The organism is Tenacibaculum lutimaris, assembly GCF_003610735.1.
In the GTDB taxonomy this organism is placed as follows: Bacteria; Bacteroidota; Bacteroidia; order Flavobacteriales; family Flavobacteriaceae; genus Polaribacter; species Polaribacter lutimaris.
In genome coordinates, this window is sequence record NZ_RAQM01000010.1 from 57,672 (window position 1) to 227,739 (window position 170,068).

The window sequence follows — 170,068 nt, forward strand, 5'->3', positions numbered from 1 at the left end:
CTCTCGGTGTTTTAGGGGTTAACCTTATTTATGGAGCTTACTATTTAAATGACAACCCTAAAGATTTATTAAAATCTTTTTATGATAATATTGATAAAGATCGCTTAGAAATTGACATGATTAATTTCTCTGGACCTCGATTTATGTATGTAGACAATCGTTTAATGAGTTTACAACTTGTTAAAAACGGGATGACTAATGCCGTTATGTTTGGCCCTGATGGAAACAACATGTTACCTGCCCAAGTACTTTACAAAAAAAATATTTTAGCACTACGTGGTAGCTACCGTCCTGTTACTAAAGTAAACATGGATATGTTTGAGCGCTCTAAACAGTTGTTCTTTGAAGAGAAAAAAGTAGATCCTGAAAAAACAAAAATAATCTTTGAAATAACCTTAAGTAATCTTCGTGCTGAAGGTGAAATTAATGAACGTGATTTCCTTGACAGAGCTGAACTACTTTGTTCTTTAGGCTTAAATGTAATGATTACAAACTATCAAGAGTATTTTAGATTGGTAGAATACTTTAGTGAATTCACCAAAGAACGTATGGGGCTAGCTATGGGAGTTTATAATCTTATTCAAATTTTTGACGAGAAGTATTACCGAGATTTAAGTGGTGGTATTCTTGAAGCTTTTGGTAAATTATTTTATCGAGACCTTAAAGTTTATATGTATCCATACAAGGATGAAGAAACAGAAGAGTTCATTACTAGTGAAAATTTAAAAGTACACCCAAGAATGAAAGAGCTTTATAAGTTCTTTAAAAATAATGGTAGACTTATTGATATTAAAGATTTCAACCCTGAAATTTTACATATTTTCTCTAGAAAAGTACTACAAATGATTAAAGACGGTGAAGATGGATGGGAAGACATGCTTCCTAAAGGAGTTTCTCAAACCATTAAAGAAAAACGTTTATTCGGGTATACAAAAAGATTGAAATAATTATTTTCTGCCTTTTTAAACCTTTTACTATCTTTAAAGTCTAACAACTAAACTATCTTTAGTTGATTGACGAAATTACTCTTATAGATCAATTGCAGCAGTCTAAAACAAAAGAGACTGCTTTCAGGCATTTATTATCGCAATATAAAGAGCGATTGTACTGGCATATCCGAAAAATTGTGATTTCTCACGATGACGCTGATGATGTTTTACAAAATACTTTCATTAAGGTTTTTAAAAATATAGACAGTTTCAAACGAGATAGTAAACTATACTCTTGGATGTATCGAATTGCAACTAATGAAGCTATCACTTTTATCAATAAAAAAGCTAAAGAAAAAAACATTGATATTAATGATTATCAACAACAGTTAGTTTCAAGCTTAGACAGTGACCTATTATTTACAGGAGATGAAGTACAGCTAATTTTACAAAAAGCAATTGCAACACTACCTCAAAAGCAACAGTTAGTTTTTAATATGAAGTATTTTGAAGAAATGAAATATGAAGAGATTTCTAATGTTTTAGAAACCTCTGTAGGCGCCTTAAAAGCTTCATATCATATCGCCGTTAAAAAGATTGAGAAATTTATAAAAAACTATAATTAAACCTTTTAACTAAAACATAGTCTTACTAAAGTAATGAACAAAGAGTTAAAACATAGCATAGATTTTTTAAACCAAAAAGTTGGTAAAAACACTGGTTTTTCTACTCCTGAAAATTATTTTCAAAAAGTAGAAGAAAACCTTTCTTTTATAAATTTTGTAAATAGTTTACCTAAAGAAAAAGCATATATAACTCCTACCAATTATTTTGAAAGCATAGACAATTCTATTTTTAAAAGATTAGCTTCTGAAAAAAACAAAGACATAAAAATCATTTCGCTTAAAGAACGATTTTTTCAATACATACCAATGGCTGCTGCTGCTTCAGTATTACTTTTTATCGGAATTAATTATTTAAGCACTCAAAAAACAACTTTTGATGATATTACCATTACTGACATTGAATCTTGGTTCGAAAACGGATATGGAGAGACCTATACAGAAGAACTAGCTACAGCTATAAATACTTCTGATATTGAAGACGACTTATTCGCTTCTATTAGCGATGAAAGTCTAGAAAATTATTTACTTGATAGTACAACACCCTTAAACGATATAGAATAAGATGAAAAAAAACATACTTTTACTCTTGTTTTTACTTATAGGTAACTTGGTTACCCAAGCCCAAACAAGAAAAGGAGATTCCGAAAAAATTCGCGCATTTAAAGTAGCTTTTCTTACTGAAAAATTAGATTTAACAGAAAAAGAAGCTGAAAAATTTTGGCCTTTATACAATGTATATGACAAAAAAATGATGCAACTGCATAGAGACGAACGACGCAGTATTAAAAAAAGAATCATGGCCGATGGAGGTCTCGATAATTTATCAGAAAGTGAGTCTAAACAAATAATTGAAAAAATTAACGCTGTTTCTAAAGAACAATACGAAACTAAAAATGAATTTTACTCTAAGCTGACTAAAATTCTACCCTATAAAAAAATACTTCGCCTTGAAGTTGCTGAATACGAATTCCACCGTAAACTTATACGTAAGCTTAAAGGTGAAAAGAAAGAAGATAAAAAATAAAAAAGGAGGCAAAATTGCCTCCTTTTTTATTTTTTATCAACTAAAGCTAAACAAACATACAAATCAGGTTTATTAGCTGTAAATTGTCTTAGCCAAATGGTTAGTTCATCTATTTCATAAGGAAGTAATCTCCCTAGAGCTTTTTCTAACTCTTTACAAAACAGATCTGCGTTAAAACTAACCTTTTGAAGTACAGTTTTCGTGTACTCATACATAGCTCTTGCCATATTATTATTGGGGTTAAAGTTGTTTTATATCTGAACGTAATTTACGAAATTATATTCTTAACAGGTGTTAAAATTTATCAAAAAAAAAAGCGAGACCATCATCTCGCTTTTATAATTCTCTACTTATAACATTACTTATAAGCTGTTTACTTTCTCTATTAAAGCATTTGCTCTAGACTCTAATTCAGCACTTACTGATTTGTAGTGAGCCTTTTTATTCTCAACATTTTTTGCGTTTACTTTTGAAATTAAATCATCAAAAGTTACAATAACCTCATCAACAATAGCATCTGCTTCTGCTTTTTTAACTTCAGGGTTTAACTCTGTAGCTATTTGACAGATACTGATAATGTCTCCTAGTGTATAGTTGATATCTTTCTTTAAATTTTTTACGCTTGACATAATTATAAATTTTGATGCAAAATTAATCGATTTTATCTAATTCTTGCTGAAATTTTTCAAAAAACTGCCCAACATGGTATCCATCAACTAAAGCATGATTTACATTGATAGCCACAGGAAGTAATATTTTTTCTTTTTCTTTTTTAAGTTTTCCAAAAGCTAGTTGAGGCACACTATTATCCTTATTACCTGAAAAAGGCTCTTTATGCCCCGTAAAACTCACCCAAGGAATTGCCGAAGAATGTATACAGCCTAACGAATATCTGGGAGGTAATAAATTTGTTGAATTTTGTATCCGCTCCTTTTCTTCTAAATAATTTTGATTAAAAACCTCAAAATCTTCTGAATAATCAAAATAAGAAAAACCAAAAGTAGTATCTGGTCTAGCTACTGTTGTAGAAGCATTAATTACATCATAAATAGTAACCTTATCATCTTCAATTCTATATTTTAAATTCTCAACTGAATTTATAGCTTTCATACACGCATGTAGATATCGAACAAAAAATGAATCTCCTTTTTCTTTGGCTAATTGATATGTTTTTGATACTTCTACATCGGCAACCAACCCAAAAGTTGGATCTGCCATAGTTCTAAAATGTTTAAAAAGCTCTTTTCTATTCCAGTTTTCAATATCTAAATACTTCATCTATAAAAACTTTAACACATCTGTAATACTAGATACTGTTTTGTAATCATCAGATTTTTGCTCTTCGCTCACTTCTTCGTGTGCCCATGTTGTATGAAAGGGCACATGAATAGCTGTTGCTCCTATTTCCAACAACGGTAACACATCTGATTTTAATGAATTTCCTATCATTAAGAACTCTGACGGATTAATATCTAACCGTTTTACTAGTTTTTTATAATCGGCTTTTTTCTTTTCACTCATTACTTCTGTATGGTGAAAATATTTTAAAATTCCTGATTTTGCCAACTTGCGTTCTTGATCTAATAAATCACCTTTGGTAGCAACAATTAGTTTATACTTTCCATGTAGTTCTTCTAATACCTCTTCTACCCCATCTAGTAATTCTATAGGTTTTTCTAACATCTCTTTTCCTATTTCAAGAATTCCTTCCATAGTTCTTGGAGCTATTTTATAGTTAGAAATTTCTAAAGCACACTCAACCATTGACAACATAAAGCCTTTTACACCATAACCATAAATTTTAAGGTTTTCAATTTCCTTTTTAAATAATTCTTGATGGATTTTGTTTTCGGTTTCATAATCTGATAACAATTTTGCAAAATCATCTTCGGCATCACGAAAATAAGTTTCGTTTACCCAAAGTGTATCGTCTGCATCAAAAGATATTACTTTAATATTATTCATTTGTTAGTTGTTTTATGGCTTTTTCTAAATCTTCAGGGGTGTCAATACCAATACTTTCAACTGAAGTTTCAATCATTTTAATTTTTTTCCCTACTTCTAAATAACGAATACATTCTATTTTTTCGGCTGCTTCAATTGGTGTCATTGGTGTATGATAAAAATCGATTAAAGCATTCTTTCTAAAAGCATATACTCCTTTATGTTTATAGTAAGTTGCATTCACTTCTTGATCTCGATGATAAGGAATAACACTTCTAGAAAAATAGATAGCAAAATCGTTCGCATCGGTAATCACCTTAACATTGTTAGGGTTTTTAATATCCTTAGCATTAGTTATCTTTACTTTTAATGAAGCTAAATCAATTTCTTTTTTATCATCTCCTTTAAAAACATCAATCAGTTTTGATAAGGATACCGTATCAATAAAAGGTTCATCTCCTTGTACGTTTACCACGATATCTACGTCTAAGTTTTCAACCGCTTCAGCAATTCTATCAGATCCACATTCGTGTTCTTTTTTACTCATCAATACCTTACCACCAACAGCCTCTATAGTATTAAAAATTACATCTGAATCGGTAACTACATATACTTCATCAAATAAATTCGCTTGTAAAGCAGCTTCATAGGTTCTTACAATTACTGGTTTACCTCCTAAATCTTTCATTAATTTCCCTGGAAAACGTGATGCACTATAACGTGCAGGAATCATTGCTATTATCTTCATAAATGATATAAAACTATGTATCAAAGATACGTATTTATACACCGACAATAAAAGTTTATAAATATCAGGTTGACAAAAATTTAACATTAATTAATTCTTTGTTTTGTACAATCTTTAAAAAGTTTTACTATTTTTGAGCCATTATGAAGGCGCTTTTACGCACATACACGTTTATTTTTAACACGATCAATTCGATTTCGTGTAATGCCCGTATGCAAAAACAGTATGTACATGTGACTCAAAGCACCCAAAACAATAGATATAAACATCGATTTTAATAAAATCAATTTTACTATAAACTTACAAAGGTGCTTTTTATAAAAAGCACCTTTTTTATTTACTAATATTTTAAATTTTAATCATTATGAGCACATTAAAAAACAACATCCGATTTAACAAACACACAGCAGCAATTATGTACTCAGTACAAAATCCGTTTTACAGAGATCCTGAATTACTAATACTTAATCCATAATTATCATGCAATCATTAAACACTACACAAAACATAAAAGATCAGTTTATTGTTAACAAAAAACAAGTTAGCAAAAACAAAGTATTAAAGACTTCTATCTTATTTGATAAGATTGAGTCTAATCTTCAATCTTCACTTAATTTACACAAAAACTCATCTAATTTGAGTTTTAAAAGCATTGATTTTGATCTTCTAGAAAATGCTTATTTAAATGATAAACTTATCATTAAAAACAATGTAAAAAAATTGAGTACTACTGAAGTTGTTTTAAACATAACAGTATCAAAAAAAGAAGAAAAAAAACAAGATATTATCTGTAAAGCTGTATTTAGCTATACTGTAAAAAAGCTTCTTGATGACTTGGACGATTGCTTTCTAAAATCAGTCAGTCCTTTATTAAGTTAGTCTGGTTTGTTATAAGCTTAGGGTAATACTACCTTAAGCTTATTTTTATTGAATATACGTTTCTAATAATTTAGACTGTTCTTTTGAAGAGATTGTAACAGTATCAATACAAGCTGGTATTAAAATGGTTTCTCCCATTTTTATAACTTCTTGTTGATTCTTATAATTAAATATTACCTCACCTTCTACACACATATAAATTACAAAGCTATCTTTTGAAGATAAATCAACTGTTATCTCTCCTTTTACAGGTAAAATATTTGTTGTGAAATAAGGACAAGAAACTACTTTATTAGAGGTATTACTTTCTTTTAAATAAGACGTTTTATAATTTTCTTTAGCAGTAAAATCGATCGTTTTTAATGCTTTCTCAGTATGTAATTCCCTATAATTACCATCAATATCTTTTCTATCCCAATCATAAATACGATAAGTAATATCTGAAGTTTGCTGTATTTCTGCAATTAACAAACCTGCTCCAATAGCATGCACTCTTCCTGGAGGTACAAAATACACATCGCCTTTAGCTACTTGGTCTACATTTAAAATATCAAGCAATGTTTTGTTTTCTAAATGATGTAAATACTCTTGTTTAGTAGCATCATTTTTAAATCCGATAATAATATTGGCATCTTTATCTGCTTGAACAACATACCACATTTCGGTTTTTCCAAAAGAATCTTGAATTTCTGCCAAATCATCATCAGGGTGAACCTGAATACTTAACACCTCTTTAGCATCGATAAATTTTATTAACAAAGGAAACTCGTCTCTAAAAGTTTTATAAACATAACTTCCTACTAAGTTATGTTTGTACTCCTTTAAGACCTCTCTTAAAGTTTTTCCTTTTAAACTACCGTTACTAATAATAGATTCATCTCCGTCAACGTCAGAAATCTCCCAACTTTCACCTATATTATCTCCTGTGGCATCTTTATGAAGCAGTTGGTTCAGTTTTTTTCCTCCCCATATTTTTTGTTTTAAAATTGGGGTAAATCGTAGTAGTTGGTCTATCATAAATCAGGCGCCTCTATAAGTTACGTAGTTTCTAGGTGTTTCGTATAATGTAACTTCTAAATCTAAATGCTCTGGAATACTTACACGTAACTTATTATAAATTACCACAGATATATTTTCTACTGTAGGATTAACATTTTTAAACTCTTCAACTTCAATATTTAAGTTTTTATGATCTAAAACATCTTCAACCTTCAACTTAATTAAATCTTTCAGTTTACCTAAATCATACACATAACCTGTTTCTTGATCTATCTCACCAGTTAATGAAACAATTAACTCATAATTATGACCATGATAATTAGGATTGCTACATTTACCAAAAACCTCATGATTTTTCTCGTCAGACCATTTAGGATTAAATAACCTGTGTGCAGCATTAAAATGCGCTTTTCTATGAACTGTTACTTTGGGCATATTAAATATACTTAGATATTTTATCGTAAGATTCTTTAAAAATTATTTTAAACCAAGCTGTATATTCTTCTGGATGATTTTCTATATCATTTTTCACCTCTTCTAAAGGCATCCATTTATATGAAGCTACTTCTTCTGGGTTTACAATAGGTTCGTCGTTAAATCTACCAATCATTACATGATCATATTCATGTTCTGTCAAACCATTATCAAATGGTGCTTTATAGATAAAAGAAAATACTTCTTCTAACTCACAAGAAAATCCCATTTCCTCTTGTAGCCTACGTTTTCCAGCCTCTATATTCGACTCTCCATCTCTTTGGTGTGAACAACAAGTATTTGTCCATAGTAAAGGTGAATGATATTTTTCAACAGCACGTTGTTGCAACATCAATTCATTTTTATCATTAAAAACAAATACCGAAAATGCCCTGTGTAGTAAAGCTTTTTCATGTGCCTCAATCTTTTCCATTAATCCTATCGGATTGTCTTGCTGATCAACTAAAATTACTTGCTCTTTCATCTAGAAAATTTACGAAAAGCAAACTTACGAAATTGAGACCAGTTCAACAATTAAAACCTTTTGAACAGTTCGCTTTAAAATGTATCTTTGCAACCTTAAAATTTATAGATGAGTTTTTTAGAAGAAATACAGAAGAGACGTACATTCGGAATTATATCACACCCCGATGCTGGTAAAACTACCCTAACTGAAAAGTTATTACTTTTTGGTGGAGCAATTCAAGAAGCTGGTGCGGTAAAAAATAACAAAATTAAAAAAGGAGCTACTTCCGATTTTATGGAAATTGAGCGCCAACGTGGTATCTCGGTAGCCACTTCTGTATTAGCTTTCATTTATAAAGACAAAAAAATAAACATTCTTGATACACCTGGTCACAAGGATTTTGCTGAAGATACCTTTAGAACCTTAACTGCGGTTGATAGTGTTATTGTAGTTATTGATGTTGCAAAAGGGGTTGAGGAACAAACCGAAAAATTAGTAGAGGTTTGTCGTATGCGTAAAATTCCAATGATTGTTTTCATTAACAAGTTAGACCGTGAAGGAAAAGATGCTTTTGATTTATTAGATGAAGTTGAGCAAAAATTAGGTTTAAAAGTAACTCCTTTAAGTTTCCCTATCGGAATGGGATACGATTTTAAAGGAATCTATAATATTTGGGAAAAGAAATTAAATATCTTTTCTGGAGACAATAAACAAACCATTTCTGAAGGTGTTGAATTTGATGATATAGATAATCCTGAGCTAGATAAAATTGTTGGAGAAAATTCTGCAAATACACTTCGTGAGGAATTAGAATTAGTGAATGAAGTATATCCAGACTTTGATCAAGAAGCTTATGTAAATGGAGATTTACAGCCTGTTTTCTTTGGTTCCGCTTTAAACAACTTTGGAGTGAAGGAATTATTAGATTGCTTTATTGATATTGCTCCAAACCCACAACCAAAACAAGCAGAAGAACGTTTAGTTGATTCAAAAGAAGAAAAACTAACTGGATTCGTATTTAAGATTCATGCAAATATGGATCCTAAACACCGTGATCGTTTAGCTTTCGTGAAAATTGTTTCTGGAACTTTTAAAAGAAATACCCCTTACTTACATGTTCGTAACGGTAAGAAAGTAAAATTTTCTAGTCCTAATGCATTTTTTGCTGAAAAGAAAGAAATTGTTGAAGAATCTTTCCCTGGAGATATTGTTGGTTTACACGATACAGGAAATTTTAAAATTGGTGATACCTTAACTGAAGGAGAACAATTAAACTTTAAAGGAATTCCTAGTTTCTCTCCAGAACATTTCCGTTATGTAAACAATGCTGACCCAATGAAAGCTAAACAACTATACAAAGGTTTAGACCAATTAATGGATGAAGGGGTTGCTCAGTTATTTACGATGGAAATGAACGGACGTAAGATTGTAGGAACTGTGGGAGCTTTACAATATGAGGTAATTCAATATCGTTTAGAGCATGAATACGGAGCTAAATGTTCTTATGAAAATATTGCTGTACACAAAGCCTGTTGGGTTGAGCCAGAAGACCCCAAAAATGAAGAATTCAAAGAGTTTAAACGTGTAAAACAACGTTATTTAGCTAAAGACAAACAAGGTCAGTTAGTATTTTTAGCCGACTCTCCTTTTACAATTCAAATGACACAAAGTAAATACCCAACGGTAAAATTACATTTCACTAGTGAATTCTAAAAAACACTACATAGTATTTTTTCTTTTCTCTTTTTTCTCTTTTTCCTCAATACACAGTCAAGAGAGTTTATCGAGTTTACAGGGAAAAGAATTACACAATAAAGTTCGTTTGAATTTTATTCCTGTTGAAATGCCTACGGATGAATTTCCTAGCTTAAAACCAACAATGGGACTAACTGGTTTGCACTATCAAATTCCTATTAACGATTGGCTGTATGGTGGGGCTGCTTTCCATTTTGCAGTAACAGGAGATCAAGGAGGATTATTTACGTTAGGTGCTGAATTAGGAATTAACAAACAGTTATATAAAAACATATACCTAGATGCTAACTTCCATTTTGGTGGTGGTGGTGGGTATCGCTACTTGGTAAACGATGGAGGATTTATCAATCCGAATATTGGATTACAATACAAAAAGAACGATTACTCCTTAGGAATACAATACAGTCATGTTAATTTTTACTCTGGAGAGATTAAAAGTAATTCGGTTTCATTCTTTGTAGAAATACCAAGTATTTTACGTTTTACTGACTACGATAAAGCGCATCAAAAATTTGTAGCAGACAATCTTTCTTCTGATAGTTTTTGGAGCAAACCTGCAGTAAAAAATGTACAACAAGTCCGTTTTGATTTCTTTAAACCTATTGGTAATTCTAGGAAAGATGACGCCAATAATCAAGAACCTCTTACAGAAACATTATATGTTATCGGTTTTGAGTATCAAAAATATTTGAACGAAAACACCTTCTTATTTGCTCATACTGATGCTATTTATAAAGGTTTACGCGCTGGTTTTATGGATTTATTTGTTGGTGCTGGATATCATCCATACCAATCAAAATACATTAATATCTTCGGAAAATTAGGAATTGGTGCTGCTGGTGGTCGTGTGGCTCCTGAAGGCGGATTAATGATTTATCCTTCTGCCGGAATCGATTTAAAAATATTTAAAAATATTGCTATTAGTGGTCATGGTGGATATTATCGTGCAATAGCTGGTGATTTGGAAGCCTACACCTACGGTTTCGGTCTGAAATATTTCGGATTGAACGGCGGAACTTCTTCGGAAGAAAATGAGACTTATCACACTCAAGGATTACGTTTTGAAGTACAAAATCAAACCTATTTTGACGTTGCTAAATTCGATTCACCTGATAATAGATATACTGTCGATTTACAGTTAATAGGTTTAAAGATAAACTACGATTTAAACAAATGGCTCTACATTGCTGGTGAGGCAGGTTTTGCGTATGATGGTCGCTCAGGTGGTTATGCCCACGGATTAGTAGGTGGTGGTATTTACAGTCCTCGTTTTTTTAATGATAGAATGAGAGGATTTTTAGAGATTATGGCAGGTGCTGGTGGAGGTGCTGGCGTAGATACCGATGAAGGAATTATTACTCGCCCTACTCTTGGCTTAAGTTACGATGTAACAAATCAAGTTTCTATAATTGCTTCTGGGGGTAGATATTATTCTCCTTTTGGTAATGTAAACTCAAACAATATTAACATAGGTTTAAGCTTTAACCTTTCAACTTTGTCTGTAAAGAACTAACTTTGCTTTTTCTTCGGAAAAAGTAGTTTCATATATAAATAAGAGAAAAATGGATAACGGAATTTATGCAAAGTTCACCACTCCAAAAGGTGATATTTTAGTAAACTTGGAATATGAAAAAACTCCTGGAACTGTAGGTAACTTTGTTGCTTTAGCAGAAGGTAACTTAGAAAACTCAGCAAAACTACAAGGAACTCCTTATTACAACGGTTTAAAGTTTCACCGTGTAATTGCTGACTTTATGATTCAAGGTGGTTGCCCTCAAGGAACAGGAACAGGAAATCCTGGTTATAAATTTGATGATGAGATTCACCCTGAATTAAAGCACGATGCTCCAGGAAAATTATCAATGGCTAATGCAGGACCTGGAACAAACGGTTCTCAATTTTTTATTACACATGTTGCTACTCCTTGGTTAGACGGTAAGCATACTGTTTTTGGTAGTGTTGTAGAAGGACAAGATGTTGTTGATGCGATTGCTCAAGACGATACTATGGACGTAGAAATTATACGTGTTGGTGATGCTGCTGAAGCTTTTAATGCAGTAGAAGCTTTTAGAACTTTTGAAGGAGCTCGTGAAAAACGTGAAGCTGAAGCTAAAGCTAAACAAAAAGAATTATTAGACCAAGTAGCTGCTGGGTACGATGAAACTCCAAGCGGATTACGTTATAAAATCTTACAAAACGGAGACGGAAAACAAGCTACTAAAGGAGCTATGGTTTCTGTACACTACAAAGGTCAGTTATTAGACGGAACTGTATTTGATTCATCATACAAACGTAAACAACCTATCGATTTTGCTATCGGTGTTGGTCAAGTAATTCCTGGTTGGGATGAAGGTATTCAATTATTAAAAGTGGGTGATAAAGCTCGTTTAGTAATTCCTTCTGACTTAGCATACGGTGCACAAGGAGCTGGTGGAGTAATTCCTCCAAATGCAACCTTAATTTTTGACGTAGAATTAATGAATGTAAAGTAACTATTTACTTCTCAAAACTTTAAAACCTCTTCACTAACCATGAAGAGGTTTTTCTTTTAACTCTTGTTTATATTTAATTAACATTCATAACATTAAAAGAAACTTTATTTAATAGATTTATCATAATTCCTTAAGAAGTAAAAGATAAAAAAGAATGACTTTTACAACACTAACTACTTCTTAATGCTATATGAAAACAACATTACTTTTAATTACTTATTTTATTATAACTCAAACAATATTTTCTCAAGAAGTTTGTACAACTCCTGAAGACAATACGATTGATTTAAACATTATTAGTGTTAATAAATGTGACGTTACTGATGAAGCCCAAAAATTGCCTCAGAAGAACACAAGAACATTAACAGCTAGAAATAGAATTAAAAAAGTTAGAAAACAAGCTCAAGAAAATCAATCTAATCTTAATGCTAACTCTAATGTAACTATTATTACCACCAATAATGATCTAACTTTAAAAAACACTTTAACGACACAAACCAAAGAAGTTTTATTTTCGGTTATAGAGGAAGTTCCTTTATTTCCTAATTGTGAAAATAGCATAGGACAGGACGCTAAAAAATGTTTTAAAGATAATATGCAAAAGCATTTTTCAAAAAATTATTATCCTGAAGTTTTTTCTCAAGAAGGTATACGTGGTAGAATCTTAATTCAATTTACCATTGATATTTATGGAAATCCAAAAAACATTCAAGTAGTTAGTTCTAAGCGCAGTGAAATTATAACAGATGAAATTAATAGAATTATAAATAAACTTCCACAATTTTCAGCTGGTAAAGAAAAGGGAATACCAGTGAATGTTACTTATTCATTCCCTATAAACTTAATATTAAATTAACATCTTGATATATTAATTTAATTCTATATAATTTTATTTTTGCAACTCAAACCCCTTATAAAATCTAGGATGAAGCTTATTTTAAAAGTATGTCTATTTTTATACATTTCTCTTTCTTACTCACAAGAAAAATGCGAAACACCTAAAGATCAAGTTCAAGATCTTAACACTATTAGCATTACTAAATGCTCTATAAACGATGTAAAAGAAGCTCTAGAATCAGAAGAAATTAAAGAAATTTCTACTAGGCGAAGACATAGAAAATTAAGAAAAGTTAATACTATTTCAACGGCACCCCCTAACGAAGTTAAAAAACTAAAAAACAAAGAATTACTGGTTGAAAAGTTAAATATTGAAGAAGATATTTTAACATCTATTGAAAAAGTTCCTTTTCACCTTGTAGAACAAATACCTTTGTTTAAAGATTGTAGAAAAAAGCCTATCTTACAACAATCAAAATGTTTTGAAAAAGAAATGATTGAACATATTGTAAGAAATTTTGATTACCCTAAAGAAGCTATTTCTAAAGGAATTGAAGGAAAAGTACTTGTTCAATTTACTATCGACAAAGAAGGAAATGTTTTTGATATTAAAGAAAAAGGGCCAGAAAACAGTGAAATATTAGAGGAAGAAGCTAACAGATTAATCTCTTCACTACCAAAATTTATTCCTGGAACCCACAAAGGCAAAGTCGTAAATGTAAAATACGCGCTACCTATAATATTTAAAGTACCTAAAAGATAATTATACTTTTTGTAGTTAAAATCATCATTCTCTTATAGTAAATGCAAAATTATTTTGCATTTACTATTTTTTTTATTACATTTACCGCGTTAGTTAACATTAAATTAACCTACAAAACCCTAAAATAGAGCACAATGATAAAAAAACTCCCCTCAGTAGTAGCTGCTATGTTACTTTCTTTAGCAGCTGTAGGTCAAGAAGTATGTACCACTCCTGACGAAACGGTAGCTGATCCAAACAGTATAACCAAATGTGCAGTTGAAGACACCGATAATGGTGCAGGAAAACAATTATCTATTGAAGTATCAACAAGGAGACGTGTTGTTCGTAAGAATAAAGAAGCAGTATCTGCTATTGGAGGAATTAATTCTTCTCAAAAAGTAGCGGATATTAAAAAGAATTCTTTACTAGTTGGTAAATTAGAACTTGAAGATAACTCTGCAACTATTGAAAAAATTCCTTTTAATTTAGTTGAAGAAATTCCGTTGTTTGATAAATGTAATAATGTGCCTTTAATTAAACAAGCTAAGTGTTTTGAAACTAACATGACCAAACACATTGTAAAAAACTTCAACTACCCACAAGAAGCCTTAGATGCAGGAATTCAAGGAAGAGTTTTAGTTCAGTTTACAATTAATGAACAAGGTGATGTAGAAAGCATATTAATGCGTGGACCTGAAGGAGGAGAATCTTTAGAGAAAGAAGCTAGTAGAATTATTAACAACCTTCCTAAGTTTATTCCTGGTAAACACAACGGAAAAAATGTAAAAGTAAAATACGGAGTTCCAATTACTTTTAAAGCTCCAGGTGCTTCAAATACGAAGACTACAAACGTAAACAAAACTTCGGTAGCTAACACTTCTAAAGTTGTTAAGGAAAAAGAAATTACTGACTTTGTAAAGTTTGCTGAAGTGCAAAGTATACCTCAATTTAAAGCTTGTACAAAAGTAGCTGATATGCAAAAATTAAACTGTTTTAATGAAAGAATGATTAGTCATATTCAAAGAAACTTTAATTATCCTGCTGGAGCTGCTGAACAAAATATTGAAGGTAGAGTTTGGGTTCGTTTTATTATCGATAAAAACGGTGATGTTTCTAACATTAAAATGAAGGGACCTGAAAATGGACAATTATTAGAGCAAGAGGCTAAGAAAATGGTAGCTAATCTTCCTACTTTTGTTCCAGCTAAACACAATGGAAAATCTGCAAATGTAGAATACTATATTCCAATTAACTTTAAGTTACACGAATAAGGGTATATAATATTACCAATAAATAATAAGAAAGCTTTGAACACAATGTTTAAAGCTTTTTGTATATAAAATAAAGCTATAAAGTTAATTTCAATACTTAATTTTTCACTGATAGAATACCCTTTCTTATATTAAAAAGGAAAAAATGACTCCACAAATTATTGATTATTGATGGAGCATCCTCAGTGGAAAATTTCCTTACAAACTCATAAATATTTAAATATACCATAAACAAAAAAGCAACCTAAATAGGTTGCTTTTTTGTTTATGAAATCAATATTTCTCTTCTAAAAAAAAGTGATTATTTTTCTTCTTTAGGAAAAAGTATTTTACTTAAAGCTTCTTTATCTTTTTTTACCTTTTCCTTCTGTTCTTCAATCTTTTTACTCAACTCACTAAGTCTTTCATTGGTTTTACGAATTACCTCTTCTTTAACCTTAACTTCTTCGTCGGTTATTTCTTTCTTTTCTCTAGATTCTTTAATTCTCTCGTTCGCTTTTTTCACTCTTTCTCTTCCTCTTCTCAAAATATCTTCTCTTTCACGAATATTTCGCTCTTGTTCTTCTATTTTTTCTTTGGCTTCGTTAGATCTCATTTGGCCAAACTCCCTTCCGCTCATTCCGTTTTTATCACGACCGTAAGCATTTCCTTTCCCTTTATATTCTTTCTTATCCTTCTTTTCCTTTAATTTGGGATCACGGTCTTGGTCTTTCGATTTTTCAATCTTCTCTTTTTTACCTTGAGTCTTCTCTTTTTTCTGTTTTGCTTCCTGCTCTAACTCTTCTTTTGCTTGTTTAGCTTTTTCTTTTCCTTTTTGCTTAACTTCTACACTCTTCTCTTTTCCTTTTCCTTGTCCTTGTGCCATTAATTGTTGTGTACCTATGAATGCAAAAAGCATTACTATAGATGCTATAATTTTTATGTGTTTCATTGTAATTATATTTTAAGTTTATATACTATCTAACTTTTGTAATTGCTCTTCTACTTTCTCTGCAGCTTCGTTAAGTTTATCCATACCTTCTTCAAGATTCATCTCTATAGAATCTATTTTTTGAATAGCGGTTTCAACTTTCTTTTCGTCTTCTTTTTTCTTTTTGTCTGTACATGAAATCATAATAAGGATTCCAAATGCTAAAATCAGTAGTTTTTTCATAATTTAATTAATAGATTGGATTAATATACTATAAGACACTTTTATTGTTATAAAGTCACTTTAAATAAGCAAAAAACCAGCATTATGCTGGTTTTTTACTTGTATAAGATCTAATTAAGGTTTGATAGTTTCTTCTTTAGCCATTAAACCAAAGAACTTATCTAAATTAGGTAATATTACAATTCTTGTTCTTCTGTTTCTTGCTCTGTTTTCAGCAGAATTATTCTCTACTAAAGGAACAGCACTACCTCTACCAGAAGCAATTAACCTACTTGGATCAACTCCATATTTTTTCTCTAAAAGACGAACAATAGATGTTGCTCTTTTTACACTTAAATCCCAGTTATCTTGTAATACACCTGAGTTATATGATCTAGCATCTGTATGTCCTTCAATCATAACGTCCATACTAGGTTCAGAGTTAATGATGTCTGCTAATTTCTTAATTAGTTTGTGAGCATTACTTTTAACCCTATAACTAGCTGTATTGAATAACATTTTATCTGATACAGAAATCATTACAACTGTTTGGTCTATATCAATATTTACATCTTCATCGTTTTCTAATTCTGAAGAGTTAATTGACTTTTTAAGGTTATAAGCTACTGCAACATTCATCGAATCTTTTAATGTTTTTGCATTAGCTAATTCTGCTGGATCAACATTTTTAAGTGTCTCTCTCATTTTTTCTTTCATAGTGTTAGAAATTACAGCTGTATTACCAACCATATCTAACTTAACATTATTTTCTTCTTGCAGCGACTCGTTTACATTCTTTAACGAGTTAATTTTTTGGTTGTAGTTATCAACTCTTTGCTCAATCTTAGCAAACTTAGCTTCTAATTCCTCTTTTTCTAGAGTTGTTTTTTGCAAGTTACCTCTAGTATCATTGTACTTTTGCTCTAACTCAACATACTTCTTTTTTGACACACACGACGTCATCGTCAAAGCTAATACCGCTAGGGGGATAAATAGTTTTTTCATAATTAATAATAATGATATAATAAGTTAATGTACACCTATAACTTAATTTTTACTGTAATATTATACTATGCATAAAAAAAAGCCCCTTTTTTAAAGGGACTTTCTTTGTTTATTAATTTTAAGTTTTTAGAATAATGAATTATCTCTTATAATTCACATTAACCTCTTTTTTTGTAGCCTCACAATTTTCATCATCTTCTTTGAAACATTTTCTACTTTCTGGTCTTGAATTATTTGAATTTTTGAAGTTCCTTTTCAAATATTCTAAGAAATTACTTTTTCGTGTAGATATTCTTCTCCTAATTTTTCGTTCTTCAATTTTGTGTCTTCTTTGTATATTCTCTCCTCCTTTTACTATATAGAAATAAGAACGTCTGTTTAATTGATATTCTTCTTCAGAACATTTTCTTCCATCAACACAATCGTTTAAAGGTTTGTCTTCACCATAACCTATAGCACTTTCAATTCTATCTTTAGCTATTCCTCTAGACAAAATAAAATCTCTAGTTGATTTAGCTCTTTTATCAGATAACATTCTATTGTACTCTCTAGGTCCTCTACTATCAGTATGAGATTCAATTTTAATCACTAATTCAGGGTGATTCGACATAACAGTAACAATGTTTTCTAATTCATACTCGGCATCTTCCCTAATAATTGATTTGTCGTAATCAAAATAAATAGGGTTTATTACGATTTGGTCACCAATAATTAACGGAGTTAACTCTATATTCGTTTTAATTACCTCGTTTCGATTATTTAAAGTAGCTACCTTATTTTTTCCAGATCGATGATCTAATTTTGTTGCTGTAACTGTATAAGTACTATTACAAGGAACTTCTTTAAAAATATATTTACCATTAACATCTGAAATAACTTCTGCTACAACTTCTTTATTTTTATCAATTAATTTTACAACAGCTGCTTCAATAACTTCATTAGTGTTCTTTGCTTGAATAACGCCCTCTACAATTTGAGTACAAACAGGAGGATCTGTATAAATATAGAAACTATAAATATCATCATCACCTTTTCCTTTTTCTCTATTTGAAGAGAAAAAACCTCTTTTCCCATCTTCACTTATAAAAAATGAAAAATCATCTTTTTTACTATTAAAAGGGTATCCTAAATTTTCAGGTGAGGATAAAGTACCATCGTCATTTATTTTTGACTGAAAAACATCTAAAAGCCCTAAACCTAAATGTCCGTTTGATGAAAAATACAGTACATTATCGCTTCCCACATAAGGAAAAACTTCTTTTTCTGATGTATTAATTGAACTTCCTAAATTAACAGGTGTTCCGTATTCGTCTTTTCCTTTAATTTCAACTTTATAAATATCTGAATCTCCGTAACCACCAGGCATGTTAGATACAAAGTATAATGTTTTTTCATCTGGACTTAATGCAGGATGACCTGTAGAATATTCATCATTATTAAACGGTAATTCTTTAACATTTACCCAATATCCATTTATGTAATTAGCCTTGTATATTTTTAAGTTAGAAGTATTTTTTTTACTCTTTCTGGCTCTTTTACCATCTGAATTATTTCTGGTAAAATATATTGTTCTTCCATCTTTAGTAAATACTGGAGTAGACTCATGCAATTCAGAAGATATTGGAGCTTCTAATTTTTGACTGTTAGCTAATACTAATACTGTGTCTTGTTCTCTTCCTTCTAATGTTTGAATATCTTCTTCTGCTTTATAAATATTTAAGAAAGGCTGATTATTCCATTTATAAATATTTTCTCTTTTATCTCCACTTGGAACAGAAGATGAATAATATGATTTTCCATTTAATAAAAACCCTCCAAAATCTGAAAAAGGAGTATTAATAGCCAAGTTTCTTATTCCTATTCTCTTTTTTTGATTCGAATAATCTTGTAAATACCCTTCTCTATTCAATTCTTCATTTAAATTCCCTTTTTGATTTTCAGTAAGCTTTAAAAAAATAGAATCCGATTTTTTATACTTTCCGTTACTTCTTAACGTTTGAGCGTATTTAAATAAATGTTTTTCATCTAAATTATCTTTATAATTAGCTAATAACTTTTCATACCAAACTTCTGCTTCTTCTGTATCTGAATTATTGTAATAAGATTCTGCTAGCCTACTCAATACATGCTTAGAAGTGTCTCCTTTAATCAATACTAAATCCTTGTACAGTTTAGCTGATTGCACGTAAGAAAACTCTTCAAAATAACGATCAGCTACTTTTTTACTTTGTGCAAAACTGTTTACTGCCAACATCAATAAACATGATGCTAGTACTTTTTTAAAATTCATATTTTTCTCTTTTTTTAAAAGAATCTAGGGGATCTATATCTAATATCTTGGAATATCTCGTACTGTAACAATATTTCATGCGTTCCTGAATTTGTTACATTATAATTTGATGTTGTTAAATCGTATGAATATCCTATTAATAGCGATTCAGTTGCTTGGAAACCTAAAAGTGCACTTACAGAGTCATCCCATCTCCAAGATGCTCCTACTCTGAACTTTTCATTAAATAATAAATTTGCTGAAATATCTAATGATAAAGGTGCTCCTGAAACTCCTTTTAATAAAGCTGCTGGTTTAAATTTTAAATCTTCATTGATATCGAAAACATATCCTGCTATTAAAAAAAAGTGCATTCTTTCTACAGCTACCTCTCCTGGTGTTTCAGCATCATAATGTTCCATTCTTAAAATATTTGGAACAGACAACCCAACATACCATTGTGGTTGATGATAATAAATACCAGCACCAACAGTTGGTAAGAATTTATTATTTACTGGAGCAAATGAAGGATCATTTGGATCTATCTGTGTTCCTTTTGTCCAATCTATATTTAACAACCTTCCTCCTAAACGTAGACCAAAAGCTAAATTTCCTTCTTCTCCGGTTTGAATAGTGTACGAAACATTTCCATCTAAATATATTTCACTTGACGGTCCTATTTGATCATTCATTAAATTAACCCCTAAACCTAAACCAGAATATCCTAAAGGTGTATCATAAGATAAGTTTTGAGTATTAGGAGCTCCTTCAAAACCAACCCACTGCATTCTTCCTAAAGCTGTAATTACAGTGTGCCCTCTAGACCCTGCATAAGCAGGATTCACATTCATGGTATTGTACATGTATTGTGTGTACTGAGGATCTTGTTGCGCATGAATATCTGTAGTTATGCAGATACTCATTACACATACTAGTAGTAAACTTATATATAATTTCATTTGGTTAAAACTTTTATTCATCAGTTTGTTTTGTTGTAACATAATCATGTTATCTATTTATATAAATCCAACCTTTTTTAACTTTACTTCCGTTTCCAAGGTCTAAGATATAGAAGTATGTTCCTACAGGCAATTTATCATTAACATTTATATTAGCGCGTCCGTTTGAAATACCTTCGAATCTCTTGTCTTGATTATTATTCGAGTATCCTTCCATTTTAAATACAGTATTACCCCATCTGTTGAAAATTTCAATAGTGTTTCTTGGGAAATTTTCAATACAATCGATATGTAAATAATTGTTTGCAGGGTCACCGTTTGGACTCATCAAGTTATTCACTTTTACACAAGTATCATCGCTGTTTGCATCTCCAAATCCATCAAGGCCATCTACAGGGTTAGGTATCCCGTCTCCGTCAGAATCATCTCCGTCTACTACTCCGTTACCTCCATCAGTAGGATCTGTAGGATTAGAATTGTAATCTGGATTATTAGCATCACCAAAACCGTCTAAATCATCAACACTGTCTGCGATACCATCACCATCTGAATCATCAAAAGGATTGTCTACTTGACCATCTCCATCAGTATCTGAATTTCCACCTTCAACAACATCATTCACTCCATCATTATCACTATCTAAATCTCTATAATCAGGAATAGTATCTCCATCAGAATCTATAGTCCCTTCATCTCCTCCATTACCTTCTCCAAATTTAGTAATATCTCCATCTAAATCTGAACCTCCAGTATCTTCTGAATTTATAGCACCATCTCCGTTAGTATCAAATTCTTCATTCCCTCCTTCAATTACATCGTTAATACCATCATTATCACTATCTAAATCTCTGTAGTCAGGAATAGTGTCTCCGTCTGTATCTGGCTCTTCTTCTTCATCTACTGAAGCATCTGCTTGTCCATCTCCATTTGTATCTGAATATCCAGAGTCTTGAACATCGATATAACCATCTCCATTCGTGTCTAAATCTCCATTCCCTCCTTCTATCACATCATTAATACCATCGTTATCACTGTCTAAGTCTAATGAATCAGGAATTCCATCTCTATCTGTATCTACTAAACCATCTCCTTCTTCTACATCAGGAATCCCATCATTATCATCATCTACATCTATAACATCTGGTATACCATCTCTATCTGTATCTTGCAAGAAATACTTTTGTTCAGCGTTAGCTGAGCCTCTGTTTTCTTCTCCATCGGTAGAACTTACATTCGCTTCAACAGTCGTATCTATATCTAAGACTAATTCTACCCCAGGAACACTTATACTAAAGTTTCCACTAGAATCTACTAAACCAGTATAATTAATGCCATTTACTGTTAAAGTAACAATATCTTCTTCTTTAAAATCTCCTGTTACAGTTCCCGTTACTGTAATATTGCTTCCTGCTTCTACACTGTTAATAATATTATCATCCGTAATATCATCTATAGTTATCGTTAAAACCGGGGCAGTGGTATATTCAACTATTACCTTTCTTGTTACCTCTCTCGCTACATTACCTGCTGTATCGGTTGCATTATAGGTTACCGTATAAATGCCTGGTGTAGTAGCATCAACCATGTTTCCTCCAATAGTTACTATTAATCCGCCCTCACAATCGGTAACCATAGCTCCTTCTTCTGTATAAGTACTACCAACTTCTAACACCTGTGGGTTTGAACCCACTAAAGTAATCACTGGAATCATAGTATCTTCAACCGTTACTATTCTGCTTACTTCAGTCGCAGCATTTCCTGTACTGTCCGTTACATTATAAGTTACGATATAAACTCCTGGTGTAGTCGTATCAATAGTATCACCGCCGATAGTTACTGTTAATCCACTCTCACAATCGGTTACTGTAGCTCCTTCTTCTCTATAACTACCACAAGATTCTATTGTTTGACTTGCTAAGCCTACTAAATTGATTACTGGTGCGGTTACATCCTTGATTACTACTTTCTGTATCTGTGTACTCGTGTTTCCGTTACCATCATTATACGTCCACGTTACTTCTGTAGTTCCTTGAGTCGTGATTGGGAAACTTGTTGTCGTTGTTCCTGTTATCCCCCCTACACAGTTATCCGTCGCTGTTGGAGCAGTTAAACTCGTTACTTCACACTCTGCCGTTATATCTGATAACGTCGCTGTATCTGCTACTGGTGCGGTTACATCCTTGATTACTACTTTCTGTATCTGTGTACTCGTGTTTCCGTTACCATCATTATACGTCCACGTTACTTCTGTAGTTCCTTGAGTCGTGATTGGGAAACTTGTTGTCGTTGTTCCTGTTATCCCCCCTACACAGTTATCCGTCGCTGTTGGAGCAGTTAAACTCGTTACTTCACACTCTGCCGTTATATCTGATAACGTCGCTGTATCTGCTACTGGTGCGGTTTTATCGTTTACCGTTATAGTCTGGGTTACATTTATACTATTTCCTACCCCATCTGTTACACTATACGTTCTGGTGATTACCTCTGGATTTGAGTTCCCATCACTGACATCACTTACAAAAGCTACCGTAGGTACACCACAGTTATCTGCCTCATCGCTTACAACTGTTACATCTGGTAACGGTACACTACATTCTGTTGTAATAGCTACTGGATTGCTCGCTGTTGGTACAATCGTATCGTCTATTACTAAACTAACTGACTGTGATACTTGTTCGCAAGAGTTATTAGGGTGTGTAAATAACACTCTATATATCCCTGATTCAGAAACTTGTGCATTAACTATCTCTATTATTACATTTTCTGAAACACTATCTGTTAAACTTCCAGGAGCTTCTACATTAGTCCAAATACCTGAGATATCTTTTTGCAACTGATACATCCATTTTGTTGAGACTACTGCATTATCATTACCAGTAGCTGTAAATGTAAAACTTGCTGTTCCATTTGGGCAAATAGGAGTAGTAACAACTAAATCTGTACCTATTGTAAGTATTGCTGATGTAATAACTGCATCATTACTTCCTTGAGCTTGATTATCATTAGATCCATCTGCTGCTCCAGAAGTATTAACAAGATTAGGTACTCCATCATCATCAACTCCACCATTAGCAGCAATGTTGATACTACCATCAGGGTTAAGATGAGAAGTAAGAACATTTTCATCTCCTTCTATAGCATCAGGGCATCCATCATTGTCGCTATCTAAGTCTAAATAATCTGGTATACCATCATTATCTGAATCACAAGAAATCAAGGATATAAAAATTTCGTCCAACAACAATGTATTATATGCATCACTATTGTTGTTGTTGTATATCTCAAATGTTACAGTAGCTGTTGTTGAAGTAAATAAAAACTCAAATTGTTGCCATGATAACGACAAAGCTCCTGTGTTTATCATTTTCAAAACATTGCCTGAAGCATCTTTAATTTGCATTCTAACATCAGGATAAGCACTAGCAGGCTGCCCATTTTCCTCTTTTGCAGCAGCTGCAAATAAGCTATAAGAATATTCTTCATTAGGTAAAACTGTGATAGTTTCTTGATAAATTAATACTGGAGAAGCTCCATTAGGGTTATCTAATGCTAAATATTTACCTTCTGAATCTCCCGTTGCATCTGCTCCTGAATTTGACTGAAACCATGTCCTATTGCCTGCATCTGTATTTGTTCCAACCATAATATTATCAACACTATTAGAAGGTACATTAGGATGGTTTGATGATTGACTACCTGAGCCTGTGCCAAAACTTTCAGAAAAAACAAAACATGGTCTTTCATCTACATCTAAGATACCATCATTATCATCATCCAAATCTACATTATCTACATAACCATCTCCATCAGAATCTACTGCAGTTCCTATTATAGTAATTATTAAATTAGCTTCATCTGTAGCTGAACCATCAGACAAAGTGTATTGAAAAGTATCTGTTAGTGTATCTCCCTCTAACAAACCTAAAACAACAGGATTTGAATAATCTAAAGTATAAATATAACTTCCATCTGATTGCACTAAAACACTACCATAATCACCTGGGTAAGAAACTCCTACATTAGAAAAACTACCATCAACTTCTATTATCTCTATAGTAGCTGAATTATTTTGCCAATAGATATCAGATACACCTGCTATTTGAAAACTAGGATTAGATGTTGTTACGCTTGGACCATAATTATAACTAATCTTTAATTGATCTATTGGTTGATTAAAAAAAACGTTTAAATTACCTGTAGCATCTTCTGGAATTGCAATTCCTGTACCGTAAAATATATTAGTTCCAATATTTGTTACTCCACCTGTAGTTACAAAATTAAAATTTACTGGGGTCCCATTTAAACTACCTTCAATAGTTACTTGATCTTGCCAAGATATACCTTGTGAATAATCTAAATCTGTTATTAAAAAACCTAAATTAAATACTGCTTGATCAAAATCTATTATTACCTCATGATCTTTTAAATTTGCTGAGTTTCCATTTGCTGTTAACCTTAAAAAACCTGAATGCCCTCCATTTTCACCATAATCAACTTCGTGATTAGTAGACGAACCCAATCCGTCTGGGTCGTTCAAAGAAACAGAAACACCTACTCCATCAATTGTTAAACTTGTTCCTCCTACATTTTCATTGTCTGCATATCTATCTTCCCACACTAAAACAGACAACCCTCTATCAATAGAATCCTGACCTCCTCCTGTATCATCAGTAATTAAATTACCTGATGTAGTGTTTTCAGAAATAGTGGTTATAGAATCATGATTATCAATAGCGATAGGTAAATCATCCACACCATTTATGGTAATAGTTAATATACCATAGTCTGTATCATTATCTATATCTGTTATTGAATAAGAGACAATATCATCTATTGAAGCCCCTGATTTCAACCCTAAAACAGCAGGATTAGTTTCGTCTACATTATAAACATAACTACCATCAGATTGAATAATTATAGATCCATACAATGTATTATATGTATTACCTACCATAGAAGGATATACATCTACTTCTGAAACAGTTATATCTGCTCCTTCATCAGCAGTACCATCTTTTAATACATTACCAGATATTGTACCTCCATTATTCGCTGAAATACTATTAACATCATCATACGCTATTATTGCTATCGCTCGAGGAGTAACTGTAAACGTTACATTATCAATCTCTATATAATCTTGAGGATCACTCTTCCAATGTGTCTTCCAACTATTCCCTCTTCTAAACCTAATCTCTGTATTCGCTGTGATTTCAGAAGGTAACAAAATATATGGAATAAGAGAACCATTTCCATCATCACCCTTAATTTCTCCTACCTGCTTCCAACTACCTCCATTGGCTCTTATTTCTACAACTAAAGACTCGTTTTTTTCTAGTTCATTATTTGTATAATCAAAAGTAAACGTAACTTCAGAAGTACTTGGGTAAGCCGATAAATCGACATTTCTTCTTATGCTTTGATTACTACTTAGTCCTCTAAAATTAAGCCTATTACTAGACACGTAAATATTTCCAGAATTTTCAGGTTCATCCCAAAACCAATCGTAAGGGTCATTAGCTTCTACCCAAGAAGAAGAAAAATTTTGCGATCCATTATTATTTGAATAACTAACTGTATTAAACCTATCAATATAGGTTTCTTGTGCTAAAGAACTTAAACACAAAAAAAAGGTTACTAAAAATAAAACCCTTTTAGATTTGAGAGGTAAGGTGTAATTTTCTTTCATTTCTCGTTTTTTATAACAAACAACTATATATTTTAAAACCTAAGCTATTTGCTTAGGCTATAATTTCAATACAATAAACATGGTGGGATACAAAAAACCCCACACAAAAAAACTTAAGTTGCTCTATTACAACTTTTTTCTCGTGGGGGGCTTCTATTTTTCGAATGCGCAAAAGTAAACTTTTTTTGCTATTTCTTATAGATTAGACGTAATTTTAACAATCCAAGTCACTTTATAAGAAAAAAAAATATTTAAAACCAAAAACATCAATAAAAATTATCGATAAATTTCATCTAAAAAGAACCTATTTTAAGTTTTCCATAGTTCTCAAACACCTTACTCATCTACAAAAAACTTTAAAAAAATTAAAACCATAATTATAGCTTTAACACTTTTTTTAATTGATTTACAACATAATCAATCTCAGTAATTGTATTTAACTTACTAAAGGAAAATCGTACTGAAGCTTTTTTAGCTTCTTCTTCTCTTAAAAAAGCATTTAACACATGAGATCCTTTATTACTACCACTTTGACAAGCACTTCCTCCAGACACTGCAATTCCAGATAAATCCAAATTAAACAGTAACATTTTATCTTCTAAAGGAAATCTTACATTAATAATAGTATAACTTGTTTTATCAACTAGCTCTCCATTTATTTCAACATTCGGAACAAGTTCTGTTATTTTTTTTACGAAATAATCTTTTAGTCCTTTAATATATATGGTGTCTTCTGCAAGATTTTTAAAAGCTATGCTTAACGCTTCTCCCATACCTATTATAGCATGAACATTTTCAGTACTAGACCTCGCTCCTTTTTCTTGTTCTCCTCCAAAAAACATTGGCTGAATTGGTATTCCTTTTTTAATATAAGCAAACCCAACTCCTTTAGGACCATGAAATTTATGTGCACTCGCCGCTATAAAATCTATTGGAGTTTGTTGTAAATCTATCGGATAATGACCAATAGCCTGAACCGTGTCTGAATGAAAATAAGCATTGTATTTTTTACACATACTTACTACCTCTTCAATTGGTAAAATATTACCAACTTCATTGTTCACATACATTAAACTCACTAAGGTTTTTTCGTTTGACTTTTCTAAAGCTTCCCCCAAACTACTAAATACAACAGCCCCGTTTTCATTTACCCTAACATAATCTACATTTATTTTATGTTTTTTTTCTAAAAACTGAACTGTATTTAAAACAGCATGGTGCTCTACCTTAGATGTTATAATTCGTTTTACCCCTAAATGTAAAACCGCATTTTGCAAAATTAAATTGTCTGCTTCTGTTCCTCCAGCAGTAAAAATAATTTCACTTGCAGAAACATTTAAATGCTTCGCTATATTTTTTCGAACCGTTTCAATAGCTGCTTTTGCTTTTCTTCCATACTGATGAGTTGAAGATGGGTTTCCAAAATTAACAAGCATTGATTCTTGCATTACCTTAACTACCTCTGGCAACATAGGTGTTGTGGCTGCATTATCTAAGTATACTGAATTCATAACACAAAAGTAAAGTTTTAGATAGTACGATTAGTAATTTTGATAAACATATACTTCAGTTGCACCTTGACCATATTTTTGATAAGAAGCATCGTAATATTTTACCGGATAATTATTTAATAAATAAAGTAATTCTGTTTTTAACACTCCATCACCTACTCCATGGATCAATACTAATTTTGATATTTTTTTTGATATACAGTACTCTAATTTTTGTTTTGCTGTATCCAATTGCAGAGATAAAATATCAAAATTATCCATCCCTCTTGTTGATTTCACTAATTTTTCAGCATGTAAATCAACTTCCATTACAACCTCATTTCTATCTTTTACAAAAGACGATTTTTTTGCTTTTTTTGACGGCTGAATTTTAGCTTTCAGCATCGGATTATTGATATCTGAAAATTTACTTAACTCATTCTGATCTACTTCAATCTTTACCAATTCTTTTTTAAAAAAACGGTACTCCATCCCCTCAGAATCTTTAACAAAAACTTCTTCTTTATTAATTTTTGTTACGAATCCTCTAATATCAGCGTCAATCACCGCTACTTTATTGCCGATTTCTAAACACATTCTTAACCTTTATTTAATTAGCTAAAAGGGTATTAGCTCGTATTTTTGCAAATAATTACACACTGCAAAAGAACTGCAAATAAATGATAAACACTAAAAATATCAACACAAAAGTTTTCTTTGAAGAAGCACGAAAAGAAATGATAATTACTGACGATAGAAAAAATTTATTACTTTCTATCTCTGACGCTATCTTCGATGAATATCTTGAAAGAGATAAAATAAATTTAAACTTTATTTGCACTCACAACTCACGAAGAAGTCAATTAGCTCAAGTGTGGAGTTTCTTTGCTGTCGAGTATTTTAATTTAAGAAACATTTTTACTTATTCGGGAGGTACTGAAACCACATCTTTTCATAGAAACACTGTAAAATGTTTACAAAAAACTGGGTTTATTTTTAATGTTGTTGATTTTTCTCACCAAAACCCTAGATATTTAATTTCTTTTGAAGACACTAAAAAATCTATTTTAGGCTTTTCTAAAGTTTTTGATCATCCTCAAAACAGCTATCCTTTTGTTGCCATAACAACATGTGACAGTGCCGATAAAGACTGCCCTTTTATTCCTGATGCGATAGAGCGTTTTCACTTACCTTATTCAGACCCTAAAACTTCAGACAATACCGATTTAACCGAAGAAACTTACCTACAAACGAGTAAGCAAATTGCAGGAGAATTGTATTTTATTTTTGAAGAATTTAAAAATCGACTACCTGAATCATACCTCTAGATTTTTATCATAAGGAATACTTTTTAAAATGTGATTAATCACATTAATACGGGCTGCTGTTTTTCTGTTTGCACGAATAACTTTCCAAGGAGAAATCTCGGTATTTGTTTTAGAAAACATTGCTTTTTTATACTCTGTATAATCATCCCATAACTCTTGTGCTCTTTCATCAACAGGAGTCATTTTCCATTGTTTAAGCGGATCGTTCTTAATATCATTAAATCGCTTAGCTTGCTCTTTTTTAGTTATTGACATATAAATTTTGACCAAGCGAATACCTGATTCTAAAATCATTCTTTCAAAATCATTGACTTGATTCATAAATACCTGATACTCTTCTTGAGTACAAAATCCATTCACAGGCTCTACTACTGCTCTATTGTACCAACTACGATCGAAAAAGAGTATTTCTCCTGCCTTTGGAAACTGCTCTACATAACGTTGAAAATACCATTGTGTTTTCTGATCTTCATTTGGTTTAGGCAATGCTACAATTCGCATATGACGCGGATTGATTCGCTCAGTAATTCTACGAATCGCCCCTCCTTTTCCTGCTGCATCACGCCCCTCAAAAATTACTATAATTCGTTCGTTTTCTCTAATCGCCCAAGCTTGTAAACGAATCAACTCTACTTGTAATTTTTTCAACTTTCGCTCATAATCTACATAACGAATTGACTTCTCTATATTAAAAGGCTTTGATAATAAAGCTTTTAACCCTCTTGTACTATTTAATTTATTTACGTCTCTTTGAGTTAATTTTCTCATTCTTAATCTAACTGTTTTACTGAACGATAGTAACGCATTACTACATTTGGATCTGGTGTAAGAATAGTTTGCGCTTCATCCTTTCCATCATAATTAAACTGTGTTAATACATGGCGCATACACTCTACTCTTGCCTCTTTTTTGTTATTTGTCTTTACTACAATCCATGGACTATATGTTGTATGGGTTCTACTAAACATTTCATCTTTGTAAAAAGTATAATCGTCCCATAATTCTTGTCCTCTTTTATCTACTGGACTAAACTTCCAACGTTTTAACGGATTATCATTTCTTGAATTAAATCGACGTAACTGCTCTTCTTTTGAAATAGATAACCAAAACTTAATTATCACTACTCCGTCTTCATATAACATGTGTTCAAACTCTGGAACTTGTACCAAAAAGTTCTTATACTGATCATCAGTACAAAACCCCATTACAGGCTCTACAACAGCTCTGTTATACCAACTCCTATCAAAAAAAACAATCTCCCCTGGGTTTGGTAATTCTTTTATATATCGTTGAAAATACCATTGTCCTTTTTCAACATCAGTTGGTTTATTTAAGGCTACTAAACGTGTAGAACGAGGGTTTAGGTGCTCCATAAATCTACGGATACTCCCTCCTTTTCCTGCCGCGTCTCTTCCTTCAAAAATTACAGCTACTCTTTTATTCTTTTTAGCAATCCATTGTTGAAGTTTCACCAACTCTATTTGAAGCTTTTTTAATTCTTCTTCATAGTCTAACTTCATTTGAACTTTTGCTATAGAAATTCCTTTCTTTCTAATTTTAGCCATTAGTTCTTCATTAGAAGAAACACTTTCAAAGTCTTCAATAGTTAATACAGATTCTTTACTCATAAAACCACTAATTATTCTTCTTAATAATTTAACCTAGGTTGTGCTAAAATAATACGATATTTACAGCTATGAAAAAAAACATAACACTTTTATTCATCTTATTTTCACTCACTATCTTCTCGCAACGAAAATACGCTAAAGAGTTCAGCTTCCTAAATGACAACGACTTATACACTTCTACTTACTATGATAGATACTATACAAACGGTGTGTTTTTAACTTATCGTTATCTTAGTGAAAAACAATTTAAAAATATTGAAAAAAAAAGCTACGAAATTCAACTAGGACACCATATGTACACACCTCATAAAGCGATTGTAGAAACCGTGGAAGAACATGATCGACCATTTGCTGGATATCTCTACGGAAGTTTTGGCATCAATTATTTCTTCAAAAAAGAATCAATCTTAAAAACATCTGTACAGATTGGTAGCATTGGATCTTCTGCTTTTAGTGAAGAACTGCAAGATTTTATCCATGATATTTATGGATTTAAAAAAGCTAGCGGTTGGAAATATCAAATAAAAGATGCTTTTGCCTTCAATTTAAAAACTGAATATATTAGAAAACTTGCCAAAGACAACATTTTTGATCTTAACTGGAGAAATACAGCAAGAATTGGTACAGTTTATACCGATTTATCAACTGGTTTATATAGCCGTATTGGTTTTAAACCTTTAGAAAGCATTATAAACTCTATTGCTTTTAACGGAAATTTAAACAACCAAAACACCCAGTTTAACAACAATTCGGAAGTTTTTTTATATATTAATCCCATGATTCGTTATGCAGCGTATGACGCAACCATAGAAGGAAGTTTTTTAACTGACGGAAGCCCCGTTACTTTTGACATTCAACCTTTTGTATTCACTACTGAGCTTGGAATACGTTTTACTAGTAACCGTTTTAATTTTGGTTATGCTATGAATTATCACACAAGAAAACTGAAAAGTGCTCGAGTTCCAAAAGGTAATATTTACGGAACCATTCAATTAAATTATCAGTTTAACTAAGGTTAAAATCTGGTTAAAAAAAATAATTTTTATAATCATCAAATTAAAATATATTTGTAAGTCTAATAATATAGAAAAACTATTCAATGAAATTTATCGTATCTAGCTCACAGTTATTAAAACAGCTACAAGTTTTAGGAGGAGTTATAAACAGCAATAACACATTACCAATTTTAGATAATTTTTTATTTGAACTATCTGAAAACGAATTAAAAATATCTGCATCTGACCTTGAAACGACAATGTCTTCAGTAATTGATGTTGAAAGTACAGATACTGGAGCCATTGCTATTAACGCTCGTTTATTGTTAGATACTTTAAAAACATTTCCTGAGCAACCGCTTACTTTTAAAGTAGAAAGCGATAGTACTATTGAAATTATTTCTGAGCAGGGTAAGTATGATATGGCTTATTTTAGTGGAGATGAATTCCCTAAAGCTGTAGAATTACCTTCTCCAAGTAGTACTGAAATTCCATCACATATTTTAGCAACTGCTATTTCTAAAACAATTTTTGCAGCAGGAAACGATGACTTACGCCCTGTAATGAGCGGTGTGTTTTTCCAGTTCAACTCTAAGGAATTAACATTTGTAGCTACAGATGCTCATAAATTAGTAAAATATACACGTACAGACATTACCGCTGAAAAATCAGCAGAATTCATTATGCCTAAAAAACCTTTAAACTTATTAAAAGGGATTTTAGGCGGTTCTGAAAATAACGTAACTATTGAATATAACGACACCAATGCTAAGTTCACTTTTGACAATGTGGTATTAATTTGTCGTTTAATTGACGGAAAATACCCTAACTACGAAGCTGTAATTCCTAAAGAAAACCCTAATAAATTAACAGTAGATAGAGCTTCTTTCTTAAACTCTGTTCGTCGTGTTTCTATTTTCTCTAGTAAAACAACACATCAAATTCGTTTAAAAATGGCTGGTACTGAGTTAAATATTTCTGCAGAAGATTTAGACTACTCTAACAAAGCTGATGAACGATTACATTGTGATTACCAAGGAGATGACATGCAAATTGGGTTTAACTCTCGTTTTTTAAGCGAAATGTTAAACAACCTAAACTCTAACGATGTTTTAATTGAAATGAGTTTACCAAATAGAGCAGGAATTTTGACTCCAATTGATGGTACTGAAGAAGGTGAACAAGTTACTATGTTAGTTATGCCAGTAATGTTAAATGGGTAAAAAAAACCAACTTATAACATTATAAAAGCCACAGTATCAATACCTGTGGCTTTTTTGTTTTTTATAACATCTTTCACTTTCAAAAACGATAAATAATTGTAAATTTACCTCTTTCAAACTTTATAAATAATAATGGGTAGAATTATTGCAATTGCAAATCAAAAAGGTGGAGTAGGTAAAACTACTACATCTGTAAACTTAGCTGCGGCTTTAGGTGTTTTAGAAAAAAAAGTATTATTAATTGATGCTGATCCCCAAGCAAATGCTACTTCTGGTTTAGGTATAGATGTTGAAAGTGTAGAAGTTGGAACGTATCAGGTTTTAGAGCATACAATTCTAGCAAAAGACACGATTGTAAAAACAGAATCTCCTAACGTCGATTTAATTCCTGCTCATATTGATTTAGTAGCTATTGAAATTGAATTAGTTGATAAACAAGAGCGTGAATACATGCTAAAAAAAGCCTTGGAAGATATTAAAAATGATTACGATTATATTTTAATAGATTGTGCTCCTTCTTTAGGTTTAATTACCTTAAACTCACTTGTAGCAGCAGATTCTGTTGTAATCCCTATTCAATGTGAATACTTTGCTTTAGAAGGTTTAGGAAAGTTATTAAACACCATAAAAAGTGTCCAAAAAATACATAACCCTGATTTAGAAATTGAAGGTTTGTTATTAACTATGTTCGATTCTCGTTTACGTTTATCTAACCAAGTAGTTGATGAAGTTCGTAAACACTTCAGTTCTATGGTTTTTGAAACAATAGTACACCGAAATACCCGTTTAAGTGAAGCGCCTAGTTACGGGGAAAGTATAATTTCATACGATGCAACCTCTAAAGGTGCCGTAAATTACTTAAATTTGGCGAACGAAATTTTAACTAAAAACGCATAATAAAGATACATGGCAAAAGCAACGAAAAAACAAGCTTTAGGTAGAGGTTTATCCGCTTTATTAAAAGAAACTGCAGAAGTAAATTCAGCATCAGATAAAAACGCAGATAAACTAGTTGGAAATATTATTGAAATTGACATCAACTCGATTGAAGTAAACCCATACCAACCTAGAACTTATTTTGATGAAGAAGCTTTGCGTGAATTAGCGAGTTCTATTAAAGAGTTAGGCGTAATTCAACCTATTACTGTTCGTAAATTATCGAGCGATAAATTTCAATTAGTTTCCGGAGAGCGTCGTTTTAGAGCCTCTAAACTTATTGGAAACACAACAGTTCCTGCATACATTCGTTTAGCCAACGATCAGGAAATGTTAGAAATGGCGTTGGTAGAAAATATTCAACGTAAAAACTTAGATCCTATTGAAGTGGCTCTTTCATACCAACGTTTAATTGATGAAATTCAATTAACACAAGAAGAATTGAGTACACGTGTAGGTAAAAAACGTTCAACAGTTACCAACTATTTACGTTTATTAAAATTAGATCCGATTATTCAAACAGGAATGCGTGACGGATTTATCTCAATGGGACATGGTCGTGCATTAATTAATGTTGATAGTACTACCGACCAATTAAACATTTACGAAAAAATTGTTCGTGATAAACTATCTGTTCGTCAAACTGAAGAATTGGTTAAAAACTTAAAAGCAGGTACTGTTGCTAAAGCCGCTAAAAAGAAAGTTTTACCTAATTATATTTCTGATAGTGTAAAAGATATTAGCGATTATTTCGGGCATAAAATTGACGTAACTGTTAACAATCGTGGTAAAGGAAAAATTTCTATTCCTTTTCACTCAGAAGAAGACTTTAACCGTATTAAAAACTTATTAAAGTAATTGAACATACGTGTAATCATATTCGCTTTTTTTAGTCTTTTTTTGTTTCAAAACACCTTTGCTCAAAAAGATTCTATTGCTGTAAGAGCAAAGCAACTTCAGTTATCAAGCGACAAATACAATCCACTTTCTCCATCTAAAGCAGCATTTTATTCTGCTATTTTTCCCGGAGGTGGACAGATATACAATAAAAAATATTGGAAAGCTCCAATAGTTTGGGCTGCTATGGGTACAAGTATGTATTTTTACTTGGACAATAGCGATCAGTACGATCGATACAGAACAGCCTTTAAACTTAGAAATCAAGGATTATCAGATGAGTTTAATGGTAAAGATGGAAATCCATTTATTTCAACAGCTGGTTTAGAAAGCGCTCAAAAAACCTTGCGTAAAAACAGAGACTTATCATTACTAACTGGGGTACTTTTATATGTTTTACAAATTGTAGAAGCTAGTGTAAACGCGCATTTATTACAATTTGATACTGATGACAGTTTATCTATAAACCCTGTAATTACACCAGACCCTTTATTTATTGAAGCACCAAAAGTTGGTTTAACACTAAAATATTCTTTTTAAAATGAAAATAGCCTTACTTGGTTATGGTAGAATGGGTAAAGAAATCGAAAAGATTGCTTTACAGAGAGGACACGAGATCGTTATTAAATCTACTGGAGAAAACACTTATGATATTAACGAAGCTGATGTAGCTATTGATTTTAGCGTGCCTGCTTCTGCTTATAACAACATTAGTAATTGTATTAACAATAACGTCCCAGTAGTTTCAGGAACTACAGGTTGGTTAGACAGGTATAATGAAATTATTGATTTATGCAATGAAAAAAATGGTGGTTTTATATATGCTTCAAACTTTAGTTTAGGTGTGAATGTTTTTTTTGAGTTAAACAAACAACTAGCTAAAATGATGAGTACACTTGAACAATACAATATTGCTATTGAAGAAATTCATCACACACAAAAATTAGACGCTCCAAGTGGTACTGCAATTACTTTAGCTGAAGGAATTATTGAAAACACCAATAAAAAAGCTTGGGAATTAGACGGAAAAACTTCCGAAGACAATATTCCTATTACAGCTCTTAGAACTCCAGATGTACCGGGTACTCACACAGTAACCTATAATTCTGAAGTAGACACTATTGATATAAAACACACAGCACATAACCGACAAGGTTTTGCTTTAGGAGCAGTTATAGCTGCAGAATGGCTACTTAACAAAACAGGTGTTTACACCATGAGAGATGTGTTAAACTTAGGTTAATACCGTAACAACAAGCAGCTAAAAAGCACTAATAAGCTTAGAATTACATTCCTTAAAAGGAAAACAAAATATACAGATTATGACATTTACTGAATGGTTTTTATTTTTCATATTCATACAAGTTGTTCATTTTTTAGGTACTTGGAAACTATACACAAAAGCTGGTAAAAAAGCTTGGGAAGCGGCTGTACCTGTATACAACGCCATAGTACTAATGCAAATTATTAATCGCCCAAAATGGTGGGTGATTTTGCTATTCGTTCCTATTGTAAACCTACTTATGTTTCCTATAATATGGATTGAAACTTGCAGAAGCTTTGGTTTTAACAAAAAACCAGACACTATTCTAGCTGTTCTTACTTTAGGGTTATACATCTATTATATCAACTATTTTACAGACGCAAAATACATTGAAAACCGAAGTTTAAAGCCAAGATCTCCTTTAGGAGAATGGGTAAGTTCTATTGCTTTTGCTATTATCGCTGCAACTTTAGTACACACTTATATTATGCAGCCTTATACCATTCCTACTTCGTCTTTAGAAAAAACATTACTAGTAGGTGATTATTTATTTGTTAGTAAATTTCATTACGGTGCTCGTGTTCCTATGACTACTGTTGCTGCACCAATGGCACACGATACTATTCCTTTTTTAGGAACAAAATCATTCTTATCAGACGATAAAAACAAAGACGGTTTATTAAATAAACTATCATTACCATACATGCGTTTACCTGGTTTTCAAAAAATTAAGCGTAATGATATTGTTGTTTTCAGCTGGCCTTCAGACTCTCTTGCTACGATGTGGGGTGACAATTCTGGTAATTTTACTTATAAACCTATTGATAAGCGTACAAACTATGTAAAACGTGCTGTAGGAGTTCCTGGTGATAGCTTAGAAGTACGTGATGGATATGTTTTTATTAATGGAGAGAAAACTGTATTGCCTGATAGAGCTAAACCACAATGGTACTTTTTTGTTGATACTGAAGGGAAAGAATTACCTCAAAACATTATAGAAAAATACAACAAAAACAGAGAAGGTAAAATGACTACCGATGGTAAGTATGCATTAAACCTTACCGATGAAGAAGCTGCTTCAATCGCCAAAAACCCTCTTGTTAAAAAAGTTGAAAAATTTTTAGCACCTAAAGGATTTTATGATGAATCTGTTTTTCCTCATAATCCAAGATATGCTTGGTCTAATGATAATTTTGGTCCTATCTATATTCCTAAAAAGGGAGTTACTGTCGAGTTAAACGCTAAGACCATTCCTTTTTACGAGCAAATTATCCGAAGATACGAAAACAATAACCTTACTTTTATAGGTGACGATATATACATTAACGGAAAAAAAGTTGAAAACTATACTTTTAAACAAGATTATTACTGGATGATGGGTGACAACCGTCAGCGTTCTTTAGATGCAAGAAACTGGGGTTATGTACCTTTTGATCATGTAGTAGGTAAACCTGTAATGATTTGGTTAAGTTGGGATGCTAACGCTCCTAATTTTGTTGCTAAGCTAAACTCTATTCGTTGGGATAGAATGTTTACAACCGTTGGAGGTAGTGGAAAACCCGTATCATATTTATGGTTAGTGCTACTATTAATTGGAGGTTACACCGTGTATAGTTTTAGAAAAAGTAAAAAGAAGAAAGCATAATGTCACTTTTTATTCCTACTTACTTCGCTCCTATCTCTCAATATTCAGCGATATACCAATCAGAAGCAATTACTTTTGAAATAGAAGACAATTTTCAAAAACAAACCTACCGTAATCGTTGTTACATATATGGAGCTAATGGTAAATTAGCTTTAAATATTCCTGTAAAACAAAAAACTACAGAAGGAAGAAAAAAAACAAAAGACACCTTGGTAGAAAATGATTTTCCATGGCAACAACAGCATTACAAATCGTTACAATCTGCGTACCGTTCTTCTCCTTTTTTTGAGTTTTTTGAAGAGGATTTATTAAAAATTTTCAATAAAAAATATACTTTTTTACAAGACTTAAACATCGACACTCACCTATTTGTAACTGATGCTTTACAAATGGAACAAGATTTTGCTAAAACAACGAGTTATGAATTGGCTCCAAATAGCACAGACTATAGAGATTTAGCGATTGCTAAAAAAGGTATTGAAATAGAAATGGATTCCTACATTCAAATGTTTGATAACAAATATGGGTTTATCCCTAACTTATCTATTTTGGATTTACTATTTATGGAGGGACCTAATACGATTAGCTTTTTAGAAAAAATTGATGTAGATTTGAGATAATCTCAACATTTACATCTTTGTATGGACTTTTTTAAAGAATTTGCTCTTAGTTTCCATCCTTTATCAGAAGATGGATTGGAGAGAATTTTTAGTCTTTTAACAATAAAAAAATTCCCAAAAAACTTCGAACTAGTTTCTTTGCACCAAACACCTGTAAATGCTTACATTTTAAAAACTGGTGTTATACGCGCTTATAGTATCGACGAAAAAAACAAAGAACATACTAGAACTATTTACACTCCTATTAGTACTTCTGGTAATTTAGGAGCCCTTATAAAAAACGAACCATCTACATTAATTTACGAATGCTTAACTGATTGTGAGGTACTAGAATGTAACTATAAAGATTTTTATAATTTATCTTTAAATCACCATGAAATATCAATTTTTCATTACAAAATTTTACAAAGTGTTTATATCAGAGAAGTAGATAGAATTTTAGAATTACAAATGTTAGATGCATCTCAGAGATACAAAAAACTTCAGGAAAATTACCCTGGTATAGACAACTTAATTAATCAATACCATATTGCTTCTTACTTGAATATCACTCCTGTACAGTTGAGTAGAATAAGAAAAAATTTCATTTATTAACATATGTTAATGGTTATAACTTAAAACCGCTATAAATTTGTAGTGTAATTAACAAGTTACTACCCCTTAAAATATCCAGACCTAATTCCCCTTAAAGTTAGGTCTGTTTTTCACGTACTTACTTTATTTTTTTAGTATATTAGTTTTTCTGTTATCAGCATCCAACTTGTTAATTATGAATGATGATATTAAAAACTTTCTTAATTCTTATATAAAACTACCAGATAGTCTAATTTCTACTTTTGAAACACTGGTTACGTTCACTGAACTTGAACCTAATGAAATCTTCACAAAGGTAGGTGAATATCCTACAGACTTCTATATTGTTAAAACAGGAATTATGCGTTCGTTTTTATTAAATGACAATGGAACTGAAACAACTCGTGCCTTTTTTACTTCTGGAGATATAACTGGTGCCAATTCAGCTATGATGCAAGAAATACCGTCTGATGTTAACTACCAATCTTTAACCAAAGTAACCGGGTATAAAGGTAGTTTCCATGAATTAATAAAACTTACTTTAAAGCATCATGAATTTAGTTTATTCTATATCAAAACATTAGAAAGTGCTTATGTAAAGGCTGAAGATATACTTTTAAAAATTTCTAGTCTTACTGCAACAGAGCGTTATTTAGCTTTAAAGAAAAGAATTCCGAATATAGATGAATTGATTACACAAAAATATATAGCATCGTATTTAAACATTTCTCCTGTTCAACTTAGTAGAATTAAGAAAAAACTTAGTGTTAATAAACTTTCTTAACAAATGTTAACAATCATGTTGTTATTTTTTTCTATATTTGACCCAGAGACAAATTCCCCCTTATTATTTGTTTCATTCCCCCTTAATAAAAGGCTTACCTCTTGTGTGTGTAAGTCTTTTTTTCTTTTATAATAATTTTGGTTTAAAGTGTATTATAAAAAATCAAAAACTACTTCACATACCTTTTAACAAGGTTATTGATTTGTTCTGAAATAGACATTTTAACAACTATAGCCACATAAACAGCTATAATAATTATACTTTTTAACAGAATGTTTACTATTGGATGAATAGGAAAGTCCAAAACATAAAACTCAGAAACTGAAAAGTTCCAGAAGTTAAATCCTAAAAACATAATTAAGATAATTACAATCATTAAAAATGTTTTATTTGTAAATGGTGTCATATTAAACTTTTCTTTAACAAACCACAGTTTATAAATATTAAATACTACAACTGTTATTAAAGTTGCTAAAGCCAATCCTTCTGTTCCCATACCTAAACTATTGTAAAAATAATCGTTTAAAAAATACACTGATAACGCCATTCCCACTCCTACTGGTAACGTAATACGGTAAAACTTAGAATTACTAATGATGGCTCCGTTACTTCCTAAAGACATTAAAAATAGCTTAGCTGATGATATTAACAACACCACTAAAGCACCTCCATCTGCATAATTTTTATTAGGCATTAACCTAAACAACTCTTCAACATTGCAGTTCACTAACACATAGAATAAACCACCTATCAATAAAAGATTAATCGAACTTTTCTTATATAAATTTTCTGTTTCTATAGAGTTATTTTCATTAAGTGCCTTAGAGGTCAAAGGCTGTAATATTTGTCCCATTGCCCTACTTGGAGCTTCAATAAAAGAACCAATAAAAACTGCTACCGTATAATAAGCGGCTTTTTCAAAACCTTCTTTACCAGGAATCATTACTTTGTCTATATCTAAAATAATTGCCCCTGCACTTCCTGCTAAAATGATATAAAATGTATAGCGTAATACTTCTTTAATATTATCAGGTAACGAAAAAGAAAACTTTGGTGTATATAAACGAAATGCATAAATCATCATTAAAAAAGTTCTTAAAATATATGCTATCGACATATAAATTAGAAATTCTTCTTTTGTGATAAATTGAAAAAACACTGCAATCAACATTACCATTACAGCTACTCTGTTATATAACTCCTTTAAAACATTTCCAAAAACCGATTGCATTTGTACTCTAGCCCATGAATAAAACACTTCAAAATAAGCTGTACAAACCGCTATTATGTATATATAAATTGTGTAGTTTTCAATAACTAAATTTTCTTTTGAATTGCTTTTAGCAACATAATGCATTATCCAATTATGAAAGTAATCCCAAAAATATCCTATAGGAATAGCAATCAAAAGCGGTAGAAAAATTACAGAACTTAAAAACTTATCTTGTTCATTTTTTGAGGTATACGCTGAAAAAAACTTGATAATCGTAAAATGGACACCAAAAGCTGTAATTGGCATAATTAAGTTAGATGCCGAAAATACGTAGGTTGCTAATCCATAATATTCATCACCTAAAAAACGTGTGTATAAAACCAAGGTATTAATACCTCCAATTAAAAAACCTAAATAGATTATTAACGTGTTTTTGAACGATTGTTTAAATACAATTCCCAAAGTATTATTGAATTAGTTTTTTTATTGATTGATATATTTTTTCTCCTACATTATTTCCATACAATTCTTCTTCAAAACTTTTATTTAAAGTTAAAAACTGATTGAAATCTTTCACCAAAACCTTAGTATTAGTACCTGAAATAGTTGCATATCCATTTTCTTCAAGCTCTTTCCATTCGGTTTCTTCACGAGCTATTACACAAAACTTTTTATTAAAGAAAGCCTCTTTTTGCAATCCACCACTATCTGTAATTACCATACTACAATTTTTCAATAATTCTAACATTGAAAAATATCCCACAGGATCAATAAACTTGATGTTCGGTTGTAATTGATACTTCTCCAACATTTTTTTTGTTCTAGGATGTAAAGGAAGTATAACTTGTTTTGTTTTGTGAATTTCTTCTAAAGCTGAAAAAACATTAGCTAATTTTTCTTTGTCATCTGTATTCTCTTGTCGATGAATTGTCGCTAGTACGAATTCGTTTTTAACTAAATTCAAATCATTTATTATGGTAGATTTTTCTTCGGAAACCTTGCTGTAAAATTCTACAGCGTCTTTCATTATATCACCATGTCTTTCTACAAGAGTTTTAAACCCATTAAAACCTTCATTTTTTAAATTTGATACAGCTATTTCTGTCGGACAACTTAATAAATCTGCTATTCTATCTGTTAAAATTCGATTTACCTCTTCTGGCATTTGCATGTTAAAAGAACGTAATCCTGCTTCAATATGCACAACTTTAACATCAAGTTTTTTAGCTGCTAAAGCCCCAGCTAATGTAGAGTTTGTATCACCATACACAACTACTGCTTCTGGTTTTTCATCAAGTAAAATCTCTTCGATTTTTTCTAACATTTGACCAGTCATCGCTCCGTGATTCAATCCATTAATGTTAAGATTGTATTTCGGTTTCGGAATTTGCATTTCTTCAAAAAAAACAGCGCTCATATTAGCATCAAAATGTTGCCCTGTATGCACTATTATTTCTTCAATTTCATTATGCTTTTTAATTACTCTACTTAACACAGCTCCTTTAACAAACTGCGGACGAGCACCTAATATAGTTACTATTTTTTTCAAGAATTAACGACTTGTTTAAGTATAATAGACAATTGTTCTGTTAATTTTTTTCGATGATATTGTGTTATATCCTTAGAAGCTACTTGCAGATCACCTTTTTTATAATCAGCATACAACTGCATAATTTCTTTCTTCATTTTAGCTTTATCATCAAAATCAACTATGGTTCCTGCATTAGTTTTAGTTAAAATTTCAGCTAAATCTCCGTCTTCAGGACCAACTGCTAAGATAGGACGTTTTGCTTGTAAATATTCAAAAATTTTACCTGTTATAATTCCTTTAGCACTTGGCACTTTATTTACCGCCAATAATAAAACTTGTGATGCTTTTTGATGTTCTTGCACTTCACTATGAGGTACGTAGGCTATTCTTGTAATATTTTTAAACTGATATTTAGCTAACTCCTCCTCTACCTCATTTGCTATGTTACCTATTAATTTTATTTCTAAATCTTCTGAAAACTCAGCGTTTTCTTGACTCAATTCTGATAATGTTTCCCAAACTATTTTTGGATTCCTATCAGCATTCATCAAACCTATATGCGTAATTGAAAATTTCTCATCAAGCTTCACTTCTATTTCTTTTTGCTCTTCGGAATCATAACCATTTGTGATAACGTGAATATTGTTTGAAAATTTTTCGTAATTTTTTTTCATGGTTTCACCTACTACTAAAGTGACATCAGCATTAATAAGCACCTCTTGCTCTAATTGATGATGCTTAGCTCTCGATCTTTGCGTTAATGGTAATTGATGGAAATAATCTATATCTGTCCATGGATCTCTAAAATCTGCAATCCATTTTACTCCTAACTCTCTTTTAAGTTGTAACCCTATGAGATGTAAACTATGAGGAGGTCCAGTCGTAATTATTGCTTCAATTTTATTTTCTTGCAGGTACTTTTTAAGCTTTTTAACCGAAGGTTGTATCCAAAACTTACGAGCATCAGGAATAAAATAATTAGCTCGAACATACTGCATTATCCTCCCTGCAAAACTCGGGTTTGGATCTAAAAACCCTGCACTGGTTTTAGCTCCTTTTTTCTTAAAAATTGAAAATAGATTATTAGGCTCCCATATTGGATTTTTAACCACTTCTATTCCTTCAGGTATATCTTTCTCTAAAGAAACATCAGTAATTGGGTAGTTTGCCTCATCTACTGTAAAAATTACAGGTTCAATATTAAAATCTCGTAAGTATTTTACAAACTTTAACCAACGTTGCACTCCAGATCCTCCTGCAGGTGCCCAATAATATGTTATAATTAATACTTTCAAGTTAAAAGCTATTGTATAGATTCACCAATTCTTTAGAAGTTTTATTCCATGTAAATTCACTTCGAATAAAAGCTCCTCCGTTTTTTCCTAATTCTTTTCTCAGCAGCTCATCTTTGTATAACCTCAATACTTTATCGGTAAAATCTTCTACGTTTTTTGCTTCATGAACCAATCCTGCATTTACTTTTTCTACTATATTTTTTTGCGCTGTTGCATCACTTACTAATAAAGGTTTTCTCAAACTCATATATTGAAATAATTTATTAGCATGTGTCGTATCGTGATGTAAATTTCTATGTAAAGGTGATAAACAAACATCACTATGCTTTATATACTTAGGAAATGTAGTTTCTTCCTGCCATCCTTCAAAACTTACTTGTTTTTCAACTTTTAATTCTTCGGATAGTTTTTTTAATTCGGCATTAACACTTCCTACAATTACTAATTGAATATTTTCTATTTCTTTTTTTAACGTTGGTAAACTTTTAATTGCCGTTGCTAAACCTCTTCTTTCACCTGTATCTCCTATGTATAATAGCTTAAAAGTATCTTTTTCAGTTCTTTCATCTAAACCCTCGTCCTCTTCAAAAAAAGATTTTCTAACTGTATTAGGAACTACAACAACTTTATCAGAATTTATGCTAGTCCTTTTACACACTTCTTCTTTTGCTTCTTCAGTAACAACAATTACGTTATCTACATTTTTCACAAACTCTTCTTCTTTCTGTTGCCATTTTTTGGGAGATATCAACACACTTTGCGGGAACTTTTTTAAATGAGGGTAAAACTTCATGATCTGAGGTCTGTTCTCATGCAAATCTAACACTACAGGAAGTTCCTTTTTTTTACAAGCATTCAAAACTGCTTCTGCAACAACCATATCGTGTATGTGAATCACTTCAATAGAAAATTTCTCAAGAAAATGAACTATCTTTTTCTTCATTAAAGTAGAATATAATGGAATTGTATACGCCAAAGCCGATAGTTTATATTCTAAAGTATTTGATTTATACCTTTTAACTTGAATTCCGTCTATTACTTCTTCTGAAGATTGATTTGAGTAAGTTAGACTAAACAAAAAAACCTCGTGCCCTGATTTAATTAATTCGATTGCTTCATTATGCACTCTTGGATCAGGAGGAAATGTTTTGTCTAAAATCATTCCTATTCTCATTTCAAAGTCTTTTTTTCAGCAAAAACAGCGTAATACCTTGGGGTATATTTTCTTAAAATAGGTCTCACTCCTAATTTATTAATCGGACTTGTCCATTTTTGTGTATCTACTATATTCCAACCAGATTTTTCTAACAACCAATCGTATTGCCAATCTTCAAACTCGTGGTAATGCCTATCCCACATATCTGTTTTACTTCTATAAGCACTCGTAAACCACAACTTTAAAGGAACGGTAGTAATAATCTTTGTTGCTTCTATTTCTCTTAATACATTAAAAGGAGCTAACAAATGTTCAAAAATTTCAAAAGCTGTTACTGCATCAACTTTATGCTCTTTCACTATATGAGGCAACACATCTAAATCTTCTCCATTAGTATTGTAAACCGTATATCCGTTTTCTTCCATTATTTCAGAAAAAGGGTTACGAACTCCTAAATCTAATATCGTTGCTGGAGCAGGAAGATGTTTTTGTAAAAACTCAAGCGTATGGTCGTATCTCTTTTTTGGTAGTTTAGAATACATAAAATTTATTTTAAAACAAATGTATTATTATTTTACCATTCTAAGTAATAGAAGTAAAAATACGTTTTGAGAGGTATTAAAAACATAAAAGCGAAGGCAAATCCCTCGCTTTTAACTTTTTAATTTTCCATAGCAATCCGTACATTTATTACATGTACTTTTTACTTACTGCAAACATATTGTTGTTTTAGATATGAAAAAAACACTATATACCCTATTTTATAAAAAGCACGACTAAAAAATGTTATATTTGGTTTTCTAACCTATGCTTTTTATAGAAAGTATGTGTTTTTATTGATTTTACACAAAATGACCAGATTTTTAATTACTATACTTATTACCTTTTCTTTTTCTACGAAAATTACTTCTCAAGTTAAAAATTTAGATTCATTTTACCTTGATAAAATCAATTATTATAAAAACATAAATAATGATAGTTTATTTTTTTATTGTAAAAAATTAGAACAATCTGACAACATCTGCAAAAGTCTTGAAGGTTCTACTGGTAAGTCTTATGGGTTTTACCGAAAAAAAGACTACGATAAAGCTGAAAGCATATCACTCAAGGTTATTAAACAAGTTGATTCTATATTAAAGCACAAAGATCTAACCTGTCTTTTGGATAGAAAAATAGCTGCTTTAAATAGGCTTTTCTGGATTAAAAAAAATCAAGAAAAATATCAGGAAGCTTTTGCTATTCTGATACAAAAAGAAGATTTAATAGTAAACCACCCTGTTAAAGATGATGTCAACTTTAGGAATTTACTCGGCTTGACTCTTAGTAAAGCTGTTATTAAAAATAAACTTGATATGCAGGGCAAAGCCAAAAGTATTTTGCTTCAATCATTATCAGAAGCTAAAAATCCTATTTTAAAAAACATACAAAAAGATGAATTTTTTCTTCACTGGAAAGCTAACTCTTATAATTGTCTTGGCAACACCTATGTTTCCCTAAATAATCAACACCCGAATAAAGCTTTTCTAGACTCTGCTAATTACTATTATGACAAAGCTTATGAAGTGGCTAAAATGTTTGATCCGCCGCATAAAGATTCTGAAATTATTTACAATTTCAGAAAAACCGAGGTGTTAATGAAACAAAACAAATATCAAAAAGCAATAGACCTTATTAATAATTATAAAAACATTAACAACGGTTACAACTACCTTCATAGAGAATATTTTCAAAAGGCTATTTGTTTCCATAACTTGAACAATTCTGACTCAGCTGTTTATTACTCTAACAAACTTTTAAAAAATCATAAAAACTGTGAAACAAGTAAGTTAATCACTGTTTATGACATTCTTTCAAAGGAATACAACAACTTAAATAAATTAGACAGTGCCTTTAAATACTCAGCATTAACTTTAGAACAATTTAATTTAGCTAGAAATAATAAAGACAAGACTTTTAACTTATTTTACAGCAACAACTTCAACAAAGCTCAACTACTTAATCAGGAAATCAAAGAAAAAGAAGCTAGTAAACAAAAAAAACTCACCATTTCATTTGTTGCTCTATTAATAACTTTCTTCATTATTACTTTTTATCTATTGAAAAAAGAAAAAGAAAAAAAGAAAGAGCTTATTTTAATGATAAACAATGACAAGCCTGTAGAAACAGAAAAAAAGGAATATAATATTGATGAAGAACTAGAAAATAAGATTTTAAATGAATTTACAAATGCTAAAAAAAATCTAGACTTTTTAAAACCTGATTTTTCTATTAACTATATTGCTGACAAATTAGAAACCAACAATACGTATGTTTCTTTTGTTTTCAACAAACACCACGACGAGTCGTTTAAGCAATACTGTACTAAACTTAAGATTAATTATGTGGTAGAAAAACTAAAGAGCGATAAAACCTTTAGAAAGTATTCTATTCAAGCTATTGCCGATGAAATAGGCTATACCAATGCTTCTGCTTTTACAAGAGCTTTTAAAAAGCATATTGGTGTAACACCTTCTGCATTTTTAAAAACTCTTGACGATTAATTAAAGCTTTTTTCTTTTACCAGACACCACAAACCAACCTATAGGCACAAGGATTAGCAATCCATAACAGAATAACGATAATAAACTTCCTGTTTTAATAACTCTTGGTTCATATTTAAATATAATAGTGTGTTTTCCTGTAGGGATTTCCATACCTCTTAACACATAGTTTACTCTGTAATACGGAACGTTTTCACCATCAATATAAGCATTCCAACCATCTTTGTAATATATTTCAGAAAACACTGCAAACTGCTCAGAACTTGTATTTGTCTCATATACTAATTCTGTAAGATCTTTCTTCACTAAATTGATAGTAGCTGTAGTATCTTTCTGATACGCATCTTCTCCGTTAAAATCAAACTCCTTTGTATTGATTACAGCTTCCTCTTTTGTTTTCAAACTATCTAAGGCAATAATTTCCTCATTAGCTGAAGCTACTTTCTCTAATGAGTTTACAAACCATGCACTTCCATTTACTTCTGGGTTTTCTTGAAATTGCTCATCACTAATAATAAAATACTTGGTATTCAACATATTCAACACCTCCATATTGTTTCTTGCTATCTGATAATCAAACAATTCTTGATAACGCTTCATTTTGGCTGCATGGTACCCTCCTATTGAATTGTGGAAATATGAAGTTCTTCCATCCTGTAACGGACTTCCTCCAAAATTCGCTACACGATAATCACTTTTATCTTTTAATATTTCAATATCCGCTTTAGTCTCGGTAAATGGTTTTTCTACTCTTCTTGCTGAAGTAAAATCCTCTTTATTTACATAATTCATATCTACCGACACCAAATCAAATAAAATTAAACCTCCTAAAGCTAACACTACAGGCACCTGCTTAAGTTTTCCTTTTAAATAAAACCATAGCATTCCTGCAACAGCTAAAACAAGCAAAAGCGAACGTAAGCTATCGTTGAACAACATTGACTTTCTATCAGCTATTATAGCGTCAATCAACTCTGGAAGTTGTTGATAATTCGCATCACGTAATCCTTCAAAAGCAAATAAACTTGATCCGAATAATAGGAATAATAACGAGATTCCTCCTACTATATAGAATGCTTTTTTAACTGCTTTTTCTTTTTCTTCGGAAGAATTCTCTGACGAGAAAAATTCTTTTAATGCTAAAATTCCCAACAACGGCACACACAGTTCTGCTATTACTTGAATTGATGAAACTGCTCTAAACTTGTTGTATAACGGAACATAATCAATAAAAAAGTTTGTGACTGCCGGAAAATTCTTTCCCCAACTCAAAACTATTGAAAATACTGTGGCTGCTACCAACCAATATTTTAAACGTCCCTTTACTAAGAAAACTCCTAAGAAAAACAAGAAGAATACTATTGCTCCTATATACGCAGGAGCTTCAACAATCGGTTGCTTCCCCCAATAGGTTAATGCTTGACTTGAATAATCTTTCGCTACACTCTTACCTGCATTCTGCTCTAAAACTTGATAAAAATTAGAATCTTCTCCTAACCCTTCAACTGTTCCTCCTCCGGTAAAACGAGGTATTATTAAATTGAATGTTTCTGCAATTCCATAGCTATATTCAGTAATATATTCTTTATCTAATCCTGAAGATTTTTCTTTTGGACTTCCGTCAGGATTGATAGTCAATTCTGATTTACCTCTCGTACTATAATCAGCATATTCTTTCATTGCCATCAACCTAGTTGAATTCGCTCCGATACCAATTAACATAGCCGCAACTAAAATTGCTGATTGCTTGAAAAATACTGATAATGTTCTCGATTTGAAGGCTTCAATAAATTCAACAACAGCTAAAATTAACAAACAAAACCCTAAATAATACGTCATTTGTGGGTGGTTCGAATATATTTCTAAAGCCATGGCTAAAGCTGTAAGTACAAACCCGAGTAAGTATCGTTTTCTAAAAATATAAATAACTCCTGCAATTACCATTGGCATGTATCCGATAGCATGTGCCTTTGCATTATGCCCTGCTCCAAAAATAATAATCAAGTAGGTTGAAAAACCAAAGGACAAGCTACCTAAAACAGCTAACTTCCAATCTACTTTTAAAGCAGTTAACAGTATGAAAAAACTTAAAAAATATAAGAAAAGATAATCGGCAGGTCGTGGTAAAAAACGAATTACTTTATCAATATAACGCACAAAATCATTCGGGTAATAAGCACTTACTTGATATGCAGGCATTCCGCTAAAAGCATTATCTAACCAGTATGGTTCTTCTCCTTTTTCTACTCTGTATTCATTAACACTTTTCGACATTCCTATAAACTGAGTAATGTCGCTTTGTTTTATTTGCTTTCCGCTTAAAACAGGGTTAAAATACAACACCGATGCTATTGCAAAAACAATAATTGCAATTGCAAACGGTAAAATCTTCTTTAAGTTCATGTTAGTCTATTTCTTCATAGTCAACGTATTCGCCAACCGAATTATTACTTTGTTTTGTAGTATTTGGTTTTTTATCAATAACAGTTTTTCCAACTTCAACATCAGATGCTTTTTGTTGATTTCTATACTGTTGTTCTGCTTTCTTTTGTACTTTATCTACTGCTTTTTTTATCAGGTAAGGAGCAAATAATCTCGCCAAAAACTTAATAGCGTAATAAACTAACAGAATAATTAATATGGTCTTTAAAAAATTCACAGGTCCAGCTTCATTTATATATGTCATCTTTTTCTAAAAAATAAAAAAATCAACCAAAAATAACAATTTGAAGCAAAAGGAAGCGTTAAGACTTTACAAAACTTATATTATATAGGTAATTGTATTTTTACGTATGTTTGTAAAACCTGAAAATCTGGACTTATTATATGATTAAGAAACTCCTTTTGTTTTTTGTATTTTTCTCAGTATTAACTGCAAATGCGCAATATACACCTGTTATAAATTCAAATAGACCAGGTTTTTCTGAGAGTCCTTATAGTGTTGGTTCGGGTGTATATCAGTTTGAATCGAGCATTTTTTACAGAAAAATTAATGCTACACCAACATTTAGTAATCCAGAAGCCTTAGGATTAAATCTATTTTTCAGAACAAGTTTTATTTCTGAAAAACTAGAAGTTAACTTAAATACATCTTTACAAAAAGACAAAATAGCTTTTAAAAACATCTTTGAATCGTCATATAACAAAACAGGCCTAAGTCATTTTAGTATTGGTGCTAAATACCTTATTTACGCTCCAAAATATGATGATAAAAGTAAAGAAATTAGAAGTTGGAAAGCTCGTCATTCTTTTGATTGGAAACGTTGGATACCTCATATCGGTATTTCAGCTGGATTAAATATTGGAGACTTTTTAACTGATTACCATAAAAGAGATGGTTTTAGCCCAAGAGTAGGACTTTTATTACAAAATGAGTTTTCAGATAAACTAAACGTTATTACCAATCTTCATTACGATTATATTGGAACCGACTTTTCACAGCTTTCTTATATTGTAACAGGAACTTATAATTTTAATGACTACTGGTCTGGTTTCGCTGAAATACAAGGAATTTTTGAAGAGTATGAAAAGAAGACTAATATTGGTGCTGGTGCTGCATATTTATTTAGCGAAAACTTACAATTTAATGCATCGTTAAGAGCCAACATGAAACAAGACGAGATTGGTCTTTACACTTCGTTAGGGGTTTCTTATAGACTTAACAGGCACCAAGATAAATTTGTTGAAATTGATGAATTTGGAAATAAAATTGAAGAAGAAAAACAAGTTAAGTACGATGAAGATAGAAACTTCTTTGGCCGTATGTTCAGCAAAGTGGGGAAATTATTCTCTAAAAAACGAGAGCAAAAAGTTGATTTAGACATTTCTAAAAATACTGACGACGACGTATTGAATCAAAAACCAAGAAGAGAACGCCAAGGATCTTTAGTAGATGTTATTGCTAAAGAAGATAAAAAACTAAAGAAGAAAACTGCTAAAGAAGAAAAGAAGGCAGCTAAAAAAGCACAAAAGAAAGCTGAAAAGGAAGCAAAACGAAAAGAAAAGGAACGTTTAAAACTAGAAAAACAAATTAAAAAAGAGCAAGAAAAAGAAGCTAAGGAAAAAGAGAAAGAACGTTTAAAGCTAGAAAAAGAAATTAAGAAACTAGAAGAAGAGATTAAAAAAGAAGAACAAAAAGAGAAAGAAGATCAAGAAAAAGATGACAATTAAAAATCTTACATTTGACCTATGATTCAAATTAAAGAAATAACAACTAAAAAGGAAATGAAACAATTTGTTAAGTTTCCTTTTTCTCTTTATAAAGACAATAAGTATTGGGTTCCTCCTATCATTAATGATGAAATTGAAAGTTTTGACAAGGATAAAAACCCTGTTTTTGAGCATGCGAAAGCTCGTTTTTTCTTAGCTTATAAAAACAATGAAATTGTTGGCCGAATTGTGGCAATCATCAATACTTATGAAACTACACATCAAAACATAAAGAAAATGCGTTTTGGTTGGTTTGATGTAATCGATGATATCGAAGTAACTAAAGCTTTGTTAGATAAAGTTGCTGAAATAGGTAAAGAAAACGAGTTAGAATACATCGAAGGACCTGTTGGTTTTAACAACTTAGACAAAACTGGTGTTCTTGTTGAAGGTTTTGATCATATAGGCACTATGATTACTTGGTATAATCATCCTTACTACGCTAAGCATCTAGAACTATTAGGATTTAAAAAAGAAAAAGAATACATAGAAAGTAACTTTTCTTTTAGTAATGTTGATATAAAAAAATATGGAAAGGCGAGTAATATAATTCAAAAAAGGTATAACTTAACTCCTTTGAATTTTACTTCAACAGATAAAATTATGCCTTATGTTGATGAAATGTTTGAGTTGTTTAGTAAAACATACTCAAAGCTATCAACATACGTACCTATATCGGATGCTCAAATAGATTATTTTAAAAAGAAGTACATAAGTTTTATCAATCCTGAATACATAAAATTTGTCGTTGATGAAAACCATAAGCTTGTTGCTTTTGCTATTGTTATGCCTTCTTTTTCCAAAGCTTTACAAAAAGCAAACGGAAAACTATTTCCTTTTGGTCTTTTTCATCTATTAAACGCTAGAAAAAATTCAAAAGACGTTACCTTTTATTTAATTGGTGTAGATCCTGAATACCAAAACAAAGGAGTAACTGCCGTTATTTTTGAGCAATTTCACGCTGCATTTTTAGCTAAAGGTATTGAAAACTGTATTAGAACTCCTGAATTAGAGGACAACCATGCTATTCATCAAATTTGGAAAGCTTTTGATCCTAAAATTCACAAACGTAGAAGAACCTATAAACTCGATTTATAATGCAACTATTTTACAATCCTGATTTAGGACCTACTTCAAAAGAAATTACTTTTGACAAAGACGAAAGTCGTCATATCATTAGAGTTTTACGTAAAAAAGAAGGAGATGTATTACATATTACTAATGGAAAAGGTTTTTTATTTTCTGCGGAAATTATATTGGGGAATGATAAAAAATGTATTGCCTCAATTATAAAATCAGAAGAAAAACCACGAACCCGTGATTATTATTTACACGTAGCCATAGCTCCAACAAAAAACAACGATCGTTTTGAGTGGTTTTTAGAAAAAGCTACCGAAATAGGTATTGATGAAATCACACCAATTATCTGTGAAAACTCAGAAAGAAAAGTTGTAAAAACAGAACGATTTTTAAGAATTGTACAAGCTGCTATGAAACAGTCTTTACAATTCACTTTACCAAAACTTAATGAACCTATAAAATTTTCTGATTTTATTGATCAAGACTTTTCCGGTGAAACGTTTATTGCTCATTGTGAAGAAAATATTGAAAAAAAAGTTTTAAAAAATATCGCTACACCTAACGATTCTTACACTATTCTTATTGGCCCTGAAGGAGATTTTTCATCAAAAGAAATTCAACAGTCCTTGACTAAAAATTTTACTCCCATTTCGTTAGGAGAAAATAGACTAAGAACAGAAACAGCTGGTCTAAACGTAGTTCAAAGTATTGCATACCTACATCAATAATTCATTTTTTGTATATTTAACTTTTTGTTAAAAATATAGGTTGTGACAATAGAGTATTTATTTAATCTTTTTTTATTAGTAAGTGCCTTACATGGTTTTGCCTTTAGCGTGGTATTATTCTCTTCTAAAAATGGAAGAGAAAAAAGTATGGTATACTTAAACCTATTAATTTTAGTTATTTCTATAAATAATCTTCAATCTTGGGCTTTAGAAAGAGGTTTACTTCAAAATAAATTTGCTTTAGAGTACATGCAGTTTTCTTGGCATTTTTTAGCTATGCCTTTTTTATACATGTTTTTAGTTCATTATTTAGATTTACCTCAAAAATCTTTTAATGTTTTAAAATTTGCTATTCCTGCATTTATCCTAATGGTAATTGCTCAAATAAGTTTTGTTGTATACTACAGTGACACTGCTTCACAAGAAAGATTAGACTATATTTATGAAAGATACTCTTCTCTTGAAGAATTTTTTAGCATGCTTACATCCTTAAGCTTTTTCATCTATTCAATGTATATTTTGTACAAGAAAGAAAACTTATTCCCTAAAATTTTATCTTTTGACAATCTAAAATGGCTTTATACTTTCTTTATTCTTTCTTCAGTAGGATACCTTCTTTGGATTCTTGCTCTTGTTGTAAAAATAAGCTTAAACTTTAGCGATTTTTTATTTTCCTATTATCCTTTAAGAGTATTTACAACTGTTTTAATCTACTGGTTAGGTTACCAAGGTTTTAAACAAATTAGAATCCTTAAAGAAAGAGAAATTATTAGAAAATCTCTATTGATTGATTTAAACGGAAATTTTAGTGTAGATACTATAAAAGTAGATACTGAAAAAAATCCTTCTAAAAGTCAAGCTGAACGCCAAAAAGAACAATTTCAAGAAATTGATGATTTTATCAAATCAAAAAAGAAATATTTATCTACGAAGTATACGCTTCAAGATTTAGCTAAAGACACAGAATTAAGCTCTAGTACTCTCTCTTTGATTATTAATAACGTAGCCAAAAAATCTTTTACTGATTACTTAAATGAAATGAGAATTGATTTGGCAAAAACATTATTACTTGATTCAGAATATTCAGATTATACAATTACTTCTATTGGTTTAGAATCTGGTTTTAATTCTAAATCTACTTTTTATACCGTTTTTAAAAAACATACAGGACACACCCCTGTAGAGTTTAAAAACTTATCATTAGTTACTCTTAACAGTTAATTTTTAGTCTCTTTTTATAAAAAGACAGTCCAAAACACCCAAACTGGATGTTTTCGAACTCACTTCTTTAATCTATATTTTATATTTACATAGTGAAATTAAAAAATTAGTAATTGAAAATAGTTGAAGGGGTTTTCAATTTATAATTAAGATTTCTAAAAAATTATTGAGAACTACTCAGTCTCAATACGAAAAAGGGAGAGCTATAACTTTAAAAACACCAATATTCAATATTGGTGTTTTTTATTTTTTATATACTAAGAACATTTTAAAAACTTCGAAGTTTTTCATTTTTTACAATATGCTTTTTATAAAAAGTAAGTTTTAAAACATCCAATCAGATGTTATTGTACTTGTTATTTTTAATCTTTTATATTTTCGCAACGTAAATTAATTACTTTTTGAAAAAGTGGGGACTTTTCAAATTAAAAAGTATGATTTACATTTAAGGGGAAATTAAAAACATCAACAACTGAGTTGTTGGTGTTTTTTATTACTGTTTTATTATATTGCTTCTGTTAAGCAATACTTAATTTATGAGAAACATTATTACATTTTATTTCCTTCTTTTCTTTACAAGTATTTTCTCTCAACAAATTGCAATTTTAAAATATAATGGTGGAGGTGATTGGTATGCTAACCCTACTGCTTTACCAAGCCTCATCAACTTTACTAACCTTAATACAAAAACCTCAATCGAAAAAGATATTGAAACCGTAACATTAGATGATGAACAAATTTTTAATTACCCTATAGTTTTCATTACTGGTCATGGTAATATTTATTTTACAAGTGATGAAATTACAATGTTAAGAGATTATCTAATTTCTGGAGGTTTCTTACATATTTCAGATAATTATGGATTGGATTCATACATTAGAAGAGAATTAAAAAAAGTATTTCCTGAATTAACACTACAAGAAATCCCTAAAAATCATTCTATTTATCATCAAACATTCTCTTTCCCAAACGGATTACCTAAAATTCATGAACATGACAGAAAGCCTCCTCAAGGTTTTGGACTCTTATATGAAGGTAGATTAATTTTATTTTACGATTATGAAAGTGATTTAAGCGACGGATGGGAAGATCAAGAAGTACATAATGACCCAAAAGAGATAAGAGAAAAAGCTCTTAAAATGGGAGCTAATATAATTGAATATGCTTTTAAAAATTAACCCCCTACAAATAGATGACATAAAAATTAATTTTGATACTGAAGCTTTATGGATGCTTAATATAGCACTTGCTATAATTATGTTTGGTATAGCTTTAGATATAAAAATTGAGGACTTTAAAAGGCTTATTAATAACCCTAAAATATTGTTTGTAGGATTATTATCTCAATTTATTTTACTTCCATTTTTAACCTTTATATTAATATACATCATTAAACCTTATCCTAGTTTTGCTTTAGGAATGATGATGATTGCTGCTTGCCCTGGTGGAAATGTATCTAACTTTTTTAGTAAAATGGCAAAAGGAAATGCCGCGTTATCTGTTAGTTTAACTGCTTTTGCCACTATAATATGTTTAGTTATGACTCCTTTAAACTTACAACTATGGGGAAGCTTGTATGAACCAACTAATATTATTTTAAAAAGCGTTTCTTTAAACCCTTTTGAGCTATTTAAACTTGTTTTGTTAATATTAGGGGTTCCTATAATTCTAGGGATGCTTGTAAACCATTATCACCATGAAATGGCAAAAAAAATAAACAAACTATTGCGTCCTTTTTCTATTTTCTTCTTTATTTTACTAATCGTTATTGCTTTGTATGACAATGCTGAAATTTTTAAAAACTATATTCATTTAGTTTTGTTTTTAGTCATATTTCATAACATTTACGCTTTTGTAATAGGCTATGTTACTGCAAAATCTTTTAGGCTAAATAACAAAGACTGTAAAACAATTTCAATGGAAACAGGTATTCAAAATGGTGGATTAGGCCTACTACTTATCTTTAGTTTTTTTGATGGTTTAGGTGGTATGGCTTTATTAGCAGCTTTTTGGGGTGTTTGGGATATTTTTTCAGGAATGATATTAGCTACTTACTGGGGAAGAAAAAAATAGAAATGGAAACTTTAGTATACTACTTTTTTAAAGCATTTGTTAAATCTGGCTTATTCTTTTATACAAAAAAAATAAAAGTATCAGGAAACGAAAATATTCCTAAAAAAGGTGCTATTCTATTTACTGCTAATCACCCTAATGGATTGGTTGATCCTCTTTTTATAGCCACACATATAAAAAGAAAAACACATTTTTTAGTACGTGCCTCTGTTTTTAATAACCCTATCATTGCTAAGTTTTTCAATTTACTTGGAATGATGCCTGTTTACCGTATTAGAGATGGGATACAACAACTATCTAAAAATGAAGAAATTTTTAACAAATGCCAAAACCTTTTAAAAAACAATAAAGCTTTATTAATATTTCCCGAAGGAACCCATAGTAAAGCCAGAACTGTTAGACCTTTAAGTAAAGGGTTTACTAGAATTCTTTTTAGAACTTTAGATGAGTATCCTAACACAGATGTTCTTATCATTCCAATAGGAATTACCTATCAAAATGTATCTAGTTATCCTTCTAAAGTTTCAATACATTTTGGTTCTCCTATTTTAGCTAATAATTTTTACAATCAGCAAGACATTAATCAATCTGTTAAAACACTTAAAGAACTTGTTTCAAAACAATTAAAAGAATTAAGCGTACACATTCCTTTTAATGAAGAGTACGAAGAAACTCTGACTTTTCTTAACAAAAAACAAACGGATTTTACGGATGTAAATACTGTAAATGCAGCAATAAACAATAGACTTACTATAACAGAAAAAAAGCGTAGTAAAAACTACACTCTCTCTTTATTTTATCTTATTATTTTAAATAGTATTATTCCTTTCACTATCTGGAAACTTGTAAGCAAAAAAATAAACGAAATTGAATTTATTGATACTTTTCGCTTTGGCTTAAACGTAATTCTTTTTCCTTTCTTTTATTGTATTCAAAGCTTGATAGTAAGCTCTTTTTGGGGTTGGAAATTTGGTTTAGCATACTTTTTCTCTTCACTATTTCTCATACTACTTTACACAAAACTATCACCTACTCACCCGCCATCAGAATAGCATCTTGAATGTCTTGTTGAATTTTAGTTCGAATATTACTCTTAACTAAACCATAATTCCTCATAGTAGGATATATTCTGTTTGACAAGAAGACATATACCACACCAGTTGCAGGATCTGCCCAAGTATAGGTTCCTGTAAAACCACTATGACCAAAACTTACATCTGAAACACAACCACAGGTTGCTTTTATGTTAGGATTTAACTGTGGTTTGTCAAAACCTAACCCTCTACGTACCTTTTTATTTTCGTAATAACGCTTATTAAATTTATGCACTGTCTCTGGCTCTAAGTATTTTTTCCCTCCATAAGAACCATCTTGCAAAAACATTTGCATAACCTTTGCTACATCATTTGCGTTTGCAAACAGTCCAGCATGTCCTCCTACTCCACCAATCATAGCCGCTCCCATATCATGAACATAACCATGCACCAACTGATGTCTAAAATAATTATCTCTCTCAGTTGGAACAATCTCGTCTTTATCAAATTTGTTTAACGGCAAAAACGTCATCCTGTTTGCTCCTAATGATTGATAAAACTGTTCATCTACTAGTTTATCTAACGGTTTTTTATACTTTCTTTCTAAAATTTCTTTAAAAATATAATACCCTAAATCGCTGTATTTATACCCAGGCCTTTTACGTTGCTCAGAATCTACTATTTGTTTATAAATAGAATCCTTGTACTCTTTAGCTAAGTATAAATTTTTAGCCACTTTTATACTAAACTTTGAAGTACGTTTCTTTCTGTAATACTTAGTAGAGTTTTCTCCTGTTACACTATCTTTTGTTTGTAAATAAAATGGAATCCAAGAACGTAAACGTCCATAATGAGATAGAACTTCTTTTAACAACAATGTGTCTTTATTCGATTTACTATAACTTGGTAAAACATCTCCCAAACTTGAAAACAAACTAATTTTTCTTTCTTCTTCGGCTTTCATTATCATTGGTAATGAAGCCAAAATTTTAGTAAGTGAAGCCAAATCATATAAATCAGAATTTTTAACTGCTCTTTCTTTTGATAAGGTATGATATCCAAAACTCTTATTGTAAATCACTTTACCATTTTTAGCTACTAAGATTTGACCTCCGGGAGACATTTTTTCCTGCAAAATAGTATCTATTCTTTTGTCAATAATTGATAATTTTTCTGAGGAAACTCCAGCTTCTTCAGGAATTGTGTACTGCAAAACATCCAAACCATCTAATAAAAGTCCGTGACCAATTTTAAACTCATTTTTTATAGATACTGGTAGTTTCCCTTTCAACTCAAAAGCTCCGAAAAGAGCTTGCGCTGAAAGCTCTTGAGATAACTTGCTGTTTTGATATGACATGACAAGACCTTCAATATTTGTAAAAGAAGGTACTTGAAGTAAACTATAAGGGCTTGCAAAAACATCTAAAACTACTTTATGATTCCTTGCTATTTCTTGTACCCAAGTTAAATCTTTATTTGAAAACTTATAGCTTTTCCAAGGATTCTTATCTGATTTATGAACTCCTACAATTACCAAATTATACTTCTGTAATTTTTGCAATAAAACACTCAAATGGGTTTCAGAAATTTTATCAATCTTCGTATAATTAGAAAGCATTTCATAAAAATCAGAACCACTATCATTACCTAATGATACATAAGCTATTTTTTTATCTTGAAGGTTTTTGATTGGTAAAACACTCTCTTGGTTTCTTAAAACCGTTATTGAGTTTTTTATTAATTTTCGGTGTAACACCTCATCGTATGGTGAGTTTAAATCTTTTGATATATTTTCTGTGGCAATCGGCTTGTAATTATTTAAACCAACTAAATATTTTGCTTTTAAAATCTTTCTTACAGAGTGATTTAAACGCTCTTCTGTCAATTTCCCTTCCGCTAACGCTTTTTTAATTAAGCTTATAGACCCTGGAACATCTTGAGGAATTAACAACATATCATTTCCTGCTAAAATTGCTGCTAAATCAATTTCTGCTGGTGTAGAATAATTCGCTGCCCCTTTCATGTTTAACCCATCTGTAATAATAAGTCCTTGAAAACCTAATTTATCTTGTAATAAACCAGTTACAACATTCTTTGATAATGATGATGGCAATTTTGGATTTGTTTCAATAGCAGGAATACTTAAGTGTGCAGTCATAACACTAGCAACTCCATTAGCAAATACTTCCTTAAAAGGATATAATTCTATTGAATCTAGTCGCTGTTCGCTAAAATTAATCGTTGGTAGCGTATGGTGAGAATCTGCTTCGGTATCACCATGTCCAGGAAAATGCTTTGCATTAGCCAAAACCCCTGCTCCTTGCATTCCTTTAGTAAATGCGATAGCTTTTTGTGCTACATTTTCTTTACTTTCACCAAAAGAACGGTTTCCTATGATAGGGTTATCAGGATTGGTGTTAACATCAACCACTGGTGCAAAATTCATATGAATTCCTACTCGTTTACAATGTTCTCCAATTCTTTTTCCTACTTCTTGTAACAATAAAGTGTCTTGTATAGCACCTAAAGTCATATTCCAAGGAAAACGATAGGTGTTTTTCAAACGCATATCTAATCCCCATTCACCATCAAAACCAACCATTAATGGCACTTTTGCTAATTCTTGGTATTTATTATTTAATACAACCTGCTTGTCTGGTGTACCTTGCATAAAAATAATATTTCCTACATGGTGTTTTGTAACCATATTGGATATAAAATCTTCATGCTTTTTATCTTTATTGGAATATGCTTGTATCATAAACAACTGTCCTATTTTTTCATCTACAGACATGTTTTTCATAATACTGTCTACCCAAACACCTTGGGCATCTGAATCTTTTGCTAACAACGGATCTACCTGCTGTGCTTGAATTATTTGTATAAAAACGAATGCTAATAATGTAAGCGCCTTTTTCTTCATGTACCTTACTTCTTTTAAACTTTCGGGGGTTAAAATATTTCTTTCTTAAACAACGTCAATAGTTATACCAAAAATCGTGCGTGCCAACTTTGGTTTGCTGGTACTTCCCATTTGGTTTCAAAATCTTCTTTGGTATTTACCATATTGTTAAACACTACAGTTTCTGCTGTAATTTTTTGTGATTTGGCAAAGTTTTGAAATTCGGGAAGTTTAACAATATTGATATTGTCTCCATCTTTAAAAGAAACATTCATTTTATTCATTAAATCTAACTTCAACTCGTTTTCTATCTCTTGTATAAAACGTACTGAAGCATCTATTGAACAACCTGAAACATTGTTGAAGTTTTCATCAACAGCAATAACCAAAAATTGATTGTATTTAATGGTAAATGATCCTTTTAAATCATCTCCATGTCGCGTCCAATTTTCAATAAAAACTAACGCTTTTGCAGTTATATATTCTATTTCTTCGGTTGTAAACTCTCTATCTGATTGATATACCCAAACTCTTGAATTTTTGGGCAATTCTTTATATTCTGTATACATTTTTTTTGTATTGATTTCACTATATCTAAATTAAAAAAACAACTTAGATAATTACTAAAAATAAATGTTAAAGGTTACCTTAAATTAAACTTTTGTTGTAAAGCCTGTAATTTCTCCTCATCTGTCATGGTTTCTTTCTTCGATGCCGACATTCGCTCTTTAATTTCTCGTAATACTTTTTTAGTGTATAATGGAAAATCAGCATTTTGAATCCATGCGTTATATCCAGGATTTTCTTTTAATACTTCTTCTACTGTTCTTCCTTTATACTTCCCAAAAGAAAAGATTTCTTGGTCTTCATCATTAAATAAAATAAAACCTGCAAAATCTGCTCTTTTTCCGTGAGTAGAAAACTCGCTTAATGCTTCTACAGTATTCTCTAAATCTTCATATTTATCAACCTGAGCTAATAAAATTTCATACGTTGCATTCGTATCTGCCTCTGCAGAGTGTGCTCCTTCTAAATCTTTCCCACAATAAAACTGATACCCTGCACTTAATGTACGCTGTTCTTTTTTATGAAAAATAGTTTGCACATCAACTGCTTTACGATTGTTCATATCGAAATCTATCCCAGCTCGTAATAATTCTTCTGCTAATAGAGGAATATCAAATCGGTTAGAATTGAACCCTGCTAAATCAGCATCAGCTATCATTTCATTAATCTTATCTGCTAACTCTTTAAATGTTGGTTCTGTTACCACTTTTTCATTTGTAATTCCATGTACGGCTGTTGCCTCTGCTGGAATTTCTATTTCAGGGTTTACTAACCAAGTTTTACTTTCTTTATTTCCGTTTGGAAATACTTTTAAAATTGATATTTCTACTACTCTGTCTTTAGCTATGTTGATTCCTGTAGTTTCTAAATCGAAAAATACAATGGGTTTAGTTAAGTTTAAATTCATTTTTTAATTAAGGGTTAAAAGACAATGACTTTATTTACTTTAAATACTCTTTTATTGCCTTTTTATATATTATTCGTTGTTTAATTGCTTTTTAAATTCGTCTATTTGATCTAAGACTTTTTTGGGTAACGTAGGTTCTTTAAAATTATACTTTTCTAATTCTTTTTCTAAAGTTTTTGCTACGATATAACGTGCTGTTGGTTTATCATCTGCAGGTATTACATACCAGGGAGCATAATTGGTTGATGTTCTTTGTAACATATCTTCATAACACTCTTGATAATTATCCCATAGTTTTCTTTCTTCTAAATCTCCAGCAGAAAATTTCCAGTTTTTTTCTTGAATATCTAAACGTCGTAATAATCTGTTTTTTTGCTCTTCTTTAGATACATTTAAAAAGAATTTTAAAATAATTGTTCCGTTTTCTGCAATATGTTTTTCAAATTGATTAATATGTTCCATTCTTTCATGGTAAAACGCATCATCTAAATCTTCTGAACTTTTTACTGTCGGAATATTTTCGGCAAACACATATTCTGGATGTACTCTTGTTACCAAAACATTCTCATAATGTGTACGATTAAAAACTCCTATTTTTCCTTTTGCCGGTAATGCTATATAATGACGCCATAAAAAATCGTGTTTTAATTCCAAATTTGTTGGTACTTTAAAACTGTGTACCACTACTCCGCGCGCATTTACATCTTTAAAAACTTCACGTATTAAACTATCTTTTCCTGCGGTATCCATACCTTGTAAACAAATTAAGACACTATACTTACCTTCTGCATACATAGTATCTTGTAGTTCACTAATTTTTTTTCGCGATTTTTTTAATTTCTTTTTAGCTTCCTCGTCTGTCTCTTTTGTAACATAGTCTTTTAAAACTGTTCCCTTTTCAAACTTGTAAGCGCTTACATCCATTTTTTCTCTTAATTTTAGCATAAAAGTACAAAAATATAGACTTCTAGCATTGATTTTCTCTTGGTTATTATCAATTTTTACAATTAAGAACGTCGCTTTCGTCTTAATTATTTTTAGAGTTTTAACATCAGACTAAATCTATAAAATGAAAAAAACTGTAATTATACAAGCAAGCTCTAAAAGTAACGGAAATACAAATAGAGTTATTAACTACCTCAACAACAACAAATCTTTTGATGTTATTGATTTAAAAACAAAAAATATTGGTGTTTTTGAATATGACTTTAGCAATGCTAATGATGATTTTATTCCTGTTATGGAAGAAGTTATCAATAACTATGATACCATTGTATTTGCAACGCCTGTTTACTGGTATACTATGAGTGCAACTTTAAAGATATTTTTTGATCGTTTGTCTGACTTGTTAAAATATAAAAAAGAGTTAGGACGGTTGTTAAGAGGTAAAAACATGGCAGTAATTAGCAACTCTGGTCATAACGATCTTAAAAACGGTTTTGAAATGCCTTTTATTGAAAGTGCTAATTATTTAGGTATGAATTACCTTGGAAGCATTCACTCTTGGTTAACTGAAGACGGAGAAAACATTCATCCTGAAGCTCTAAATAAAATTGATTCCTTTAGAACCATACTTACTCAATAAAATGTTTAAAATCTTTTACTCGCTCTCTGCTTACAATTATTTCTGAATGGTTAAAAGATTCTAGTTTTAATTGTAAGCGAGAGTTTGTATAAGACACAATATCTTTGATCGCATTTATTTGCACTACAAAAGTTCTATTTACTCTAAAAAACTGTTCAGGATCTAACTGCTCTTGCCAGTACTCTAATGAGTTATCTATTAAATAACTTCTATTAGAATTCGTATGAATATAAGTTGCTTTATTTTCTGAATAAAAACACTCAATATCTTCAATATTTATGATTTTTAAATGTTGCCCAATTTTTATTGTAAATCGCTTTTTGTATTTTCTATCTACAGGATTTATCAATAATTTACGAATGTCATTTATATTAACTTGTATGTTATTTTGTAAAGGTTGGTGTTCTTTAAACTTATTTACAGCAACTTTTAACTCATCTTCATCTATTGGTTTTAAGAGATAATCAATTGAGTTTAGTTTGAATGCTTTTAAAGCATACTCATCATAAGCCGTTGTAAAAATGATGGCTGATTTTATAGTTACTTCTTCAAAAATTTCAAATGATAATCCATCAGAAAGCTGGATATCTAAGAAAATTAAATCTGGGTGTTCATTATTCTGAAACCAATCTATAGACTCTTCTACTGAGTGCAACATTTGCTGAACCTCTATATTTAGTTCTGCTAACATTCTATTTAATCTTCTCGCTGCTGGCTTTTCGTCTTCAATAATTATAACATTCATAGTTTTATTCTCAATAATTATTGATTCATATATTCTTTAACTTTTCGCTCTTCCCACTTTTTTGAAAATAGCTTGTCTTTGCCCAAAACACTAAATCCGTGTATAAATACTACAACTCCCCACCAAAAGAACAAATTATAATTATTTACATCTAAGAAAGCATCTAATATGGATTCATCTCGGTAAACAATATCTTTATATATTCTCCTTCCAATAAAAAATAAGTTTATTAGTATATAAATCGCTAAATGCTTGTAGAACTTTTTTATTTCTTCTACTCTTTCTTTAGCCTTTATGTATTTTTCCTCTTTATTTAAAACTTCCATTTTCTTTCTTTTTTAATTCTTCTAAATATTCTTGAATTTTTTGTTCTTCCCAATCTTTACTAAAGAAAGATTTTGTTCCGAATACTCCTAACCAATGAAAAACCATTCCTATTCCCCAAAACAGCCAAGTAGCATACACTCCAAAATTACTAATTGCTTCAACAAAAGTATAATTGTCATCTTTCATCAAACCTACAATAATTACTATAGATATGAAGATATTTACAGCTACATAAACCAACAAATGAGTATAAAAACCTTTTATTTTATCTACTCTCTTTTTAGCTAATAGATATTTTTGTTCTTCTGAATAATCTCTTTTCATACTAGTCTTGTTTTTTAAGATATTCGTTTATCTTTTTTTCTTCCCAGTCTTTACCTAAACCTATTTTTTCCATTCCGAAAACACCAAACCAATGAAAAAACAAACCTAAAAGCATTCCTATAGTTGGATAATAAAACCAATGATAACTGGGTACAAACTTTAAGTTTATAAAAATCAAAACTGGTATAATTAATACGGTTACTATAAGATGAATGTATAACCCTTTTATTTTTTCTACCTTTTTCTTTGCTTTGGCGTATTTGTATTCTAATGTATAATCTCTTTCCACCTTATTTGTATTTTTCTTCTTCCTCCATTAATTCTTTAATCTTACGCTCTTCCCAGTTTTTTCCTAAAAATAAATTGTAGTTATTTACTTCTAAGTAGTGAAAAACTAACCCTATACCCCAACCTATCATCGGAAACCAAAACCATTGAAATCTTGAATATGTTTTAAGGTTTATAAATATTAAAAAAGGGATAACTATACAATACGAAACTAAATTTTGATAAAATTCTTTTAGTTTTTCTACTCTTTCTACTGCTTTTACGTAATTACTATTTTCTAGACTTTTTGTATCCATAATACTATTTTTTATATTAATTAACAGAGGTAAACACACTGTAAATGTTTTGTTATTATTAATTATTTGAACGTTTTTATCGGTTATTAATCCGTAACGATCTGCTATGTTTCTCAACCCTACTTTTGTACTTTTACCTATAGCTTCTTTGGGATTGATATTGTTTTGAATTTTTAGAAAACCATCTTCTTCAAAAATGCTTATCTCTAGTGGTTTTGAAGCCGAAACCACATTGTGTTTCACAGCATTTTCTAGTAGTAACTGAAGCGACAACGGAACTATCTTTAACTCAGAGTTACTTACTTCTTCAGGTATTGTAAACTTTACTGCCTCTTCAAAACGCATTTGCAATAATTCCATATAAGTTTTAGCAAATTGTAATTCCTCTTGAATTGGTACTAGCTCTTTATTTCGTTGCTCCAATACATAGCGATATACCTTTGATAGTTTTGTTGTAAACTTTTCTGCTTGTTTCGGGTTTTCACTAATCAAAGAGGTTAACACATTTAAACTATTGAATAAAAAGTGTGGATCTATCTGACTTTTTAAAGTTTCAAACTTTGCCGTTTCTGTTTTTGCTACTATTTCATGCTGAGTAGTTTCTTGTTTTATAGATTTCTTCCAGTTTACAATGAAACCTTTTGCATGAAAAAAAGCTGCAATTCCTAAAGAAAGAATAATAGCAAATAGATGCATCCATAAAAATTGTCCTGTAAAAAAGTTTTCTACTTTATTTGAAAAGATTACAAAATATTGAATGTAATGTATTCCTAAAACTGCTACAATTGTATAAATTACTGTTGCTATAATACCCCACCAAACTCGCTGATTGGTTTGCGTAACCCAATCCCACTTAGCACTTAAATAATCATTAATTACACCATTCCCTAGTCCGAGAATAAATGAATACATTCCTGAAAATAAAAACACCAACCCTGCTTCATTTAAACTAAATGCTTGATTTATTAATGTAAAAACTATACCGAAAACAATTGTAAGTTTTAAACAAAGCCAAACATCATTTTTAAAGCTCTTAAACATTTTTTTTGATGAGGGTTTCATATAATTTTAAAATTTTATTTCGAAAGATACATCTTTATCTGTAACTAAAAACCTAGCCTCTTCATATCGTGGAGGGCCAAAACGAGATAAACTATTATTCGATGCTCCATAATCTTCTAAAGGCATTCCACTAGGTTCAAAATCCATTCTGTTATTATTGTTTGCATCGTGAAAACAAATAATTGCATACTCACCTGCAGGTATATTTTTAAATACTACAGTGCTTTTTCCTTCCTTGATTTTAGCTTCTTTTGCTTGCACTGGCTCTTTCCTAAAATTCTCTTTGGTATATAACGCATATTTAATACTCCCTGCATCAGATGTTGCGTTAATAACTGTAGCTGTGACGTTGTGTTTTTGAGCAGAAATTGTTTCGACTGTAAACAATATTATTGCTATTAAAATGTGTGTTAAAAATTTCATGTTATTATTTTATGGTTAATTCTTGTACAAATCTCTATTAGAAATCAGCTTTTAAAAACAAAAACAAGCTGAATTGTATTTTTTTTAGGATGAGTTGTAACAATTTGTATTTTTAGGCTACCTATAACATATCAACTTTATCAAACTTTGTGGAAAAAGAACTAGAAAATAAATTTTTAGACGATTTCGAAGCCAATCAAAACATTGTACATAAGGTATGTAGAATTTACACTACTAACCAAGATGCTCATAATGATTTGTTTCAAGAAATTACTATTCAACTATGGAAAAATTACAGCAAATTTAGAGGAGATGCAAAATTTAGTACATGGATGTATCGTGTAGCACTTAACACTGCAATTTCTTTATATCGTAAATCAACTAGAACAATACAAACACAAGATATCACAGAGTATTCATTTAAAATTAAAGCAGAGGATTATGATGACACAGAAGAGTTACAATTAAAAGCGCTGTACAGTGCAATACGTAAATTAAATGATATTGATAAAGCACTCATCTTTTTGTATTTGGAAGATAAATCTTACAGAGAAATTTCAGATACTTTAGGTATTAGTGAAGTAAATGCTCGAGTAAAAATGAATAGAGCAAAGGATAAATTAAAAAAAGTATTAAACCCATAAGTTAATGGATTTAGATAAATATAAAAAAGCTTGGGAAAATCAACCAGAAGAAACACGCAAAGTTTCTAAGGTTGATATATATAAGATGGCGCATTCCAAGTCATCATCAATTGTAAAATGGATTTTTATTATTGGAATTTTAGAATTTGTTTTATTGAATTCTTTATATTTTGTTGTTGATATGGAAGAAGCATACAACGAATACCGACAACTTGGACTATACAACTTCATGTTTTATTCGCAATTTGTTCTTTATCCAATATTATTTTATTTTTTAATTAAGTTTTATTTGAACTATAAAAGTATATCTGTAGTCGACTCAACAAAGACTCTAATGGACAAGATTATTAAAACAAGAAAAACTGTAAAGTACTATGTTTTATTTAACTTGTTGTATGTATTTATTTTTGGAGTTATTGTTTCTATTGCAACACTTAAAACTCATCCAGAATTTAACTCTAAACAAATTTTAGTTTCAATAATTGTTACTATAGTAGTATTAATTATTATGGTGATAATTTTATGGTGCTTTTACCAATTACTATATGGTATATTATTACGTAAATTAAATAAAAACTACAAAGAATTAGCTAAACTTGAAGATTTAAATTAAAAACTTACTAACTATTTTATAAACTTCTCTTAACATTTTGTGATGACTATTTCCTATATTAGCTGAGTTAACCTTTTATATATGAGAAAATTAATACTTTTTGGATTTTTAATTTGTTCTACTATTGCTTTTACTCAGGAAGATAATTTTTGGAACAATGTTCGCTTTGGAGGTAGCGCTGGTTTTGGTTTTGGTTCCAATAATACCACCCTTTCTATATCTCCTGCTGCTGTATATGATTTTAACGATAGTTTTTCTCTAGGTGTGGGTATTGGGTATTCTTATAATAAAAAAGATTCTTTTAACTCAAATATTTTTAGTCCAAACATTTTTATACTATACAGGCCTATTAGAGAAATAGAGCTTTCTTCAGATTTACAACAAATGTATGTTCACAGAAAGTCTAATTCATTCTCTGAAAAGTACAGCTACCCTGCATTGAACTTAGGAATTTCATATAGAACAGGTAGTGTATCCTTGGGAATACAATACGATGTTCTATATGACGAAGATAAAAGTATTTATGCTTCAGGTTTTACTCCCGTAGTAAGAGTTTTCTTTTAAAAAAACGCTTTCAATTCTTCTAGTAGCTTTTCATGCATTACATCAGTATAATCTAAATGAGTAACTATTCGTATTTTTCCTTCTCCCATAGAAATTAACAATACTCCTTTATCTGCCATTTTTTTCATAAAATCATCTGGATTTATTGAATCTTCCACATAAAAAATAACAATATTAGTTTCAATAGGTTCAACTTTTACTACGTAAGAACATTTTTCTAAAACAGCCCCTATTTCTTTTGCTTTTTGATGATCCTCAGCTAAACGTTCCACTTGATTATCTAAAGCATAAATTCCCGCTGCTGCTAAAAAACCTGCTTGACGCATTCCTCCACCAAACAATTTACGCACACGCAATGCTTTTTCAATATACTTTTTACTACCTACCAAAACTGAACCTACAGGCGCCCCTAAACCTTTTGATAAACAAATTGAAATCGTATCAAACAATTCTCCATATTGCTTCGGAGTTTCATTTTTTGCTACTAACGCGTTAAACAAACGCGCTCCATCCAAATGATAAGCCAAATCATTTGCTTTAGCTACTTTTTGAATTCTCTGTAACTCTTCAAAATCCCAACAAGCACCACCTCCTTTATTCGTTGTATTTTCAACACAAACTAACCTACTATACGGAGTATGGATATCATTTCTTCCTCCAACTAAACTACCTAACTGTTCAGCTGTAAACATTCCTCTATCTCCATCAATCAAACAAGAAGTCACTCCAGCATTAAAAGCTGCTCCTCCACCTTCATAATTATACACATGTGCCCATTTATCACAAAACATTCTATCACCTGGCTGTGTATGAATTTTTATCGCAGTTTGGTTTGCCATGGTACCCGAAGGAAAAAACAACGCATCTTCCATTCCAAACATGTCTGCAACTTTATCTTGGAGTAAATTTACTGTTGGGTCTGCTTTAAAAACATCGTCGCCTACTTTAGCACTCATCATTGCATCCAACATACCTTTGGTTGGTTTTGTTACCGTGTCACTTATTAAGTTTATTTCCATTTCTAACTACGATTTATAAAATGTATTTTTGCATTTATGATTACACACGAACAGCTTAAAAATATCGCTGAACGAATTGGCAAGTTAAAAGGATATTTAGAAATTGACAAGAAGTTAATTGAAATTTCAAATGAAGAAGAAAAAACAGCTAACCCTGATTTTTGGAACAATCCAAAAGAGGCCGAAGCTGTAATGAAATCACTCCGTTTTAAAAAGAAATGGGTAGAAGATTACAATGCTGTTGTAAGCATGAATGACGACTTAGCAGTATTGTATGACTTTTATAAGGAAGGAGATGTTGAGGATAGTGAAGTTGAAGAACAATATGAAAAAACAGCTACTTTTTTAGAAGATATTGAGTTTAAAAACATGCTTTCTGAAGAAGGTGACAGCTTAAGTGCTACTATTCAAATAACGGCAGGTGCTGGAGGAACAGAAAGTTGTGACTGGGCAGAAATGCTTACTCGTATGTATACCATGTGGGCAGAAAAACAAGGATATAAAATAAAAACCTTAAACTACCAAGAAGGGGATGTTGCTGGTATAAAAACAGTTACTTTAGAATTTGAAGGTGATTATGCCTTTGGATGGTTAAAAGGTGAAAATGGCGTGCATCGTTTGGTCCGTATTTCTCCTTTTGATAGTAATGCAAAACGTCACACTTCTTTTGCTTCTGTGTACGTGTACCCTGTAGCTGATGATTCTATCGAAATTGAGGTAAACCCAGCTGATATTGAAATTACCACAGCTCGTTCAAGTGGAGCTGGTGGGCAAAATGTAAACAAGGTTGAAACAAAAGTACAATTAGTACATAAGCCTACGGGAATTCAAATTCAGTGTTCAAATTCTCGTTCGCAACACGATAACAGAGCTACAGCTTTACAGATGTTAAAATCTCAGTTATACGAAATTGAATTACAAAAACGATTGGCTGCCCGTGATGAAATTGAAGCAAATAAGATGAAAAATGAATGGGGAAGCCAAATTCGTAATTACGTAATGCACCCATATAAGTTAGTTAAAGATGTACGTACCGCTCATGAAACAGGAAATGTAGATGCGGTTATGGACGGAAATATCAATCCGTTTTTAAAAGCCTATTTAATGATGATGGGGCAAAAAGAAGATTAAAAATTTTAAAACTCTTAGAAATGATAAAAATATACCACAATCCTCGTTGTTCTAAATCTCGTCAAGGTTTAGAAATCGTAGAGAACTCTGCAAAAGAATTTGAAGTTGTAAAATATTTAGACACTATTCCTTCTGAAGGAGAATTAAAAGATATTATCAATTTATTAGGTATCCCTCCTATTCAGTTGGTTCGTAAAAATGAGCAAATTTGGAAAGATAACTTCAAGGGAAAAGAATTATCGGATACTGAAATTATAAAAGCTATGGTAGAAAATCCGAAATTAATAGAGCGACCAATTGTAATTAATGGTAACAAAGCTGTTATTGGACGTCCACCAGAAACTATTAAAGAAATCATCTAACTATTATAAAAGCTCTCAAAAAATTGGGAGCTTTTTTATTTTAACACAATTTAAATAACTAATTCTTTAGTTTATTAATAATTCCTTGTAAATTGCTCTCAAATTAAAAATTCATTCACTATGAAAAAAGTCGTATTAGGACTATCCCTGGCCTTCATTATATCCACGGGGTATAGTCAAGCTTTAAAAGAAACACAACAAAAGCTAAACAAAAAAGAAAAAGTAACTGCTATGAACATTCCGACTGATCCTTCAGTTAAGATAGGAAAACTATCAAATGGAATGACCTATTACATCAAACAAAACCCTAAACCAGCCAATAAAGTAGAGCTACGATTAGTTGTAAATGCAGGTTCAATCTTAGAAGATGATGACCAATTAGGGTTAGCTCACTTCATGGAACACATGAACTTTAATGGTACCAAAAACTTTAAAAAGAATGAGTTGGTAGATTACCTACAATCAATTGGGGTAAAATTTGGTGCACACTTAAACGCTTATACAGGTTTTGATGAAACTGTATACATTTTACCTATTCCAAGTGATGATAAGGAAAAACTTGAAAAAGGTTTTCAAATTCTTGAAGATTGGGCACACGGAGCCTTATTAGAAGGAAAAGACATTGATGAAGAACGTGGTGTTGTTTTAGAAGAATACCGTTCTCGTAGAGGAGCTGACAGCCGTATGTTAGAAAAATACTTACCAAAAGTAATGCATGGTTCTAAATATGCCGAAAGGTTACCTATCGGTACTAAAGAAAATATAGAAAACTTTAAACATGAAAGTATTCGTCGCTTTCACAAAGATTGGTATCGCCCAGATTTAATGGCTGTGGTTGCTGTTGGTGATGTAAGTGTTGAGATATTAGAAGAAAAAATCAAATCACATTTTAGTAAAATACCTGCAGTTAAAAATCCTCGTAAAAGAGAAGTTGCTCCATTAAAAAATCATAAAGAAACTTTTATTGCTATTGAAGCTGATAAAGAAGCTCCTTTTGCAAGTGTACAGTTAATGTATAAAGATTACGATGAAGCAAAACCTGAAACAACTGTTGCTGATTACAGAAATTCAATTGTTCAGTCTCTATTTGCTCAAATGATTAATAATCGTTTAGATGAATTACGTAATAGTGAAAACCCTCCTTTTGTTTACGGATTCAGTTATCATGGTGGAACCTGGGCTCGTGGTAAAGAAGCTTATCAATCAAGAGCAAGTGTAAGTGCCGATGGTCAATTAAAAGGATTACAAGCTTTATTAGATGAAAGTGAACGTGTTAAAAGATACGGTTTTCAACAAGGAGAATTAGATCGTGCAAAAATGAACGTTAGTGCTCGTATGGAAAAAGCTTTTAAGGATAAAGACAAAAGAGAATCTAACAGAATTATTAGTCAATATGTAAATAATTTCTTAGAGCAAGAGCCAATTCCTGGTATTGAATGGGAGTACCAAGCACACCAAATGTTATTACCTTCTGTAAAATTAGAAGAAGTAAATAACCTTATTAAAAATTATTTGCATGACGATAACCGTGTTGTAGTAATTACTGGACCTAAAAAAGTAGTTACCGAGCAACAAGTTTTAGACGCTTTAAACAACGTTAAAACTAAAGAATTAAAACCTTATGAAGATAAAGCTGTTGCTGCTTCTTTAATTACCAAGCAACCAATACCTGGTGCTATTACAAAGGTTACTGAAAATAAAGACTTAGGGACCAAAACCATGATTTTAAGCAATGGCGCTAAAGTTACTTATAAGAAAACTGATTTTAAAAATGATGAAATCTTATTTGAAGCATTTAGTTTTGGTGGAACTTCGTTATATTCTGATGAAGAGTTAAAAGCTACTGCTTTTGCTAATAGCGGACTTTCAGAAGCAGGTATTAACGGTTTCTCTAAGACAGATTTATCTAAAATGATGTCTGGTAAAATCGTTCGTGTTTCTCCTTACATTTCTAGTTTAAGTGAAGGATTTAGAGGTACTGCTACTCCTAAAGATTTAGAAGAGTTATTCCAAATGGTACACTTATACTTTACCTCTTTAAATAAAGATGAAAAAGCATTTGGTTCTTATGTAAACAAACAAAAAAGCTTCTTAGGAAACTTATTAGCTAGCCCTAATTTCTTCTTCCAAAAAGAAATGAGTGAATTTACTTATGGAAAAGATCCTCGTTATACTGGTTTTCCTTCTCCTGAAAAATATGAAGCTGCTGATTACAACTTAGCTTATCAAAAATACCAAGAGCGTTTTGCAGATGCAGGAGACTTCAACTTCTATTTTGTTGGAAACGTTGATGAAAAGAAACTTGCTGAATACGCTACTAAATATATTGCTGGTTTGCCAGGAAAAAATTCAAACGAAAAGTATAAAGTTACTGATTTTAGACCTTTATCAGGTTCTCACACTAAGGTGGTAGAAAAAGGAAAAGATCCTAAAAGTAATGTTCGTATTACTTACCAAGGAGAAGCGAATTACAATAAAAAAGATGCCTTAGCCTTTAAAGTTTTAGGAGAAGTAGTAGGAATTAAGTTAATTGAGAAACTACGTGAGCAAGAAGGTGGTGTTTATTCTGCTGGTGCTCGTGGTAGTTTAAACAAAATGCCTTACGGTTGGTATAACTTTACAATTTCATATCCTTGTGCTCCTGAAAATGTTGAAAAGTTAAAGAACATTTCTGTTGCTGAAGTTGCTTCTGTGGTTAAAAATGGGCCAACTAAAGAAGATTTAATGAAAGCTCAAAAAGGAATGATTGCTGACTACAAAGAAGACCTTAAAAAGAATCGTTTTTGGTTAAGTACTATTAAAAATGTGGATTATCAAAATAATGATGCTTCAGAAGTAGCTTCTTTTGAAGAAAGTGTAAACTCTTTAACTACAAAAGATATTCAAAAAATAGCTAAAAAATATTTAACTAACGGATATATCTTAGGTATTTTAAATCCAGAGAAATAATTCTTAACATGTTATAACTTATGAAAGCTCTCAAGAAATTGGGAGCTTTTATTTTTTTAGAAACCTAGATTCTAAAAAACCTAACCCGTAACCATAAAATTGAGTTATCGTTGTAACAACACTTAACAAAGCTACTTTTAGGTTTTTATTTTGTAGAAGAGAATCTAAAAAAATACAGGTAAAATAAAATCCATAAAAAATTAACAACTGCCAACACCCAAAAAATGCTACTATAATCGAAAAATCAATCCCGATAATAAACAAACTCGGAAACCAATAGGTTAATTTTGCCGTTTCAGGATATTTTTTGTTTAAAATAGGTCTTGCTGTACCAAAAGCAAAAGTTTGCTTAAAAAACTGTTTAACGGTACTTCTGCGTTTGTGATATACAAAAGCTTTATCTATTAGTTGCGTTTCAAAACCATTTTCCCACAAACGAAAAGTCAAGTCAATATCTTCTCCTGCCTTCATCTTTGAAAAACCTTTTGTTTTTTCAAAAGCAACTTTTGATAAACCCAAATTAAAACTTCTAGGTTGAAATTTCCCTACCGACTTTTTCTTCCCTCTAATTCCTCCAGTTGTCAATACCGAAGTCATCGAATAATTAATGGCTTTTTGTAAAGAGGTGAAACTAGGGTGCGCTGCATCTGGACCACCAAAAGCATCAGCGTAATTTTCTTGTAAAGCTTTTTTTACTTCGGAAAGATATTGTGATGGAACAATTACATCGGAATCGAGAATAATGAAGTAATTTCCAGATGCTCTCTGCATTCCATAATTACGACTTGCTCCTGCCCCACTATTCTCTTTATAAAAATAGTTTAAATTGAGTTGAGCCGTATATTTTTTTACAATTTCTTCAGATGAATTTTCTGAACCATCTTCAACAATTAATACCTCAAAATCGTCTTTCAACTCTTGTTTTGTTAGACTATCTAACAACTCATCAATTTCTTGAGGACGATTGTAAACAGGTACTATTATTGAAAACTGTAAATTCATTATGCTAACACTGTTTGATTAATTTGTTTAGCAATTCCATCCCAAAGTTGTATTCTTTTTTGTAATGATTCTTTAGCATAATATAATACATCATCCCACTTTTGCTGATCTTCCCCGCACAACTCTTCTATCATTTGTAACGATAACGGTCCGTGTTCATCACCATCTAACTCTATATGTCTGTTCAGATAATACGTTAGTTTGCTATATGAACTTCCTTCTTTCTCTTCTGTATTTTTTACAATTTCTAAAAACATATCAGGAATCACATCTTCTCTTCCAAAGGTAAAACTAGATGCAATAATATGTGGTTGTCCTGTTTTGATTACCTCAAAAGAGAAATTTACAAAGTCTTTAACTTCTTCAATAATAGAACAACCTTCTACTGCAAGTTCAACAGGCTTTCCGTCAATGATCTCTGAAATAAAACTTGAAATTTGAACTGTACTAGCTCCTGCTTGACGCATCGCATCAATATACATTTCAAAGTGACTTTTAGGCTCTCCTAACTCATTTATGTCTGTTTCCTCACCTAATACAATTTCATTGATAAAACGAGCTGTTTTGGTATTTACAGCAGGTAACCAAGGTAAGGTTACGCAAGTAAGCTCTCGTTGCAAAGCTTTTAACAACGACATAAAATCCCATACAGCAAATACATGTGATTCCATAAATAGTTTTACATCGTCAATATGTTGTAACGAATTGTACAACTCGTGCTCTTTTAATTGTTGTCTTAACGGTGCTAACTCCTTTTCTATCTGTAAAATATTGTTCATTTTGTAGCTATCAATAAAAAATGCAAATCTAACGATTTGCATTTTATCTATATTCTATTTCAATAAAGATCTTACTCTTCTATAAATCTTTCCATTACTGAATCACTAACTCCCATGTTAGAGAAACCTCCATCGTGGAATAAGTTTTGTAAGGTTACTTTCTTCGTTAAATCTGAGAATAACGAAATTGTGTAATCTGCACATTCTAACGCTGTCGCATTTCCTAATGGAGACATTTTTTCAGCATATGAAATAAATCCGTCAAAACCTTTTACTCCTTGACCTGCAGTAGTTGGTGTTGGTGATTGAGAAATGGTATTTACACGTACTTTATGATCTCTTCCAAAGAAGTATCCGAAGCTACGAGCAATACTTTCTAAATACGCTTTGTTATCAGCCATATCGTTATAATCTGGGAATACACGTTGTGCTGCCATATAGGTTAACGCAACAATGCTTCCCCACTCGTTCATAGCTTGTTTGTTGTATAAAACATTCATTACTTTATGAAAAGATACTGCAGAAACGTCCCATCCTTTTGTTGTAAAATCGTAGTTAGAATCTGTATAGTGTTTTCCTTTACGTACGTTTACTGACATTCCGATTGAATGTAAAACGAAATCAATTTTACCTCCTAAAATTTCCATAGACTTTTCAACTAAATTGTTTAAATCGTCCATAGAAGTAGCGTCAGCAGGAATAATTTCTGAACCGGTTTTTGCTGCTAAATCTTTGATTCCTCCCATACGCATTGCAATTGGCGCGTTGGTTAATACAAACTCTGCTCCTTCTTCGTGAGCGCGTTCAGCAACTTTCCATGCAATAGAATTTTCGTCTAATGCTCCAAAAATAATTCCTTTTTTTCCTTTTAATAAATTATACATATTTAAAATATTTTAGTCTATCGTTGTTCGTTTAGAAAGCAAATATACTCTTTAATTTAATAATTCCTTTGCATGGGTCAAGGCACTTTCAGAAATGTCTTTCCCACTTAGCATTTCTGCAATCTCTCTAATTCGCTCACTTTCTGATAACAGTTTTAAATTTGAAGTAGTTACACCTGCTTCTTCTCCTTTAAATACTTTGTAATGTTGTACTCCTTTAGAAGCTATCTGTGGTAAATGCGTAATAGTTATTACCTGCATATTCATTCCCATATCCTGCATTATTTTTGCTATTTTATTAGAAACTTCACCTGAAACTCCCGTGTCAATTTCATCAAAAATAATGGTTGGTAATTGTATATTTTCTGATAATATTTTTTTGATAGATAACATTATTCGAGATAATTCTCCTCCTGATGCTACCTTTTTTAACTCTCCAAAATTTCCGCCTTTATTAGCAGAAAATAAAAACTCTAAATTGTCTTTTCCGTTAGATAGATAATCTTCTGAAGGCTGTAACTCAATCGCAAATCGAGCATTGGGCATTCCTAGTTCAGATAAAAGATATTCTACTTCTTTTTTTAACTTCGGAATTATCTTATTTCTCGATGTTGTAATCATGTTTGCTACTTCATCTAACTTTTGAGCAACCTCTTTTATTTCTACTTCCTTTTTAGCAATCAATCCTCCAGCATCTTCAACCTGTGCTACTTTTTCCGATAACGACTCGTAAATTTCTTGCAACTCAATTATTGTTGCAACAGAATGTTTCTTTTGAAGGTTATAAATTAACTGTAACCTATCGTTCAATTCTTCTATTTCATTAGGATTGAATTCTACTTCTTCATTAGCACTTTCCAATTCTGTAACTACATCATCTAACTCAATTTTAACACTCGTTACTCTATTAGCTAATTCTTCATATTCTTTTGAATATGAGCTTATTTTCTGTAGCTTATTTTCTAAGGAAAGTAATAAGGTTTGAATACCTATTTCTTCATTTACTGAGACTCCTAATGCCTCTGATAAATTCAATTTTATATCTTCAATATTGTTTAATTTATCTAGCTTCTCTTCTAAAACTTCTTGTTCTCCTACTTGTAATTTTACTTCTTCAAGCTCATTAAACAAATGTAAGTTATACTCGTATTGCTCTTTTGATTTTTCTGTCTCTTCCTCAAGTTTTTTTAGCTCTTTTTTTAATTTACTGTAGGCTTTTAATCCTCTTTTGTAAGAAGCTATTTTTGCTTGATTCTTTGCCAGGGCATCAATTACTGAAAACTGAAAACTTACATCTGATAACTGTAAAGTTTGATGCTGTGAATGAATATCTATCAGTTTCGTTTTTAAAGCAGAAAGTACCGATAAGGTAACCGGTGTATCGTTAACAAAAGCACGTGATTTTCCTGAAGGTAAAATTTCTCTTCGAATGATTGTCTCTACTTCATAATCTACATCTAACTCTTCAAACAGCTCTTGTAAGTCATGACCTTCTAATGAAAATTGTGCTTCTATTACACATTTTTTTTCAGTGTCTTTTAAAGATGATAAATCAGCGCGGTTACCCATCACTAAACCCAAAGCTCCTAATAGAATAGATTTTCCAGCTCCAGTTTCACCAGTAATGATAGATAAACCTTTTGTAAAATCAATCGATAACTGATTGATTAGCGCGTAGTTTTGTATGGATAAATGTGTTAACAAATTTTATTCTTTAAAAGGAATAAAAGTAAGGATTTTGATTGAATTATATCAACCAAAAACTAAGGAAGTCTAGCGAATTTTCAACAGCTTATAAACTTTCTCTTTAAATATTAAAAACAAGAAAATAATTAGTAGTAATACATGGTCAAACTTTGTTAAGTCTCCATCAAATACTATTCCTTTTACCGTAACAAATATTATAATCAAGATTAGAACTAAAAATAAAACTATTTTTCTAAACTTCATTTTACTTAATATTTTTCCATCTACTTTTATAGGTCGGGGCAATTCTATTAAGAACGGCTAACATTTGTGATTGATTTTTAGAAGGAATTCCGTCTGAAAAAACATTTACGATTTCATCTCCTTTTGCATCTAAAAAAACACGAATCATATAGTTTCCTACTGCAATATTAAATAGTTTATCCAAATCTAAAACACTTTTTTCTATAGCTTCTTTTGCTGAACTTTTATCGTCAGCTAAATTGTCAAACCCATTACGGTGATAGTTATAATAAATACTACGTAGCGTACTAAACTTTGAAGATAACAAATTATCTATCAAAGCAAAACGGTTTTGTTTTCCTACTTCGTTTTGCCAACCTGATTCTCCACTAGATTGCGCTAATAGCATAATACTTTCTGCTTGCTTTAAATAAGTTTCTCCTCCTTTTAAGGCAAAAGTATCAGCATCTACTCCTATAATTGCATACGCATAAAAAGCTATCATAGAAATTAAATTAGATTCGTAAACCGTTGGATTATAAATTAACGGATCAAATTCGTTGTAACGGAAATTAAAATTCGTATCGTTAATATTTAAAACTGGCGTTGCATAAGTTGAATTATAAACTGGTCGTGTAGACTGCACTTGTAAAGTGCCTGAAAAGTTACTTCCATTTTGTTCGTTTATAATAATGTTAAATGCACAATTTATGCGCTCTTGCTGTTTAAAGTTTCGATTCGTCCATTGTTTATCGTTGATAAACTCTGTTAACGCCTTTTGCAAGGTTTGATACACTTGTTTATTACTACTTTGTACTTTATCTGAATTGATAATTACAGTAGCATTCAATTCTTGCGAATGAGATGAAAAAACAATTGAAAAAAGAAAAACTATAAAGGCTAATTTACGCATCTAATTTTTGTATTATTTCGTTAACGATATCTTTTGACACTTCTTTTTTCGATTTTAAATCGAATGATTTTTCGTTCAAATCAGCATCAATAATTGTAATTTTATTAGTGTCGGTTGCAAAACCGGCACCTGCATCACGTAACGAATTTAATACAATAAAATCTAAATTTTTGCGTGTAAGCTTACTTTTTGCGTTTTGTACCTCATCGTTCGTTTCTAATGCAAACCCAACTAACAACTGTTTTTTCTTAATTTCTCCTAGAGATTTTAAAATATCTTTAGTTGGCTCTAACTCAATACTTAACGCTGCTTCCTTCTTTTTTATTTTTTGAGTTGCCACATTTTTTGGTCTGTAATCGGCAACTGCAGCAGATAATACTGCTACATCTACATCAGCATAATATTGATGACAAGCGTCATACATATCTTGCGCCGACTTTACATCTACTCTATGAATAAATGAATGATTTACTTGTTGATGTGATGGACCTGCTATTAAAATCACCTCAGCTCCTAAATTAGCTGCTGTTTTTGCAATTTCAAATCCCATTTTACCAGAAGAATGATTTCCTATAAAACGTACAGGATCTATCGCTTCATAGGTTGGTCCTGCTGTAATTAATATTTTTTTTCCACGAAGTGGTAATTTAGATACTATATCATTTTCTATAAAGTCAACAATATCCTCTGGTTCAGCCATACGACCTTCACCAACTAATCCACTTGCTAATTCTCCTGAAGTAGCAGGAATTAATATATTTCCAAAACTTTGTAAACTTTCTAAACTAGTTTTTGTTGATGGATGCTGGTACATGTCTAAGTCCATCGCAGGTGCAAAATACACTGGACATTTTGCTGACAAATAGGTTGCTAATAATAAATTATCACATGTGCCATTTGTCATTTTAGACAAGGTATTTGCTGTTGCTGGAGCAATTAACATTAAATCTGCCCACAACCCTAAATCTACATGATTATTCCACAATTCATTTTCATCTTCTTTATCATAAAAAGTAGAATGAACTGGATTTTTTGATAAGGTGGAAAGTGTAAGAGGTGTTATAAAATCTTTAGACGCAGGAGTCATAATTACTTTGACTTCTGCGCCTGATTTTATAAATAAGCGAACTAAGTTCGCTGTTTTGTATGCCGCTATACCGGCGGTAACACCAAGTAAAACTTTTTTACCGCTTAGTACAGACATATTATTTTGTCTCTGGAGTTCTATAATAAACTTTACCATTTAACCACTCTTCTACTGCAATAGCATGTGGCTTTGGTAAACGCTCGTAAAATTTAGAAACCTCGATTTGCTCTTTGTTTTCGAAAACTTCTTCTAAACTATCGTTATAAGTAGCAAACTCATCTAACTTATCTACTAATTCCTTTTTTAAATCAGAATTAATTTGTGTAGCTCTCTTAGCTATAATAGAAATAGCTTCATAGATATTATGCGTTGGAGCTTCGATAGCTTCTTTGTCATAAGTTATAGTACTTAACGGCGCTTTCGTTTCTTTATAATCCATTTTTTAACCTTTAACTAATTGTTCTTGTTCTTTGTTTAATGTTGCTAACATTTCGTTTGATTCTTCCATGAATTTTGATTCAGGGAAATTTCTTTTAAGCTTATCGTACGCTTTGACTGCTTCTTTTATTCTTTCTGCTTTTCTACGTTGCGTACTCTTCATTGCAAAATCATGGGCTGCTTTTAAACGATAGTATAAAGCTTCTTCTTTATACTTGGTTCCTAAATAATCTTCTAACAAATTATCAAATGCAACGATAGCCGCCTTGTAATTCCTAGAATCATAATCTGCAGTTCTATAATATGTTTTTGCTATTTCGAAATATTTCTTTTCTAATTTAGAGCGTAACTCTGTGTAATATTTATTTGCTTCTTCTTGCTTGTCTGAATCAGGATAGGCATCAATAAACTTCTGAAAAGATTCTAACGCTTTGTTTGTATCTGTTGGATCTAAACTAAAGCTAGGAGCTGCTTTATAATAGCTTAATGCTGATAAAAAAGCGGCTTCTTCTTTCTTAGAACTTTTTGGGTAATTTCCCGTAAATCTATTAAAATAATAACCAGCAGAAATATAATCTTTTACATTGAAGCTAGACTGAGCTATCATAAATTGGATACGCTCCATTTGAGGTTTTCCTCTATATGAAGGTACAATTTTTTCAAACAATCGTAAGGCTTTTCCGTACTTTTGTGCTTCGTACATTTTCACAGCCATCTTGTATTGATCTTCTACAGTTCCTTTGTTTAATACTTTTTGGTACTCTCCACATGAAGTTAGTACTAAAAGCATCACGACAATATACGCTAGATTTTTCATTTTTTGCATCTGGCAAAATTAGTGATTAAATATGGATTATTAAAACGATTTTTTTACTCTAAAAATAGAGTTTTACAAGAAACTATAAAATCTGTTATAATTTTTCAAAAAAGTTACTAAATGTTTGTTAATCTTATTGCTGTGCTGCATCGGCTGATTGTGCTACAATCTGCTTCACATCGTTATCAAACAAATACAAACCTCCTTTATCGTCTCCAATTAAGTTAATTTTATCTAATATATTACGTGCTAAAGCCTCTTCTTCTATTTGCTCAGACACATACCACTGTAAGAAATTATGAGTTGCATAGTCTTTTTCCTGTAAAGTGATATGTACTAAATCGTTAATTGATTGTGATACCATTACCTCATGATCAAATAATGTTTGAAACATATCTTTAAAAGATCCAAATTTTGCTGGTGGTTCTTTTAATTCTGAAACATGGGCATGCCCTCCTCGCTCGTTTACAAACTTTACTAATTTTAGCATATGCATACGCTCTTCATCTGAATGTGCATACATAAACTGTGCAACACCTTCAAAACCTTGAACTTCTGCCCAACATGCCATTGCTAAATATATTTGTGAAGATTCTGCTTCTACTTTAATTTGATCGTTTAATGCTTTCTCTATTATTTTTGATAACATATTTTCTACTTTAAAAATTACTCTTTATACAAAGATGCTAAAAAAAGACCACAATAACGAAATTGTAGTCTTTTGTATTTTTAATTTTTATTTAGATAAATTACATCTTGTCTATAAAATCTGAAATTTCAGTTTGTAATTCTTCTGATGCTTTTACTAAAGGTAAACGCACTTCATCTAAACAAATTCCTAATTTTTGTAATACTGCTTTGATTCCTGCTGGGTTGTTTTCAGCAAAAATTAAGTTTACGATATGCATTAATTTATAATGTATTTCATACGCTTCTTTAGCTTTTCCTTCTAATCCTAATTGAATCATTTTAGAAAACTCTTTCGGCAACGCTTGTCCGATTACAGAAATAACTCCCGATCCTCCTGCTAAAGCTACACCCACTGCTAAATCATCATCACCAGAAATTATTAAGAAATCTTCTGGTTTATCTTTTAACAGTTCATAATACTGCTGTTGATTATTTCCTGCTTCTTTTACTGCTACAATATTTTCAAAATCTCTCGCTAATCGTAAAGTAGTTGCTGGCTCCATATTTTTTGCAGTTCTACCAGGAACATTGTATAAAATAATTGGCAACGGACTTGCTAAAGAAACAGCTTTGTAATGCTGATAAAAACCTTCTTGAGTTGGCTTGCTATAATATGGTGCTACCGATAAAACTCCATCGATACCAGTTAAATCTAACGTTTGTAATTCTTCAACAACTGTTTGCGTGTTGTTTCCTCCAACTCCTAAAACTAAAGGTAAACGACCATTGTTTTCTTCTATTACAACCTTTATTATTTCTAATTTCTCCTCCTTAGTAATAGTTGCACTTTCTCCAGTAGTTCCATTTATTACTAAATAGTTTGTACCGTTTTCAATATTATAGTTTACTAACTTTCTAAGCGCATCAAAATCTACACTTAAATCTTCGTTAAAAGGAGTTACCAAAGCTACTCCTGTTCCTACAAACTTTTGCATTATATTTTATTTAAAATCGTTAGATATTTTTTTAATTCTTGATTCAAAACCGCTTCATTAAAACCTTCATCAGACACAACAATATCGTATAATCTGTCATCAATTTCAGCAAAACCAGCTTTAAAATCTGCTTGCGACAACAAAGTTATTACATTCGTTAATAAGTTGGTGGCTTTTGTATAGTTTATAAGTAAGTCGTAATCATTTTTAACGAAATCTTTCAAATTGTCGGATTTTAAACTCGCTTTAAACCCTAAATCTTTTTCAGTAAAAAATTTTGGTGATGGCTCATCTTTTTTAGAATATTCTCTAAATACCAATACCGATACATCTTCTTTTTTAAACGGAAAATTGTTTGCTAAATTTGCTAACACAACATTAACCAAAGCTTCATTATCTAACAAAATCGCTACTTTTTTAACTTGAGAATTCTTATGTGTTTTTTTGCTTTGTTTAGCTACTAACTTATCGTATTCTTTTTGAATAGATTTACTTTTTAATGTACTTATCATGTATGAAAATTAGGGGTAGCTAATTTATTTATTTCTGTTCAATTTCTATCAATAAAAACTGATTCAATTGTTTACCATACACCTGAAAATTATCATCTGAAGCTAGAATTAACGATTTGTTTCCGTTTTGCAATATTGGACCAAAAGTAATTGCTTCAATATTGTCTATGATTCCGTCTGTTAGTTGATTTTCAACAGTGCTAAAATCTAGCAATAACTCTTTTTTTAATGGTGTATATTTTTCTTCTTTCAATGATTCTATAACTAACGTATTTGTTGAAGTATCATCAATAGTAGCTTTAAAAATTCTGACTACATTTCCATGACTTCCATAACCACTTTGATAAATTCTTTCGATGATAAAAAAATGATCTTTTTTATATTCTAAAATTGCAGTTACTCCATTTAAATTCACATTTCCCTTTGCAGGTTTATCAATCTTTTCTAATTGATACGCAAATTGCTTAATTGCTTCATTTGTATTCTTATCGTAATAAGTGATTCTGACTGGTGATTGTGTTTCATGAAATGTTGGTTCTTCCCCATCTGCTCCTAACGGAGCTTCCATTGCTACCCAAAAACCTTTATCGTCAATACTTTTTGATGAACCTTCAAAAACACCATTATGTTTAGGTTTTGCTTCTGAAGCAGCCTTAAAATAATTGGGTATAGCTACCTCATTAATAAAGCTTCCTTTTGTGTCTATGTGAAAAATACTCGGATCTTTTTTATACTGAATTGAGCCTTCACTTGTTAGATTAATGATTCCGTCTTGTATAAAAATAGATTCTAAATCTAACACATGACTTTTAGTAAACTGACTAACAGTATCAACTACAATAACTTTTTCAAAACTTACTGATTGAATCGAGTCATTTTTAACAGTAATATCTCCTACTAAAATCCTCGGATTTGCAGCATCGTCAACAACCATGTAATATTGATTATTGTAATAGTCGATTCCTGAAATCCCTCCTATTACGGTATTATCAATCTGTAAAGAATCTTTTACTACGTATTCATTTAAAAACTTAAGTGAGGTTTGTTCTTGTTTACAAGCTAATAAACCCAAAACCGACAAGGCTAATACTATTTTTTTCATACCTACAAAAATATCGTTTTTAGTTTATGTAAGCATTAAAATTTACAACGTCTAACATAATAGATTATATCAAAAATGAAAAAATATATTCTTTTAATCTTAAAGTTAATAGCTGCTGTTATAATGCTTCAAACATTATTTTTCAAATTCACCGGAGCACAAGAAAGTATTGATTTATTTACTAAAATAGCTGGAAGCAACGAAGCTTACATGAGAATAAGCACAGGTGTTTTTGAACTAATTGCTTCTATACTTTTATTTATCCCTAAAAAGACATGGTTAGGTGCTTTACTAACTTTAGGTTTAATGTTTGGTGCAATCATGAGTCACTTAACTATTATTGGCATTGAACATAACGAAGATGGTGGCACTTTGTTTATAAGCGCTATAATAACTTTTATCTCTGGATTAATTTTATTGATTTCCTATCGAAAAAACATCCCTTTAATTGGAAAGAACTTATAAAATAACAACTAAAAAGGACAGTTTTAAAACTGTCCTTTTTTATTAATTTACTCCTATAAATATTTCTACCTCAGCATTTGTTGAATCTGCTGTTTTTGCCCCATACACCTCATAATCGGAAGTGTAAGCTCTATTTATATCTTCGCCCCAAATCTCTAACCATTTATTGTAGACAATATTATCTGCTAAATCTCCTTTTGCTATATATCTTTTATAACTTGGAGCAGCTATTTTTTTACTCACCAAGCCTTCGGGGACATTACTAATTTCATTCACTCTACAACCAATAATTGTTGTGTATGGCTTGGTGTAATCTGATTCATAATCTGTATACACAGCATATACTTCATTTGAAGATTTATTCGGGATTTTATCTGCTATATTTTCAGCTATAAATCGTTGCCATAAAGCAGGTATATCTTTTGCTGCTTGTTGATTCTCATTTGTTGTTCTTACTGAAATTCCTACTACATAAAACGGTTCTTTTTGTTCTGTGCTCATCTTTTGTTTTTAAAATTTTCAACAAAAGTAAAGCCTCGTTATGTCAACCCTATGTCAGGGGTACACCATACTTTTCTTGACAAATTTTAAAGTATTCTTCCAAAGTCATTTTATGAGGAGTAAATGTATCATTTAAGACCTTCATATTCTGAATGCAATCTAGTCTAAACACTCTAAATTCATTTCTCAATCGGCAATACGCAATTAACAACCAATTTTCGTTGGTACTATATAAAGCAAAAGGTTCTACAACTCTATTCGTAAAATTATTTTCAAGAGATAAATACCCTAAGTCTAATAAATAGTAGTTTGTGATTGCTGATTGAATTTGAATGAGATAGTTGCTCGATTGTTCTTTTTCTGCATTGGCTCTAAAAGCAATTCTTTGGGAAAGTAAATCTGCCTTCCCTTTTTGTGAATGTCTTAAAACTGCTTTAATTTTCGTAATAGCTTCGCTATAATTTTCAATTAGTGAAGCATCTTTGTTTTTCAGAATTAACTGTTCTGCTGTAATTAGTGCATTAGCCTCATCTTCTGAAAACATAATTGGCGGCAACTGATATCCTTCTTGTAAAAAATATCCTTTTCCTTCTTCAGTAACTACCGGAATTCCTGAATTTTCAAGCGTTCTAATATCTCTGTAAATTGTACGAACACTCACTTGAAACTTTTTTGATAATTCGGTAGCTGTAACTAACCTTTTTGATTGTAGTAAAGTTACAATTTGAGTTAACCTTGTTAACCTCGGTTTTTCCATTAGAAAATTACTTTTCTTTAACTATTATTGACTTAACAATTAAGTATTGAGAAACGATATATAACACTATTATAGCAATATCAAATAATCGTTTTGGTGTGTAAAAATTGTTTAACGCTATAAGACTATCAGAAGCTATAAACAAAATAGCTCCTAACAACAACCATGAATTCGCTGTTGTTTTTTGCTGACGATAGTTTAGTAATGCTGCCGTACCAAAAGTTGAAATTGTAATTCCGTATACGATTACTGGCAATAACATATCACCTAAATTACCATAGATTAAACCTAATAACCCTACAAATAATAAGACAAACGGAATTGCCGATGTTATAATTTTTACTGTTAAATCTTTAAATAATAAATCAGTTGTTATTTTAATATAAACAAGATGAGCTACTAAAAAAGATCCTAAACCAAAAACAAAAAACTTTTCCTTATCTAACAGAAATACATCGCCCCAAAAAGAGAAAAATAGAGCTGATAACAACCAAAAACTTGGCTTTTTTACCGATACTAAATACACTACAGCAAGTGTCGTCATTAGCAATGGTTTAAAAATCATTTCTATGGTTTTGTTTTGTGTAATCACTGCATATACGTCAGCAATAGCTACCAATAAAAAAACAATAGATGCTAGGGTTATTTTAGTTTGTTTAGTCATGTTTCTCTTTTTAATTAAAAATTAAGCAATCATATCAATAAAGTCCTGTTCAGAAATAATTGGAATTCCTAAACTTTCAGCTTTTGTAAGTTTACTTGGTCCCATATTATCACCTGCTACAATATAGGTAGTTTTTTTAGAAATTGAACTCGACACTTTTCCTCCGTTGTCTTCAATTGCTTTTTTAAGTTCATTTCTACTCATTTGATGAAACACTCCTGAAACAACAAATACTTTTCCTACTAACTTATCTGTTTGCCCTTCTAAGCTCTCTGCAGAAACTTCTAACTGAACTCCGTATGATTTTAATCGGTTAATCAATTCAATATTCCCTAAATCATTTGAAAAATCGATAATGCTTTGTGCAATTCTATCGCCAATTTCATCAACTGCAATTAGTGTTTCAAAATCTGCATTCATTAAATTGTCGATTGACTTAAAGTGTTTGGCTAATTTTTTAGCTACGGTTTCACCCACAAATCGGATTCCTAAAGCAAATAACACTTTTTCAAACGGAATTTCTTTTGATTTTTCAATTCCGTCAATCATATTTTGTGCTGACTTTTCCGCCATTCGCTCTAACGGAACTACTTGTTCTACCGTTAAATCGTACAAATCTGCATAATTCTTTATCAATCCTTCTTTGCGCAATAAATCAACCGTTTCGCTACCTAATCCATCAATATCCATGGCTTTTCTACTAATAAAATGCTTGATTCTACCCGTAATTTGTGGTGCACACCCAAATTCGTTTGGACAATAATGTTTTGCATCTCCTTCTGTTCTCACCAATTCTGTATGACATTCAGGACAGTGTGTTGCGTATTGAGTTGGCACAGAATCTACCGGACGCTTTGTTAAATCGACAGCAATAATTTTCGGGATAATTTCACCTCCTTTTTCTACAAAAACAGTATCTCCTACTCGCACATCTAACTTTTCAATTTGATCAGCATTATGCAACGAAGCTCTTTTTACAATTGTTCCTGCTAACTGCACAGGTTCTAAGTTTGCTACTGGGGTAATGGCTCCTGTACGACCTACTTGGTACGTAATTTCATTTAACACAGTTGAAACTTGCTCTGCCTTAAATTTATAAGCAATTGCCCAGCGAGGAGCTTTTGAAGTATATCCTAACTCATCTTGTTGTTGAAATGAGTTTACTTTTACTACTACCCCATCCGTTTCGTAAGGTAACGTATGACGTTTTACATCCCATTCGTTTACAAAGTTTAACACCTCCTCTATCGACTTGGCTAAAACAATTGTATCTGGAATTTTAAACCCAACTTTTCTAGCAGCTTCTAAACTTTCAAAATGTGAAGCATATTTACGTTCTCTCGTTACTAACTGATACAATAAGCAATCAAGTGGTCGCTTTGCAACCTCTGCACTATCTTGTAACTTCAAGCTTCCACTAGCGGTGTTACGCGGATTTCGATATGGCTCTTCATCATTTGCGATACGTTCTTCATTCATTTTATTGAATCCTTCTAACGGTAAAATGATTTCTCCTCGCATTTCGAAATCAGTAATAAAATCACCATTAGGTAACAACGGAATTGATTTTATTGTACGTATATTGGTTGTTACATTATCTCCTTGGAACCCATCTCCGCGTGTTACCGCTTGTACAAACTCACCATTCTCATAAGTAAGATTTATAGAAGCTCCATCATATTTTAACTCACAAGTATATTCTATTTGATCAGTTCCTAAGATTTTCTGAACGCGCTTTTCCCAATCTAACAAATCTTCCTTAGAATATGAGTTATCTAATGAATACATTCTATGTTTATGAGTAACAGTTTCAAAGTTTTTAGTTATTTCTCCTCCTACTCTTTGCGTTGGTGAGTTTGGATCAAAAAACTCTGGATTTTCGTCTTCTAACTGCTGAAGCTCTTTTAATTTAATATCAAACTCATAATCTGAAATGGTTGGTTTATCCAACACATAATAGCTATGATTATGTTGATGTAGCTCTTCTCTTAACTGCTGTATCTTTTCTTGAACTGTCATTAAATTATTGTCTAACGGTACCTGTAAAATGATTAATTTTTGAGTTGATTGGGTTTCCTGATGCGCGTCTAAAAGAAGCTAATTGACCTGCATGCCATGTAGCATCAGCAATAGGTCCGTTAATCGCATTCCATAACGGATATTCTTTATCTCCAAAAATTATTTTGTGTTGCGATACATCTGTACTTTTTCTAAAAATATCACTAGCTAACTTTAAGTTTTCTAAGGTTGCTTTTCTTTTTTCAGCAAATGTCATTTCTGTTTTTACTTCATTATGCGGAATTTTCAATGCTGCATTTTTAATTACTATTGATAAACTTAACACATGGTCTATCGTTTCCCCCGTTGTTTTCGCCTCAGTACTTGGTTTGTATTCTAAATCTTTTTCAGTTAAACCATCCGTAGCCCAATAATAACGAAATCCTAATCCGTCTATCATTCTACTTACAACAGTTCCTGCTGTAAATTCCTCAGCTTCTTTAGGTATTTCGTAATAAGGTAATTTGTTTTGTGAATTTGTTGTTATTGCTGCAAACAATAATAATATAGGAGTAAGTATTGCTCTCATTAAATTTATTTTTAGATGCTAATTTAAGGAAAAGATTTATGAGTATTAGAAGTAAACTCTTATCAATTAAAAATAAAAAAACCGAGGTAATCCCTTACCTCGGCTGTTAAAAAAACAAACTATTATTGTTTACCTTTTTAACGACATAGTATAGATAATATCTTCGTCTTTTGCTGAAACCAATAATTCAGTTTCAGTTATTTTTTCAATTTTTAAGTTTTCATCAAAGCTTGTTTTATCAAACTCTAACTCATTTTTTTCTTTTATTAACTTCCAAGTTCCTGCTTCTTTTTGATCATTCATCATTACTTCATATTTTCCTTCAGAAGAAAACTCTAACCAGCTTGATCCTTCTGAAAATTCACAAACTTCATTGCCAACTTTCATTGAATCTACAAACCACTTACCTGAAATTAATGTTTTTAATTCTTGAGAATAACTTAGTGAAGTAGTACCAAGCATTAGAAATAGTAATACAACTATCTTTTTCATTTTAGGGGACATTTTAAGGGGTTACTCTTATTTCAAATATAATAAAAAAAGTCGAAGCTTTAAAAGCTCCGACTTTTTTTATCTATTTATTTACTTTCTATTAATAGTAAGTATAACGACGTACTTTAGCAATGTGCTTTGCTAAACGCATTACTTGGTGAGAGTATCCATACTCATTATCATACCATACGTAAATTACAATCGTATCACCATCTGCAATAGTTGCTTTACTATCAAAGATAGATGGAGCTGTTGTTCCTACAATATCAGAAGAAACTAATTCGTTACTTAATGAGTATTGAATTTGCTCTACTAAATCTCCTTCTAACGCATATTGCTTCATAATAGCGTTAACAGATTCAACTGTTGCTGGAGTTTTTAATTGTAAGTTTAAGATTGCTAATGACCCGTTAGGTACTGGTACACGAATAGCACTTGAAGTTAACTTACCTGCTAATGCTGGTAATGCTTTTGCTACTGCTTTACCTGCCCCAGTTTCGGTAATTACCATATTTAAAGCAGCTGCTCTACCTCTACGGTACTTACTATGCATGTTATCAACCAAGTTTTGGTCGTTTGTATATGCGTGAATCGTTTCTAAGTGTCCTTTTTTAATTCCGAAGTTATCCTCTAATACTTTTAATACTGGAGTAATAGCGTTCGTAGTACAAGAGGCTGCAGAGAAAATATCGATATTATCAGGATTGTTCTCTTCGTGGTTTACACCGTGAACGATGTTTGGTACACCTCCACCTGGAGCAGTTAATAATACTTTGCTAGCTCCTTTAGCTTTTAAGTGACGACTTAGTGCTTCCTCATCTCTAAAAGCACCTGTATTATCAATAATTAATGCATCATTAATTCCGTATTCAGTATAATCTATATCTTCAGGTTGATTTGCAGAAATCATATATACGGTAGTTCCATTGATGATTAACGCATTGTTATCAACATCTACTTGAACAGTACCTAAGAAATCTCCGTGAACTGAATCTACGCTTAATAATGAAGCTCTTTTTTCTAAAACTGTTTGATCTATTTTACCACGAGTAACTACAGCTCTTAAACGTAATTGAGAACCTTTACCCATTTTGCTACTTAGTTCGCGAGCTAATAAACGACCAATACGACCAAAACCGTATAATACTACATCTTTTGGTTTAATATCTTCTGCCTCTGTGGCATCTTTTAATTGCTCTTTTACAAAAGCAACTTTGTCTGCAGAAGCATCATCTTGTAAGTGAAATTCATAGGCTAATTTACCGATATCTAATTTTGATGGTGGTAAATCGATTGATTGAATAGCTTTCGCAATTTCTAAAGCATCTTCAATAGTGATTGGTTTAGCGACAAACTCTTTAGCATAGTTGATTAAGTTTAAAACCTCACTAGCTCTTTTATCTACTAACGGGTTTCTAAATAATACTAACTCGATAGATTTATCGTACCATAAATCGTTAACGATGTTAATAAATTCAACAGTAGCTCTTCTAACCTGCGCTTGATTTACTACTTCTTTTTCGTAATTTGTTATTGTTGACATAGTTGTGTGTTAACTAAAATTAAAAAATTTTTGCAAAAATAGGTATTTCTTCTTGATTTTATCTCTGTTTTTTAAAAGAAAAATCCTGTTGATTTTTATCTCAACAGGATTTATTTCTTCATATACTTTACTTTTAAAATTTATATCTTTCTACTTCTCCTTTAGGGCTAATTAATTCTAGGTACATTCTTTGGTTACCTGAGTATCTATCTAAAATATCAACTGCTTCAGAAGCACTAGCTACTTCCTTTCCGTTAATCTTAGAAACTACATATCCTTCCCCTACATTATAATATTTAAATCCTTCGTTATTTGTGGCTGTGATTTTTGCACCTCCTTTAATACCTATCTTTTTCCTTTCTTTTTCAGTTAAATCTTTTAACTGTACTCCAAAAGTAAATGAGGTATACGTACTTCTCTTACTCAACTTAACTGTTTTAATTAAATCTTCACCATCTCTATTTACAGTAACATTTACATATTCACCAGGTCTTTTTGCTGTTAACTGACCTTTTAAATCAGAGAATTTAGAAATTTTAACGTTGTTAACTTTTACAATAACATCTCCTTCTTTTAAGCCCGCCTTAATTGCATCACTTTCAGCATCAATAGCTCCAATTTTCACTCCTTCAACACTTTTAGTTTCTGGATCAATATTAATTCCTAGAATAGCTTCCTGTACAGCTCCAAACTCTAATAAATCATCTACAATTTTTTTAGCAATGTTTGATGGTACTGCAAACGAATATCCAATAAAAGAACCTGTTCTTGAGGAAATAGCTGTATTTATTCCAATCAACTCACCTCTTGTGTTTACCAATGCTCCACCACTATTTCCCGGATTTACCGCTGCATCAGTTTGAATAAACGAATCTATATTTGTGTTACCATCTAAATCACGCCCTTTTGCGCTTATAATACCTGCAGTAACCGTAGATGTTAAATTATATGGATTTCCTACTGCTAAGACCCATTCTCCTACTTTAATATTATCTGAGTTTCCAAAAGGTAAATTAGGCAATTCAAAATCTGCTTCTACTTTTAACAAAGCAATATCATTTGCCTTATCTGCACCTACTAAAGTAGCTTTTAATTTCTTTTGATTGTTTAAGGTAATCTCTAAATCACTTGCCCCTTCAATAACATGGTTATTCGTAACAATGTAACCATCAGGAGAAATAATTACTCCACTTCCTGTTCCTACTTGTTGATATTTTCTTGTTCCACTACCACTTCCATAAAACAATTCAGCTAACGGGTTTTGCTGAGTTCTTATTGATGTATTCTTAACATGTACTACTGCATGCACCGTTTTATCTGCTGCCTCTGTAAAATCAGTTGGCGTTGATGTAGAGTTTATTACTGTTGGCGTATAACTAGCCTTAACAGTTTGCATTGTTGGCTCTACAGTTTTCTCTACAACCACTTGCTGCTCTTCTATCAATGTTTTATATCCTGCAAGTGCTATTGCTCCTCCTAAGATTGCAATTCCTAAAGTTCCAAATATTTTCTTCATATGCTTACAAAATTTTATATTTCAAATATATCAATTTTAACATTTTAAGTAAATGTGTTTAACTTCTATTTAACGGACTTTAACCGCTATTTAACAGTCCATCCTCCTTGATAAAATATGTATCTTTGTCTACTATTATGGATTTAGAATTTTACAAATATCAAGGAACTGGGAACGATTTTATAATGGTAGATAACCGTTCAAAAACCTTTCCAAAAAATAAAACTGACATTATTGCAAAATTGTGTAATAGAAATTTTGGAATTGGTGCTGATGGTTTAATCTTACTCGAAGAAGATACTGATACCGATTTTAAAATGGTATACTATAATTCTGATGGTAACGAAAGTACTATGTGTGGTAACGGCGGACGATGTATTGTTGCTTTTGCTCATAAATTAGGGCTTTTTGAAACCAACACAACTTTCATAGCTATTGATGGACTTCATCATGCCTCTATTACTAATGATATTGTATCACTTCAAATGATTGACGTTGATGATGTAAAAATATTTGATAATTATGTTTTTACTAACACAGGTTCTCCTCATCATGTACAATTAGTAAATGAACTAAATGAATATGATGTTTTTTCAAACGGAAGGAAAATCAGAAATAACGTTTATGGAACAGAGGGAAGTAACGTGAATTTTGTAGAACAAATTACCCCTAACACTTTCAGAGTTCGTACTTACGAACGCGGTGTTGAAGATGAAACTTTGGCTTGTGGAACAGGTGTTACCGCTGTAGCTATTGCAATGCATGCTACCAAAAAAACCAACAATACTTCAATCATTTTACCTGTTGAAGGAGGAGAATTAGAAGTTTCTTTTGAAGAAAAAAACAATACTTATACTAATGTATTTTTAAAAGGACCTGCTACATTTGTATTTAAAGGTAAAATAAATATTTAGTGCATACGTTAACTGGAACATATATCAACTTAAGGGCTTTAGAACCTGAGGATTTAGAGTTTTTATTTCAAATAGAAAATAACGAACTCTTTTGGGAAGTTAGTCATACACAAGCTCCGTTTTCTAAATTTTTATTAAAACAATATTTAGAAAATTCACATTTAGATATATATGAAGCGAAGCAATTACGTTTAGTTATTGAAGAAAAATCTACTAATAAATCCGTTGGAATGATTGATTTGTTTGATTTTAACCCTCAACATAAAAGAGCTGGGATTGGAATTTTAGTCCACCCAAATTCTCAACATAAAGGACTTGCTTCAGAAGCATTACAATTATTAATAAAGTATTGTTTTACGCATTTACAATTACATCAATTGTATGCAAATATTACAGACGATAACCACAACAGTTTGCATCTTTTTCAAAAACATAACTTTAAACAAATCGGTATTAAAAAAGATTGGACATACCACAAAGGAGTATATAAAAACGAACTACTATTTCAATTAATCAATGAATAAGAAAATTATTTTAGGAAGTATTGTAATTATTTTTTTAATTGGCGGAATTATTGGCTTTAATTACTATCAAAAAATATTTGGAAAAGCAGTTACCAAAGACGGTGCTGTTTTTATTGGCTCAAACGCTTCTTTTACAGATGTTCAAAAACAACTTACTGATTTTGTAAAACATCCCGAAAATTTTGTTTGGGTGGCAGAAAAGAAAAAATTCACCCAACCTAAAGGAGGAAAATACTTATTAAAAAAAGGAATGAGCATGAATGACGTGGTAAACCTTTTACGTAGCGGAAATCAAACTCCAATCACTTTATCATTTAATAATCAAGATACCTTAGAAAAGCTCGCAGGAAGAATTGCTGAACAAATTGAAGCTGATTCTACAGCCTTATTACAGGCAATGACCAATACTAACTTTTTATCTACTAATAATTTCACAGAAAAATCAGCTCTAGGAATGTACATTCCAAATAGCTATGAGTTTTACTGGAATACTTCTGCTGAAAATTTCCGTGATAAAATGTTGCGTGAATACAATCGTTTTTGGACTTCTGCTAGATTAGAAAAAGCTAAAAAACTAAACCTTTCAAAAGAAGAGGTAATAACATTAGCTTCAATTGTTCAAAAAGAAACAGCTAAAAAAATAGAGCGTCCTATTGTTGCTGGTTTATACTTAAATAGATTAAAAGATAATTGGCCTTTACAAGCAGACCCTACCGTTATTTATGCTATTAAAGAAATTAAAGGTCATGATTTTGTTGTAAAAAGGGTTTTAAACAAAGATTTAGTTATAGACTCTCCTTACAATACTTATAAAAACACAGGACTTCCTCCTACTCTAATTGCAATGCCAGATATTTCATCTATTGATGCTGTTTTAAACCATCAAAAACACAATTATTACTATATGTGTGCAAGTGTTGACAAGATTGGTTTTCATGAATTTGCTAACTCTTTAGCGCAGCATAATAGAAATGCAGTAAAATATCAACAATGGATAAATCAACAAGGAATAAAGAGATAAACTCTTTATTCTTCATAAAAGTGTTTGTAAGGTTTACCCGATATTATTTTTAGAACATCTTTTTCTAAAGATTCAACAGGGAATTCTACAAATCTACCTAACTCTTTATTTCTTTTATAGAAAATAAAAGTAGGTACCCTAAAAACACCATAACCTTTTTCTATACCTTTTGCTTTTTTCTTGTGATCTACTGCTATTATTTCTATATTTTCCTCTGAAAAACTCGCTTGTTTTAACATTTTCAAAAGTAAAGGAATTTCACGTTTACTATCTCCACACCATAACCCAATAAATGCTTTTATTTTTACATTCTTGAGATTTTTTTGAAATGTAGAAATTAAAGTATCTTCTATTTCATATGCTTCATAACGAGGTTTAAACCAGGTACTATTGTTTGTTTCTAACAAATTATCTTGAGTAATTACTCCTGTGAATTCCCTCCCAACTTCTTGTATTTTCACAGCTCTTTTATTGGAAGAGCAAGAGAAAAACAGAGAGAATAATATTATATATATTTTTCTTCTCATTTTTACACTAAATTTTGTAAACAATTTTAAACACTATGGTTCTTGGAAAAACCAACTCTGTACGCTCTCTGAATAATATATCTGAAAGACTCGAGGTTACACGTTCTTTATTATCTAACAAGTTATTCGCTTTTATTTCAAAACCCCAAGGACTATCTTCTTTTTGATAAAAAACAGAGGCATTCATTTGATTAAAAGAGTTTTTTGTTTTTGAAGTTTCATTTTGATAATAAGAGTACATGTTTTCTCCTATAAAAATCCAGTCTCCTATCTCATAATCCACCTGAAAGTCAAACTTAGTTCTATAGGAAGTATTATTGCTAATAAAGCTATTCTTATTTACATTATAGTTTTGACTCAAAGAAACATCAAAATTAGGTCCATTAATATACACTGACTTAAACTTTAATCTTGCCGAATAACTGTCGTCATTTGCTTTTTCCTCTTGCTGATTAAATAACGTTATATAACTTCTATTTCCATAGTTAACCCCTAAAGAGGCTCTCCAGTATTTATAATTATAAATAGTTTTAAAATCAAGAGAAAGACCTTTTTCAGGAGTTGCAATATTTATAGGGCTGTTATAAAAATAGATATTATCTGAAATAAAAGTATTCTGAATTTTATTGGTTCTTAACCTGTAACTTACTGTTGGGTAAAAACTCCATCCATAAGTTTTGAACCTTCTATAAGATAAACGAAAATAGTGATAATTGCTCTCTGTTAAGTTACTATTTCCTTGATAAATACTATTAAAGTTGATTAACTTTTTATTCCTGTTTAGTTGATTGTAGCCAGGAAAATCATTTGTTTTTCTATAATAAAAAACAAGCTTCTTATTTGCATCAAAATCCCATTCCAAATTAACACTAGGTAAAAGCTTTTGTAATGTTCTGTTTTTTTCTAATTCGAATTGCTTATTAAACCTATTATAGTTTAAATACTCTAGTTTAAATGTTAGAAAAGCATCTCCGATTAATTTTTTGTACTCTGCAAAAAAAGAAGAAAATACCTCTTTATTAGAGTTTTCACTATCAAAATCATCAAACTTATCTAACTCATCGCTTCCTATCAATTGCCCAAGGTTTGAATTATAGGTATTGAAGTATAACTCATTTTTAACTCCAAAATACAAATGGTTTCTTGGATTCACTATCCAAAAATGTTTTAATAAAGTTTTAGCTTGATAATTCTCTGAATTTATTTTTTGTCTGACTAAAATATGTTCTTCAGCCTGATCTATAGGTAAACTGTTTGAAAAAATATTTTGAGTACTGAACCAATTTTGACTTTCATTATTTTTTGAAAAAACAAGATTTATCTTAGCTTGAGAAGTATGGTCTCTTGAAAACTTCTTTTCTATCTTTAAATTAGATTTTAATGATACATTATCTACCTTATCACTCAAGTTATATAGTAAATCTTCAGAATTAAAATTACTTTCAGTTTCTGACTTATTATTAGCTGAAGATATTTCTACTTTATTTTCAAACTTAATACGAACATCTTCATTTGGTTTTGATTTTAATTCTATTTTACCTAACAACATATTCTGTTTTTTATCATCAGAAACACGTCTCGTTTCCTCAATAGTATCGACTAAATAATTTTGGTATGAACCCTCAAACGAATGCGTATTATCTTTAAGAGCTATTACGAATGCACTCCAATCATTCTTTTCACTTGTACTGAACTGTAAATTCAGCCCTCCAAATAAATGTTTATTTTCATTATACTTTTTTTCCTTTAACAATCTAACAATAGGTGAATTGTACAAAGATGAAAAGGAGTTTATATCAAAACCTCCTTCATAAGTGATATAATCTTTTACAGTAAAAGACTTATCTCCTACATTATTAAAATCTCCAATAAAGCTATAATTTATTTTTTCTGAATACCTAAACAAGGTTGGGTGTACTACATATCTCTCTTTTACTCCTCCGCCTACTTCGATATCTCCAAAGGCAAACTTCTTTTTATCTTCTTTTAAATTAATATTTAAGGCGACATCTTCTGACGTTTCTAAACCTTTTAATAAATCACTTTCATGATAATCTTCTATAACCTGAATCTCATCAATTACATCAGCAGGTATATTATTAACAGCTAGTTTACTATCACCTGTAAAAAACTTTTTATTTTCAACCAATACAGTGGTTACCTTTTTACCTTTAACAGTTACATTTCCTTTTCTATCCACCTCTACTCCAGGTAATTTTTTAAGCACTTGACGTAGCTTACGTTCTTTACCATTAACAAATGCATCTGCTCTATAGGTAGTAGTATCTTTTCTAATTTTTATCGGTTCTCTGTAATTAATAATAACTTCTTGTAGCTCGTTTGGATCCTCTTTTAAAATAAAATCTTTAGTTATAGGCATGTTTGCAACCAAAACATCTTCTTTTAACGTGATATAGCCAATAAAACTTACCGTTATTTTATATGTTGCATTTTTCGTTAAACTTAACTTATAATTCCCTTTATCATCTGTTACTGTATAGGTAAAGCGAGCCCCCTCTGTTAAAGGTTTTGCTATAATGTTAGCATTCCCTAACATTTCATTTTCTCCTTTTACAACCCCAGAAACTATAACTTGTGCAAATATATTTTTTGTAAACAAACAAGCCAGTACTAATAACAAACTACATCTCATATAAATTTAATCAACAGTTACTTTCCTTGCTTTTCTCATTAATACGACCATTCTTTCTGGTGTTATTTTTGTTGCTTCTTTCAGCTTAGGTATTTTAATATTCTTTTTGTGATTGAGTTTAATTTTTGTTGCAGTATACCTAGCAACATTTACTTTGTCTAATTGCAATATTAACCCTGGTAATCCGCCATTTCCAGCAGGCCCAAAAGAGGCAGGAATTTCTGGTGTATACCATGCAATATAAACTATATATCTTTTATCTTTTCCTACACTAGTTCTTTTATTTAGTTGTTTTCTTATTGCCTTGTAACAAGTATAACCTTCTATTACTTTAGTATCCTCATTTAGCTCCCAACCTACCATATTTGGAAAACTTACTGTATATATTTTACCACCAATATCTTGAGTAACTAAAGCTTCTTTAGTAAATGAATTTTGATACCAAGTATAGTTTCCACCTATTAAGACGTCTGCTAAACGACTATACCTTTTGTTTATTGGTATGTTTTTATTTTTTTTGAAAATAGATTCACCCTTATTGTACTTTAGTGTAAATGTCTTTTGTTGCAATTCATTACCTACTCCCATTACTAAAGGGTTGTCTAAATTATTTTGCTTTATAGACTCTACATTATACGTCACCTCTCCAGTTTGGGTATAAGCTTTTATTAAAAATAAAAACCATAAGAATATAGGAAATATTTTATTTTTCATTCTATTTTTTTTTTAAATGACTAACGGAACTCAAAACAAGCTCCATTAATCATTTAATATTTACCAATTATCCTTTACAGTTTTGAAACTCTATATCATAAAGTACATCATACTCTGCGGCTGATAATTCATCTCCAAAAACTGCCTCTGCATCTCCTACTGCTTCACAAGCTTGTTCATGACACTTGTCACTAAAATACTGATAATCTACACTCACAGCATTAGCAGTTGTAAAAGCACCTAAAAAAAGTGCTGATAAAATTACTTTTTTCATAATAAAAATTGTTTTTAAAATTATTTAATAAAAAAAACTATGGTTTGTTATAGTCAGCCATAGCACTACCGACTACATTGCAATGTTCTCCCAAAAATATAATTCCCAAACACTTACACAAAAAAACACAACCCCTTTTGCAACTAAGGGTTTTCCCTTAACCCCAAAAGTTATAACTTATTTTTTATATTAGCACTGAAAATTAGAAAAAGTAAACTATGGAAAGAGTAAGTATTATTTTAGAGAAAATTAAGAAAGAAAGAGAAAAAGAAGGCTTATCTCAATATGAGTTTGGCAAAAAAATAGGATTGAGTCAAAATGCTTATTTTAAATTAGAAACAGGGAAAACTAGACTTGACATGTATCGATTTCTAACTATATGTAAAGTTTTAAACATATCTCCAGAAGAATTCCTTTAACAAAAATTTATTTTTATTAATTTTAATAAAACATTATTAAAAAGATAACAAAACCTTGTTTTTTTTGTGTTTTAACTAAATAAAACACCAGAAAACAACTTTATACCTAATAGTTAATAAACGGTAATTTATTGATTTATAATCTGTTATAAAAAATTACCGTATCTTTGCACCGCTAAACAGAAAGTATTTAATTATCAGACATTTAGTATTAGTTATTGTAGTATTCGCATTCTTAACTAGTTTTACGGAAGCTACAACTAAACACGAAAAAGCTGCTACTACCCCAGTGCCAGCGAACAAAATCGAAAAAGTGAATGTTCCTTTTTTATTAAATGATTTTGTTGGATTTAAAGAAGCTCTAGCTTTTAAAGAATCTCAAGGTAGATATAGGGTTATTAATGAGCTTGGCTACTTAGGGAAATACCAATTTGGTAAAGAAACTTTAAAAAGATTCCGAATTTACAACACCGACCACTTCTTAAAAACTCCTGAATTACAAGAACGTACATTTATAGCTTATTGTAAGCTAAATAAATGGATTTTACGTAAGGATATTAAAAGAAGCGTTGGGAAAACCATTAACGGAATAAAGATAACCGAATCTGGTATTTTAGCTGCCGCCCACTTAAGTGGTGCTGGAAATGTAAAAAAGTTTTTACGATCAAACGGAGCTATTCAATTTAACGATGCTTTTGGAACATCAATAGAATCGTATTTGAAAAAATTTGCTGACTATGATGTATCTAATATCAAAGCAAACAAAAAGCCCGTAGTTTAATTAAAACACACAGAAACAACAAAAAAGCATCGATATTATCGATGCTTTTTTTATTTATGAATAATGAAAATTGCGGGACGCTTGTGTAAATCTGGTTTAGCGTTTTTCCACTCTTTTATCGTCAATGTTTTAATATACTCTGAAGGAAGTGTAATATCACATGCAACACAAACCCTTGTATCAGGAGATAAAGTAGCTCGTAAATCGTCTAACATTTTCTCATTCCTATAAGGTGTTTCAATAAATATTTGTGATTGATTTTTATCTTTTGATAACTTCTCCAGATCTTTAATCGCTTTTTTTCTTTCCGATTTGTCAATCGGTAAATAACCATTAAAAGCAAAACTTTGTCCATTCATTCCTGACGCCATAATTGCCAACAAAATTGACGATGGGCCAACTAATGGTACCACTTGAATTCCTTTTTGATGTGCTAACTTCACTATACTTGCTCCTGGATCAGCTACCGCGGGCACACCTGCTTCAGAAAGCAAGCCTACAGATATTCCTTTTTCACAAGCATCCAAATAATTCTTAGTTTCTAAATCATCAGAATACTTATCTAACAACATCAATTGTAAAGAAGGTTGAGATTTAGTAGGAGTAATTCTTTTTATGAATCTTCGAGCCGATTTTTCATTTTCAACAATAAAATAATCTAATTGCTCTACCACTTTTTTTACCGATAATGGCATCACCTCTAAGGGTTCAGTATCTCCTAAGGTAGTAGGAATCAAGTATAATTTACCTTTCATTATTTGTTTTCTAATTTTGAAGCGATAATCGTACACACTTCGTCTAACATTTTATACACATTTTCAAAACCTTGATCTCCTCCATAATACGGATCTGGAACATTGACTGCTTCATCAGGAAACTGTTCACTTAAAATCATTTTTACTTTTTCTCGTTGCATACTGTTTTTAGACATCGCTACAATATCATCGTAATTACTTTTATCCATAGCAAAAATCATGTCAAACTTGTCAAAATCTGCTTTTTCAAACTTTCTTGAACGTTGATTCGTAATATCTATACCATATTTATTTGCTACTTGAATAGAACGTTTATCTGGTAATTCACCTACATGATACCCAGCAGTTCCAGCTGAATCTACCTTATAAAACTCTGAAGATAACTTTGCTTGTAAAATTCCTTCTGCCAGTGGTGAACGACAAATATTACCCAAACAAACCATTAATATTTTTTTCATCTCTATAAAATAAAAAAACCTCACTTAGTGAGGCTATTCTTTAAAGCGTTAATTTCTTCGTTAAATCTTCAACGTACTTTTTAAATTGCTTATCAGTTTCCGTTAAATTATCTACAGTCTTACATGCATGTAACACAGTAGCGTGGTCTCTTTTACCAATTTGACTTCCAATACTTGCTAAAGATGATTTTGTCATACGTTTAGCAAAATACATAGCTAACTGACGTGCTTGTACTATATGACGTTTACGAGTTTTTGATTGTAAAGTTGCTACATCCATATCAAAATACTTTGACACCACTTTTTGAATATAATCAACTGACAACTCTTTTTTCGTGTTCTTAACAAACTTATCTACAATTTGTTTTGCTAACTCAATTGTAAACTCTTTTCTATTAAAAGAAGCTTGTGCAATCATCGAAATAATCACCCCTTCTAACTCACGAACATTCGATTTGATATTTTTAGCAATATACTCTACAATTTCTTCTGGCATTTCAACACCATCTCTGTACAGCTTGTTTTGTAAGATAGAAATTCTTGTTTCGTAATCTGGCGCTTGCAATTCAGCAGACAATCCCCATTTAAAACGAGACAATAATCGTTGCTCAATATCTTGCATATCAACAGGTGCTTTATCTGAAGTTAAAATTACCTGTTTTCCATTTTGATGTAAATGATTAAATATATGGAAAAACACATCTTGTGTTCCTGTTTTTCCTGATAAGAACTGTACATCATCAATAATCAACACATCAATCATTTGATAGAAATGAATAAAATCATTTCTAGTATTCGACTTTACCGAATCAATAAACTGTTGTGTAAATTTTTCCGAAGAAATATATAAAACTGTCTTATCTGGGTATTTATCTTTTATCTCAACACCAATAGCGTGTGCTAAATGTGTTTTACCTAAACCTACTCCACCATAAACTAATAACGGATTGAAAGAGGTTCCTCCTGGTTTGTTTGCTACTGCCATACCAGCAGAACGCGCTAATCGGTTTGAATCTCCTTCTACAAAATTCACAAAATTGTAGTTCGGGTTTAACTGAGACTCAATCTTCACCTTTTGTAAACCTGGAATAATAAAAGGATTTTTCAACTCACGTTTTGACTCTAACGGAACAGTTACCTTTTGAGGTTTTAACGGGTTACGATTTGAACTTGGTATTTTTACAGTTTGCGGACTATTACTGCTATACGTATTTTCCATACGTACATCGTAAATTAATTTAGCATCACTTCCTAACTGACGAACTAAAGCCACTCTTAGCAATTTGATATAATGCTCCTCTAACCATTCGTAAAAAAATTTACTTGGAACTTGTACTGTTAAAGCCTCCCCTGCTAATTTAATTGGCTTAATTGGCTCGAACCAAGTTTTGTATGCTTGAGGTTTAATATTGTCTTTTATAAAAGACAAGCATTCCATCCAAACTGAATCGGCTGTTTTAGTCATATTTGGTAAAAATCAATTTTAGTTGTTAATTTTTATTCAGATTTAGGGGACACCAAACACCTACGTCTGGGCGAACAAAAGTGTGAATAAATTTTAGTATAAAAAAATTAAATCGCTCTTGACTTTTATTTTTTTTTTGCGTATTGTTTGTGCTAATTAAAAAAATAATCTTTTGCAAAAACATAACACATCTATACGTGTTCGGTATGCTGAAACTGATCAAATGGGGGTAGTTTATCATGGAAACTACGCGCAATTTTTTGAAATTGGTCGTACCGAATGGCTACGTTCTTTGGGCATTACATACAAATATATGGAAAAAACAGGAATCATGCTACCTGTAATTTCTTTATCTTGTAATTTTAAAAAATCGGCTTTATATGACGACGAATTAACTATTAGCACTACTTTAAAAAAAACACCAACTGTTAAGATTGAATTTGACTACGAAATTACTAATCAAAACAACGAACTAATTTGTACAGGTAACACTATTTTAGCATTTATTAACACTGAAACAAAAAAACCTATGCGTTGTCCTGATTATATTTTGGATAAATTAGCTGTCTTAAAAAAATAATCAAACTAGTAAAAAACATATGAAAATATACACAAAAACAGGTGACAAAGGTACCACTGCCCTATTTGGTGGTGCTCGAGTACCAAAATATCACTTACGAATAGAAAGTTACGGAACTGTTGACGAGTTAAACTCTTATGTTGGTTTAATCAGAGATCAAGAAATAGGTAGCTCTTTAAAAGAAGCCTTAACTAAAATTCAAAGTGATTTATTCACGCTTGGAGCAATGTTAGCTACACCTCCAGAAAAAGAAACTTTAAAAAGTGGAAAAGAACGCTTAAACATTCCTAAAATTAATGAAGAGTCAATTCAGTTTTTAGAAGACGAAATTGATTTCATGAATAAAAGCTTACCTCAAATGACTCACTTTATTCTACCTGGCGGACATCAGACCGTGTCATTTTGTCACATAGCACGCTGCGTATGCCGTAGATCGGAACGATTGGCTGTCGCTTTAAACGAAGAAGAAACTCTTAACGATACCGTTTTAAAGTATTTAAACCGACTTTCTGACTACCTTTTTGTGTTGGCACGAAAGTTGACCCAAGACTTACAAGCTGAGGAAATTAAATGGATTCCTGAAAAGCTTTAACTAAGTTCTTTAATTATTGATTTCACATTTTTTAAAAAAAACTTGACTTTTTACAAAAAAAAATTATTTTTGCGGAAAATCTTATTAAACCGATAAAGAAATGTATTGGACACTTGAATTAGCATCTTATTTAGCAGATGCACCTTGGCCTGCAACTAAAGACGAATTAATCGATTACGCTATTCGTACTGGAGCACCCCTAGAAGTGGTTGAAAACTTACAAGATATCGAAGATGAAGGTGATGCGTACGATTCTATTATTGAAATCTGGCCAGATTATCCTACTGAAGAAGATTATCTTTGGAACGAAGATGAATACTAGAAAAAATAAATACCAAAAAGTCTCTTTTACAGAGGCTTTTTTTTTGCTTACTTTTAAGCACTTAAAATAAAAACAAAAAAAGCGTTAGTTAAAACAATCTAACCAACTAAAAAACAATATTTTACAAATGAGCGTTTTAAATTCGATTATAAAACTATTTGTTGGTGACAAACAACAAAAAGACCTAAAATCATTACAACCGATTGTTGAAAAAGTACGATCTTATGAAAATTCATTAAACAATTTATCTAATGATGAATTACGGGCTAAAACCATCGAATTTAAGACTAAAATTAAAGAAGCTACTCAGTCTTTTACTGATAGAATAACTGAACTTGAAGAAGAAGCTAAAAGTGCAGATATCGATCGTCAAGAAGACATTTATACAGAAATTGATAAATTGAAAGACGAAGCTTATGAAGCATCTGAAGCTGTCTTATTAGACATCATGCCCGAAGCTTTTGCTACTGTAAAAGAAACAGCTAAACGTTTTGCTAACAATACTGAATTAGAAGTAACCGCTACTCCTTTCGATAGGGAATTGTCAGCTACTAGAGAACACATTACTCTAGAAGACGACAAAGCTTTTTGGGCTAATTCATGGGATGCTGCTGGTAAAGAGGTTCTTTGGGACATGATTCATTACGATGTTCAGTTAATCGGTGGATCTGTATTACACCAAGGTAAAATTGCCGAAATGATGACAGGGGAAGGTAAAACATTAGTTTCTACATTACCTGTATACCTAAACGCTTTAACTGGTAACGGAGTACATGTTGTTACTGTAAACGACTACTTAGCAAAACGTGACCGCGCGTGGATGGCTCCTATTTTTGAATTCCACGGGTTATCTACTGACTGTATTGATTTCCACCAACCAAACTCAGAAGCACGTAGAGAAGCTTATAACGCAGATATTACCTACGGAACCAATAACGAATTTGGATTCGACTACTTACGTGATAACATGGCAAACTCTAAGAAAGACTTAGTACAACGTGCGCCAAACTATGCTATTATTGATGAGGTGGATTCTGTTTTGATTGATGATGCTCGTACACCGTTAATTATTTCTGGACCAGTACCACAAGGAGATAATCATGAATTTAATGAGTTAAAGCCTCTAGTTGCCGATTTAGTTTCTCTTCAAAATAAATATCTAGTAGGTGTTTTAGCTGAAGCTAAACGTTTAATTAAAGAAGGAGACACTAAAGAAGGTGGTTTCTTATTATTAAGAGTTTATAGAGGTCTTCCTAAAAATAAAGCCTTAATTAAATTTTTATCTCAAGAAGGAGTTAAACAAATCCTTCAAAAAACTGAAAACTTCTACATGCAAGACAACAACAAGCTAATGCCTGAAGTTGATGCAGAATTATGGTTTACTATTGAAGAAAAAAACAATCAAATTGACTTAACAGATAAAGGTATCGCACACCTTTCTGATATCACAAAAAATGAAACGTTCTTCGTTTTACCAGATATTAGTGTAAAAGTTGGTCAAATAGATAATAGCGACGTTACTCCAGAAGAAAAAGCTGATCAAAAAGAAGAACTATACCGCGAGTTTAGCATAAAGAGTGAGCGTATTCATACCATGAATCAACTTTTAAAAGCATACACTGTTTTTGAAAAAGATGTAGAGTATGTGGTAATGGATAATAAGGTAATGATTGTAGACGAGCAAACAGGTCGTATTATGGACGGTCGTCGTTACTCTGACGGATTACACCAAGCAATTGAAGCTAAAGAAAATGTGAAGATTGAAGACGCTACGCAAACGTTTGCTACTGTTACTTTACAGAACTACTTTAGAATGTACCGTAAGCTATCTGGTATGACAGGTACTGCAATTACAGAAGCTGGTGAATTCTGGGAAATCTACAAATTAGATGTTGTTGAAATTCCAACAAACAAACCAATTCAAAGAGACGACAAACAAGATTTAGTTTATAAAACTACTCGTGAAAAGTACAACGCTGTAATTGAAGATATCGTAAAATTAGTTGGAGAAGGAAGACCAGTACTAGTAGGTACTACTTCTGTTGAAATCTCTGAATTATTAGGAAGAATGTTACAAATCCGTAAGATTCCTCACAATATCTTAAATGCAAAATTACACAAGAAAGAAGCTGATGTAGTTGCTGAAGCTGGTAAACCAGGAGTGGTAACCATTGCAACAAACATGGCTGGTCGTGGTACCGATATTAAATTATCTGAGGAAGTAAAAGCTGCAGGTGGTTTAGCTATTATTGGTACAGAGCGTCATGATTCTCGTCGTGTAGACCGTCAGTTACGTGGTCGTGCAGGACGTCAAGGAGATGTAGGTTCTTCTCAATTCTATGTAGCTTTAGACGACAACTTAATGCGTTTATTTGGTTCAGAAAGAATTGCGAAGATGATGGATAGAATGGGATTAAAAGAAGGCGAAGTAATTCAGCACTCTATGATTTCAAAATCTATTGAAAGAGCTCAGAAAAAAGTAGAAGAAAACAACTTTGGTATTCGTAAGCGTTTATTAGAGTATGATGATATTATGAATGCACAACGTGAGTTTGTATACAAGCGTCGTCGTCATGCTTTAGATGGAAAGCGTTTACAGATTGATATCGCAAACATGATTTACGATACTTGTGATTCAATTGTAAGACAAAATAAAGAAGCAAAAGATTTCCAAAACTTTGAATTCGAATTAATTCGTTTCTCTGCAATGACTTCTCCTTTTTCTGAAGAAGAATTCAATAAAACATCAGAGCAAGATTTAATTGACAAGCTATACAAAATAGTAACAGAACACTACAAAAACGATGCGGAAAGAAATGCTGAAAATGCATTCCCAGTAATTAAAAACGTTTTTGAAAACGAAGGTGATCGTTACGAGCGTATCGTAGTTCCTTTTACTGACGGAACTAAAACGTTACAAGTAGTTACCAACTTAAAAGAAGCTTACGAAAGTGAAGGTAAATCATTAGTAAACGATTTTGAGAAAAACATCACTTTAGCGATTATTGATGAAAACTGGAAGGACCACTTACGTAAAATGGATGAGTTGAAACAAACCGTTCAAAATGCTACGTACGAGCAAAAAGACCCTTTATTAGTTTATAAATTTGAAGCTTTCGAATTGTTCCAAGAAACAATTGATAAAATTAACAAAGAAGTTTTATCATTCTTATTTAAAGGTCAATTACCTAGCCAAGAAGCATCACAAGTTTCTGAAGCTCGTGAGCAACAAAGAGAGAAATTAGACTTACGTAAAGACGAAGTTCAAAACTCTACTCAGCAAGCTATTAACAGCGCACGTAATCAACAAACACAAGAACAACAAATAGTTGAAACAATTGTACGCGAACAACCAAAAATTGGTCGTAACGAAAAAGTGACTATTAAAAATGTGATGACTGGCGAAGAAAAAGATGTTAAATTCAAGCAAGCCATCCCTTTATTAGAACAAGGAACTTGGGTATTACATAACAAATAATTCCTAAAGAATTTCATAAAAAAAAGCTCGGTTAATACCGAGCTTTTTACTTTTACATAACTTTTATAATACTTTTTAATAAAGATTTTATTACCAAGAATTTATAATTACTTCATCTTTTAAAAACATTCGAGAGATAACTTTGAGAAACATCGAAGTATACTCAGAATGAAAAAACACAAAAAACGTAAATTAGATATTGCTGTAATATCAGATGTCCATTTAGGAACTTTTGGTTGCAGAGCCACAGAGCTTCATAATTACCTAAAAACCATCAATCCGAAAATTTTAATTTTAAATGGTGATATTATTGATATTTGGCAATTTAACAAACGTTATTTCCCTAAACCACATATGAAAATCATCAAGCAACTGATGAATTTTATCACTTCTGGAACAAAGGTATACTACATCACAGGAAATCATGATGAGATGTTACGTAGGTTTAAAGGTTTTCGCTTAGGAAGCTTTGAAATCGTAAATAAAGTAGTGTTAGATATTGACGGTAAAAAAGGATGGTTTTTTCACGGAGATGTTTTTGATGTGACCATGCAACATTCAAAATGGCTTGCCAAACTAGGCGGAATGGGCTATGACTTTTTAATCCTTATCAATACAATTGTAAACTGGGTTAGCCATAAAATGGGATTTGGAAGGTTATCTTTCTCTAAAAAAATAAAAAATAGTGTAAAAAGCGCTATAAAATTCATTAATGATTTTGAAACTACCGCAGCAGACATTGCTATAAACGAAGGCTACGATTACGTAGTATGCGGTCATATTCATCAACCAGAAATAAGAGTTATTGAAACTGACAAAGGAACTACTACTTACTTAAATTCTGGTGATTGGATAGAGAACTTAACTGCTTTAGAATACAAAAACAATAATTGGTCTTTATATGAATATGAAAAAGACGAAATAGCTAAAAACATCCATTTGAATTATAGTGTAAAAGATTTAGAACTTGTAAGTTCTGAACATAATAGCAGTGAACTTTTTTCAGAATTACTTAAAGAATTTAACATTAAAACCCAATAATCGTGAAGCCATAATGGGCATTTAATCAGGAAATAGCGAACACTTATTCACCTTGTTAAACTCCTAAAAAAAACAAACAATTAAAAAAACTTAAAAAGATGAAAATACTATATGCTTTTCAAGGAACAGGAAATGGGCACGCAAGCAGAGCCCTAGAAATTATTCCGCATTTACAAAGACGTGGGGATGTAGATGTATTGGTTAGTGGATCACAATACGAAATAGGACTTCCTTTTGATATAAAATATAAATTACACGGTTTAGGATTCGTTTTTGGTAAAAAGGGAGGAATCGACCTAGTTAACACTTTAAACAGCTTAAACTTAAAAAAAGTTTACCAAGAAATTAAAACACTTCCTGTAAAAGAATACGATTTAGTAATTAATGATTTTGAACCAATTTCAGCTTGGGCCTGCTTATTTAGAAATGTTCCTATTATTTCTTTAAGTAATCAAAACGCATTGTTAAATGAAAAAAATTCAGCTTATCAAAAATTTAGATTAGAACGACTAATAATCAAATATTACGCTCCTGCTAAGAATAAATTTGGGTTTCATTTTAAAACACACTCATCTTCTACCTTTTTGCCTATTATTCGTAAAGAAATTCGTTATCGAAACACTACCAATAAAGGGCATTACACTGTATATCTCCCTTCTTATAGTGATGAAAAAATTGTAAAAACGCTTTCTAGCATAAAAGATATTAAATGGCAGGTGTTTTCAAAGAAAAGTAAAGAACATCAATTTTTTCATAACATCACAATTCTTCCTATAAACGATGATGCTTTTATTCGAAGTATAGCTTCATCTAAAGGAGTTATTTGCGGTGCAGGTTTTGCTACACCTACCGAAGCTTTGTATCTGCGTAAAAAACTGTTGGTAATTCCAATGAAAAATCAATATGAACAACAGTGTAACGCTATCACTTTAAAAGAAATGGGGGTTACTGTTGTTAAAAAATTAAGTAAAAAACAATTACCAAAAATTGAAAAGTGGATCAACTCAAATAAAATAGTTGAAGTTCATTATCCTGATGTTACTGAAGATATGCTAGATGCTATCATCTTACCATATTACAACAAAACAATACTACCTGAAATTACCATTGAATAGTAGCTAAACCAACATCTTGTAAAAAGTTGTTGGTTTTAGAAAAGTGCTTGTTCCCAAACCAATAACCTCGATTAGCACTTAAAGGAGAAGGATGTCCAGAAGTTAAAATGTGATGCTTTTTGCTATCTATTAATTTTGCTTTTTTCTTAGCAAAACCACCCCAAAGTAAAAACACTATATCTTTTTTTTCTTCTGAAATTTTCTGAATCACCGCATCAGTAAACTGTTCCCAACCTTGCTTTTGGTGACTTCCAGCCTCCCCTGCCCTTACAGTCAGTGTTGCGTTTAACAATAACACTCCTTGTTTTGCCCAACGAGATAAATCGCCACTTTTTGGATATGGAATATTTACGTCCTTTTCAATCTCTTTAAAAATGTTAATTAATGATGGTGGATGTGTAATACCATCATGTACAGAAAAACACAAGCCATTTGCCTGCCCTACCCCATGGTATGGATCTTGCCCCAAAATCACCACTTTTAAATCATCTAACGCACAAAAATCAAACGCGGCAAAAACATCTGTTCCTTTTGGATAACATGTGTGTTTTGAATATTCATTTTTAACAAAACTAGTAAGGTTTTCAAAATACGGTTTCTCAAATTCTGATTGTAAAATATTTTTCCAGCTATCTTTAATTTTTACTTGCATTGTTTGTTATTTTTGTGATTCTCAAAAAATTTCTGTCATTTCAAGTAATTTTACTCGATGTGACATTAAAAAAACAAAAATAGAAATTTGAAAACGAGTATTTCAGAAAAAACACTTCAAGATTTAGAGTTCACAACAGTTTTAGAACAAGTTGCTACACACTGTATCTCCTCTTTAGGGAAAGACAAAACCATGCTAATTCAGCCTATATTAAATAAGAAAAAATTATTTTTCGAATTAAACATGGTCAACGAATACTTAGCTTCTTTTGAAAACGAAAACAGAATTCCTAATCATTATTTTGAAAATATTTCTGAAGAAATTAAACGACTTGCTATTGAAAATAGTTTTTTAGAAACTGACGGATTTTTAAAATTAGCTGCAGTTTCTGAAACAGTAAACGAGCTAAAAAAGTTTCTAAAGAAATTTGAGACCTACTACCCTTCTCTATTCATTTTGAGTGATGAAATTGAGTTCACCTCGTTTATTGTTGACAATATTAAAAAAATTATTACTCCATACGGAGAAGTTGCTGACAATGCTTCTGCTACTTTAAAACAAATACGTAAGGATATTGGTGCTGTTAGAGGAAAAATATCAGAAAGTTTTTCGCGTGCTTTAAGTAAAAACTTATCAAGTGGATATTTAGACGATATTAAAGAAACTGTTATCGACAACCAACGTGTATTAGCTGTTTTGGCAATGCACCGACGTAAAGTTAAAGGTAGTTTATTAGGTTCATCTAAATCTGGTAATATTGTATACATAGCTCCACAAGCTACGCTAGCTTATAGTAGAGAATTACAAAACTTATTATACGAAGAAAAACAAGAAGTTGTTCGTATTTTAAGAGCCTTAGCTACTGAAATACGACCTTATACACCACTTTTAAACGAGTATATTAACTTTTTAACACATATAGATGTTGTAGGTGCTAAAGCTAAGTATGCAAAAAGTATCAACGGTTTATTACCAAAAATCACTAAAGAAAAAAAGGTGTTTTTAAAGGATGCTTTCCACCCTATTTTATGGCAAAAAAACAAGGCTAAAAATATTGAAACCATACCGCAAACCCTTGAACTAAACGAAAAACAACAAATCATTGTTATTTCTGGTCCAAACGCTGGAGGAAAAAGTATTACATTAAAAACAATAGGTTTACTACAACTAATGTTACAAAGCGGATTATTGATTCCTGTTCATGAACGTAGTGAAACAACATTATTCAATACGATTTTAACAGATATCGGAGACAATCAATCTATAGAAAATCAATTGAGCACCTATAGCTATCGATTAAAAAACATGCGTTATTTCTTAAGAAAATGTAATGACAACACCTTATTTTTAATTGATGAATTTGGTACGGGTTCCGATCCTGAATTAGGAGGTGCTTTAGCTGAAATTTTCTTAGAAGAATTTTACGAGAAAAAAGCCTTCGGAATTATAACCACGCACTATGCTAACCTAAAGGTATTAGCAGATGAACTAGAAAATGTTACCAATGCCAACATGCAGTTTGATGAACGTACTTTAGAACCTTTATACAGATTATATATCGGACAGGCAGGAAGTTCTTTTACGTTTGAGGTAGCACAAAAAAACGGAATTCCATATAGCTTAATTAACAGAGCTAAAAAACGTGTAGAAACTGAAAAAGTACGTTTAGACAAAACTATTTCTAAACTTCAAAAAGAACGAAACCGTTTGCAAAAAACTTCTGAAAGTTTAAACAAACAAAAATCGAAAGGGCAAGAACATATTGAAAATCTTCAAGAAAAAGAATTAAGAATTCGTGAAAAACTAGAAGGTTTTCAAGAGTTATACGATAACAATCAACGTATGCTTACTTTAGGTAGAAAGATAAACGAATTGTTGAATAAATATTTCCAAACCAACAATAAAAAGGAATTATCTACCAACTTTTTTAAATGGGTTACTGCTGAAAAAACAAAACACTTAAAAAAGAATCCTCCTAAAAAGAAAACTAAAACAGAAAAACAACAAGAAAAAGTAGCTGCACAAAAGCAACAAGAAGCCATTAAAGAAGTAGAGAAAGAAGTACTTCAAAAAGTAGTAAAAGTACGAGAAGAAAAGAAAAAAGAAGCGGAAAAAATAGCACAAGAAAAAGCTGCTTATATTTTTAAAGTAAATGATAGGGTACGTTTGATTGATGGTAATGCCGTGGGTACGATTGACAAAATAGAAAAGAAAAAAGCATTTATCAATTACGGTTTATTCACGACTGAAGCCAAAATAGAACAGTTAGAATTGGTAGAAAGAGCTAAAAAATAGTTTTCAATTAAAAAAAAACATGAAAAAACTAATTGCTTTTGTACTGTTATTTAACTTACTCTCGTGTACAATTTCAAAAAAAGAGAACTTTGACAAAACTGAAACTGAAAAAGAAATAATTACGAGTAAACCTAAAAAGATAAATCAAAATCCTATTGACTCTACTTTAATTATGTTGGACACTACAACAAACTTAATTTGGATGAAAAAAGACTTTAGCTCGATCGAAAAAAGGTTTTTAAGTAATTGGAATGAAATTTTTGAATGGCAACAAAAGATGAACTCTACCAACTATGCGGGGTTCAACGACTGGAGAGTGCCAACTATAAAAGAGTATCGGTCTATTAATAAAAACACAAAAGATCGAGAATATTATAAGAAACATTACATTGAAGTAGATTCCACTTCCTTCTGGGGTAAAGGAGTTTATGCTTTTTGGAGTTCAACAACACCAAATAAAAATACAGCTAGTTACATGAGTTTTAAAAAAGGGTTTGCTGTGTCTGGAAACAGAGAAAAAATTATAACTTACACTAAAGAACATAAAGGAAAATCATTTGGCATGAGTGTTCGATTAGTTAGAAACTAATTCATTTGTTAAAAATTTCCTATTCTTTTGTTTCTTCTCTAGTCTATTATTCTTTATGAATACCTTTGCTAAAAAAACTAAGATGATTATTAGAAAGGCTACTCCACAAGACTCTAAAGAAATTGCTATTTATATGATGTTGGCTATGGAAGATATTGTGTACGAGTTCATAGGAGAAAAGTCTACAGAAAAAGCTCTTGATTTCCTAAGGAAATTAATTACTCAAAAAAACAATCAATACTCTTATGAAAACTGCTATGTAATTGAAGATAACAGCAACGTTATTGCTATGGCAAATGTTTATAATGGTGCTAATTTGGAAGATTTAAGACACCCTGTAGCTTCTTTAATAAAAACTATGTTTAACAAATCTTTTCAATGTGAAGATGAAACTCAAAAAGGTGAATTTTACATAGATTGTATTGGTGTAAACCCTAATTATCAAGGTAAAGGACTTGGATCTAAAATGCTTTACTTTTTAATTGATGAATATGTTTACAAACAAAATGAAACGCTAGGACTTCTTGTGGATAAAGATAACCCTAATGCTAAAAAACTCTATTTAAAACTAGGTTTTGACATTGTTGGAGAGAAAACTTTAACAGGAAAAAAAATGGAGCACTTACAAATACAATAACTTTATTAAGAAAACTATAACAAATACTACTTAGTTTATTTTATAAGTTTACAACGTGAGAAAGCTTACTAAAATATCAAATACATCAACTCTATTTCCTATAATAGGGTTGATTTTTTTATTACTATTTTCTCCTTGTAAGGTTAGAAACTTTGTACAAGCAGAACTTAACGTTCCGCAAACAGAGGTTTCTAATAAAAGTCAAACAACATACAACCAAATAAGTTGTTATGATAGTAAAATTACAGATGCTTCATTAATACAAGTAGCATCTTCTATCAAAATTTTACCAGTTTTTCTAACTAGAGCTTTTAACTTCTCTTTTTATTTTATTGAAAGCTTACCGAGTAAACAAACTAATTATCAAAAAAAGAGATTTAGATCATCTTCTATCCCTCTTTATATTTTGTTTAAAAACTTTAAAGTCTCTCTTTAAACCTTCCCTCCCTAACAATTAAAAATAATAATCTACATAATACTATTTTATGTAGTTCATCAGCTATGCTTCAAATTTAAAATAGCATCAGCTTTAATTCCAAAACAAAATATTATGATAAGCAACAATATAAAAAATGATTCAGGGCTTTTGGCGCTGGCAATACGATTAGTTATTGGGTGGACCTACTTCTCTGCCTTTTGGAGAAGAACTATTTTAGCAAACAAACTAGATCCTGAAGTAGCAGGATACATCGGAGAGAAGTTCAACCATTTTCTTCCAAATGCATTAGGTATTAAGCCTCTAATTCAATATTTAGTAGAAAATCCAGACATCCTATGGTTAAATATGGTAATATTTACCATAATTGAAGGTATTGTAGGACTCTTCATCATCTTTGGTTTATTTACACGGATAATGAGTATTGGTGTATTTGGTTTAGCAATGGGAATTCTTTTGGGTTCTGGTTGGATTGGAACAACCTGCCTTGACGAATGGCAAATTGGTGTCCTTGGAATCGCAACAGGATATGTACTATTTTTAACAGGAAGCGGTAAGTACTCGCTAGATAACTACTTTATGAAGAATAATTTTTCCTTCACTAATAAAAAATGGTTTGCATGGTTAGGGTCAGGAATTTTACCAATTAAAAACAATATTTTTCCAAGGTTTGTTTTAATAGGTTCCTTAGCAATTTTAGGAATGACGTTATTTACCAATCAAGTGTTTCATGGTGGAGTTTGGGGGACGCTTCATAACAAGTCAGTTAAACCTAAATTAGAAATAACAGAAGGTAAAATTAACAACGATACACTTTCTTTTGACGTTTTTAGAACAGAAGGTGTTGATGTATACGGATCGTGGGTTATCGCTATTGAAGTATTGGATCAAAATAATAAATCTATTGTTCAGTACACTCAAAAAGAGTTAGCTTCGTTAGCTGATCAAAACATATCAAACTATTATGTTGCTAAAATTAAACCAGGCAAACATAGCTTGGTCGTTCCTTTAGGAGCCAAAGCTAAAATGACTTTCAGTAATCAAGTTTTTTCACAGCTTTCTAACGGAACATATACCGTAAAAATAACAGACATTAGTGGTGCTTTTTGGACACATCAAATAACTAAATAAACCTAAAACGCAATAGTGAAAAACAATCACTATTGCGTTTCTTTTACAACTTCAACTTCTCACCAACCAAACTTATATTTTTTTTAACAAATTTCATATCAATTACTTTTTCTTTTATAAATAATTTCACCCCAAAAGCTATCAAGTGTTTTCTACACTTCTCCCTTACTAATAAAAAAGCAGACTATGAGCAATCAATTAAATTTTAAAGAATTAAACTTTAAACTGGCGGTAATTAACGAGTTAATGTACGTTCAAGAGGTATTACAACCTAAATTAGACGTATATGAATTTATTGAAAAGAAACGAAACTTAACTTCTTCAAAAGCTTATAATATTATTGAAGAAGAAGGCTATGAAGTAATTCCCGAGGTATTAGAATATTTTAAAACCTTAGAAATCACTTCTGAAATGGTTAAAAACATTGAAGAGCTACACATGGATGGTGGTGAAGAAATCTATGGTCAAATTATCCCTTTTTGGGACGGTGAAGATGATGTATTTAGTGTGAATTCTGCTGTTGACTCTACATTACTACCCAACCTAAAAAGTGTTTCTCTTCTTTATAGCGAAAATGATTCTTTATTAGAAGAATTTCAAGAAAAAGGAATTGAAGCTGACTGGCTTTAAGAAAGTAAAAAACATATTAAAAGTATATAATGGAAACTAGTAAAACAAACGATAAAGAAATACAACAAGAATGGTGCAACATTGGCGAAACATATGCTACTGAGGTTAACAAAATGGTTGCTTTTGGGGAGGAACATGGTTGGGAAAATTGGAAAGGTAAAGAACCAGAAGACAACCGTGACCATTTAGCTGATGTCGTGGTACAAAAGTTAAGAGAAGCCAATAAAACTGGGCATATTGAAGAGTTCAGAAAACAATATCCACCCGCTCATACTCCGTTAATAAAATATTTTAAAGAGAAAGGACAAAGCATTGAACAACTATGTTTTATTGAAAACGAAAAAATTGTTTTCATTGTTGGTAGCTCATATCAAAAGAGACAAGCATATATTCTAAACAATAAAACACTAATCAAATTAGACGATACTATTGAAGCTATTGGAAAATCTCATCAAAATAATATTTTTGCAATTAAAACATCTAATGTATTAATTACTCGTAAAGAATGGGATGGAGAGATTATCGAAACATTTGAATTAGGTGACATAAATAAATTAGGCATTTCAAATATGACGCCTTTTAATGATGGTAAAAAAGTACTTGTCACTACTTCTGAAGGGATATATCTTGTTTCTAAAAACACAATAAACATGATACATCCTGAGCCTGATTTAGAAGATGAAGAATGGGACTCATACATAGCTATGGAAAACGCTACTTTATCAAATAACAATCAATATATTGTAGTAGGCGATCAATCTTTTGACCATCGAGTAATGGACAGCGAAGGAAATCAAATTGGAGAAATAGGTCCACAGTCTTCTTATCCTCATTTTTGTCTTTTTTCTAAAGACGACAAGCAACTTATTACAAATTCTTGCCATTTTTACAATGGAATCACTATTGGCGTAGACGCTGATAACTTAAATGGAATAGAAGTTGAATCTTATGTAAATGAAGCCGATAACTTTAAAGTTATTGATGATGAAATGAGAGTTTATGTTGGTACAACAACTAAAGATTACTATATCTTAGGAGATGCATACGGGTATATTAAAGCGTTTGACAAAAATGGAAACTGTATTTGGAGGCATTTTTTAGGGTCTACCATAAGTGGTATCGCTATTTCTGATGATGAACAAACTTTATGGGTAGGTTCTTACACTGGGTTTGTTCACAAATTAAAGCTAGGTAAAGGACATAGGGATACGCACACAATAGGTAATGGAAATCATCACGAAGATTTCAGATTAATTCTTTGGAAAGAAGAAGAAAAAGAACTCTGGTGGTAAGAGCAATTAAAATAAAAAAAAGAACACTTATTCTTTTTATAATTCTATTAACAGGCTTTTTAATTCCTCAAAACTTAAAAATGCCTGTTGATGGAGCTATCAAATCTGATTATAATCAAAAGTCATTTTGGTATTACCCATGGGGAAAATCAGTTACCCACAAAGGAATTGATATTTTTGCTAAGAAAAATACTAAAATTACATCTTCAACTAATGGACTCGTTTTATTTTCTGGAAAAATAAGTATGGGAGGAAATATTGTAGTTATTCTAGGTCCAAAATGAAGATTACACTACTACGCACATTTAGAAGAAGTGAAAACATCTATATTAACTTTTGTAAATAATAGTTCGGAAATTGGAACAGTGGGAACTAGTGGAAATGCTGTGGGGAAATCTCCCCACCTACACTATTCTATAATCACTTTAATTCCTTATGTATGGAAGATTGATTCAGACAGACAAGGATGGAAAAAAATGTTTTATCTAAATCCTATTGATTTCCTAGAAGAATAGCTTTTATTCCAGTCCTTCCATTTCAGCATCATAAAATAAACCTGCTGCTTCAATAAGTCCTTCAAGTTCATTCGCTAAATCTTGTTCGTTTTCATCAGACAAGTCTTCAAACCACTCTATTTCATCATCTTTTAAATTGATTAAAAAACGAGGATACTCAGTATGTAAAACAAAAATATCTTCTGGATGATTGCTATTATCTGCTAATAAAAATTTAGGTAAGTTCATTATGTTTGGTTTTAATCAATTGTAAAGTTAATTTATTAAATCGTATAAAAAGTAAAATTGAAGCGGTAGTTAGTCCTGCTAACAATCCTAGCCATATTCCAAAACTACCATACCTTTCTGCTGCTCCGAAATAAAAACTAATAGGAAAACCTACAACCCAATACGATATAAACGTAATTAATGTAGGAATTTTAACGTCTTGTAAACCACGTAAAGCCCCTAACACCATTACTTGTATACTATCACTAATTTGAAAAATAGCTGCTGCAATTAATAAATTAGCTGCAATACTCATTACTTCCATATTATCTACATAGTTTTCAGCATCGCTTAAATCCATATATAAATTTGGTAATGATTTATGAAAAACAAAGAAGAAAGTAGCAAAAATAACGGCTAAAATAGTTCCTAAGAAAAATATAGAAAATGCTATTCTTCTTAACTCTTTATAATCTTGTAACCCTTTCTGATTTCCTACTCTAATCATTGAAGCTACACTCAAACCTGTTGCTACCATAAATGTCATAGAAGATAAGTTCAATGCTATTTGATTTGCTGCTTGCGGATTCTTTCCTAACAATCCACTTAACCAAACAGCTGCAGTAAAAATAGCTACCTCAAAAAACATTTGCATGGCGCTCGGTGTACCTAAACTTATAATTTTTCTCAGCATTAACGTATCTAAAACAAAAAATTTAATATTGGTTACTAAGCGTTTTGAACGTTCTTTTTTACTTAACAGCCACCATAAATAAGTTACCATTACAAATCTTGATAGTAGGGTTCCGTAAGCAGCACCTACGATTCCTAACTCAGGAAAACCAAATTTTCCGTAGATTAATAAATAATTCAACAATACATTTAACACATTGGCAATTAATGTTGCATACATTGGGTAACGCGTCATCGACATACCATCACTGAATTGTTTAAATGCTTGAAAAACAATCATAGGGATTAATGAAAAAGCTACCAAATCTAAATATGGTATTGCCAACTCAACCACTTCTACAGGTTGTTTCATTAAATACATTAAAGGTTTGGAAAAGAATACTGCTAAAAACAGCATAATTCCCATCATCGTACATAAAAAAAGCCCATGCTTAAAAGCTGATTTTGCTTGATCAAAATTATTTGATGAATCTGCTTCTGCTATTAAAGGGGTTATAGCGGTAGAAAAACCAATACCTAACGACATTGCTATAAACATAAAGCTATTTCCTAATGAAACTGCTGCTAATTCAGCTGTTCCAAGTTGCCCCACCATAATATTATCTATAAAACTTACAAACGTATGTCCTAGCATTCCCAACATTACTGGCGCTGCAAGTTTCAAGTTATATTTAAACTCCGAAGTATATTGTTGTAAATTCAATTTCTATCCTTTTTTTCAAGCTGCGAAGATAAGTTTTTTAAAGGTGCTCCAACTTTATCTTCTTCATTTTTTAATTTATTTAACTACCTTTGATTTTTATTAAAATTGGAATAAAATGGCATCAATAACACTAAAAGGAAATCCTATTGAAACAATAGGTAATCTACCTAAAACCGGAACTAAAGCAGTTGATTTTTCATTAGTTGCAACTGATTTATCTGTTAAAAACTTAAGTGATTTTAATGGGCAACGTTTAATTCTTAATATTTTTCCTAGTGTTGATACAGGAACGTGTGCTACCTCAGTAAGAGAATTTAATAAAAAGGCTGCTAACCTAGAAAACACTAAAGTTTTATGTATTTCTAGAGATTTACCTTTTGCTCAAGGGCGTTTTTGCGGTGCCGAAGGCATTGAAAATGTAGTTATGCTATCTGATTTTGCAGCTGGTCGATTTGGTAAAGACTATGGTTTAGAAATTGTCACAGGACCTTTAGCAGGTTTACACTCTCGTTCTGTTATTATTATTGATGAAAATGGAAATATTACTTACACAGAACAAGTAAATGAAACTGTTGACGAGCCTAATTATGAAGCTGCATTAAACGTACTTTAAAAACTTATGAAGAACCCTAATGACGGCTTTTTAAAAGGACGCATACGTAGTATTAAATTTGCTTTAAAAGGAATGTGGTTATTAATAACTACAGAAGATAGTATAAAAGCTCAGCTCACATTTGCTTTGATTGCTACTATCTTCGGGTTTTATTTTAACATATCTGCTACCGAATGGATGTTTCAATCCTTAGCCATAGGTATTGTTTTAGTAGCCGAAGCTTTAAATACTGCTGTTGAAAAAGTAGCTGACTTTGTGCATCCAAATTATCATAAGAAAATAGGTTTTATAAAAGATATTGCAGCTGGAGCTCCTGCTTTTGCAGCAACAGCATCTTTAATTATAGCAGGGATAATTTACCTTCCTAAAATAATAGCTATATTGTAGCGTTCAATTTATTTCTAACAAAAATACATGGCAAAAAAAAAGACAACTGTTCAAAAAAAACAACCTAAAATATCTATTTTTAAAAGAATAGATTCCTTTTTTTCTAATAGACAAAATCAAACTATTCTAGGTTTTTTTCTATTACTGTTTTCTATCTTTTTAACTGTTGCTTTTATCTCTTTTTTCTTTTCGTGGCAAGAAGATCAAAGTACTTTAACCCAGTTTGCAGACAGAACTGTTCAAACTAAAAATTTATTAGGCAAAATAGGCGCTAAACTAAGTAACTTTTTTGTATATAAAGGTTTTGGTTTAGGTGCTTTTCTTATTCCCATAACCTTATTTTTAACAGGTGCTCGTATTTTATTACAAACAAATTTAAAGCGTATTATCACCTCTTGGAACTGGGGGATTTTAATTATGCTCTGGTTTTCTACTTCACTAGGATTTGTAGAAAAAGAAAATGCTTTACTATCTGGAGTTATTGGTTTTGAATTGAATGAATATTTACAAACATTTTTAGGCAAAACAGGTTTAACTATTTTATTGTTATTCTTTTTTGTTGCTTATTTAATCATCCGTTTTAGTATCACACCTGAAGCGATTAGCGAAAAAGTAAAAAGTCAAAAAGAGAAGAGTAAAGCTATTTTTAATGAAAAAACCACCACAACTCAAGATGACTCTACTATAGTAGAAGAAGACTATTCTGAGACTATAGAACCAAAAACAGATAAATCTAACTTCGAATTATCTGTAGAAAATTTACAACCTACTATTTCAAATTATTCTGATGTAAACAATACAGAAAAAAAAGAAACAGAAGAAATTTCTTTAGACATAAACCAAACAAAAGAACCTACTCTTAAAGTTTCTGAAGAAAGTAAAAACGAAGTTGAAGTAGCTATTGAAAAAATTGCAGAAGAAAAAAGTGTCACCGAAAATTTATCGGATCAACTAATAAAAGATTTTGGAGAATTTGATCCTACTTTAGAGCTAGGTAACTTCAAATTCCCAACCTTTAACTTACTTAAAGAATACAATGAAAGTATTTCAGTTGACCCTAACGAATTAGAAGCTAATAAAAACCAAATTGTAGAAACCTTAAAAAACTACAAAATTGGCATAGCTCAAATTAAAGCTACGGTGGGTCCAACAATTACGTTATATGAAATTGTACCAGAAGCTGGTGTTCGTATTTCAAAAATTAAGAATTTAGAAGATGACATTGCCCTTTCACTGTCTGCTTTAGGAATTCGTATTGTTGCCCCAATTCCTGGAAAAGGAACTATTGGTATTGAAGTACCCAACAAGAAAGCAACCACCGTTTCTATGCACTCGGTAATTTCATCAAAGAAATTCCAAGAATCACCAATGCAACTTCCTATTGCTTTAGGAAAAACCATTTCTAACGAAACCTTTATTGTCGATTTAGCTAAAATGCCTCACTTATTAATGGCAGGTGCTACAGGGCAAGGTAAATCAGTTGGATTGAATGCTATTCTTACATCACTTTTATACAAAAAGCATCCTGCAGAAGTAAAATTTGTATTGGTCGATCCTAAAAAAGTAGAATTAACATTATTCAACAAAATAGAACGTCATTATTTAGCAAAGCTACCTGATGAATCTGATGCTATTATTACCGACACTACGAAAGTTGTTAATACCCTAAATTCGTTATGTATTGAAATGGACAACCGTTACGACTTATTAAAAGAAGCAATGGTTCGAAACATAAAAGAATACAATGCTAAATTCAAAGCTCGTAAATTAAATCCTGAAAACGGACATCGATTTTTACCTTATATCGTGTTAGTTATTGATGAATTTGCCGATTTAATTATGACCGCTGGTAAAGAAGTAGAAACTCCTATTGCTCGATTAGCTCAATTAGCCCGTGCCATTGGTATTCATTTAATTGTAGCTACACAGCGTCCGTCGGTCAATGTTATTACAGGTATTATCAAAGCCAACTTCCCTTCTAGGATTGCCTTTAGAGTAACTTCAAAAATTGATTCTAGAACAATTTTAGATGCTCCTGGAGCTGATCAATTAATTGGACGAGGAGACTTATTATATTCAGGAGGAAATGACATTACACGTATACAATGTGCCTTTGTTGACACCCCTGAAGTAGAAAAAATCACTGACTTCATAGGTTCTCAACGTGCTTATCCTGAAGCCTATTTATTACCAGAATACGTAGGTGAAGAAGGTGGCACAAATCTTGATATTGATATAGCAGACAGAGATAAATTATTTAATGACGCTGCTGAAATAATTGTAACTGCACAACAAGGTTCGGCATCTTTATTGCAACGTAAATTGAAATTGGGATACAACAGAGCAGGTAGATTAATAGATCAATTAGAAGCTGCTGGTATTGTGGGACCTTTTGAAGGTAGTAAAGCAAGACAAGTTTTAGTAACCGATTTAATTGCTCTAGAGCAATTACTAGAAAACGAAAAGAATTAATAATTATAAACTATTCCGAAAGTGGAAATTAGAAAGACGATGAAAAAAATAGGATTATTATTTATTGGATTATGTATTAGCATAAGTGCTATGGGACAATCGAAATCTTCTGAAGCAAAAAAATTGCTTGATGAAGTATCTTCTAAAATGGGAGCTTATAAAAACATGGTGATAGGTTTTAACTCATCGCTAGTAAACAAAGCTGCAGGTATTACTAACGACCCACCTATTAGAGGAGAAATAACCTTATCTGGAGAAAAATATAATTTAGACTACTTAGGAAACACTTTTATTTTTGACGGAAAAAAATTAGTTGTAATCAATCAAGACGAAAAAGAAGTAACCATTACCAATGGTAATATTGAAGAAGAAGATGGGTTTATTTATCCTTCTAAGTTATTGACTTTTTACAAGGAAGGTTACAATTACACCATGGGTGCACTAAAAAACAGTAATGGACGCAATGTTCAGTACATTAACTTAACTCCTATTGATAGCAATTCTGATATTGTAAAAGTACAGCTAGGTATTGATGCTAAAACAAAGCACATTTACAAACTTACTCAAATAGGTTCTAACGGTGCTGAAACTACGTTTACTATTACCAAGTTTAAAAGTAACCAACCTATTTCAGAAAAACTTTTTTCTTTTGATAGAACTAAATACACTAAACAAGGTTACTATATCGATTAAAAAATTACACAAAGTTTTGTCAATGATTTGCTATTAAAATCATTAACAAAACTTTTGTGTTTATATGCCACTAACCTACTACCTTTGCATCTGTGAAAACACTAGACAGATATATACTAAAAAGCTTTTTAATACCTTTCTTAGCAACCTTCTTTATCATCTTATTTGTGTTGGTAATGCAGGCATTATGGTTAGTTTTTGACAACCTTGCTGGTAAAGGTATTAGCGTTGAAATAGTCTTAAAATTTTTGTGGTACACTACGCTAATAGTAACTCCACAAGCCTTACCTATTGGAGTATTACTTTCTTCTATTATGACACTAGGTAGTTTATCTGAAAACTACGAGTTTGCTGCAGCAAAATCTGCTGGTGTTTCTTTACAGCGAATGGTACGTCCAATTGTTTTTCTTGCTATTTTTTTAAGTGGAATTAACTTCTTATTTCTCAATTACGTATACCCTTATGCTATGCTTAAACAGCTTAACATGAAGGTTAATATAAAAAAGAAACAACCTGCTATTGCTTTAGTTGCAGGAAGTTTTAATACCGAACTTCCTAACTTTCAAATAAAGTTTAAAGAAAAATACGGAGAAGAAGACAACCTTTTAAAAGAAGTAATGATTTACGATTTATCCTCTAAAAGAGGAAACAATAAAATCATTACAGCCAAAAGAGGAGAAATTCTTTCAGAAGAAGGTAGCCGCTATATGACTTTGATTTTGAAAGATGGTCATTTTTTTGAACACCATATAAAAAATGGTGCTTCTTTTAAAGAACGAGAAAAAATGCCTGCATCCTATGCTAATTTTGATGAATACACTATCAATATTGATATTTCTTCTTTTAGTGATGACGATCTTGAGGAAGAAAAATACAAAACGCAATACAATATGCTAAGTTTGGCTCAGTTAAAAGATACCTTGCCAACCATGAAACAAAATTATGATGAGTATATTACTAGTAGAGCTAAAAATCTATTTTTAGGTATTGATGTAGAAGACTTATACAAATATCCAGATTCATTAATTAACAAAAAACTTTCAGTAGATATTCTCGATAATTTTGACTTAAGAGAAAAACAAAATGTTCTTATCACTGCAACCTCTAAATTAGAGCGCACAATAAACAATAATACAGATTACAAAGAAACCTTAAAGAATAGACGAAAATATTTAAACTTATACGATATTGAATTTTACAATAGAGTCGCATTTTCTTTATCTTGTTTATTACTTTTCTTTATCGGAGCTCCACTAGGATCTATTATTAGAAAAGGTGGTATGGGATTACCTATGATTTTAGCAATTGCTATTTATGTTCTCTACTTTTTCTCAAATACCTTTGGAAGAAATTTAGCAGAAGAAAGCTCACTAACAGCAATTATTGGAGCTTGGTTAAGTGTATTTTTAATGCTACCTTTGGCTATTACTTTAACTATTAGAGCTACTAAAGACAAAGGATTATTCGACATTAATAGTTTTTTAGCCCCAATACGAAACTTTGTAAAAAACATATTCTCTAAAAAAGAGAAAACAACAAAATAATGACAACACAAGCATCAACAAATATTCAATTAAATACAATTGAAGAAGCTATAGAAGACATCAAAAACGGGAAAGTTATTATCGTTGTTGATGATGAAGATCGTGAAAATGAAGGTGACTTTTTAGCAGCGGCTGAAAAAATTACTCCTGAAATGATCAACTTTATGGCAACCCATGGTCGTGGATTAATTTGTACGCCACTTACCGAAACTCGCTGTAAAGAATTAGAACTAGGTATGATGGTTAGCAACAATACCGATCCTATGGAAACTGCTTTTACCGTTTCTGTTGATTTACGCGGAAATGGAGTTACTACTGGTATCTCTGCTTCAGATAGAGCTAAAACTATTGAAGCCTTAATAAATCCAGATACCAAACCTTTTGATTTAGCTAGGCCAGGGCATATTTTTCCGCTAAAAGCTAAAAACGGCGGTGTATTGCGTAGAACAGGACATACCGAAGCTGCTATTGATTTTGCTCGTTTAGCTGGTTTACAACCTGCCGGAGTTATCGTTGAAATTATGAATGAAGACGGTACTATGGCGCGCTTACCTCAACTATTAGAGGTTGCTAAAAAATTCGATTTAAAAATCGTTTCTATTGAAGATTTAGTAGCCTATCGTATGGAGCACGATTCTTTAATTGAAAAGAAAGAAGATTTTAATATTCAAACGCGTTTTGGTGATTTCCGCTTACGTGCATACCAACAAACGACTAACAACCAAGTTCATATTGCTTTAACCAAAGGAACTTGGAGTAAAAACGAACCTATTTTAACTCGTGTAAACTCAACTTTAGTTAACAACGATATTTTAGGTACACTTACCAATAATGCTGATAAAAAGCTAGACCAAATGTTTAAGGTTATTAATGATGAAGGTAGAGGTGCTATCTTATTCATTAACCAACAAATGCAAGCATTAAACTTATTAAACAGACTTCGTGTGTTGAAAGAAAACCAAGCGAAAGGAGAAATGAAAGCTCCGAATGTGGTAATGGATAACAAAGATTTTGGTATTGGTGCTCAAATTTTACACGATTTACACATTCATAAACTACGCTTAGTTTCTAACACCAAACAAACCAAACGTGTGGGTATGATTGGTTACGGATTAGAAATTGTTGATTACGTAAGTTACTAAATCACAAACAGCATAAAATCAAAAAAATCCTGAGTTAATTAACTCGGGATTTTTTGTATATATTTGAGAAAACAATAAAATTGCTAAACTTCATTATATCCCATGCTATTGTCGGGATAAAAGAACTAAAGTTTGACATATAACAAGTTTGTAATAAAACAAAAAATGGATCTATGATTAAAAATTTAATAATTCTAATTCACTTCTTATTATTGATTAATTCCTTTGGACAGGAAAGAATGTATTTTGATAATGAATGGAATAAGATGACTGATTCGATTAATGCAGTTTATTATAAAGATATTATCCATCAACCTGAAAATAAAATTATTGAAAGAGTTTATTTCATCAATGGACAGATCAAATCAGAAATTGAGTTTGTTCTTAATAGTGAAGAAAAGAAAGAAAGAGATGGAAAAAGCTTATTTTGGTATGAAAGTGGAGAATTAAAAAATGAAATGTTTTTAAAAAATGGTAAAAAAGAAGGATTATTATTAAGTTTTTGGAAAGATGGTACAATAAAAAGAAAAGATCTTTATAAAAATAATAAACTTAAAAAGGGGAGTTGTTTTAATGAAAAAGGCGAAAAGATTAAATATTATAAATTTGAAATAATGCCAGAGTTTCCCGGAGGAAAACGTGAATTAATAAGTTTCATAAAGAAAAACTTAAGATATCCTTCAATATCAAATCAATATAAAATTGGCGGAAAAGTAATTTTAGAGTTTAAAGTTGATAAATTAGGATTCGTACAAAACATTATTGTTAAAACTGGAGTAAATGTAGAGATTGACAACGAGGCTATAAGAATTATAAAAGCGATGCCGAGATGGAAACCAGGATTACAAGATGGAAACCCTGTAAGTGTGAAATATCGACTTCCTATTTTATTTCAACCAAATTAATTACTACAGCTAACTTAAGCCCCGTATAATTAATGGTTTGTTCTCGCGGACTTTCTATTGAGTTTGTATTTGCAAATTAGTTGCTGAAACACGCAACGAAATCATACACAAACACGTTATACACAATTTGAGAAATGAACAAGTTTGATAAAATTGGAATTGGATTAATAGCAATAGGGTTTTTACTAAGCAAAAAAATGGAGATTTAAAGAGAATCTTGTTAAGTTCAAAAAGTCCTGACAAAACACAACTTCTCGGTTATGGAAAAGTAGTTTTGAAATAAAAAATGATTTTACTAGAAAATACATTCCATATAATTTTTTAGTTATCGGAAATGATTCCATTAAGCATTTTGAGTCAAAAGAAAAACGTGAACTGATTGAATTAATTAAAAAAGGAGAAATAAAAACTGCGTACAACACCGTGCCCTATGAAAAGCTCTAGTTTACATTTTCAATATTACTATCATTCTTCTGAAGAAAATAAAAAACTACACCGCTTATAAAATATAAGAATACATCAATGAAATCAGCAGTGTATCTTGGGTGAAATTTAGGTAGTAAATACTCAAAAAAAACTCCGTAGAAAACACAGATATAAATAATTACGCCAATTGGTATTGTATAACTTTTATTTCTCCTACTCCACCGTAAAATAAAAAGGCAAACCGTTAGTACAATAGGGAGTATTAAAAAATCATTTATATAATTATTAACGATTTTAGGTAACGCTATTTTTAATTGCTGAGCAGTATAAATAAAACTTCCTAAAGCAACTGAAATAAAGAAATAATATAAAAGTATCCTTTTTTGCATATGCTCCTACCCTGCTGCTACCATTGCTATAAACCATGCAATTAAAGCTCCTATAGCACTTACTAATAAATATGCTGAATATAAAATCCAACCGACAACACGGCACAACCAAAACGGATGCTTTTTTAAGCGTTCTGCTAAGTTCGGATTTGCTATTTCATGCTTTACTTTTTTAAGCTCTTCTTCTTTATATGCTGCTACTTTTTGTTCTTGTTTTTTTTCAAAAGAAATTAGCGTATTACAATTTTTACAGTAATCGCTATTCTTATTAAAAACCCCACAATTTGGGCATTTAACGTTTCTAGTAATTGCCATTTTCTTGTTCTTTAAAGCTGTATTTATTTTTCTTTTTATACGGACGGATAATCAACCTTGTTTCACGATCAAAACGAATGTAATTATACACCCAGTTCATAAACACAATTACTTTATTTCTAAATCCTATAAGTGAAAACAAATGCACAAACATCCATACAAACCAAGCGAAAACTCCTTGAAACTTCCATTTAGGTAAATCAACAACGGCTTTATTTCTTCCAATAGTAGCCATTGATCCTTTATCTTTATACTTAAAAGGCTTTTGTTTTTTCTTCTTTAATTTTGCTACGATATTTTTGCCCAATAATCTTCCTTGTTGAATTGCAGGCTGCGCCATCATAGGGTGACCTCTTTCATAGTCTTTGGTTTCCATACACGCAACATCTCCTACAGCATATATATTTTCATAACCGATTACTTTATTGAATTCATCTACTTTAAACCTATTAGCTCTTTCAACTACACATTCTTCAGTTAAACCATTAACAACAGCTCCTTTAACTCCTGCTGCCCAAATAACGGTTTGTGCTTTAAAATGGTCTTCTCCATTCGTTGTTACAGTTTCTCCGTCATAATCTAATACTCGTAAATTTTTCCAAACATCAACCCCTAGTTTTATTAAAAAATCTTCTGATTTTTCTGAAGAAGCTTCGCTCATTCCTTTTAATAACTCTCCCGAACTTTGAATGAGATTAATTTTCATTTCTCTAATATCTAAGTCTGGGTAATCTTTAGGAAGAATTCCTTTTTTCATTTCTGCTAATGCTCCTGCTAACTCTACCCCTGTTGGTCCTCCTCCAACAATAACAAAGTTCATTAACGCTCTTCGTTTTTCTAAATCGGTAACTAATAATGCCTCTTCAAAGTTTTCTAAAACCAAACTACGAATATTTAATGCTTGTGGAACCGATTTCATTTCCATCGCATACTTTTGAATATTGGTATTTCCAAAGAAATTTGTAGTAGATCCTGTGGCTATAATTAATTCATCATAGTCTAAGTTTCCTATCGTAGTTTCTATATATTTTTTCTCTACATGTACTTGAGTAACTTTTGCTAACCTAAAGAAGAAATTTTCTACATCGTTAAATCTTTTTCTTAATGGAAATGCTATGCTATCAGGTTCTAATCCGCCCGTAGCTACTTGATATAATAAAGGCTGAAATGTATGGTAATTGTGCTTGTCGATTAAAACAACCTGTAATTCTTGATTTTCTAATGCTCTTGCAGCTGCCAATCCTGCGAATCCACCTCCTACAATAATAACTCGAGGAAAACTCGTTTGAGGTATGTTCATTATTAATTAGGGTTTTATAAGTAATTAGCAAATTTAACTAAAAGAGAAAGGAGTTTCTTAAAAATTATTTTTTAGTTTTACATTTCATCCCTTAAATTCATTAACCTAATAAAATAATTACTATGTTCAATTTTTTTAAGAAAAAAAAAGTAAAAGATTTAGTTATTGAATGCGATACGGATGTTATTCATATTAACAATAAGCCCCTAACCTTTCCTACAAATTATAGTACCTTAACTCAAGTATTAGGTAAACCTAGTAGAGAATTAAAAAAGAGTAACAACTACATGATTTGGGATAAGTATGGTGTTTTTTGTGGGTATACTGACAGAGATAATATTTTATCTATAAATATTTATCAGAATAAAGAAGATAGAAGCGAATACAATACTAAAAAACAGTTTAAAGGAAAACTTATTTTAAACAACGAAGAAATTACCAACAATGAGTTTGGTAAAATTCCTTTAGGTAAAGTTGCTATTCACAGACTTGGTAGAGAAAGTGATACCCGTTTTGGATTTAGCCTTGGTGTTAATAGAGATTATAAAGACTCATAATTCTAGCTTTATTTGCTGTAGTGTTTTGTTTGTTGTTATGAGTTTATCAATTATTATTTTTCTTAAAACATCAATATCCTCTTCGTAATAACGTGCCCACTTATACTCTTTAAATAAGGTTTGAATTTGTTTTAAGCGTTGATGTGCAAATTCTGAAGTCATCAAGAATTCTTTACTCCCTTCTTTAGTTCGTATTCTTTTGATGCTAGCTTTACGTTCTTGATAGTTTACCTCTATATAAAACACTTTATCAGTACTGTTTAGCGGATAAAAGCTTGACCAATTTGCATAGCCCACATAATATTGTTGATTTTTATAATGGTCTATTCCTTGAATTTTCCATCGGCAGTTGGCAACTCTACCCCAGTGATTTGAATAACGAAAAACACCTTCTTCAGTATAATAATAGTAGCTTCCTGATTTGCTTTGAAAGTGCGCTTTCATCTCCTCAAAAAAATCGATGTTTTGCATTTCAAACTCACAATAGGTACTTCTGTAAAAGTTAAATTTATGATACTTCATTTAATTCCCAAAAGCTGTTAGCACTACTTTTCTTCTTCCTCCATAATTTCTATGCTCTCCTAAATACACTCCTTGCCAAGTTCCTAAATTGAGCTTGCCATTGGTAATCGGAATCTGTACCTGACACCCTAGCATAGAACTTTTAATGTGCGCAGGCATATCATCTGTTCCTTCATAATCATGCTTGTAATATGGCATATTTTCAGGAATCATTTTGTTGATATGCGTCTCGAAATCCATTCGAACAGTCGGATCAGCATTTTCATTAATTGTTAAACTTGCCGATGTGTGTTTTATAAACACCTGAAACTGCCCTACCTTAATGTTTTTAAGTTCTGGGAATTCTTCTAATAAAACATCAGTAATTAAATGGTAGCCTCTGTTAAATGCTGGTAATTGAATTTCTTTTTGGTAAAATTGCATGCCGCAAATCTAAAACACTTCTTTTATAATTTTTAAGAATTCTTGCTTTTTTGTTTTAGAAATAGGTATTGTTGTTTGGTTTTGCATCAACAAAAAGTCTCCATCTTTTTTTATAAACTTTTCTAAATAGTGGAGATTAATTAAGAAAGACCTGTGGCATCTGAAAAACAAGTTATTGCTTTGAAGTTGATTTTCGAAATATGATAACGGCTTACAAATTAACTGCTTTTCTTTATTTGCCAAATGTACCTTTGTATACATACCATCTGCTTCTAAATACAAGATATCTTCATGAGACACAAAAATGATTTCTCCAGGAACTTCTAAAGCTATTTTATGTGATGATAAAGATTGAATTGCTTTTTTTAGTTCTAAAAATTGCGCTGAAACCTTTTTCTGTTCGATGTTTACTTTAGCTTTATTCATAGCTACTCGTAACTCTTCTCTGTCAATAGGTTTTACCAAATAATCTATTGCCGATAACTTTAACGCATCTAACGCATATTGTTGGTAAGCTGTTGTAAAAATTAATTGAAACTCGATAGGCTCAGAAATGAAATCTAATATCTCTAATCCAGAGTATTCAGGCATTTCAATATCTAGAAAAACAATATCAGGAGTATGTTTATTTATTTCTTTTACTCCATTTAATAAATTATCAGCTGTAATAACACTTTTTATTTCAGGAAAAAACTCTGTAAGCATCATTTCCATTACACTACGTGCTTTTGCTTCATCATCAATTATTAACGCTTTCATTTTAAATTCTTTTAATTTTTAGTGTTACTACCGTTCCTATAGCCTTATTATTTTCTTCAACTTTATCTGTAAAATCTACTGAAATATCAAATAACTTTTCTTTTTTGTATAATGAAACTCGCTCTTGAGTCGCATTCACAGCAAAAGATTTATGTCCTTGTCTTTTCTTATTAATTTCATATGATTTTTCTCTTCCTATACCATCATCTTCTATAGTTACAATTAACACATTACTTTTGTTCTTTTTAACTGATATCCATAAACTTCCTTGTTCTTTTTTATGAACAAGTCCATGTTTTATGGCATTTTCTACAAACGGTTGTAAAAACAACGGTGGTACTTCAAATTGATCTTTATTGATGTTCTTATCTACGAAGAAATGAACTTTAAATTTATTCTCAAATCGTAATTGCTCTAACGCTATATAAATTTCAAGTGAATTGAGTTCTTCCTTGAGTGATATTACATTAACCCTACTATGATTTAAATACATTCTAATTAAACGAGAAAATTTAACTAGATAATCGCTCGCTAAATATTTCTCATTCTTCATTACGTAATCTTGAATTGCTCCTAAAGAATTAAAAATGAAATGAGGATTCATTTGTGAGCGTAAGTTCTCTAATCGTAACTTACTTATTCTACTATCTAAAATCACTTTTTCTAATTCTCGCTCTCCTTCTTTCTCTTTCCATTGTAATTTAATTCGATAATATATTACTACCCCTAAAACTGACGTGAAAAACACAGCTGCTATAAACCACCAATTTTCCCAAAAAGGCTTTTGAACAATAATTTTAACGCCTTTACTTTCTTTCCCTATACTTCCATCTAAACTTTTGGTCCTAAGTAAAAACTCATATTTTCCAGATGGAATTCCTATATACCTAACAACATCATCATTCAATTCAGATGTTTGCCATTCGGTATTGAAGCCTAAAAGCTTATATTGAAAAACATTTTTGCTACTAGCTTTAAATCCGTTTGCATTAAAATTAAATGTTATATCATTGGTTTTATAAGGTAGTTCATACTTTGTTTTTATTTCTTGTTCGTTACCTCCAATTTTAACATTACTTATATAAGCCAATGGAACCGTTTTAGAGTGCGTTAAATCTGGAACAGATACATCTACTCTACATAAAAAATTGTTTCCAGGTATCCATAAATGATTATTTTGAACAACTGGGTGTTTAAACTTAATAGCACTTTTATCAGTTAAATTGATTGTTTTTATCAATTTTTTATCTGTATCATATCGCTGTATCCCTTTTTCAGTAACAATCCACAGAAAATTCTCCTTTCCTAAAATCCCTTTTATTTGAGATTGCAACAACCCTGTTGAATACGTAATACTGTCGGTTATTTTTCCAGCTTCTAATCCTAAGATTTTATCTCTTGTCGTTGCCCATATTTTACCATTACTAGTTTGAGTGTATTCAGAAAAAATAATAGGCTTACCTTGGTAACTTACAGGTATAGTTTGTAGTTTCTTATTATAAACTACCGTTCCGTCAATATAAGTTAGGTAAATAAGTTTGTTTTTAGAATCGTAATGAGTGCTAATAGGTCTTTTACTTTCTAAAACTATGTGTTCTTTATTTTTTGACAGATGCGTATAAATAATTGCATGCCGATACGATAAGTACACCAATGAATCTTTGCTGATTTGAGCAAAACCTTTAGCAGTAGTAAACTGACTCCCTACATTTGTCACTCCTTTACTCTTTAGGTCATAAATATAACTACTCGTACCGTTGGTACTTACATAAGCTCTATTGAGTATTTTATCGTATTTTATTCTATTTACTGGTCGTTGATTCGATAAATTCGTAATTGTATAATCGTTATTTTGTGTATTATAATCAATCAAATTACCATTTTGTGTTCCTAACAACAACCGATTTTTTGCTACAGTTTCTATTGAGATAATGTCTTCTTTTATTTCTAAAAAACTCTTTTTTGTTATCCCTAAACTTGGCACTACAAAAACACCGTTTTGAAGTGTTGTTAACCAATAATTATTTTCATTGTCTTGTAAAACATCGGTTATATGATAATCTTCAAAAATCTGTTCAGTATCATTAACTTTTGTTTTTTCAGAAGTTCTATAAATTCCATTTGATGTTAACAACCAGTTTTCTTGAAATTTCTTTGTATTGTATACCTGAGCTTTCTGAAAACTATCTGGAAGTTTTATAGAACTAATTTCTCTCGTATGAATATTGATTGAAAACGCTTTTGAGACATTACTTTCTAGTTTAATAACAATCTCATCAAACCACTGAAACATCTGAAAATTTCCTTTATTTAAAGAAAACTTTTTTTCATTACACTTTACTTTTTTAAAAACTGATATTCCATCTTCTTCATAAACATGAGTAATGGTATTTGTTTCTTTTAAGTTATAATAAAAAAAACCGTTTTCAGATTTTGCTATTTTAGAAACCTCAGCGTTTAGGTCTTTTTTTACCGCCCCTGTTTTTTTGTCTATCTGAAAACTCTTCCTCTGAGATATAAAAAAGATATCATTATTCAAAACCATTAAATGGGCAAAGGTTCCTTTTAACTCATTAGAAAAATCTTTAAACAGCTGTAACTCTTTATTTACAACTTTATAAATATGTCCTGAAATTGTAGAACACCAAATTTGTCCCTCTTCATCAATTTGTAAATTGAATATACTTTTAGTAGTTGCTATCGGATTTTTTACCTTGATAAACCTTTTACCATTATAGTAAAACAACCCTTGTTCTGCACCAACCCAAACAAGATTATCTTTATCTTGAATAATATTAAAATTAGCCAGAGAAGCTAGACCATCATCTGAAGTGAATTGTGTGTAAAAAGGCTCTTGAGAAAAAACATTTCCAAAGAAAAAAGATATAAAAACAAGTAAGTAAAAAGTTTTTTTCACAAGTTTAATATTACTACAAAAAAGGTGGCTATGCAATAATACGCAAAAACACCACCTTTATTTATAACTATTCTTAGTTTAAAACTTATTAATAAACCCCTATAATTATCAGTTTATGACCATTGAATGATTTCTCTATACTAACGGTTTTTAACCAATAAAATTTACCTCTAAAAAATAATGGTATGAATAAGAATTTATGAACTGTATGAGTGTATCTCATTTTTAGTTTTCTCTTTTTAACATGAAGTTTCATTGTTATTTTTGAGGTCTTGCATCGCATTTAACATAGGTACCGTAAGGAGCCCTTATACTCCCTCTATTTATTCCATTAAAAAAAGGGCTACCATATTTACCTCCACCGGTATAATCTCTTCTTACTATAAATTGTTGCAACATACATTGTCCATCTGAATTTTTCTGAACTACTGCCCCTACTGCCCACTGATACAATGGAACTCCTGTTACTTTATGTTTTACTGTAGACCATCTATCAGAAGTCATGTATTGGTAAACATTGCTCATACTCATTTTACCGTAGTATTTATTCAACCCGTTTACTGCTGCACTTTTAATTGCAGAATTTTTATCGAAACTTCCTTTTGAAGGCATTACAACACTATTTAACTTTGCTCCTAACCAATCTTTACGTAAGTTATCATACTTAGCAAAAGTTGTCTGAGAAGTTAACTCAGGGTTTTTATAATATTTCTTAATTTTTTCTGGGTCTTTAGCAGCAATTACAAACTGTTTTGGTTGTGCGTTATTCATCCACTTGTGACCTTCATTGTCGTTTTTATGATATACTTCAGCTCCAATTAACAATACACCTGGTTCTAATAAAAGTACATTTGCATTGGTCCATTCAGGTCCGCCTCCCATTCCAAATTGAAACTGAATATTCCCTTTATCTGCAGATTTTCTATAATTCTCTGGTACTACTCCGTATCTTTTTTGATCTGGAGTAAAAAATGCTTTTAACTGATATGTTGCTGGATCATATTCTATAGAAAATCCTTCATAAATATCTCCTGGGTTGCTATCAAAATGACTTGATGGATTTCTAACAAAGTATTGTGATAAATGGTAGTAACCAGATAATTCCATTTTATCAGAAAAACCACCATCATAAGCAGGTAATTTTTTAAACTTTGTTCTATTTAACACATAAATTTGATTGTCTTTAAACTTATTTTCTTCACTACTTTCTATTGGTGAAGGAATTTCATTCACAACTTTACCTTTACTATTTTCTTTAGCTAACAAAGCCTCTTTTTCTGCTACCTGCTTTTGTTGATACTCTTTATACTTTTTAAAATAAAAATCTTGCTTTTCTTTATCGTTAGGGTACTTTTTAGCTAACTCTTTTTTAAACTCTTCGTCTGAATACTCATTAGTATTAGACGTTGAATTAGTATTTGAACTTGTAGTTGATTTTTCTATTGATGAAGAAGCTTTCTCTTCTATTTTTTTTGTTACTTTTTGCTTAGCTTTTTTTAACATGTTACCAAACTGAGCATTTGCCGTTTGATGAAACAAAAAACTAGCGAAGAATAAACAAACTAATATTGTATATTTTTTCATTTCTATTATTGTTTTTATGCTACTAGAAGCTACCTGCTTTTTACACAGGTAACTTTCTTGAATTACTATTTAAAGGGAATGTTTTTTTATTGACATGCGGTTGTACTCCAACTAGCACCAGCAGGTTTAACCCATTGATTTGCTGTGGTATTTGGTGGATTTAAAGGGTCAAACCCAGCATCATGTTGAATACAAGTTAAGTTAGAGTTCCAATCTGCAACCATGTAAAGAAAATTTACATTATTACCATTTGCAACATTTAAGCTTGATAGGTTGTTATATCTAGCATGCAAACTATTAACTTTTGGATTGCTAGAAATATCTATACTTGTTAAATTGTTGTTGTAAACAACTAAAGTTCTTAAATCTGGATACATAGATACATCTAACGAACTAATTTGATTATGCTCTAAGTATAAAGTTTTTAAACTATTTGCAGTTATTGGTAATACTAGTGTTGAGATATTATTATCTCCACACTGAAAGTTCCCTAAACTTGAGTGGTTTGTTAAATCGATTGAACTTATATTATTCTGCTGAATTAATATAGTTTGTAAAGCTGTATTAGCTGAAAGATCTAATGAAGTTAAATTATTATTTTTTAATGATAATCTTATAATAGTTGTATTCTGGCTTAAATTTATACTAGTTAAAGCATTGTTCATTGCATGAAATTCTGAAATATTTACAAAAGCCTCTAAACCTGTTACATCAGCTATATTAAGTCCATCAACACGAATAACACCTGTGTAAGCTTGTGCTTCTGAAACCTGAATTTCTCCATCTCCATTTGTATTTATCGATGAATCCCCTATCAATGCAGCCTTAAAATTAGCATCTGGTATATTAACCACATTACCTGTTGCGGCTTGTAATCCATTTCCTTGCATAATAAGTCCGTAATTAGGTTTTGTAGGATCATTACTTTCAACAACTATCGTTGCATTTTTTTGTCCTTCAGATTGAGGTGTAAAACGTGCTGTTACCACATAAGAGCTATTAGGTGCAATTGTTTGAGGTGATGATACATTTACTAAAGTAAAATTATTATTGCCATTAGCTCCTCCACTTATTCTAATATTACTTACCTCTAAGTTTCCTTGACCATTATTTTGAACTTCAAAAGTTAAATCATTTCCAGAGTTTCCTACTGTTACATCACCAAAATTTAATACTATTTCGCTAAAAGCAATTGCAGGTTGCGCTGGCGCTGTTCCTGTTCCATTCATTCCTAAAAATACATCACTATCATTAGAATTATTAATAAGCCTAATAGACCCTGAAGCAAACCCTTCTGAACTTGGAGTAAATTTAACTTCAAAAGTATATGTATCGCCTGGGACAATAGTTCTTATCAACGAACTTGTTCCTCCTACCACAGAAAAATATGATGATGTACTACCTCCTACTATATTTACATTAGTAATATCTAAGTCAGCAGTTCCTGTGTTACTAATAGTTATATTTTTGGATAATTCTTGACCTACTTCTACATTACCAAAAGCAATTGGCGACTCACTAAATATCATTACTGGTTCTGCTACTGCAGTACCTTTACCATCTAACACTATAACTTTCACTCCAACGTTTGTTGTTATCTCTAAACTAGCTGTTTTATTCCCTTCTGTTGTTGGAGCAAACGTTACCGAAACCGTTTTTGTTCCTCCAACGGCCAAAGTTTCTGCTGCTACAGCCGTTGAAAATTCAGAAGCATTTGTTCCTTTTACCTCAAAAGCAGTAATTTCTAAATCGGCATCTCCACTATTTGTTATGGTAAATGTAGCATCATCAGTTTGATTAATTTCTACATCTCCAAAAGATAAAGTTGTTTCACTCAAATCAACAGTTGGTAATGGTTTTGGAGTTGCTACACCTGTTACTGTTACTTCTTTTTCACCAATGTTAGTAGTAATTTCTAAAATAGCTTCCTTGTTACCTTCTGTTAAAGGAGCAAAAGTAATTTCGAAGTCATAAGTATCTCCTTTTCTAATTACTTTAGGCACTGCACTTGTAGAGAAATCTGATGCATCTGTTCCTTTTATTACAAACTCATCAATTTCTAAATCTGCATCTCCTTTATTTGTTACTTCAAATGAATAACTAACAGACTGTTCTACTTCTACTGTTCCGAAGTCTTTTTCTATTTGATCAATAGAAAATACTGCTGGAATAATTTCTTCATCTTTATCACAACTTGTGATACTTGCAAGTACAAAAAGAATAGCACCTGCATACATGGTAATTTTTTTTCTCATGTGTGTCTTTTTTCTAATTTTTATTTTTTGCACTCTTATAAAAGTGCTTTTCCCTTATTTGGGCATAAAAGTATAAGCGCAATAGCTAACACACTGAAAAACTTGCTGAAAGAACCCTATTCATTTCTAAAACGTTTTGTTTTCTTTCTAAAAGAAATCCTGAAATTTTAGTAAAAACAAAAAAGCTCGCCAATAGGCGAGCTTTTAAAAACTTATGTATGTAAAAATTATTTAACTTCTTCGAAGTCTACATCTTCTACATTATCTCCTTCTGATGAAGAACCTGCATTTGCATTTCCTTGTGTACCAGCTCCGTTAGCTTGTGCATCTTGTTCTGCTTTATACATTTCTTCTGAAGCAACTTTCCAAGCTTCATTAATTTTTTCCATTGCAGCATCGATAGCAGCAAGGTCTTTAGATTCGTGAGCTTTCTTTAACTCTTCTAAAGCAGCTTCGATTGGCTCTTTTTTATCAGCTGATAATTTATCACCAAACTCTTTTAATTGCTTTTCTGTTTGGAAAATCATAGAATCTGCTCCGTTAATTTTCTCAGCAGTTTCTTTCGCTTTCTTATCGGCATCAGCATTTGCCTCTGCTTCTTGCTTCATCTTTTGGATTTCTTCATCAGATAATCCTGAAGAAGCCTCGATACGAATATCTTGCGACTTACCAGTTGCTTTATCTACTGCAGATACTTTAATAATTCCGTTTGCATCGATATCAAAAGTTACTTCAATTTGAGGCACTCCTCTTTGTGCTGGTGGAATATCTGTTAATTGGAAACGACCAATTGTTTTGTTATCTGCTGCCATCGCTCTTTCACCTTGTAATACGTGAATATCTACCGATGGTTGGTTATCTACTGCCGTAGAGAACACTTGCGATTTTTTAGTTGGAATAGTTGTATTTGCTTCGATTAACTTTGTAAATACATTACCCATTGTTTCAATTCCTAATGATAATGGTGTAACGTCTAATAATAATACGTCTTTTACATCACCTGTTAACACTCCTCCTTGAATTGCAGCTCCTAATGATACTACTTCATCTGGATTTACACCTTTACTTGGTGCTTTTCCGAAGAATTTCTCAACAGCTTCTTGAATTGCTGGAATACGAGTTGAACCTCCTACTAAAATTACTTCATCAATATCAGATGTAGATAAATCTGCATTTTTTAAAGCCGTTCTACATGGTTCAATTGTTCTGTCAATTAAATCGTGAATTAATTGTTCAAACTTCGCTCTTGTTAATGTTCTTACCAAGTGTTTTGGTCCACTAGCTGTAGCAGTGATATATGGTAAATTAATTTCTGTTGAAGTTGTGCTTGATAATTCAATCTTCGCTTTTTCAGCAGCTTCTTTTAAACGTTGTAATGCCATAGGATCTTTACGTAAATCCATACTTTCTTCAGCATTAAACTCTTCTGCTAACCAGTTAATGATTTTTTCATCTACATCATCACCTCCTAAGTGTGTATCTCCATCAGTAGCTAATACTTCAAATACTCCGTCTCCTAATTCTAGGATAGAAACATCATGCGTACCACCACCAAAGTCGAATACTACAATTTTCTTATCATCATTTGCTTTATCTAATCCGTAAGCTAATGCAGCTGCAGTTGGCTCGTTGATAATACGACGAACTGTTAATCCTGCAATTTCACCTGCTTCTTTAGTAGCCTGACGTTGTGCATCGTTAAAGTATGCTGGTACTGTAATTACCGCTTCAGAAACACCTTGACCTAAATAGTCTTCAGCAGTTTTCTTCATTTTCTGTAAAATCATTGCAGAAATTTCTTGCGGTGTATATAAACGATCATCAATTTTTACTCTTGGTGTATCGTTATCTCCTTTTACTACTTCATAAGGTACTCTACCTGCCTCTTTTTCAGACTCAGAATACTTGTTCCCCATAAAACGTTTAATAGAATAAACTGTTTTTGTTGGGTTTGTTACTGCTTGACGCTTTGCAGGATCTCCTACTTTACGCTCTCCACCTTCTACAAATGCTACAATAGATGGTGTAGTTCTTTTTCCTTCAGCATTTGGAATTACTACTGGCTCATTTCCTTCCATTACAGACACACATGAGTTCGTAGTACCTAAATCTATACCTATAATTTTACTCATAATCTTTATTTATCTTTTTAAAGTTTTTAATTCAAATTTACGAGTAGTATTAGTCAAAGTGTGTGCCAACAGAGTTCGTCTATTATTTTGGCAGAAAAAGAATAAAAAGTGATTATTTTTTATGACAGAGTGTCACAAACCTATCCGTTTAAGTAGGAATTATAGACAAGTTGTATGTTCGCATAGCTATTTGTTAAGGCTTCTTCAGTTTCTTTCTCATTTTTAAAAGTCACTTCTGTGATTCCTTCTTCTAACTGTGGTATTAATTCTCCTTTATAATCTGAGTGCATTAAATACCAATGGGTTTCTTTTAAACGGTATTCATTATCCATCATAAATAAATGGTATGTATCAATAAGCTTTCTTTGTATTGTTAGGTTTTCAATACCACATTCTTCCTCTACCTCTCTAATAGCTGTTTCTTCTATTCCTTCTCCTTCTTCAATTCTTCCTTTGGGCAAATCCCATTTACTACCTCTGTATATAAATAGCACTTCGTTGCTTTCATTTAAAACCAATCCGCCGCCAGCAACAATTACCTTAAATTTTTCTTTAAACTCTAACCAAACTTCAGCTAAGTTATTCGAATACAAGTAAACACCTTCAAATTTACCTACTTTTAACTTGTAAATAAGTTCTTCAATAATTGTATTTTTGTAAATATAAACAGGAAAATCCGCTTCATTTTTAATTGAAGTTGTAAAGATTATTGGTTTATCATTAACAAAAACTTTATACATTTGCGACATGGATTTTAACAAAGATACAGCAAAAAAAACTGCCGAGCTTCTTTTGCAAATTAAAGCTATAAAATTGAGTCCAAAAGAACCTTTTACATGGGCTTCTGGATGGAAATCTCCAATTTATTGCGATAACCGAATTACATTATCATACCCGCCAGTTAGGAATTTTCTTAAACAAGAAATTGCCAAACTAGTTGAAGAAAAACATGGTAAACCTGATGTAATTGCAGGAGTAGCAACCGGAGCTATTGCAATTGGTATATTAGTTGCTCAAGAATTAGGAGTACCTTTTGTATATGTAAGACCAGAGCCTAAAAAACATGGTAGACAAAACCAAATTGAGGGGCATATAGAAAGTGGTCAGAATGTAGTAGTTATTGAAGATTTAATAAGTACTGGTAAAAGTAGTTTAAATGCTGTTAAAGCTTTGAAAGAAGCACATGCCAATGTAAAAGGTATGGTAGCTATTTTTTCTTACGGATTTAGTATTGCTTCAGAAAATTTTAAAGCAGACGGTGTAGAGTTAACTACATTAAGTAACTATGAGTACTTATTAGAACAAGCTTTAGACAGTAAATATATAACTAGCGAAGAACTTCGTACTTTAGAGGACTGGAGAATTGAACCTAGTAAATGGAAACAAAACGAAAACTAACAGCACAATGAATATAGAAGGAAATACAGTAACTGTAAAAAAGTCATCTAAAGACTTATTCAATTTTTTAACCAAACTTGAAAACTTTGAGCAATTGATGCCTGAGAATACTCAAAAATTTGAAGTAGATGGCGATAGCTTTATTTTTGGTTTAAAAGGAATGCCTGAAATTAGATTGGTTATGAAAGATAAAACCGAATATTCTAATGTTACTTTAGGTGCTGCAAGCAGTAAGTTGCCTTTTACATTAGCTGCTGATATTAATGAGGTTTCTGAAAACGAAAGTAATGTAACTTTAAAGTTTGACGGTGAGTTCAATGCTATGATGGCAATGATGGTAAAAGCTCCATTAACAAAGTTTATTGGTACTTTAACTGAAAACTTAGCAAAATTATAAATTAGCAAACGAAACTTCTTTCAAACCAAATTCTTGAACCGTTTCGTCTTCTAATTCAATTTGGAGATTTCCATTTTTTGAAACTCCAATGATTTTACCCATAAACAAAATGTTCTGATTGTTTTTAAACATTGTCGGAACATTTTTTTTATACAACACCTTTAAATAACTCTCTTCTAACAATTTATATTCTTTTTCTTCTAAGAGTCCTATATTTTTTTTCAGTTTAAGAAGAACAGCTTCTAATAAAGTTTCTAAATCTGTTTCTTTCTTTAAAATCATTTTTATTGAAGAAGCGTTAGGTAATTTATCAGAAAAAATATCTTGATTTACATTTATCCCTATTCCTATAACCGATGAACTAATATTGCTACCTTTTAAAGAGTTTTCTATTAAGATCCCAACTATTTTTTTATTTCCTGACAGAATGTCGTTAGGCCATTTCACAGCTAAATTTGGCACTTCTATCTCATTTAACGCTTCTAAAACGCTTAACGAAACACAAAAATTCAAATACTTATGATCTTCAACACATAAAGCTTCAAACCTACAAAACACACTAAAAGTAAGGTTTTTACCCTCATCAACCACCCATTCTGAATTCATTTGCCCCCTACCCTTTGTTTGAGTTTTTGCTACCACCACTGTAAAGTCATCAATTGACATTTTTGACACCATATCTTTCAAAAAAGTGTTGGTTGAATCGATGGCATTAAGTTTGATTATTTTCATGTAAATTTAGTGAGTGAAACAAGTATCAATATTACATAAATTACTCACAAAAAAACAATAACTTTGCTAAAACTTAATTTTATTTAATGACAATAAAACAAACAAACACAGACGATCTTTTAGCTGTGATTATTAAAGGGATAGATGATGTAAAGGGAGAAGACATCCAATTACTAGATTTAAGGGAGATAGAAAACACTGTTTGTGATTATTTTGTAGTTTGTTCTGCTAACTCGAACACACAAGTTAATGCCATTTCGGGCTCTGTACAAAAAGTAGTCAGCAAAGAACTTAAAGACAAACCTTGGCACGTTGAGGGTCTTGGAAACGCCGAATGGGTTCTTATGGATTACGTTAATGTTGTTGTACATATCTTTCAAAAACAAGTTCGTGAGTTTTACGATATTGAAAGTCTTTGGGGTGACGCAAAAATTACCGAAATCAACCCTGCTTAATTGCTAACATTTTATACACCTATTTATGAGTGATAATAAAAAAAACACGCCAAAATTTACGTTTAGCTCATTTTGGCTATACATACCAATACTAATTATATTATTAGGGTTAAGTTTTTTTAACTCTGGTAATTTAGGATCTCGTAATATTTCTAAAAACGAGTTCACCAAAATCTTAGAAGCCAACGATATTCAGAAAATAGTTGTTGAAAACAACAATGTTGCTCAAATTTATTTAAAGCCTGAAGCTGAAAAAAAAGAAGAGCATAAAAAATTAGCTGAATCTCCTTTCTTTAGAAAAGGCTCTCCGTTATATAGTTACAATTTTGGTGATTTGCAAAATTTTGAAAACGAGATTGAAAAAGAAAAGAAAGAAAACAATCTTGATTTTGATAAAGTAAATATCGAAAGAACTAGTATGATGGATACCCTCATCAGCTTCCTTCCTTTTATTTTATTAATCGCTATTTGGCTTTTCTTTATGAGAAGAATGTCAGGAGCTGCTGGTGGTGGCGGTGCTGGAGGTCAAATTTTCAACATCGGAAAATCAAAAGCTAAACTTTTTGATGAAAATACTAAGGTTAAAACTACCTTTAAAAATGTAGCTGGTTTAGAAGGAGCTAAAGAAGAAGTTCAAGAAATTGTTGATTTCTTAAAAAGTCCTGAAAAGTATACTAAATTAGGAGGTAAAATTCCTAAAGGAGCTTTATTGGTAGGACCTCCTGGTACTGGTAAGACTTTATTAGCTAAAGCTGTTGCTGGTGAAGCTGGCGTGCCTTTCTTCTCTTTATCTGGTTCTGATTTTGTTGAAATGTTTGTAGGAGTTGGAGCATCTCGTGTACGTGACTTATTTAAGCAAGCGCAACAAAAATCACCTTCAATTATTTTTATTGATGAGATTGATGCTATTGGGCGTGCTAGAGGTAAAAATAGCATGACAGGTGGAAATGACGAACGTGAAAACACCTTAAACCAATTACTAACAGAAATGGATGGTTTTGGTACCGATACAAACGTAATTGTATTAGCTGCTACGAACCGCGCTGATGTATTAGATAAAGCTTTAATGCGTGCAGGTCGTTTCGATCGCCAAATTTATGTTGATTTACCAGACTTACACGAACGTAGAGAAATTTTTAACGTACATATCAAACCTTTAAAGTTAGCTGAAAATGTAAACTTAGAGTTCTTAGCACAACAAACTCCTGGTTTTTCTGGAGCAGATATTGCTAACCTTTGTAACGAAGCTGCTTTAATTGCTGCAAGAAAAGGTAAAAATGCAATTGAGCATCAAGATTTCTTAGATGCTGTTGATAGAATTGTAGGTGGTTTAGAAAAGAAGAACAAAGTAATTACTCCAAAAGAAAAGAAAGTAATTGCTTTCCACGAAGCAGGTCATGCAACTGTAAGTTGGATGTTAGAGCATGCTGCTCCTTTAGTAAAAGTTACTATTGTTCCTCGTGGTCAATCATTAGGTGCTGCTTGGTATCTTCCTGAAGAAAGAAAGATTGTTCAAACAGAACAAATGCTTGATGAAATGTGTGCTACCATGGGTGGTAGAGCAGCTGAAAAGTTAATGTTCAATAAAATCTCTACAGGTGCGTTAAGCGACTTAGAAAAAGTTACGAAACAAGCTCGTGCTATGGTTACTGTTTATGGTTTAAATGACAAAGTAGGTAACATTACATATTACGATTCATCTGGTAATGACGCCTTTGTTAAACCTTATAGTGATGCCACTGCTCAGAAAATTGATGAGGAAATCTCTGAAATTATCGAAAATCAATACAAAAGAGCTATTGATATACTAGATGAAAACAGAGATAAACTAACAGAGTTAGCTGAGTTATTACTTGAAAAAGAGGTTATTTTCAAAGATGATTTAGTAAAAATCTTTGGAGACAGACCGTTTGGAAAGGAAGAAGAAAAAACTGAAACAACAACTGAAGAATAGTTTTTTATTTGAATGAATTTTTTCAACAAATTATTTAAAACCTTTAAAGAATCATCTAAAGAGAAGATTATCAATGAGCAAGTAGTTCATTTATCTTTAGATGATTCTTTTGTTCATCATTTTATCAATAAAGGAGGTAAATTTTTATACTGTACATCTATAAACGAAGTAACTAATAATTTAAAAAATATCTTACAAGAAAATAATTGGCGAAAAGTTACTTGTACAGATTATGACTTATTAAAAATTACTGAAAAAATTGATGTAAATGTTCAACAACATTCATCAGAGTTAGTTCCGTTTTTCACCTCTTGCGAGCACTTAATTGCTGACAAAGGAGAAATTTTATTTTCTTCTAATCAGTTAGGTAGCCAAAAATTAGCAGCCCATTCTAAGCATTTTATTGTGTATGCTACAACTAGTCAATTAGTAAAAAATACAGGAGAAGGCTTAATGGGAATTAAAACACACTTTAGTGGCAATATCCCTACCAATATTAGCTCTATAAGAAATTATAAATTTGAAATTGAAGATGATAATTTCTTAAATTATGGCAACAATAATACAAAAGATTTATATTTGCTGCTCTTTGAAGACCTTTAACCTATGTCTAATCTTTTAACAAGATCACTTTCTGCACTTGTTTACGCTATCCTATTCATTTCTGCTATTTTATATTCTGCAGAAACATATATAGGTTTACTAGCTATTTTTGCTACTGTTTGTATTTGGGAATTTTCTAAAATTTTAAAGTCAAAAAGTTTCATTCCATACTTACTTTTAGCTTATGTAGTTTTTTCCTCTGTAAGAGCAAGTATTAGTTACAATGATTTTTTACTAGTAATTACCCTATTCGGTTTATCTGTCTTATTATATTTATTGATAAGTACAAAGCCAATAAAAACAGAAGCTTTTAGTGGAAAAATATTTTTACAAGCTATCTATTTAATTTTCCCTTTTTACTTTTTAATGAACCTTCCGTTCATTAATAATGCTTATCAACCACACATAATAATTTACATTATGCTTCTTATTTGGACAAATGATAGCTTTGCTTTTTTGGTGGGAAAAAATTTCGGAAAACATAAATTATTTGAAAAAGTTTCTCCTAAAAAAACTATTGAAGGTTTTATTGGAGGTCTAGTTTTCTCTATCATTGTAGGGGTTATTATAGGACAGTATTCAGGAATTTTTTCTATATCAAGCTGGATAATTATTGCTATTATCGTTGCGGTTTTTGGCTCTTTAGGTGACTTAGTAGAATCTAAGTTTAAAAGACAAGCTAATATAAAAGACAGTGGTACTATTATGCCTGGTCATGGTGGATTATTAGATAGACTTGATAGTTTGTTTTTCCTTGCTCCCTTCGTATATTTGTATATACATTACATAATGTAAACTATCTACACATTTAATTATCCAAACACATGGAAAATGATTTAGATTTAAGGTTTAAAGAAGCCTATAAAATAGCATCTGAACTAGAGGAAAAGCTTCCTGCAGATGTTATGCTACGCTTATACGCTTACTATAAACAAGCCGTAAAAGGTGACAGGTTTACATTTAACGACAATAGCGATCTACGAAATGCTTTTAAGTTCAATGCATGGATGCAACTTAGAGGTATGGGAGAAGATGAAGCTAAAGAAGAATATATTAAATTAGTAAATTCAATCATAAAATAATCCTCATGAAAAAAATCGTTTATTCATTAGTTATCTGTTTTACAATTGCTCAAATGATTTCTTGTAAATCTGAAGCTAAAAAAGAAACTGAAACAACAAAAGAAGAAGTTAAGGCTGCTAAAAAAGCTTTTGTTTTACAAGACGCAACAAATACAATCAATTGGGTAGCATATAAAACTACTGACAAAGTACCAGTAAAAGGTCAATTTCAAAAAGTAAACATAACTGCTGGTGGTGAAGGAAATACTGCCAAAGAAGCAATTAATAATGCTGAATTTTCAATTCCTGTAAGTAGTATCTTTACTCAAGACAGTAGTAGAGATTTTAAAATTAGAAAGTTTTTCTTCGGAATTATGGATAAAACTGAACTACTTTCTGGTAAGTTAGTTTTAGAAAACGATTCTATTGGTTATGCTGATTTAACTATGAACAGTACAACTAAAAAGCTTCCTTTTAAATACACTTTAAACGGAAAAGAATTTAGTTTAAACGCTACCATGAACATATCTGATTGGCAAGCTCAAAACGCTTTAGATTCTTTAAATACTGCTTGTAAAGATTTACATAAAGGTGCTGATGGAGTTTCTAAAACTTGGGATGATGTAGCTTTAAATATCACTTCTGTTTTTAAATAAATAACTTATACTAAATATAAAAAATCCGGAGTAAATAACTTACTTCGGATTTTTTCATTTCTATACTATTGTAATATTTTAGAAACTAACTCTTTCTTTGCTTTCTCGTCATCGCCAAACAACCATTGTAGTACATTATCCTCCCACATCTCATCACGTTCTGTTTCTGTAATAATATTTCTATCAATTGCTAAATCTAAAATTTTCCCTGGATATGACGATTGAATTTCACTTTCCATTTCTCCTAATGGATACGGATCATCTAACCCTATTAATACTTGTTTAGAACCTTGGTTTTTAATTAATAAATCTAATGAACCTGTATCATGAACCAGCGTATCAAAGAAGATATTTTTGTGTCCTACCGCTTTTCTAGGGTGTGTTTTCCCTTCAAATAAATCTGGTCTTCCGTCAAAACCTTGTATGCGACGCCCTAAGTTCATTTGCGCTAACTGTCCGCCATGAGCAAAGCAGATTCGCATGTTTGGATACTTGTCATAATACCCATTTAACGTTAAAAAATGATAGGCATCAGCACATTGTGCTAACATCCAAATTAAGTGAAAACGCCAACTTGTATTTTGTAACTTAATAAATTTCTCTCCATCATACGGGTGAATTTCAACGGCTAGGTTATACTTGTTTGCTAATTCAAAAATTGGTTCATTTTCCTCATCAAAAATACACCGCCAGGTACCAATGGTATCCATGTAGTGTGTAGGTAAACATAACAAACGCATACCTAATACCTCAACACAACGCTCTATTTCCCATAAAGCACCTCGAACAAACCCAGGATGCACCACAAAACCTGTTGTAAATTTCGACGGATTTTCATGCTGCACACGTGCGTTAAAATCGTTTTGAAAACGTAAGGCCTGTTTCATTTCTTCCAAACGAAGTCCATTTCCATATAATTGAGATAGATTTAAAACAACTGCATGGTCTATTTTAAAATGCTCCATCCATTCTAACTTCTCGTCTAAAAAGAAACTAGAATCCGTTACAGGTCGACTCCAATCTTTTTGTAGCATGAATTTCCTATCCTTATCTACCCAAAAAATTCCTTTGTCTTTCATAAACTGCGGAATTTGTTCTGGATAAGGCAACAAATGTGAATGTCCGTTTATTCGTAGTTTGCGTTTTGTCATCTTATGTATCATTCCCCTTTTTTAGATGGGAATCATTTTAATTTTTAATTCTTGATTATTGCAGGATTCCTAGCTTCGTAGGAATAATAAATTACTTGATTTTATTAGGCGCTTCCATTACTGTACTGCATTTTTCACAAGTACATTTTTCTTTATCAGAATAATATTTGTCAAAAATTATTGGCATATCCGTTTCAATATTATCTAAAGCAAATTCTTCTCGATATAATTGATGCCCACAGTTTTCGCAATACCATTCTAAAGCATCCATCATTCCCTCATCACGCGGATATTCAATTACCAAACCTACTGTATTTGCCTTACGTTGCGGTGAATGAGGCACTTTACCTGGTAACAAATAAATATCTCCTTCATTAATTTCAACATCAATCATTTCACCTTTATCATCAATAATTTTCAGTACCATATCTCCTTCTAGTTGATAGAAAAATTCTGGTGTTTCATTATAGTGATAATCTTTACGATTATTAGGACCTCCAACAACCATTACGATATACTCTCCGTTATCCCAAACTTGTTTATTTCCTACTGGTGGTTTTAGTAAATGACGGTTTTCATCAATCCACTTTTTGAAATTTAAAGGTTGTACTAACTTGCTCATTTTATTTAGATTTTTAGACTTTTACACACAAAAATTAAGATTGTTTTAAAGATACTTAAATAGTCTTGTTTCTAAAAGTCTTTATTTCTGATTCTTTTATAATGATTTTGTTCTCCCTCCATCTACAGGAACATTAATTCCGTTGATAAAACTTGCTCTTTCACTTGCTAAAAACACAATTGCATTAGCTACCTCTTCAGGTTTTGCAAAACGTTTTGCTGGCGATGCGTTTTTCATCATTTCAGCAACTTCTTCTGTCGATTTACCAGTTTTAGCTGCTTTATTATTGATAATTTCTGTCAAACGCTCTGTAGCTGTCGCTCCTGGTAATACATTATTCACCGTAATTCCGAATTGTCCTAATTCATTCGCTAGGGTTTTACTCCAATTAGCCACAGCACCACGAATAGTATTTGAAACTCCTAACCCGTCTAGTGGTTGTTTTACCGATGTAGAAATTACATTGATAATTCTACCATAATTTTGTTCTTTCATAAACGGAACTACCGCTTGTACCAAGACATGATTACATTTTAAATGCATCGTAAAAGCTCTTTCAAACTCTTCTAATTTTGCATTGAACACAGGACCTCCTGCCGGACCTCCTGTGTTATTCACTAAAATATGAAATTGTAAATTCGTTGCTTCTAACTTCTCTTTTAAATCTGTTGGATTGGTAAAATCTGCTACCAAATACCCGTGATTTTGATTATTGTTTGGTAGTTCTGCCAACACAGCTTTTAATTTATCTTCGCTACGAGCTACTAAAGTTACATTTACTCCTTCTTGAGCTAATTGTATTGCTGCTGCTTTTCCTATTCCTTGTGTACTACCACATACCAAGGCATTTTTATGTTGTATCTCTAAATTCATCTTATTCGTTATTCTGAATCATTTGTTTAATCTTAACTGCTTTCTCAAAATGGTCCAACTGATGTGTTTGAATCCACCAAGTTGCCACTTCCATCAGTACTTTCGGATTGTCATTCTTATTCTTGAAAAATGCATAAAACGAAAGCCCTACATTTTCTCCTTTCTTAGCAATCTTTTCTTCACAAACAGCAATTATTTTTTCCTTTATTTCCTTATTCATATTTTATACATACGTTTTTTGGTTCTGTAAAAAAGCGTAAGGCTTCAAAACCTCCTTCACGTCCTACCCCACTTGCTTTTTGACCTCCAAAAGGAGTTCTTAAATCACGTAACAACCATGTATTTACCCAAACAATTCCTGTATGCAATTCTTTAGAAATTCGCATGGTTCTTGTTAAATTGTTTGTCCATAACGTTGATGATAATCCATACACCACATCATTTGCTAACTTCAAAGCTTCATCTTCTGTTGTAAAAGACATCAAGGTTACTACAGGTCCAAAAATCTCTTCTTGATTTAATCTACATTTGTTACTGGAAACCTCTATAACAGTAGGCTCTAAATAGTATCCATTCTCACTACCTTCTACCGTTACCGTATTTCCTCCATAGAGGATTTTACCTCCTTCTTCCTCTGCGAGATCTATATATGATTTTACCTTTTCTAAATGTGGTTTTGATACTAAAGCTCCTATATTCGTATCTGCATCAAAAGGATTTCCTATTTTTAGTTGTGATACTTTTTGAACAAAGTCTTTTTTGAATTGTTCATAAATACTTTCCTCAACAAGAATTCTACTTCCACATAAACAAATCTGACCTTGATTCGCAAACGATGAACGCACCGTAGTTTCTAGCATTTTTTCATAATCACAATCCGCGAAAATGATGTTCGGATTTTTACCTCCTAACTCTAACGATAATTTCTTAAACATCGGTGCAGCTGTACGTGCAATATGTGCTCCTGTAGCGGTACCTCCTGTAAATGAAATTGCTTTGATATCTGGATGCTCAATAATCGCTTGACCTGTAGTAGTTCCTAATCCGTGAACAATATTCAATACCCCTTTAGGTAAACCAGCTTCATTGCAAATCTCTCCTAATAAATATGCTGTCATTGGGGTTACTTCACTAGGTTTTGCTACCACACAATTTCCAGCAGCTATGGCTGGAGCAATTTTCCAGGTAAATAAATACAATGGTAAATTCCAAGGAGAAATACACGCTACTACACCAATAGGTTGACGCAAGGTAAAGTTCATCGCTCCTAAGCCAACGCTCTCGTGAGCTTCTGATGAAAACTGTGTAATTGCATCTGCAAAGTATTGAAAATTTGAAGATGCTCTTGGAATATCTATCGCAGTAGCCAAACTCAATGGTTTTCCATTATCCTTAGCCTCAGCTTCTGCCAATTCAGGTAATCTTTGCTGAATTAACTGTGCTATTTTAGATAGAATATCTCTACGTTCGTTTAACGTAGTATTCGACCAAGTAGGAAATGCTGCCTTTGCTGCTTTATATGCCAATTCTACATCCTCTTTAGTAGAATTTGGAATTTGCCCATACACCTCTCCAATAGACGGATTATAATTATCTATATAATTATTTGCAACGGGTGCTACTAATTCTCCGTTTATGTAGTTTTTAATATTCATTTCATTCACAGATTAAAGAAAAAAGACTTCTTTCGTCTTGGTTCTTGGTTCTTTACCCTTGTTTCTTATACGCCACCACTTTAATCTCAATTAATAAGTGTGGATGTGGTAATTGATGTACTGCTACTGTTGTTCTGGTTGGTCCGTTATAGTCAAAGTATTCAGTATATACTTCATTATATCCTCCAAAATCATTCATATTTACCAAAAACGAGGTTACATCTACAATATCAGATAAATCCGCTCCTACTTCGTTTAAAATATCACGAATGTTTTCTATTACCGCTCGGGTTTGTTTCTTTATATCTAAGTTGGTGGTTCCAAATTCATCTACCTCAACACCTTCAAAAGAATTATCAGGTCTACGAGAACTAGTTCCCGACACATAAATAAAATCTCCTACTTGTTTTACATGTGGAAATTTCCCTCTTGGTATTGCTTTTCCTTTAATTACTTTACTGTCCATGTTTTATATTTTTTGCTTCCTTACACACTTTCTACCAGATTTCTCCCTTAGGTTGAAATGACTTTTAAGAAGTTGCTAGTTCTAATAGCTTTATTGTTGTTTTTAAATTGCGTGTGGTGGCGATTACCTTCAATTTCTTCTCTATTACATTGTTTGTCAGTTTAGTTCTTCCAAAACCAGACGGACAATACAAATACACTACATCATCGGCTACCAAATACTCATCATCATTAATTTCACTAACTTCAATCACAGTTTCGTTAGGTATTCCGTCTAAGAAAGCAAAAGCTACTATCTTTTCGTTTTCTTGTGAAAACGGATAATTGTCTAATGCTTTTTTCCATTCTTCAGGAGTTCTAGCTAACACAGGCACATCATATCCAAACTTTGCAGCAATCGCTTCTTTAACTTTCTGACAAACGGTTTCTTTTGCCTCTTCTGAATCTAAGATAACATTACCACTTTGAATATAGGTTTGTATGTTTTGAAACCCCAATTCATTTAAAATATCTCGTAACTCTGCCATGGGAAGTTTATTTTTTCCCGAAACATTGATTCCGCGTAATATGACGATATACCTTTTCACTTACAACCCTGCGATTTTATCTTCTTCTAAAATTTCGTTGGTTTCTTCTTGTACCTTTTTTAATGCCTCTTTTAAATCGGTAATTGTGTCCAAATCATGATGTGCTACCATATTTAACAAAGCTTTGTCTTGTGCACGTCCTTTTTTCATCGCTTCTGCATATGGTATTTCTTCATTAAAGGTTACCATAGAGTATTTTGAAAAATATTCGGTTGGGAATGTTTTTTCTAAATCCATCTCCAACTTTCTTTTTTGCTTAAATAACGGATTTGCTACATGATCGCGCATTTCGTAAAAATTATCAATCGCCAAATCGGCAATGGCATCAGTATCTTCTTTACGTGCTTTCTCGTATGCTTTAAAAGTAGCTTCCCAACCTCCTTCGTGTGTATCTAAGATTGTATCAAATACAGTTACATCTTCAAAAGAAGCATTCATTCCCTGTCCATAAAACGGAACAATTGCATGTGCTGCATCACCCATTAACAAGGTTTTATTTTGATAATGCCATGGTGAACATTTTACAGTTCCTAAAGCTCCTATTGGGTTGTTAAGAAACTCATCTTTTATACTCGGAATCAAATCCAAGGCATCTGAAAATTCTTTTTCAAAGAACTCGGTTATTTTTTCTTCAGTAGTTAGGTTATTGAAATTGTACTCTCCTTCATCATAACTTAAAAACAAGGTTACCGTAAAACTCCCATCTAAATTTGGCAACGCAATTAACATGTACTCTCCACGAGGCCAAATATGTAAATGATCTTTACTTATTTGATGGTTTCCTAATTTATCGGCAGGAATTTCTAATTCTTTATATCCGTGTGCCAAAAAGTTTTGTGAATAGCTGAATAAGAATTTTCTTTCTAAATAGTAGCTTTTTCTCAATGCAGATCCTGCTCCATCAGTTCCAAAAATCACATCTCCATCTACTGAAAACTCTTCTTTAGTATTGTAATCTTTAAAATGTGCAACTGTATTTTCAATATCTACGGAAGTACATTCCGTATTAAAATGTATTGTTACATTTTCGTGTTTCTCTGCTTCAGTTAATAAAATTCCGTTTAAATCACCTCTCGAAATAGAATTGATATACTCTCCTTCTCTACCTGAATAATTAGACGCAAAGGTATTTCCTTCTCTATCGTGCATTAAGCGCCCATACATTGGAATACAAATTTCACGTGCTTTTTCTTCCACACCACATAAACGTAAAGCTTTAAAACCGCGATCAGATAATGCTAAGTTGATGGAACGTCCTGCTGAAATATCAGTAACTCGTAAATCTGGACGACTTTCATACATTGCTACTTTATATCCTCTTTGTGCTAAACGAAGTGCCAATAAACTTCCGCATAAACCAGCACCTATAATTACTATGTTGTCTTTTTTACTCATTTTTTACAATAAGGTTTTTAAAGTTTCTACCATTCTATATACATCCTCAAAACTGTTATACATAGGCACCGGTGCACAACGAATTACATCTGGTTCTCTCCAATCGGTAATAATATTATTCTCGGTTAGTTTTTTGTGTAAACTTTTATCGGCATTCTTTACTTGAATAGACAATTGACAGCCTCTTTCTTTTGGATTTGAAGGCGTGATTATTTTAATTCTATCCGTATCAATTTGATTGATTAAATATTCAAAATATCCCGTTAGTTTTTCCGATTTAGCTCTCAACGCTTCCATTCCTACTTCTTCAAACATGTCTAACGAAGCTCTAATTGCTGCCATGGATAAAATTGGCGGATTTGACAACTGCCATCCTTCTGCTCCTGGTATAACATCAAATGGCTGACGCATATTAAAACGAGTTTCCTTGTTATGATTCCACCATCCGGCAAAACGTGGTAACTCTTTATTGTGCGCGTGCTTTTCATGCACGAATAATCCTGCTAAACTTCCAGGTCCTGAATTCAAATATTTATAGGTACACCAAGCTGCAAAATCTACCCCGCTATCGTGCAATTCTGGAGATATATTTCCAGCACCATGTGCTAAATCGATACCTACTATACAGTTCTTAGCATGTCCTATTTCAGCAATACGCTTAATATCTAAATATTGACCTGTGTAGTAATTTACACCACCAATTAATAACAAAGCGATTTCATCACCTTGTTCGTCAACTATTTTTTCTAAATCCTCAATACGTAACAACTCTTCTCTTTCACGAGGTTTCCATTCTATCAACCCATCTTCAGCATCAAATCCGTGAAATTTTAATTGCGATTGTACCGCGTATCGATCCGAAGGAAAAGCATCACTTTCTATAACAATTTTATATTTTGTTTTAGTTGGTTGATAAAACGATACCATTAGCAAATGCAAATTGGTTGTTAAGGTATTCATCACCACAACTTCTAATGGCTTTGCTCCCACTATTTTTGCCATCGAATTCGTTAAAAATTCGTGATATGGCATCCATGGGTTTCGCGCTTCAAAATGCCCTTCTACTCCATATTTTGCCCAATCGTCTAATTCTTGTTGAATGTATTGCTGCGTTTGTTTAGGTTGTAACCCAAGAGAGTTTCCTGTAAAATACAACCAGTCATTTCCATCTTTGTCTTTTGGAATATGAAATTGCGCTCTTAAATGAGCTAATTTATCTTCTTTATCTAACTGCTGTGCGTAATCAAGTGTTGGTTTATACATACTTATTTATATTTCTAAAAACCATTTCAAAAACACTAAAGATACTTTATTTTAATCTCAAAATAAAACCAAAAGCGTTTCACATAATAAAACGGTGTTTTATAAATCTACACATTTTTGTTATATTAGTCAAAATATTTTCAATAAATGAATGCTGATTCTAAAAACTTAAATCAATCTATCATAAAAGCTTTTTCTGTTTTAGATGCTTTTACCGATGACAAAAAAGAATGGGGTGTTAGAGAACTAGCTACTAAAACTGGCTATAACAAAAGCACTGTATACCGGTTACTTAGTACTTTAGTTTCACTAAACGTTGTACAACAAAATGACAACGAAAAATATCAATTGGGTAGTAAGTTGTTTGAATTAGGAAATCGTGTTTCTATTTATAAATCACTTAGAAATTTAACCAACACACCAATACAAAAAGTTGCCTTAGAAATTCAAGAAACGATTTTGTTGGGTATTTTAAAAGAACAGCAAGTATTCCACATTAACAAAGCAGATAGTTTACAAGGACTCAAAATAAGTACCTCAATAGGTTCTTATGCTCCCATTAATGGAAGCGCTATTGGTAAGTTACTCCTAGCTTTTGCTTCACGAGAAACACAAGAAGCCTTTCTAAATTCGGTTACTCTAAAACCTTTCACCAAAAACACGATTACATCTACTTTAAAACTGAGAGAAGAATTACAACTAATTCAACAACAAAAATTTGCCTTAGACATAGAAGAATCAGAATTAGGTTTGGTATGTATTGCCATTCCTATCTACAACAACAAAGGAAAAGTAATCGCAAGTATTAGTGCCTCTGGACCTTCTAGCAGGTTTAAAATGGAAAATGTAGCTAATTACATTCAAATTTTACAAAAAGGAGCCAATACTATAGAACAGAGTTTAAGTGATTTTGATAGTTTATAAATTAAAAACCCCGCAAAAGCGGGGTTTTATTATTTTTAATACAGTACTCTAAATTTAATAGTACCATCTACTTTTTTCAATTTTGCAATTACTTCTTGATTGTATTCTTTATCCACATCAGTAATTACATATCCTACTTTTTCATCTGTAGACAAGTATTGTCCTGTAATGTTCAATTCATATTTCGCTAATACCTTATTGATCTTCGCCATTACTCCTGGTACATTCTTATGAATGTGTAAAAAACGGTGTGCGTTTTTATGTTTAGGTAAACGAATATTTGGGAAATTAACCGCATCCACCGTATTTCCTGAATTGATGTACGCCATAATTTTATTCGGAACAAAATCTGCGATATCTCTTTGAGCTTCTTCTGTGCTACCACCTACATGCGGAGTTAAAATCACATTATCCAACCCTTTTAATTCAGTGTAAAACTCACCATTTTTTCTTGGTTCTTCAGGGTATACATCTACCGCTGCTCCAGCTAATTTACCAGATTTCAATGCATCCACCAATGCTTCAATATCAACCACAAATCCACGAGAAAGATTTACCAAATGAGCACCATCTTTCATTTCAGCTAACTCCTCCTTACCTATATAGTTTTTATTTGCTGAATTATCATCAACATGCAATGTAACTACATCTGAAATATTCAACAACTCTTTTAATGTATCTATTTTAGTTGCATTTCCTAAAGATAATTTATCTTCTACATCATAATAATACACATCCATTCCTAGAGCCTCAGCTAAAACAGATAGCTGCTTACCAATGTTTCCGTAACCAACAATCCCTAGTTTTTTACCACGAACCTCTCTTGAACCTTGTGCCGTTTTATTCCACTGACCGTTATGAATTTCTGTACTTCTTTGAAATACACTACGCATTAACATAATAATTTCACCAATAGCTAATTCAACTACCGAACGTGTATTACTATAAGGAGCATTAAAAACTACTACTCCATTCTCTTTACACGCATCTAAGTCAATTTGCTTTGTTCCAATACAAAAAGCAGAAACCACCATCAGTTTTTCAGCAGCTTCAATAACTTTACGTGTTACTTGTGTTTTAGAACGGATTCCTAACACATGAACATCTTTTAACTTTTCAATCAATTCATCTTCCGACAAACTTCTTGAAACTGTTTCAACAGAAAATCCATCACCTGTTAACTTTGTAAAAGCATCAGGATGTACATTTTCTAACAGTAGAATTTTAATTCTATTCTTCGGGTATGATAAGTTTCTAGGCAATTTGTTAACGTATAAAAATTCATCTAAATTTGGTGTAATATGATCGGCATTAGCTATTGTCTTTTCTCTTGACACATTTTCTGTATATGCGAAAAAAGTATCAGCAACACCCGCTTCTTTGGTTACTGCATCACTATAACCATCTCCTATTACTTGTACTTCACCATCTAAATTTAAGGATTTTAAACAATCTATTTTACCATTGTGTTTAGATAATGGATTTTGAGTATCAAATCCTACAATAACTCCTGCTTTATCAAACTCAAAAGTATTTGCAAATACTCTTTCTGAAGGGATGTTATAAGCTGCTACAATAGGGTCAATAAATTCTTTAAACCCTGCTGATATCACATAAATATCATCAGAAAAGTTTTCAAAAAACTCTTTATTTCTTTCTATAGAAGGAGAAACTTTTTGTTTTAACTCTTCAATTAATAATGGTAAATCCGATACTGTAGCTTGTAATAATTGAATGCGCTTTTCTAAGGATTCAGTAAAAGATATATCACCATCAATTCCTTGATTGGTTATATCAATTATTTGCTGAACAATCTCTTCTTTCTTCGGATTTCCTGCTAGCGTGATTTCTGCCAAAACATCTAATGCTTCTACACGAGTTAACGTGCTATCGAAATCGAAAACGAAATTTCGTTTCACTAAATTCATGTTACTTTGTTATGTTTTTTGTTGTTGTGTTGTTAAGCCAACGAATGTACAAAGGTTTTCCTAAAAACAGCTATATAAAGCCAGTTAAGTTTCAAATTTTAAATGGATATAACTTTTAAAACTACCTCAATTACACATTAACAGAATCCCCCTCTTAAAAGTTCTATTTTTAAAGTAAAAACAATAAGAGCAGCCATAAAACAGGAACTGCTTCTACCCAAAAAGAACTGTAATACTTAGATTGATTCGTCTGTGCTCTCATTAACAAAAAAAGTATCAAGAAAAACACACTTAAAAAAGCTGTTCTAAAATGAGAATTAGGACTTATCATAAATTCTAAAACTAAACATAAGAGCAACAAAACGTATCCGAACTTTTTGGTGTTTTCGACGCCAATTTTTTTCGGTATGGTTTGTAATGATATTGCATCGTACTGTACATCGCGAATATCAAAAGGCAACAATAATATTATGATTAACAAAAAGCGTTGAATTATTGACAAACAAACCTCTGTAGTAAAAGAAGTTTCACTGGCATATATAGGTAACAATACCGTAGTTGCAGCCCATACCAAAGCCACTACTATTATTTTCAAATAACCAATACTTCGTAAATTTTTTTGAAATCCACTTAAAAAAGGAACTGCATATAAAAAAGTTAACAATCCAAAAGGTACAAAAAACAACAAAATCTTTAAAGGAAGTAACCATGCGAAATAACACATCAGCAAGAAACAAATCAATGAAAACACTTGAATAACTTGTAGGTTTTTAGTCAAACTTCTGTGATGCAACTTTGCTACTCCAGCATATTTTACAAAATTATACCCTGTAATCGTAGCAAAAAAAACAAACCAGTCTAACAATTCATTATGTGGAATTTCAAAATATATTTCAGTTATTCGTAACAAAGCATAAACTGCCAGAGCTACATGAATACTAGCATTGATATAAAAATCGATTACTGTTTTAAAAAACTTCATCTAACAAAAATAGCTTTTATGTTTATAACCCTTAGTATTGGTTAATAAAATATCGTTTTTTAACAAAAAAATATGTACCCACAAGTCAACCAATTTCACTATTTTTGAGCCACTTAAAACAACAACACAATAATGAACACAAATTCATTTCAATTAAGACATATAGGTCCTCGTGTTAAAGACCAAGACCAGATGCTTAAAACGATTGGTGTAGAAAGTTTAGACCAATTGATTTATGAAACTATTCCCGACGATATTCGTTTACAAAAAGAGCTAGATTTAGCTCCTGCCATGAGCGAATATGAATACCTAAATCACATCAATGAATTAGGTGCTAAAAACAAAGTTTTTAAAAGTTATATAGGTTTAGGATACCACGAAGCTATTTTACCTGGTGTTATCCAACGTAATATTTTAGAAAACCCAGGATGGTATACTGCCTATACGCCTTACCAAGCTGAAATTGCACAAGGTCGTTTAGAAGCCTTGTTAAATTATCAAACAATGATTTGTGATTTAACAGGAATGGAGTTAGCTAATGCTTCTTTATTAGATGAAGGTACTGCAGCTGCCGAAGCTATGGCATTATTATTTGATGTTCGTGATAGAGCACAAAAGAAAGCTGATGTAAATAAATTCTTTGTTTCTGAAGAAATTTTACCTCAAACCTTATCAGTATTACAAACACGTGCCATACCTATCGGAATTGAATTAGTAATTGGAAATCACCAAGAATTTGATTTCTCTGAAGAATTCTTTGGAGCAATTGTACAATATCCAGGAAAACATGGTCAAGTTTATGATTATACCGATTTTATAGCTAACTGTAATGCTAAAAACATCAAGGTAGCTGTGGCTGCTGATATTTTATCATTGGTAAAACTAAAAGCACCTGCTCAATTTGGTGCTGATGTGGTAGTAGGTACTACACAACGTTTTGGTATTCCATTAGGTTACGGAGGTCCTCACGCAGGATTCTTTGCCACTAAAGAAGAATACAAACGTAGCATGCCTGGTCGTATTATTGGTGTAACGAAAGATGTTGATGGTGGACGTGCATTACGTATGGCTTTACAAACACGTGAACAACACATTAAACGTGAAAAAGCAACCTCTAACATTTGTACTGCACAGGTACTATTAGCTGTTATGGCTGGTATGTACGCAGTATATCACGGAAAAGATGGATTACAATACATTGCTGACCGTGTTCACACAAGTACTACAACCTTAGCTAAAGCTTTAACCGATTTAGGTTTCAACCAAAAGAACACATCATATTTCGATACTATTTTAGTAGAAGTTGAAGCGGACAAATTACGTCCTGTAGCAGAAGCAAACGGAATCAACTTTAATTATATAGATGAAAATCATATTTCAATCTCTGTAAACGAAACAGTTGGTTTAAAAGAAATCAACGAAATCGTTGATTGTTTCGAACAAGCTTTCAATATTACAGATATTACTGTTACTAACTTTACTACTGCAGATGTAATTCCTGCGGATGTAAAAAGAGTTACTTCTTTCTTAGATAACGAAGTATTCAATACGTATCAATCAGAAACTGAAATGATGCGTTATATCAAAAAATTAGAACGTAAAGATTTAGCCTTAAATCACTCTATGATTTCTTTAGGGTCTTGTACCATGAAGTTAAATGCTGCTTCTGAAATGTTACCTTTAAGCAATCCGCAATGGGGAAATATTCACCCTTTTGCACCTTTAAACCAAGCAGAAGGATACCAAATCATGCTAAAAAACCTTGAAGACCAATTAAATGTGGTTACTGGATTTGCAGGTACTTCTTTACAACCTAACTCAGGTGCACAAGGAGAATTTGCAGGTTTAATGGTTATTAGAGCCTATCATGAAGCTAATGGAGATACTCACAGAAATATTTGCTTAATTCCTGCTTCAGCTCACGGAACCAACCCTGCATCAGCAGTTATGGCGGGTATGAAGGTAGTGGTTACCAAAACTGATGAAAGAGGAAACATCGATGTAGAAGATTTACGTGCTAAAGCTGAAAAACATGCTGATAATTTAGCAGCTTTAATGGTAACTTATCCATCTACTCACGGAGTATATGAAAAGGCAATTAAAGAAATTACGCAAATTATCCACGATAATGGCGGACAAGTATATATGGACGGTGCTAACATGAATGCACAAGTAGGATTAACAAATCCTGCAACCATTGGTGCTGATGTTTGTCACTTAAACTTACACAAAACATTTGCGATTCCTCACGGTGGTGGTGGACCAGGTGTTGGGCCTATTTGTGTAGCACCACAATTAGTTCCGTTTTTACCTACTAATCCAGTAGTAGCTACAGGTGGTGATAATGCCATTACAGCTATTTCAGCAGCTCCTTGGGGTTCTGCCTTAGTTTGTTTAATTTCTTATGGATACATTACTATGTTAGGTTCCGACGGGTTAACAAACTCAACCAAAAATGCCATTTTAAATGCTAACTATATTAAAGAGCGTTTAAACGGACATTACAGCACTTTATATACAGGCGAAATGAACCGTGCAGCACACGAAATGATTTTAGATTGTCGTGAGTTTAAACAAAACGGAATTGAAGTAACTGATATCGCTAAGCGTTTAATGGACTACGGATTCCACGCGCCTACTGTATCTTTCCCTGTAGCAGGAACCATTATGGTAGAGCCAACCGAATCGGAAGGTGTAGCTGAATTAGACCGTTTTTGTGATGCGTTAATCTCTATTAGAAAAGAGATTGCTGAAGCGAGTAAGGAAAATCCTAACAACCCGCTTAAAAATGCACCACATACGCAAGAAATGTTAACTGCTGATGAATGGGATTTACCATACTCTCGTAAACAAGCAGCATTTCCTTTAGATTATATTGCAGACAATAAGTTTTGGCCTTCAGTACGTCGTGTAGACGATGCTTTTGGTGATCGTAACTTAATTTGTTCTTGTAATCCTATTGAAGATTATATGGAAGCGGAAGCTTAATTATAAACAACAAAAAAGCCCTCGAAATTTCGAGGGCTTTTTTTATGCTACTTTCACAATTCTTTCAAGTGGAATAATCGTAGATTCTTTTAAAATTACTGAGGTATCGGTAATACCCCAAACAGTAGTTTCTACTTTTTTTAAGCCATCCATATCCATAAAAAATATTTTTACCTTTTCTCTTTCTAGATTTCCTAAAGACAAAGCTCGCTGTAAATCAACACAACGATTTACTTTTGCTTGTTGATTTTTACATAATACTTCTTCTTTTGGAAATTTAAGGAATTTAATTTGTTCTTTAGCTACAGTTTGAAAACTTAAGTTTGTTAACATAATTAGGGGAATTAAAAGATTACTACTTAATGAAAATAAGATTTAAGCCATAAAGCTAAAATCACATTGCCAATGTATCTATTTAAAAACTAAATTACAAATAATTTAATTAAATAAATTAAATTTTAACTCTACCGTAAAATAAAGTCATAAAAAATAACAAATTAATAATAAACAAACCCTAAACCTAAATATTAGACAAACAAGAAAAACACAGACTTCATAATGAGAAGTAACAACAATATACCATCTCTTTTTCTCGATATACAATAAAAGATTGCTTCGTTATCACTCGCAATAACACTCATTTTGTCATTTCGACAGAGCGATTTTATGAGCGACGAGAAACCTCAACAATGCAATTTACTCACCATCATTTTGTTATCAATTTTATATTTTATTATATTTAAACAACTAAAAAACAAACCACTAACCCCAAACTAATTAACTATGAAACAAAAAATTTTATTCGTACTTAGCCTACTATTCGGATTAATGTTTATCAACTCTGGGCTTAACAAGTTTTTAAACTACATGCCTGTTCCTGAAAATCTTCCTGAAAAAATGATGAGTGCTATGACCGCTATGATGGAAATAGGATGGTTAATGCCTTTAGTAGGGTTTGCAGAAATTTTAGGAGGAATATTATTCTTAGTTCCTAAAACAAGAGCTTTAGGTGCTGTTGTTATTTTTCCTATAATGATTGGAATTATACTTACTCATATTTTTCAAGCTCCGTCTGGTCTTCCTATAGCTTTAGTATTATTTGCTATCAACCTTTGGGTAATTTATGAAAATCGCGATGCTTATCAACACATGATAAAATAAGAACAATCGTCATTACGAAGGAGGACACGACTGAAGTAATCTATCCGTCGAGAAACAGATTGCTTCGTTCTACTCGCAATGACGATAACTTAGACGTCATTTCGATAGAGCGATTTTATGAGCGACGAGAAACCTCAACAATGGGAATTACTCATCTTGTGAAATTTAGCTCCGCTGAACCTTGTGGTTTCTCACATCCGTTCGTAATGACACTTACCCAACGTCATTACGAAGGAGGTATGACTGAAGTAATCTATCCGTTGACTAGCAGATTGCTTCGTTTCACTCGCAATGACGTTTTTATAAATCAATCTCCTTTAACGCTTTGATGTTATTACGTTCTAAGAATGCATCAATCGTTTCAAAGTGTTCAATAACACGTTGGTCTTTAAATTCAAATACTTTTTGAGATAGTCCTTGTAAGAAATCACGATCGTGCGATACTAAAATCAACGTTCCATCGAAATGTAATAAGGCTTCTTTAATTACCTCTTTTGATTTTAAATCTAAGTGGTTCGTAGGTTCATCTAATATCAACACGTTTACAGGTTCTAACAACAGCTTTACCATTGCTAAACGGGTTTTCTCTCCTCCAGAAAGTACTTTTACTTTCTTTTCTAAATCATCTCCCGAGAACATAAAACGTCCTAATATATTTTTGATTTGCGTTCTTATGTCTCCTTCAGCAACCTCATCTACGGTTTGGAAAATTGTTAATTCAGGATCTAACAATGATGCTTGATTCTGTGCAAAATATCCCACTTTGGCATTGTGCCCTAAACCACATTCACCCTCAAAATCAATTTCTCCCATAATTGCTTTAATCATGGTTGATTTTCCTTCTCCGTTTCTTCCTACAAACGATACTTTTTCTCCACGTGCTATAGAGAAACTTGCATCTTTAAATACGGTTAAGTCTCCGTATTGTTTTGTCAACCCTTCCACTTTTACAGGATAATCTCCTGAACGTGGTGATGGTGGAAAACGTAGTTTTAATGCTGAAGTATCTACCTCATCTATTTCTACAGGAACTAATTTTTCTAACATTCGTTCACGAGAGGCTACTTGATTTGTTTTTGAATAGGTTCCTTTAAAACGCTCGATAAACGTTTTGGTATCAGCAATAAATTTTTGTTGTTCTTCATAAGCTTTTAACTGATGAGCACGACGCTCTTTACGCAACTCTAAATAATGAGAATAATTCGCTTTGTAATCGTGAATGGTTCCCATCGTTACTTCAATGGTTCGGTTGGTAATGTTATCGATAAACGCTTTATCGTGCGATATTACTACTACCGCCTTGGCTTTGTTTAATAAGAAGTTTTCTAACCAAATTACCGATTCGATATCTACGTGGTTAGTAGGCTCATCTAACAAAATTAAATCGGGTTTTTGCAGTAAGATTTTCGCTAACTCAATACGCATACGCCAACCACCACTAAACTCTGAGGTTGCTCTGTCAAAATCTTCTTGCTTAAATCCTAATCCTTTTAAGGCTTTTTCTACCTCTGCTTCGTAGTTTACATCCTCTAAAGCATAGTATTTCTCTCCTAAATCCGAAACACGCTCAATGATTTTCATATAATCGTCCGATTCGTAATCGGTACGGGTTTCTAATTGTTTATTGAGGTCTTCCATTTCGGCTTTCATAGCAAAAATAGATGCAAATGCTTTGGACGCTTCTTCTTTTACCGTGCAATTGTCTTCCATTAACAAATGCTGAGGTAAGTAAGCGATTACGGTATCTTTCGGACTGCGAACGCCTCCTTTAGTAGGTTTAGAAACTCCTGCTATAATTTTCATCATGGTGGATTTTCCTGCACCGTTTTTACCCATTAAAGCAATTTTATCGTTTTCGTTTATTACAAACGAAACGTCGCTAAACAGGGTGTTACCACTAAACTCAACCGTTAATTGATCTACCGTAATCATACAAATAATTTTAAGCGGCGAAATTAGCAAAAATGGTGTATAAGTTTGTGAAAAACTTTCACTTAGATAGTTTATTGATTTTGTTATATTTGAGAAAATAAAAAATTGCTTAAACTTTATATATCCCATACTATTCTCCGGATAAAACAACTAAAGTTTGGCATATAACGAGTTGTATGCAATATGACAAAACCTAATCAGTCAGAGAAAAAATGAACGAAATTGACATTAAAAGACTTCCCAGGCTGACTGCAATTTTAACCCAATTGCAAACGAAAAAACTCATTACTGCATCAGAACTTGCTATAAAATTCTCTGTTAGTAAAAGGACAATTTACCGAGATATTAAAGCATTGGAACAATCAGGAGTTCCAATATTAACGGAGGAAGGAAAAGGCTATACATTAATGGAAGGTTACAGAATACCACCAATAATGTTTTCAGAAAGTGAAGCCAACGCTTTGATTACAGCCGAACAATTAGTTGTGAAAAATAAGGACACCTCATTTGTAAAAGAATACACCGAAGCTATTGGTAAAATTAAATCTGTTTTAAGAAGTAACACGAAAGACAAAGCCAATTTACTTTCAAATCGGGTTGTATTTGGACAAAATGATGACTTCGTTCGCACAAGTAGTTATTTATCGACACTTCAGTTGGCATTAACCAATTTTAATCTTGTTAAAATAAGTTATTACTCGCCAAACAATAACCAATCAACTGAAAGAACAATTGAACCATTTGCTATTTACACCACTCAAGAAAATTGGTTGCTCATCGCATTTTGTAGATTAAGAATTGATTTTAGAGCTTTTCGTTTAGACAGAATAGAAAATTTATCTGTATTAAACCAGTCGTTTGAACCACACAAAATCACCTTTGAAGAATATTTTGACATTAGTCTCAAAAAATGTTCAATACCCTTGCCATAGGGTTGTCACAAGGTATTTTAAATTTGTGGTCTAACAAATAATAATCATATAATGAAAAGATTTCAAATTTTGATACTTACGGCATCTTTGCTATTCTCCATCAAAGCAATAACACAAACAAATAACTCTAAAACTATGGACAAACAAATAATTGAAAAATTTAGTGTAATAGGTATTTCGGTAAGAACAACCAATGAAAATGGACAATCTGCCAAAGATATTGAAGCATTATGGGAAAAATTTTGGGGAGAAGAAATTCAAAAACAAATTCCGAACAAGGTCAATGATGATATTTACGCAGTTTACACAGATTATGAAACAGACTTCAATGGACCATACACGCTAATTATTGGTTTGCCAGTAAGTTCATTAGAAAATATTCCAAAAGATTTTGTCGGTATTACAATAGAAAAAGATATTTACGAAAAATTTGTTTCTAAAGGTAATATGCCAGAAGCTGTTCTCAAAACTTGGATGGAAATATGGCAGAATAAAGACTTAAAACGAACTTATAATGCTGATTTCACAATTCACGGGAAAAAATACTACGATGGAGAAAATGCCGAAGTTGAAACTTTCATATCAGTTAAAGAATAAGAATTAGTGAAAAAAACGGAACAACTAGCGCATAGGCTTCGAGAAGTTATTCTAAATGGAACTTGGATAGCAGATACAAATTATAAAGACCTTTTGAATAATGTTGATTGGAAAATTGCTACAACAAAATTTCAGTCATTAAATACAATTTCGGCACTCGCTCAACATATTCATTACTACATCAATGGAATTAAAAATGTGTTTTTAAATGGAAAACTTGAAATAAGGGATAAAGACAGTTTTGACTTTCCACTAATTACCTCTCAAAATGGTTGGGAAACGTTTTTAAATAGATTTTGGAGCGACACAGAAAAATTGGCGGATTTAATAGGGAAAATGGAAGAAAAAAAACTAAACCAAACTTTTGTAGATGAAAGATACGGAACATATTTGAGGAATATTGAAGGAATGATTGAACATAATTATTATCATCTTGCACAAATTATTCTGATAAAGAAAATCATATTGTACAATTAATACTGCATACAACAAAGAACTGAGGTAAAAAACAAGTAAATTTTATACTTTTTTAAACCAAAGTACTTTTATAATTTGCATCATAAGGTAAACCACTTTTTACTA

Annotated in this window: 169 protein-coding genes and 1 pseudogene (1 of these 170 running past the window's edge); 80 read left to right on the top strand and 90 right to left on the bottom strand. The window is 31.5% G+C overall.

The window, feature by feature from the left end:
* From C8N26_RS10535 to C8N26_RS10550, 4 genes are all read left to right on the top strand, one after another.
* Positions 1-947 carry the 3' portion of a TonB-dependent receptor gene (locus C8N26_RS10535; protein WP_120187262.1) on the top strand. 496 nt of this gene lie to the left of the window's left edge, so only the last 947 of its 1,443 coding nucleotides appear in the window; its start codon lies off the left edge, out of view; the stop codon is at positions 945-947.
* Positions 948-1,009: 62 nt separating this feature from the next.
* Positions 1,010-1,555 carry an RNA polymerase sigma factor gene (locus C8N26_RS10540; RefSeq protein WP_120187263.1) on the top strand — a complete coding sequence of 182 codons (546 nt, stop codon included), beginning with the start codon at positions 1,010-1,012 and terminating at the stop codon, positions 1,553-1,555.
* 33 nt (positions 1,556-1,588) lie between these two features.
* Positions 1,589-2,116 (top strand): hypothetical protein, encoded by a 528-nt coding sequence (locus tag C8N26_RS10545; protein ID WP_120187264.1) that lies wholly within the window; start codon positions 1,589-1,591, stop codon positions 2,114-2,116.
* 1 nt (position 2,117) lies between these two features.
* On the top strand, positions 2,118-2,579 hold the full coding sequence (locus C8N26_RS10550) for a sensor of ECF-type sigma factor (RefSeq protein ID WP_120187265.1): 462 nt from the start codon (positions 2,118-2,120) through the stop codon (positions 2,577-2,579).
* 26 nt (positions 2,580-2,605) lie between these two features.
* Here C8N26_RS10550 and C8N26_RS10555 read toward each other — a convergent pair whose 3' ends face one another.
* The 5 genes from C8N26_RS10555 to kdsB form a co-directional block, all read right to left on the bottom strand.
* A complete protein-coding gene (locus C8N26_RS10555; RefSeq protein ID WP_028891033.1) occupies positions 2,606-2,806 on the bottom strand; it encodes a hypothetical protein in 201 nt (66 codons plus the stop codon).
* Positions 2,807-2,941: 135 nt separating this feature from the next.
* Positions 2,942-3,208 carry a hypothetical protein gene (locus C8N26_RS10560; RefSeq protein WP_028891032.1) on the bottom strand — a complete coding sequence of 89 codons (267 nt, stop codon included), beginning with the start codon at positions 3,206-3,208 and terminating at the stop codon, positions 2,942-2,944.
* Between the two features lie 22 nt (positions 3,209-3,230).
* Positions 3,231-3,857 carry a CatA-like O-acetyltransferase gene (locus tag C8N26_RS10565; RefSeq protein WP_120187266.1) on the bottom strand — a complete coding sequence of 209 codons (627 nt, stop codon included), beginning with the start codon at positions 3,855-3,857 and terminating at the stop codon, positions 3,231-3,233.
* Positions 3,858-4,544: an HAD family hydrolase gene (locus C8N26_RS10570; RefSeq protein WP_120187267.1), complete on the bottom strand. Its 687-nt coding sequence runs from the start codon at positions 4,542-4,544 to the stop codon at positions 3,858-3,860.
* Positions 4,537-5,271 carry a 3-deoxy-manno-octulosonate cytidylyltransferase gene (kdsB, locus tag C8N26_RS10575; RefSeq protein ID WP_120187268.1) on the bottom strand — a complete coding sequence of 245 codons (735 nt, stop codon included), beginning with the start codon at positions 5,269-5,271 and terminating at the stop codon, positions 4,537-4,539. The genes C8N26_RS10570 and kdsB overlap by 8 nt, the downstream gene beginning before the upstream one ends.
* Positions 5,272-5,751: 480 nt before the next feature.
* Here kdsB and C8N26_RS10580 point away from each other — a divergent pair, with 480 nt between their 5' ends.
* Positions 5,752-6,150, top strand: a complete 399-nt coding sequence (locus tag C8N26_RS10580; RefSeq protein ID WP_120187269.1) for a hypothetical protein — start codon at positions 5,752-5,754, stop codon at positions 6,148-6,150.
* Between the two features lie 45 nt (positions 6,151-6,195).
* On the opposite strand, the gene C8N26_RS10585 is transcribed toward C8N26_RS10580, so the two are convergent.
* The 3 genes from C8N26_RS10585 to idi are packed head-to-tail and all read right to left on the bottom strand — an operon-like array spanning position 6,196 to position 8,107.
* Entirely contained in the window at positions 6,196-7,167 is a 972-nt protein-coding gene (locus C8N26_RS10585) for a type I phosphomannose isomerase catalytic subunit (RefSeq protein ID WP_120187270.1), read from the bottom strand.
* 3 nt (positions 7,168-7,170) lie between these two features.
* The gene (locus C8N26_RS10590) at positions 7,171-7,584 is read right to left on the bottom strand and encodes a 6-pyruvoyl trahydropterin synthase family protein (protein WP_120187271.1); all 414 of its coding nucleotides are present in this window, start codon (positions 7,582-7,584) and stop codon (positions 7,171-7,173) included.
* Position 7,585: 1 nt separating this feature from the next.
* Complete coding sequence (idi, locus tag C8N26_RS10595) at positions 7,586-8,107, bottom strand: isopentenyl-diphosphate Delta-isomerase (protein ID WP_028891026.1); 522 nt, start codon at positions 8,105-8,107, stop codon at positions 7,586-7,588.
* Positions 8,108-8,215: 108 nt separating this feature from the next.
* Between idi and C8N26_RS10600 the strand changes: the two genes are divergently transcribed.
* From C8N26_RS10600 to C8N26_RS13640, 7 genes and pseudogenes are all read left to right on the top strand, one after another.
* Positions 8,216-9,802, top strand: a complete 1,587-nt coding sequence (locus C8N26_RS10600) for a peptide chain release factor 3 (RefSeq protein WP_120187272.1) — start codon at positions 8,216-8,218, stop codon at positions 9,800-9,802.
* A 109-nt stretch (positions 9,803-9,911) separates the two neighbouring features.
* Positions 9,912-11,357 carry a hypothetical protein gene (locus C8N26_RS10605; RefSeq protein WP_245962556.1) on the top strand — a complete coding sequence of 482 codons (1,446 nt, stop codon included), beginning with the start codon at positions 9,912-9,914 and terminating at the stop codon, positions 11,355-11,357.
* 49 nt (positions 11,358-11,406) lie between these two features.
* Entirely contained in the window at positions 11,407-12,336 is a 930-nt protein-coding gene (locus C8N26_RS10610; protein ID WP_120187273.1) for a peptidylprolyl isomerase, read from the top strand.
* Positions 12,337-12,526: 190 nt separating this feature from the next.
* The gene (locus tag C8N26_RS10615; protein WP_120187274.1) at positions 12,527-13,192 is read left to right on the top strand and encodes an energy transducer TonB; all 666 of its coding nucleotides are present in this window, start codon (positions 12,527-12,529) and stop codon (positions 13,190-13,192) included.
* Positions 13,193-13,261: 69 nt separating this feature from the next.
* The gene (locus C8N26_RS10620; protein ID WP_120187275.1) at positions 13,262-13,936 is read left to right on the top strand and encodes an energy transducer TonB; all 675 of its coding nucleotides are present in this window, start codon (positions 13,262-13,264) and stop codon (positions 13,934-13,936) included.
* A gap of 134 nt (positions 13,937-14,070) precedes the next feature.
* Positions 14,071-15,189, top strand: coding sequence for an energy transducer TonB (locus C8N26_RS10625; protein ID WP_120187276.1), 1,119 nt, complete (start codon positions 14,071-14,073; stop codon positions 15,187-15,189).
* Between the two features lie 136 nt (positions 15,190-15,325).
* Positions 15,326-15,420, top strand: a pseudogene (locus C8N26_RS13640) (7-carboxy-7-deazaguanine synthase QueE); the annotation flags it as partial.
* 70 nt (positions 15,421-15,490) lie between these two features.
* Here the strand turns inward: C8N26_RS13640 and C8N26_RS10635 are convergent.
* The 8 genes from C8N26_RS10635 to C8N26_RS10665 form a co-directional block, all read right to left on the bottom strand.
* Entirely contained in the window at positions 15,491-16,120 is a 630-nt protein-coding gene (locus C8N26_RS10635) for a hypothetical protein (protein ID WP_147418502.1), read from the bottom strand.
* 18 nt (positions 16,121-16,138) lie between these two features.
* Positions 16,139-16,342, bottom strand: coding sequence for a hypothetical protein (locus C8N26_RS13415; protein WP_147418503.1), 204 nt, complete (start codon positions 16,340-16,342; stop codon positions 16,139-16,141).
* Positions 16,343-16,456: 114 nt separating this feature from the next.
* Positions 16,457-17,326 carry an OmpA family protein gene (locus tag C8N26_RS10640; protein ID WP_120187278.1) on the bottom strand — a complete coding sequence of 290 codons (870 nt, stop codon included), beginning with the start codon at positions 17,324-17,326 and terminating at the stop codon, positions 16,457-16,459.
* A 139-nt stretch (positions 17,327-17,465) separates the two neighbouring features.
* On the bottom strand, positions 17,466-19,616 hold the full coding sequence (locus tag C8N26_RS10645; RefSeq protein ID WP_120187279.1) for an OmpA family protein: 2,151 nt from the start codon (positions 19,614-19,616) through the stop codon (positions 17,466-17,468).
* Between the two features lie 14 nt (positions 19,617-19,630).
* Positions 19,631-20,554 carry a PorP/SprF family type IX secretion system membrane protein gene (locus C8N26_RS10650; RefSeq protein ID WP_120187393.1) on the bottom strand — a complete coding sequence of 308 codons (924 nt, stop codon included), beginning with the start codon at positions 20,552-20,554 and terminating at the stop codon, positions 19,631-19,633.
* Between the two features lie 49 nt (positions 20,555-20,603).
* A complete protein-coding gene (locus C8N26_RS10655) occupies positions 20,604-26,243 on the bottom strand; it encodes a T9SS type B sorting domain-containing protein (RefSeq protein WP_120187280.1) in 5,640 nt (1,879 codons plus the stop codon).
* Positions 26,244-26,620: 377 nt separating this feature from the next.
* Positions 26,621-27,754: a cysteine desulfurase family protein gene (locus C8N26_RS10660; protein ID WP_120187281.1), complete on the bottom strand. Its 1,134-nt coding sequence runs from the start codon at positions 27,752-27,754 to the stop codon at positions 26,621-26,623.
* A gap of 30 nt (positions 27,755-27,784) precedes the next feature.
* Complete coding sequence (locus C8N26_RS10665) at positions 27,785-28,330, bottom strand: Smr/MutS family protein (RefSeq protein ID WP_120187282.1); 546 nt, start codon at positions 28,328-28,330, stop codon at positions 27,785-27,787.
* A gap of 83 nt (positions 28,331-28,413) precedes the next feature.
* On the opposite strand from C8N26_RS10665, the gene C8N26_RS10670 reads away from it, so the two are divergent.
* Complete coding sequence (locus C8N26_RS10670) at positions 28,414-29,061, top strand: low molecular weight phosphatase family protein (RefSeq protein WP_028892603.1); 648 nt, start codon at positions 28,414-28,416, stop codon at positions 29,059-29,061.
* On the opposite strand, the gene ppk2 (C8N26_RS10675) is transcribed toward C8N26_RS10670, so the two are convergent.
* Together ppk2 (C8N26_RS10675) and ppk2 (C8N26_RS10680) are read right to left on the bottom strand one after the other, a co-directional pair.
* Complete coding sequence (gene ppk2, locus C8N26_RS10675) at positions 29,050-29,829, bottom strand: polyphosphate kinase 2 (protein WP_028892604.1); 780 nt, start codon at positions 29,827-29,829, stop codon at positions 29,050-29,052. The genes C8N26_RS10670 and ppk2 (C8N26_RS10675) overlap by 12 nt on opposite strands.
* A gap of 2 nt (positions 29,830-29,831) precedes the next feature.
* On the bottom strand, positions 29,832-30,626 hold the full coding sequence (ppk2, locus tag C8N26_RS10680; RefSeq protein ID WP_394342650.1) for a polyphosphate kinase 2: 795 nt from the start codon (positions 30,624-30,626) through the stop codon (positions 29,832-29,834).
* Between the two features lie 131 nt (positions 30,627-30,757).
* On the opposite strand from ppk2 (C8N26_RS10680), the gene C8N26_RS10685 reads away from it, so the two are divergent.
* From C8N26_RS10685 to C8N26_RS10730, 10 genes are all read left to right on the top strand, one after another.
* Positions 30,758-31,702 (top strand): lipid A deacylase LpxR family protein, encoded by a 945-nt coding sequence (locus C8N26_RS10685; protein WP_028892606.1) that lies wholly within the window; start codon positions 30,758-30,760, stop codon positions 31,700-31,702.
* Between the two features lie 86 nt (positions 31,703-31,788).
* Complete coding sequence (gene dnaN, locus C8N26_RS10690) at positions 31,789-32,907, top strand: DNA polymerase III subunit beta (protein ID WP_028892607.1); 1,119 nt, start codon at positions 31,789-31,791, stop codon at positions 32,905-32,907.
* A gap of 132 nt (positions 32,908-33,039) precedes the next feature.
* On the top strand, positions 33,040-33,804 hold the full coding sequence (locus C8N26_RS10695) for a ParA family protein (protein WP_028892608.1): 765 nt from the start codon (positions 33,040-33,042) through the stop codon (positions 33,802-33,804).
* Between the two features lie 9 nt (positions 33,805-33,813).
* Positions 33,814-34,701, top strand: a complete 888-nt coding sequence (locus C8N26_RS10700) for a ParB/RepB/Spo0J family partition protein (RefSeq protein ID WP_120187284.1) — start codon at positions 33,814-33,816, stop codon at positions 34,699-34,701.
* A complete protein-coding gene (locus C8N26_RS10705; RefSeq protein ID WP_028892610.1) occupies positions 34,702-35,280 on the top strand; it encodes a DUF5683 domain-containing protein in 579 nt (192 codons plus the stop codon).
* A 1-nt stretch (position 35,281) separates the two neighbouring features.
* Complete coding sequence (dapB, locus tag C8N26_RS10710; protein ID WP_120187285.1) at positions 35,282-35,983, top strand: 4-hydroxy-tetrahydrodipicolinate reductase; 702 nt, start codon at positions 35,282-35,284, stop codon at positions 35,981-35,983.
* Between the two features lie 79 nt (positions 35,984-36,062).
* Positions 36,063-37,649: a signal peptidase I gene (gene lepB, locus C8N26_RS10715; RefSeq protein ID WP_028892612.1), complete on the top strand. Its 1,587-nt coding sequence runs from the start codon at positions 36,063-36,065 to the stop codon at positions 37,647-37,649.
* A complete protein-coding gene (locus C8N26_RS10720; RefSeq protein WP_120187286.1) occupies positions 37,649-38,269 on the top strand; it encodes a WbqC family protein in 621 nt (206 codons plus the stop codon). The genes lepB and C8N26_RS10720 overlap by 1 nt, the downstream gene beginning before the upstream one ends.
* A gap of 21 nt (positions 38,270-38,290) precedes the next feature.
* The gene (locus C8N26_RS10725) at positions 38,291-38,863 is read left to right on the top strand and encodes a Crp/Fnr family transcriptional regulator (RefSeq protein WP_120187287.1); all 573 of its coding nucleotides are present in this window, start codon (positions 38,291-38,293) and stop codon (positions 38,861-38,863) included.
* 175 nt (positions 38,864-39,038) lie between these two features.
* Complete coding sequence (locus C8N26_RS10730; protein WP_120187288.1) at positions 39,039-39,626, top strand: Crp/Fnr family transcriptional regulator; 588 nt, start codon at positions 39,039-39,041, stop codon at positions 39,624-39,626.
* Positions 39,627-39,795: 169 nt separating this feature from the next.
* Here C8N26_RS10730 and C8N26_RS10735 read toward each other — a convergent pair whose 3' ends face one another.
* From C8N26_RS10735 to C8N26_RS10755, 5 genes are read right to left on the bottom strand one after another with little or no spacing between them, the layout of a single operon-like run.
* A complete protein-coding gene (locus tag C8N26_RS10735) occupies positions 39,796-41,301 on the bottom strand; it encodes a lipopolysaccharide biosynthesis protein (protein ID WP_120187289.1) in 1,506 nt (501 codons plus the stop codon).
* A 4-nt stretch (positions 41,302-41,305) separates the two neighbouring features.
* Positions 41,306-42,388 (bottom strand): non-hydrolyzing UDP-N-acetylglucosamine 2-epimerase, encoded by a 1,083-nt coding sequence (gene wecB, locus C8N26_RS10740; RefSeq protein ID WP_120187290.1) that lies wholly within the window; start codon positions 42,386-42,388, stop codon positions 41,306-41,308.
* Positions 42,385-43,665 (bottom strand): glycosyltransferase family 4 protein, encoded by a 1,281-nt coding sequence (locus C8N26_RS10745; protein WP_170141647.1) that lies wholly within the window; start codon positions 43,663-43,665, stop codon positions 42,385-42,387. The genes wecB and C8N26_RS10745 overlap by 4 nt, the downstream gene beginning before the upstream one ends.
* A gap of 1 nt (position 43,666) precedes the next feature.
* Positions 43,667-44,839, bottom strand: coding sequence for a glycosyltransferase family 4 protein (locus tag C8N26_RS10750; RefSeq protein ID WP_120187292.1), 1,173 nt, complete (start codon positions 44,837-44,839; stop codon positions 43,667-43,669).
* A complete protein-coding gene (locus tag C8N26_RS10755; protein ID WP_120187293.1) occupies positions 44,836-45,363 on the bottom strand; it encodes a methyltransferase domain-containing protein in 528 nt (175 codons plus the stop codon). The genes C8N26_RS10750 and C8N26_RS10755 overlap by 4 nt, the downstream gene beginning before the upstream one ends.
* Positions 45,364-45,672: 309 nt before the next feature.
* Between C8N26_RS10755 and C8N26_RS10760 the strand changes: the two genes are divergently transcribed.
* Positions 45,673-47,361, top strand: coding sequence for a helix-turn-helix domain-containing protein (locus C8N26_RS10760; RefSeq protein ID WP_120187294.1), 1,689 nt, complete (start codon positions 45,673-45,675; stop codon positions 47,359-47,361).
* On the opposite strand, the gene C8N26_RS10765 is transcribed toward C8N26_RS10760, so the two are convergent.
* Positions 47,362-49,764, bottom strand: coding sequence for a YfhO family protein (locus C8N26_RS10765; RefSeq protein ID WP_120187295.1), 2,403 nt, complete (start codon positions 49,762-49,764; stop codon positions 47,362-47,364).
* A gap of 1 nt (position 49,765) precedes the next feature.
* Positions 49,766-50,047, bottom strand: a complete 282-nt coding sequence (locus C8N26_RS10770) for a DUF4834 family protein (protein WP_051435914.1) — start codon at positions 50,045-50,047, stop codon at positions 49,766-49,768.
* 140 nt (positions 50,048-50,187) lie between these two features.
* On the opposite strand from C8N26_RS10770, the gene C8N26_RS10775 reads away from it, so the two are divergent.
* The 7 genes from C8N26_RS10775 to C8N26_RS10805 all read left to right on the top strand — a co-directional run bounded on the left by C8N26_RS10775 (position 50,188) and on the right by C8N26_RS10805 (position 57,724).
* On the top strand, positions 50,188-51,531 hold the full coding sequence (locus C8N26_RS10775) for a transporter (protein WP_245962557.1): 1,344 nt from the start codon (positions 50,188-50,190) through the stop codon (positions 51,529-51,531).
* Between the two features lie 18 nt (positions 51,532-51,549).
* Positions 51,550-52,668 (top strand): GTP cyclohydrolase, encoded by a 1,119-nt coding sequence (locus C8N26_RS10780; RefSeq protein WP_120187296.1) that lies wholly within the window; start codon positions 51,550-51,552, stop codon positions 52,666-52,668.
* A complete protein-coding gene (locus C8N26_RS10785; protein ID WP_120187297.1) occupies positions 52,668-53,378 on the top strand; it encodes a 16S rRNA (uracil(1498)-N(3))-methyltransferase in 711 nt (236 codons plus the stop codon). The genes C8N26_RS10780 and C8N26_RS10785 overlap by 1 nt, the downstream gene beginning before the upstream one ends.
* Positions 53,379-53,420: 42 nt before the next feature.
* Positions 53,421-54,599, top strand: coding sequence for a helix-turn-helix domain-containing protein (locus C8N26_RS10790; RefSeq protein WP_120187298.1), 1,179 nt, complete (start codon positions 53,421-53,423; stop codon positions 54,597-54,599).
* Between the two features lie 536 nt (positions 54,600-55,135).
* Positions 55,136-55,777: a DUF4159 domain-containing protein gene (locus C8N26_RS10795; RefSeq protein WP_120187299.1), complete on the top strand. Its 642-nt coding sequence runs from the start codon at positions 55,136-55,138 to the stop codon at positions 55,775-55,777.
* A complete protein-coding gene (locus C8N26_RS10800) occupies positions 55,761-56,672 on the top strand; it encodes a bile acid:sodium symporter family protein (RefSeq protein ID WP_120187300.1) in 912 nt (303 codons plus the stop codon). The genes C8N26_RS10795 and C8N26_RS10800 overlap by 17 nt, the downstream gene beginning before the upstream one ends.
* Before the next feature lie 2 nt (positions 56,673-56,674).
* A complete protein-coding gene (locus tag C8N26_RS10805; RefSeq protein WP_120187301.1) occupies positions 56,675-57,724 on the top strand; it encodes a lysophospholipid acyltransferase family protein in 1,050 nt (349 codons plus the stop codon).
* On the opposite strand, the gene C8N26_RS10810 is transcribed toward C8N26_RS10805, so the two are convergent.
* The 4 genes from C8N26_RS10810 to C8N26_RS10825 form a co-directional block, all read right to left on the bottom strand.
* Positions 57,702-60,629, bottom strand: coding sequence for a glycoside hydrolase family 3 N-terminal domain-containing protein (locus C8N26_RS10810; RefSeq protein ID WP_120187302.1), 2,928 nt, complete (start codon positions 60,627-60,629; stop codon positions 57,702-57,704). The genes C8N26_RS10805 and C8N26_RS10810 overlap by 23 nt on opposite strands.
* A gap of 62 nt (positions 60,630-60,691) precedes the next feature.
* A complete protein-coding gene (locus C8N26_RS10815; protein WP_120187303.1) occupies positions 60,692-61,177 on the bottom strand; it encodes an ABC transporter ATPase in 486 nt (161 codons plus the stop codon).
* Positions 61,178-61,251: 74 nt separating this feature from the next.
* Entirely contained in the window at positions 61,252-62,082 is an 831-nt protein-coding gene (locus tag C8N26_RS10820; RefSeq protein WP_120187304.1) for a 3'-5' exonuclease, read from the bottom strand.
* A 69-nt stretch (positions 62,083-62,151) separates the two neighbouring features.
* Positions 62,152-63,027: a PPK2 family polyphosphate kinase gene (locus C8N26_RS10825; RefSeq protein WP_245962558.1), complete on the bottom strand. Its 876-nt coding sequence runs from the start codon at positions 63,025-63,027 to the stop codon at positions 62,152-62,154.
* A 124-nt stretch (positions 63,028-63,151) separates the two neighbouring features.
* Between C8N26_RS10825 and C8N26_RS10830 the strand changes: the two genes are divergently transcribed.
* The gene (locus tag C8N26_RS10830; RefSeq protein ID WP_120187305.1) at positions 63,152-63,667 is read left to right on the top strand and encodes a flavodoxin family protein; all 516 of its coding nucleotides are present in this window, start codon (positions 63,152-63,154) and stop codon (positions 63,665-63,667) included.
* Here C8N26_RS10830 and C8N26_RS10835 read toward each other — a convergent pair.
* From C8N26_RS10835 to C8N26_RS10860, 6 genes are read right to left on the bottom strand one after another with little or no spacing between them, the layout of a single operon-like run.
* Positions 63,657-64,412, bottom strand: a complete 756-nt coding sequence (locus C8N26_RS10835; protein WP_028892634.1) for a LytR/AlgR family response regulator transcription factor — start codon at positions 64,410-64,412, stop codon at positions 63,657-63,659. The genes C8N26_RS10830 and C8N26_RS10835 overlap by 11 nt on opposite strands.
* A 17-nt stretch (positions 64,413-64,429) precedes the next feature.
* Entirely contained in the window at positions 64,430-64,738 is a 309-nt protein-coding gene (locus tag C8N26_RS10840) for a 2TM domain-containing protein (protein ID WP_120187306.1), read from the bottom strand.
* Positions 64,722-65,063, bottom strand: a complete 342-nt coding sequence (locus C8N26_RS10845; protein ID WP_028892636.1) for a 2TM domain-containing protein — start codon at positions 65,061-65,063, stop codon at positions 64,722-64,724. Before C8N26_RS10845 ends, C8N26_RS10840 begins: the two co-directional genes overlap by 17 nt.
* A gap of 1 nt (position 65,064) precedes the next feature.
* Positions 65,065-65,352 (bottom strand): 2TM domain-containing protein, encoded by a 288-nt coding sequence (locus C8N26_RS10850; protein ID WP_120187307.1) that lies wholly within the window; start codon positions 65,350-65,352, stop codon positions 65,065-65,067.
* 1 nt (position 65,353) lies between these two features.
* A complete protein-coding gene (locus C8N26_RS10855; RefSeq protein ID WP_245962559.1) occupies positions 65,354-66,688 on the bottom strand; it encodes a 2TM domain-containing protein in 1,335 nt (444 codons plus the stop codon).
* A gap of 27 nt (positions 66,689-66,715) precedes the next feature.
* A complete protein-coding gene (locus C8N26_RS10860) occupies positions 66,716-67,132 on the bottom strand; it encodes a DUF2141 domain-containing protein (RefSeq protein WP_120187309.1) in 417 nt (138 codons plus the stop codon).
* Positions 67,133-67,281: 149 nt separating this feature from the next.
* On the opposite strand from C8N26_RS10860, the gene C8N26_RS10865 reads away from it, so the two are divergent.
* The 3 genes from C8N26_RS10865 (at position 67,282) to C8N26_RS10875 (ending at position 68,953) form a co-directional block, all read left to right on the top strand.
* On the top strand, positions 67,282-67,776 hold the full coding sequence (locus C8N26_RS10865; RefSeq protein WP_028892640.1) for an RNA polymerase sigma factor: 495 nt from the start codon (positions 67,282-67,284) through the stop codon (positions 67,774-67,776).
* 4 nt (positions 67,777-67,780) lie between these two features.
* The gene (locus C8N26_RS10870; RefSeq protein WP_120187310.1) at positions 67,781-68,389 is read left to right on the top strand and encodes a hypothetical protein; all 609 of its coding nucleotides are present in this window, start codon (positions 67,781-67,783) and stop codon (positions 68,387-68,389) included.
* Positions 68,390-68,470: 81 nt separating this feature from the next.
* On the top strand, positions 68,471-68,953 hold the full coding sequence (locus tag C8N26_RS10875) for a hypothetical protein (RefSeq protein ID WP_120187311.1): 483 nt from the start codon (positions 68,471-68,473) through the stop codon (positions 68,951-68,953).
* Here C8N26_RS10875 and C8N26_RS10880 read toward each other — a convergent pair.
* Positions 68,950-69,972: a threonine aldolase family protein gene (locus C8N26_RS10880; RefSeq protein WP_120187312.1), complete on the bottom strand. Its 1,023-nt coding sequence runs from the start codon at positions 69,970-69,972 to the stop codon at positions 68,950-68,952. The genes C8N26_RS10875 and C8N26_RS10880 overlap by 4 nt on opposite strands.
* A 36-nt stretch (positions 69,973-70,008) precedes the next feature.
* Here C8N26_RS10880 and prfB point away from each other — a divergent pair, with 36 nt between their 5' ends.
* The 3 genes from prfB (at position 70,009) to C8N26_RS10895 (ending at position 74,414) form a co-directional block, all read left to right on the top strand.
* Positions 70,009-71,103, top strand: a complete 1,095-nt coding sequence (gene prfB / locus C8N26_RS10885; protein WP_120187313.1) for a peptide chain release factor 2 — start codon at positions 70,009-70,011, stop codon at positions 71,101-71,103.
* A gap of 20 nt (positions 71,104-71,123) precedes the next feature.
* Complete coding sequence (arsC, locus tag C8N26_RS10890) at positions 71,124-71,465, top strand: arsenate reductase (glutaredoxin) (RefSeq protein WP_120187314.1); 342 nt, start codon at positions 71,124-71,126, stop codon at positions 71,463-71,465.
* Positions 71,466-71,585: 120 nt separating this feature from the next.
* Positions 71,586-74,414 carry a M16 family metallopeptidase gene (locus C8N26_RS10895; protein ID WP_120187315.1) on the top strand — a complete coding sequence of 943 codons (2,829 nt, stop codon included), beginning with the start codon at positions 71,586-71,588 and terminating at the stop codon, positions 74,412-74,414.
* Positions 74,415-74,462: 48 nt separating this feature from the next.
* Here C8N26_RS10895 and C8N26_RS10900 read toward each other — a convergent pair whose 3' ends face one another.
* The 12 genes from C8N26_RS10900 to C8N26_RS10955 all read right to left on the bottom strand — a co-directional run bounded on the left by C8N26_RS10900 (position 74,463) and on the right by C8N26_RS10955 (position 85,502).
* Positions 74,463-75,416: a glycosyltransferase gene (locus C8N26_RS10900; RefSeq protein WP_120187316.1), complete on the bottom strand. Its 954-nt coding sequence runs from the start codon at positions 75,414-75,416 to the stop codon at positions 74,463-74,465.
* Positions 75,416-76,195: a DUF3050 domain-containing protein gene (locus C8N26_RS10905; protein ID WP_120187317.1), complete on the bottom strand. Its 780-nt coding sequence runs from the start codon at positions 76,193-76,195 to the stop codon at positions 75,416-75,418. Before C8N26_RS10905 ends, C8N26_RS10900 begins: the two co-directional genes overlap by 1 nt.
* A gap of 71 nt (positions 76,196-76,266) precedes the next feature.
* A complete protein-coding gene (locus C8N26_RS10910) occupies positions 76,267-77,079 on the bottom strand; it encodes an enoyl-ACP reductase FabI (protein ID WP_028892649.1) in 813 nt (270 codons plus the stop codon).
* Between the two features lie 51 nt (positions 77,080-77,130).
* Complete coding sequence (recN, locus tag C8N26_RS10915; RefSeq protein WP_120187318.1) at positions 77,131-78,783, bottom strand: DNA repair protein RecN; 1,653 nt, start codon at positions 78,781-78,783, stop codon at positions 77,131-77,133.
* Between the two features lie 247 nt (positions 78,784-79,030).
* Positions 79,031-79,921 (bottom strand): type IX secretion system protein PorD, encoded by an 891-nt coding sequence (gene porD, locus C8N26_RS10920; RefSeq protein ID WP_120187319.1) that lies wholly within the window; start codon positions 79,919-79,921, stop codon positions 79,031-79,033.
* Entirely contained in the window at positions 79,914-81,125 is a 1,212-nt protein-coding gene (gene coaBC, locus C8N26_RS10925; protein WP_120187320.1) for a bifunctional phosphopantothenoylcysteine decarboxylase/phosphopantothenate--cysteine ligase CoaBC, read from the bottom strand. Before coaBC ends, porD begins: the two co-directional genes overlap by 8 nt.
* A 1-nt stretch (position 81,126) precedes the next feature.
* Entirely contained in the window at positions 81,127-81,447 is a 321-nt protein-coding gene (locus C8N26_RS10930) for a DNA-directed RNA polymerase subunit omega (RefSeq protein ID WP_028892653.1), read from the bottom strand.
* A 3-nt stretch (positions 81,448-81,450) separates the two neighbouring features.
* Positions 81,451-82,263: an outer membrane protein assembly factor BamD gene (locus tag C8N26_RS10935; RefSeq protein WP_245962560.1), complete on the bottom strand. Its 813-nt coding sequence runs from the start codon at positions 82,261-82,263 to the stop codon at positions 81,451-81,453.
* Positions 82,264-82,396: 133 nt separating this feature from the next.
* A complete protein-coding gene (locus tag C8N26_RS10940; RefSeq protein WP_120187322.1) occupies positions 82,397-82,912 on the bottom strand; it encodes a ferritin in 516 nt (171 codons plus the stop codon).
* A gap of 100 nt (positions 82,913-83,012) precedes the next feature.
* Positions 83,013-83,888, bottom strand: a complete 876-nt coding sequence (gene dapA / locus C8N26_RS10945; protein ID WP_120187323.1) for a 4-hydroxy-tetrahydrodipicolinate synthase — start codon at positions 83,886-83,888, stop codon at positions 83,013-83,015.
* Positions 83,888-84,400 (bottom strand): DUF6913 domain-containing protein, encoded by a 513-nt coding sequence (locus tag C8N26_RS10950; protein ID WP_120187324.1) that lies wholly within the window; start codon positions 84,398-84,400, stop codon positions 83,888-83,890. Before C8N26_RS10950 ends, dapA begins: the two co-directional genes overlap by 1 nt.
* Before the next feature lie 28 nt (positions 84,401-84,428).
* On the bottom strand, positions 84,429-85,502 hold the full coding sequence (locus C8N26_RS10955) for an esterase-like activity of phytase family protein (RefSeq protein WP_038006015.1): 1,074 nt from the start codon (positions 85,500-85,502) through the stop codon (positions 84,429-84,431).
* A 75-nt stretch (positions 85,503-85,577) separates the two neighbouring features.
* On the opposite strand from C8N26_RS10955, the gene C8N26_RS10960 reads away from it, so the two are divergent.
* Positions 85,578-85,967, top strand: a complete 390-nt coding sequence (locus C8N26_RS10960) for a DoxX family membrane protein (RefSeq protein ID WP_028892657.1) — start codon at positions 85,578-85,580, stop codon at positions 85,965-85,967.
* Between the two features lie 42 nt (positions 85,968-86,009).
* Here C8N26_RS10960 and C8N26_RS10965 read toward each other — a convergent pair whose 3' ends face one another.
* From C8N26_RS10965 to C8N26_RS11000, 8 genes are all read right to left on the bottom strand, one after another.
* Entirely contained in the window at positions 86,010-86,468 is a 459-nt protein-coding gene (locus C8N26_RS10965) for a GyrI-like domain-containing protein (protein WP_028892658.1), read from the bottom strand.
* Between the two features lie 49 nt (positions 86,469-86,517).
* Positions 86,518-87,225: a helix-turn-helix transcriptional regulator gene (locus C8N26_RS10970; protein WP_120187325.1), complete on the bottom strand. Its 708-nt coding sequence runs from the start codon at positions 87,223-87,225 to the stop codon at positions 86,518-86,520.
* Positions 87,226-87,232: 7 nt separating this feature from the next.
* Positions 87,233-87,889 carry a lysoplasmalogenase gene (locus C8N26_RS10975; RefSeq protein WP_120187326.1) on the bottom strand — a complete coding sequence of 219 codons (657 nt, stop codon included), beginning with the start codon at positions 87,887-87,889 and terminating at the stop codon, positions 87,233-87,235.
* A gap of 21 nt (positions 87,890-87,910) precedes the next feature.
* The gene (gene ligA / locus C8N26_RS10980; protein ID WP_120187327.1) at positions 87,911-89,908 is read right to left on the bottom strand and encodes an NAD-dependent DNA ligase LigA; all 1,998 of its coding nucleotides are present in this window, start codon (positions 89,906-89,908) and stop codon (positions 87,911-87,913) included.
* A gap of 4 nt (positions 89,909-89,912) precedes the next feature.
* The gene (locus tag C8N26_RS10985) at positions 89,913-90,476 is read right to left on the bottom strand and encodes a hypothetical protein (RefSeq protein ID WP_028892662.1); all 564 of its coding nucleotides are present in this window, start codon (positions 90,474-90,476) and stop codon (positions 89,913-89,915) included.
* 129 nt (positions 90,477-90,605) lie between these two features.
* Entirely contained in the window at positions 90,606-90,968 is a 363-nt protein-coding gene (locus C8N26_RS10990; RefSeq protein ID WP_120187328.1) for a hypothetical protein, read from the bottom strand.
* A 100-nt stretch (positions 90,969-91,068) separates the two neighbouring features.
* Positions 91,069-92,511, bottom strand: a complete 1,443-nt coding sequence (locus tag C8N26_RS10995; RefSeq protein WP_028892664.1) for a glyceraldehyde-3-phosphate dehydrogenase — start codon at positions 92,509-92,511, stop codon at positions 91,069-91,071.
* Positions 92,512-92,644: 133 nt separating this feature from the next.
* Positions 92,645-94,027 carry a trypsin-like peptidase domain-containing protein gene (locus C8N26_RS11000; protein ID WP_120187329.1) on the bottom strand — a complete coding sequence of 461 codons (1,383 nt, stop codon included), beginning with the start codon at positions 94,025-94,027 and terminating at the stop codon, positions 92,645-92,647.
* Between the two features lie 137 nt (positions 94,028-94,164).
* Here C8N26_RS11000 and dapF point away from each other — a divergent pair, with 137 nt between their 5' ends.
* Genes dapF through mltG form a run of 3 tightly spaced genes read left to right on the top strand, consistent with a single transcriptional unit; the run spans position 94,165 to position 96,486 of the window.
* Positions 94,165-94,941, top strand: coding sequence for a diaminopimelate epimerase (dapF, locus tag C8N26_RS11005; protein ID WP_120187330.1), 777 nt, complete (start codon positions 94,165-94,167; stop codon positions 94,939-94,941).
* Positions 94,941-95,465, top strand: a complete 525-nt coding sequence (locus C8N26_RS11010) for a GNAT family N-acetyltransferase (RefSeq protein WP_028892667.1) — start codon at positions 94,941-94,943, stop codon at positions 95,463-95,465. Before dapF ends, C8N26_RS11010 begins: the two co-directional genes overlap by 1 nt.
* A complete protein-coding gene (gene mltG / locus C8N26_RS11015) occupies positions 95,458-96,486 on the top strand; it encodes an endolytic transglycosylase MltG (RefSeq protein ID WP_120187331.1) in 1,029 nt (342 codons plus the stop codon). The genes C8N26_RS11010 and mltG overlap by 8 nt, the downstream gene beginning before the upstream one ends.
* A 5-nt stretch (positions 96,487-96,491) precedes the next feature.
* Here mltG and C8N26_RS11020 read toward each other — a convergent pair whose 3' ends face one another.
* The 4 genes from C8N26_RS11020 to C8N26_RS11035 all read right to left on the bottom strand — a co-directional run bounded on the left by C8N26_RS11020 (position 96,492) and on the right by C8N26_RS11035 (position 100,654).
* Positions 96,492-96,947 (bottom strand): thioredoxin family protein, encoded by a 456-nt coding sequence (locus C8N26_RS11020; protein ID WP_170141648.1) that lies wholly within the window; start codon positions 96,945-96,947, stop codon positions 96,492-96,494.
* 73 nt (positions 96,948-97,020) lie between these two features.
* The gene (locus C8N26_RS11025) at positions 97,021-99,633 is read right to left on the bottom strand and encodes a TonB-dependent receptor (protein WP_170141649.1); all 2,613 of its coding nucleotides are present in this window, start codon (positions 99,631-99,633) and stop codon (positions 97,021-97,023) included.
* Positions 99,634-99,672: 39 nt separating this feature from the next.
* Positions 99,673-100,380: a GLPGLI family protein gene (locus C8N26_RS11030; protein WP_120187333.1), complete on the bottom strand. Its 708-nt coding sequence runs from the start codon at positions 100,378-100,380 to the stop codon at positions 99,673-99,675.
* Between the two features lie 67 nt (positions 100,381-100,447).
* On the bottom strand, positions 100,448-100,654 hold the full coding sequence (locus C8N26_RS11035) for a hypothetical protein (protein WP_120187334.1): 207 nt from the start codon (positions 100,652-100,654) through the stop codon (positions 100,448-100,450).
* 218 nt (positions 100,655-100,872) lie between these two features.
* On the opposite strand from C8N26_RS11035, the gene C8N26_RS11040 reads away from it, so the two are divergent.
* Complete coding sequence (locus C8N26_RS11040; protein ID WP_120187335.1) at positions 100,873-101,073, top strand: helix-turn-helix domain-containing protein; 201 nt, start codon at positions 100,873-100,875, stop codon at positions 101,071-101,073.
* 193 nt (positions 101,074-101,266) lie between these two features.
* The gene (locus C8N26_RS11045; RefSeq protein ID WP_028892669.1) at positions 101,267-101,854 is read left to right on the top strand and encodes a hypothetical protein; all 588 of its coding nucleotides are present in this window, start codon (positions 101,267-101,269) and stop codon (positions 101,852-101,854) included.
* A gap of 50 nt (positions 101,855-101,904) precedes the next feature.
* Here the strand turns inward: C8N26_RS11045 and C8N26_RS11050 are convergent, their stop codons facing one another.
* The 3 genes from C8N26_RS11050 to dnaA are packed head-to-tail and all read right to left on the bottom strand — an operon-like array spanning position 101,905 to position 104,532.
* Positions 101,905-102,609 carry an SAM-dependent methyltransferase gene (locus C8N26_RS11050; protein WP_028892670.1) on the bottom strand — a complete coding sequence of 235 codons (705 nt, stop codon included), beginning with the start codon at positions 102,607-102,609 and terminating at the stop codon, positions 101,905-101,907.
* Positions 102,609-103,067, bottom strand: a complete 459-nt coding sequence (locus tag C8N26_RS11055; RefSeq protein ID WP_120187336.1) for a low molecular weight protein-tyrosine-phosphatase — start codon at positions 103,065-103,067, stop codon at positions 102,609-102,611. Before C8N26_RS11055 ends, C8N26_RS11050 begins: the two co-directional genes overlap by 1 nt.
* A gap of 40 nt (positions 103,068-103,107) precedes the next feature.
* Positions 103,108-104,532: a chromosomal replication initiator protein DnaA gene (gene dnaA / locus C8N26_RS11060; protein WP_120187337.1), complete on the bottom strand. Its 1,425-nt coding sequence runs from the start codon at positions 104,530-104,532 to the stop codon at positions 103,108-103,110.
* Positions 104,533-104,704: 172 nt separating this feature from the next.
* On the opposite strand from dnaA, the gene C8N26_RS11065 reads away from it, so the two are divergent.
* The 6 genes from C8N26_RS11065 (at position 104,705) to C8N26_RS11090 (ending at position 111,660) form a co-directional block, all read left to right on the top strand.
* Positions 104,705-105,112, top strand: coding sequence for an acyl-CoA thioesterase (locus C8N26_RS11065; protein ID WP_120187338.1), 408 nt, complete (start codon positions 104,705-104,707; stop codon positions 105,110-105,112).
* Positions 105,113-105,131: 19 nt separating this feature from the next.
* Complete coding sequence (locus C8N26_RS11070; RefSeq protein WP_120187339.1) at positions 105,132-105,704, top strand: cob(I)yrinic acid a,c-diamide adenosyltransferase; 573 nt, start codon at positions 105,132-105,134, stop codon at positions 105,702-105,704.
* Between the two features lie 100 nt (positions 105,705-105,804).
* The gene (locus C8N26_RS11075; protein WP_024739957.1) at positions 105,805-106,026 is read left to right on the top strand and encodes a DUF2795 domain-containing protein; all 222 of its coding nucleotides are present in this window, start codon (positions 105,805-105,807) and stop codon (positions 106,024-106,026) included.
* Positions 106,027-106,153: 127 nt separating this feature from the next.
* Positions 106,154-109,504 carry a preprotein translocase subunit SecA gene (secA, locus tag C8N26_RS11080; RefSeq protein WP_120187340.1) on the top strand — a complete coding sequence of 1,117 codons (3,351 nt, stop codon included), beginning with the start codon at positions 106,154-106,156 and terminating at the stop codon, positions 109,502-109,504.
* A gap of 168 nt (positions 109,505-109,672) precedes the next feature.
* Complete coding sequence (locus C8N26_RS11085; RefSeq protein ID WP_120187341.1) at positions 109,673-110,545, top strand: UDP-2,3-diacylglucosamine diphosphatase; 873 nt, start codon at positions 109,673-109,675, stop codon at positions 110,543-110,545.
* 98 nt (positions 110,546-110,643) lie between these two features.
* On the top strand, positions 110,644-111,660 hold the full coding sequence (locus C8N26_RS11090; protein ID WP_120187342.1) for a glycosyltransferase family protein: 1,017 nt from the start codon (positions 110,644-110,646) through the stop codon (positions 111,658-111,660).
* Here C8N26_RS11090 and C8N26_RS11095 read toward each other — a convergent pair.
* A complete protein-coding gene (locus C8N26_RS11095) occupies positions 111,647-112,312 on the bottom strand; it encodes a uracil-DNA glycosylase (RefSeq protein WP_120187343.1) in 666 nt (221 codons plus the stop codon). The two genes, C8N26_RS11090 and C8N26_RS11095, sit on opposite strands and share 14 nt — an antisense overlap.
* A gap of 87 nt (positions 112,313-112,399) precedes the next feature.
* Here C8N26_RS11095 and C8N26_RS11100 point away from each other — a divergent pair, with 87 nt between their 5' ends.
* From C8N26_RS11100 to C8N26_RS13570, 8 genes are all read left to right on the top strand, one after another.
* On the top strand, positions 112,400-114,607 hold the full coding sequence (locus tag C8N26_RS11100; RefSeq protein ID WP_120187344.1) for an endonuclease MutS2: 2,208 nt from the start codon (positions 112,400-112,402) through the stop codon (positions 114,605-114,607).
* Positions 114,608-114,626: 19 nt separating this feature from the next.
* Positions 114,627-115,196 (top strand): Lcl C-terminal domain-containing protein, encoded by a 570-nt coding sequence (locus C8N26_RS11105; RefSeq protein ID WP_120187345.1) that lies wholly within the window; start codon positions 114,627-114,629, stop codon positions 115,194-115,196.
* A gap of 82 nt (positions 115,197-115,278) precedes the next feature.
* Complete coding sequence (locus C8N26_RS11110; protein ID WP_028892681.1) at positions 115,279-115,833, top strand: GNAT family N-acetyltransferase; 555 nt, start codon at positions 115,279-115,281, stop codon at positions 115,831-115,833.
* 550 nt (positions 115,834-116,383) lie between these two features.
* The gene (locus tag C8N26_RS11120; RefSeq protein ID WP_120187347.1) at positions 116,384-117,400 is read left to right on the top strand and encodes a TQO small subunit DoxD; all 1,017 of its coding nucleotides are present in this window, start codon (positions 116,384-116,386) and stop codon (positions 117,398-117,400) included.
* A gap of 186 nt (positions 117,401-117,586) precedes the next feature.
* On the top strand, positions 117,587-118,030 hold the full coding sequence (locus C8N26_RS11125) for a DUF6892 domain-containing protein (RefSeq protein ID WP_120187348.1): 444 nt from the start codon (positions 117,587-117,589) through the stop codon (positions 118,028-118,030).
* Positions 118,031-118,059: 29 nt separating this feature from the next.
* Positions 118,060-119,322, top strand: a complete 1,263-nt coding sequence (locus C8N26_RS11130) for a WD40 repeat domain-containing protein (protein WP_120187349.1) — start codon at positions 118,060-118,062, stop codon at positions 119,320-119,322.
* A complete protein-coding gene (locus C8N26_RS13565; protein WP_211327803.1) occupies positions 119,316-119,606 on the top strand; it encodes a M23 family metallopeptidase in 291 nt (96 codons plus the stop codon). Before C8N26_RS11130 ends, C8N26_RS13565 begins: the two co-directional genes overlap by 7 nt.
* A 30-nt stretch (positions 119,607-119,636) precedes the next feature.
* Positions 119,637-119,837 (top strand): hypothetical protein, encoded by a 201-nt coding sequence (locus C8N26_RS13570; RefSeq protein ID WP_211327804.1) that lies wholly within the window; start codon positions 119,637-119,639, stop codon positions 119,835-119,837.
* Between the two features lie 3 nt (positions 119,838-119,840).
* Here C8N26_RS13570 and C8N26_RS11140 read toward each other — a convergent pair whose 3' ends face one another.
* Positions 119,841-120,065: a hypothetical protein gene (locus tag C8N26_RS11140; protein ID WP_028892684.1), complete on the bottom strand. Its 225-nt coding sequence runs from the start codon at positions 120,063-120,065 to the stop codon at positions 119,841-119,843.
* Positions 120,052-121,440 carry an MATE family efflux transporter gene (locus tag C8N26_RS11145; RefSeq protein ID WP_028892685.1) on the bottom strand — a complete coding sequence of 463 codons (1,389 nt, stop codon included), beginning with the start codon at positions 121,438-121,440 and terminating at the stop codon, positions 120,052-120,054. The genes C8N26_RS11140 and C8N26_RS11145 overlap by 14 nt, the downstream gene beginning before the upstream one ends.
* 115 nt (positions 121,441-121,555) lie before the next feature.
* On the opposite strand from C8N26_RS11145, the gene tpx reads away from it, so the two are divergent.
* From tpx to C8N26_RS11180, 7 genes are all read left to right on the top strand, one after another.
* Complete coding sequence (gene tpx, locus C8N26_RS11150; protein WP_120187350.1) at positions 121,556-122,053, top strand: thiol peroxidase; 498 nt, start codon at positions 121,556-121,558, stop codon at positions 122,051-122,053.
* 6 nt (positions 122,054-122,059) lie between these two features.
* Positions 122,060-122,440, top strand: coding sequence for a diacylglycerol kinase family protein (locus C8N26_RS11155; RefSeq protein ID WP_120187351.1), 381 nt, complete (start codon positions 122,060-122,062; stop codon positions 122,438-122,440).
* Between the two features lie 27 nt (positions 122,441-122,467).
* Complete coding sequence (locus C8N26_RS11160; protein WP_120187352.1) at positions 122,468-124,912, top strand: DNA translocase FtsK; 2,445 nt, start codon at positions 122,468-122,470, stop codon at positions 124,910-124,912.
* Between the two features lie 39 nt (positions 124,913-124,951).
* Positions 124,952-125,605: a LolA family protein gene (locus tag C8N26_RS11165; protein WP_120187353.1), complete on the top strand. Its 654-nt coding sequence runs from the start codon at positions 124,952-124,954 to the stop codon at positions 125,603-125,605.
* 92 nt (positions 125,606-125,697) lie between these two features.
* The gene (locus C8N26_RS11170) at positions 125,698-127,149 is read left to right on the top strand and encodes an LptF/LptG family permease (RefSeq protein ID WP_120187354.1); all 1,452 of its coding nucleotides are present in this window, start codon (positions 125,698-125,700) and stop codon (positions 127,147-127,149) included.
* Entirely contained in the window at positions 127,149-128,291 is a 1,143-nt protein-coding gene (gene ribB, locus C8N26_RS11175) for a 3,4-dihydroxy-2-butanone-4-phosphate synthase (RefSeq protein ID WP_028892691.1), read from the top strand. Before C8N26_RS11170 ends, ribB begins: the two co-directional genes overlap by 1 nt.
* 173 nt (positions 128,292-128,464) lie before the next feature.
* Positions 128,465-129,196, top strand: a complete 732-nt coding sequence (locus C8N26_RS11180; RefSeq protein WP_120187355.1) for an energy transducer TonB — start codon at positions 128,465-128,467, stop codon at positions 129,194-129,196.
* An 821-nt stretch (positions 129,197-130,017) separates the two neighbouring features.
* Here C8N26_RS11180 and C8N26_RS11190 read toward each other — a convergent pair.
* Both C8N26_RS11190 and C8N26_RS11195 read right to left on the bottom strand, forming a co-directional pair.
* Positions 130,018-130,326, bottom strand: a complete 309-nt coding sequence (locus tag C8N26_RS11190; RefSeq protein WP_120187357.1) for a hypothetical protein — start codon at positions 130,324-130,326, stop codon at positions 130,018-130,020.
* The gene (locus C8N26_RS11195; protein WP_120187358.1) at positions 130,313-131,626 is read right to left on the bottom strand and encodes an NAD(P)/FAD-dependent oxidoreductase; all 1,314 of its coding nucleotides are present in this window, start codon (positions 131,624-131,626) and stop codon (positions 130,313-130,315) included. The genes C8N26_RS11190 and C8N26_RS11195 overlap by 14 nt, the downstream gene beginning before the upstream one ends.
* A gap of 122 nt (positions 131,627-131,748) precedes the next feature.
* Here C8N26_RS11195 and C8N26_RS11200 point away from each other — a divergent pair, with 122 nt between their 5' ends.
* Positions 131,749-132,183: a DUF7738 domain-containing protein gene (locus C8N26_RS11200; protein WP_120187359.1), complete on the top strand. Its 435-nt coding sequence runs from the start codon at positions 131,749-131,751 to the stop codon at positions 132,181-132,183.
* Here C8N26_RS11200 and C8N26_RS11205 read toward each other — a convergent pair.
* The 8 genes from C8N26_RS11205 to C8N26_RS11240 all read right to left on the bottom strand — a co-directional run bounded on the left by C8N26_RS11205 (position 132,178) and on the right by C8N26_RS11240 (position 143,515).
* Positions 132,178-132,705: a hypothetical protein gene (locus C8N26_RS11205; protein WP_120187360.1), complete on the bottom strand. Its 528-nt coding sequence runs from the start codon at positions 132,703-132,705 to the stop codon at positions 132,178-132,180. The two genes, C8N26_RS11200 and C8N26_RS11205, sit on opposite strands and share 6 nt — an antisense overlap.
* The gene (locus tag C8N26_RS11210; protein ID WP_120187361.1) at positions 132,706-133,128 is read right to left on the bottom strand and encodes a secondary thiamine-phosphate synthase enzyme YjbQ; all 423 of its coding nucleotides are present in this window, start codon (positions 133,126-133,128) and stop codon (positions 132,706-132,708) included.
* A 9-nt stretch (positions 133,129-133,137) separates the two neighbouring features.
* Positions 133,138-133,887, bottom strand: coding sequence for a LytR/AlgR family response regulator transcription factor (locus C8N26_RS11215; protein ID WP_120187362.1), 750 nt, complete (start codon positions 133,885-133,887; stop codon positions 133,138-133,140).
* 1 nt (position 133,888) lies between these two features.
* Positions 133,889-136,804: a sensor histidine kinase gene (locus C8N26_RS11220; protein ID WP_120187363.1), complete on the bottom strand. Its 2,916-nt coding sequence runs from the start codon at positions 136,802-136,804 to the stop codon at positions 133,889-133,891.
* A 258-nt stretch (positions 136,805-137,062) separates the two neighbouring features.
* The gene (locus C8N26_RS11225; protein WP_120187364.1) at positions 137,063-138,388 is read right to left on the bottom strand and encodes a hypothetical protein; all 1,326 of its coding nucleotides are present in this window, start codon (positions 138,386-138,388) and stop codon (positions 137,063-137,065) included.
* Positions 138,389-138,474: 86 nt separating this feature from the next.
* On the bottom strand, positions 138,475-140,643 hold the full coding sequence (locus tag C8N26_RS11230) for a choice-of-anchor D domain-containing protein (RefSeq protein WP_120187365.1): 2,169 nt from the start codon (positions 140,641-140,643) through the stop codon (positions 138,475-138,477).
* 227 nt (positions 140,644-140,870) lie between these two features.
* Positions 140,871-142,775 (bottom strand): molecular chaperone DnaK, encoded by a 1,905-nt coding sequence (gene dnaK / locus C8N26_RS11235; protein WP_120187366.1) that lies wholly within the window; start codon positions 142,773-142,775, stop codon positions 140,871-140,873.
* Between the two features lie 140 nt (positions 142,776-142,915).
* Entirely contained in the window at positions 142,916-143,515 is a 600-nt protein-coding gene (locus tag C8N26_RS11240) for an NUDIX hydrolase (protein WP_028893079.1), read from the bottom strand.
* A 7-nt stretch (positions 143,516-143,522) separates the two neighbouring features.
* On the opposite strand from C8N26_RS11240, the gene pyrE reads away from it, so the two are divergent.
* Together pyrE and C8N26_RS11250 are read left to right on the top strand one after the other, a co-directional pair.
* Entirely contained in the window at positions 143,523-144,173 is a 651-nt protein-coding gene (pyrE, locus tag C8N26_RS11245) for an orotate phosphoribosyltransferase (RefSeq protein ID WP_028893078.1), read from the top strand.
* A 7-nt stretch (positions 144,174-144,180) separates the two neighbouring features.
* On the top strand, positions 144,181-144,570 hold the full coding sequence (locus tag C8N26_RS11250) for an orotate phosphoribosyltransferase (RefSeq protein ID WP_028893077.1): 390 nt from the start codon (positions 144,181-144,183) through the stop codon (positions 144,568-144,570).
* Here C8N26_RS11250 and C8N26_RS11255 read toward each other — a convergent pair.
* Complete coding sequence (locus tag C8N26_RS11255) at positions 144,565-145,302, bottom strand: biotin--[acetyl-CoA-carboxylase] ligase (RefSeq protein WP_120187367.1); 738 nt, start codon at positions 145,300-145,302, stop codon at positions 144,565-144,567. The genes C8N26_RS11250 and C8N26_RS11255 overlap by 6 nt on opposite strands.
* An 86-nt stretch (positions 145,303-145,388) precedes the next feature.
* On the opposite strand from C8N26_RS11255, the gene rsfS reads away from it, so the two are divergent.
* The 6 genes from rsfS to C8N26_RS11285 are packed head-to-tail and all read left to right on the top strand — an operon-like array spanning position 145,389 to position 150,031.
* Entirely contained in the window at positions 145,389-145,757 is a 369-nt protein-coding gene (gene rsfS / locus C8N26_RS11260) for a ribosome silencing factor (RefSeq protein WP_028893075.1), read from the top strand.
* Positions 145,758-145,782: 25 nt separating this feature from the next.
* Positions 145,783-147,711: an ATP-dependent zinc metalloprotease FtsH gene (ftsH, locus tag C8N26_RS11265; RefSeq protein ID WP_120187368.1), complete on the top strand. Its 1,929-nt coding sequence runs from the start codon at positions 145,783-145,785 to the stop codon at positions 147,709-147,711.
* 12 nt (positions 147,712-147,723) lie between these two features.
* Positions 147,724-148,314 carry a hypothetical protein gene (locus C8N26_RS11270; protein ID WP_120187369.1) on the top strand — a complete coding sequence of 197 codons (591 nt, stop codon included), beginning with the start codon at positions 147,724-147,726 and terminating at the stop codon, positions 148,312-148,314.
* 3 nt (positions 148,315-148,317) lie between these two features.
* The gene (locus tag C8N26_RS11275) at positions 148,318-149,109 is read left to right on the top strand and encodes a phosphatidate cytidylyltransferase (RefSeq protein ID WP_120187370.1); all 792 of its coding nucleotides are present in this window, start codon (positions 148,318-148,320) and stop codon (positions 149,107-149,109) included.
* Between the two features lie 29 nt (positions 149,110-149,138).
* Entirely contained in the window at positions 149,139-149,396 is a 258-nt protein-coding gene (locus C8N26_RS11280) for an acyl-CoA-binding protein (protein WP_120187371.1), read from the top strand.
* A gap of 5 nt (positions 149,397-149,401) precedes the next feature.
* A complete protein-coding gene (locus C8N26_RS11285; RefSeq protein ID WP_120187372.1) occupies positions 149,402-150,031 on the top strand; it encodes a YceI family protein in 630 nt (209 codons plus the stop codon).
* Positions 150,032-150,096: 65 nt separating this feature from the next.
* Here C8N26_RS11285 and C8N26_RS11290 read toward each other — a convergent pair whose 3' ends face one another.
* The 9 genes from C8N26_RS11290 to kynU all read right to left on the bottom strand — a co-directional run bounded on the left by C8N26_RS11290 (position 150,097) and on the right by kynU (position 158,042).
* Positions 150,097-151,182 carry an amidohydrolase family protein gene (locus C8N26_RS11290; RefSeq protein WP_120187395.1) on the bottom strand — a complete coding sequence of 362 codons (1,086 nt, stop codon included), beginning with the start codon at positions 151,180-151,182 and terminating at the stop codon, positions 150,097-150,099.
* Between the two features lie 91 nt (positions 151,183-151,273).
* The gene (locus tag C8N26_RS11295) at positions 151,274-151,804 is read right to left on the bottom strand and encodes a 3-hydroxyanthranilate 3,4-dioxygenase (RefSeq protein WP_120187373.1); all 531 of its coding nucleotides are present in this window, start codon (positions 151,802-151,804) and stop codon (positions 151,274-151,276) included.
* 96 nt (positions 151,805-151,900) lie between these two features.
* On the bottom strand, positions 151,901-152,677 hold the full coding sequence (locus tag C8N26_RS11300; protein WP_120187374.1) for an SDR family oxidoreductase: 777 nt from the start codon (positions 152,675-152,677) through the stop codon (positions 151,901-151,903).
* A gap of 1 nt (position 152,678) precedes the next feature.
* Positions 152,679-152,897 carry a DUF6500 family protein gene (locus C8N26_RS11305; RefSeq protein ID WP_120187375.1) on the bottom strand — a complete coding sequence of 73 codons (219 nt, stop codon included), beginning with the start codon at positions 152,895-152,897 and terminating at the stop codon, positions 152,679-152,681.
* Positions 152,890-154,332 carry an aldehyde dehydrogenase gene (locus C8N26_RS11310; RefSeq protein ID WP_120187376.1) on the bottom strand — a complete coding sequence of 481 codons (1,443 nt, stop codon included), beginning with the start codon at positions 154,330-154,332 and terminating at the stop codon, positions 152,890-152,892. The genes C8N26_RS11305 and C8N26_RS11310 overlap by 8 nt, the downstream gene beginning before the upstream one ends.
* A gap of 52 nt (positions 154,333-154,384) precedes the next feature.
* Entirely contained in the window at positions 154,385-154,798 is a 414-nt protein-coding gene (locus C8N26_RS11315) for a RidA family protein (protein ID WP_120187377.1), read from the bottom strand.
* Positions 154,799-154,862: 64 nt separating this feature from the next.
* Entirely contained in the window at positions 154,863-155,384 is a 522-nt protein-coding gene (locus C8N26_RS11320; RefSeq protein ID WP_120187378.1) for a DUF1697 domain-containing protein, read from the bottom strand.
* On the bottom strand, positions 155,385-156,779 hold the full coding sequence (locus C8N26_RS11325; RefSeq protein ID WP_120187379.1) for an FAD-dependent oxidoreductase: 1,395 nt from the start codon (positions 156,777-156,779) through the stop codon (positions 155,385-155,387).
* Positions 156,780-156,782: 3 nt separating this feature from the next.
* A complete protein-coding gene (kynU, locus tag C8N26_RS11330; RefSeq protein WP_120187380.1) occupies positions 156,783-158,042 on the bottom strand; it encodes a kynureninase in 1,260 nt (419 codons plus the stop codon).
* Positions 158,043-158,189: 147 nt separating this feature from the next.
* Between kynU and C8N26_RS11335 the strand changes: the two genes are divergently transcribed.
* Positions 158,190-158,966: an IclR family transcriptional regulator gene (locus tag C8N26_RS11335; RefSeq protein ID WP_120187381.1), complete on the top strand. Its 777-nt coding sequence runs from the start codon at positions 158,190-158,192 to the stop codon at positions 158,964-158,966.
* Positions 158,967-159,001: 35 nt separating this feature from the next.
* Here C8N26_RS11335 and serA read toward each other — a convergent pair whose 3' ends face one another.
* On the bottom strand, positions 159,002-160,894 hold the full coding sequence (gene serA, locus C8N26_RS11340) for a phosphoglycerate dehydrogenase (RefSeq protein ID WP_120187382.1): 1,893 nt from the start codon (positions 160,892-160,894) through the stop codon (positions 159,002-159,004).
* A gap of 169 nt (positions 160,895-161,063) precedes the next feature.
* Entirely contained in the window at positions 161,064-161,876 is an 813-nt protein-coding gene (locus C8N26_RS11345) for a UbiA prenyltransferase family protein (RefSeq protein ID WP_120187383.1), read from the bottom strand.
* 132 nt (positions 161,877-162,008) lie between these two features.
* Here C8N26_RS11345 and gcvP point away from each other — a divergent pair, with 132 nt between their 5' ends.
* A complete protein-coding gene (gene gcvP, locus C8N26_RS11350) occupies positions 162,009-164,864 on the top strand; it encodes an aminomethyl-transferring glycine dehydrogenase (protein WP_120187384.1) in 2,856 nt (951 codons plus the stop codon).
* A gap of 42 nt (positions 164,865-164,906) precedes the next feature.
* Here gcvP and C8N26_RS11355 read toward each other — a convergent pair whose 3' ends face one another.
* On the bottom strand, positions 164,907-165,197 hold the full coding sequence (locus C8N26_RS11355) for a hypothetical protein (protein ID WP_120187385.1): 291 nt from the start codon (positions 165,195-165,197) through the stop codon (positions 164,907-164,909).
* Between the two features lie 450 nt (positions 165,198-165,647).
* On the opposite strand from C8N26_RS11355, the gene C8N26_RS11360 reads away from it, so the two are divergent.
* Entirely contained in the window at positions 165,648-166,025 is a 378-nt protein-coding gene (locus tag C8N26_RS11360; protein WP_028893055.1) for a DoxX family protein, read from the top strand.
* Positions 166,026-166,325: 300 nt separating this feature from the next.
* Here the strand turns inward: C8N26_RS11360 and C8N26_RS11365 are convergent, their stop codons facing one another.
* Positions 166,326-167,957, bottom strand: coding sequence for an ABC-F family ATP-binding cassette domain-containing protein (locus C8N26_RS11365; RefSeq protein WP_120187386.1), 1,632 nt, complete (start codon positions 167,955-167,957; stop codon positions 166,326-166,328).
* Between the two features lie 212 nt (positions 167,958-168,169).
* Between C8N26_RS11365 and C8N26_RS11370 the strand changes: the two genes are divergently transcribed.
* The 3 genes from C8N26_RS11370 (at position 168,170) to C8N26_RS11380 (ending at position 169,963) form a co-directional block, all read left to right on the top strand.
* Positions 168,170-168,889: a helix-turn-helix transcriptional regulator gene (locus tag C8N26_RS11370; RefSeq protein WP_120187387.1), complete on the top strand. Its 720-nt coding sequence runs from the start codon at positions 168,170-168,172 to the stop codon at positions 168,887-168,889.
* Positions 168,890-169,024: 135 nt separating this feature from the next.
* A complete protein-coding gene (locus C8N26_RS11375) occupies positions 169,025-169,486 on the top strand; it encodes a GyrI-like domain-containing protein (RefSeq protein ID WP_120187396.1) in 462 nt (153 codons plus the stop codon).
* A gap of 6 nt (positions 169,487-169,492) precedes the next feature.
* Positions 169,493-169,963, top strand: coding sequence for a DUF1572 family protein (locus tag C8N26_RS11380; protein WP_120187388.1), 471 nt, complete (start codon positions 169,493-169,495; stop codon positions 169,961-169,963).
* Positions 169,964-170,068 lie beyond the last annotated feature (105 nt).

Excerpts from the sequence above, each read along its gene's own strand:
- prfB (WP_120187313.1), top strand. The coding sequence starts at position 70,009 with ATGATTACACACGAACAGCTTAAAAATATCGCTGAACGAATTGGCAAG.
- mltG (WP_120187331.1), top strand. The coding sequence starts at position 95,458 with ATGAATAAGAAAATTATTTTAGGAAGTATTGTAATTATTTTTTTAATT.
- C8N26_RS10720 (WP_120187286.1), top strand. The coding sequence starts at position 37,649 with ATGTCACTTTTTATTCCTACTTACTTCGCTCCTATCTCTCAATATTCA.
- C8N26_RS11225 (WP_120187364.1), bottom strand. The coding sequence starts at position 138,388 with ATGAAAAAATATACAATATTAGTTTGTTTATTCTTCGCTAGTTTTTTG.
- C8N26_RS11125 (WP_120187348.1), top strand. The coding sequence starts at position 117,587 with ATGAGCAATCAATTAAATTTTAAAGAATTAAACTTTAAACTGGCGGTA.
- C8N26_RS11355 (WP_120187385.1), bottom strand. The coding sequence starts at position 165,197 with ATGTTAACAAACTTAAGTTTTCAAACTGTAGCTAAAGAACAAATTAAA.
- C8N26_RS10660 (WP_120187281.1), bottom strand. The coding sequence starts at position 27,754 with ATGAATTCAGTATACTTAGATAATGCAGCCACAACACCTATGTTGCCA.
- C8N26_RS10650 (WP_120187393.1), bottom strand. The coding sequence starts at position 20,554 with ATGAAATTATATATAAGTTTACTACTAGTATGTGTAATGAGTATCTGC.
- C8N26_RS10910 (WP_028892649.1), bottom strand. The coding sequence starts at position 77,079 with ATGTATAATTTATTAAAAGGAAAAAAAGGAATTATTTTTGGAGCATTA.
- porD (WP_120187319.1), bottom strand. The coding sequence starts at position 79,921 with ATGCGTAAATTAGCCTTTATAGTTTTTCTTTTTTCAATTGTTTTTTCA.
- C8N26_RS11070 (WP_120187339.1), top strand. The coding sequence starts at position 105,132 with ATGAAAATATACACAAAAACAGGTGACAAAGGTACCACTGCCCTATTT.
- C8N26_RS10880 (WP_120187312.1), bottom strand. The coding sequence starts at position 69,972 with ATGGAAATAAACTTAATAAGTGACACGGTAACAAAACCAACCAAAGGT.
- C8N26_RS10975 (WP_120187326.1), bottom strand. The coding sequence starts at position 87,889 with ATGACTAAACAAACTAAAATAACCCTAGCATCTATTGTTTTTTTATTG.
- C8N26_RS10835 (WP_028892634.1), bottom strand. The coding sequence starts at position 64,412 with ATGAATGTTATAATTATTGAAGACGAAAAGCCAGCAGCGAGAAGATTA.
- C8N26_RS11040 (WP_120187335.1), top strand. The coding sequence starts at position 100,873 with ATGGAAAGAGTAAGTATTATTTTAGAGAAAATTAAGAAAGAAAGAGAA.
- C8N26_RS11335 (WP_120187381.1), top strand. The coding sequence starts at position 158,190 with ATGAATGCTGATTCTAAAAACTTAAATCAATCTATCATAAAAGCTTTT.
- C8N26_RS10985 (WP_028892662.1), bottom strand. The coding sequence starts at position 90,476 with ATGAGAGCAATACTTACTCCTATATTATTATTGTTTGCAGCAATAACA.
- C8N26_RS10900 (WP_120187316.1), bottom strand. The coding sequence starts at position 75,416 with ATGAATTTACAGTTTTCAATAATAGTACCTGTTTACAATCGTCCTCAA.
- C8N26_RS10870 (WP_120187310.1), top strand. The coding sequence starts at position 67,781 with ATGGATTTAGATAAATATAAAAAAGCTTGGGAAAATCAACCAGAAGAA.
- C8N26_RS11300 (WP_120187374.1), bottom strand. The coding sequence starts at position 152,677 with ATGAATTTAGAGATACAACATAAAAATGCCTTGGTATGTGGTAGTACA.
- ftsH (WP_120187368.1), top strand. The coding sequence starts at position 145,783 with ATGAGTGATAATAAAAAAAACACGCCAAAATTTACGTTTAGCTCATTT.
- C8N26_RS10840 (WP_120187306.1), bottom strand. The coding sequence starts at position 64,738 with ATGGAAGTTTTAAATAAAGAGGAAAAATACATAAAGGCTAAAGAAAGA.
- C8N26_RS10800 (WP_120187300.1), top strand. The coding sequence starts at position 55,761 with ATGCTTTTAAAAATTAACCCCCTACAAATAGATGACATAAAAATTAAT.
- C8N26_RS11250 (WP_028893077.1), top strand. The coding sequence starts at position 144,181 with ATGAATATAGAAGGAAATACAGTAACTGTAAAAAAGTCATCTAAAGAC.
- C8N26_RS10805 (WP_120187301.1), top strand. The coding sequence starts at position 56,675 with ATGGAAACTTTAGTATACTACTTTTTTAAAGCATTTGTTAAATCTGGC.
- C8N26_RS10610 (WP_120187273.1), top strand. The coding sequence starts at position 11,407 with ATGGATAACGGAATTTATGCAAAGTTCACCACTCCAAAAGGTGATATT.
- dnaA (WP_120187337.1), bottom strand. The coding sequence starts at position 104,532 with ATGACTAAAACAGCCGATTCAGTTTGGATGGAATGCTTGTCTTTTATA.
- tpx (WP_120187350.1), top strand. The coding sequence starts at position 121,556 with ATGGCATCAATAACACTAAAAGGAAATCCTATTGAAACAATAGGTAAT.
- C8N26_RS11105 (WP_120187345.1), top strand. The coding sequence starts at position 114,627 with ATGAAAAAACTAATTGCTTTTGTACTGTTATTTAACTTACTCTCGTGT.
- C8N26_RS10555 (WP_028891033.1), bottom strand. The coding sequence starts at position 2,806 with ATGGCAAGAGCTATGTATGAGTACACGAAAACTGTACTTCAAAAGGTT.
- ppk2 (WP_028892604.1), bottom strand. The coding sequence starts at position 29,829 with ATGAGAAAATTAACTCAAAGAGACGTAAATAAATTAAATAGTACAAGA.
- C8N26_RS13415 (WP_147418503.1), bottom strand. The coding sequence starts at position 16,342 with ATGAAAAAACTACTGATTTTAGCATTTGGAATCCTTATTATGATTTCA.
- C8N26_RS10565 (WP_120187266.1), bottom strand. The coding sequence starts at position 3,857 with ATGAAGTATTTAGATATTGAAAACTGGAATAGAAAAGAGCTTTTTAAA.
- C8N26_RS11295 (WP_120187373.1), bottom strand. The coding sequence starts at position 151,804 with ATGAGCAAGTTAGTACAACCTTTAAATTTCAAAAAGTGGATTGATGAA.
- C8N26_RS10635 (WP_147418502.1), bottom strand. The coding sequence starts at position 16,120 with ATGAAACACATAAAAATTATAGCATCTATAGTAATGCTTTTTGCATTC.
- C8N26_RS10845 (WP_028892636.1), bottom strand. The coding sequence starts at position 65,063 with ATGAAAAGAGATTATTCAGAAGAACAAAAATATCTATTAGCTAAAAAG.
- C8N26_RS11215 (WP_120187362.1), bottom strand. The coding sequence starts at position 133,887 with ATGAAAGCGTTAATAATTGATGATGAAGCAAAAGCACGTAGTGTAATG.
- C8N26_RS10620 (WP_120187275.1), top strand. The coding sequence starts at position 13,262 with ATGAAGCTTATTTTAAAAGTATGTCTATTTTTATACATTTCTCTTTCT.
- C8N26_RS11165 (WP_120187353.1), top strand. The coding sequence starts at position 124,952 with ATGAAAAAAATAGGATTATTATTTATTGGATTATGTATTAGCATAAGT.
- C8N26_RS10670 (WP_028892603.1), top strand. The coding sequence starts at position 28,414 with ATGATAAACACTAAAAATATCAACACAAAAGTTTTCTTTGAAGAAGCA.
- C8N26_RS11270 (WP_120187369.1), top strand. The coding sequence starts at position 147,724 with ATGAATTTTTTCAACAAATTATTTAAAACCTTTAAAGAATCATCTAAA.
- C8N26_RS10780 (WP_120187296.1), top strand. The coding sequence starts at position 51,550 with ATGATTCAAATTAAAGAAATAACAACTAAAAAGGAAATGAAACAATTT.
- C8N26_RS11195 (WP_120187358.1), bottom strand. The coding sequence starts at position 131,626 with ATGAACATACCTCAAACGAGTTTTCCTCGAGTTATTATTGTAGGAGGT.
- C8N26_RS10785 (WP_120187297.1), top strand. The coding sequence starts at position 52,668 with ATGCAACTATTTTACAATCCTGATTTAGGACCTACTTCAAAAGAAATT.
- C8N26_RS10875 (WP_120187311.1), top strand. The coding sequence starts at position 68,471 with ATGAGAAAATTAATACTTTTTGGATTTTTAATTTGTTCTACTATTGCT.
- C8N26_RS11310 (WP_120187376.1), bottom strand. The coding sequence starts at position 154,332 with ATGAATATTAAAAACTACATAAACGGAGAATTAGTAGCACCCGTTGCA.
- C8N26_RS10590 (WP_120187271.1), bottom strand. The coding sequence starts at position 7,584 with ATGCCCAAAGTAACAGTTCATAGAAAAGCGCATTTTAATGCTGCACAC.
- C8N26_RS10585 (WP_120187270.1), bottom strand. The coding sequence starts at position 7,167 with ATGATAGACCAACTACTACGATTTACCCCAATTTTAAAACAAAAAATA.
- C8N26_RS10700 (WP_120187284.1), top strand. The coding sequence starts at position 33,814 with ATGGCAAAAGCAACGAAAAAACAAGCTTTAGGTAGAGGTTTATCCGCT.
- C8N26_RS10615 (WP_120187274.1), top strand. The coding sequence starts at position 12,527 with ATGAAAACAACATTACTTTTAATTACTTATTTTATTATAACTCAAACA.
- C8N26_RS10940 (WP_120187322.1), bottom strand. The coding sequence starts at position 82,912 with ATGTTATCAAAAATAATAGAGAAAGCATTAAACGATCAAATTAAAGTA.
- kdsB (WP_120187268.1), bottom strand. The coding sequence starts at position 5,271 with ATGAAGATAATAGCAATGATTCCTGCACGTTATAGTGCATCACGTTTT.
- serA (WP_120187382.1), bottom strand. The coding sequence starts at position 160,894 with ATGAATTTAGTGAAACGAAATTTCGTTTTCGATTTCGATAGCACGTTA.
- C8N26_RS10970 (WP_120187325.1), bottom strand. The coding sequence starts at position 87,225 with ATGGAAAAACCGAGGTTAACAAGGTTAACTCAAATTGTAACTTTACTA.
- dapF (WP_120187330.1), top strand. The coding sequence starts at position 94,165 with ATGGATTTAGAATTTTACAAATATCAAGGAACTGGGAACGATTTTATA.
- C8N26_RS10820 (WP_120187304.1), bottom strand. The coding sequence starts at position 62,082 with ATGAATTTAAACTTAACTAAACCCATTGTATTTTTCGATTTAGAAACT.
- C8N26_RS10995 (WP_028892664.1), bottom strand. The coding sequence starts at position 92,511 with ATGTCAACAATAACAAATTACGAAAAAGAAGTAGTAAATCAAGCGCAG.
- kynU (WP_120187380.1), bottom strand. The coding sequence starts at position 158,042 with ATGTATAAACCAACACTTGATTACGCACAGCAGTTAGATAAAGAAGAT.
- C8N26_RS11160 (WP_120187352.1), top strand. The coding sequence starts at position 122,468 with ATGGCAAAAAAAAAGACAACTGTTCAAAAAAAACAACCTAAAATATCT.
- C8N26_RS10560 (WP_028891032.1), bottom strand. The coding sequence starts at position 3,208 with ATGTCAAGCGTAAAAAATTTAAAGAAAGATATCAACTATACACTAGGA.
- C8N26_RS10665 (WP_120187282.1), bottom strand. The coding sequence starts at position 28,330 with ATGTGTTTAGAAATCGGCAATAAAGTAGCGGTGATTGACGCTGATATT.
- C8N26_RS10860 (WP_120187309.1), bottom strand. The coding sequence starts at position 67,132 with ATGAAATTTTTAACACACATTTTAATAGCAATAATATTGTTTACAGTC.
- C8N26_RS10810 (WP_120187302.1), bottom strand. The coding sequence starts at position 60,629 with ATGAAGAAAAAGGCGCTTACATTATTAGCATTCGTTTTTATACAAATA.
- C8N26_RS11280 (WP_120187371.1), top strand. The coding sequence starts at position 149,139 with ATGGAAAATGATTTAGATTTAAGGTTTAAAGAAGCCTATAAAATAGCA.
- C8N26_RS11030 (WP_120187333.1), bottom strand. The coding sequence starts at position 100,380 with ATGAAAAATAAAATATTTCCTATATTCTTATGGTTTTTATTTTTAATA.
- C8N26_RS11085 (WP_120187341.1), top strand. The coding sequence starts at position 109,673 with ATGAAAAAACACAAAAAACGTAAATTAGATATTGCTGTAATATCAGAT.
- C8N26_RS11210 (WP_120187361.1), bottom strand. The coding sequence starts at position 133,128 with ATGCAATTTTACCAAAAAGAAATTCAATTACCAGCATTTAACAGAGGC.
- C8N26_RS11000 (WP_120187329.1), bottom strand. The coding sequence starts at position 94,027 with ATGAAGAAAATATTTGGAACTTTAGGAATTGCAATCTTAGGAGGAGCA.
- arsC (WP_120187314.1), top strand. The coding sequence starts at position 71,124 with ATGATAAAAATATACCACAATCCTCGTTGTTCTAAATCTCGTCAAGGT.
- C8N26_RS10655 (WP_120187280.1), bottom strand. The coding sequence starts at position 26,243 with ATGAAAGAAAATTACACCTTACCTCTCAAATCTAAAAGGGTTTTATTT.
- C8N26_RS11360 (WP_028893055.1), top strand. The coding sequence starts at position 165,648 with ATGAAACAAAAAATTTTATTCGTACTTAGCCTACTATTCGGATTAATG.
- C8N26_RS11370 (WP_120187387.1), top strand. The coding sequence starts at position 168,170 with ATGAACGAAATTGACATTAAAAGACTTCCCAGGCTGACTGCAATTTTA.
- C8N26_RS10765 (WP_120187295.1), bottom strand. The coding sequence starts at position 49,764 with ATGAACTTAAAGAAGATTTTACCGTTTGCAATTGCAATTATTGTTTTT.
- C8N26_RS10855 (WP_245962559.1), bottom strand. The coding sequence starts at position 66,688 with ATGTTTAAGAGCTTTAAAAATGATGTTTGGCTTTGTTTAAAACTTACA.
- C8N26_RS10685 (WP_028892606.1), top strand. The coding sequence starts at position 30,758 with ATGAAAAAAAACATAACACTTTTATTCATCTTATTTTCACTCACTATC.
- C8N26_RS11205 (WP_120187360.1), bottom strand. The coding sequence starts at position 132,705 with ATGAAGTATCATAAATTTAACTTTTACAGAAGTACCTATTGTGAGTTT.
- C8N26_RS10950 (WP_120187324.1), bottom strand. The coding sequence starts at position 84,400 with ATGATAAGTACATTAAAAAGTAAATCTATTCAAAAAGAATACGATAAG.
- C8N26_RS11240 (WP_028893079.1), bottom strand. The coding sequence starts at position 143,515 with ATGTATAAAGTTTTTGTTAATGATAAACCAATAATCTTTACAACTTCA.
- C8N26_RS10770 (WP_051435914.1), bottom strand. The coding sequence starts at position 50,047 with ATGACATATATAAATGAAGCTGGACCTGTGAATTTTTTAAAGACCATA.
- C8N26_RS10550 (WP_120187265.1), top strand. The coding sequence starts at position 2,118 with ATGAAAAAAAACATACTTTTACTCTTGTTTTTACTTATAGGTAACTTG.
- C8N26_RS11345 (WP_120187383.1), bottom strand. The coding sequence starts at position 161,876 with ATGAAGTTTTTTAAAACAGTAATCGATTTTTATATCAATGCTAGTATT.
- C8N26_RS10960 (WP_028892657.1), top strand. The coding sequence starts at position 85,578 with ATGAAAAAATATATTCTTTTAATCTTAAAGTTAATAGCTGCTGTTATA.
- C8N26_RS10760 (WP_120187294.1), top strand. The coding sequence starts at position 45,673 with ATGACCAGATTTTTAATTACTATACTTATTACCTTTTCTTTTTCTACG.
- C8N26_RS11315 (WP_120187377.1), bottom strand. The coding sequence starts at position 154,798 with ATGGACAGTAAAGTAATTAAAGGAAAAGCAATACCAAGAGGGAAATTT.
- dapA (WP_120187323.1), bottom strand. The coding sequence starts at position 83,888 with ATGCAAAAGTTTGTAGGAACAGGAGTAGCTTTGGTAACTCCTTTTAAC.
- C8N26_RS11200 (WP_120187359.1), top strand. The coding sequence starts at position 131,749 with ATGTTCAATTTTTTTAAGAAAAAAAAAGTAAAAGATTTAGTTATTGAA.
- C8N26_RS10965 (WP_028892658.1), bottom strand. The coding sequence starts at position 86,468 with ATGAGCACAGAACAAAAAGAACCGTTTTATGTAGTAGGAATTTCAGTA.
- C8N26_RS10935 (WP_245962560.1), bottom strand. The coding sequence starts at position 82,263 with ATGAAAAATCTAGCGTATATTGTCGTGATGCTTTTAGTACTAACTTCA.
- C8N26_RS11285 (WP_120187372.1), top strand. The coding sequence starts at position 149,402 with ATGAAAAAAATCGTTTATTCATTAGTTATCTGTTTTACAATTGCTCAA.
- C8N26_RS10755 (WP_120187293.1), bottom strand. The coding sequence starts at position 45,363 with ATGTATTCTAAACTACCAAAAAAGAGATACGACCATACGCTTGAGTTT.
- C8N26_RS11155 (WP_120187351.1), top strand. The coding sequence starts at position 122,060 with ATGAAGAACCCTAATGACGGCTTTTTAAAAGGACGCATACGTAGTATT.
- dnaK (WP_120187366.1), bottom strand. The coding sequence starts at position 142,775 with ATGAGTAAAATTATAGGTATAGATTTAGGTACTACGAACTCATGTGTG.
- C8N26_RS11275 (WP_120187370.1), top strand. The coding sequence starts at position 148,318 with ATGTCTAATCTTTTAACAAGATCACTTTCTGCACTTGTTTACGCTATC.
- dnaN (WP_028892607.1), top strand. The coding sequence starts at position 31,789 with ATGAAATTTATCGTATCTAGCTCACAGTTATTAAAACAGCTACAAGTT.
- C8N26_RS11190 (WP_120187357.1), bottom strand. The coding sequence starts at position 130,326 with ATGGCAATTACTAGAAACGTTAAATGCCCAAATTGTGGGGTTTTTAAT.
- C8N26_RS10815 (WP_120187303.1), bottom strand. The coding sequence starts at position 61,177 with ATGTATACAGAATATAAAGAATTGCCCAAAAATTCAAGAGTTTGGGTA.
- C8N26_RS10730 (WP_120187288.1), top strand. The coding sequence starts at position 39,039 with ATGAATGATGATATTAAAAACTTTCTTAATTCTTATATAAAACTACCA.
- C8N26_RS10625 (WP_120187276.1), top strand. The coding sequence starts at position 14,071 with ATGATAAAAAAACTCCCCTCAGTAGTAGCTGCTATGTTACTTTCTTTA.
- dapB (WP_120187285.1), top strand. The coding sequence starts at position 35,282 with ATGAAAATAGCCTTACTTGGTTATGGTAGAATGGGTAAAGAAATCGAA.
- C8N26_RS10580 (WP_120187269.1), top strand. The coding sequence starts at position 5,752 with ATGCAATCATTAAACACTACACAAAACATAAAAGATCAGTTTATTGTT.
- ribB (WP_028892691.1), top strand. The coding sequence starts at position 127,149 with ATGACAACACAAGCATCAACAAATATTCAATTAAATACAATTGAAGAA.
- C8N26_RS10830 (WP_120187305.1), top strand. The coding sequence starts at position 63,152 with ATGAAAAAAACTGTAATTATACAAGCAAGCTCTAAAAGTAACGGAAAT.
- C8N26_RS10725 (WP_120187287.1), top strand. The coding sequence starts at position 38,291 with ATGGACTTTTTTAAAGAATTTGCTCTTAGTTTCCATCCTTTATCAGAA.
- C8N26_RS10695 (WP_028892608.1), top strand. The coding sequence starts at position 33,040 with ATGGGTAGAATTATTGCAATTGCAAATCAAAAAGGTGGAGTAGGTAAA.
- C8N26_RS10750 (WP_120187292.1), bottom strand. The coding sequence starts at position 44,839 with ATGAGAATAGGAATGATTTTAGACAAAACATTTCCTCCTGATCCAAGA.
- C8N26_RS11120 (WP_120187347.1), top strand. The coding sequence starts at position 116,384 with ATGATAAGCAACAATATAAAAAATGATTCAGGGCTTTTGGCGCTGGCA.
- coaBC (WP_120187320.1), bottom strand. The coding sequence starts at position 81,125 with ATGTCTGTACTAAGCGGTAAAAAAGTTTTACTTGGTGTTACCGCCGGT.
- C8N26_RS10545 (WP_120187264.1), top strand. The coding sequence starts at position 1,589 with ATGAACAAAGAGTTAAAACATAGCATAGATTTTTTAAACCAAAAAGTT.
- C8N26_RS10905 (WP_120187317.1), bottom strand. The coding sequence starts at position 76,195 with ATGAACAATATTTTACAGATAGAAAAGGAGTTAGCACCGTTAAGACAA.
- C8N26_RS11090 (WP_120187342.1), top strand. The coding sequence starts at position 110,644 with ATGAAAATACTATATGCTTTTCAAGGAACAGGAAATGGGCACGCAAGC.
- C8N26_RS11255 (WP_120187367.1), bottom strand. The coding sequence starts at position 145,302 with ATGAAAATAATCAAACTTAATGCCATCGATTCAACCAACACTTTTTTG.
- gcvP (WP_120187384.1), top strand. The coding sequence starts at position 162,009 with ATGAACACAAATTCATTTCAATTAAGACATATAGGTCCTCGTGTTAAA.
- C8N26_RS10795 (WP_120187299.1), top strand. The coding sequence starts at position 55,136 with ATGAGAAACATTATTACATTTTATTTCCTTCTTTTCTTTACAAGTATT.
- C8N26_RS11110 (WP_028892681.1), top strand. The coding sequence starts at position 115,279 with ATGATTATTAGAAAGGCTACTCCACAAGACTCTAAAGAAATTGCTATT.
- C8N26_RS11180 (WP_120187355.1), top strand. The coding sequence starts at position 128,465 with ATGATTAAAAATTTAATAATTCTAATTCACTTCTTATTATTGATTAAT.
- C8N26_RS10990 (WP_120187328.1), bottom strand. The coding sequence starts at position 90,968 with ATGAAAAAGATAGTTGTATTACTATTTCTAATGCTTGGTACTACTTCA.
- C8N26_RS11305 (WP_120187375.1), bottom strand. The coding sequence starts at position 152,897 with ATGAATAAGGAAATAAAGGAAAAAATAATTGCTGTTTGTGAAGAAAAG.
- pyrE (WP_028893078.1), top strand. The coding sequence starts at position 143,523 with ATGGATTTTAACAAAGATACAGCAAAAAAAACTGCCGAGCTTCTTTTG.
- idi (WP_028891026.1), bottom strand. The coding sequence starts at position 8,107 with ATGAAAGAGCAAGTAATTTTAGTTGATCAGCAAGACAATCCGATAGGA.
- C8N26_RS10825 (WP_245962558.1), bottom strand. The coding sequence starts at position 63,027 with ATGCTAAAATTAAGAGAAAAAATGGATGTAAGCGCTTACAAGTTTGAA.
- ppk2 (WP_394342650.1), bottom strand. The coding sequence starts at position 30,626 with ATGGCTAAAATTAGAAAGAAAGGAATTTCTATAGCAAAAGTTCAAATG.
- C8N26_RS11075 (WP_024739957.1), top strand. The coding sequence starts at position 105,805 with ATGTATTGGACACTTGAATTAGCATCTTATTTAGCAGATGCACCTTGG.
- lepB (WP_028892612.1), top strand. The coding sequence starts at position 36,063 with ATGACATTTACTGAATGGTTTTTATTTTTCATATTCATACAAGTTGTT.
- C8N26_RS10930 (WP_028892653.1), bottom strand. The coding sequence starts at position 81,447 with ATGGATTATAAAGAAACGAAAGCGCCGTTAAGTACTATAACTTATGAC.
- C8N26_RS11365 (WP_120187386.1), bottom strand. The coding sequence starts at position 167,957 with ATGATTACGGTAGATCAATTAACGGTTGAGTTTAGTGGTAACACCCTG.
- ligA (WP_120187327.1), bottom strand. The coding sequence starts at position 89,908 with ATGACAGTTCAAGAAAAGATACAGCAGTTAAGAGAAGAGCTACATCAA.
- C8N26_RS11290 (WP_120187395.1), bottom strand. The coding sequence starts at position 151,182 with ATGACAAAACGCAAACTACGAATAAACGGACATTCACATTTGTTGCCT.
- C8N26_RS10955 (WP_038006015.1), bottom strand. The coding sequence starts at position 85,502 with ATGAAAAAAATAGTATTAGCCTTGTCGGTTTTGGGTTTATTAGCTTGT.
- C8N26_RS10600 (WP_120187272.1), top strand. The coding sequence starts at position 8,216 with ATGAGTTTTTTAGAAGAAATACAGAAGAGACGTACATTCGGAATTATA.
- C8N26_RS10895 (WP_120187315.1), top strand. The coding sequence starts at position 71,586 with ATGAAAAAAGTCGTATTAGGACTATCCCTGGCCTTCATTATATCCACG.
- C8N26_RS10645 (WP_120187279.1), bottom strand. The coding sequence starts at position 19,616 with ATGAATTTTAAAAAAGTACTAGCATCATGTTTATTGATGTTGGCAGTA.
- C8N26_RS10570 (WP_120187267.1), bottom strand. The coding sequence starts at position 4,544 with ATGAATAATATTAAAGTAATATCTTTTGATGCAGACGATACACTTTGG.
- C8N26_RS11325 (WP_120187379.1), bottom strand. The coding sequence starts at position 156,779 with ATGAGTAAAAAAGACAACATAGTAATTATAGGTGCTGGTTTATGCGGA.
- C8N26_RS10775 (WP_245962557.1), top strand. The coding sequence starts at position 50,188 with ATGATTAAGAAACTCCTTTTGTTTTTTGTATTTTTCTCAGTATTAACT.
- secA (WP_120187340.1), top strand. The coding sequence starts at position 106,154 with ATGAGCGTTTTAAATTCGATTATAAAACTATTTGTTGGTGACAAACAA.
- C8N26_RS11140 (WP_028892684.1), bottom strand. The coding sequence starts at position 120,065 with ATGAACTTACCTAAATTTTTATTAGCAGATAATAGCAATCATCCAGAA.
- C8N26_RS11130 (WP_120187349.1), top strand. The coding sequence starts at position 118,060 with ATGGAAACTAGTAAAACAAACGATAAAGAAATACAACAAGAATGGTGC.
- C8N26_RS10640 (WP_120187278.1), bottom strand. The coding sequence starts at position 17,326 with ATGAAAAAACTATTTATCCCCCTAGCGGTATTAGCTTTGACGATGACG.
- C8N26_RS11230 (WP_120187365.1), bottom strand. The coding sequence starts at position 140,643 with ATGAGAAAAAAAATTACCATGTATGCAGGTGCTATTCTTTTTGTACTT.
- C8N26_RS11055 (WP_120187336.1), bottom strand. The coding sequence starts at position 103,067 with ATGAAAAAAATATTAATGGTTTGTTTGGGTAATATTTGTCGTTCACCA.
- C8N26_RS11035 (WP_120187334.1), bottom strand. The coding sequence starts at position 100,654 with ATGAAAAAAGTAATTTTATCAGCACTTTTTTTAGGTGCTTTTACAACT.
- C8N26_RS11095 (WP_120187343.1), bottom strand. The coding sequence starts at position 112,312 with ATGCAAGTAAAAATTAAAGATAGCTGGAAAAATATTTTACAATCAGAA.
- C8N26_RS11050 (WP_028892670.1), bottom strand. The coding sequence starts at position 102,609 with ATGAAAGGTAAATTATACTTGATTCCTACTACCTTAGGAGATACTGAA.
- C8N26_RS11375 (WP_120187396.1), top strand. The coding sequence starts at position 169,025 with ATGGACAAACAAATAATTGAAAAATTTAGTGTAATAGGTATTTCGGTA.
- rsfS (WP_028893075.1), top strand. The coding sequence starts at position 145,389 with ATGACAATAAAACAAACAAACACAGACGATCTTTTAGCTGTGATTATT.